Source organism: Burkholderia cepacia GG4 (assembly GCF_000292915.1).
Lineage (GTDB): Bacteria > Pseudomonadota > Gammaproteobacteria > Burkholderiales > Burkholderiaceae > Burkholderia > Burkholderia cepacia_D.
This window is the reverse complement of the sequence record NC_018514.1, coordinates 1-230,686: the sequence shown is the minus strand read 5'-3', so window position 1 is coordinate 230,686 and position 230,686 is coordinate 1. Positions and strand designations below refer to the sequence as shown.

Annotated in this window: 193 protein-coding genes, 1 rRNA gene and 3 pseudogenes; 97 read left to right on the top strand and 100 right to left on the bottom strand. The window is 67.0% G+C overall.

Annotated elements, in window-relative coordinates; translation table 11 throughout:
* Positions 1–99: 99 nt before the first annotated feature.
* Both GEM_RS16825 and GEM_RS16820 read right to left on the bottom strand, forming a co-directional pair.
* On the bottom strand, positions 100–1,227 hold the full coding sequence (locus GEM_RS16825) for an aminotransferase class V-fold PLP-dependent enzyme (protein ID WP_014898559.1): 1,128 nt from the start codon (positions 1,225–1,227) through the stop codon (positions 100–102).
* Between the two features lie 347 nt (positions 1,228–1,574).
* Positions 1,575–2,483 carry a LysR family transcriptional regulator gene (locus tag GEM_RS16820; protein ID WP_187293266.1) on the bottom strand — a complete coding sequence of 303 codons (909 nt, stop codon included), beginning with the start codon at positions 2,481–2,483 and terminating at the stop codon, positions 1,575–1,577.
* A gap of 175 nt (positions 2,484–2,658) precedes the next feature.
* Here GEM_RS16820 and GEM_RS16815 point away from each other — a divergent pair, with 175 nt between their 5' ends.
* Complete coding sequence (locus GEM_RS16815; RefSeq protein ID WP_014898557.1) at positions 2,659–3,423, top strand: molybdate ABC transporter substrate-binding protein; 765 nt, start codon at positions 2,659–2,661, stop codon at positions 3,421–3,423.
* Positions 3,424–4,098: 675 nt separating this feature from the next.
* Here the strand turns inward: GEM_RS16815 and GEM_RS16810 are convergent.
* The 7 genes from GEM_RS16810 to GEM_RS16780 all read right to left on the bottom strand — a co-directional run bounded on the left by GEM_RS16810 (position 4,099) and on the right by GEM_RS16780 (position 8,863).
* Entirely contained in the window at positions 4,099–4,476 is a 378-nt protein-coding gene (locus GEM_RS16810; RefSeq protein WP_014898556.1) for a RidA family protein, read from the bottom strand.
* A 427-nt stretch (positions 4,477–4,903) separates the two neighbouring features.
* Complete coding sequence (locus GEM_RS16805) at positions 4,904–5,437, bottom strand: c-type cytochrome (protein ID WP_014898555.1); 534 nt, start codon at positions 5,435–5,437, stop codon at positions 4,904–4,906.
* An 11-nt stretch (positions 5,438–5,448) separates the two neighbouring features.
* Positions 5,449–5,949, bottom strand: coding sequence for a c-type cytochrome (locus GEM_RS16800; protein WP_014898554.1), 501 nt, complete (start codon positions 5,947–5,949; stop codon positions 5,449–5,451).
* Positions 5,946–6,473 carry a methylamine dehydrogenase light chain gene (locus GEM_RS16795; RefSeq protein ID WP_014898553.1) on the bottom strand — a complete coding sequence of 176 codons (528 nt, stop codon included), beginning with the start codon at positions 6,471–6,473 and terminating at the stop codon, positions 5,946–5,948. Before GEM_RS16795 ends, GEM_RS16800 begins: the two co-directional genes overlap by 4 nt.
* Before the next feature lie 38 nt (positions 6,474–6,511).
* Positions 6,512–7,147, bottom strand: a complete 636-nt coding sequence (mauD, locus tag GEM_RS16790; RefSeq protein WP_014898552.1) for a methylamine dehydrogenase accessory protein MauD — start codon at positions 7,145–7,147, stop codon at positions 6,512–6,514.
* Complete coding sequence (locus GEM_RS16785) at positions 7,144–7,698, bottom strand: MauE/DoxX family redox-associated membrane protein (protein ID WP_014898551.1); 555 nt, start codon at positions 7,696–7,698, stop codon at positions 7,144–7,146. The genes mauD and GEM_RS16785 overlap by 4 nt, the downstream gene beginning before the upstream one ends.
* A 7-nt stretch (positions 7,699–7,705) precedes the next feature.
* On the bottom strand, positions 7,706–8,863 hold the full coding sequence (locus tag GEM_RS16780; protein ID WP_014898550.1) for an amine dehydrogenase large subunit: 1,158 nt from the start codon (positions 8,861–8,863) through the stop codon (positions 7,706–7,708).
* Between the two features lie 242 nt (positions 8,864–9,105).
* On the opposite strand from GEM_RS16780, the gene GEM_RS16775 reads away from it, so the two are divergent.
* From GEM_RS16775 to GEM_RS16765, 3 genes are all read left to right on the top strand, one after another.
* A complete protein-coding gene (locus GEM_RS16775; protein ID WP_014898549.1) occupies positions 9,106–10,068 on the top strand; it encodes a helix-turn-helix domain-containing protein in 963 nt (320 codons plus the stop codon).
* A gap of 123 nt (positions 10,069–10,191) precedes the next feature.
* Positions 10,192–11,136, top strand: coding sequence for a GlxA family transcriptional regulator (locus tag GEM_RS16770; protein WP_014898548.1), 945 nt, complete (start codon positions 10,192–10,194; stop codon positions 11,134–11,136).
* Positions 11,137–11,794: 658 nt separating this feature from the next.
* A complete protein-coding gene (locus GEM_RS16765) occupies positions 11,795–12,157 on the top strand; it encodes a YbjQ family protein (protein WP_014898546.1) in 363 nt (120 codons plus the stop codon).
* Between the two features lie 6 nt (positions 12,158–12,163).
* On the opposite strand, the gene GEM_RS16760 is transcribed toward GEM_RS16765, so the two are convergent.
* The 4 genes from GEM_RS16760 to betC form a co-directional block, all read right to left on the bottom strand.
* Positions 12,164–13,414 (bottom strand): MFS transporter, encoded by a 1,251-nt coding sequence (locus GEM_RS16760; protein WP_014898545.1) that lies wholly within the window; start codon positions 13,412–13,414, stop codon positions 12,164–12,166.
* A 234-nt stretch (positions 13,415–13,648) separates the two neighbouring features.
* Positions 13,649–14,788 carry a porin gene (locus tag GEM_RS16755; protein ID WP_014898544.1) on the bottom strand — a complete coding sequence of 380 codons (1,140 nt, stop codon included), beginning with the start codon at positions 14,786–14,788 and terminating at the stop codon, positions 13,649–13,651.
* Between the two features lie 256 nt (positions 14,789–15,044).
* Positions 15,045–16,016 carry a choline ABC transporter substrate-binding protein gene (gene choX, locus GEM_RS16750; protein WP_014898543.1) on the bottom strand — a complete coding sequence of 324 codons (972 nt, stop codon included), beginning with the start codon at positions 16,014–16,016 and terminating at the stop codon, positions 15,045–15,047.
* Between the two features lie 45 nt (positions 16,017–16,061).
* Positions 16,062–17,597: a choline-sulfatase gene (gene betC / locus GEM_RS16745; RefSeq protein ID WP_014898542.1), complete on the bottom strand. Its 1,536-nt coding sequence runs from the start codon at positions 17,595–17,597 to the stop codon at positions 16,062–16,064.
* 201 nt (positions 17,598–17,798) lie between these two features.
* Between betC and GEM_RS16740 the strand changes: the two genes are divergently transcribed.
* Together GEM_RS16740 and purU are read left to right on the top strand one after the other, a co-directional pair.
* On the top strand, positions 17,799–18,725 hold the full coding sequence (locus GEM_RS16740; RefSeq protein ID WP_080599434.1) for a choline sulfate utilization transcriptional regulator: 927 nt from the start codon (positions 17,799–17,801) through the stop codon (positions 18,723–18,725).
* Between the two features lie 228 nt (positions 18,726–18,953).
* Complete coding sequence (gene purU, locus GEM_RS16735; RefSeq protein WP_014898540.1) at positions 18,954–19,838, top strand: formyltetrahydrofolate deformylase; 885 nt, start codon at positions 18,954–18,956, stop codon at positions 19,836–19,838.
* 159 nt (positions 19,839–19,997) lie between these two features.
* Here purU and GEM_RS16730 read toward each other — a convergent pair whose 3' ends face one another.
* From GEM_RS16730 to GEM_RS16680, 11 genes are all read right to left on the bottom strand, one after another.
* On the bottom strand, positions 19,998–21,653 hold the full coding sequence (locus GEM_RS16730) for an APC family permease (RefSeq protein WP_014898539.1): 1,656 nt from the start codon (positions 21,651–21,653) through the stop codon (positions 19,998–20,000).
* A gap of 178 nt (positions 21,654–21,831) precedes the next feature.
* Positions 21,832–22,695: a glycine betaine ABC transporter substrate-binding protein gene (locus tag GEM_RS16725; RefSeq protein WP_014898538.1), complete on the bottom strand. Its 864-nt coding sequence runs from the start codon at positions 22,693–22,695 to the stop codon at positions 21,832–21,834.
* A 134-nt stretch (positions 22,696–22,829) separates the two neighbouring features.
* Positions 22,830–23,978 (bottom strand): hybrid-cluster NAD(P)-dependent oxidoreductase, encoded by a 1,149-nt coding sequence (locus tag GEM_RS16720; RefSeq protein ID WP_014898537.1) that lies wholly within the window; start codon positions 23,976–23,978, stop codon positions 22,830–22,832.
* A gap of 112 nt (positions 23,979–24,090) precedes the next feature.
* Positions 24,091–25,332: an aromatic ring-hydroxylating oxygenase subunit alpha gene (locus GEM_RS16715; protein ID WP_014898536.1), complete on the bottom strand. Its 1,242-nt coding sequence runs from the start codon at positions 25,330–25,332 to the stop codon at positions 24,091–24,093.
* Between the two features lie 52 nt (positions 25,333–25,384).
* Positions 25,385–26,170 (bottom strand): drug:proton antiporter, encoded by a 786-nt coding sequence (locus tag GEM_RS16710; RefSeq protein ID WP_014898535.1) that lies wholly within the window; start codon positions 26,168–26,170, stop codon positions 25,385–25,387.
* Positions 26,167–27,336 (bottom strand): electron transfer flavoprotein subunit alpha/FixB family protein, encoded by a 1,170-nt coding sequence (locus tag GEM_RS16705; RefSeq protein WP_014898534.1) that lies wholly within the window; start codon positions 27,334–27,336, stop codon positions 26,167–26,169. The genes GEM_RS16710 and GEM_RS16705 overlap by 4 nt, the downstream gene beginning before the upstream one ends.
* Before the next feature lie 4 nt (positions 27,337–27,340).
* Positions 27,341–29,266 (bottom strand): (Fe-S)-binding protein, encoded by a 1,926-nt coding sequence (locus GEM_RS16700; RefSeq protein WP_014898533.1) that lies wholly within the window; start codon positions 29,264–29,266, stop codon positions 27,341–27,343.
* Between the two features lie 2 nt (positions 29,267–29,268).
* Entirely contained in the window at positions 29,269–31,332 is a 2,064-nt protein-coding gene (locus GEM_RS16695; protein WP_014898532.1) for an NADH:flavin oxidoreductase, read from the bottom strand.
* 74 nt (positions 31,333–31,406) lie between these two features.
* Positions 31,407–31,940 (bottom strand): DUF5943 domain-containing protein, encoded by a 534-nt coding sequence (locus GEM_RS16690; RefSeq protein ID WP_006488993.1) that lies wholly within the window; start codon positions 31,938–31,940, stop codon positions 31,407–31,409.
* Between the two features lie 141 nt (positions 31,941–32,081).
* Complete coding sequence (locus GEM_RS16685; RefSeq protein ID WP_014898531.1) at positions 32,082–33,053, bottom strand: dipeptidase; 972 nt, start codon at positions 33,051–33,053, stop codon at positions 32,082–32,084.
* A gap of 43 nt (positions 33,054–33,096) precedes the next feature.
* A complete protein-coding gene (locus GEM_RS16680) occupies positions 33,097–34,371 on the bottom strand; it encodes a serine hydroxymethyltransferase (RefSeq protein WP_006749550.1) in 1,275 nt (424 codons plus the stop codon).
* Positions 34,372–34,727: 356 nt separating this feature from the next.
* On the opposite strand from GEM_RS16680, the gene GEM_RS16675 reads away from it, so the two are divergent.
* The gene (locus GEM_RS16675) at positions 34,728–35,843 is read left to right on the top strand and encodes a GlxA family transcriptional regulator (protein ID WP_080599433.1); all 1,116 of its coding nucleotides are present in this window, start codon (positions 34,728–34,730) and stop codon (positions 35,841–35,843) included.
* Positions 35,844–35,897: 54 nt separating this feature from the next.
* Here the strand turns inward: GEM_RS16675 and GEM_RS16670 are convergent, their stop codons facing one another.
* Positions 35,898–37,310 carry a discoidin domain-containing protein gene (locus GEM_RS16670; RefSeq protein WP_041490715.1) on the bottom strand — a complete coding sequence of 471 codons (1,413 nt, stop codon included), beginning with the start codon at positions 37,308–37,310 and terminating at the stop codon, positions 35,898–35,900.
* A gap of 282 nt (positions 37,311–37,592) precedes the next feature.
* Here GEM_RS16670 and GEM_RS16665 point away from each other — a divergent pair, with 282 nt between their 5' ends.
* The 3 genes from GEM_RS16665 (at position 37,593) to GEM_RS16655 (ending at position 40,815) form a co-directional block, all read left to right on the top strand.
* On the top strand, positions 37,593–39,014 hold the full coding sequence (locus tag GEM_RS16665) for a PLP-dependent aminotransferase family protein (RefSeq protein ID WP_014898528.1): 1,422 nt from the start codon (positions 37,593–37,595) through the stop codon (positions 39,012–39,014).
* An 8-nt stretch (positions 39,015–39,022) separates the two neighbouring features.
* A complete protein-coding gene (locus GEM_RS16660; protein ID WP_014898527.1) occupies positions 39,023–39,814 on the top strand; it encodes a hypothetical protein in 792 nt (263 codons plus the stop codon).
* 113 nt (positions 39,815–39,927) lie between these two features.
* Positions 39,928–40,815 (top strand): DMT family transporter, encoded by an 888-nt coding sequence (locus GEM_RS16655; protein ID WP_014898526.1) that lies wholly within the window; start codon positions 39,928–39,930, stop codon positions 40,813–40,815.
* On the opposite strand, the gene GEM_RS16650 is transcribed toward GEM_RS16655, so the two are convergent.
* The 9 genes from GEM_RS16650 to GEM_RS16610 all read right to left on the bottom strand — a co-directional run bounded on the left by GEM_RS16650 (position 40,804) and on the right by GEM_RS16610 (position 52,013).
* A complete protein-coding gene (locus GEM_RS16650; protein ID WP_014898525.1) occupies positions 40,804–41,718 on the bottom strand; it encodes a LysR substrate-binding domain-containing protein in 915 nt (304 codons plus the stop codon). The genes GEM_RS16655 and GEM_RS16650 overlap by 12 nt on opposite strands.
* 183 nt (positions 41,719–41,901) lie before the next feature.
* A complete protein-coding gene (fdhA, locus tag GEM_RS16645; protein ID WP_014898524.1) occupies positions 41,902–43,098 on the bottom strand; it encodes a formaldehyde dehydrogenase, glutathione-independent in 1,197 nt (398 codons plus the stop codon).
* A 499-nt stretch (positions 43,099–43,597) separates the two neighbouring features.
* Positions 43,598–44,788 carry an HlyD family efflux transporter periplasmic adaptor subunit gene (locus GEM_RS16640; protein ID WP_014898523.1) on the bottom strand — a complete coding sequence of 397 codons (1,191 nt, stop codon included), beginning with the start codon at positions 44,786–44,788 and terminating at the stop codon, positions 43,598–43,600.
* On the bottom strand, positions 44,788–46,605 hold the full coding sequence (locus GEM_RS16635) for an efflux transporter outer membrane subunit (RefSeq protein WP_014898522.1): 1,818 nt from the start codon (positions 46,603–46,605) through the stop codon (positions 44,788–44,790). The genes GEM_RS16640 and GEM_RS16635 overlap by 1 nt, the downstream gene beginning before the upstream one ends.
* An 8-nt stretch (positions 46,606–46,613) precedes the next feature.
* Positions 46,614–47,552, bottom strand: a complete 939-nt coding sequence (locus GEM_RS16630) for a glycosyltransferase family 2 protein (RefSeq protein WP_014898521.1) — start codon at positions 47,550–47,552, stop codon at positions 46,614–46,616.
* Positions 47,553–47,562: 10 nt separating this feature from the next.
* Positions 47,563–49,158 carry a DHA2 family efflux MFS transporter permease subunit gene (locus tag GEM_RS16625; RefSeq protein ID WP_014898520.1) on the bottom strand — a complete coding sequence of 532 codons (1,596 nt, stop codon included), beginning with the start codon at positions 49,156–49,158 and terminating at the stop codon, positions 47,563–47,565.
* Entirely contained in the window at positions 49,155–50,438 is a 1,284-nt protein-coding gene (locus GEM_RS16620) for a glycosyltransferase (RefSeq protein ID WP_014898519.1), read from the bottom strand. Before GEM_RS16620 ends, GEM_RS16625 begins: the two co-directional genes overlap by 4 nt.
* Before the next feature lie 17 nt (positions 50,439–50,455).
* Complete coding sequence (locus tag GEM_RS16615) at positions 50,456–51,025, bottom strand: methyltransferase family protein (RefSeq protein WP_014898518.1); 570 nt, start codon at positions 51,023–51,025, stop codon at positions 50,456–50,458.
* Positions 51,026–51,110: 85 nt separating this feature from the next.
* The gene (locus GEM_RS16610) at positions 51,111–52,013 is read right to left on the bottom strand and encodes an alpha/beta fold hydrolase (protein WP_014898517.1); all 903 of its coding nucleotides are present in this window, start codon (positions 52,011–52,013) and stop codon (positions 51,111–51,113) included.
* 722 nt (positions 52,014–52,735) lie between these two features.
* Here GEM_RS16610 and betI point away from each other — a divergent pair.
* The 3 genes from betI to betA are packed head-to-tail and all read left to right on the top strand — an operon-like array spanning position 52,736 to position 56,545.
* Entirely contained in the window at positions 52,736–53,320 is a 585-nt protein-coding gene (gene betI, locus GEM_RS16605; protein WP_014898516.1) for a transcriptional regulator BetI, read from the top strand.
* 32 nt (positions 53,321–53,352) lie between these two features.
* Positions 53,353–54,822: a betaine-aldehyde dehydrogenase gene (betB, locus tag GEM_RS16600; RefSeq protein ID WP_014898515.1), complete on the top strand. Its 1,470-nt coding sequence runs from the start codon at positions 53,353–53,355 to the stop codon at positions 54,820–54,822.
* Positions 54,823–54,844: 22 nt separating this feature from the next.
* Positions 54,845–56,545 carry a choline dehydrogenase gene (betA, locus tag GEM_RS16595; protein ID WP_014898514.1) on the top strand — a complete coding sequence of 567 codons (1,701 nt, stop codon included), beginning with the start codon at positions 54,845–54,847 and terminating at the stop codon, positions 56,543–56,545.
* A gap of 73 nt (positions 56,546–56,618) precedes the next feature.
* Here the strand turns inward: betA and GEM_RS16590 are convergent, their stop codons facing one another.
* The 6 genes from GEM_RS16590 to GEM_RS16565 form a co-directional block, all read right to left on the bottom strand.
* A complete protein-coding gene (locus GEM_RS16590; RefSeq protein WP_014898513.1) occupies positions 56,619–57,740 on the bottom strand; it encodes a hypothetical protein in 1,122 nt (373 codons plus the stop codon).
* A gap of 243 nt (positions 57,741–57,983) precedes the next feature.
* Positions 57,984–58,487: a hypothetical protein gene (locus GEM_RS16585; RefSeq protein WP_014898512.1), complete on the bottom strand. Its 504-nt coding sequence runs from the start codon at positions 58,485–58,487 to the stop codon at positions 57,984–57,986.
* Positions 58,488–58,608: 121 nt separating this feature from the next.
* Entirely contained in the window at positions 58,609–59,433 is an 825-nt protein-coding gene (locus GEM_RS16580) for an OmpW/AlkL family protein (protein WP_014898511.1), read from the bottom strand.
* Positions 59,434–59,506: 73 nt separating this feature from the next.
* The gene (locus GEM_RS16575; RefSeq protein ID WP_014898510.1) at positions 59,507–60,760 is read right to left on the bottom strand and encodes a DUF2957 domain-containing protein; all 1,254 of its coding nucleotides are present in this window, start codon (positions 60,758–60,760) and stop codon (positions 59,507–59,509) included.
* Between the two features lie 71 nt (positions 60,761–60,831).
* The gene (locus GEM_RS16570) at positions 60,832–62,445 is read right to left on the bottom strand and encodes a DUF2957 domain-containing protein (RefSeq protein WP_014898509.1); all 1,614 of its coding nucleotides are present in this window, start codon (positions 62,443–62,445) and stop codon (positions 60,832–60,834) included.
* Positions 62,446–62,999: 554 nt separating this feature from the next.
* The gene (locus GEM_RS16565) at positions 63,000–63,296 is read right to left on the bottom strand and encodes a cupin domain-containing protein (RefSeq protein WP_014898507.1); all 297 of its coding nucleotides are present in this window, start codon (positions 63,294–63,296) and stop codon (positions 63,000–63,002) included.
* A 430-nt stretch (positions 63,297–63,726) separates the two neighbouring features.
* Here GEM_RS16565 and GEM_RS16560 point away from each other — a divergent pair, with 430 nt between their 5' ends.
* The 3 genes from GEM_RS16560 (at position 63,727) to GEM_RS16550 (ending at position 66,299) form a co-directional block, all read left to right on the top strand.
* A complete protein-coding gene (locus tag GEM_RS16560) occupies positions 63,727–64,671 on the top strand; it encodes an ABC transporter ATP-binding protein (RefSeq protein WP_014898506.1) in 945 nt (314 codons plus the stop codon).
* Between the two features lie 5 nt (positions 64,672–64,676).
* Positions 64,677–65,447, top strand: coding sequence for an ABC transporter permease (locus tag GEM_RS16555; RefSeq protein WP_014898505.1), 771 nt, complete (start codon positions 64,677–64,679; stop codon positions 65,445–65,447).
* Positions 65,448–65,597: 150 nt separating this feature from the next.
* The gene (locus GEM_RS16550; protein ID WP_014898504.1) at positions 65,598–66,299 is read left to right on the top strand and encodes an MBL fold metallo-hydrolase; all 702 of its coding nucleotides are present in this window, start codon (positions 65,598–65,600) and stop codon (positions 66,297–66,299) included.
* A 43-nt stretch (positions 66,300–66,342) separates the two neighbouring features.
* Here the strand turns inward: GEM_RS16550 and GEM_RS16545 are convergent, their stop codons facing one another.
* Complete coding sequence (locus tag GEM_RS16545) at positions 66,343–66,573, bottom strand: hypothetical protein (protein WP_014898503.1); 231 nt, start codon at positions 66,571–66,573, stop codon at positions 66,343–66,345.
* 206 nt (positions 66,574–66,779) lie between these two features.
* Here GEM_RS16545 and GEM_RS16540 point away from each other — a divergent pair, with 206 nt between their 5' ends.
* On the top strand, positions 66,780–67,226 hold the full coding sequence (locus GEM_RS16540; RefSeq protein ID WP_014898502.1) for a YciI family protein: 447 nt from the start codon (positions 66,780–66,782) through the stop codon (positions 67,224–67,226).
* A gap of 240 nt (positions 67,227–67,466) precedes the next feature.
* Positions 67,467–67,898 carry a YciI family protein gene (locus tag GEM_RS16535; protein WP_014898501.1) on the top strand — a complete coding sequence of 144 codons (432 nt, stop codon included), beginning with the start codon at positions 67,467–67,469 and terminating at the stop codon, positions 67,896–67,898.
* A 68-nt stretch (positions 67,899–67,966) separates the two neighbouring features.
* Here the strand turns inward: GEM_RS16535 and GEM_RS16530 are convergent, their stop codons facing one another.
* Positions 67,967–68,575, bottom strand: a complete 609-nt coding sequence (locus GEM_RS16530; RefSeq protein ID WP_014898500.1) for a TetR/AcrR family transcriptional regulator — start codon at positions 68,573–68,575, stop codon at positions 67,967–67,969.
* A gap of 168 nt (positions 68,576–68,743) precedes the next feature.
* On the opposite strand from GEM_RS16530, the gene GEM_RS16525 reads away from it, so the two are divergent.
* The 7 genes from GEM_RS16525 (at position 68,744) to GEM_RS16495 (ending at position 74,664) form a co-directional block, all read left to right on the top strand.
* Positions 68,744–69,514: an alpha/beta hydrolase gene (locus GEM_RS16525; RefSeq protein ID WP_014898499.1), complete on the top strand. Its 771-nt coding sequence runs from the start codon at positions 68,744–68,746 to the stop codon at positions 69,512–69,514.
* Positions 69,515–69,602: 88 nt separating this feature from the next.
* Positions 69,603–70,409, top strand: a complete 807-nt coding sequence (locus GEM_RS16520; protein WP_014898498.1) for a DinB family protein — start codon at positions 69,603–69,605, stop codon at positions 70,407–70,409.
* On the top strand, positions 70,406–71,134 hold the full coding sequence (locus GEM_RS16515; RefSeq protein WP_014898497.1) for an alpha/beta fold hydrolase: 729 nt from the start codon (positions 70,406–70,408) through the stop codon (positions 71,132–71,134). The genes GEM_RS16520 and GEM_RS16515 overlap by 4 nt, the downstream gene beginning before the upstream one ends.
* 144 nt (positions 71,135–71,278) lie before the next feature.
* Positions 71,279–72,181 (top strand): alpha/beta hydrolase, encoded by a 903-nt coding sequence (locus tag GEM_RS16510; RefSeq protein WP_014898496.1) that lies wholly within the window; start codon positions 71,279–71,281, stop codon positions 72,179–72,181.
* A 70-nt stretch (positions 72,182–72,251) separates the two neighbouring features.
* On the top strand, positions 72,252–73,151 hold the full coding sequence (locus GEM_RS16505; protein WP_014898495.1) for a LysR family transcriptional regulator: 900 nt from the start codon (positions 72,252–72,254) through the stop codon (positions 73,149–73,151).
* Between the two features lie 96 nt (positions 73,152–73,247).
* The gene (locus GEM_RS16500; protein WP_014898494.1) at positions 73,248–73,574 is read left to right on the top strand and encodes a carboxymuconolactone decarboxylase family protein; all 327 of its coding nucleotides are present in this window, start codon (positions 73,248–73,250) and stop codon (positions 73,572–73,574) included.
* Positions 73,575–73,656: 82 nt separating this feature from the next.
* Positions 73,657–74,664 carry an aldo/keto reductase gene (locus tag GEM_RS16495; protein WP_014898493.1) on the top strand — a complete coding sequence of 336 codons (1,008 nt, stop codon included), beginning with the start codon at positions 73,657–73,659 and terminating at the stop codon, positions 74,662–74,664.
* 192 nt (positions 74,665–74,856) lie between these two features.
* Here GEM_RS16495 and GEM_RS32520 read toward each other — a convergent pair whose 3' ends face one another.
* Positions 74,857–75,087 carry a hypothetical protein gene (locus GEM_RS32520; RefSeq protein WP_014898492.1) on the bottom strand — a complete coding sequence of 77 codons (231 nt, stop codon included), beginning with the start codon at positions 75,085–75,087 and terminating at the stop codon, positions 74,857–74,859.
* 280 nt (positions 75,088–75,367) lie between these two features.
* Positions 75,368–76,273, bottom strand: coding sequence for a hypothetical protein (locus GEM_RS16485; protein ID WP_014898491.1), 906 nt, complete (start codon positions 76,271–76,273; stop codon positions 75,368–75,370).
* 78 nt (positions 76,274–76,351) lie between these two features.
* On the opposite strand from GEM_RS16485, the gene GEM_RS16480 reads away from it, so the two are divergent.
* Both GEM_RS16480 and GEM_RS16475 read left to right on the top strand, forming a co-directional pair.
* Positions 76,352–76,690, top strand: a complete 339-nt coding sequence (locus tag GEM_RS16480) for a helix-turn-helix domain-containing protein (protein WP_041490713.1) — start codon at positions 76,352–76,354, stop codon at positions 76,688–76,690.
* 640 nt (positions 76,691–77,330) lie between these two features.
* Positions 77,331–79,262 (top strand): Xaa-Pro dipeptidyl-peptidase, encoded by a 1,932-nt coding sequence (locus GEM_RS16475; RefSeq protein WP_014898489.1) that lies wholly within the window; start codon positions 77,331–77,333, stop codon positions 79,260–79,262.
* 94 nt (positions 79,263–79,356) lie between these two features.
* Here the strand turns inward: GEM_RS16475 and GEM_RS16470 are convergent.
* Positions 79,357–79,956, bottom strand: a pseudogene (locus GEM_RS16470) (amino acid:proton symporter); the annotation flags it as partial.
* Between the two features lie 39 nt (positions 79,957–79,995).
* Positions 79,996–80,925, bottom strand: coding sequence for a 2-hydroxyacid dehydrogenase (locus tag GEM_RS16465; protein WP_014898487.1), 930 nt, complete (start codon positions 80,923–80,925; stop codon positions 79,996–79,998).
* 167 nt (positions 80,926–81,092) lie between these two features.
* Between GEM_RS16465 and osmF the strand changes: the two genes are divergently transcribed.
* From osmF to GEM_RS16435, 6 genes are all read left to right on the top strand, one after another.
* On the top strand, positions 81,093–82,016 hold the full coding sequence (gene osmF / locus GEM_RS16460) for an ABC transporter substrate-binding protein (protein WP_014898486.1): 924 nt from the start codon (positions 81,093–81,095) through the stop codon (positions 82,014–82,016).
* The gene (locus GEM_RS16455; RefSeq protein WP_014898485.1) at positions 82,013–83,191 is read left to right on the top strand and encodes an ABC transporter permease; all 1,179 of its coding nucleotides are present in this window, start codon (positions 82,013–82,015) and stop codon (positions 83,189–83,191) included. The genes osmF and GEM_RS16455 overlap by 4 nt, the downstream gene beginning before the upstream one ends.
* The gene (locus GEM_RS16450; protein ID WP_014898484.1) at positions 83,188–84,132 is read left to right on the top strand and encodes an ABC transporter ATP-binding protein; all 945 of its coding nucleotides are present in this window, start codon (positions 83,188–83,190) and stop codon (positions 84,130–84,132) included. The genes GEM_RS16455 and GEM_RS16450 overlap by 4 nt, the downstream gene beginning before the upstream one ends.
* Positions 84,129–84,896, top strand: a complete 768-nt coding sequence (locus GEM_RS16445) for an ABC transporter permease (protein ID WP_014898483.1) — start codon at positions 84,129–84,131, stop codon at positions 84,894–84,896. Before GEM_RS16450 ends, GEM_RS16445 begins: the two co-directional genes overlap by 4 nt.
* Before the next feature lie 247 nt (positions 84,897–85,143).
* Positions 85,144–85,809, top strand: coding sequence for a lytic transglycosylase domain-containing protein (locus GEM_RS16440; protein WP_014898482.1), 666 nt, complete (start codon positions 85,144–85,146; stop codon positions 85,807–85,809).
* Positions 85,810–85,851: 42 nt separating this feature from the next.
* On the top strand, positions 85,852–86,238 hold the full coding sequence (locus tag GEM_RS16435) for a lysozyme inhibitor LprI family protein (RefSeq protein WP_041490712.1): 387 nt from the start codon (positions 85,852–85,854) through the stop codon (positions 86,236–86,238).
* A gap of 25 nt (positions 86,239–86,263) precedes the next feature.
* Here GEM_RS16435 and GEM_RS16430 read toward each other — a convergent pair whose 3' ends face one another.
* Positions 86,264–87,139 (bottom strand): LysR family transcriptional regulator, encoded by an 876-nt coding sequence (locus tag GEM_RS16430; protein ID WP_014898480.1) that lies wholly within the window; start codon positions 87,137–87,139, stop codon positions 86,264–86,266.
* A gap of 170 nt (positions 87,140–87,309) precedes the next feature.
* Between GEM_RS16430 and GEM_RS16425 the strand changes: the two genes are divergently transcribed.
* Positions 87,310–88,422: an alkene reductase gene (locus tag GEM_RS16425; RefSeq protein WP_014898479.1), complete on the top strand. Its 1,113-nt coding sequence runs from the start codon at positions 87,310–87,312 to the stop codon at positions 88,420–88,422.
* Between the two features lie 246 nt (positions 88,423–88,668).
* Here GEM_RS16425 and GEM_RS16420 read toward each other — a convergent pair whose 3' ends face one another.
* From GEM_RS16420 to GEM_RS16395, 6 genes are read right to left on the bottom strand one after another with little or no spacing between them, the layout of a single operon-like run.
* A complete protein-coding gene (locus GEM_RS16420; RefSeq protein ID WP_006489139.1) occupies positions 88,669–89,109 on the bottom strand; it encodes a dihydroneopterin aldolase in 441 nt (146 codons plus the stop codon).
* Positions 89,106–89,735, bottom strand: a complete 630-nt coding sequence (locus tag GEM_RS16415) for a sarcosine oxidase subunit gamma (protein WP_014898478.1) — start codon at positions 89,733–89,735, stop codon at positions 89,106–89,108. The genes GEM_RS16420 and GEM_RS16415 overlap by 4 nt, the downstream gene beginning before the upstream one ends.
* Positions 89,725–92,736 (bottom strand): sarcosine oxidase subunit alpha family protein, encoded by a 3,012-nt coding sequence (locus GEM_RS16410; RefSeq protein ID WP_014898477.1) that lies wholly within the window; start codon positions 92,734–92,736, stop codon positions 89,725–89,727. Before GEM_RS16410 ends, GEM_RS16415 begins: the two co-directional genes overlap by 11 nt.
* Positions 92,733–93,047 (bottom strand): sarcosine oxidase subunit delta, encoded by a 315-nt coding sequence (locus tag GEM_RS16405; RefSeq protein ID WP_014898476.1) that lies wholly within the window; start codon positions 93,045–93,047, stop codon positions 92,733–92,735. Before GEM_RS16405 ends, GEM_RS16410 begins: the two co-directional genes overlap by 4 nt.
* A gap of 26 nt (positions 93,048–93,073) precedes the next feature.
* Positions 93,074–94,318 (bottom strand): sarcosine oxidase subunit beta family protein, encoded by a 1,245-nt coding sequence (locus GEM_RS16400; RefSeq protein WP_006480591.1) that lies wholly within the window; start codon positions 94,316–94,318, stop codon positions 93,074–93,076.
* A 16-nt stretch (positions 94,319–94,334) separates the two neighbouring features.
* A complete protein-coding gene (locus GEM_RS16395) occupies positions 94,335–95,720 on the bottom strand; it encodes an L-serine ammonia-lyase (RefSeq protein ID WP_014898475.1) in 1,386 nt (461 codons plus the stop codon).
* A gap of 261 nt (positions 95,721–95,981) precedes the next feature.
* Here GEM_RS16395 and GEM_RS16390 point away from each other — a divergent pair, with 261 nt between their 5' ends.
* The 8 genes from GEM_RS16390 (at position 95,982) to denD (ending at position 104,174) form a co-directional block, all read left to right on the top strand.
* Positions 95,982–97,049, top strand: a complete 1,068-nt coding sequence (locus GEM_RS16390; RefSeq protein WP_014898474.1) for a GlxA family transcriptional regulator — start codon at positions 95,982–95,984, stop codon at positions 97,047–97,049.
* Positions 97,050–97,249: 200 nt separating this feature from the next.
* The gene (locus GEM_RS16385; RefSeq protein WP_014898473.1) at positions 97,250–97,954 is read left to right on the top strand and encodes a FadR/GntR family transcriptional regulator; all 705 of its coding nucleotides are present in this window, start codon (positions 97,250–97,252) and stop codon (positions 97,952–97,954) included.
* Between the two features lie 80 nt (positions 97,955–98,034).
* Positions 98,035–98,925 carry an L-threonate dehydrogenase gene (gene ltnD, locus GEM_RS16380; protein ID WP_014898472.1) on the top strand — a complete coding sequence of 297 codons (891 nt, stop codon included), beginning with the start codon at positions 98,035–98,037 and terminating at the stop codon, positions 98,923–98,925.
* 19 nt (positions 98,926–98,944) lie between these two features.
* Positions 98,945–100,231, top strand: coding sequence for a 3-oxo-tetronate kinase (otnK, locus tag GEM_RS16375; protein ID WP_014898471.1), 1,287 nt, complete (start codon positions 98,945–98,947; stop codon positions 100,229–100,231).
* Positions 100,231–100,869 carry an aldolase gene (locus tag GEM_RS16370; RefSeq protein WP_014898470.1) on the top strand — a complete coding sequence of 213 codons (639 nt, stop codon included), beginning with the start codon at positions 100,231–100,233 and terminating at the stop codon, positions 100,867–100,869. Before otnK ends, GEM_RS16370 begins: the two co-directional genes overlap by 1 nt.
* Positions 100,870–101,007: 138 nt before the next feature.
* Positions 101,008–102,333, top strand: coding sequence for an MFS transporter (locus GEM_RS16365; RefSeq protein WP_014898469.1), 1,326 nt, complete (start codon positions 101,008–101,010; stop codon positions 102,331–102,333).
* A gap of 64 nt (positions 102,334–102,397) precedes the next feature.
* Positions 102,398–103,174 carry a 2-oxo-tetronate isomerase gene (gene otnI / locus GEM_RS16360; RefSeq protein WP_014898468.1) on the top strand — a complete coding sequence of 259 codons (777 nt, stop codon included), beginning with the start codon at positions 102,398–102,400 and terminating at the stop codon, positions 103,172–103,174.
* Positions 103,175–103,202: 28 nt separating this feature from the next.
* A complete protein-coding gene (gene denD, locus GEM_RS16355; RefSeq protein WP_014898467.1) occupies positions 103,203–104,174 on the top strand; it encodes a D-erythronate dehydrogenase in 972 nt (323 codons plus the stop codon).
* 67 nt (positions 104,175–104,241) lie between these two features.
* On the opposite strand, the gene GEM_RS16350 is transcribed toward denD, so the two are convergent.
* The 3 genes from GEM_RS16350 to GEM_RS31865 are packed head-to-tail and all read right to left on the bottom strand — an operon-like array spanning position 104,242 to position 106,820.
* Complete coding sequence (locus tag GEM_RS16350) at positions 104,242–105,333, bottom strand: lysylphosphatidylglycerol synthase domain-containing protein (protein ID WP_014898466.1); 1,092 nt, start codon at positions 105,331–105,333, stop codon at positions 104,242–104,244.
* Positions 105,330–106,499 (bottom strand): bacteriohopanetetrol glucosamine biosynthesis glycosyltransferase HpnI, encoded by a 1,170-nt coding sequence (gene hpnI / locus GEM_RS16345; RefSeq protein ID WP_014898465.1) that lies wholly within the window; start codon positions 106,497–106,499, stop codon positions 105,330–105,332. The genes GEM_RS16350 and hpnI overlap by 4 nt, the downstream gene beginning before the upstream one ends.
* Positions 106,500–106,553: 54 nt before the next feature.
* Positions 106,554–106,820 carry a hypothetical protein gene (locus GEM_RS31865; RefSeq protein ID WP_187293265.1) on the bottom strand — a complete coding sequence of 89 codons (267 nt, stop codon included), beginning with the start codon at positions 106,818–106,820 and terminating at the stop codon, positions 106,554–106,556.
* 357 nt (positions 106,821–107,177) lie between these two features.
* Between GEM_RS31865 and GEM_RS16335 the strand changes: the two genes are divergently transcribed.
* Positions 107,178–107,705 carry a cytochrome b gene (locus tag GEM_RS16335; protein ID WP_014898464.1) on the top strand — a complete coding sequence of 176 codons (528 nt, stop codon included), beginning with the start codon at positions 107,178–107,180 and terminating at the stop codon, positions 107,703–107,705.
* Between the two features lie 267 nt (positions 107,706–107,972).
* Here GEM_RS16335 and GEM_RS16330 read toward each other — a convergent pair whose 3' ends face one another.
* Positions 107,973–108,251 carry a DUF4148 domain-containing protein gene (locus GEM_RS16330; RefSeq protein WP_014898463.1) on the bottom strand — a complete coding sequence of 93 codons (279 nt, stop codon included), beginning with the start codon at positions 108,249–108,251 and terminating at the stop codon, positions 107,973–107,975.
* 73 nt (positions 108,252–108,324) lie between these two features.
* Positions 108,325–108,669, bottom strand: a complete 345-nt coding sequence (locus GEM_RS16325) for a DUF4148 domain-containing protein (protein WP_014898462.1) — start codon at positions 108,667–108,669, stop codon at positions 108,325–108,327.
* 265 nt (positions 108,670–108,934) lie between these two features.
* Between GEM_RS16325 and GEM_RS16320 the strand changes: the two genes are divergently transcribed.
* The 3 genes from GEM_RS16320 to GEM_RS16310 all read left to right on the top strand — a co-directional run bounded on the left by GEM_RS16320 (position 108,935) and on the right by GEM_RS16310 (position 111,164).
* Positions 108,935–109,624 (top strand): aspartyl/asparaginyl beta-hydroxylase domain-containing protein, encoded by a 690-nt coding sequence (locus GEM_RS16320; RefSeq protein ID WP_014898461.1) that lies wholly within the window; start codon positions 108,935–108,937, stop codon positions 109,622–109,624.
* Between the two features lie 58 nt (positions 109,625–109,682).
* Positions 109,683–109,952, top strand: a complete 270-nt coding sequence (locus tag GEM_RS16315) for a MoaD/ThiS family protein (protein ID WP_014898460.1) — start codon at positions 109,683–109,685, stop codon at positions 109,950–109,952.
* Positions 109,953–110,015: 63 nt separating this feature from the next.
* Positions 110,016–111,164 carry a WD40/YVTN/BNR-like repeat-containing protein gene (locus GEM_RS16310; RefSeq protein WP_014898459.1) on the top strand — a complete coding sequence of 383 codons (1,149 nt, stop codon included), beginning with the start codon at positions 110,016–110,018 and terminating at the stop codon, positions 111,162–111,164.
* Positions 111,165–111,209: 45 nt separating this feature from the next.
* On the opposite strand, the gene GEM_RS16305 is transcribed toward GEM_RS16310, so the two are convergent.
* Entirely contained in the window at positions 111,210–112,133 is a 924-nt protein-coding gene (locus tag GEM_RS16305; protein WP_014898458.1) for a LysR substrate-binding domain-containing protein, read from the bottom strand.
* Between the two features lie 146 nt (positions 112,134–112,279).
* Here GEM_RS16305 and GEM_RS16300 point away from each other — a divergent pair, with 146 nt between their 5' ends.
* On the top strand, positions 112,280–112,705 hold the full coding sequence (locus GEM_RS16300) for a PACE efflux transporter (RefSeq protein WP_014898457.1): 426 nt from the start codon (positions 112,280–112,282) through the stop codon (positions 112,703–112,705).
* A 122-nt stretch (positions 112,706–112,827) separates the two neighbouring features.
* Here GEM_RS16300 and GEM_RS16295 read toward each other — a convergent pair whose 3' ends face one another.
* The 4 genes and pseudogenes from GEM_RS16295 to GEM_RS16280 form a co-directional block, all read right to left on the bottom strand.
* Positions 112,828–113,775 carry a choline ABC transporter substrate-binding protein gene (locus GEM_RS16295; protein ID WP_014898456.1) on the bottom strand — a complete coding sequence of 316 codons (948 nt, stop codon included), beginning with the start codon at positions 113,773–113,775 and terminating at the stop codon, positions 112,828–112,830.
* Between the two features lie 109 nt (positions 113,776–113,884).
* Positions 113,885–114,883, bottom strand: coding sequence for a GlxA family transcriptional regulator (locus GEM_RS16290; protein WP_014898455.1), 999 nt, complete (start codon positions 114,881–114,883; stop codon positions 113,885–113,887).
* A gap of 109 nt (positions 114,884–114,992) precedes the next feature.
* Positions 114,993–115,889: a choline ABC transporter permease subunit gene (gene choW / locus GEM_RS16285; protein WP_014898454.1), complete on the bottom strand. Its 897-nt coding sequence runs from the start codon at positions 115,887–115,889 to the stop codon at positions 114,993–114,995.
* Positions 115,882–117,339: pseudogene (locus GEM_RS16280) on the bottom strand (quaternary amine ABC transporter ATP-binding protein); the annotation flags it as partial. The gene choW and the pseudogene GEM_RS16280, both read right to left, overlap by 8 nt.
* Before the next feature lie 312 nt (positions 117,340–117,651).
* Here GEM_RS16280 and GEM_RS16275 point away from each other — a divergent pair.
* Together GEM_RS16275 and GEM_RS16270 are read left to right on the top strand one after the other, a co-directional pair.
* On the top strand, positions 117,652–121,071 hold the full coding sequence (locus GEM_RS16275) for a DUF2339 domain-containing protein (protein WP_014898452.1): 3,420 nt from the start codon (positions 117,652–117,654) through the stop codon (positions 121,069–121,071).
* Positions 121,068–122,420 (top strand): DUF3999 domain-containing protein, encoded by a 1,353-nt coding sequence (locus GEM_RS16270; RefSeq protein ID WP_014898451.1) that lies wholly within the window; start codon positions 121,068–121,070, stop codon positions 122,418–122,420. The genes GEM_RS16275 and GEM_RS16270 overlap by 4 nt, the downstream gene beginning before the upstream one ends.
* Before the next feature lie 47 nt (positions 122,421–122,467).
* Here the strand turns inward: GEM_RS16270 and GEM_RS16265 are convergent, their stop codons facing one another.
* On the bottom strand, positions 122,468–123,253 hold the full coding sequence (locus GEM_RS16265) for a GNAT family N-acetyltransferase (RefSeq protein ID WP_014898450.1): 786 nt from the start codon (positions 123,251–123,253) through the stop codon (positions 122,468–122,470).
* A 280-nt stretch (positions 123,254–123,533) separates the two neighbouring features.
* Between GEM_RS16265 and GEM_RS16260 the strand changes: the two genes are divergently transcribed.
* From GEM_RS16260 to GEM_RS16200, 10 genes are all read left to right on the top strand, one after another.
* Positions 123,534–123,839: an NIPSNAP family protein gene (locus GEM_RS16260; RefSeq protein ID WP_014898449.1), complete on the top strand. Its 306-nt coding sequence runs from the start codon at positions 123,534–123,536 to the stop codon at positions 123,837–123,839.
* Between the two features lie 342 nt (positions 123,840–124,181).
* Positions 124,182–124,835 carry an NADPH-dependent FMN reductase gene (locus GEM_RS16255; protein ID WP_014898448.1) on the top strand — a complete coding sequence of 218 codons (654 nt, stop codon included), beginning with the start codon at positions 124,182–124,184 and terminating at the stop codon, positions 124,833–124,835.
* A gap of 229 nt (positions 124,836–125,064) precedes the next feature.
* Complete coding sequence (locus GEM_RS16250; protein WP_014898447.1) at positions 125,065–125,283, top strand: hypothetical protein; 219 nt, start codon at positions 125,065–125,067, stop codon at positions 125,281–125,283.
* Between the two features lie 92 nt (positions 125,284–125,375).
* A complete protein-coding gene (locus GEM_RS16245) occupies positions 125,376–126,278 on the top strand; it encodes a hypothetical protein (protein ID WP_014898446.1) in 903 nt (300 codons plus the stop codon).
* Between the two features lie 985 nt (positions 126,279–127,263).
* Positions 127,264–135,810 (top strand): YadA-like family protein, encoded by an 8,547-nt coding sequence (locus tag GEM_RS31305; protein WP_148283918.1) that lies wholly within the window; start codon positions 127,264–127,266, stop codon positions 135,808–135,810.
* Between the two features lie 124 nt (positions 135,811–135,934).
* Positions 135,935–136,600 carry an OmpA family protein gene (locus GEM_RS16220; RefSeq protein WP_014898441.1) on the top strand — a complete coding sequence of 222 codons (666 nt, stop codon included), beginning with the start codon at positions 135,935–135,937 and terminating at the stop codon, positions 136,598–136,600.
* A gap of 405 nt (positions 136,601–137,005) precedes the next feature.
* Complete coding sequence (locus GEM_RS16215) at positions 137,006–138,151, top strand: DUF2827 domain-containing protein (protein ID WP_014898440.1); 1,146 nt, start codon at positions 137,006–137,008, stop codon at positions 138,149–138,151.
* Between the two features lie 14 nt (positions 138,152–138,165).
* Positions 138,166–139,320: a DUF2827 domain-containing protein gene (locus tag GEM_RS16210; RefSeq protein ID WP_014898439.1), complete on the top strand. Its 1,155-nt coding sequence runs from the start codon at positions 138,166–138,168 to the stop codon at positions 139,318–139,320.
* Positions 139,321–139,345: 25 nt separating this feature from the next.
* Complete coding sequence (locus tag GEM_RS16205; RefSeq protein WP_014898438.1) at positions 139,346–139,822, top strand: DUF4019 domain-containing protein; 477 nt, start codon at positions 139,346–139,348, stop codon at positions 139,820–139,822.
* Between the two features lie 28 nt (positions 139,823–139,850).
* A complete protein-coding gene (locus GEM_RS16200) occupies positions 139,851–140,987 on the top strand; it encodes a DUF2827 family protein (protein ID WP_014898437.1) in 1,137 nt (378 codons plus the stop codon).
* A gap of 311 nt (positions 140,988–141,298) precedes the next feature.
* Here the strand turns inward: GEM_RS16200 and GEM_RS16195 are convergent, their stop codons facing one another.
* From GEM_RS16195 to GEM_RS16165, 7 genes are all read right to left on the bottom strand, one after another.
* Positions 141,299–141,739, bottom strand: a complete 441-nt coding sequence (locus GEM_RS16195; RefSeq protein WP_014898436.1) for a hypothetical protein — start codon at positions 141,737–141,739, stop codon at positions 141,299–141,301.
* 61 nt (positions 141,740–141,800) lie between these two features.
* Positions 141,801–142,604 carry an EAL domain-containing protein gene (locus GEM_RS16190; protein WP_014898435.1) on the bottom strand — a complete coding sequence of 268 codons (804 nt, stop codon included), beginning with the start codon at positions 142,602–142,604 and terminating at the stop codon, positions 141,801–141,803.
* Between the two features lie 727 nt (positions 142,605–143,331).
* Positions 143,332–144,474 (bottom strand): DUF2827 domain-containing protein, encoded by a 1,143-nt coding sequence (locus GEM_RS16185; protein WP_014898434.1) that lies wholly within the window; start codon positions 144,472–144,474, stop codon positions 143,332–143,334.
* Between the two features lie 208 nt (positions 144,475–144,682).
* Positions 144,683–146,683 carry an acetyl-CoA carboxylase biotin carboxylase subunit gene (locus GEM_RS16180; protein WP_014898433.1) on the bottom strand — a complete coding sequence of 667 codons (2,001 nt, stop codon included), beginning with the start codon at positions 146,681–146,683 and terminating at the stop codon, positions 144,683–144,685.
* Between the two features lie 36 nt (positions 146,684–146,719).
* Complete coding sequence (locus GEM_RS16175; protein ID WP_014898432.1) at positions 146,720–147,505, bottom strand: enoyl-CoA hydratase/isomerase family protein; 786 nt, start codon at positions 147,503–147,505, stop codon at positions 146,720–146,722.
* 19 nt (positions 147,506–147,524) lie between these two features.
* Entirely contained in the window at positions 147,525–149,132 is a 1,608-nt protein-coding gene (locus GEM_RS16170) for a carboxyl transferase domain-containing protein (protein WP_014898431.1), read from the bottom strand.
* A gap of 31 nt (positions 149,133–149,163) precedes the next feature.
* Positions 149,164–150,345 (bottom strand): isovaleryl-CoA dehydrogenase, encoded by a 1,182-nt coding sequence (locus GEM_RS16165; protein WP_014898430.1) that lies wholly within the window; start codon positions 150,343–150,345, stop codon positions 149,164–149,166.
* A 171-nt stretch (positions 150,346–150,516) separates the two neighbouring features.
* Between GEM_RS16165 and GEM_RS16160 the strand changes: the two genes are divergently transcribed.
* Positions 150,517–151,263 (top strand): TetR/AcrR family transcriptional regulator, encoded by a 747-nt coding sequence (locus GEM_RS16160; protein WP_014898429.1) that lies wholly within the window; start codon positions 150,517–150,519, stop codon positions 151,261–151,263.
* Between the two features lie 68 nt (positions 151,264–151,331).
* Here GEM_RS16160 and GEM_RS16155 read toward each other — a convergent pair whose 3' ends face one another.
* Positions 151,332–151,820 carry a MarR family winged helix-turn-helix transcriptional regulator gene (locus GEM_RS16155; protein ID WP_041490889.1) on the bottom strand — a complete coding sequence of 163 codons (489 nt, stop codon included), beginning with the start codon at positions 151,818–151,820 and terminating at the stop codon, positions 151,332–151,334.
* 198 nt (positions 151,821–152,018) lie between these two features.
* Between GEM_RS16155 and GEM_RS16150 the strand changes: the two genes are divergently transcribed.
* From GEM_RS16150 to GEM_RS16130, 5 genes are all read left to right on the top strand, one after another.
* The gene (locus GEM_RS16150) at positions 152,019–153,098 is read left to right on the top strand and encodes an aromatic ring-hydroxylating oxygenase subunit alpha (protein ID WP_041490888.1); all 1,080 of its coding nucleotides are present in this window, start codon (positions 152,019–152,021) and stop codon (positions 153,096–153,098) included.
* Positions 153,095–154,060, top strand: a complete 966-nt coding sequence (locus tag GEM_RS16145) for a PDR/VanB family oxidoreductase (protein ID WP_014898426.1) — start codon at positions 153,095–153,097, stop codon at positions 154,058–154,060. Before GEM_RS16150 ends, GEM_RS16145 begins: the two co-directional genes overlap by 4 nt.
* Before the next feature lie 48 nt (positions 154,061–154,108).
* Positions 154,109–155,170 carry an aromatic ring-hydroxylating dioxygenase subunit alpha gene (locus GEM_RS16140; protein ID WP_014898425.1) on the top strand — a complete coding sequence of 354 codons (1,062 nt, stop codon included), beginning with the start codon at positions 154,109–154,111 and terminating at the stop codon, positions 155,168–155,170.
* Between the two features lie 154 nt (positions 155,171–155,324).
* Positions 155,325–156,668, top strand: a complete 1,344-nt coding sequence (locus GEM_RS16135; RefSeq protein WP_014898424.1) for an MFS transporter — start codon at positions 155,325–155,327, stop codon at positions 156,666–156,668.
* Between the two features lie 102 nt (positions 156,669–156,770).
* Entirely contained in the window at positions 156,771–157,865 is a 1,095-nt protein-coding gene (locus GEM_RS16130; protein ID WP_014898423.1) for a porin, read from the top strand.
* A gap of 22 nt (positions 157,866–157,887) precedes the next feature.
* Here the strand turns inward: GEM_RS16130 and GEM_RS16125 are convergent, their stop codons facing one another.
* Positions 157,888–158,334 (bottom strand): hypothetical protein, encoded by a 447-nt coding sequence (locus tag GEM_RS16125; RefSeq protein WP_014898422.1) that lies wholly within the window; start codon positions 158,332–158,334, stop codon positions 157,888–157,890.
* A 534-nt stretch (positions 158,335–158,868) separates the two neighbouring features.
* On the opposite strand from GEM_RS16125, the gene GEM_RS31300 reads away from it, so the two are divergent.
* The 3 genes from GEM_RS31300 (at position 158,869) to GEM_RS16120 (ending at position 162,948) form a co-directional block, all read left to right on the top strand.
* Entirely contained in the window at positions 158,869–159,564 is a 696-nt protein-coding gene (locus tag GEM_RS31300) for a phospholipase A2 (protein ID WP_014898421.1), read from the top strand.
* Positions 159,565–159,573: 9 nt separating this feature from the next.
* Complete coding sequence (locus GEM_RS30110) at positions 159,574–160,428, top strand: hypothetical protein (protein ID WP_014898420.1); 855 nt, start codon at positions 159,574–159,576, stop codon at positions 160,426–160,428.
* Between the two features lie 351 nt (positions 160,429–160,779).
* On the top strand, positions 160,780–162,948 hold the full coding sequence (locus tag GEM_RS16120; protein ID WP_014898419.1) for a TonB-dependent siderophore receptor: 2,169 nt from the start codon (positions 160,780–160,782) through the stop codon (positions 162,946–162,948).
* Between the two features lie 36 nt (positions 162,949–162,984).
* Here the strand turns inward: GEM_RS16120 and GEM_RS16115 are convergent, their stop codons facing one another.
* The 5 genes from GEM_RS16115 to GEM_RS16095 form a co-directional block, all read right to left on the bottom strand.
* On the bottom strand, positions 162,985–164,274 hold the full coding sequence (locus tag GEM_RS16115; protein ID WP_014898418.1) for an MFS transporter: 1,290 nt from the start codon (positions 164,272–164,274) through the stop codon (positions 162,985–162,987).
* A gap of 85 nt (positions 164,275–164,359) precedes the next feature.
* Positions 164,360–165,394 (bottom strand): 3-dehydro-L-gulonate 2-dehydrogenase, encoded by a 1,035-nt coding sequence (gene yiaK, locus GEM_RS16110; protein ID WP_014898417.1) that lies wholly within the window; start codon positions 165,392–165,394, stop codon positions 164,360–164,362.
* A 170-nt stretch (positions 165,395–165,564) separates the two neighbouring features.
* Positions 165,565–166,596 carry a Zn-dependent oxidoreductase gene (locus GEM_RS16105; protein WP_014898416.1) on the bottom strand — a complete coding sequence of 344 codons (1,032 nt, stop codon included), beginning with the start codon at positions 166,594–166,596 and terminating at the stop codon, positions 165,565–165,567.
* 29 nt (positions 166,597–166,625) lie between these two features.
* A complete protein-coding gene (gene manD, locus GEM_RS16100; protein ID WP_014898415.1) occupies positions 166,626–167,834 on the bottom strand; it encodes a D-mannonate dehydratase ManD in 1,209 nt (402 codons plus the stop codon).
* Positions 167,835–167,855: 21 nt separating this feature from the next.
* The gene (locus GEM_RS16095; RefSeq protein WP_014898414.1) at positions 167,856–168,587 is read right to left on the bottom strand and encodes a GntR family transcriptional regulator; all 732 of its coding nucleotides are present in this window, start codon (positions 168,585–168,587) and stop codon (positions 167,856–167,858) included.
* Between the two features lie 157 nt (positions 168,588–168,744).
* Between GEM_RS16095 and GEM_RS16090 the strand changes: the two genes are divergently transcribed.
* The 6 genes from GEM_RS16090 to GEM_RS16065 all read left to right on the top strand — a co-directional run bounded on the left by GEM_RS16090 (position 168,745) and on the right by GEM_RS16065 (position 175,382).
* Positions 168,745–170,208, top strand: a complete 1,464-nt coding sequence (locus GEM_RS16090) for a mannitol dehydrogenase family protein (RefSeq protein ID WP_014898413.1) — start codon at positions 168,745–168,747, stop codon at positions 170,206–170,208.
* A gap of 135 nt (positions 170,209–170,343) precedes the next feature.
* On the top strand, positions 170,344–171,630 hold the full coding sequence (locus tag GEM_RS16085) for an MFS transporter (RefSeq protein WP_014898412.1): 1,287 nt from the start codon (positions 170,344–170,346) through the stop codon (positions 171,628–171,630).
* 216 nt (positions 171,631–171,846) lie between these two features.
* Positions 171,847–172,638 carry a hypothetical protein gene (locus GEM_RS16080; protein WP_014898411.1) on the top strand — a complete coding sequence of 264 codons (792 nt, stop codon included), beginning with the start codon at positions 171,847–171,849 and terminating at the stop codon, positions 172,636–172,638.
* 8 nt (positions 172,639–172,646) lie between these two features.
* Complete coding sequence (locus GEM_RS16075) at positions 172,647–173,699, top strand: molybdate ABC transporter substrate-binding protein (protein ID WP_014898410.1); 1,053 nt, start codon at positions 172,647–172,649, stop codon at positions 173,697–173,699.
* A 46-nt stretch (positions 173,700–173,745) separates the two neighbouring features.
* The gene (locus GEM_RS16070) at positions 173,746–174,432 is read left to right on the top strand and encodes a c-type cytochrome (RefSeq protein ID WP_014898409.1); all 687 of its coding nucleotides are present in this window, start codon (positions 173,746–173,748) and stop codon (positions 174,430–174,432) included.
* A gap of 56 nt (positions 174,433–174,488) precedes the next feature.
* Positions 174,489–175,382, top strand: coding sequence for a c-type cytochrome (locus GEM_RS16065; protein WP_187293279.1), 894 nt, complete (start codon positions 174,489–174,491; stop codon positions 175,380–175,382).
* 25 nt (positions 175,383–175,407) lie between these two features.
* Here GEM_RS16065 and GEM_RS16060 read toward each other — a convergent pair whose 3' ends face one another.
* From GEM_RS16060 to GEM_RS16050, 3 genes are all read right to left on the bottom strand, one after another.
* Entirely contained in the window at positions 175,408–177,330 is a 1,923-nt protein-coding gene (locus tag GEM_RS16060; RefSeq protein ID WP_014898407.1) for an SMP-30/gluconolactonase/LRE family protein, read from the bottom strand.
* A gap of 540 nt (positions 177,331–177,870) precedes the next feature.
* Positions 177,871–178,302, bottom strand: coding sequence for a GFA family protein (locus GEM_RS16055; RefSeq protein ID WP_014898406.1), 432 nt, complete (start codon positions 178,300–178,302; stop codon positions 177,871–177,873).
* Positions 178,303–178,399: 97 nt separating this feature from the next.
* The gene (locus GEM_RS16050) at positions 178,400–179,593 is read right to left on the bottom strand and encodes a porin (RefSeq protein WP_014898405.1); all 1,194 of its coding nucleotides are present in this window, start codon (positions 179,591–179,593) and stop codon (positions 178,400–178,402) included.
* A gap of 320 nt (positions 179,594–179,913) precedes the next feature.
* Here GEM_RS16050 and GEM_RS16045 point away from each other — a divergent pair.
* The 4 genes and pseudogenes from GEM_RS16045 to GEM_RS16030 form a co-directional block, all read left to right on the top strand.
* A pseudogene (locus GEM_RS16045) lies at positions 179,914–180,102 on the top strand (LysE family transporter); the annotation flags it as partial.
* Positions 180,103–180,153: 51 nt separating this feature from the next.
* Positions 180,154–180,690: a GNAT family N-acetyltransferase gene (locus GEM_RS16040; RefSeq protein ID WP_014898403.1), complete on the top strand. Its 537-nt coding sequence runs from the start codon at positions 180,154–180,156 to the stop codon at positions 180,688–180,690.
* Between the two features lie 117 nt (positions 180,691–180,807).
* Positions 180,808–181,542, top strand: a complete 735-nt coding sequence (locus tag GEM_RS16035; protein ID WP_014898402.1) for a metallophosphoesterase family protein — start codon at positions 180,808–180,810, stop codon at positions 181,540–181,542.
* 53 nt (positions 181,543–181,595) lie between these two features.
* The gene (locus GEM_RS16030; RefSeq protein ID WP_014898401.1) at positions 181,596–182,207 is read left to right on the top strand and encodes an alpha/beta fold hydrolase; all 612 of its coding nucleotides are present in this window, start codon (positions 181,596–181,598) and stop codon (positions 182,205–182,207) included.
* Between the two features lie 60 nt (positions 182,208–182,267).
* Here GEM_RS16030 and GEM_RS16025 read toward each other — a convergent pair whose 3' ends face one another.
* Together GEM_RS16025 and GEM_RS16020 are read right to left on the bottom strand one after the other, a co-directional pair.
* Positions 182,268–183,590 carry an ATP-binding protein gene (locus tag GEM_RS16025; RefSeq protein WP_014898400.1) on the bottom strand — a complete coding sequence of 441 codons (1,323 nt, stop codon included), beginning with the start codon at positions 183,588–183,590 and terminating at the stop codon, positions 182,268–182,270.
* Positions 183,587–184,327, bottom strand: a complete 741-nt coding sequence (locus tag GEM_RS16020; protein WP_014898399.1) for a response regulator — start codon at positions 184,325–184,327, stop codon at positions 183,587–183,589. The genes GEM_RS16025 and GEM_RS16020 overlap by 4 nt, the downstream gene beginning before the upstream one ends.
* A gap of 228 nt (positions 184,328–184,555) precedes the next feature.
* Here GEM_RS16020 and GEM_RS16015 point away from each other — a divergent pair, with 228 nt between their 5' ends.
* Complete coding sequence (locus tag GEM_RS16015; RefSeq protein WP_014898398.1) at positions 184,556–185,137, top strand: thioredoxin family protein; 582 nt, start codon at positions 184,556–184,558, stop codon at positions 185,135–185,137.
* Positions 185,138–185,188: 51 nt separating this feature from the next.
* On the opposite strand, the gene GEM_RS16010 is transcribed toward GEM_RS16015, so the two are convergent.
* Positions 185,189–185,827 (bottom strand): FMN-binding negative transcriptional regulator, encoded by a 639-nt coding sequence (locus GEM_RS16010; protein WP_014898397.1) that lies wholly within the window; start codon positions 185,825–185,827, stop codon positions 185,189–185,191.
* A gap of 127 nt (positions 185,828–185,954) precedes the next feature.
* Here GEM_RS16010 and GEM_RS16005 point away from each other — a divergent pair, with 127 nt between their 5' ends.
* The 3 genes from GEM_RS16005 to GEM_RS15995 all read left to right on the top strand — a co-directional run bounded on the left by GEM_RS16005 (position 185,955) and on the right by GEM_RS15995 (position 190,397).
* On the top strand, positions 185,955–187,505 hold the full coding sequence (locus GEM_RS16005; protein ID WP_014898396.1) for a PLP-dependent aminotransferase family protein: 1,551 nt from the start codon (positions 185,955–185,957) through the stop codon (positions 187,503–187,505).
* A gap of 97 nt (positions 187,506–187,602) precedes the next feature.
* On the top strand, positions 187,603–189,801 hold the full coding sequence (locus tag GEM_RS16000) for a penicillin-binding protein 1A (RefSeq protein ID WP_014898395.1): 2,199 nt from the start codon (positions 187,603–187,605) through the stop codon (positions 189,799–189,801).
* A 149-nt stretch (positions 189,802–189,950) separates the two neighbouring features.
* Positions 189,951–190,397 (top strand): nuclear transport factor 2 family protein, encoded by a 447-nt coding sequence (locus GEM_RS15995; protein ID WP_014898394.1) that lies wholly within the window; start codon positions 189,951–189,953, stop codon positions 190,395–190,397.
* Between the two features lie 33 nt (positions 190,398–190,430).
* Here the strand turns inward: GEM_RS15995 and add are convergent, their stop codons facing one another.
* Both add and GEM_RS15985 read right to left on the bottom strand, forming a co-directional pair.
* Positions 190,431–191,531: an adenosine deaminase gene (gene add, locus GEM_RS15990; RefSeq protein ID WP_014898393.1), complete on the bottom strand. Its 1,101-nt coding sequence runs from the start codon at positions 191,529–191,531 to the stop codon at positions 190,431–190,433.
* A 47-nt stretch (positions 191,532–191,578) separates the two neighbouring features.
* Positions 191,579–192,928, bottom strand: coding sequence for an NCS2 family permease (locus GEM_RS15985; protein WP_014898392.1), 1,350 nt, complete (start codon positions 192,926–192,928; stop codon positions 191,579–191,581).
* A 94-nt stretch (positions 192,929–193,022) separates the two neighbouring features.
* On the opposite strand from GEM_RS15985, the gene GEM_RS15980 reads away from it, so the two are divergent.
* Positions 193,023–193,934 carry a LysR family transcriptional regulator gene (locus tag GEM_RS15980; RefSeq protein ID WP_014898391.1) on the top strand — a complete coding sequence of 304 codons (912 nt, stop codon included), beginning with the start codon at positions 193,023–193,025 and terminating at the stop codon, positions 193,932–193,934.
* 27 nt (positions 193,935–193,961) lie between these two features.
* On the opposite strand, the gene GEM_RS15975 is transcribed toward GEM_RS15980, so the two are convergent.
* From GEM_RS15975 to GEM_RS15955, 4 genes are all read right to left on the bottom strand, one after another.
* A complete protein-coding gene (locus tag GEM_RS15975) occupies positions 193,962–195,014 on the bottom strand; it encodes a nucleoside hydrolase (RefSeq protein WP_014898390.1) in 1,053 nt (350 codons plus the stop codon).
* A 12-nt stretch (positions 195,015–195,026) separates the two neighbouring features.
* Positions 195,027–196,139, bottom strand: coding sequence for a porin (locus tag GEM_RS15970; RefSeq protein WP_014898389.1), 1,113 nt, complete (start codon positions 196,137–196,139; stop codon positions 195,027–195,029).
* A 163-nt stretch (positions 196,140–196,302) separates the two neighbouring features.
* Positions 196,303–197,538 (bottom strand): hypothetical protein, encoded by a 1,236-nt coding sequence (locus GEM_RS29215; RefSeq protein ID WP_051137998.1) that lies wholly within the window; start codon positions 197,536–197,538, stop codon positions 196,303–196,305.
* A 330-nt stretch (positions 197,539–197,868) separates the two neighbouring features.
* The gene (locus GEM_RS15955; RefSeq protein WP_014898386.1) at positions 197,869–199,287 is read right to left on the bottom strand and encodes an MFS transporter; all 1,419 of its coding nucleotides are present in this window, start codon (positions 199,285–199,287) and stop codon (positions 197,869–197,871) included.
* A gap of 406 nt (positions 199,288–199,693) precedes the next feature.
* On the opposite strand from GEM_RS15955, the gene GEM_RS15950 reads away from it, so the two are divergent.
* Positions 199,694–202,132: a DUF3772 domain-containing protein gene (locus GEM_RS15950; protein ID WP_014898385.1), complete on the top strand. Its 2,439-nt coding sequence runs from the start codon at positions 199,694–199,696 to the stop codon at positions 202,130–202,132.
* A gap of 150 nt (positions 202,133–202,282) precedes the next feature.
* Here GEM_RS15950 and GEM_RS15945 read toward each other — a convergent pair whose 3' ends face one another.
* Positions 202,283–203,794, bottom strand: coding sequence for an aldehyde dehydrogenase family protein (locus GEM_RS15945; protein WP_014898384.1), 1,512 nt, complete (start codon positions 203,792–203,794; stop codon positions 202,283–202,285).
* A gap of 631 nt (positions 203,795–204,425) precedes the next feature.
* Here GEM_RS15945 and GEM_RS15940 point away from each other — a divergent pair.
* From GEM_RS15940 to GEM_RS15930, 3 genes are all read left to right on the top strand, one after another.
* Complete coding sequence (locus GEM_RS15940; RefSeq protein ID WP_014898383.1) at positions 204,426–206,006, top strand: amino acid permease; 1,581 nt, start codon at positions 204,426–204,428, stop codon at positions 206,004–206,006.
* Between the two features lie 135 nt (positions 206,007–206,141).
* Positions 206,142–207,410, top strand: a complete 1,269-nt coding sequence (locus GEM_RS15935; protein WP_014898382.1) for an NAD(P)/FAD-dependent oxidoreductase — start codon at positions 206,142–206,144, stop codon at positions 207,408–207,410.
* Positions 207,411–207,528: 118 nt separating this feature from the next.
* Positions 207,529–208,203 (top strand): TetR family transcriptional regulator, encoded by a 675-nt coding sequence (locus tag GEM_RS15930; protein WP_041490708.1) that lies wholly within the window; start codon positions 207,529–207,531, stop codon positions 208,201–208,203.
* Between the two features lie 188 nt (positions 208,204–208,391).
* Here GEM_RS15930 and GEM_RS15925 read toward each other — a convergent pair whose 3' ends face one another.
* The gene (locus tag GEM_RS15925) at positions 208,392–210,185 is read right to left on the bottom strand and encodes a phospholipase D-like domain-containing protein (protein ID WP_014898380.1); all 1,794 of its coding nucleotides are present in this window, start codon (positions 210,183–210,185) and stop codon (positions 208,392–208,394) included.
* Between the two features lie 104 nt (positions 210,186–210,289).
* Positions 210,290–211,048 (bottom strand): DeoR/GlpR family DNA-binding transcription regulator, encoded by a 759-nt coding sequence (locus tag GEM_RS15920; RefSeq protein WP_014898379.1) that lies wholly within the window; start codon positions 211,046–211,048, stop codon positions 210,290–210,292.
* 205 nt (positions 211,049–211,253) lie between these two features.
* Here GEM_RS15920 and GEM_RS15915 point away from each other — a divergent pair, with 205 nt between their 5' ends.
* The 3 genes from GEM_RS15915 to nadE all read left to right on the top strand — a co-directional run bounded on the left by GEM_RS15915 (position 211,254) and on the right by nadE (position 213,544).
* Positions 211,254–211,439: a hypothetical protein gene (locus GEM_RS15915; RefSeq protein ID WP_014898378.1), complete on the top strand. Its 186-nt coding sequence runs from the start codon at positions 211,254–211,256 to the stop codon at positions 211,437–211,439.
* A gap of 169 nt (positions 211,440–211,608) precedes the next feature.
* Positions 211,609–212,478, top strand: coding sequence for a DMT family transporter (locus GEM_RS15910; RefSeq protein WP_014898377.1), 870 nt, complete (start codon positions 211,609–211,611; stop codon positions 212,476–212,478).
* Between the two features lie 217 nt (positions 212,479–212,695).
* A complete protein-coding gene (gene nadE / locus GEM_RS15905) occupies positions 212,696–213,544 on the top strand; it encodes an ammonia-dependent NAD(+) synthetase (RefSeq protein WP_014898376.1) in 849 nt (282 codons plus the stop codon).
* 75 nt (positions 213,545–213,619) lie between these two features.
* Here nadE and GEM_RS15900 read toward each other — a convergent pair whose 3' ends face one another.
* The 3 genes from GEM_RS15900 to GEM_RS15890 all read right to left on the bottom strand — a co-directional run bounded on the left by GEM_RS15900 (position 213,620) and on the right by GEM_RS15890 (position 217,841).
* A complete protein-coding gene (locus tag GEM_RS15900; protein ID WP_014898375.1) occupies positions 213,620–215,296 on the bottom strand; it encodes a S10 family peptidase in 1,677 nt (558 codons plus the stop codon).
* A gap of 73 nt (positions 215,297–215,369) precedes the next feature.
* Positions 215,370–216,959, bottom strand: a complete 1,590-nt coding sequence (locus tag GEM_RS15895; RefSeq protein ID WP_014898374.1) for a S53 family peptidase — start codon at positions 216,957–216,959, stop codon at positions 215,370–215,372.
* A gap of 258 nt (positions 216,960–217,217) precedes the next feature.
* On the bottom strand, positions 217,218–217,841 hold the full coding sequence (locus GEM_RS15890) for a LysE family translocator (protein WP_014898373.1): 624 nt from the start codon (positions 217,839–217,841) through the stop codon (positions 217,218–217,220).
* 134 nt (positions 217,842–217,975) lie between these two features.
* Between GEM_RS15890 and GEM_RS15885 the strand changes: the two genes are divergently transcribed.
* Complete coding sequence (locus tag GEM_RS15885) at positions 217,976–218,440, top strand: Lrp/AsnC family transcriptional regulator (protein WP_014898372.1); 465 nt, start codon at positions 217,976–217,978, stop codon at positions 218,438–218,440.
* Between the two features lie 64 nt (positions 218,441–218,504).
* Here GEM_RS15885 and GEM_RS15880 read toward each other — a convergent pair whose 3' ends face one another.
* A complete protein-coding gene (locus GEM_RS15880) occupies positions 218,505–219,416 on the bottom strand; it encodes a LysR family transcriptional regulator (RefSeq protein WP_014898371.1) in 912 nt (303 codons plus the stop codon).
* Between the two features lie 138 nt (positions 219,417–219,554).
* On the opposite strand from GEM_RS15880, the gene speB reads away from it, so the two are divergent.
* Both speB and GEM_RS15870 read left to right on the top strand, forming a co-directional pair.
* Positions 219,555–220,511 (top strand): agmatinase, encoded by a 957-nt coding sequence (gene speB / locus GEM_RS15875; RefSeq protein ID WP_014898370.1) that lies wholly within the window; start codon positions 219,555–219,557, stop codon positions 220,509–220,511.
* A gap of 55 nt (positions 220,512–220,566) precedes the next feature.
* Positions 220,567–221,892, top strand: a complete 1,326-nt coding sequence (locus tag GEM_RS15870) for an MFS transporter (RefSeq protein WP_014898369.1) — start codon at positions 220,567–220,569, stop codon at positions 221,890–221,892.
* Between the two features lie 175 nt (positions 221,893–222,067).
* On the opposite strand, the gene metE is transcribed toward GEM_RS15870, so the two are convergent.
* On the bottom strand, positions 222,068–224,362 hold the full coding sequence (metE, locus tag GEM_RS15865; RefSeq protein WP_014898368.1) for a 5-methyltetrahydropteroyltriglutamate--homocysteine S-methyltransferase: 2,295 nt from the start codon (positions 224,360–224,362) through the stop codon (positions 222,068–222,070).
* Positions 224,363–224,489: 127 nt separating this feature from the next.
* Here metE and GEM_RS15860 point away from each other — a divergent pair, with 127 nt between their 5' ends.
* The 3 genes from GEM_RS15860 to GEM_RS15850 all read left to right on the top strand — a co-directional run bounded on the left by GEM_RS15860 (position 224,490) and on the right by GEM_RS15850 (position 228,263).
* A complete protein-coding gene (locus GEM_RS15860; RefSeq protein WP_014898367.1) occupies positions 224,490–225,398 on the top strand; it encodes a LysR family transcriptional regulator in 909 nt (302 codons plus the stop codon).
* A 223-nt stretch (positions 225,399–225,621) separates the two neighbouring features.
* On the top strand, positions 225,622–227,214 hold the full coding sequence (locus GEM_RS15855) for an inorganic phosphate transporter (protein WP_014898366.1): 1,593 nt from the start codon (positions 225,622–225,624) through the stop codon (positions 227,212–227,214).
* A gap of 305 nt (positions 227,215–227,519) precedes the next feature.
* Positions 227,520–228,263, top strand: coding sequence for a 2OG-Fe(II) oxygenase (locus GEM_RS15850; RefSeq protein ID WP_014898365.1), 744 nt, complete (start codon positions 227,520–227,522; stop codon positions 228,261–228,263).
* Between the two features lie 224 nt (positions 228,264–228,487).
* Here the strand turns inward: GEM_RS15850 and GEM_RS15845 are convergent, their stop codons facing one another.
* Positions 228,488–229,912, bottom strand: a complete 1,425-nt coding sequence (locus tag GEM_RS15845; protein WP_014898364.1) for a DHA2 family efflux MFS transporter permease subunit — start codon at positions 229,910–229,912, stop codon at positions 228,488–228,490.
* A gap of 223 nt (positions 229,913–230,135) precedes the next feature.
* Between GEM_RS15845 and GEM_RS31295 the strand changes: the two genes are divergently transcribed.
* Positions 230,136–230,354 carry a hypothetical protein gene (locus tag GEM_RS31295; protein WP_148283849.1) on the top strand — a complete coding sequence of 73 codons (219 nt, stop codon included), beginning with the start codon at positions 230,136–230,138 and terminating at the stop codon, positions 230,352–230,354.
* A gap of 109 nt (positions 230,355–230,463) precedes the next feature.
* On the opposite strand, the gene rrf is transcribed toward GEM_RS31295, so the two are convergent.
* A 5S ribosomal RNA gene (rrf, locus tag GEM_RS15840) occupies positions 230,464–230,576 on the bottom strand.
* Positions 230,577–230,686: the final 110 nt, after the last annotated feature.

Below are 230,686 nucleotides of genomic sequence, written 5' to 3'. Positions count from 1 at the left end.
GCCCAACACCGAATGGGCGGGCGGTCCACCGAGTGGCTTCGATCAAAAACAACCTCACCACTTCTCGCGCCGCCACACCCTTGCACCGACAAAAGAGCGCTACAGAACCCGCGCCAGCGCGTTCGCAAACCTCGCAACCGCGGCATCGACATCATGCAGTTTGTCGAGACCGAACAAGCCGATGCGGAAGGTCTTGAAGTCCGCCGGCTCGTCGCATTGCAGCGGCACCCCGGCCGCGATCTGCATGCCGACATCGGCGAATTTCTTGCCGGACCGGATGTCGTCGTCATCGGTGTAACTGACCACGACGCCCGGTGCCTCAAAGCCTTCTGCCGCAACGCTCCTGAAGCCTTTCTCGGCCAGCAGCGCACGAACGCGCGTGCCGAGTTCCAGCTGCTCCGCTCTCACCTTGTCGAAGCCGTACGCTTCCGTTTCCTTGATGACGTCGCGCAGCGTTGCGAGGCTGTCCGTGGGCATCGTCGCGTGATACGCGAAGCCGCCGTTCTCGTACGCTTCCATGATCTGCAGCCACTTACGCAGATCGCAGGCGAAGCTGGTGCTGGTCGTCGCATCGATTCGCTCGCGGGCGAGCGGGCTGAGCATCACGAGCGCACAACCGGGCGATGCGCTCCAGCCCTTTTGCGGCGCGCTGATCAGCACATCGACGCCGCTTGCCTCCATGTCGACCCAGATCGTGCCGGACGCGATGCAATCCAGCACGAACATGCCGCCGACCGCATGCACGGCGTCGGCCACCGCGCGCAAATAGCCATCGGGCAGCATCATCCCCGATGCGGTTTCGACGTGCGGCGCAAACACCAGATCCGGCTTGTGTTCGCGGATCGCAGCGACGACTTCGTCGATCGGGGCCGGCGCAAACGCGGCCTGCCGTCCCGCTTCGACCGGACGCGCCTTCAGCACGATCGACTCGGACGGAATGCTGCCCATGTCGAAAATCTGCGACCAGCGGAAACTGAACCAGCCGTTGCGGATGACCAGACACTTCTTGTTGGTCGCGAACTGACGGGCGACGGCTTCCATGCCGAACGTCCCGCTACCCGGGACGATTGCAACCGCCTTCGCGTTGTAGACCTTCTTCAGCGCGGCGGAAATATCGCGCATGACGCCCTGGAAGCGCTGCGACATGTGATTGATCGACCGGTCGGTGTACACCACCGAATATTCGAGGAGCCCGTCGCGGTCGACATCGGGAAGTAATCCTGGCACGTTCGCCTCCAATAAAGGATGAACCATGGGATAAGGGCGAGCGGTATTCGTGAATCGAACCCGCCGCATCAATGCAAATCTGCTTTTTTGCCTCGATGACGATCGATTCTAACGAAAGCCAACTGCAACTTGGGGATTTCGGGTTTTTGTGCAGTGCGCACATGAAGCCGTGCGGCCGGCGAACGACGTGGAACGCCGGCGGCCATCGGCCGGGCGAAACATGCAGGCGCGTCGCTATCTGGACGACGTTTGTGTCGGCGAACCCGGAAACGCACGCGTCCTTCGTGCATCGACCGGACTCGCGACCTCTTGCGAATCGCGTCAGCGGCTCCCGCTGACGGCAGCGCTCAGCTTTCGGCGAGCGACCTGGCCAGCCTGCGCGCGTGTTCGGCGAACCGCTCGGCAGCCGGGCTCAATGTGCGGTTCCTCAGCGTGATCAACATCGTCGGTACGGTCCAGGTCGGCAGATCGATCGGCAACACCTTGATCCATTCCTGATCGGGGCCGAAGTGCAGCAGCGAGTGCGGCATCACGGTGACGAAACGCCCGGTGCGCAGCAGCGTCCGGCGCAGATTCAGCGAACCGGTCAGCATCCGGGCGGACGGCGGTTCCGCCCCGATCGCGCGAAACGCTTCAACGATCGGCGAATGCGGCGCGACTTCGTTCGGCGACAGGATCCACGGCGCCTCCACGAGATCGGCGAGCGCAAGCCGGCGCCGCTTTACCCCCCATGCGCTGTCATTCGCCACGACGATCCGCAGTCGCTCGTGAAACAGCGGCTCGCCGTTCATGTCCGGGTCGGGCACGGCAGTGAATGGTCTCGCGATGACCAGTTCGCAGATTCGCTCGCGCAGGAAGTGGGTCTGCAGCACCGGCGCATCACCCGACGCGACCGAGAAAACCAGGCGCGGATGTCGACGCGACATCTCCTCGATGATGGCCGCGGCCAGCCCGGCCGTGATCGTTTCCACGCATCCGATGCTGAGTTCGCCCGCGTCGGGGTCCGCGAGAAACGCCATCTCGACGGCGCCACGCGTCAGTTCGTCGAAGATCGCCGCGCCGCGCTTGAGCAGCGCCTGCCCAAACACGGTGGGTACGACGCCGTGGTTGCTGCGGTCGACGAGCCGTACGCCGAGCACGCTTTCCAGATCCGCGATCGCCTTGGAGACAGCCGGCTGGGACATGTGCAACTGTTGGGCCGCCTTCCGCATGCCGCCGGCGCTGACGACCGTCATCAGCGTGTCGAGATCGCGCAACTTCAGTCGTCGTCGGATTCGGTCACCGTCCATAGCCCACGCCTATTCGATTTCGTGATCACGCCATGCCGATTTGAAATTATATCTAGATCAGGCGCCAGCCTATGATGGGAACCGGGACGGTCTTGCGCACCCGCATGCCAGGGCCGACGGGCGGGTCGGACAGGAGACGGCGATGAGCATCAGGATGCTGTTGAAGGGGTGTTTGGTTGCGTGGCTGGTGCTCACCAGCATCGGCTTGGCCTGCGCGGACGGCCTCAAGGTGTTCAGCACCCCGACGCTGAAATCGACCCTCGCCGAGCTCGCGCCCGCGTTCGAGTCGACGACCGGCCAACGACTCGTGACGACGTTCGACAACGCCAAGGCGCTGGAGCAGCGGATCGAAGCCGGGGAAACATTCGACGTCGCGATCCTGCTGCCCGGCCAGATCGACGCGCTGGTCAAAGCAGACAAAATCGTATCGAGCACGCGTACCGACGTCGCCAAAGCTTCGGTCGGCATGGCAGCGCGCGTGGATGTACCGGTGCCGGCTATCGCGACGGTCGACGCGTTCAGACAGGCACTGATCGACTCACGCTCGCTGTCGTGGTCGCCGGACAGCGCGAGCGGCGCCTGGCTCGTCGGACTACTCGACCGCCTCGGTATCTCGGACATGGTCAGGCCGCATCTCGTACCCGTACGGGGCGGCGACGTCATCGCGGCCGTCGCGGATGGCACGGCAGATGCAACCGTCATCACGGTGCCGAATATCGTCGATGTCCCGGGCGTCCGGCTGGTAGGACTGCTGCCGCGCGAACTCCAGCACGACACGGTCTACACCGCCGGCATCGGCCGCGATACGAAGGATCTCGCTGCTGCGCAGGCGCTGATCCGCGTGCTGACGTCGGCCGAAGCGATGGCCGTCCTGCGCAAAAAGGGCTTTGAGCCGCCAACGCGATAACGCGCGACCAGCGCGATACGCCGAAGCGTTTCGGGCTTGCCGCCATCCATTCTCACTGACCCGGGCAGCGATCCGACGTCGCGGTTGACGTCGACCGGGCTGACGCCAGGTGACCAACGAGCGTCGGCATTCGGCCGGTCACCGTATGCCTCGAATGAAGCCGAGGATGGCCGCGCTCACCTCATCGTCAGTACTGTTGATCGAATAGACTTCGGAAAAATGGTTATGTCCCGTGAAGCGGACGTACGTCGGGCAACGATGCTGCTGGCCGGTAGTTGACGTTGACGCCGATCAGGCCTTGCCTGACGGATTTGGCGGCAAGTTCGAAGAACGCACTCGCGAGGTTGGGCGTTGAAGGCCAAGGGAAACCGGCGAGTCTTTGCCGCATTTTCAGCGGTCGCTTGAGCAGCCTGCGGTGGCGGCTCCATGGTCTCGAGACATCTGGTGATGCATGCATGCTTTCCGACGCAACCATCCGCAGCGGCGTTGGCGTGATGCGAGCGATCCGCCGTCGACGTACCGGGCCGGTTGGCCTGTCGACCGCGTCAGCGCGACTGGCCGCTCCGCATGAGCGACCCTCGTTCGTCCAATTGATGGTGCGTGCCCATGCTCGGGCACCAGCACGGCGCAACCCGCAAGGTGCTACCCGGATACCCGGCGCACCGCGTTCGGCGCTCAGGGTCTGCAGGCAATCGCCTCGATCTCGATCTTGGTCCCGACCATGTTCGTCGCCTGCAAGGTCGATCGTGACGGTTTGTTCTCGGGGAAGAACTCCGCATAGACCCGATTGAATTCCGCGAAGTCGCGCGCGTCCTCGAGCCAGACGGTGGTTTTCACGATGTCGGCGAGCGTGCATCCGGCCAGGGCGAGTACGGTGGCGACGTTCTTCAACGTCTGGCGTGTCTGCGCTTCGATCCCGCCGGCGACGATGCTCCCGTCTTCGTTTCTCGCCACCTGACCGGATACGAACACCAGCTCGCCGGCCTTGGTCGCCAACGATCGCGGCAGGTTTCGAGTGACGGGGTTGCGCTCTGCAAAGTACTCGATCGACATTTGAGCCTCCTTCGATCCGTCCGGCGCCTGCATCGGCCAATGACAACGAGCGTAGCGCGGAACAGCCGCGCTGCCAATTCGGTGTTCGCAGCAATCAGCCCCGTGCCGCCGCGAGCACGGACAGGATCAGGACCAACCGCCGAACGGCGGGAACGGCTCCCGCCGCAGCCGCGCAATCATCGTACGTTTTTGCCCCGCCGGCGGATGACCGACCTCCACTGCAACGCACAACCGCTCCGCCGACATCTCCACGAATCGCCCCCGGCATCGCGCCGCAGCATCCGGTAAGCGTGATTCGCATCGCCGGCGCGGCCGGCCTGACCCTCGGCGTCGAGTTCGTCCGTGCGTGACGGCGCGGGGACACCGCGCCGTCACGAGCACCGGGAATCAGCCGTTCCCGCTGCCGACGCTTCGTCGCAAGAGTCGATCAGTACCGTTCCGAAACACCATCGATCCCGCGCGCGTGCAACGCGCGGACCAGCCCGGTACGCACCGTCGCGACGTCCGAAAACGCCGGCCGACGATGCGCGGCGACTTCGGCGGCCGTATAAGGCTTGAAATCGCGCGGCAGCGCATCGCGGTTCATCGTCGTGAGCACCCAGTTGAGCACATCGGCGAGATCCTGGTCCGACAGCGCCGAGTTCGACGCGCCGGGCACGCGCATCACGTACTCGCGCCCCGCCGGCAGATGCGTGAAATAGCCGAGCGAGTTCGCGAGCGGCGGCACCTTGCCCGGAATGCCGCCGCCCGTCGCCGTGTGGCAGCCCATGCAGTTGAGCACCCAGTGCTGTCGCGCGAGCGTGGCGTCGGTCACGCCGTCGGCACGTGCGGGGACGGCAATCGCACATGCGACGGCGGCGACCACTGCCAGCAGCGACGACAGACGACGCGGCATGACCGAACCGAGCCGCGCAGCCGCCGCACGCCGGATGCGTCGCACGAACGCATCGCGGCGCCGCATGCACGCGGCACTCACAGCCCCAGCCCCTTCGTCACGACCGCACGTTGCGCGTGGACGGCCGTACCGTCCATCTCCTTCGCACGCGCCGCGCGAATGTCCGCTGCCGTGAACGGCTTCGCGCCGCCGTGCTTGTCGTTCAGATCGAACACGACATAGTTGAGCACGTTCGCGATATCGTCGTCGCTCGCGCTTGCGAACGACGGCATCTTGAAGTTGTAGCGCTTGTCGTACACCTTGATCTCGCCGAACATCCCGTGCAACAGCGTCGCGACGAGCTGCGCGCGCCCGGGCTCGGCCGTCGCGTACTTGCCCGGATACTCGGTCAGCGGCGGCGCAAGACCGTCCTGCCCCTTGCCGCCCGCCTGGTGGCACACCGCGCACTGCGCGTCGAACACGCTCTTGCCCGCCGGGTAGTGCACGGCCTGCTGCGCACCGGCAAAACCCGGCAACGCGAAACCGGCAACAGCCGCCACGCACGCGACTACGATCGTTCCAGCTTGCTTCACTTTCATTGCTTTGCCGCCCCCAACAAGACCGAAACCGAACAGTGGTAATTCGAATTGCCGTTCGCCATACACCAGTTGATGTCGTTGTTCAGCGACAGCTTGTACAGCGGCTTCTCGCGTTCGTTGCGATTGCAGAAGCACTTGCCGCATGACGTCTTGCCGCAGCAGTCGTTGTACGACACGATGTAGTCCGACCCGTCGTGCGGATTTCGGCAGGTGCCGATCCACGTGATCGGCGAAGGCGTCGTGCCCGGCGGGCAGCTGCTCGACGTGCCGCCGCAGCAGCTGCACAGCCAGCCGTCGATTGCGCAGTATTTCCAGTAATCGCAGCTCAGCGGATCGTCGCTCGCGCCGGATGCAGCAGCGCCCGACGCCGTGTCGGCCGCATACGCGGTGCGATCGACCGGCAAGAGCGGCAGCAGCGCCGACCCCACCAGCACCTTGCCGAGCTTCGCCATCGCGCTGCGCCGCGAACTATGCTGCGCGACGCCGCGCGCCGACCGCTCGAACCATGAATCAAACAGGCCCATTCGTTGTTCTCCGTTGACGTTGAAAGAGGGTCGGCCGATCACGCGTGCTGCGCGTGCTTCTCGTGACCGCCATGGTCATGATCGCCATGCACGAACTGCTGCAGCGATGCGACGCCACGCTCCTTCGCTTCGAACAGGCTTTCGAGATGCTCGCGCGTGTTGACGAGCCCCTTCGCGCGCACGGTGCCGGTATCGTCGAGCAGCACGGCGTACGGCAGCTTGCCGATCTGATACGCGAGGCCCAGCTCCTGCGACAGCACGTACGGGAAACGCGCGAGGTTGTGCTTCTGCGCGAAGCGCGTGTGTTCGTCGAGATCGCCGTCGCTCGCGAGCACGATGTTCACCGGCGTCGATTCGCTCGCCTGCAGCGACGGCAACAGCGGCAGCAGCTTCTTGCAGACCGGGCACGTCGGCGACAGGAAGAACAGCAGCGTCGCCTTGCCCGACGCATCGATGCCGCCAACCTTCACCTGCGAGCCGCGAATGTCGGTGAGCTCGAACGTCGGCGCGATCGCGCCGACCGCCGGCCCCTTGTCGATCATCAGTGCGCCGGCCGGCATGATGCGTTCGTACAGGATGCCGATCTGGCGCACGAGCGCGAGGCAGATCGCGCCGAGCGCGAGAACGGCGACCCACAGCAAGGCGGTGGAAACGGTGAGAGCGGTTTGCATCATGAATTCCTCAGGTGAGAAAGGCGCGGTACGTTGGCGAGCAGCACGTCGACGGTGAGCAGCGCACAGACGATCAGCAGCACGGAAGAGAACAGCGTCAGGTAGTCGAACCACACGACCGCGCGGCTGCCCGGCTCGACGAGCGCGGTCGCGGCCAGCGCGACGAGCAGCAGCACGCGGGCGACATGCAGCCAGCCGATGCCGCGCGGCGCATCCGCGCGCGCGGCGGCAAAGCCGGAACAGCCGCAGTCGATGTCGGTGTGGCCGCGCAGGATGTTGATCGTCATCCCTGCCGCAAACACGAGCAGCAACGCGATCAGGCCGAGCGCGCCGGCCGTGCGCGTATCGGGAAACAGCAGCGCCGCGGCGCAGGCGGCTTCCACGAGCGGAATCGCAAACGCAGTGGGCACGGCCAGCGCATCGGGCAACAGGCGATAGCCGGCGAGCGCCTGCCGGAACGCGGCGGGCCGGCGCATCTTCGCGAAAGCGCCGAGCAGCACGACGACGGCCGCGCCGGCTTGCGCGCTGGTGGCGAGTACGGGATCGAGCGTCATCGCGGCCTCACGGGTTCACGAGCAGCGTCGGCGTACTGCCGATCTGCTTCTCGACGTGCTGCAGCTTGCCGGTGTGCGCGTCCATCACGACGAGATCGGACGTGCCCGTCAGCCCGTAGAACAGCGGTTTGTCGTCCTCGCTCACCTGGATCGACACGAGCGGATCGACCTTCTGCTGCGCGAGATCCCAGCGCGCGACGCGCTGCTTCGTCTTCAGGTCGTAGACCCACACCTGCGTGCCGGGATCCTTGTGCGTGCCGTCGCCGCCCTTGTGCATCAGCACGTAGTAGCGGTTCTGCTTCACCTGCACGGCCGTCTGCTGCATGCCGCCCGGGCGCCAGCCTTCGACGCGCTCGGCCTCGGTCAGCAATGACCACGATTTGCCGAACGCCGGCTTGTCGCCGCTGAAATCCGCACTGCGCACATTGCCGTGGTAGGTCGTGAACAGATAGCTGCCGTGGTAGCGCGACGCGTTGATGAAGGCCGGATCCTGGTCGACGTCGATGAACGCATCCGACATGGTGCGCTTCACCTCCTTGCCGTTCGCGTCGAGCGTGACGGTCAGCGCCTTGCCGCTTTCGCACAGCGCGGTGAAACGGTCGTTCCCCGACGGATAGGCGAGCACGCACGCGGCGGCGTCGATCTCCGACAACACCTTCTTCGACACCGCGTCGATCACCGTCACCGACGCGGCCGGCGTGATGTTCGCGACGTACAACCGCTTGCCGTCGGCGCTGAACGCGGTGTTGTACGGCGACGGCACGTGCTGACCGTGCTTCGCCGGAATCACGATCTCGCCCGTGTGATCGAGCGTCGTGTTGTCGGTCATCTCGACGACGTCGGTGCGCGTGCCGTGCGAGCCGCGCGAGAAATAGGTCGTCGCGACGAAGCTCGCCTTGTGGTCCGGCGAGATCGCGAGGCCGGGCGCAAAGCCGCCGTCGATCTGGCCGAGCAGCTTCTTCGCGTCGGCGTCGTAGACGAAGATGCGCCCGTCGGTCATCGTCGGCATCGCGATATCGACGACGTACACCTCGTGCGGATGCCACGGCGGCATCTTTTGCACGACCAGTTCCTCGGGCTTTTCCGTCGCGTCTGCGCTGCCGGCCCACGCCGCCGCGAACGCCAGCGTCGCCGCGAAAGCTGCGGTTCGTCGCCTTGTACTCATGTCGCCTCCAGTTGCGATTCACGTTGTGTGGGGCGACTTTAGTTCGACAATAAATCCGCTCAGCACCAGGACCGGCAACGCGTGCGTGCCGATTCGGGATATTGGAAAACCACCTGAAAGGCACCTGCTGCCGCCCCCTTCCGACCCCCTCAAAAACCCCCGCTGGAATAGCGCTCGCCCGTATTGCGCCGACCGCGCGGTCGGTTTAATCTTGCGCCGTCCGAACGACCGCCGGAGGCGCCATGCTCGTGTTTCACCAGATGTTCGACGACGCAGACCGGCATGCCGAGGCGCTGCGCGGCTGGGATCAGCGTTACGACCAGATCGGCTCGGGCTCGTATCGCAGCGCGGTCAAGCACGCGGTGCTCGACGACGTGCAGCTGTTCCAGGAAGCGGCGAACGTACGCATCATCCAGCGCGGACGCTTGCCGCCCGGCCATACGGTGTTCGGGATGCCGCTCACCGGCTCGGGCACCTTCGCCTTCGGCGACGCGCGCATCGAACCCGGCACGATCGTGTTGGCCCGCGGTGGCTCACCTTTCGAACTCCATTCACCCGACGACATGTCGCTGATCGGCGTGGTCGTCGATCCCGAGCTGATGCAGCAGATCGAGGATGCCGCCGACGTCCGGCTGGACGAACGCACCCTGCGGCGCGGCGTCGTCGATGTGCCGGTCGCCGCGCGCGAACGCGCGAGCGTGCAGCTCGCGACGCTGCTCGAACGCGTGCTGTCGGCCCCCGCTACGTTCGACGCGGCGCGTGCGCAGTCCGAACTGCGCGGCGAGGTCGCGAACGTGCTCGTCGATCTCCTCACGTACCGGATGCCCGAGCCGTCGAACCGCCTCACGCATGCCTGCCACGCCGACATCGTGCGCCGCGTGCACGACTACGTGATCGAGCACCCGGAAGCGCCGGTCGACATCCTGAGCCTGTGCACGCAGCTGCGCGTGAGCCGTCGCACGATGCAGAACAGCTTCCAGTCGGTCGCGCAGACCAGCCCGCTGAACTACACGCGCTCGCTGCGCCTCGCGCAGGTGCGACGCCTGCTGCTCGACACCCGGCAATCCGACCTGCCGATCAGCGAAGCGGCCGCGCGCTGGGGCTTCATCCATCTCGGCCATTTCGCGAACGCGTACAAGGCCCAGTTCGGCGAACTGCCTTCGACGACCGCGCGCCGGACGGTGCGCAGCGCAAAAACGCGCTGAGCGCGCGCAAAACCCGCGATAATCCTGTGTTTCAGGTCCGGCTCCAACGAGCCGGCCCCGGTGCCCGCCCGTCCGCCGCCCCGCGGCGTGCGCGCCGACCACCTGCTTCCACCCCACGCCCCGATGCCAGAGGATTTCCACTTCCTGTTGCTGCCCGGCTTCTCCGCGCTCGGCTTCATGTCCGCGGTCGAGCCGTTGCGCGTCGCGAACCGGTTCCGCACCGAGCTGTACCGCTGGCACGTGATCAGCGCGGACGGCGCCCCCGTCGCCGCGAGCAACGGCATCCCGGTCGCGGCCGAAGCCGCCTGCGCGGACGTCGCGCAGGTCGATACCGTGTTCGTCGTCGCGGGCTTCGATCCGCTCGTGTGCTACGACCGCGCGCTCGGCGACTGGCTGCGCCGCCAGAACCGGCATGGCGCGACGCTCGGCGGCATCGACACCGGCAGCTTCGTGCTCGCGGAAGCCGGGCTGTTCGACGCGTCGCAAACGCTCACGTTGCACTGGGAGGCGCTCGCCGCGTTCCGCGAACGCTACCCGGGCCTGAATGCGACGCAGGAACTGTTCGAGATCGACGACCGGCGCATCACCTGCGCGGGCGGCACCGCGTCGATCGACATGATGCTCGACCTGATCGGCCGGCGGCACGGCGCCGAGCTCGCGGCCGCGATCTCCGAGCAGTTCGTCGTCAGCCGCATCCGGCAGCGCTCGGACAGCCAGCGGCTCGAGATCGCCGCGCGCTATGGCGTGCACAACCGCAAGCTGATCCAGGTGATCGACACGATGCAGCGGCACATGGAGAACCCGCTCGGCTCCGACGCGCTCGCGCAGGACGTGTCGATCACGCGACGCCAGCTCGAACGGCTGTTCAGCGCGACGCTGAACGACACGCCGACGCGCTTCTACCTGAACCTGCGCCTCGATCGCGCGCGCGAGTTGCTGCAGCAGACCGACATGAGCATCACGTCGGTGTGCGTCGCATGCGGCTTCGAATCGCCGTCGCATTTCTCGCGCACGTATCGCTCGCGTTTCGGCATGAGCCCGCGCAGCGACCGCCGCGCGACGCGCTGAGCGGCGCGGGTTTGCGCACAATCCGGCGCGCTATTGCGTGCTCCGGCAGCGTTTCCCGCCATTCGCTGAACAATGCCGACGATTGATCGGCGGACCGAAGCCGCGTTCGAAAATAATTTGCATAGTCGCTGAAAATGTTTTGTAACATACCTCGCGATTAGATACGCAGCCCTAATGAGATGAGATCCCGGGTGCGACGCAGGTCGCGCCACGCAGGCTGCCGAACCGATATCAATGCCGATCCGATGGGTATGACATCACGATGCTCGCTTCGCCGTCGCCGCACCTGCCTGCCGTTCGCTTCCCCGCCGCCGTTCCCTCCCGATTCGTTTCGACCTGACGCTTAGCCATCCTTAGGCAGTCGACGCTCCTAGAACCGCTTCGTCGCACCGGCCCCATCGAGCCGGCGCGCGGGCCGTGTCGTGCCTGCTCGCCACAAGCGCGCGGGCATGTCAAACCGTTGAGATGAGGATCACGTATGCAGACATCACGCAAAGCATTGCCGCTCGCACTGGGTCTCGCGCTCGGTTTCGGCATCGTCGGCGGCAGCGCGGCCGTCAAGCACTGACCGGGCCTCGGCGCGGCGGGCCGGAACCGGTGCGTTTCCCGTTCCGGATAGAATCGTCACTCGATCACTTCCGCACCACGGTGCACCGCCATGACCGATTTCTCCCGCTCCGTCGACGCGCTCTCGCCCGAGCGCGTCACGACCGCCTTCGACCTGCCCGGCCATACGACCGTCCGCTCGCTCGGCGTCGCGCAGGGCATCGTCGTGCGTTCGCGCTCGATCGTCGGCTCGTTCGGCGCGTCGCTGCAGACCATCTTCGGCGGCAACATCACGCTCTATACGTCGCTGTGCGAGAAGGCGCGCCAGCAGGCGTTCGACAAGATGCTCGCCGATGCGCGCAAGCTCGGCGCGAATGCGATCGTCGCGATGCACTACGACTCGACCGAGATCGGCTCGGGCATCACGGAAGTCATCTGTTACGGCACGGCCGTGCGCGTGACGCCGAACGCCTGACGCCCGTCACGCGTCGCGTTCGAGCGACTTCATGTTGGTCAGCTGCGGAAACAGCTTCATCCACGTGAGCGCGACGGCGATCGTCGCAGCACCGCCGACGACGATCGCCGTCGGCGCCCCCCACCAAGCGGCCGTCACGCCCGATTCGAATTCGCCGAGCTGGTTCGACGTGCCGATGAACAGCGAGTTGACCGCGCTCACGCGCCCGAGCATGTCGTCGGGCGTGCGCAATTGCACGAGCGACAGGCGCACGACGACGCTGACCACGTCCGATGCGCCGAGCGCCGCCAGCGCGACGAGCGACACCGCGAAATGGCTCGACAACCCGAACACGATCGTCGCGATGCCGAACGCGATCACGCCACCGAACATCGCGCGGCCCGGCCGCCCCTTGAGCGGAAAGCGCGTGAGCCACAGCGTGCCGGCGAGCGCGCCGACCGCGGGCGCCGCGCGCAATGCGCCGAGCCCCCACGGCCCGACCTGCAGGATGTCGCGCGCATAGATCGGCAACAGCGCGGTCGCGCCGCCGAACAGCACCGCGAACAGGTCGAGCGACAGCGCGCCGAGAATCGCCGGTTCACGCCGGATGAACGCGATCCCCGAAAACACCGAACGCAGCGTGACGGGCTCGCGCGCCGGTGGCGCGCTGCGCAGCGGAATCGTACCGCTCAGCAGTGCCGCGATCGCGAACGCGACGACACTCGTGCCGAACGCGACGGGCGCACCGAGGCCATACAGCAACCCGCCGAACGCCGGCCCGAGAATCTGTGCGGCCTGGTTCGCGGACGTCGACAGCGCGGTCGCGCGCGGCAGGTCGCTGCGCAGCACGACGGCCGGCAGCAGCGACGACACCGACGGCGATTCGAATGCGCGCGCGGTACCGACGACCGCCGCGAGCGCATACACGCCCGGCGCGGTGAGCCCCCCTTGCGCCGCGCCGAACAGGAACACGCCGGCGGCCAGCGCCTCGACGCTCTGGCAGATCGTTGCGATACGCCGCCGGTCGTAGCGGTCGGCCACCTGCCCGACGACGAGCGTCAGCGCGAACATCGGCACGAACTGCGCGAGGCCGACGAGACCGAGCGCGAATGCGCTGTGCGTGAGCGTGTAGACGTACCAGCCGATCGCGACCGACAGGATCTGGAACGCCAGCGACGACATCACGCGCGTGCCCCAGAAGCGCTGGAACGGTGCGTGGCGGAACAGGTTGGCGGGTAACGGCGACGGCGAACTGGATTCGGGTAACGGGGCGGTCATCGGAGAGACGTCATCGGAGGGAGGTTGGCGAGCGGCGATACGCGGCGCGGCCAAACCGCGATGATATCGCCAACCGCCGAAACCCTGCCGGACGCTCGCCCGCCGCGCGCGACGCCAGCGCGCGCCGCACTGCATGCGGCCGACCGCATCGCTTCACATAAAAAAAAGCGCGAACCGCAGTTCGCGCCAAAGAGAGACCTCGCTGAGAACATCGAAAGGACTCGCTCACCCCACTCAGAAAGAATGCCGCATCCCGATCCGCACGTCGGCCTGCGTTTGCGTCGTCGACGGCGTGAAGCTGTAGCCGATCACCGCATCGACACCTTGCGACGCGCGCAGGTAATCGCCGGAGATATACACGTCCGTGCGCTTCGACAGCATGTAGTGCAGGCCGGCCGTGCCCTGGTTCCAGTGGTGGCCCTCGAAGCGCGTGTGCTGATAGCCCGCGATGAGGCTCAGCGCCGGCGTGAACTGGTACAGGCCGCCGCCTTCATACACCTGCATGTGCGACGACTGGCCGAAGCCCTTGATCGTCGTGTACGAGAAGTTCGCGTCGAGCGACAGCTTGCCGATCGTGTAGCTCGTGCCGATACCGAACGTGCCCTGGCTGTCGACGTCCATCGCGGTATTCGCGAACAGGTCGGTGCGCGCGCCGGTCGCCGGATCGACGGTGACGGTCTGCTGGCCGAGGAACGTATGCGTGCCGATCATCGCGTACGGGTCGAACGCATAGATGCCGTTCGGGTTGTTCAGGCGCGTGTAAGCGGCGCCGATCGAGAAGTCGCCCTTCGTGTAGCTTGCGCCCGCGCTCCATGCGCTGTTGCGATGGAAGTTGCCGGCGACGTTGCCGAACGAATACATCGCGCCGAACTTGAAGCCGCTCAGGTCGTTCGACAGGAATTTCACCGAGTTCGGCAGGCGGTCGCCGTTGAAGCGGTCGAAGTCGCCCTGGTGGATCGCATAGCCGCTGCCCCACGCCGAGATGTTGTAGATCGATACGAGCTCGTTGGTGATGTCCAGTTGGTTGCCGAACGACAGCGTGCCCCAATCGTTCTGCAGACCGACGTAAGCCTGGCGGCCGAACTCCGACCCGCCGAAGCCGAGCTGCCCGTTGCCGAGGTGGAAGCCGCTCTCAAGCGTGAACACCGCCTTCAGGCCGCCGCCGAGGTCTTCCGTGCCCTTCAGGCCGAAGCGGTTCCCGTAGGCGACGCCGTCGTCGAACTTGACCACGTGCGAACCGCCCGTGTTGTTCACGTACGTGATGCCTGCGTCGAGAATCCCGTACAGCGTCACGCTGCTCTGCGCGTGGCCGATGGCGGGAATACAGGCCGCGCATGCAAGCGCGGCGGCTACGGCAACTTTCTTTTGCTTCATTGTCGACCACCCTCCCTGAACCGTTCGATGGAAAGAACCGTGACCTGGCGCGCGCCGCAATGCGCCGGCTGATTCGAATTCGTTACGTCCGCTGGCTTCGGCATTTCGCTTTCCGCAATAACGCAGCCATTGGCGAAAAATACAAACCCATATTTCATGTCACCCGTCTGAAGGCGACACTAAATGGTCTTGATGCGACGGGTCGGGAAAACACGGAGACGAGCGGCACGGCAAAAACCGGCCGCCCGGAGGCAGGTCAACGGCCGTCGAGCACCGCGCGCACGGCCGGCAGCGCGGGTGCGCCGGCCGCCGTGGTCACGCCGTCGAGCCAGCCTGCGACGAGCGCGGGCTCGGCCTTCAGCGCGTGCTGCGCCGCCAGCGATGGGATCGTCTTGTTGTCGAGCATGTCGGCGATCATCCGGTTCTCGACGTCGACGGAGAACGTCATCTGCCGGAACAGGCGTGCCAGGTTCGCGCACTGGCCGGCGAAGCCCGGGCGCGTCACCGTGTTGACCGTAGCGCCGCCGTAGTTCGGGCCGAAATACGCGTCGCCGCCCGACAGGTAGGTCAGATGGAACTTGGTGTTCATCAGGTGCGGCTCCCATCCAAGGAACACGATCCAGCGCTTGTCGCGCACCGCGCGCTCGACCTGCGTCAGCATCCCCGTCTCGCTCGATTCGACCAGCGACCAGTTCGCCGGGCCGAGCGCATGGTCGGACAGCATCCGCTTGATGTTCTGGTTCGCGGGTGCGCCGGGTTCGATCCCGTAGATCTTGCCGTCGAAGCGGTCTGCATAACGTGCGAGATCGGCGAACGTGTGCACGCCGGCGGCCGCGACGTAGTCGGGCACGGCGAGCGTGAACTTCGCGCCGCTCAGGTTCGCGTGCAGCACGTCGATCGATTTCTCGTCGACGAACGGCTTCACGAGCGGCGCCTGCGCGGGCATCCAGTTGCCGAGGAACACGTCGACCTGCCCTTTCTTCAAGCCCTGGTACGTGATCGGCACCGACAGGTTCGCCACGTCCTGCCGATAACCGAGCGCCTTCAGTACGACGCCGGCCATCGCGTTCGTCGCGTCGATGTCGGTCCAGCCGGGCGCCGCCATCTTCACGTCGCGACACGTCTGCGGGTCGGCGGCGTGTGCGGGCTGCTGCATCGCCACCAAGCACGCGGCCGCGGCAAGCGCCGTGCCGAGCCTTCGGATTGCTGCTTGGGATTGCCGTTTCATGGCTTGCTTCCTCCGTCGTTCGTCAATGTCCGCGATGCGGTATGGTCAGCGCCCGACGCGCGGAAAGCGCGCCATCGCTTCGAGCGTGTCGAGTTCGATGTGATTGCGCATGTAGCGCTGGCTCGCGTCGGTGAACGGTTGCCAGTCCCATGCCTGGATGCGGCCCTGTGTCGTCGCCGCGTAATGGAAGCGGCGCCGCCGCTGGCTCGCGCGCACCTGAGCATCGAGCTCCGGCAGGTTCCAGCGCCGCGCGGCTTCCGCGCGGAACGCGGCAAGCAGGTCAGCCGCTTCGGGCAAGCCGGCCAGGTTCGTGCGCTCGCGCGGGTCGTCGGCCAGGTTGTAGAGCTGGTCCGGGTCGGCCGGGCAATGCACGTATTTCCAGTCGCCGCGGCGGATCATCACGATCGGTGCGACCGCCCCTTCCGCGAGATACTCGCCCAGCGCGACGTCGTGTGAGGGCGCGCCCTGCAGATGCGGCACGAGGCTCGCGCCGTCGACCGGATCGGGCCAGCCGCCGGTGGGTGCGGCGCCGGCCAGGTCGACGAGCGTCGGCAGCAGGTCGACGTGCGACACCGGCCCGCGCACGCGCGCGGCGTCGAAACGGCCCGGCGCGTGGACGATCAGCGGCACCCGGCAGCCGCCCTCGAAGAACGTCATCTTGTACCAGAGGCCGCGCTCGCCGAGCATGTCGCCGTGATCGGAGGTGACGATCACGATCGTGTCGTCGGCGAACCCGCATTGCTCGAGCGCGGCCAGCACGCTGCCGAACTGGGTGTCGACGTAGGACGTCGCGCCGTAGTACGCGCGGCGCGCGGCGCGGATCTGCGCCTCGGTCGGCGGCGTGCGGTCGGTTTCGCAGACGAAGCGCAGACGCTGCGAATGCGGGTCGCTGTCCGCCGCGTCGAGCCGCACGGCCGGCATGTCGATCTCGTCGTCGCCGTACAGATCCCAGTATTCGCGCGTGATCGCATACGGATCGTGCGGATGGGTCAGCGACACGACCATGCAGAACGGCCGCGCGTCGTGGCCGGCCGCGCGCTCGCGGGCGACGTCGTACAGCTTCTGCTTCGCCGCGAACGTGACCTCGTCGTCGAAGTCGAGCTGGTTCGTACGTACGCACGGGCCGGCCTCGAGCACCGAGCTCATGTTGTGGTACCAGCTCGGCCGCTCGGCCGGGCTGTCCCAGTCGGGCACCCAGCCGAAATCGGCCGGATAGATGTCGGTCGTGAGCCGCTCCTCGAAGCCGTGCAGCTGGTCGGGCCCACAGAAATGCATCTTGCCCGACAGCATCGTCCGGTACCCGCCGGCGCGCAGGTAGTGCGCGAACGTCAGCGTTTGCGCCGGCAATTCGGCGGCGTTATCGTAGGCGCCGATACCCGACGGCAGCTTGCCGGTCAGCAGCGAAAAGCGCGACGGCGCGCACAGCGGGCTCGCGCAGTACGCGGCGTCGAACACCACGCCTTGCGCGGCGAGGCGGTCGAGCGTCGGCGTGCGCGCGACGCGGTTGCCGTAGGCCGGTAACGCGAACGGCGTCAGCTGGTCGGCCATCAGGATCAAAATGTTGGGAGTCGGGTTCGTCATCGCGGTCGTGGGGAAATCGGTGTTCGAGCGGAACGGCGCGACGCTCGTGCAGCGACGCAGCCGGCATGACGGACGCGGCCTGCAGAAAGTGCCGCGCGCACCGGCTGCGACTGGCTAGAATCGCGGAAGGCCTGGCGCGGCGCCGTGCCGTCCGAAGCACTATCCCCCGCCCGAATTCGCACGGGAAGGCGTCCGGCCCTTATGGGGCCATTAGAGAGACTTATGTCGAAATCCGAAGCGTTACCGTCGATGCAGGCGCTGCGCGCGTTCGAATCGGCCGCCCGTCTCCAGAGCTTCACCGCCGCCGCGCGCGAGCTCGGCTCGACGCAGCCGGCCGTGAGCCAGCAGGTGTTCCAGCTGGAAGCGGAACTGGGCGTGCCGCTGTTCGAGCGCAGCCCGCGCGGCGTCACGCTGACGAGCGACGGCCAGTGCCTGTACGAAGCCGTGCGGGTGAGCCTCGACACGCTGCGCGGCGCCACCGCGACGCTGCGTGCGCGCCGCGAGCACGGCGCGCTCACGATCGTCACGGATTTCGGGTTTGCCACGTACTGGCTGATGCCGCGCCTCGCGGGCCTCAAGCGCGTGATGCCGGACGTCGACGTGCGGGTCGTGACGTCACAGGACTACGACGCGCAGCGCGACCACGCCGATATCGCGATCCTGTTCGGCGACGGTCACTGGCCGTCGTGCACGGCAGCACGCCTGTTTCCGGAATCCGTCACGCCCGTCTGCTCGCCCGCGTTCCGCGCCGCGCACCCGGACGTCGCGCGGCCCGACCATCTGCACGCGCTGCCGCTGTTGCACGTGCAGCCAACGCGCCCCGAGCGCTGGCTGTCGTGGGCTGGCTGGTTCGACGCGCACGGCCTCGACGCACCGGCCGCCGCGCGCGGCGTGACCTTCAACAGCTATGCGCTGGTGATCCATGCGGCGCTGCTCGGCGAGGGCGTCGCGCTCGGCTGGTCGCCGCTCGTCGACGAGCTCGTCGCGTCCGGGCAGCTCGTGAAGCTCGTCGACGCGCCCGTCGTCACGTCGCGCGGCTACTTCCTGGTGCGGCCGCCGCAACGACCCGAGCCGGACGCGACCCACGTGTTCCGGCGCTGGCTGCTCGACGCGTGCGCGCCGGCCTGAACGGCCGTCCGTCCGGCCACCGGACACCAGCCTGACGCCCGCCGGACTTCCCGCCGGACCGCCCGCACCCGCCCGGCCGCGCTGGCGTGCCGATACCAGCCACACGGCGGGTTGGTTCTATCCGCGCCAAAATCGTCCTGATTTACTTGAGTCTCCCGCTACCCGCGTAGCCTGGCGCCCCGGTGCGCCGCCGCGCGGGTTCGCGCCCCATGACATCCGAGGAATCTCATGACCGCCGACTCACGCCCCGATCAATTCGTCCTGACGCTGTCGTGCCCGAGCGCGGCCGGCCAGGTCGCCGCCGTCGTCGGCTTTCTCGAGCGCCATCGCTGCTATGTCGATGCGCTGAACGTGTTCGACGACGATCTCAGCAACCACTTCTTCGTGCGCTGCGTGTTTCATCCGACGGACGAGACGCTGCAGATCGACGCGCTGCGCCACGAGTTCGGGCCGATCGCGGCCGAGCTCGGCGGCCACGACGGCAACACGCAATGGGCGATCCACGACGTGAACGCGCGGCCGAAGGTGCTGATCATGGTGTCGAAGCTCGAGCACTGCCTCGCGGACCTGCTGTTCCGCTGGCGGATGGGCGAGCTGAAGATGGACATCGTCGGCATCGTGTCGAACCATCCCGACTTCGAGCCGCTCGCCGCGCAGCACGGGCTGCCGTTCCGCCACTTCCCGATCACGGCCGACACTAAGGCGCAGCAGGAAGCGCAATGGCTCGATTACTTCGAGTCGAGCGGCGCCGAACTCGTGATCCTCGCGCGCTACATGCAGGTGCTGTCGCAGGAAACGAGCGCGAAGCTCGCGAACCGCGCGATCAACATCCATCACTCGTTCCTGCCCGGCTTCAAGGGTGCGAAGCCGTATCACCAGGCGCATGCGCGCGGCGTGAAGCTGATCGGTGCGACCGCGCACTTCGTGACCGACGATCTCGACGAAGGCCCGATCATCGAGCAGGTGGTCGAACGCGTCGATCATGCGCTGCGTCCCGAGCAACTGCTCGCGGTGGGCCGTGACGTCGAATGCATCACGCTCGCGCGCGCGGTGAAGGCGTTCATCGAGCGGCGGGTGTTCTTGAACGGGGATCGGACGGTGGTGTTTTCGTAAGCGCGTCGCGCTTTCGCTCCTTCGACAGGCAGCAAACAAAAAAACCGACCGGCAAACATGCCGGTCGGTTTTTTATCGCTTGCCATTCGACGCTTCGCGCGACGGCCCCGGGTGCGGTGTCCGGATTCGTCGCGCGCCGCGCGTGCCGGCGTCAGGCGCTTACTTCACCCACGCGAAGTAGTACGACAGCCAGATCGTCAGCCCTGCGCCGACCAGCGCCGCATACGGCATCAGGCTCAGCCACATCGCGCGCTTCGGCACTTCGAGTTCCATGTCGCGCTGCATCTGCGCGGGGAAACGGCCGCGATCCTGCCAGTAGTGGCGGAACAGGAACACCGGCACGATCAGCAGCATCGCGATCAGCCCGTTGCGCAGCGTGCCCTCGCCCTGCAGGTTCGCACCCGCGCCGACATAGACGAGGTTCGCGTAGCCGCAGATCGAACCGGCGACGAGCAGCCAGGTCGGGCAGCGGAACGGCCGATCCCAGTTGCCGCGATCCATCCGGTGGATCCAGCCCGACTGAAGATTCAGGAATACGAACAGCATGTAGCAGACGTTCGAGATCGACAGCACCGTCATGTAGTCCGACATCATCAGCAACACGAGGTTGAAGCCGAGATCGGTCCACATCGCGCGCGTGGGCGAGCCGTGCTCGTTCACGTGCGACAGGTACTTGGGCAGCCAGCCGTCGACCGATGCCTGGTACAGCGTGCGCGACGAGCCCATCATCGACGTCATCACGATCAGCAGGATCGACAGCATCAGCATCACGACGACCGCATTCGCGACCCATGCGCCGCCGCCGACGATCTTCGCCATTGCGGCCGCGACGCCGGTACCGTCGCCGATCGCCGGATCGAGCATCGCCTGGGTGCCGAGCGCGCCCTGGAACGCCAGCGGCACGAGCGTCATCACGACGAGACACAGCGCACCCGACCAGAAGATCGCCTTCGCGGTGTCGCGGCGCGGATCGCGGAATTCGCGCGTGTAGCAGACGGCCGTCTCGAAGCCATACGACGCCCAGCCGGCCATGAACATCGCGCCGAGCGCCATCGTGACACCCTGCCCGTTCCACGAGCCGAACGTCGCGGCCGTGACATTGCCGTGCGCGTCGTGACCGAGCGGCAGCAGCGGGAGCAGGTTCGACATCGGCACGTCGCCGGTGATGAACGGAACGATGCCGACGATCAGCAACGGCGTGAGCGATGCGATGCCGAGAATGCGCTGCGTGCGCGCAGCCTTCGATGCACCGCTGTGCTGAAGCTTGAACGTGATGAGAAGCAGAATCGTCGCGATGATGAACGTCGCGTTGATTCGCAGAGACAGACCCGGCTTGATGAAACCGAGATCCGCAACCTTGAGCTGCCAGTGCAGCACCGCCGCATCGGCGGGAAAGAGACTCGTGAGCGCATAGCTCGCCGCGAGACCGCAGCCGAGCGCGAGCATCGGCGACCACGCGAGCCAGTTGCACCACACGGAAACCGGGGCAATCAGCTTGCTGTAACGGACCCAGCCGATCGCGCCATACACCGACGCGCCGCCCGATTTATGGGGAAATAGCCCCGATATTTCCGCATAAGTCGCGCTTTGAATCAGCCCCATCGTGATCGCGGCGATCCAGATCGCCCACGCGGGCTGGCCGATCGTCGCGCATACGCCGCCGATCGTGAACAGCACGCCTGCCGGCACGCCGCTCGTTACCCAGAATGCGTCTTTCCAAGTCAGGCCACGATGCAGCGTGTGGCCCGTCGAATCATGTGAGATGGTTGCCTCAACATCACTGGTGCGGTTCGCACGCAGTCCTGCCTGACTCATCCAATTCCTCCTGTGATGACTCCGCACAAGGGCCGTAGTGTAACAACTTACGCGCTTTTTTGCAGAATCAGAAAAATAATTCCGGGATATGGCCGCATGAATCCATAATTATTTCGGATTCCTGCATTCCATCCCCGGCATATTGTTATGATGTTTCGTGCGACGAATCGTCGCTGCCTTACTGGACGCCTTCAGTCCACGAATTCACGCGGTCCGCATGCGCCGCAATCCACGCGTCGGCGGCCGCCTCCGGCTTCGAACCGTTCTGGATCGCGAGCATCACGCTGTCGATTTCGCCCGGCTTCCACTGGAATTTCTTCAGGAACGCGACGACCGGCTTGGCCTTCGTTTCGAGCTGCGGATTCACGACGTTGTCGACGTGCTCCGCGCCGCCGAACACCTTCTTCGGATCCTCGAGGAAGCGCAGCTTCCACTTCGCGAACATCCAGTGCGGCGCCCAGCCGGTCACGATCACCGGCTTGTTCGCACCGACGGAGCGCGACAGTTCGGCCGTCATCGCGCCGCCCGAACTCGGCATCAGCGTGTAGTTCAGGGCGTAGCTCTTGATCGCTTCATCGGTCTTGCGCATCACGCCCGCGCCCGCATCGATGCCGACGATGCGGCCACCGAAGTCACTCTTCTCCGCGTTCAGATCGTCGATGCTCTTCGCCTTCACGTAGTCGGGCACGATCAGGCCGATCTTCGCGTCGGGAAAGTTCGCGCCAAGATCGACGACCTTGGTCTTGTATTCGCCCCAGTAGGAACCGTGCGTGACCGGCAGCCAGGCCGACAGCGTCGCGTCGAGATCGCCGCGTGCCACGCCCTGCCACATGATCCCGGCCGCCACCGGCACGAGCTGGACCTGGTAACCGAGCTTCTTCTCGATCACGCGAGCCGCGACGTTGGACGTCGCGACGCTGTCGTCCCAGCCTTCGACGTAGCCGATCTTCAGCGTCGGCTTCGCATCGGCGAGCGCCGACGCGCTCAGTGCCACCATCGCCGACAGTGCGCCGGTCCACAACAGTTTTCCGAACAGTTTCATGGTCGATCTCCTTGATATGCGCTCACCGCGCGGTGTCTCTCTAGGTTCTTCAACCACAAATCCGCGGTATCGTTGTTTTCCGACGGATGCTTGTCCGGGCGCGACGCGCCCGGACAGCCGGTGGCTTGTTTCGACTACTTGTCGATCACGAGGTCCGACAGCGGCTTGCTGCAGCACAGCAGCACCATCCCCTGGTCGATCTCGCGCTGGCGGATGCCGCCGTTGTGCTTCATCTCGACCTGCCCCGACACGAGCTTCACCTTGCAGGTGCCGCACATGCCCTGCGTGCACGAGGCGGGAAGCCGCACGCCGGACTGGCGCGCCGCGTCGAGCACGTGCTGCTCCGAGCCGCACGCAATTTCGCGATTGCTCTTCGCGAAGCTGACCGTGTACTGCTTCGTCGCAAGGTCGCCGCCGTCGGCCGCCGGCACGAGTTCGGCGAGCACGTCGTCGCTCGCGGTCTGCGCGAGCGTTTCGAACGAGAAGCTTTCCTCGTGATACTGCTTGCGATCGAAGCCGGCTTCGTCGAGCAGGTCGCGCACGGCCTTCATGTACGGCGCGGGGCCGCATGTGAAGATCTCGCGCTCCATGAAGTCCGGTGCGATCAGCTTCAGCAGCGGCAGCGTCAGGAAGCCCGTGACGCCCGGCCAGTTGGTGCGGGCACCGACGCGCTCGACGACGAACGACGTGCGGAAGTTCGTATGGTTCGACGCGATCAGGTCGAGCTCGCGTGCGAAGATGATGTCGTCCGGCGTGCGTGCGCTGTGCACGAACAGGATGTCGCGATCCTCGGCGAGATCATGATGTGCGCGGCTCATCGACATCAGCGGCGTCACGCCCGAACCGGCCGACAGGAACAGGTACTTGCGCGCCGGATGCCGCGCGCACGTGAATTCGCCGGCCGGGCCGAGCACGCGAACCGACGCGCCCGGCTGCAGGTTGTCGTGCAGCCAGTTCGACACCTTGCCGCCCGGCACGCGCTTGACCGTGATCGAGATCGTGTGCGGCCGCGCGGGCGACGACGAGATCGTGTAGCACCGGTTGATCGTCTCGCCTTCGATGTCGAGCTCGAGCGTGATGAACTGCCCGGGCTCGAAGGAAAACGCACGGCCTTGCGGCGAACGGAAGAAGAAGCTCTTCACGTCGTGGGTTTCCTGCCGCACGTGGCAGCACACCAGCGTTTCCTCGACGTCGCTCGTCCAGCGCTCGGGCAGCGCGTTCCAGAACGCCGGGTGTGTGACCCGGCTGTCCGCCGGCTCGAAAGTGGCCGCATCTCGCATCATGCCAGCCTCCGCAGGGCCGCCCCAAGGAGGCTGGCCGCCCCCACGGGGGGCAGCGAACGAAGTGAGCGTGGGGGTTGTTTCATCATTGACTCCGCTTCAGTACTGGGTGCTACTACGCGCCGGTCTTTTCGGCGAGCCGGCCGATGTACCAGGCCGAGAATTTTTCGACGAGACCTTCCGTGTACGGCGAATACGGGCCCGGCTCATACGCGCTGCTGGTCGCGCCGCGCTGCGAGAATTCGACGAGCGCGCGATCCTGGTCGTTGGTCGCGTTCCACACGGCCGTGAGGTTCTTCACGTCGTAGTCGATGCCTTCCTTCGCGTCCTTGTGCACGAGCCACTTGGTGCGCACCAGCGTCTTGCCGGCCGACAGCGGAATCACCGAGAACGTCACGATGTGATCGCTCATGAAGTGGTGCCACGAGTTCGGTTGCGTCCAGAACGACAGGCCGCCGAGATCGGCCTGGTCGAACTGGCCGAGCAGCTTCTTCGAGGCGACCTTCGCGTCGAGCGTCTGCGATTCGCCGTGGCGGTCGAGCGGCAGGCGCTGCGTGCGGAAGCCCGTCACGTCGAGCAGCTTTTCGATTTCGGCGGACGGCAGGCCCATCTCGGCCCACTCCTTGCCGCGCCGCACGCACGTTTCCGCGAACGCGTCCATGCCTTCGGCGTTGGCGTCGGAGCGCTGGTAGCCGAAGCCGTATTCGTACAGCGAGATCGTCAGTTCAGGATGGTTCGCGACGCAGTGATAGCACTCGCGGTTGTTCTCCATCGTGAGCTTCCAGTTGCCTTCCTCGATGATGTCGATCTGCGCGGCGATCTTCGTGTTCGGCAGATCGTGCGGCAGCAGATACGGCTCCATCTCGGCGCGCAGCTTCGCGAAATCGACCGGCGGCTCCTCGGCGAGGCAGATGAAGATCAGGCCCGCGAGGTTCTGCACGTGCACCGACTTCAGGCTGTGCTTGCAACGGTCGAACTTCTCGCCCATGTGCTCGGCGAACATCAGCTGACCCGTCAGGTTGTAGGTCCAGCTGTGGTACGGGCACACGATGTTGCCGACCGAGCCCTTGTCTTCGTTGCACAGGCGTGCGCCGCGGTGACGGCACACGTTGTGGAACGCACGAATTTCCATGTCGTCGTCGCGCACGATCAGGATCGAGTCGCTGCCCAGTTCCACGGTCACGTAGTCGCCCGGCTCCGGAATGTCCGGTTCGACCGCTACCTGGATCCAGTGCTGGCGGAAAATCGCCTCCATGTCGAGGGCGAAGATTTCCTCGCTCGTATAGAACGGCGCCTCGAGGCTGTAGCCTTCCTTGCGTCGCTCGATCAATGCACGAATGTCTGCCGATACTTTCATCGTTTGCTCCGGATTCCTTGCGTCCCAGTGTGGTTGCCGACAGGCATCAACATCAGTAGTCGATGAGCTGATGCTCGCGCAAATACGCAAGGATCACTTGTGCTTTTTCGACTGAACTCCCTTCATTTACGACGTTGCCGCCGCGGCTTTCGGTCGTCGTCGCGGACAGCATCCGGGCATGCCCGGAGCGCTTCTCGGCGGCGACCAGTTTTACGGGTTTACGCTCGATCGGGCCGACCTTCCAGGCGGCCGCATCGGCGTCCGCACGGGTCGCCGTAAGCGCCGGCCGGATCGCGCCGGCCCGCAGCCGCGCGTACGCATAGCGCGGCTGCGCGTTGGCGAGCGGATGGACCGCGACGACCGCCGGCAGCGCCGCGTCGACGCGCCGCCGCAGCCCTTTCGGCAAGAATTGCCGGACCGCCGCTCGACCGCCGTCGACCGTCACGTCGACGGCCGAGCCGACGAGCGGATAGCCGAGCGCCGCGGCGACGCGGTACGGCAGCATCCCGGTGTCGTACGCGCCCTCGGCGCGGGTGCCGGTCAGCACGAGGTCGTAGCCTTCGACGCGCGCGGCGAGCGCCAGCGCGGCGTCGTCGCCGTCGCGACAGGCCAGCACCTCGACCTGTTGCGCGCCGAGCGCGAGGTATTCGGCGAGCGCTTCATTGGCCGGATCGCCTGCATGGATCACGTCGAGCTTCGCGCGATGCTTCTCCGCGAGCTGGCGGCCGACTTCGAGCGCGGCCGCGTCGTTGCGGCTGTAGCGCGCGGTGCCGCTGACCGGGTGCCGGCCCACGGACACGAGCACCGCGATGCGTTGCAACTGGCGGGGGGCGTTCATGCTGCGACTCCTTCCGTTTCACGGGAGCCGACCGCGGCCGGCGATTGTCCGCGCGCGGCACGCGCGGCCTGCACCTGTTCGATCAGCGCGGCGATCGTCCCCTGCGCGTCGCCGACTACCGTCAGGTTCGCGCGCTTCGCGATCGGCGCACTGCCGTCGAGGTTCACGGCGATCACGTGGCGGCAGTCCTTGATCCCCTGCAGGTGCTGCACCGCGCCCGAGATGCCGAACGCGATGTACACGCTCGCCTCGACCGTCTTGCCGGTCGCGCCCACCTGCTTGTCGCGCGTGAAGTGGCCGTTGTCGACCGCGACGCGGCTCGCGCCGATCGCCGCGCCGAACGCGCCGGCCAGTCGCTCGAACGCGCCGATGTCGGACACGCCGTTGCCGGCCGACACGATGAAGTCGGCTTCCTCCAGCGCGACCTGCGCCGCGTCGATTTCCTCGAGGCCGAGATCGCGGTACGGCTGCGCCGCGTCGCCGGCCGGGCGGATGAAGTCGGCAGCCAGGCGTTCGCCTGCGCCGACGAACGGCAGCTTCGCTTCGACCGCGTTCTGCGCGAGCAGGATCACGTCGGGCAGCCCGCGCGTCGCGAACGCGCGCCCGGCCTGCGCATACGCGCCCACATGCTTCGCGTCGAGCTCGACCACGTGGGTCGCGACGCTCGCGCCGGCGGCCGCCGCGTAGCGCCGGCCGAGATCGCCGTCGCCGGTCGCGTTGTCCGGCACGAACACATGCTTCGGCGCGAGCGCCGCGGCACACGCCTGCAAGGCTTGCAACTCGCTTTCGGGCGCAAACGCGCGACGGTCGAAATCGGCCAGCTCGATCAGCTTGTCGACGCCGAGCTCCGCGACGTCATCCTTCAGTTCGCCGAACGCCAGCAGCGCGACTTCCGTCTGCGCGTCGGCGAGCACCGCGGCGGCGGCGATCGCCTGCCGCGCATGGTCGTCGAGCGCGCCGCGCTCGGCGTGCGCCACCACCAGCATCACGTGCTTCGGGTCCTGTACCGCGCGGCGCGGCTTCGCGGCCGCGCCACCATGACCGTGCGCGGACCACTGCGCGGCGCTCGCGTCGGCGCTGCCTTCCTCGCCGAGCGTGATGCGCTTCAGGCCCGCGGCCGTGATGATGAACGGCCGGCGCGGATCGATTCGTTTGATCGTGTTCATCGATTCACTCCAGCGAGGCGGCAACGAGTTCGGCCACGTCGAGCACATCGGGGCGCGGGCCCACGACGCCTTCGAGCATCGCCGTGCAGTTCGGGCATCCGACCGCGACCACGTCCGCGCCGATGGCGCGCGCGTCGGCGATGCGGATGTCGGGAATCCGCTGCTTGCCCGGGATATCGGTCAGCGGCGCACCGCCGCCACCGCCGCAGCAGCGGCCGCGCATGCCGTTGCGCTCCATCTCGACGACCTGGATGCCGATCGTCTTCAGCAGCTTGCGCGGCGATTCCGTCTCGCCGTTGTAGCGGCCGAGGTAGCACGGATCGTGGTACGTGGTGCGCTTCTCGCGCAGCGCGTCGACGGCCTTCGGTGCGATCTTGCCGCTGTCGGCCAGCTCCGCGAGGTAGGTCGTGTGGTGCTTGACCGTCACGCGCAGCCCGAGCGCGCGGTATTCGTTGCGCAAGCTGTGCATCACGTGCGGATCGGCCGTCACGATCTGCTGGTACGACAGCGAGCCGAGCGTGCCGATCAGGCGCTTCGCCATCTGCTGGAAGGTCGCTTCGTCGCCGAGGCGGCGTGCGACGTCGCCGGTGTCGGTCTCGGTCCCGCCGAGCACCGCATAGTCGACGCCAGCCTTGTTCAGTACCTTGATGAAGGCCCGCAGCGTGCGCTGGTAACGCATGTCGAACGCGCCTTCACCCGCGACGATCAGCACGTCGACCGGCTTGCCGGCTTGCGCGACCGGGGCGTTCAGGTCGACCGACCAGTCGTAGCGCGCAGCCGTGTCGTAGCCGCCCATCGTGCCGGTCTCGCGCAGGTTCGCGAGCACTTCCTGGCCTTTGCCCGGCACCGTGCCGTGCACCAGCGTGCGGTTGCGGCGCATGTCGACGATCGCGTCGACGTGCTCGATCAGCATCGGGCACTCCTGCACGCAGGCGCGGCAGGTGGTGCACGACCACAGCGTCTGCTCCTCGATCAGGCCGGACACGATCGGGCCGTTCGGCTCGCCGCGATGCTGGCCGACCGCGAGGCCCGGCGTCGGGCTGCCGGCGTACGCGGCATCGGTGCCGCCCGCCATCCCGACGACGAGATCCTGGATCAGTTTCTTCGGGTTCAGCGGCTGGCCGGATGCGAACGCGGGGCACGCGGCTTCGCACTTGCCGCACTGGACGCACGCGTCGAAGCTCAGCAGCTGGTTCCAGCGGAATTCGACCGGCTTCGCGACGCCATACTCTTCATGCGCGATATCCGGCAGCTTCAGCGCGGTCGGCGGCGTGGCCGTGCCGTTGCCCGTGAACGAATCGCGGGTGGCCGCGAAACGCTCCTGGCGCGGGTGGAACGCGAGGTGCAGCAAGCCGGCGATCGCATGCTTCATCGGGCCGCCCTTCGCGGCGCCGACCGTCATCGTGAAAGCGCCGGCGCCGATCAGCAGCGCGCAGAGCACCGCGAACGCACCCGACATCGCGCCGGCCGGCACCACCATGAACAGCACGAGGCCGAGCGCGAACGAGCCGAGCAGCCAGGGCAGCGCGTTCCACGGGCCGCGCGACAGGCGGGCGGGCACGTCCTTCGCCGCGCGGCGGCGCCAGACGAACACCACGCCGACGAGCATCGCGAGCGCCGCGAGGAAGATCAGCTTGTCGAGCCACGGCGAGTAAATCGCCAGGCCGTAGTTGACGAACACCAGCGCGAGCGCGGCAATCGCGCCGCCGGCGGTCGCGACGTGAGTCTTCGCGATGTACGGATCGCGGGCGACCACGTGGTGCAGGTCGACGAAGTAGCGCTTCGGGATCGCGAACAGGTTCGCGACGCCGAACGAGCCGGGCGCAGTGGCGCGCCCGAGACGCCAGTAGGACGAGCGCTTCGCGACCGCGAACGCGAGCCCCGCCACCGACAGCCACAGCAGTGCGGTAATGAGGAAAGCCGGATTCATCTTTAGAAATCCTTCACGAGACGCAGCGAGTCGTAGATCGCACCGTGGACGTTGTGCATCGAGATGCAGTCGCCGACACGGAACAGCAGGAAGCGGCCGTTGCCGAGTTCTTCGGACAGGCACGGCTGCGGCTCGGCCGCGAACAGCGTGTGCGGATCGATCTGGCCGCGGTTCACCGATTCCGGCTTGAGCTTCCAGTACAGCTCGTCGTTCGGCGACGAACCGTTCTCGATCACCACCTGGTCGACCGCGCGCTCTTCCAGTTCTTCCGTGTATTCGTTGCGCAGCACGGCGATCACCTTGCCGTCCTCTTCATAGACGCGGTCGAGCATGGTGTTCGGCGTCGGGATCACGCCAAGCGCGTACAAGCGGCGATAGAAGATCGGGAACGTCGTGCCGCCGCAATCGTCGGCCACCTTCACGTCGGGCGTGACGACCTCGACCTTCGAGCCGCGACTCGCCATGAAGTCGGCGACGCCGGCGCCCGCATGGGTGCTCACGCCGTCGAACAGCAGCACGTTCTGCTTCGGCTCGACCTTGCCGGTCAGGATGTCCCACGAGCTGACGGCGAGCCCGTCGGCCACGCCCCAGGCCGGCACCTGCCACGTGAAGCTCGAACCGCCGGTCGCGAGCACGACGATGTCCGGCTTCTCGGCCATGATCATCTTCTCGTCGGCGGCGACGCCGAGGCGGCGGTCAACGCCGAGGCGCTTGGTTTCCATGTCGAACCAGCGGATGATCCCCGACATCTGTTCGCGCTGCGGCGCCTTCGCGGCGATCATCACCTGGCCGCCCACTTCCGTATTCTTCTCGAACAGCACCACGTCGTGGCCGCGCAGCTTCGCGACGCGTGCGGCCTCGAGCCCAGCGGGGCCCGCGCCGACCACCACCACCTTGCGCTTCGGGCCACGCGACTTCTCGATGATGTGCGGCATCGTCGCTTCGCGCGACGTCGCGGCGTTCTGGATGCACAGCACGTCGAGGCCGTTGTACTGGCGGTCGATGCAGTAGTTCGCGCCGACGCACTGCTTGATTTCGTCTTCGCGGCCATCGCGGATCTTGATCACCATGTGCGGATCGGCGATCTGCGCGCGCGTCATGCCGACCAGGTCGATCATGCCGTTCGCGAGCAGGCGCTCGGCCTGGCCCGCATCGCGGATGCTCTGCGCGTGCATCACCGGAATCTTCACCACCGACTTGATGCCGGCCGCGAGGTGCACGAACGGCTCCGGCGGCAGCGCCATCGGCGGCATGCAGTTGGCGATCGTGTTGTGCGTATCGCCGCCCGACCCGACCACGCTCAGGTAGTCGATCAGGCCCGTCTCCGACATCGCCTGCGCGATTTCCTTCAGCGCTTCGTGATCGAGGCCGTCCTCGTGGAATTCGTCGCCGCACATCCGCAGGCCGACGCAGAAATCCTTGCCGACCGCCTCGCGCACGGCCGTCAACACCTCGATGCCGAAGCGCAGACGGTTCTCGAGGCTGCCGCCCCATTCATCGGTGCGATGGTTCGAGCGCTGGCTCCAGAACTGGTCGATCAGGTGCTGGTGCGCGGCCGAGATTTCGATGCCGTCCATGCCGGCCGCCTTCACACGCTTCGCGGCGGCCGCGAAGTCGCTGATGATGCGGCGGATTTCCTCGATCTCGATGATCTTCGCGTTGCCGCGGTGCACCGGCTCGCGCACGCCCGACGGCGACATCAGGTGCGGCCAGTGCTCGCCGTGGAACGACGAGCGGCGGCCCATGTGCGTCGCCTGGATCATGATCTTCGCGCCGTGCTTGTGCATCGTGTCGGCCAGGCGCGTGAGCGGGTCGATGATCTTGTCGTTCGACAGGTTCACCGACTTCCACCAGCCCTGCGGGCTGTCGATCGAAACCGGGCTCGACCCGCCGCAGATCGCGAGGCCGACGCCACCCTTCGCCTTTTCTTCGTAATAGCGGATGTAGCGGTCGCCCGGCAGGCCGCCCGGCTCGGCATACACCTCCGCGTGCGCGGTGCTGACGATCCGGTTGCGCAGCGTCAGCTGGTTCAGCTGCATGGGTTTGAACAGGTGGGGATAACGCATCGCAGGCGACCTCTGGCGTTCGAATGTCTCGTGTTGCGGGTGTTGTTGTGTTGCGGTGTCGGATCGTCAGTGCATCAGTGCGCGATCGGCGACACTTCGAAGACGCAGTGGTCGTGGTGCTCGGCCGCACACTGCACTTCCTTCGATTGCGCGCGCGGCGCGCCCTTGCCTTCCGGCGTCGTGTCGTTGACCCAGTCCATCGCGCCGGCGAACCAGCCCGCGAACATGTAGCAGAGCTTGCCTTCCTTGCCCGGCTGCTGGAGCACGAACGACGAGTGGCGCAGCTCGATCTTCGCGCGCGCGCTGGCCGGATCGGCCTCGATGATCGAGAACAGGCCCCAGCCGCGTTGCGACAGGCGCTTCAGGTAGTGCTCGAACACCGCCATGCCGGTCAGGCCGTGCAGCTTCGCTTCCTTGTCGCACCAGTGGTATGCGGACTTGTAGCCGGCCTTGTAGAGGATCTCGGCATACGCTTCGACACCGAGCGCTTCCTCGACGGCGACGTGGTTGTTCGTGAAGAAGTGGCGCGGCACGTACAGCATCGGCAGCGCGTCGGTGGTCCAGACGCCGGTATCGGGATCGACGTTGATCGGCAGTTGCGGTTGCATCGTGGTGACTCCGTGAGGAAAATTGGCCGCGCGGCTCAGGCGCAGGCGCGACATCGTCCGCGCGCCCGCGCAGCTTGCGCGGGCACGTCCCGATTGTTCTAATGTTGAATCGCTGGAGGTTGTGTCCGACTCGGCGGGCGCTTACGCGCCCCACACGTCCTTGAACACGCGCACCCAGTTCTCGCCCATGATCTTGCGGATGCGCGACTCCTTCCAGCCGTGGCGTTCCATCGCCGCGGTCAGGTTCGGGAATTCGCCGATCGTGCGGATGCCGTCCGGGTTGATCACCTTGCCGAAGTTCGTCAGCTGGCGATAGCGGCCCTTGTCATGCGTCAGCATGTCGAAGAATTCCTTCGCGAAATCCTGCGTGAAGTCCGTGCCGATGCCGACCGCGTCTTCGCCGATCAGGTTCACGACGTAGTCGATCGCCTCGATGTAGTCGTCGATGTTCGCCTCGATCCCGCGCTTCAGGAACGGCGCGAACATCGTCACGCCGACGAAGCCGCCCGCGTCGGCGATCTCCTTCAGCTGCACGTCGCTCTTGTTGCGCGGATGCTCCTTCAGGCCCGACGGCAGGCAGTGCGAGTAGCACACCGGCTTCTTCGAGAACGCGATCGCTTCCGACGACGTGTTGCCGCCCACATGCGACAGGTCGACCATGATGCCGACGCGGTTCATCTCGGTGATCACTTCGCGGCCGAAGTCCGACAGGCCGCCGTCGCGCTCGTAGCAGCCGGTGCCGACCAGGTTCTGCGTGTTGTAGCAAAGCTGCACGACGCGCACGCCCATGTCGGCGAACGCCTCGATGTAGCCGAGGTTGTCCTCGAACGCATGCGCGTTCTGGAAGCCGAGGATGATCCCGGTCTTGCCTTCCTTCTTTGCGCGGAAGATGTCGTCCGTCGTGCGCACCAGCGTCAGCAGTTCGCCGTTGTCGCGGATCTTCTTCTTCATCACGCCGATGTTGTCGACGGTCTTGGTGAAGTTCTCCCACACCGACACCGTGCAGTTCGCGGCGGTGATGCCGCCCTTTCGCATGTCCTCGAACACCGGCTTCTCGAACTTCGAGATGTTCAGTCCGTCGATGATGATGCTGTCCTGATGCAGCGTGCTCATATCTGCCTCTCGCTCCAGTCTCTGCTTTTGTGGGGGTCGTCGATCAGTAAATCGGGAAGCGCTCGCAGAGCGCGAAAATCTCGCGGCGCACGCGCTGTTCGGTCGCGTGGTCGCCTTCCGGGTTCGCGCGCAGCGCGTCGAACACTTCGAGGATCAGGCGGCCGACTTCGCGGAACTCCGCGACGCCGAAGCCGCGCGTCGTGCCGGCCGGCGTGCCGAGACGGATGCCCGACGTGACGGTCGGCTTCTCCGTGTCGAACGGAATGCCGTTCTTGTTGCAGGTGATGCCGGCGCGCTCCAGCGCCTGTTCGACCGGCGCACCCTTCAGGCCCTTCGGGCGCAGGTCGACCAGCAGCAGGTGGTTGTCGGTGCCGCCGGTGACGAGGTCCACGCCGCCGGCCTTCAGCACTTCGCCGAGCGCCTGCGCGTTCGCGAGCACGTTGTCGATGTAGGTCTTGAAATCCGCGTGCAGCACTTCGCCGAACGCGACGGCCTTGCCGGCGATCACGTGCATCAGCGGGCCGCCCTGCAGGCCGGGGAACACGGCCGAGTTGATCTTCTTCGCGATCTCTTCGTCGTTGGTCAGCACGAAGCCGCCGCGCGGGCCGCGCAGCGTCTTGTGGGTAGTCGACGTGACGACGTGCGCGTGCTCGACCGGGTTCGCATGGCGGCCGGCGGCGATCACGCCCGCGATGTGCGCCATGTCGACCATCAGCTTCGCGCCGACGCTGTCGGCGATCGCGCGAAAACGTGCGAAGTCCAGTGCGCGCGGGTACGCCGAGAAACCGGCGATGATCAGGTTCGGCTTGTGCTGGTGCGCAAGTTCCTCGACCTGGTCGTAGTCGATCCGCATCGTGTCGCGGTTCACGCCGTACTGGACGGCGTTGAACCACTTGCCCGACAGCGCCGGCTTCGCGCCGTGCGTCAGGTGGCCGCCCGCGTCCAGCGACATGCCGAGCACCGTGTCGCCCGGCTTGGCCAGCGCGAGCATCACCGAGCCGTTCGCCTGCGCGCCCGAGTGCGGCTGCACGTTCGCGTAGCCGGCATTGAAGATCTGCTTCACGCGCTCGATGGCCAGCGCCTCGACTTCGTCCGCGAATTCGCAGCCGCCGTAATAGCGCTTGCCCGGATAGCCTTCCGCGTACTTGTTGGTCAGCACCGAACCCTGCGCCTCGAGCACCGCGCGCGACACGATGTTTTCCGACGCGATCAGCTCGACCTGCGACTGCTGGCGCTCGAGTTCCTTCAGGATGGCGCTGCGCACCGGCGCGTCGCGCTCGGCTAGGGGCTGCGAGAAGAAAGGCTGGGTGTTCGACATAGTGCGTCCGTGACGAAGAATAAAGGGCTGATACCGAAGCGCGAGGCCCGCCGTACCTGGGTTTCCAGCGCATCCAGTGCAAGGCTGCCGACGGCTCTATTCTTGTCGTTCGGATTTTCGGCGGATTGATGAATTTAGACGCGTTCTTTGCCTTTTCCGCCATGCACGTCCGTTTTGTACAAGTGACCGGTCGTGCTTTTTCGGATGACCAAGCAAACGGCCAGCCGCGGTTCACCTATGGACAGGCACTCCGCCGGTGCCTCCGGCGCCCGGCCGAGGTGCAGTCCGTCACGTTTACGGTGCAGCGCAGCATGCGCCTTTCACCCATACAACGTATGGAGCTAGGGTTTAGCCGTATGGCACGCTTGTTGCGCTCGCTCACACAATACGGCAGCCCGATCCGTGCCTCGGGCAAAAAGCTATTAGAGATTCAAGGAACGCCCCCCATGTCGCCCGACCGCACAGCGTCGCTGTCCCACTTCGCGTTCATGCCCTTACCGAATTTCACGATGATCGCGTTCACCAATGCGATCGAGGTGCTTCGGATGGCGAACTACCTGAGCGGACAGCCGCTCTACCGCTGGTCGGTGATCAGCCCGGACGGCGGCCCGGTCACGGCGAGCAACGGCCTCACGGTCGACACGGGCCCGGCCGAATGCGTGGGCCAGCCGGATATCGTATTCGTGTGTGGCGGCGTCGAAGTGCAGCGCGCGACGACGCCTGACCATCTGTCGACGCTGCGCCGCTTCGCGCGCATGGGGCTGCCGCTCGGCAGCCTGTGCACGGGCACCTATGCACTCGCGAAGTCGGGCCTGCTCGCGGGCTACGCGTGCGCGATCCACTGGGAAAACATGTCGGCGCTGAAGGAAGAGTTTCCGGACACGCGCTTCCTGAAGGAACTGTTCGTGGTCGACCGCGACCGCATCACGTGCACGGGCGGCGTCGCACCGCTCGACATGATGCTGAACCTGATCGCCGCGCGGGTGGGCACCGCGCGCGTCACGCAGATCGCCGAGCAATTCATCGTCGAACACGTGCGCGACACGAGCGCGCAACAGCGGATGCCGCTGGTCGCGCGGCTCGGCTCGGCGAACAAGTCGCTGTTCGAAGTGATCTCGCTGATGGAGAACAACATCGAGGAGCCGCTGTCGCGCGAGGAGCTCGCGCGGCTCGCGAACATGTCGCAGCGCCAGCTGCAGCGCCTGTTCCGCGAACATCTAGGGATGACGCCGACGCACTATTACCTGACGCTGCGGCTGCGCCGCGCGCGCGAGCTGCTGCTGCAGACCGACATGTCGATCATGCACATCACGATGGCGTGCGGCTTCCAGTCGGCGTGCCACTTCAGCAAGAGCTATCGCGACGCGTTCGGCGTCGCGCCGACGCGCGAGCGCCGCAAGCAGGTCGCCCCGCTCGCACAGGGCGCGACGGTCGGCGGGCCGGCTTTTCCGACGCATGTGATTCATGCGTGACGCGCGCGCAGTGCGATAAAAAAAGCGGCCTTCAAGGCCGCTTTTCGTTTGCGCTTACGATCCCCACACCTGCATTTCGTCGAGCGAGTAACCCCACTGCGTCGCCCGCTTGGTGCCGAGCATCCGCACGTAGCGACCCTGCGCGTTGAGGTTTGGCAGCGTCACGTGGCCATACGACACGCCGTTGTTCGTCGAGTAGACCGTCGTCCAGTTCGCGTTGTCGTTCGACGTCTGGATCTGGTAGACGAGCGCGCCCGCATCCCAGTAGAGATCGACGCTGCTGATCTTCTTCACCGCGCCGAGATCGACAGAGATCCATTGCGGATCGACGCCGGCACCTTCCGGAGAATCCCAGCGCGTGCTCGTCGTGTTGCCATCGAACGCCTTGTCCGGCGTCAGCGACGCGTTGTAGCTTGCCGAGGCAGCAGCCGGGTGCCCCTGCGACAGCAGCGTCGGCTGCGCGGCGGCCGGGCCGCCGTAGTAGCTCGAGCCGAGCTTCGCCTTGGTCGTGTCCGCATTCACGCCGAACTGCGACAGGCTCCAGCGCTGGCCGGTCGTCACGTCGCCGACGTAGAGCTGGTAGCCGCCCGCCGTCGTCGACGAGAAGAACACGTAGTTCGTGCCGCTCACCGGCGCCGGGTCCGAGTTGTTGCTCACGCAGTCGTTGATCGGCAGCGCGTTCGGCGTCGATGCCGGGTCCGCCGTCTTCGTGTAGATCTGGTCGGCGCCGCCGGTGTCCTTCCAGCGCGCGTAGAACACCATGCCGTCGCCGCGCACGATCGGATAGTAGGTCTGCAGCCCGGCCGGATGATCGAACGTGGCGGTCACGCCGGTCGCAATCGTGCGCTTCATCAGCCCCATGTTCGCGCCGGTGCCCGTCGCGTAGTACACGGCGCTCGCGTCCGGCGCGAGGAACGGCATCGAGTATTCGGCGCCGGCCGGTGCGTTCGTCAGGCTCACGACCGACGTGAACACCGGGCCTGCGCTCGTGTACGACAGCGTGGCCTGCTTCACGTCACCGTTCTGCTTGAACACGAGCGTCTTGCCGTCCGCGCTGAATTTCGGATCCTCGTTACGCGTCGCGCCGGTGCTGTTCGTCAGGTTGACGGGCGGCGTGCCGGCGCCGAGTTGCAGCATGAACACGTTCCAGGCGCCGTTGCTGATACCCATGAACGCGAGCCACTTGCCGTCCGGGCTGAACACGCCGTTCATCGGATCGGTGATGCCCCAGCTGCTCTTGCTCAGTTGCGTGAGCGTATGGGCGGAAAAGTCGTACAGGAACAGCTGGCTCGTGCCGTCGCCGTAATTGACGTAGCTGTGGTAGACGAGCTTGCCGGTCAGTGCGGCGGGAAACGACGCGTTGGACTGCGTCGGGGGATTGCTGATGCAGGCTGCTGCGGCGGCGCCGCTGAACAGGTCGAGGGCGATGCCGGCCAGGAGGCCGGCGACGAGGAACTTCGATTTCACGCTGGTTGCTTCCGGGTTAGGTAGGGACATTGCAGACAAGGTCCTGCGCTCGGTGCACGGGGGCACGTAGCCGCCATCTGGCAGCGTGAACGCCGGATCGATCAGGCATCGGGAATAAAGCTTGCGAAGAATGCCCGTTCGCTCGTCTGAAGAAAAGGATCAAACTGATTCGAAAACAAGCGGATCAGCGACATGCGGATCAGCGATTGAGGGCGGGATTGAACGCGGCAGATGTCGTGCTACTCTTTTTTCACGACGGCCGCGGTCGGCCGGAGGGCAGGCATGAAGCGATATGCGGCGCTCGCACAGACGATTGGCGACGCGATCCGGCGTGGCGACCTCGGGGCCGGCGCGCGCATCCCGACCGTGCGCGCAGCGTGCCGCGCTTACCGTGTAAGTCCTTCCACCGTGTTTCGTGCGTACTACGCACTTGAAAGCGAGGGTCTGATCACCGCGCGTGCGCGTTCCGGATATTTCGTTTCGAACCTCGATGACAAGCGCGTGCGCGCGGGTCACGACACACCGCGCAAACCCGCTGCGTCGCATACCGGTGACGATGATGTGCTGTTCCGCTTGCTCGACTCGCTCAAGTGCGACGACATCGTGCCGCTGGGGTCCGCGTTCGCCAGCTATTCGCTGTTTCCGATGAGCAGCCTGTGGCGGTCTGCGGCGTCGGCGGCCCGCAACATGGACCGCGCGAAACTGCTGGCCGGACTGCCGCCCGGCCACGAAGCGCTGCGCCGCCAGATTGCGTTGCGCTACCTGAACGCGGGCGCGTCATTGCCGATGGAAGAGATCGTCATCACGACCGGCGCGGCCGAAGCGCTGACGTTGAGCCTGCAGGCGCTCACGCGCCCCGGCGACATCGTCGCGATCGAACGTCCGGCCTACCACGCGGTGCTGGAGGCCGTGCAGCGGCTGCATCTGAAGGCCATCGAAATTCCGGTGGATCCGCGCACCGGCCTCGATCTCGATGCGCTCGCCGACGCGCTCGACACGCATCCGGTGCGCGCGTGCTGGTTCATGACCTCGTTCCACAACCCGACCGGCGCGACGCTGCCGGACGAGCGCAAGCGCGCGCTGATCGACCTGCTCGCGTCGCATCGCGTGCCGCTGATCGAGGACGACGTGTTCGGCGAACTGCATTTCGGCTCGACGCCCACGCGCCCCGCGAAGCTGTACGACGAAAGCGGACTCGTGCTGCATTGCAGTTCGTTCTCCAAATGCCTCGCCCCCGGATTCCGGGTCGGCTGGGTCGCGGCCGGACGCTATGTGAAGCAGATCAGCCAGGCGAAAAACGCGAGCGCGCCGGCGGCCGACGTGCCTGCGCAGATGGCCGTCTCCAGCTACCTGCGCAACGGCGCATACGACCGCTTCCTGCGCAGGCTGCGGCGCAACCTGGCCGCGCACCAGGCGCAGATGCTGGCGGCCGTCCGCGCATACTTTCCGCCCGACACGGAGGTGTTTGTCCCGCGCGGCGGGTATTTCCTGTGGATCGAATTGCCGCCGCACGTGGATGCGATGCAGTTGTTCGGCGACGCGATGGAAAACGGCGTCAGCCTCGCGCCCGGACCGATCTTTTCCATGACGGGCGCCTTTCAACGCTACGTCCGACTGAACTATGGCCGGCCGTGGACCCCTGCCGTCGAGGACGCGATGCAGACCATCGGGAAACTCGCGGGGCGGCAACGACAGACGAGGTAGCAACGACCATGCAAGTCCTGCCCAACCGGAAAGTCCGCGCGCGCGACACACTGCGCGGCGCACTGAACCTGCGTGCCGAGCCACGCGATGCCGTCGGCCTGTGCTGCCGGCAGTGCGGCTTCATGGCATTCCGCGCCAGCGAGCAGTGCCCCGTCTGCGGACTGGGGAACTGGCCGTTCGCGCCGCTGCGTGAACGGAGCGACGATGCGCATGCCGCGCAGGCCACGCCCCCGCACGATGCGCAACCCACGTGGTCGTCACGCGTCGCGGCCGCGGCGCGCAGCGCGGCGGTCCGGCAGCCGAGCGCGTCGAGCGCGCCCCTGCTGAGCATCCTGACCCTCGTGTTGCTGGTCGGCGGCTATGTAACGTTCGACCGGATGTGCCAGGCGAATCCCGTCTGTCGCGGACAGGGTACGCCAGCCCCGGTGGCGGCCGACACGCCGACCTTGCCGGTCGTGCCCGCGCCCGCCTATGCGTTTCATCCAGCCGATCACGCGCCGGTCGACACTGAGCGGCTCGCCAACGCCGACCGGCCGAGCGACGCCGATCAATCAGGCGATGCGGACACACGTCGACATATAACCGGACGAACCGGACGAGCGGCCACGACGGTCGCGCACCACGCACCGCCGCTGCGCGAGCCGGGCAGCGCGCGCGGCGGCATTCGCGTCGCCGACTGGAAAGGCGGTGTCGCGGCCCGGCGCACGCATGCGATCCGCCGCGTGAGCGTGCACATGCGTCACGGTCGCCGCGCCGTGGCGAGCGGGGCTCACACGGCCGAGCTCTATCGCGGACACTGAGCGCGCGGCGCGACGATTCAATTTTCTAAACCGGCACTCACAAAATCGGGTTTGCGTCGCGGCGGGCGGATGACGTTCAATGGGTTGCCCCACCCACGGAACGGAGTCCGTCCATGAATGCACTGCAACTCGTGACCCTCGCGGCAATTTGGGGCGCGTCCTTTCTGTTCATGCGCATGGGCGCGCCGGAATTCGGCGCGATCCCGCTGATCGCGCTGCGCGTCGCGATCGCGGCCGTGCTGCTGTTGCCGGTGCTGCGCGGCGCGGACGCGCGACGCGAATTCCGCATGCATGCGGTACCGCTGTTCGTCGTCGGCATCTTCAACTCGGCCCTGCCGTTTTGCCTGCTGACCTATGCGGCGCTGTTCGTGTCGGCCGGCACCGATTCGATCCTGAACGCGACGACCCCGCTATGGACCGCGCTCGTCGCCTACCTGTGGCTGCGCACGCCGCTGACGAAGCCGCAAACGCTCGGCCTGGCAGTGGGCTTCGCCGGCGTCGTCGTGCTCGCGGGTTCGGCGATCGGCGCCGGCACGCCGGGCGCACCGCGCGCAATCGCCGCCGCGATGCTCGCGACGCTGTCGTACGGGTTCGCCGCGCACTATTCGAAGCGCAAGCTGGCGAACGTCCGGCCGTTCGTGTCGGCGTTCGGCAGTCAGTTGTTCGCGGCACTCGTGCTTGTCCCGCTGGCCGCGCCGATGTGGCCGCAAACCCCCGTTCACGCGTCCGCGTGGATCGCCGTGATCCTGCTCGGCGCGATCTGCACGGCCGTCGCGTACCTGCTGTATTTCGGGCTGATCCGCAACGCCGGCGCGCAATACGCGGCGTCGGTCACGTTCCTGATTCCGATCTTCGGCGTGGTGTGGGGCGCGATCTTCCTGCACGAAACGATTACCGTGCAGACGGTCGCCGGGTGCGCGATCATCCTGCTCGGCACGGCGCTCGCGACCGGCAAGCTCAAGGGATTCGCGACCGGTGCCGTGCGCGGGTCACGCCAATAGGTCGCGTGGGTCGTCGCCGTCGCCGCCGATCTCGCGCGCGAGCCAGTCACGGAACGCCGCGATCTTCCACTCGTCACGGCGCGTTTCGCTGCACACGACGTAATAGGACAGCTCGGTCGGCCAGGGGTGCGCCAGCACGCGCACCAGCCGCCCGGCCGCGACTTCGTCGCGTGCGTAGATGTCGCGAACCAGCGCGATGCCCTGCCCGGCCGCCGCGGCCTTGATCAGCAACGCATCCTCGCTGAAGCTCGCGCCGCGCGGCGCACGCGCATCCTCGATCCCCTGCGCGCGCAGCCACAGCACCCAGTCGGCGCGGTCCGCGTCCTGCAGCAGCGGATACGACAGGCAATCGGCCGGCGTCGCGACCGGACGGGCCGGATCGAGCAGGCGCGGGCTGCAGACCGGCCACAGCTCGGGCGTCCAGATGCGGAACGACGCGTGCCCCGGGTAATGGCCCAAGCCGTGCCGGATCGCGACGTCGACGTAGTCGCGCCGCAAGTCGACCAGTTGCGCACGGGTCTCGACGGTGATCTCGATTTCAGGGTATTCGGCACTGAACGAACCGAGGCGCTGCACGAGCCAGGTGTTCGCGAAGGACGCGGTGGTCGTCACCGCGAGGCGGACGATGCGCCGGTTCGCACCGTGCACGTTCGACCATGCGGCTTCGATCTCGGTGAACCCGCCGGCAAGCTGGTCGAACAGCGCGCGGCCCGTACCGGTCAGCTCGAGCTCGCGGCCGGTACGCTCGAACAGGCGCACGGCGAGGCGATCCTCGAGATTGCGGACATGCTGGCTGACGGCGCCCGGCGAAATGCAGAGCAGGTCGGCAGCCTGCTTCATGCTGCCGCATCGCGCCACTTCGACGAACGTGTGCAGCGCGGCGAGGGGGAGTGACTTGGCCATCCGTGAGTCGCCGCCGGACGGCGATAGAGGGTCGGGAACGGGCGATGATTATCGCAGCAATTGCGCACCGCAGCGATCGGGGTTCGCCAGCGTGGGCGGCGACGAAGCCGCTGCGTCCCGCCCACAGCGAAAACGGGCGGCACCGTCTCCGGTGCCGCCCGCCTCATGCCCGCGGTTCGTGCGTCAGGCTGCCAGCAAACCGTGCGGATCGATCACGAATTTGCGCGGCGCGCCGCCGTCGAACTTCTTGTAGCCTTCCGGCGCCTGGTCGAGCGAGATCACCTCGACGTTGACGATCTTCGCGATCGGCAGACGGTCGAACAGGATCGCCTGCATCAGGTTGCGGTTGTACTTCAGCACCGGCGTCTGACCCGTGAAGAACGAATGCGACTTCGCCCAGCCGAGGCCGAAGCGAATGCTCAGGCTGCCGTGCTGCGCGGCCTTGTCCTTCGCGCCCGGATCGTCCGTCACGTACAGGCCCGGGATGCCGATCGCGCCGGCCGGCCGCGTGATTTCCATCAGCGAGTTCAGCACCGTCGCGGGCGCTTCCTCGGAATGGCCCGACGATCCGTGGCCGTGCGCCTCGAAGCCGACGCAGTCGACCGCGCAGTCGATCTCCGGCACGCCGAGGATCTGCTCGATCTGCTCGCCGAGCGACGCGTCCTTCGACAGGTCGACCGTCTCGAAGCCCATCGCCCGCGCGTGTGCGAGGCGTTCCGCGTTCATGTCGCCGACGATCGTCACCGCCGCGCCGAGCAGGCGCGCCGATGCGGCCGCGGCCATCCCGACCGGGCCCGCGCCCGCGATGTAGACCGTCGAGCCCGGCTTCACGCCCGCGCTCACCGCGCCGTGATACCCGGTCGGCAGAATGTCGGACAGGCAGGTCAGGTCGCGGATCTTCGCCATCGCCTGGTCGCGGTCCGGGAATTTCAGCAGGTTGAAGTCGGCGTACGGCACGAGCACGTACTCGGCCTGGCCGCCGATCCAGCCGCCCATGTCGACGTAGCCGTATGCGCCGCCGGCACGCGACGGGTTCACGTTCAGGCACACGCCCGTATGGGTGTCCTTGCACATCGCGCAACGACCGCACGCGACGTTGAACGGCACCGACACGAGATCGCCGATCTTCAGCGTCTCGACGTCGCGGCCCACTTCGACCACTTCGCCCGTGATCTCGTGACCGAGCACGAGGCCGACGGGGGCAGTCGTGCGGCCGCGCACCATGTGCTGGTCGGAACCGCAGATGTTCGTGCTGACCACTTTCAGGATCACGCCGTGGCCGATCGCGCGGCCGGTCGGATCGACCATCTTCGGATAATCGATCTTCTGGACTTCGACCTGGCCCGGCCCAAGATAGACGACACCTCGATTGCTGCTCATCGTATTGTCTCCATGTCTCGTTGGATGGCGCCGCTGCGCGCCGGCGGATGCGGCGCACTCGCAACGTGCTGTTCGAGAGTAGTCCCGGAGGCGGGGGCGCCGATGTCGCAAACCCGACATGCGTTTGATCGGTGCCGACATCGATGGCGGAAACACGAAAGTCGGGGCAGTAGACGGCCGATACGCGCGAGATGGAAGGCGGGACGCGCGGCCCCGGGGCACGGTCGATCGGCGCGACCGGCCCGCCTCGCTGCTTGGGCCTGCTGCTTGGGCCTGCTGCTTGGGCCTGCTGCTTGGGCTTGCTGCTTGGGCCTGCTGCTTGGGCCCGCTGCTTGGGCTTGCTGCTTGGGCCTGCTGCTTGAGCCCGCTGCTTGGGCCCGCTGCTTGGGCCCGCTGCTTGGGCCCGCTGCTTGGGCCCGCTGCTTGAGCCCGCTGCTTGAGCCCGCTGCTTGAGCCCGCTGCTTGGTCCGGCCGCCTGGACCGGCCGCTTGCCCCCCCGTTACCCGCCCTGATTCTCGCGGACAATCGCGGCGGCGGCAGCCTCGGCGTCGCTCGCGACGCCATCATGCATGCGCGTGCTGACGGCCGGGGTCGGCGGCTCGCTGTCGAGCGCGTGGCCGTCGCGGTTGTGCGTGTCGACCGTCGCGCGCATCGACAACCCGACCCGCAGCGGATGCGCGGCCAGATCGCGGGGATCGATCGCGATCACGACCGGCACGCGCTGCACCACCTTGATCCAGTTGCCGGCCGCGTTCTGCGACGGCAGCATCGAGAACGCACTGCCGGTGCCCGCGGAGAAACCTTGCACGCGGCCGCGATAGATGACGCGCGACCCGTACAGGTCGGACACGACGTCGACCGGCTGGCCGACGCGCATGTGGCGAATCTGCCCTTCCTTGAAATTCGCCTCGATCCACAGCCGGTTCAGCTGCACGATCGACATCAGCGGCACGCCCGGACCGACCTGCTGGCCGGCCTGCACCGAACGCTGGCCGATCGTACCGTCGACCGGCGCGACGATCGTCGTGCGCTTAAGGTTCCGGTATGCGAGCTTGAACTGCGCAGCCGCCTGCACGACCGCCGGGCTCTCGTCGACGGGCAGCTTGCTGCCGAGCGCGCGCGCCGCTTCGAGCTGCGCCTGCGCGGCCGCGAGGTTCGCCTGGGCACCGGCGACCGCCGCGCGGGCGCGCGCCAGTTCCTCCGGCGCGACGATCTCGACCGATGCGCCCGAGCGCGCGGCAAGCGCACGCTGCGCGAGCGACAGGTCGGCCTGGCGCGCGTTCACGGCTTCGACGTACATCGTGTTCGAGATCTTCGCGTTCGCGACCTGCCGCACGGCCTGCACGAGCTGCGCCTTCGCCTGCGCGAACGCCACGGAGGCTTCCGTATCATCAAGCCGCACGAGCGTCTGCCCGGCGCGCACGGCCTGCGTGTCGGCGACCAGCACGTCGGTCACGGCGCCCGGGATCTGCGCTGCGACCTGCACGATGCTGCCCGCGACGTACGCGTCGTCGGTGTCCTCATCATAGCGGTCGCGCAGCAGCCAGAACGCGCCCCAGACGAGCGCGGCCAGCAGCACGACCGCGAAGAACAGCGTGAAGCGCTTGCGGCGCGTCGCCCGGCGCGCGTCGAGTGCCGGGTCGTTCAGGGCGGCCGGCTGGGCGGCGGTATGAAAGTTGTCGTGGTGCATCAGTCGCTTTGCGTAACGATCAGGCGGTCATGCTGGAACTGGGGTATCGCGGGCAGGCGTGCGTCGGACGGGACAGCCGACGCCGGGCTGCGCACGCCGGCGGTCACGCTCGCGATATCGGCCGCCGCACTGCGCGGCGGCATGACGGCCGCCGGCGGGTCGATGCGCGCGGCATACGGCGCCACGGCATTCCCTGAAACGGCCGCACGACGCGCTTCCGTGCCAGTGTTCGTCGGGTTACGGGCAGCGGCATTCGCCGTCGCACCGCGCTTCGTCCGTGTGGCTTGAGCCGTACGCGCAGCAGGTGTCGATACTGAAGCCGATGCCATCGTTGCGCCCGCATCGAACCCGCCGCCGAGCGCGCCGACCAGCCCGACGCGCAGCGTTTGCTGCCGCCCGAGCAACGCGATGAGCTGCGCGCGCTCGTCGATCAGCGTGAGATCCGCGACATCGACGTCCTTCTGCATCAGCACGCCGCGCCGGTGGCGATCGGCCGCGATCTGCACGATCTTCTGCGCGGCGGCAACTGCGTCCTGCTGCTGCGCGACGAGCGTCTGCGCGGTCTGCAGCGACGTGACGATCTGCGCGACCTGCCCGAGCGAGTCGTCGACGGTCTTGTTGTACAAGCCGATCGCGACGTCGGCCTGCGCGACGTCCGCGCCGAGCTTCGCCTTCAACCGGCCGCGATCGAACACCGGCAGCGAGATCGCGGGGCCGACGGAGCCGGCGAGCGCGTCGCGCGAGAACAGCGATGCGGGCGTCAGCGCGAACACGCCGCCGAGCGCGACGAGGTTCACGTCCGGATAGAACTGCGCGCGCGTCGAATCGGCATTCGCGAACGCGGCTTCGACGCGCAGCCGCGCGGCGACGATGTCGGGCCGGCGGCCCAGCAGATCGGCCGGCAGCCGCGCCGGCAGCGCGCCGCCGGGGAACGCGCCGACGCGCGGCCGCTGCAGCGCAAGCCCGCGCTCGGGGCCGCGGCCCGACAGCACGCCGAGCTGCAGTTGCGCGAGCTTGATCTGCTCGTCGTTCAGCGCGATCTGTTCGAGCAGGCGGCTGCGCTTGATCGACGCGTCGCTCGCGTCGTACGCGTTGTCGAGGCCGCGCGCGGTGCGCTCGCGCAGCACGGCCGTCACGCGCTGGCTGATCTTCAGCTTCTGCTGCAGCAGGTCGCGCGCCGCGTACGCCTGGTCGAGCTGGCAATACACGGTGACGATCGCCACCGCGAGCGTGAGCCGCACCTGCTCGGCCTCGACGCCCGCCGCATCGCGCAGCGACATCAGGCTCCTGGTCGCCGCGCGGTTCTTGCCCCACAGGTCGAGCTGGTAGTTCAGCCCGACGAACACCGACGACGGCGATACGATCGGATCGCCGAAGATCTCGACCGGCACGCGATAGCCGCCGGCCGTCACGTCGGCGATATCGCCCGGCTTCGGCATCCGCGCGCGGCTGACCGTCGCACCGGCCGTGCCGGTCAGCCCGGTCAGCGAATCGAACTGCCGCAGCTGCGCCTGCGCGATCCGCAACCGCGCCTGCGCGACCTGCAGATCCGGATTTTTCTGCGACGCCTCCGCCACCAGTGCGTCGAGCTGCGGATCCTGCAACTGCCTGACCCAGTCCGGCGCGGGCCACGCGCCGTCCGCGCCGGGGCCCGCGGTGTGCGCGAGCGCGTCGCCGGCCGGCGCGCGCAGCGACAGCGACGGCAGGAACCCCGACGGCACGCAGCCGCCCAGCGTCAGCAGCGCGGCCACCGCCAGGATCGTCCAGCCGCCCTGCCCGCGGCGCGCCGGCCGCGCCGCTTTCGTGATGCGTTCCATCGCTGCCCTCATCCCTGCTGCACGCGCTGCGCCCGCGCGGCCAGACGCGGCCGCGTGCGCTCGAGCGGACCGAGCCGGCCGAACAGGCCGTCCGTGATGCCGAACAGGATGCCGGCGAGCTTCGCGCGCTTGTCGCGCTCGACGAGCGCGATCTGCACGACCTGCCACACGGTCAGCAGGTTCGGCACGATCGCCACCGGAAAGCGCCACCCGTACTGCATCCCGAGCTGCACCGCATTGCGCGCGCTGTAGTAGCGCCGTTGCCACGAGTGATTCATCGACGTCATTTCGAAAGGGCCGAACGCGTGACGCTGCTTCGCGCCGATCCGGTGCGGCAGCACCAGCGACGGCACGATATAGAGCGGCACGTTGCGCGCGAGCGCGCGGAAGCTGTACTCGGTGTCGACGTGATCGATGAACAGCGTCTCGTCGAAGCGGCCGAGCACGTCGAACGCGGCGCGCGGCACGACGCAGCCCGACGAGATCAGGAACGCGCAGCGCTGCAGCGGCGTGTGGGGCTCGAGGCGCAGCCGGCGCAGCGCGATCCCGTTGGTCGCGAGCTCGGGCAGGAAGCTGCGCGCGTTCTCGTCGAAGATGCGCGGGCCGGCCAGGAACGCGCGTCCCGCGAGGCCCGCGCAGATCTCGCGCATCGCGGCGAAGTAGCCGGCCGGCACCGACGAATCCTGGTCGAACAGCGCGACCGCATCGACGTTGTCGCGAAACAGCGCCGCGAGCCCCGCGTTGTACGCGCCCGCGATCCCGCCGCGATTGCCGTGATGCAGCAGCGCGATGCCGTCGCGCGCGCACCGTTCGCGCGCGCGCGCATCGGGATGCGGCGTGTTGTCGACGACGAGCAGCGCGTCGCACGCGTGCCGCCACGCGCCGAGCGCCTCGAGCTGCGCGTCGGTCGGGTGATACAGGATCACGAGTGCGCCGAGTGTCGTCATGCCTCTCTCCTCAATGTCCGAACGACGCTGCCGCGCCGCGCTTCGGCCGCGTCAGCCACATCATCGCGGCGAGCACGAGACAGGTCATGCTCGCCATCCAGAACATGTCGCCCGTCGCCATCATGTACGCCTGCTGCATCACGACCTGGTGCAGCGTCGTCAGCTCGCGCACGCCGTCCACGCCCATCGCGTTCAGCGTGTGCACGAAGCGCTGCGTGTTCGCCGACGCGTGCGTGACCGATTGCGACACGACGTCGTAGTGATAGGTCGCGCGGTTGTCCCACAGCGTCACGCTCATCGCGGTGCCGAACGCGGCCGACAGCGTGCGCAGGAAATTCGACAGGCTCGACGCGGCCGCGAGCCGGTCGTCCGGAATACGCGACAGCGTCGCGGCGGTCAGCGGAATGAAGAAGCACGGCAGGCCGATCCCCTGGATCAACCCGGGCGCGGCGATCTGCGCGAACGTCATCGTCAGCGTGAAATGCGCGTCCCACGCGAGCACGGCCGCGAACACCAGGAAGCCGAAGGTCGCGAGCACGCGCGCGTCGAAACGGTGCGCATGCAGGCCGACGAGGATCGAGAACACCAGCGCGAGCACGCCGAGCGACGCGGTGGCCAGTCCCGCGTGGAACGCGTTGTAGCCCATCACCGCCTGCATCCACAGCGGAAACACGACGCCCACGACCGAGAAGCTCATCATCCCGAGCGAGATGATCAGCACACAGAACGAGAACGTGCGGTCGCGAAACAGGCTCAGGTCGACGACCGGATGAGCCTCGCCGGCCTCCCAGATCAGCAGCGACACGATCGCGAGCCCCGCGACCACCGCGAGCGTGACGATCAGCGGCGAATCGAACCAGCCCTTGTCGTGGCCGAGATCGAGCATCGCCTGCAGCGAGCCGACGCCGATCACGAGCAGCACGATGCCCGGCACGTCGATCGGGCCGGCCGCGCCGCGCTGCGCGTCGGGGCGCAGCATCGCGGTGCAGACCGCGAACGAGAACAGCCCGATCGGCAAATTGATCAGGAAGATCCACGGCCACGAGAAGCTGTCGACGATCCAGCCGCCGACCACCGGCCCGAAGATCGGCGCGAGCAGCACCGTCATCGCCCACAGCGCGAGCGCGACGGTGCGCTTGTCCGGCGGGAAACTGCGCAGCAGGATCGTCTGCGACAGCGGCACCATCGGCCCCGAACACAGCCCCTGCAGCGCGCGGCAGACGACCAGCACGTGCAGGTCGCGTGCGAGCCCGCACAGCAGCGACGTCAGCGTGAACAGCAGCACCGCGCCGACGAACAGCCGCAGCTCGCCGACGCGGCGCGCGAGCCAGCCGGTCAGCGGCACCGCGATCGCGGCCGCGACCGAGTACGAGCTGATCACCCATGTGCCCTGGCTGTTCGAGACGCCGAGACTGCCCGAGATCGCCGGTACCGCGACGTTCGTCACGGTCGAGTCGAGCACTTCGATGAAGGTCGCGAGCGACAGCGCGAACGTCAGCAGCGCGAGACGGGCCCCGCGCACCGGCGGCGCGCCCGGCGCGAGCGCGACCGCATCGAAGGCGGCGGGCGCGGCGGGCGCGTCCTGCTGCGGCGACGTCGTGCTCATGCGCCCGCCGTCGCGACGGCGGCCGGCGCGCGCGCACGTCCGCGTTTCGGCGCGAAGCGCTCGATGAAATCGGCGGCCGCCTCGCAACCGTCCGGCGCCGCGTTGATCAGCGCACGCGTGCGCTCCGCATGCACGGCGATGTCAGGCTGATCCAGTACGCGCATGAGCGCCGCACCGAGACGCGCGCCGTCGACGGGACCGTCGACGCGCACACCGGCGCCGCTCATCGCGACACGCTGCGCATTGTCGAACTGGTCGTGCGCGAACGGCGTCACGACTTGCGGGATTCCGGCTTCGAACGCGAGCGCCGCGGTGCCGATCCCGCCGTGATGCACAAGCGCGCGGCAACGCGGCAGCAACGTGCGCATCGGCACGAAACGGCGCACGAGCAGGCGGTTGCCGTCCGATGCCGCATCGTGCGGGGTCAGCAGGATGCCGCGCGCGCCAGTGGCGCGCAGCGCGTCCGACACCGCGCGCGCATACGCGGCGTGATCGACGAGCGTCGAGCCGGCCGTAAACACCACGGGCGGCTCGCCGGCCGGGAGAAACACGTCGAGCGCGGCGTCGTGGCCGGGCGTCGCGACGTCGTTGAACAGCGGAAAGCCGCTTTGCAGATGCTGCGCCGGCCAGTCGCGCTGCGCCGGTGCGAACCAGTCGGGAAACAGGCACAGCACGCCGTCGGTCGAATGCAGCCAGCGGCCGAGCACGCGCCGCGCGGGCGCGAGCCCGAGTTCGCGGCGCACCGTATTGAGCGCCGGGCCGCACACGCGGTCGAGCACCTGCCGCTCGATCAACGTCATCAACGCCACTTTCACCGGCAGCGGCCAGCGCGCGGGGATCGTCAGGCGCGGGTGCGTCGGCGGCACGTGCGCGGACAGCAGCGTCGACGGCGACACCTGCACCGATACGTACGGCGTGCCGTGCAACTCCTGCATGAAGCGCGCGGAAAACGCCCACAGCGTGCCGACCAGCACGGTATCGCGATCGGTCAGCGCGCGCAGCACGTCGTAATGCGGCCGCAGCACCGGCGCGATCACCTGCCACAGCGTGCGGAACGACGTGCGCGGATCCCATAGCGCCGGATTCGCCATCGCGGCCTCGTACTCGGCTGCCGTGCCGACCGGCACGAACGCGAAGCCGCAGCGGCGCGCGGCCGCCTCGAACGGCGGATGCGTGCAGAACACGACATCATGGCCGCGCATCGCGAGCGCACGCGCGACGCCGAGCAGCGGATGCACGTCGCCCGCCGAGCCGATCGCGGTCACGATCACCTTCGCCATCGCGCGCCTCGCGGGAATCAGTAGAAGCCGGGAATCAGCGCCGCGACCTCGCGGCGGTACTGCGTGTACGCCGGCCCGAAATGGCCGCTCAGCCAGCTCTCCTCGACACGCACCTTGTATGCGAGCGACGCGAACACGAGCACCACGCCGAGCGCGCCGCGCCACTCGCCGCCGATCAGCGCGGCGCCGACCAGCGCGATCAGGCAGCCGGTATAGATCGGATGACGCACGAGCCCGTACGGACCGGTGCGCACGAGTTCGTGGTTTTCCTTCAGCGTGACGGACACGCTCCAGTTCGTGCCGAGATGCAGCCGCGCCCACACCGAGAACAGCAGGCCCGCGACCAGCACCGCGAGCCCGCATTGCGCCTGCAGGCCGAAGCGCTGCCAGTCGGGCACGATCGCGTGCAGCGTCGGGGCGGGCAGGATGATCAGCGCGCCGCCGACGATCAGCGGAATCGACTGCAACGTGCGCGAGCGCGACGCCTCCTTGCGCACGGTCGTCTTCACGCCCTGCGACGTCGCGATCCAGTAGGCGAGCCACACGGCCCACGGAACGACGATGGCGATGGTCTGAACGATATTCACGGCTGGCCTGCCTCGTTTGGATGGGAATTCGGATATGCCCGGCGCACCCGGTGCGCCCAGTGCGCCGGATGCGCGCCGTGCCGCGTCACGACGACAGTGCCGCCATCGGCGCGGACACGTAGGCGTGCGTGGCGCCGCGCGCGATGCCCGCGGCAACGGGTGGCGCGTCGCAGAAGAAGCCGAGCAGCGCCGCACGCGTGGTCTCGCGCTGCGCGCGGCCTTCGATGTCGAGGAAATGGCCGGCATCGGGAATGGTCGCGAAGCGCGCGCGCGGCACGTGCGCGGCCAGCTGGCGAACGTCGGCCGGCGTCGTGTAGTCGTCGCGCTCGCCGTTCAGGAACAGCAGCTCGCAGCCGATGTTCGAGAACTCGCTCAGGTAGCGCTCCGGCTGCAGCGACAGGATCTGGTCGACGTGGAACGCGACCTGGTCCTGCTCGTCGCGCGGCAGGCGCGTCAGATACCGGTAGTTGTACAGCTTCATGATGCGCGGCAGGTAGCGGCCGACCGTATCGTTGAGCAACTGCGCGGCCTTCAGGTTCTCGCCGGCTGCGATGTGGTCGCGGGCGCGTGTCACGTAGTCGACCATCGCGTCGTTCAGGAACGGCGAGAACGAACAGATCGCCGCGCGCCGCACGCTCGGACAGCCGCGCGCGAGTGCGAACAGCGACGCGACGCCGCCCCACGACACCGACACCAGGAACGCGGGCGCGAAGCGTTCGACCAGATGCTGCAGGATCGCGGCCTCGTCGTCCTTCGTCAGGACGAAGCAGCCCGGATTGTGCTGGCGCGACTGCCCCGCATACGGCAGGTCGAAGCAGATCGTGTTCAACCGCTCGCCGAGATACTGGACCGTCTGCCCGAACGACGCGGTGGTCGCGAGCGCGCCGTTGACGAGCATCGCCGTGTCAAACGACGGATCGAACACGTTCCGTTCGACGTAGACCTTCAGACCATTCGGCAGCGGGACCACGTATTTTTCGGTCGGCATCGTCGTTCTCCGGTGAATGCGGCGTCTCGGCGTCGCGGCATGCTGCAGGTGCGCAATGGCTGGCGCCGGCCCTGTTCGCGCTCGTTGGCCGCGCCCATTGCCGGCGCACCGCGACCCATACCCGCGGCGCCGATTCATTCCTTCTGGTGCGGCGCCATACTAATACGGTCGATATTACTTACTCAAGTCATTCCAACGATCCCCTCTACTTCACCGGGAAATACGTTCGATTCAAATTTTTCCAGCATTTTTTATGGTAAGCAGAATTGGATGAAAGGCGATCGCAATCGTTTGCCAACATGCCGACTGGCGGCCAATATTTCGCAAACTTCCACGCACATTCAATGACTTATGACGTTTCAATCATTCTATTGAAACGGATTTCCCAAAATTACCGATGCGCTCGACAGGCAGCGCAATTTTCATTTATCGAGTGATCTCACATAGCTCGACATTCTTTCGTCTCGTAATAAATCAAATCCCGTCACTTTCACAACCATTGCGCCGCCTTTACTCGAATCGTTTTAAACAAACTTAAAATTATTTAACCTTCTTTCAATTCGTTTTTCCGCACCTGCACAATCGCCGCGACCACACCGGATCCCGTCTTCAGGCATCCCGATCCATCGTCAGACCCCGATTTTTTATTGATTGAACGATCAATAAAAAACCGATAAGCTCACGACTTCCAGGAACGGCCCGTCCGGGCGAAGGGAGTCGCGATGCCGAAAGTCGGAATGCGGGAGATCCGTCGTGCGCAGTTGATCGACGCCACGCTGCGCTCGATCGACGAGGCCGGCCTGCCCGGCACGACGCTCGCGTCGGTCGCCCAGCGCGCGAAGATCTCGACGGGCATCGTCAGCCATTACTTCGGCGACAAGGACGGCCTGCTCGAAGCGACGATGCGGCACGTGCTGCGCGATCTGTGGACGGCCACGACGCGCCGTCGCGTCGCGGCCCGCAAGGATCCGCGCTCGCGGCTGCGCGCGATCGTTGCCGCGAACTTCGACGACACGCAGGTCAGCGCGCCGGTGATGAAGACCTGGCTCGCGTTCTGGTCGCAGAGCATGCACGACGCGATGCTCAAGCGCCTGCAGCACGTCAACACGCGGCGCCTCCATTCGAACCTGTGCGCCGAATTCGCCAAGGCCCTGCCGCGCGCGAAGGCGCGGGAAGCCGCCAGCGGCCTCGCCGCGCTGATCGACGGCCTGTGGCTGCGCGGCGCACTCGCCGGCGGCCCGATCGACACCCGGGCGGCACTGAAGCTCGCCCACGATTACATCGACCTGCTGCTCGCGTCCGCCTGACGCGTCACGCAGTCGCCCTCAAGGAGATCCTCATGTCCGTATACGGTTTGCAGCGCCTCTACATCGGCGGCGGTTACGTCGACGCCACCAGCGGCAAGACTTTCGACACCTTCGATCCCGCCACCGGCGAACTGCTCGCGCAGGTGCAGCAGGCGAGCGCGGCCGATGTCGACCGTGCGGTCGCCTCGGCGCAGGAAGGCCAGCGCGAATGGGCCGCGATGACCGCGATGCAGCGCTCGCGGATCCTGCGCCGCGCGGTCGAGCTGCTGCGCGAACGCAACGACGAACTCGCAGCCATCGAGACGCGCGACACCGGCAAGCCGATCGGCGAGACGCTCGCGGTCGACATCGTCACCGGCGCGGACGTGATCGAGTACTACGCGGGCCTCGCGACCGCGATCGAAGGGCTGCAGGTGCCGCTGCGCGCCGAGTCGTTCGTCTATACGCGCCGCGAGCCGCTCGGCGTGTGCGCGGGCATCGGTGCATGGAACTACCCGATCCAGATCGCATGCTGGAAGACGGCGCCCGCGCTCGCGGCCGGCAACGCGATGGTGTTCAAGCCGAGCGAAGTCACGCCGCTGACCGCGCTGAAGCTCGCGGAAATCTATACGGAAGCCGGCGTGCCGGCCGGCGTGTTCAACGTCGTCCAGGGCGACGGCTCGGTCGGCGCGCTGCTCACCGGCCACCCGGACATCGCGAAGGTGTCGTTCACCGGTGGCGTCGAAACCGGCAAGAAGGTGATGTCGCTGGCCGGCGCATCGTCGCTGAAGGAAGTGACGATGGAACTCGGCGGCAAGTCGCCGCTGATCGTGTTCGAGGATGCCGACCTCGACCGCGCCGCCGACATCGCGGTGACCGCCAACTTCTTCAGCTCTGGCCAGGTCTGCACCAACGGCACCCGCGTGTTCGTGCACCGCTCGATCAAGGACACGTTCACGCAGAAGGTGCTCGAACGCGTGAAGCGCATCCGCGTCGGCAAGCCGACCGATGCCGACACCAACTTCGGCCCGCTCGTGTCGGCCGCGCAGCTCGACAAGGTGCTCGGTTTCATCGACAGCGGCAAGGCCGAAGGCGCGAAGCTGCTCGCCGGCGGCACGCGCCTGACCGACGGTCACTTCGGCAGCGGCCAGTATGTCGCGCCGACCGTGTTCGGCGACTGCCGCGACGACATGAAGATCGTCCGCGAGGAAATCTTCGGGCCGGTGATGAGCATCCTCGATTTCGAATCGGAGGACGAAGTGATTGCCCGCGCGAACAATACGCACTACGGCCTCGCGGCCGGCGTCGTGACCGAGAACCTGTCGCGCGCGCATCGCACGATCCACCGCCTCGAAGCCGGCATCTGCTGGATCAACACGTGGGGCGAATCGCCGGCCGAGATGCCGGTTGGCGGATACAAGCAATCCGGTGTCGGACGAGAGAACGGCATCACGACGCTCGAACACTACACTCGAATCAAATCGGTACAGGTCGAGCTCGGCCGCTACAACCCGGTGTTTTGAGAACGATAGGAGATACCCCGTCATGACGACACGCGAATACGACTACATCATCTGCGGCGCCGGTTCCGCGGGCAACGTGCTCGCGACGCGCCTGACGGAAGATCCGAATGTCACGGTGCTGCTGCTCGAAGCGGGCGGCCCCGACTACCGCTTCGACTTCCGTACGCAGATGCCGGCGGCGCTCGCCTATCCGCTGCAGGGCCGTCGCTACAACTGGGCCTACGAGACCGACCCGGAACCGCACATGGACAACCGCCGGATGGAGTGCGGTCGCGGCAAGGGGCTCGGCGGCTCGTCGCTGATCAACGGGATGTGCTACATCCGCGGCAACGCGCTCGACTACGACAACTGGTCGACGCACAAGGGGCTCGAGAACTGGACGTATCTCGACTGCCTGCCGTACTTCAAGAAAGCCGAGACGCGCGACGTCGGCCCGAACGACTATCACGGCGGCGACGGCCCCGTGTCGGTCACGACCAGCAAGCCGGGCGTGAACCCGTTGTTCGAGGCGATGGTCGATGCAGGCGTGCAGGCCGGCTATCCGCGCACTGACGACCTGAACGGCTATCAGCAGGAAGGCTTCGGTCCGATGGACCGCACGGTCACGCCGAAAGGCCGCCGTGCCAGCACCGCGCGCGGCTACCTCGACCAGGCGAAGGTGCGGCCGAACCTCGAGATCGTCACGCACGCGCTCGCCGACCGCATCCTGTTCGACGGCAAGCGCGCGTCGGGGGTCACCTACCTGCGCGGCAGCGAGCGCGCGACCGCGCACGCACGCCGCGAAGTGCTCGTGTGCAGCGGCGCGATCGCGTCGCCGCAACTGCTGCAGCGCTCGGGCGTCGGCCCCGGTGCGTGGCTGAAGGAACTCGACATCCCGATCGTGCTCGACCTGCCCGGTGTCGGCCAGAACCTGCAGGATCACCTGGAGATGTACATCCAGTACGAGTGCAAGGAACCGGTGTCGCTGTATCCGGCGCTCAAGTGGTGGAACCAGCCGAAGATCGGCCTTGAATGGATGCTGAACGGCACCGGCCTCGGCGCCAGCAACCACTTCGAGGCGGGCGGCTTCATCCGCACGCGCGACGACGATCTGTGGCCGAACATCCAGTATCACTTCCTGCCCGTGGCGATCAACTACAACGGCTCGAACGCGATCGAGATGCATGGCTTCCAGGCGCACGTCGGTTCGATGCGCTCGCCGAGCCGCGGCCGCGTAAAGCTGCGCTCGCGCGATCCGAACGATCATCCGAGCATCCTGTTCAACTACATGGCCGAAGCGCTCGACTGGCGCGAGTTCCGGGATGCGATCCGCGCGACGCGCGAGATCATGCGGCAGCCCGCGCTCGACCGTTATCGCGGCCGCGAGCTGAACCCGGGTGCTGACTGCAAGTCCGACAAGGAGCTCGACGCATTCGTGCGGGCTCGCGCGGAAACCGCGTTCCATCCGTCGTGCTCGTGCAAGATGGGCTATGACGACATGGCCGTGGTCGATGAAGAAGGTCGCGTGCACGGCCTGGAAGGGCTGCGGGTGGTCGATGCGTCGATCATGCCGATCATCACGACCGGCAACCTGAACGCGCCGACGATCATGATCGCGGAGAAGATCGCGGACAAGATCCGCGGCCGCAAGCCGCTTGCGCGCGTGGACGTGCCTTACTTCGTCGCGAACGGAGCGATGGCGCGGAATGTCGCGAAGGCGGTGCGGCAGCCGGAGACGGTGTAGTCGGGCAAGCGCCCTCGCCGGGCGCAGCAGCACGTCTCAAGCGGCTCGCGGCGTTCTCGCCGCGAGCCGTTTTTCATTGAACGGTTCCGCCGCCCGTGCTGAACCGCGTGATCGCAGCCCCCCTCGGCCGCACCCGCTTCGCGCGCACGATCGGATTCGAGCGCGACGTCAGGCTCATCGCGCCGCTCAAACGCTCGAACGCGACATCCTCCCTCTGTGCAAAGCGGCCGACCGCCGGCCATGCGAGCGCTTCATCGAGCCACGTCTGCCACGCGTCGCCGTGAAAGCGGCGCGCGAACTCGCGCACCCTGTCCGGCGCGGCGATCACGATTCCCGCCAGCAAGTAATACGCCCAGAAGCTGCCCGCACCGACGAGCCGGTCGAGCCGGCACACGGACACCGCCGCGAGCAGCCCGTCCACCGACGCGAGATCGGTGCGCCGTTCGCGAATCGCGCGTGCGACGAGATTGTGCTGACCGCCATACGCGGCAACAGAAATCCCGTTCCCGGCGGCGTGCTCGGCGCAGAATATCGCGAGCGCGGCCATCTCGTCGAGGCGCGCGGCATCGTCGCGCGGCCCGCACACGCGCAGCACGATCGCGTCGATGATCGCACCGGGCCGCGCCGACGGCTCCAAGCAGGCGGCCACGACAGCCGCGTGTCGTTCTCTCAGGTTCTTCGCAGGCGGCGCTTCGTCGTTCGCGTGGCGTTCTCGCCCGTCGTGCTCGTCGGCGCCGTGGCGGCCGCCGGGTGCGACACCGCCGGCAATTCGCCCGAGCGCGGCCCAGCCGTCATCGGGATCGTCGAATGCCCACGCATCGACGAAGCCGTGCGCCGCTTCGAATACCGCACGCGATCCGGGGCAGCATCGCTCCGCATGCGCGAGCTGCTGCGCGTCGGGCACGTGCAGGCATGCGCCGCGTGGATCGCTCGCATCGCACGCGCAACCGCCGCCGTCCATCGCGATCCGCGGCGTGAGTCCATGCAGGACGGCGAGCGCTGCGTGCGACAGGTTCACGCCCGCACGCACGCTTGCAGCGCGCGACGACAGAGCGGCCGTTGCGCCGACGTCGACCGTCGCCACGCAAGCCGCTTCGTTCAGATGTTCGATCAGGTACTGCAGCCACGCGGCCGTGCGCAGCCGGTCAGGCGTCGCACCGCGGGCATCGCCATACTTCGCTGGGTCGGTGAGCATGGGTGGTCCGGAATGGTTCTGGCAAATCGGAGTGATCGGGTTGTTTTAGTCGAAGCAGGCGGCACGGTGCATCGCACCGGCCTCCTGCATGGCCGCCCGCATCGGATCGCGAAGCAGGCGGCCAGCCGGCCGTCGCGCCGATACGCGCGACGGCACGAACGCCTCTCGAAGCCGGAACGCCCGCCGCGCATCGTTGCACGGCCCTCGTCCATGGCGAGCGCCCCGGCCTCGATCGCGCGACGCTTACTGCACGCGGAACTTCGGCGACGTGACGACCGTGCCGCTGACCGTACAGTCCGGCGTCAGCACCGCGTTGTTGAACGTCAGCGACGAGTTCGGATCGCTCCACGTCGTCACGACCTTGCTCGGCCCGCAGGTGCCGAGCAGCGTGACGGTCACCTTCGCGTTGTTGATCGACAGTTGCGTCGTGCTGTCGGCCTGCCCCGTCCACGGCGATGCGCTGCTCGCGCTGCCGTTGATCAGGCCGCACGTGGCGCCGCCCGCGAACGTCGTCGACGTGATGTTGACGATGCCCGTCGCGGAGATCGTGCCGTTGAACGTCGCGTTGCAACTCGCGTTGATCGCCCCCTTGGCCAGGACCGTGAGCCCTGTTGCGGAGAACGGTTCCCCGTTCGGATTCATGGCCTGACCGTCGACGCGCGACACGGTGACGGCGAACGCGGGCGCGGCCGAGACCGCGGTGAATGCCACTGCAGCAACAAGCGATACGATTCGACGAATGCTCATCTGAACTGCCCCCTCTCTTCACAAATGGCGGCATGCCGCCAGGAACGCGACGTCCCGGCCGGATTGCCCCGGCCGCCCGGTCGCAGGAAACCGCCGGCACGCGTGATGCACGCCGGACGGCTCAAAACTTGTAGGAAATCCCGACGAACGTGATCAGCGGATCGGCCTTCAGCCGCGTGCGCGTGGTCGCGAGCGTCGAACCGTCGGCGGCCCGGATCACGAGCGACGAGTAGGTCTTCAGCGGCATGTAGGTCAGCGTCGCCGTGAGCCCCCAGTGCTTGTCGATCGCGTAGCTCGCGCCGACGTTGTAGACCGGCGTGAACGACGACGACGCCTTGCCCTCCACCGACGTCGGCCCCGGCTTGCCGGCGCCGGCCGCGAGCACGCTGCCGAGGTTCTCGTTGATGTCCTTCGCGAAGTTGCCGTTCAGCTCGATGTTGCTGAACCAGCTATAGGCCACGCCGATCCCGACGAACGGACGGAACTTCGCGGTCGGCGCATTGAAGTAGTACTGCAGAATGATCGTCGGACTCCACTGCCGCGCGTTCTTCACGGCCGGCTGATTCGCCGTCTTGTCCATGTCGACGATGCCGAGCGCGTCGGCCGGGCCCGGCGGCCGGATCACGCCGTGCCCGGTCAGCGTGAACTCGGGCGGCACGCCGAGCACCGACGTCACCGCGATGTGGTCGGTGAAGAAGTGCGTGAGCGTGAGGCCGACCGTATCGGCGTTGTTGACCGTCAGGCTCGTGCCCGGCGACGTGAACGAACCGGGCAGCCGCAGCGGCCCGTTGATCGGCATGTTCGCGAGATTCGTCGTCAGCCCGTTGGTCGAATCCTGCGGCATGATGTGCAACCAGCCCAGCGTCGCGACGTTGTCGCCCGCCTGCTGGGCCGATGCGAGCGTCGACACGCCTGCGACGACTCCCGCGACAATCAGCTTCTTCATCGAGTCTCCCCTTCATTCTGTCCGGGCGCCGCGCAGTTGCGCGCGGCGCCACCGTGTCTCCATCCACGCGTGGTCACTGCACGAACGCGCCGACCGTGAAGTACGGGTTGCTCGCATCGTTCATGTCGAGAAACCCGAACACGCCGCCCGTGAACACGAACTTGCCGGTCGCCGGCCCCGACGCCGCGTCCGCGTGCACGGTCGTGACGACGCCCGGCACCTTCTGCGTGTAGTCGAGGTTCAGGGCGCGCGTGAGCGCGGCCTGCGATGCGTTGAACGGATCGAGCAGCGTCGCCTGCGCGCCGACGAGCGCGGTCGCGCGATAGTTGAACGCGCTGTCGACGCCGGTGTACTCGCCGTTCTGCGAACCCGCTGCGACCGCCGCCCGCGGGCTCAGGAACGAGATGCCCGATTCGTCGTCCGCGCTCGGCGGGCCTTGCGTGAGGTCCGCGTTCGCGGCACCGGTGCGGATGAAGACCGGCACGAGCTGGTTGCGCAGCTTGCCGACGATCAGGATCCCCTTGCCGGCCTTCGCCGGATCGAGCGCGGCGAGCGTCGGCGGAATCTGCGGCTGGTAGTTCAGCGACTGGAACGCCGGCGCATCGGGACGCAGCGTGAACGGCTGGTTCACGGTCGCGCTCGACGCGAGCGGCTGCCCGCCGTTCTTCTTGCCGAAGTTGTCGGTCTCGACGTAGCTGCCGTCCGCGTTGATCGTCACCTGCTGGTCGAGCGCCACCGGCTGGAAGGTCTGCGACGGCACCTGGTGATAGCCGAGCTGGTTGTAGCTGCCGGCGATCTTCGTCAGGTCGGTTTCCAGCGACGAGAAGCTGATGAACGGGTAGTACGGGAACGTCGTCTTCGGAATCCTGCCGACGCCGATCACGCCGTCGAACTGGATCGTCGCGCCGGGAATCGCGCCGCCCAGCACGCCTTCGCCGAGGAACAGCCGTGCCGGCCGGTTCGGGTCGAGGCTCGCGTTCTGCATCCGGAACGTGCACTGGTTCAGCTTCACGGTCGGCAGGCCCGTTTCGTCGGCCAGCGTGCCGTCGACGACGTTGGCGGGCGCCGTGTCGCGCGTCGGCTGCACGGTGCCCGTGGTGGTCGGCACCGGCGACGCGAGGTAGGTCATCCGGTACGTCATCTTCGTCGTGTCGAGCTGCACCTTCACGAGTTCGCCCGAGCCGGACCCGCCGATGAATACCGTGTTGTAGTCGATGGCCTGCGGGCACAGCCGGACCACCGGCGCGGGCGGCGGGTCGCCGTCTCCACCGCAGGCAGCCAGCACCGGCGCAAGCGATGCCGCGGCCATCCAATGCTTCACATTCATAGGAATCCTCTTTAATGTCGATTCGACAGCGGCGACGCGTGCGCCGCCGGTGTTCCGTGTTCAGTACGCCGTTACTGGACGAACGCGCCGACCGTGAAGAACGGGTTGACCTTGCTGTTGTTGACGACCATCGCGTAGACGTTTCCGGCCGTCACGAGCCAGCCCGTATCGCCCTTGCTGAAGATCGCCACGTTGCCGTTTGCGTTCTTCGCGTTGAAGTCCTGCGTGGCCGTGACCTTGATCTTGCCGGGCGTGGCCTGCGTGTAGTCGAGTGCGAACTGCGAGCTGACCGACGACGTCTGCGGATCGATGAACGCCGCGGTGGCGCCCTGGAACAGCGTCGACGTGTAGTTCGCGGCCATCGTCGACACGGCGGTGCCGTCGTTGCAGTTGCCCGCCTGTGCCAGGAAGAAGGTACCGTCGAACGTGCCGGGCAGATCCGGATGCGGGATATTGTTGTTGAAGCTCGGCCCCGACGTCGCGATCGCGAACGTCGCGGTGCTGGGTGCCACGACACCGCACGCGGACGCGCTCGTTGCGCCGATGAAGCCGCCCTTCAGCGAATTGGCCCCGACGGCCCTGGTCCGCGACAGCATCGAGATCCCCACCTCCGCATCGGCGACCGACGCCAGAAGGTTGCCCGCGTCGATATGCGTGTAGCCCACCCGAATCACGACCGGCACCAGCACGCCGTTCAGCTTGCCGACGATCATGATGCCCTTCGCCTGGCTCGGCGCGGCAATCACGATCGCCGAGCCCTGCCCGGCGAATGGATACACGAGGTTGCCGCCCGCGCTCGCCACCGCGTTGCTCACGAACACGTTGTCGGACGAACCGTCAGCGTTCTTGCGCAACGCCCACGGCGTCCCGGTGGTCTGACACGAGTAGTCGCTGCCTGTCGTGATGGTGCACGAGCCGTCGGCATTGAACGTCTGGTTCCAGTTGACGACATCGGGTTGCCAGCCGACGGCCCCCGTGCTGCTCTGCGCGCTGCCGCCGACCGGCGACAAGTGGATGCCGAGTTCGCTGTAGTTGCCCGCGACTTTCGTGAAGTCGGTTTCGGTGTCGGTGAAGCCGATGAACGGATAGAAATCGAAGGTGCGTGACGGCACGGTGCCGAGCACGATGCCCGGGAACGGCTCGAGACCGGCGAACGCAATTGTCGCGCCGGGAATCCCGCCGCCAACGACGCCATTGCCGACGAACAGCATCGGCGGGTCCGCACGATTGATCGTCACCGCATACGCGCCGTCGCTCGTCGCGCCGCTATCGAGCACGAACGCGCAGCGGTTCTGCTCGGCGGTCGGCAGATTGGTCGGATGGTGGAACGCGCCGCTGATCGTCAGGCCCGCGCGCGTGTTGTTGACCTGCCCCGCCGACGTCGGCACCGACGATTCGATGAACTGCATCTGGTAGGTGCGTTTGGTCGTATCGAACTTGACCTTCGCGTATTCGCCGCTGCCGGAGCCGCCCGTGTAGGTCGTCGTGTAGTCGAGCGAATCCGGACACAGCTTCGTCACGACGGGCGGCGTCGTTTCGGCGCCGCTCGGCCCGCAGGCGCTGCCCGAGCACTGCGGCACGTTGATCGGGCCCGGATCGTCGCCGCCGCCGCACCCGGCGACGAACGGCAGCGCCAGCACGGCGCACGACAGGATCACCTTCCGGAATTCAGGAATGCAAATCATCAACCCCTCCTTTCAAGTACGACAGGTCTCGTCCGGACGGGCTGCGTGGCCCGCCGGTTGGTATCGCGCCGCCGCGAAGGCGTGCGGCGCATGACGATGCGCGCCGCGTTGCCGGACAGGCAAATGCGATCAAAGCCGCCGCGGCAGGCAAGCGCGCTCCGGCGGCGCCGTCGGGGGAATCGAATTGGAATGTGACGCGTCGCTACAGCGACGACGCGATGTGATGGCGCAGGCAGGCGACTCGCGTCGCGCCCGCATCCGGCGAAAAGCAGGTAAACGGCAGTCCGGCCAGCCCCTCGGATAGGCGTGTCATGTATTGGTCTCCGTACGTACGCTTGATTCGTTATCGTGATGCGTCGTTGGTCGAGACTATGATCGGACGATACGCACAAGTAAATGGATGCAGAGTTCCAAACGAGCCGAACCGCGCGACCCTAGTGCGTGCAGGCAATTTGACAATTTTTCAAACAGCCTTCAATTTATTTGCTCAGACAAATAGATGACCGTGCGGCAGGCCGCTCCGGCCGCCCGCGCCGGATCGCACCGGTGCACGCTCACACGTCGATGATCGCCAGCGTGCCGTGACTGCCCGGCAGCACCGCGTGGCGCGTGCCGGCGTGCGCGAGATACATCTGCCCGGCCTCGACCACGATCGTCTGCGCGTCGACCTCGAGCATCAGCCTGCCGTCGAGCACCAGCAGCCCCTCGTTGTAGTCGTGCACTTCCGCTTCGTACGGCTGCGCATCCATGCGCAGCACCTTGATCCTGGCGGGCCCGACCTCGCCCACGATCGTGGATTTCCACGCGACGGCCTGGGCGGCCGCAACAGACTTGAAATCGATCAGAGACATCCGCAGCGCTCCCGGAACATGAAAGGAACGCATTATCGCGAGCGCCGCGCCTGTCGTCCCGGTACGGCGCGGCGGCGTTCGGGCAGCACAGTCGGCCGCCCGGACGCTCCGCCGCCGCACGCCGACGCGAGTACCGCCGGTTTTGCCGAAAACGCTGCGAATTGTTCGTTCAATTTAAATAAAGTGTCGCGTTGTTGAATGGCGCGCGTGAATTTGACGCAAATCCGGCACCGGTATCGCACGCCCTTTCCACCAGAATGCAATTCCATCTTCCGATTGCTAATATGGCGGTCCTGCGATCCCGCACCACAACGCCGTTCGACATGACGCCCGTTCGCCATGCCGCACCCGACACCGGCCGCTTCGCAGCGGCGGCACCGGGCACGCGCGGCGCACGGGGTCGGCCCGACCGGCCGTGCCATCCGTGAGCATGCAACCGATCCTTTCCGTCTCAGACCTCTCCAAGACTTACGCGTCCGGCTTCCAGGCGCTGAAGCACGTGACCCTCGACATCCGCCCCGGCGAGATCTTCGCGCTGCTCGGGCCGAACGGCGCGGGCAAGACCACGCTGATCGGCTCGATCTGCGGCATCGTCACGCCGACCGAAGGCCGCGTGACGGTCGGCGGCCACGACATCCGCGATCAATACCGCGCCGCCCGCGAAATGATCGGCCTCGTGCCGCAGGAACTGACGACCGATGCGTTCGAAACCGTCTGGGCGACGGTGTCGTTCAGCCGCGGCCTGTTCGGCAAGGCGCCCGATCCCGCACACATCGAGAAGACGCTGAAGGCACTGTCGCTGTGGGACAAGCGCGACAACAAGCTGATGACGCTGTCGGGCGGGATGAAGCGCCGCGTGATGATCGCGAAGGCGCTGTCGCACGAACCGCGCATCCTGTTCCTCGACGAGCCGACGGCCGGCGTCGACGTCGAGCTGCGCCGCGACATGTGGAAGCTGGTCGACTCGCTGCGCGAAAGCGGCGTGACGATCCTGCTGACCACGCACTACATCGAGGAAGCGGAGGAAATGGCCGACCGGATCGGCATCATCCTCGGCGGCGAACTCGTGCTCGTCGAGGAAAAGCGCGAGCTGATGCGCAAGCTCGGCAAGAAGCAGCTGACCGTGCAGCTCGAGCATCCGCTCACGAACGTGCCGGCCGAACTCGCGCCGTTCAGGCTCGAACGCGCAGACGACGGCGCGGCGCTGGTCTATACGTACGACTCGCACCGCGACGACGCGAGCATCGCGAAGCTGATCAACGCGCTCGGCACGGCCGGCATCGGCTTTCGCGACCTGCATACGACGCAGAGCTCGCTCGAGGACATTTTCGTCAGCCTGATCGACAACCGCCGCAACGGCGCACAAGGGGCGTAACGCACATGGCGCACTGGAATTTCCATGGAATCCGCGCGATCTACCGCGCCGAAATGGCCCGCACGCGCCGCACGCTGATGCAGAGCATCATCGCGCCGGTGATCTCGACGTCGCTGTACTTCGTCGTGTTCGGCTCGGCGATCGGCTCGCGCATCAGCGACGTGAACGGCATCGGCTACGGGTCGTTCATCGTGCCGGGCCTCGTGATGTTGTCGCTGCTGTCGCAGAGCATCTCGAACGCGTCGTTCGGCATTTACTTCCCGCGCTTCACGGGCACGATCTACGAGATCTTGTCCGCGCCCGTGTCGTACTGGGAGATCGTGATCGCGTATGTCGGCGCGGCGGCGTCGAAGTCGCTGCTGCTCGGTGTGATCATCCTCGCGACGGCCGGCCTGTTCGTGCCGCTGCACATCCTGCATCCGTTCTGGATGGTACTGTTCCTCGTACTGACGTCGATCACCTTCAGCCTGTTCGGCTTCGTGATCGGCATCTGGGCCGACAGCTTCGAGAAGCTGCAGCTCGTGCCGCTCCTGATCATCACGCCGCTCACGTTCCTCGGCGGCAGCTTCTACTCGGTCGACATGCTGCCGCCCGCATGGCGGATCGTCACGCTGTTCAACCCGATCGTCTACCTGATCAGCGGCTTCCGCTGGTCGTTCTACGGCCTGGCCGACGTGCACGTCTGGATCAGCCTTGCCGCGACGTCGCTGTTCCTCGCGATCCTGCTCGCGATCGTCGCGTGGATGTTCCGTACCGGGTACAAGCTGAAGAACTGACGCGGCGCGAACACTGCATCGGCCGGTTCGCGCATCCGCAGCGGCGCTGCTAGACTGCATCGGAAGATCGACCGCTGCCGCCTGTCGCACCGCAACCCGCGGTGCGCGGGCCGCGCGGCTCCCGCTACAATCCCTGCGCGAGGATCCCCGATGAGCGCCTCCCGAATCGTCGCTGTTCGCCACGGCCTGTTTCGCGCGACGACCTACGTCGAGTCACTGAACCTCAGTTTCAGCCAGTTCTTCGTCCGCTCGCCGCACGGTGACGTACTGTGCATCGAAACGGGCACCCGTGCCAATTTCACGCAACTGAGCGCAGCGCTCGATACCGTCGGCATCTCGCCGTCGATGGTCAGCAGCGTGATCGTCCCGCACTTCGAGGCCGACGAGATGGGCGCACTGCCCGACTTCCTCGCGGCCAATCCGGCGCTCGTCGCGTACGGACATCCGATGTGTACCTGGGGACTGGCCGACGTGTTCGGCGTGCGCGCGGTTCCGCTGAAGGACGGCGAGCCGACGAAGCTGTCCGGCATCGAGGTCGTGCCGATCTTCACGAAGCACGTGCATCAGTGGGATGCGCTCGTCGTGTATCTGCCGGCGTACAAGGCGTTGCTGTCGTCGGACATCCTGATGCGCTTCGGCAACGAGCCAACGAACGATCCGCTGCCCGCGATCCTCGATTCGATCACCGGCTCGGATTACCTGCCGTCGCTGGTGCACCTGGCAAGCGCGTTGCGCCGCATCCAGACGCTCGATCTCGACATCATCCTGCCGATGCACGGCCCGGCGATCACGCACGATATCCCGCGCGTAATCGCCGGTGTAATCGCTCATTGCGAGGCCGGCGCCGCGTAACGTACGCAGGCGGCGACACAAACCGTGGTGGAAAGGGGGCCGGTCAGACGCCCGTGACGACGAACTCTTCGGCCGCCTTGCGCTGGACCGCGGCCATCACTGCGAGTTCGCGCTTGCTGCGCGTATCGCCGGACACGACGCCCGTCGCGTGCTTCGCTTTCGCGCCCAGCGGGAAAAACACGAACGACGCGCCGTCCGGCGCTGCCGGCTCGGCACGCAAGCGCTTGTTCAGAATCTTCAGGTATTTCTTCTTCGAGACTTCTTTAGCAGCCATGGCACCCTCCGCGTGAACGTCGTGAGGATCAGCATACCAGTTTTGGCGACGGGGTCGGCCGGCATGCCCGTCGGCGGCGCAACGGCGTTTTTTTCGCGCCGATGTCGATTTCGCGTTACGTCGCCCGTCGTACCATTGCAAGCACGGGCCGGCCTTCCCGCATGGCCGGCCCGCACACCCACGTTGCGAACCGAGGAGAAACTGCAATGCGCGTCATGGTCATCGTCAAGGCAACCGCCGATTCCGAAGCCGGCAAGATGCCCGACACCGAACTGCTGGCCGCGATGGGCCAGTACAACGAGGCGCTCGTGAAAGCGGGCGTGATGCTGGCCGGCGAAGGGCTGCACCCGAGCACCCGCGGCAAGCGCGTACGCTTCGCCGGCAAGGACCGGACCGTGACCGACGGCCCGTTCGCCGAAACCAAGGAACTCATCGCCGGGTTCTGGCTGTGGCAGGTGAACTCCCTGGACGAAGCCGTCGAATGGGTGAAGCGCTGCCCGAACCCGATGCTCGGCGAATCGGAAATCGAGATCCGCCAGGTGTTCTCGCCCGAGGATTTCGGCGCGGAATTCACGCCCGAGCTGCAGGAGCAGGAAGCGCGGCTGCGCGCGCAACTCGGCGACGGCCCGAAGGCGCCGCCGGCCGGGAACTGACGGATCGTACTGACCTGCCCGCCGGGCGGGCCGCCTCGCAGCCATGCGTAGCCGCCCGCCCGGAAAGTCACAGGTCGATCACGCTCCGGCAACGCGCCACCCGCCGTTCCAGCCCACCCCCCGGCGCTTTTTTTCACCTCCGTTGTCGAGTTCGCTGCTTGCCGGCCGTCCTGATGTCGTAAGCCCCGTTCGCCTTCCGGCGGACGAACATCCGACCACCCGCCCCAAGGAGATACGACCATGCGCGTCCTGGTAATCGTCAAGGCCACCGCCGATTCCGAATCCGGCCGGATGCCGGACCCTGAAATGATCGCCGCGATGGGCCGCTTCAACGAGGAACTGGCGCAGGCCGGCATCCTGCTGGCCGCCGACGGGTTGCACCCGAGCATGCGCGGCAAGCGCGTCCACTTTGCCGGCAAGAACCGCACCGTCATCGACGGCCCGTTCGCCGAAACGAAGGAGCTCGTCGCCGGCTTCTGGCTGTGGCAGGTGAACTCGCTGGACGAAGCGGTCGAATGGGTGAAGCGCTGCCCGAATCCGATGCCCGGCGACTCCGACATCGAAATCCGCCCGCTGTTCGAAGCCGAGGACTTCAGGCCGGCATTCACGGCCGAACTGCAAGCGCTGAAAGCGACACTGAGCGCGCAAGCCGAGGCCGGGAAGCGCACGTAAGCCGTGCGGCGTCAGGCGACCCCACATGACCGCCGGGCGCCTACGCTACCCGCCGACGCGTGCACGGCTCACGCGCGGTTGCGCGGCACCGCGAGCCGCTCGACCGCCCCACCGGTCACGTCCCTGAACATCCCGGCATTGCCGTACGCCCGCGCGGCAAGCATCGCGCCATAGACCAGCGACACGAACGTCGCGGCCTCGGTCTGCACCGACACGCCCGGCTGCACGACGCCGTCTTTCACCCCTGTGTCGAGCACGCGCACCAGCCACGCCGCAAGGTCGTCGAAATGCGCCTTCACCGCCCGCGCGACTTCGTCGGGCAGCGCCGGCAACTCCGCGCCGAGCATGCCGGCGACGCAGAACGGCGCGCTGTCGTCCGCGATGCAGCGCTCCCAGTAGCCGATGTATGCGCGCATCTGCACCAGCGCGTCGGCGCCACTCGAGTCGAGCAACGCCATGTCGGCATCGAATTTCGCCTGCGACTGCTGCAGCACGGCGACCGCCAGATCCGCCTTCGTCGGAAAGTGGTGGTGAATGCTCGCCTTCCTGATGTCGATCGCGTCGGCGATGTCGGCATAACTGAACCCGCTGTAGCCACGCCGCATGATCAGTTGCCGCCCGGCTTCGAGAATGCGGGCCGCCGTACTATCCCCCGATACCGTCATCTTGCCTACCATCTAGTCGGATGAAAAACACGGATAGTTTACCTCGTTGAGATACTCTTTTCCAGCCGCGATCTCTCCTTGCACGCCATCCTACCTACTAGTAGGATGAGCTCATCGACGGAACAAGACGCCTGTCGATATCCGACGGTTCCTACCCTGTCTTCCTTCTGGAGAATGAAAATGAAGCGCTTTTCCCAAGTCCGCCAGATCGCCGCGGCACTCGCCCTGACCGCCGCCGCACTCGGCTCGCATGCGGCCGTCGCCGCCCCCGTCAAGAACGTCGTGCTGGTTCATGGCTACTTCGCCGACGGCTCGGGCTGGCAAGCCGTCTCGAACATCCTGACACGTGACGGCTACAAGGTTTCCGTCGTGCAGCAGCCGGAAACGTCGTTCGACGACGACGTGAAGGCAACCCGGCGCGTCGTCGACGCGCAGGACGGCCCGAGCATCCTCGTCGGCCATAGCTACGGCGGCGCGGTGATCACCGAAGCCGGCAACGACGACAAGGTAGCGGGCCTCGTCTACGTGGCCGCATTCCAGCCCGACACCGGCGAAAGCCCGCTCGAACTGACCAGGAGGACGCCGCCCGCGACAAAGGCGATCAAGGCTACCGACGACGGCCATCTGTATTTCGACGAAGCGTCGTTCCATGCCGACTTCGCGGCCGACGTGCCGGCCGCCGAAGCGAAATTCATGGCGATCTCGCAAGTCACGCCGGCCGCGCAGTCGTTCGGTGTGCCGATCACGCACGCCGCGTGGCGGACGAAACCGAGCTGGGCGGTGGTCGCCACCGCGGACCGCGCGATCAACCCCGAGCTCGAACGCTTCATGACGCAACGCGCCGGCAGCAAGACGATCGAACTCAAGTCGAGCCACGTCGCCTACATCTCGCATCCCGCTGAAGTCGCGAAGCTGATCGAACAGGCAGCCAGGAGCACCGGCAAGGAGTAATGCAGTGCATTGCCCGAAGCGCCCCGGTTGACGCTATCGGTCCAGTAACGTATCGTTTTGATACGTTACTGGACAAACGCTTTCCATCATGCATTCCCGTTTCGACCGTTTCCGCGCGACGCCGCTCGGCACGCAACTCGAAGCGCTGATCGCGCAGCCTGGGCACTATGTCGAATTCGCGGCGCTGTCGCGTGTCGGCGTCGCCGCGATCGGCGCGATCCAGCACGAAATCGCGCACAAATTCCCCGAAATCGAAGCCGATACGACGGCCCGGCAGTTCTGCGGCGCGATGGTCGCCGACGTGATGCGCCGCCACGGGCATGACGTCGTGCAGGCGCGCGGCCGGATCGGCGGCGCGCTGTTCAGCTACGGCGCGGTGTTCAGCGCATTTCCGCGGGTACTGCCGTTCGCCGACGTCGTCGTCGAGCTGGCCGCGATGCCTGCGCGGATCGCCTCGTATGCCGCGCACCTGCCCGCCATGCTCGTCACACGCCGCCCGGCCGGCACCGGCTTTTCGTTCGTCGAACATGCGTGCCACCTGCGCGACCTCGACGCAGTGTTCGCCGAACGCATCGACACCGTGCGCACGCACGAATTGCCCGTGATCGCATCGGTCGACGGCACCGCGCTTGCCGCGCAGCGCGACTATCTCGCACAGCCGCTCGATGACGCGCTCGCCGCGTTCCGCACCGGCCGTGCCGCGCTGTGCGCGACGGCCGGCGCGCTTCAACCGCCGGAACTCGCGCGCTGCGGGTTGCGCGACGGCATCCGCCGGATGTCGCTCGACGAACTCGTGCGCGAACTGCTCGACCACGACCGCACCCACGTGCTCGAGCTCGACGAACTGCTCGCCGAACTCGAGTTGCCGCCCCTACCGTCATCACCCACCGCATGAACCTGCCCACGCCTGTCGTCTTCGTTCACGGCTTCATCGGCACGCTCGACGTGCCCGCATGGCCCGGCCCGCAGCTTGCCCCCGACCTGCTCGGCTACGGCATCCATCGCGCCGCGCCGGTCGACGCGATCACGCTCGCCGCGCAGGTCGAGCATGTGCGGCAGGCCGTCGAGCGGCAGTTCGGCGCGCAGCCGGTCGATCTCGTCGGTCACTCGCTCGGCGGCGCGATCGCGATGCTGTTCGCGCACGCGCACCCGGCGCGCGTGCGCCGGATCGTCAACGTCGAAGGCAACTTCACGCTCGACGACGCGTTCTGGTCGGCGTCGGTCGGCCGCATGACGCCCGCGCAGGCCGATGCGATGCTCGCCGGCCTGCGCGCCGATCCGCCGGGCTGGCTGCGCGGCGCGATCGACGCCCCGACGCCGCGCCAGCTCGACGACGCGCGCCGCTGGCTCGCGCATCAGCCGGCGTCGACGCTGCGCGCGATGGGCCGCTCGGTCGTCGCGACGACCGGCGAACCCGGCTATCTGCAGACACTCTCGGAAGTCGTCGCGCGCCATCCGGTGTGGCTCGTCGCCGGTGAACGCTCGCGCGCGGGCTGGCATGTGCCGGACTGGGCGCTCGCGCGCTGCGCCGGTTTCGAAACGATCGGCGGCTGCGGGCACCTGGTGCCGGCCGAGCGGCCCGCCGCGTTTCGCGACACGCTCGCGCGCTGTCTCGGCTGACGCGCGCGGCAGCCCCGCCGCGCCGGCCACCTGACAACTCGTATGTTTCGCCGAAATTTGGCTGAAAGGCGCGGTTGCTAGAGTCTCCAAACAGGGTTTTCCCGATGCCCGACTGCCGAACGGAAACGACCCATGCGAGGCTCCATGAACCTGGTACGCGCGTTCTGGCTACTTCTGCTGCTCGCTGTCGCGGGCCCGGCCCTCGCCTTTCAGGCGCGGGTCGTCGCGATCCCGAGCGCGGCGATGAACGAGACGCTCAAGGCGACCGTCGTGCTGCCGGACGACTACGCGCGCCTGCACCACGGCCCTGAACGCGGCGTCGAACGCTTTCCGGTCGTCTACCTGCTGCACGGCTCGGGCGGCGACCACACCGACTGGACCGCGAACACGCGGATCGCCGCGCTGGCCGATCGCTATCACGTGATCCTCGTGATGCCCGACGGCGGACACGAAAGCTGGTACATCGACAGCCCGTTCGACTCCGGCAGCCGTTACGAAACCTTCGTCGGCGACGAAGTCGTGTCCTATGTCGACATGCACTTCAGGACGATCGCGGCCAAGGGCGCACGCGCGATCACCGGGCTCAGCATGGGCGGCTTCGGCGCGCTGCGCATCGCGCTCGACCGGCCCGACACGTTCGGCGCGGTCGGCAGCATCAGCGGCGCGGTCGATCCGCGCTGCTGCGAGGACGAGCCGGGCATCGCCCACGTGTTCGGCGACCCCGGCCGCCATCCGTCGTTCTGGAATCGCAGCGCGATCGTCGCAAGCGCGCGCGCGTTCGTCCGCGCGCATCTCGACATGACGATCGACTGCGGCCGCGACGACTCGTTCGTCGGCTCGAACCGCACGCTGCACGAACGGCTCGTCGCGCTCGGCGTGCCGCACGACTATGCGGAGCGGCCGGGCGGCCATACGTGGGACTACTGGGCGCATGCGATCCGCTACCAGATGCAGTTCTTCGCGACGTCGTTCCAGCACGGCGGCTACGCGTACGATCCCCACACCCGCATCGCGAGCCATGCGGCCGGCGTGACGCAGGCCGGCTGACGCACGCCGCGTCGCCACGAAGCCCGGGGGTACGGTACGATGCGCAGGCATCGACCACCCGACTTCCGCCATGCCGCGCGACAACTTCGCGGACCTGCTCGCCTTCATCGCCGTCGCGCGCGAGCGCAGTTTCACGCGCGCAGCCGCCCGGCTCGGCGTGTCGCAGTCCGCACTCAGCCATACGATCCGCTCGCTCGAGACCCGCCTCGGCGTGCGGCTGCTCACGCGCACGACGCGCAGCGTGGCGCCGACCGAAGCCGGCGAGCGCTTGCTGCATAACCTCGCGCCGCGCTTCGACGAGATCGAGGCCGAATTGTCGGCGCTCGCCGAACTGCGCGACAAGCCGGCCGGCACCGTGCGCATCAACGCGACCGACTACGTGATCCGCACGCTGCTGTGGCCGAAGCTGTCGCCGATACTGCGCGACTACCGCGACCTGAAGGTCGAGTTCGTGACCGACTACGGGCTGTCCGACATCGTCGCGGAACGCTTCGACATCGGCGTGCGACTCGGCGACCAGGTCGCGAAGGACATGATCGCGGTACGCATCTCGCCCGACCTGAAAATGGCGATCGTCGGCGCGCCCGTGTATTTCGCGGAGCGTGCGCGGCCCGCGACGCCGCAGGATCTCGTCACGCACGACTGCATCAACCTGCGCCTGCCGACGCACGGCGCGCTGTATGCGTGGGAACTCGCGCGCGGCGACGCTGCGCTGCAGGTGCGCGTCGACGGCCAGGTCACGTTCAACGGCACCTATGAAATGCTCGACGCGGCGCTCGCCGGCTACGGCCTCGCGTACGTGCCGGCCGAACTCGCCGCGCCGCACGTCGCCGCCGGCCGCCTCGTCAGCGTGCTCGACGACTGGTGCCCGACCTTCCCGGGCCATCACCTGTACTACGCGAGCCGGCGGCAGTCGTCGCGCGCGTTCGCGCTGATCGTCGACGCACTGCGCCACTCCGGCCATTCATGAACCGGATCGATAAGTGCATGCGAATTCCTGGGGATTATCGATAAGCGCATCGGTGGCTACCATCGTCGGCATCTTCAATGTCACCCGGAGCCATCGATGTCCGAACCGACTTCCGCCGCGCGCCAGGCCTTCGGTGCGATCGCACCCGCCCTCGCCGACTACACCGACAACGTGCTGTTCGGCGACGTATGGCAGCGCCCCGGCCTGTCGCCGCGCGACCGCAGCCTGATCACGGTTGCGAGCCTCGTGTCGCTGTATCGCGTGAACGAACTGCCGTTCCACCTGAAGAAAGCGCTCGACAATGGCATCACGCGCGACGAGCTGATCGAAGCAATCACCCACCTCGCGTTCTATTCGGGCTGGCCGACCGCCAGCTCGGCGCTGCCGATCGCGAAACGTATCTTCGACGAAGCGGGCGTGTGAGCGGCACGCTCGTTCGGCACGTTCGCCGGTTCACTCAACCGACTTCAACCGACGCGGGTGCTCACCCGCAGGGAGCCTCTACATGGATTACCGCTATCTCGGACGCAGCGCGCTGAAAGTGTCGCCGTTGTGTCTCGGCGCGATGATGTTCGGCGGCGAAACCGACGAAGCGACGTCGGCGCGCATCATCGACAAGGCGCTCGACCAGGGCATCAACTTCATCGATACGGCCGACGTATATCACGCCGGACGCTCGGAGGAAATCGTCGGCCGTGCAATCGCGCGGCAGCGCGACAGCTGGGTCGTCGCGACGAAGTTCGGCTTTCCGGCCGGACCGGACGCGGGGCCGAACCGGCAAGGCCAGTCGCGCAAATGGATCGTCGAATCGGTCAATGCCAGCCTGAAGCGGCTCGGCACCGATTACATCGACATCCTCTATTTTCATCGCTCGCTGACCGACGCGCCGCTCGACGAAGGGATGCGCGCGGTGGCCGACCTGATCCGGCAAGGCAAGGTGCGCTACGTCGGGCTGTCGAACTTCAAGGGCTGGCGCATCGCCGAGATCGTGCGCCTGGCCGACCAGCTCGGCATCGACCGGCCGGTTGCGAGCGAACCGCTGTACAACCTCGTCGATCGCACGGCCGAAGTCGAACAGCTGCCGGCGGCCGCGCATTACGGCATCGGCGTCGTGCCGTACAGCCCGCTCGCACGCGGCGTGCTGACCGGCAAATATGCGCTGGGCGGGCAGCCGCCCGCCGATTCGCGTGCCGGCCGCGGCGACCGGCGCATCCAGCAGACGGAATGGCGCCCCGAGTCGCTGCATATCGCGCAGCAGGTGGCCGCACATGCGGCCGCGCGCGGCACGACCTCGGTCGCGTTCGCACTCGCGTGGGTGATGAAGAATCGCGTCGTCAGCTCGACGATCGCGGGGCCGCGCACCGAAGCGCACTGGGACAGCTACATCGATGCGCTGACGCTCGAGCTCGGTCCCGACGACGAGCGCTTCGTCGATTCGCTGGTGCCGCCCGGACATGCGTCGACGCACGGTTATACCGATCCCGGCTATCCGGTCGAAGGGCGCATGGTTTGATGTCCGGATGCTGAAGCGCGATGCACGCTGCCCGCCGTCATGATCCGACGATTGCGATGGCGGGCGGGTGGAGGCGGAACGACTGACAGGCCGGACGGCATCGTCCGGCAAGCTGGCGCGCCGAGCGTCGAGCGACGCGGCGAACAACGAAAACGAAAAACGGCGGCGGAGGCGAAAGCCGGCGCCGCGAACTCAGTTGCCGCCCGCCGCGTCGGCGCTCACCACACGATCGAAGCATTCCTGCGCGCGCGCCAGTTCGTCGAGCGCGCGATCGAGGCGCGACATCGCGCGTGCATATTCGGCCGACGAGATGTCGTCGTCGCTTTCGCCGCGCACGGCGCGAAACGCCTGATCGACGTTGCGCGTCGCTTCGACGAAGCGTTGCGCGGCCCGGGCTTCCCGCGAACAGATGTGGGTCGACATCGACACTTCCCCCTCAGGGTTGCTGTGTGAAGCAAGCCGACGCTCAGTGTGCGTGGTGCGCATGTCGGCGGCATGAACGATTGCCAACTGCCTGTCGATACATCGGCCACCGCGCGGCGCGCTTCCTGGCGATTGTCGCTCCGCATTCGCCGATCCGCTACGACGAGATTGCAACAAATTCTTGCGCGCGCCGATACGGCAGCCGCACCGGCGCGTGTCGTTGCACGCGCATTCAGCGTCCCGGTTGTGTGTCACGCGCCGCACCTCGGCGGCGCGAACCTCATGCGCGCCCGATGCGCGGATGCGCGAGACCGCCAAACGCGGCCGCTTCGGCCGGCGACAGGTCGAACAGATCGCCGGTGGGCTCGCGCGGATGCTCGGCCGCGGGCCGGCTGCGCAACCGCGCGACATGCGCGGGCGCGACATAGGCGGCCGCCGTTTCGATCGGCGGCACGTCGAACAGGTCGCGCGTGACACCGCGCACGGCATCCGTCGGCGACATGCCGCGCAGGCGCGCGACCAGTTCGACGAAGCGATCGAAATCGCCGGCGCGCGTGGCCTTGTTCACGTCGGCGAGATCGCGCGCCTTCAGCACGCACGGCTGCGCGAGCCGCACGAAATACGGCGCTTCGAGTTCGACCGACAACGCGAGCGGATAGCTCTTGCCGGTTTGTTCTTTCGCCCGCCCGATGCAGTCGACCACGGCCGCGCCCTGCGCGACGCCGAGCGGCTTGCCCGTGCTCACGCTGCGCAGGTGATCGGGGAACACGCGCAATTGCGTGCCGACCGTCAGCGCGGTGGACGATGCGCATACGAGTGCGTAGTGCTGTTCGCGACGCCGGCCCGACGGCAGCGTCGAGCGGCTCGCGATGAACGTGTGCGGCGGCAGCGGCCGCACCTGACCGCTTGCGTCGACCCATGCATTCCACAGCAGCGCGTCCTCACGCTTGCGTTCGCCCGGCCGCGTACGCGACGCGACCGGCGAAAACAGCGCGAGCAACGAGCCCGTGCGATGCGCGGCGACTTGCGCGCTGCTGCCGAGCGGCTGGTTGATGCCCCACAGAAAACGCCCGCCCCCAAGCCGGCGCTCCCATTCCTTGCGGAGCACGACGGTCGGCAGTTCCTCGCCGGACTCGGTACCGATCTTCGTCCAGCAGAACGTGGGAGGGAGGTGTTTCAGTGTCATCAACTTTCTCGGGATACAGCCTCGCTGGTGACAGCAAGCCCATTCAACAACCGTAACTGTATAGGTATAATGCATCGCATGGAAGCCCCGGACCACGATTTTCCTGTACAAGACCTGTTACGCCGTCTGATGGCGGACACGCGCTCGTCCAGTGAAATCGCGCGCCTTTCCGGGGTCAGCCAGCCGACCGTGTCGCGCCTGCGGCTGTCTAACGGGCATCGGCTGCGGCGCAGCGCGCCATTCAACAAGCTATGCAGTTTCTACGGCGTCGATACCCGCCCGGCACGCCGCCGCTACAACGATCTGCTGCGCGACGCGATCGTCGACGCATGGGACGGCTCCGACGAGCACGGGCGCGCGCTGCTGGTCGTGATTCAGGGTTTGAAGGATCTGCAGGCGAAGGCCGACGACGGATGACGGCCGCGCCGGCGTTCGGGGATGGGAGACAGTACGACGCGAGCGGGCGGTGACGAACACGTTTCGTCACCGCCCGCTTTGCATTGGGCGATGCGACATGAAGCCTTGACCTGCGCGTCGCCGAACACGCGCAATGCCATCGCGGCGCACGTCCCGCACGCCCCGCACCGGCGACTCGATAAAACTTTATTTAGTCACAGCTAAAAAAGTTTGACACGGCGTTTTCACTGAGATAACGTTTGCGCAAGCTTCCGGAAAGCAAACGCGAACCGGCAAGCCACCACGACGCGCGGCGCGGCAGAAACCGCCGATCCGTTTCATTCCGTCGCCGCACGCGCGTCGTGTCGTGTTTTTCGCAGCGCAGCACCGCAGCTCGCAACATCCCCGCCTCATCGAATCAGGTCGTTCCGTTGCATCCGGAAGGACGTCAGACATGCACGAATTTGATTCGTACTCCTGCGTTCATGACGGCGTTGCGCCGCATCGCGCGCGTCGACACCGGCCGTTACACCCGGGCGTTTCGCCCGGCGCTTTCCCGATGCTGCAGTTTCGTCTTCGTCGGACGTAGCAATCGGCCCGGCCCGCAGGGGGCGTATCGCGGACCGGTCGTACCCACACAATCAAAAGAACGAGGTCGGCAATGCAATTTCATCTCAGAGGATCCCGGCGCGCATGGCTTCCCGCGCTCGTGGCAGCCGCGACGCTCGCCGCATGCGGCGGTGACGATGGCGGCAGCGTGGCGGGCGTGTCCGCGCTCGCGCAAGGTCAAGGTCAACAGGGACAGGACGACAACGCGCAAGGACGCGTGTCGCCGTCCGGCGTCCCGTACGCGAATCCGGCCAGCGGCGGACGCTATCAGCCGGTGATCAGCAACGGCCAGGTACAGCCGTCGTTGTCGGGCGGCACGATCGAGGAAAACGCGTGGGTCGACACGCAGGTCGATTCCGACGGCGACGGCAAACGCGATCGCATTCACGTGCGGATCGTGCGCCCGTCCGAAACCGCGAACGGCGCGCGCACGCCCGTCATCGTGCTCGCAAGCCCGTACTACGCGGGCCTCGCCGACAGCCCGGATCACAACGTCGACGTCGAACTCGACGGCACGCCGCATCCCGCGGCGGCGGCATCCGCCACCGTATCCACGCGCATCATGGCCGCGGCGCCGCAACCGAGGATGCTGCAGCAACTCGAAGCGGCCGCTGCCGGCCGCTCATGGATCGAAGGCTACTTCGTGCAGCGCGGCTTCACGATCGTCTATGCGGATTCGCTCGGCACCGCCGGTTCCGACGGCTGCCCGACGATCCTCACGCGCGACGAATCCGTCGCGATGGCGTCGGTGATCCGCTGGCTCGGCCGCGACGCGACCGCGCAGGATGCGACCGGCAAGCCGGTGGTCGCGAACTGGTCGACGGGCCACGTCGGCATGTACGGCGTGTCGTACGACGGCACGCTGCCGAAGATGGTCGCGAGCCTGCGCACGCGCGGGCTCGACGCGATCGTGCCGATCGCCGGGCTGTCGAACATGTACGGCTACTACCGCTCGGGCGGCCTGGTGCGCGCGCCGGAGGGCTATCAGGGCGAGGACGTCGATGTCTATATCAAGGCGCTGCTGACGAACGCGCATCCGGAGCGCTGCACGCACCTGATCGACGAAGCGTTGCAGCAGGAGGACCGCACGACGGGCGACTATTCGTCGTTCTGGGCCGCGCGCGACATTCCGACCGCGCACGCGGTCGCGCCGGCCCTCGTCGCGCAGGGGCTGACCGACGACAACGTCCGCACCGACCAGTCGACGTCGTGGTATCTCGCGATGCGGCGCCAGGGCGTGCCGACCCAGCTGTGGCTGCATCGCCTGAAGCACACCGACCCGACCCGCGTGCCGGCGATGGGTGCTGCATGGACCGCGGAGGTGAACCGCTGGTTCACGCGCTACCTGATCGGCTTCGACAACGGCGTCGAACGCGATCCGCGCGCGGTGATCGAGCAGGCCGACGGCACGCTGCTGAAGGAAGCGGACTGGGCCGCCCGCCAGGTCACGCCGGTCGTGTATTTCGCGGGCGGCGACGGCGCGGGCACCGGCACGCTGCTGCGGACGCCGGGTGGCGGCCCGCTCGCGCGCTTCACCGACGATGCACGGATTCCCGCGCTCACGCTGGCCAACACGCCGACCGGTGCAAACCGCAGTCGCTTCGAGACCGCCCCGTTCACGGCCGCGACGCGCCTGTCCGGCACCGCGATCGCGCGCGTGCGGCTGACCTTCACCGGCGTGGCGAACGTGACGGCGCTGCTCGTCGATCGCGCACCGGACGGCACGGCAACGATCGTCACGCGTGCCTGGACCGACCCGCGCAACCGGGTGTCGGACTGGCTGTCGGCACCCGTGCTGCCGGGCATGCCGTATGACCTGAAGCTGACGTTCATGCCGCGCGACTACAAGCTCGAAGCCGGTCACACGCTCGGCCTCGTCGTGCTGTCGAGCGACAGCGAGGCGACGCTGCGGCCGACCCCGGGCACGGGGCTCGCGCTCGATCCGGCAGGCACGTCGGTCACGGTGCCGCTGGTTTCGTCCTGACCCGGACTGCGCAACCGCGCGCGGTTGTCCGAGTGATGCGCGTGTGGTGGTGAACGACCGCACGCGCACTACACCGCGTCGCCGCCCCCGAGCGTCAGCCGGCGTGCGTCACGGGCAAGGGCGTGTCGTCCTCCGCCGAACCCGCCCGCTGCACCGTCGCGTATTCACGCAGATAAGTCGTGCGCCGCCCGCTGGCGACACCCCGGCGATAGAACGCCAGCGCCACGATCACCACCGCGAACAAGTCCCATCCGTCCGGGATGATCCCGTACCCGCCGAACGCCTGCTCGCCGCACAGCGACAGCAGCGCCATCACCGGCAGGTAGGCCAGCAGCCACCACGCCGAGCGCAACTCCGCGCGGAAGTCGGCCCACCCGCTCTTCGACTGGTAATACAGGTAGATCGGCAGCGCCGCGACGATCAGCAGGATGATTTGCCCCGTCAACGGCCAGCATGCCCAGTACAGCACCAGCGACGCACAGACGAACGCGAACGGCGCGACGATCGGCATGCCCGCGATCCGCAGCGGGCGCGGCAGATCGGCCGCGTGCGTGCGCAGCGCCATCACGCTGACCGGCCCGGTCAGAAACGAGATGACCGTCGCGACCGAAATCACGGCGGCCAGCGTGCCCCAGCCGCGGAAGAAGAACATGAACACGAACGACACGCCGAGGTTGAACCACATCGCCGCGCGCCTTTCACACCCGACGCACGCGCCGCCCCCGGCCGCCGCTCACACCGGTGTCAGCACCGGCTCCCCGGCGAAATGCCGCGCGGCATTGTCGAGGAACTGCTGCACCGAACGATCGAGCGCCTCCGGCGACCAGCCACCCATGTGCGGCGTCAACACGACGTTGTCGAGCGCGGTCAGCGCGCGCGGCGGCTCCGGCTCGCCTTCATACACGTCAAGCGCCGCGCCCGCGATGCGCCGTTCGCGCAACGCGTCCGCCAACGCAGCGGTATCGACAACGCTGCCGCGCGACACGTTGACGAGAAACCCGCCGGGGCCGAGCGCATCGAGCACCGTGCGGTCGATCAGGTGGCGCGTGCCCGCGCCGCCCGGCGTCGCGACGATCAGGAAATCGGCCCAGTGCGCGAGCGCGTCGACGCGCTCGAAATAGCGATACGGAACATCCTTCGCAGCACGGTTGTGATAACCCGTCTCGATGTCGAAGCCAGCCGCGCGACGCGCGCATTTCTCGCCGATCTTGCCGAGCCCGACGATGCCGAGCTTCTTGCCCGATACATTCGGCGGCATCTGCAGCGCGTCGCGCCACACGCCAGCGCGGGTCTTGGCATCGAGTTGCACGACGTTGCGCACCGCCGCCAGCAGCAGCGCGAACGCGTGATCGGCAACGCAATCGTCGTTGGTGCCCGCGCCCGTGACGACGGTGATGCCGCGCGCCTGCGCATGTGCGACGTCGATGTGCTCGTAGCCGGCGCCGAGCGCGCTGACGAACGTGAGCTGCGGAAGGTGATCGATCTCGGCAGCGGTGAGGCCCGTGCTGCCGTTGGTCAGCACCGCGCGAATCGTGCGGCCGTGTTCGGCGATCGCGCGCACACGCTCCTCGGCAGTCGGCGCATAGTGCACGTCGTATGACGCGGCGATCTGGTGGTGCGCGTCGCCGCGCAGCGCGATAAGGACCAGCAACTCAGGCTTCATGTCAGCAATTGTCCGCAGGCGAGAATGCGTTCCAGTGTAACAACGGTGCGTGATGCGTGCGGGTTACCCCCACGCATGCTGTGGACGTGCCGCCGCGCGCGGTTTGCCAAAGCCGACTCAGTCAAGTAACTTTCGGCGTACGTCCCCGTTCTGGAGATTGTCCCCTGATGAAGCTCGCCCTGCCCGCCCGGATCCTGGGCCTCGCGCTCGCCGCCGTCGTCGTCGCCCCCGGCGCGCACGCCGACACGCCCGTCGTGGTGTCGTCGAAGATCGACACCGAAGGCAACCTGCTCGGCAACGTCATCGCGCAGGTGCTGAAGGCCCACGGCATCCCCGTCACTGAAAAGATCGCGCTCGGCACGACACCGATCGTGCGCAAGGCGCTCACGAGCGGCGAGATCGACATCTACCCCGAATACACGGGCAACGCCGCGTTCTTCTTCAACAAGGCCGACGATCCCGTTTGGAAGAACGCGAGCCAGGGCTACGACACCGCGAAGAAGCTCGACTACGCGGCGAACCATCTCGTCTGGCTCGCGCCCGCGCCCGCGAACAACACGTGGGGCGTCGCCGTGCTCGCGCCCGTCGCGCAAGCGCAACACCTGAAGACCTTCTCCGATTTCGGCAAGTGGGTCGCGGGCGGCGGCAAGCTGAAGCTCGCGGCGTCGGCCGAATTCGTGAACAGCGCCTCCGCGCTGCCGTCGTTCGAGAAGGCGTACGGCTTCAAGCTGAAACCCGAGCAACTCGTCGTGCTGTCGGGCGGCGACACGGCCGCGACGATCAAGGCCGCCGCGAACCAGACCGACGGCGTGAACGCGGCGATGGTGTACGGCACCGACGGCGGCATCGCATCGAGCGGCCTGGCCGTGCTCGACGACGACAAGCACGTGCAGCCCGTCTATGCGCCGACGCCGGTGATTCGCGAAGCCGTGCTGAAAGCGCATCCGCAAATCGCCGACTATCTGAAGCCGGTGTTCGCGAGCCTCGACCTGAAGACGCTGCAGACGCTGAACGCGCGCATCCAGATCAACGGCGAGCCGGCGGCCGGCGTGGCAACGAGCTACCTGAAGTCGAAGGGCTTCGTTAAATGACGGGTCGCGCGGCGGCGTCCGCGCGGCGCATGACGCTCGACAAGGTCGGCATCCTGATCGGCATACTGACGATCGTTGCGGTGTTCGGCCTGCCGTTCATGGTGCTGCGGCCGAACCGCATCGCGGCCGGCACCGGGCTGTCGGTGTTCGCCGCGCTGCCCGCCGCGCAGGGGGCCGCGCTCGCCGCGCTATGGATCGTCGGCGCGCTGTGGGCGATGACGGCGAGCCGCCCCGCCTGGCGGCTCGCGGCCGGCTGTGCATGGCTCGCGACGCTGGCCTATGCGGTCGGCGCGGCCGCGACGCACGTCGTCGCGCCCGACGACATGCTCGCGCGCGTGTCGCCCGCGGCGGGCATCTGGCTGCTGTTGTTCGCGTGGGCTGTGCTCGTCGCGGACGCGCTTGCGCGGCTCGCATTCGGCCCGTGGCGACGCCTCGTCGCGCTCGTCGTCGCTATCGCAGCGATTTCGATGCCGCTCGCCGGCGGCTGGTGGGACGGCCTCTCCGTGATGCGCGAATACGCGGTGCGCAGCGACGACTTCTGGCGCGAAGCGATCCGGCACGTGTCGCTCGCGGGCGGCTCGGTCGCGGCCGCGCTCGTTGCCGGCCTGCCGCTCGGCATCGCGTGCGCGCGGGTCGCGCCGGTGCGAACCGTCGTGATGCCGGTGCTCAATATCGTGCAGACGATCCCGAGCATCGCGATGTACGGGCTGATGATGGCGCCGCTCGGCCTGCTCGCCGCGCACGTGCCGCTCGCGGCCGCGCTCGGCATCCGCGGCATTGGCGTCGCGCCGGCCGTGCTTGCGCTGTTCCTGTATTCGCTGCTGCCGATCGCGTCGAGCGTCGTGGTCGGGCTCGCGCAGGTGCCGCCGCACGTGACCGAGGCGGCCCGTGCGATGGGCATGACGCGCGCGCAGCGGCTGCTGCGCGTCGACCTCGTGCTCGCGCTCCCGGTGATCCTGAGCGGCGTGCGCATCGTGCTCGTGCAGAACATCGGCCTGACCGCGGTCGCCGCGCTGATCGGCGGCGGCGGGTTCGGCACCTTCATCTTCCAGGGGATCGGGCAATCGGCCGCCGATCTCGTGCTGCTCGGCGCGATCCCGACGATCGCGCTCGCGCTGGCGGCCGCCGTCGTGTTCGAAGCCGCGACCTCGCTCGCGAAGGGGCCTGCAGCATGATCGAGATCGAACGCATCGGCAAACGCTTCGGCGACATCGCCGCCGTCGACGACGTCTCGCTGACGATGCAGCAAGGCACGATCACCGCGCTCGTCGGCGCATCGGGCAGCGGCAAGTCGACCTTGCTGCGGATGATCAACCGGCTGATCGCGCCGACCAGCGGCACGATCCGCATCGACGGCGTCGACACCGCGAGCGTGCCGCCCGAGCAGCTGCGGCGGCGCATCGGCTACGTGATCCAGGGGCACGGCCTGTTTCCGCACTGGAGCGTCGCACGCAATATCGCGACCGTGCCGCGCCTGCTCGGCTGGCCGGCCGCGCGCATCGACGCGCGCGTGCGCGAACTGCTGGAACTGTTTCATCTCGCACCGTCCGAATTCGCGGACAAGCTGCCGCACGAACTGTCGGGCGGCCAGCAGCAGCGTGTCGGCGTCGCGCGCGCGCTCGCGGCCGAGCCCGCGATGCTGCTGATGGACGAGCCGTTCGGCGCGCTCGATCCGATCATCCGCAACAAGGCGCAGGACGATCTGTACGCGCTGCAGCGCCGCCTCGGCATCACGGTCGTGATCGTCACGCACGATATCGAGGAAGCACTGAAGCTCGGCGACACGATCGCGGTGATGGATGGCGGCCGGCTGCTGCAGGTCGCGTCCCCTGCCGAGATTCTCGGCAAGCCGGCGGCGGGCGTCGTAGAGCAGCTCGTCGCAGGCGTCGACCGGCCGCTGCGGCTGCTCGCGCTGACGCCGATCGACGCGGTGGCCGAGCCCGGCCATGCCGACGGCGAACCAATCGCGGCGACGCGCACGCTGCGCGACGCGGTGTCGGAGCTGCTGTGGCGCGGCGCGGATGCGCTGCCGGTCGACGACGGCAACGGGCGCGGGCGCGGGCCGCGCCGCATCACGCTCGACGCGATCCGCGCGCACGCGAGGAAGCCCGCATGACGAAGCGGCCCGCGCGTTCGACCCGGTCGCGGCGGCTGCCCGCGTATGCGGCGCGCACCGCCGCGCTCGCGCTGCTGCTGGTCTTGCTGCTGCGTCCCGCATGGCTGCAGGACGTGTTCGCGCCATTCGCGGACAACGGCGCGCCGGTCATCTACGATCGCGCGAGCCTGCTCGATCTCACGCTCGCGCACCTCGGCACCGTTGCGCTGTCGAGCCTGATCGGCACGCTGGTCGCGGTCGCGGCCGGCATCGCGGTCACGCGGCCGGCCGGCGCGGATTTCCTGCCGGTCGCGCGCAGCGTCGTCGACATCGGCCAGACCTTTCCGCCCGTCGCGGTGCTCGCGCTGGCGGTGCCGGCCGTCGGCTTCGGGCTGAAGCCCGTGCTGATCGCGCTCGTGCTGTACGGTCTCCTGCCGATTTTCGAGAGCACCATCGCGGGGCTCGAGGACGTGCCGCGCGACGTCGTCGAAGCCGCGCGCGGGATGGGGATGAGCGGCTGGCAGCAACTGGTGTCGGTCGAACTGCCGCTCGCGTTGCCGGTGATCGTGAATGGCATCCGGCTCGCGGTCGTGATCAATCTCGGCACCGCGACGATCGGTTCGACGGTAGCCGCGCGCGGGCTCGGCGACGTGATCATCGCGGGCCTGCAGACGTCGAACACCGCGTTCGTGCTGCAGGGCGGCGTGATCGTCGGGCTGCTCGCGGTGCTGGTCAGCGATGCGATCGGCGCGCTTGCGCGGGTGGCGAGCGCGCGGCGCGTGTAGGCCCACCGGGCGACGGCGCGGATCATCTCCTGCCGCGGCGCCATGCATGAAAAAGGGGGGAACGCGAGGAACAATCCGGCCGGGTTCATCCGGACTCCGATGCGTGCTCATGCAACGATCCGGCACCGGCTGCGATCGAACGGCGCATCGACACAAGCCTACACCGCGCTTTCACTCGAGCCTGCGCTCGAACGCACGCGGCGATTGGCCGATATACTATGCGCCTCCCCATACCCCGCACTCCACCATGCGACGACGGTTTTTCTGGCTGATCGTGCTTTCGCTCGGCATTGCGCAACAGGCATCGGCGCAGCAAGCGCCCGCGCTGCCTGCATCCGCGCCCGAAGCGATCGCATCCGCGCCGAGCGAGGCGTCCGCACCGCTCGCGAACGATCAGCCGAACGAAGCAAACCGTCGCATCACGTCCTACCTGACGAAGAAATTCGGCGTCGCGAAAGAGCGGGCCGCGAAGCTCGCCGATATCGTGAGCATCACTGCCACGAAATATTCGCTGCCTCCGGCACTCGTTTACGCCATTATCTCGATCGAATCGCGCTTCCAGGAAAAGGCCCGCGGCCAGCATGGCGCGACCGGGCTGATGCAGGTCGTGCCGGCCGCACACCGCGGCATGCTGCGCGACGTGAAGGATCTGACCGAGCCGAATGCGAACGTCGAGGCCGGTTCCAGGATCCTGTCGGGTTACGTGCGCGCGGCCGGCGGCAACGTGCAGGCCGGGCTGAGGAACTACGGCGGGTCGAATGCGTACGCGGCGAAGGTGATGCAGCGGGTCGACACGTTCCGCTTCGTGCTGGAACCCGACGACGACGCGCATGCCGTGAACGACGGGAAGGCGCACATGATGCCGGTCAGCGATCCGTCCCCGGCTCCGTCTGCAAACCGCAACACGAAGTAAGTGTTACCGGCCCCCCGCGACCGCTTTCGGACCGCCCCGCGCATGCGCCATGCTGCCGGCCTGCTCGCCGTCGCCGCACTGTCGGCCGGCCCTCTACCGGCATGCGCCGCCGTCGACTGCGAACAGCAGGGACCGACGATGGAAGCCGTGCGGCGCTGCGTGCTCGACGACCACCAACAGCAGGTCGACAACGCGTACCGGTCGCTCGAGCGCAAGCTCGCACAACGCAACCCCGACGCGGCGAGCCGGCTCGCGAAATCGCAGGCGAGCTGGGCCCGCTTCGCCGGCGATACCTGCGACTACGTGAAGGCCGCCAATCCGCAGCAGATGATGCCGGGCGACGCGTGGATGAACTGCTGGATCGACTTCAGCCAGGCGCGCGTGCGCATCCTGAAGAAGTGGGCAGCGCAGGCGGACGCGCCGCACTGAGCAGCGGCACGTCACACGCCGTCCATCACTCGCGCGCGAAATGCGCGCGCAGAAACTCGATGAAATGCTGCGTCTTCGCGGGCAGCAGGCGCGTTTCCGTCATCGCGTAGACCGGCACCGGCGCCCCCTCCCATTCGGGCAGCACGCGGCGCAGCCGGCCGGCGGCGAGGTCGTCGGCCACCACTTCCTCCGGCAACTGGATGATCCCCGCGTCGTTCACGGCCAGTTGCCGGTTCATGCCGACGCTGTTCACGACGAACCGGCCGCCCACCGGCACCTCGACCGCGCGCTCGCCGCGACGCAGCGTCCACGCGGTGAGGCGTTGCACGCTCAGGCACTGGTGCCGCGTCAGGTCGTCCGGTTCGAGCGGCTCGCCCGAGCGTTCGAGATAGCGTGGCGACGCATACAGGTAATTGCGGAACGTCGCGAGCCGCCGCGCGACGAGTTGCGAGTCCGCCGATTCGCCGATGCGGATCGCGACGTCGAACGGCTCGCTCACCAGGTCGACGCGGCGTGACGTCAGCTCGAAATCGAAGGTCAGCTTCGGGTAACGGTTCGCGAATTCGACGAGCAACGGCGTCAGGTAGATCACCGCGAAATCGACCGGAAACGACGCGCGCAACACGCCCGCGGGTTCGGCCAGCAGCCCGCCAAGCTGCTCGTGCGCGAGCCGCGCCTCGTCGACGATGCGCTTGCAGCGCTCGAAGTACAGCTGGCCGGCCTCCGTAAGCTCGATCCGGCGCGTCGTGCGATGCAGCAGCCGCAGCCCGATCGCCTTTTCCAGCGCGCCGATCCGCCGCGACAACGTCGAGTTCGGCATGCCCAGCGCCTGTGCGGCACTGCGAAAGCCGTGCGCCTTCACGACCTCCACGAACAGCGCCATGTCGTTCAGCAGTTCCATGCTGACTGCTCCATCATTGGATCAATGTGCTCCACGATACCCAGTTTATCTCGAAAAGGAAGCAATGGATGATGCCGATATGGACGCGAGGTCCGCGCACCGCGCACGGCCGCCGCCCGATCCGGCATCGCCCCGATGCCGGATCCCGAACTTCGACGAGGAAATCCGCGATGAAACAACTGTTCGTTCCCGCCCGCGCCGGCCAGGACACGCCGCAACTCTTCGCTCCGGTCCGTGTTGGCCGGTACACGCTGCACAACCGCCTCGTGATGGCGCCGATGACGCGCAGCCGTGCCGCGTTCGACGGCACGCCCGGCGCATGGACCGCCGAGTACTACGCGCAGCGCGCGGGCCTCGGCCTGATCGTCACCGAAGGCACACAGCCGTCGGACGACGGCCAGGGTTACCTGATGACGCCCGGCATCTACACCGATGCGCACGTCGCCGGCTGGAAGGCGATCAGCGACGCCGTGCATGCACGCGGCGGCCGGCTGTTCATCCAGCTGATGCACGTGGGACGCATGTCGCACCCCGACAACACGCCGCATCACCGCCAGGGCGTCGCGCCGTCGGCGATCGCGCCGGGCGTGCCGATGTTCACCGCGACGGGCATGCAGGACATCCCGGCGCCGCGCGCGCTGACGACGGCCGAGGTGCGCGACACGGTGAACGACTTCCGCGTCGCCGCGCGGCGCGCGATCGAAGCTGGCGCCGACGGCGTCGAGATTCACGGTGCGAACGGGTATCTGGTCCAGCAGTTCTTCGCGCCGAACGCCAATACGCGCACCGATGAATACGGCGGCTCGATCGAGAATCGTGCGCGTTTCGCGGTCGAAGTGGCCACCGCGATCACCGACGAGATCGGCGCGGATCGCACCGCCATCCGCCTGTCGCCCGGCACCACGCTGTGGGGGATCAACGAAGGTCCGGAAAGCGCCGACCTGTACCGCCATCTGGCGACGCAGCTCGACCCGCTCGGCCTCGCTTACCTGCACGTGATGCATCAGGGCGACGAGTCGCTACTCGCGGACCTCCGTGCAGGCTGGCGCGGTACGTTGATCCTGAACCGCCCGGGCCGCGCGCGCGACGCGATCGGCGCGGATGTGACGTCGGGCCTCGCCGACCTCGAAGCCTACGGCCAGATGGTGCTCGCCAATCCGGATTTCGTGACGCGGGTGAAGACTGGCGCACCGATGAACGACGCGCAGCGCGATACGTTCTTCGGCGGCGATGCGCGCGGGTATGTCGACTATCCGGCGTTGAGCGGCGCGGCCGCGGTGTGAGGTAGTCGCCTGGGGCAATCGCTGCGACATGATGGATCGGTGTCGTGGCGATTGCCGGCGAGCTGCGTGCCATCAGTCGAACGACTGAATGACGCATCGTTCTGATATTTCAGGAATACAGACGGCAATGGTTCGTGACCGGCCATCGTTCTGATATTTCAGGAACTGAAAGCAACACGGCGACGCATCCGCGCCGCCGCGTCGCGTTGACCGGATCGCCTCCCCTCCCGATCCGGCCCCGCCTGTTCACAGCTGCCCCGCCGCCCCCGTCCACCGCAGGTAATCGCCACGCGTCCAGTCGAGCGACACGCCGACACGCTTCGTGCCCGGCCGGATCTTCGGCTTGTACATCGACAGCGTCAGCGACTCCAGCGCGGGCCATTCGCGGAACGACAGCACCGCAAGATCGGCGACGAGCGTTTCGAGCAGCCGCGTATGCGGCTTGTGCGCCAGGAACGACGCGACGCGTGCGCAGTAGCCGTCGTAGTCGATCCACTCGCCCTGCTCGCTCGGTTCGCAGCGATACCCGAGCCGCGCATCGATCACGATCGGCTGCGGCGCCTCGTGTTCGTGCGCGTGGATGCCGATCCGCGCGGGCACCTTCAATTCGTCGACGAACACGCTCCAGCCGCGCCCGCGCAGGCGCGGCGCGTCGATCGCCACGAACGGTTCGTCGAACGGCTTCATGATGCGAGCGGCGCCGCGGCGTCGAGCATGATGCGCACGAAATAGTCGGCGAAGCTGCGACGCAGAACGATCTCGAACGTATCGTCGCCGGTGGGGATCAGCGTGATCGGCGACTTGAAGTAGTGCGACTGCGCGCATTGGCCCAGCTTGAGCACGCGCGGATGCAGGTCCAGCGGGCAGCCGCGCGCGATCACGTCACGCACGCGTTCGCCGCTGACCTCGACGACCGTGTAGCCGCTGCCGACGTCGACGGCCGCCGCATACGAACCCTGCACGGCCTCCGCGAGTTGCGCCTCGAGCACGCCCGCCTGCACCGGCCCGTTCGAGCGCACGAGCCACTCGTCGGGACCGAGCCACAGCACGTCGTACTCGGCACCGCGCGCCACCGTGTTCGGTGCCGACGGCGGCCGGCAGCCGACCACGCGCTCGAACGCGCTGACGAATGCCGGGTCGCTCAACTCGCCGCGCACGTTCACGAGATCGAGGAACGGCCGCTCGCGCAGCATGAACTTCTTCGATGCGCGCGCCTGGTGCGGCTTCAGCACATCGGCCGCACCGACGAACGGCGATTCAAGCGTCACGCCCGCACCCGCCACCGGCGTCTGGTTTCTCGTTTCATTCCACATGCTGGCGCACCCCTTCGGTATCGTAGAAAACCGGGCTCGAGATCTTCGCGGTGATGCGCTTGCCGTTGGCCAGCGGAATCACGACGCTCTCGCCCATCTTGTTCAGGCCGCCCTTCACCACCGCCAGCGCGATCGAGCGCTTGAGGATCGGGCTGTAATAACTCGACGTCACGTGGCCGATCATCGGCGTCGGATCGACCGCCGACACCTGCGTGTCCTTCGCGATGATCTGCGCGCCTTCCGGCAGCACGAACTGTTCGTCCTCGGTCAGCAGGCCGACGAACTGCTTGCGGCCCTCCTTCGCGGTATCCGAGCGCGTCAGCGAACGCTTGCCGAGGAAGTCCTTCGACTTCGCGACTACGCCGCCCATCCCGAGGTCGTACGGCGTGATCGAGCCGTCGGTGTCCTGGCCGACGATGATGTAGCCCTTCTCCGCGCGCAGCACGTGCATCGTCTCGGTGCCGTACGGCGTGATGTCGAACTCGGCACCCGCCGCCATCAGCGCTTCCCACACGGCGCGGCCCGCATTGGCCGGCACGTTCACTTCATAGGCGAGTTCGCCGGAGAAGCTGATCCGCATCACGCGCGCCTTCGCGCCCGCGACCGTGCCGTTCCGGTAGCTCATGAACGGGAACGCCTCGTTGCCGAAGTCGATGTCCTGGCACACCTTCTGCACGACCTTGCGGCTCTTCGGGCCGACCACCGCGAACGTCGCCCAGTGATCGGTGACGGACGCGAGCCGCACCTTCATGTCGGGCCATTCGGTCTGCAGCCAGCGCTCGAGCCACGTCAGCACGCGCGCCGCGCCGCCGGTGGTGGTCGTCATCATGAAATGCTGGTCGGCGAGGCGCACCGTCACGCCGTCGTCGAACACCATCCCGTTCTCGTCGAGCATCAGCCCGTAGCGGCACTTGCCGATTTCGAGCTTGTTCCACGGGTTCGTGTACATCCAGTTCAGCAGCTTCACCGCGTCCGGACCCTGGATGTCGATCTTGCCGAGCGTCGACGCGTCGAGGATGCCGACGCTGTTGCGCACCGCGAGGCATTCGCGCTTCACGGCCGCATGCAGGTCCTCGCCGTTCTTCGGGAAGTACCACGGCCGCTTCCAGTTGCCGACGTCTTCGAACATCGCGCCGTGCTCGACGTGCCATTCATGCACGGCCGTCTTGCGGATCGGGTCGAGGAAGTCGCCCGTCTCGCGGCCCGCGAACGTACCGAACGACACGGGCGTGTAGTTCGGGCGGAACGTCGTCGTGCCCGTTTCCGGAATCGTCTTGCCGAGCGCCTGCGCGAGGATCGCCATCCCGTTGATGTTGCCGAGCTTGCCCTGGTCGGTACCGAAGCCCATCGCCGTATAGCGCTTCACGTGCTCGACCGACTCGAAGCCTTCGCGCGCAGCCAGCAGGATGTCGGCGGCCGCCACGTCGTTCTGGAAGTCGACAAACTGCTTCGGCCCGCGTGCGGCGGCCTCGCGGCTGCCGACGAGCCACAACGGCTGCAGCGCGCCTTCGACGGTTTCCGCAACCTGCGGCGCGACGGGGCGCTGCGCGGCCGTGAAGCCTGCGGCCTTCGCCGCTTCGGCGCCCGCATCGACCGCGAGCCGCAGCGCACGGGCGAGACCGAACTCGCCCGCGGCCGCACCGATGCTCGCCTCGGCCTGGACGGGCTTGCCCGGCAGGAAGCACGCCTTCTCGTCGTTCCAGCACGCCTTGCCGCCCGACTGCGCGAACAGGTGCAGCACCGGGCTGAAGCCGCCCGACATCGCGACGAGGTCGCACGGCAGCGACTGCAGCTTGCCGCCGGTCTGGCCGTTCGAGTAGGACGCGACGTCGACCGACGATACGCGCCACTTGCCCGAAGCGGCCGTCACGACCGCACCGCTCATCACCGTCACGCCCTGCCGCTTCGCGGCCGCGGGCAGCGCACCGTTCGACGATGCGCGCGAATCGACGATCGTCACCTTCGCGCCGCATGCCTTCAGGTCGAGCGCGGTCTGGTACGCACGGTCGTTGTTCGTGAACACGACCACGTTGCGGCCCGGCAGCACGCCGTAGCGATGCACGTAGGTGGACACCGCGCCGGCGAGCATCACGCCCGGCAGGTCGTTGTTGCCGAACACGATCGGACGCTCGTGTGCGCCGGTCGCAAGGATCACGCGCTTCGCGCGGACCTTCCACAGCAGCTCGCGGGTGCCCTTGCGCATCGACACCGGCTGGTGATCGGTCAGGCGCTGCGTGACCGTCACGAGGTTGTGGTCCTGGTAGCCGAACGCGGTGCTGCGCGACAGGATCGTCACGTCGGGCAGCTTGCGCAGTTCGGCCTCGATCTTCTCGACCCACTGCAGCGCCGGCTTCGCGTCGATCTCGGCGCGGCACGACAGCAGGCTGCCGCCGAGTTCGCGCTGGTCGTCGACGAGGATCACACGTGCACCGGCCGTTGCGGCCGCATGCGCGGCGGCGAGGCCCGACGGGCCACCGCCGACCACGAGCACGTCGCAGTGCGCGTAGCATTTGTCGTAGCGATCGGCGTCGAGCACCTCGGGCGCCTTGCCGAGGCCGGCGGCCTCGCGGATCTTCTCTTCGTACTTCGGCCACATGTTGCGCGGCCACATGAAGGTCTTGTAGTAGAACCCGGCCGGCATGAAGCGCGAGAACTTCTGGTTGATCGCGTACTTGTCGTTCTCGAGCGACGGCTCGGCGTTCACGCTCGTCGCGACGAGGCCCTGGTACAGCTCGATTTCGGTCGCACGCGCGTTCGGCACCGTGTACGGGCCGGACTCGAGCTGCACGACGGCATTCGGTTCCGCGACGTCCGCCGTCACGATCCCGCGCGGACGGTGGTACTTGAAGCTGCGCGCGACGAAGTGCACGCCGTTCGCGAGCAGCGCGGACGCGAGCGTGTCGCCCTGGAAGCCCTGATACGTGCGGCCGTTGAACGTGAACGTCAGCGGAATCGCGCGATTGATGCGGCCACCGGTGCCGAGGCGGTCTTTCTGGCTCATTTGCTCGTGCCCTCTTCGTGTGCGTTGCCGGCAGCTGCGCCACTGATGGCAGCCCCGCCGAACTTTTCGTAACCCTTGATATCGTAGGTCACCGTGTCGCGCGTGACCTTGAACCAGCGGCGGCAGCCCTGCGTGTGCAGCCACTGCTCGCGGTGCAGCCCGCGCTTGTTCTCGCGCATGAACACGTATTCGCCCCATTCGCGGTCGGTCATGTTCTCGCTGGCAACCGGGCGCGCGATGTCGGCTTCACCGCCGCACGTGAACTCGGATTCGGCGCGCGGCCCGCACCACGGACATTCGATCAGCAACATGTTTCTTTCTCCAATGGTCGTCGGGTTTAGTGCGCAACGGCAGCGGCGCCGTGCTCGTCGATCAGGTGGCCCGTGTAGAAGCGGTCGAGCGCGAACGGCGCGTTCAGCGGATGCGGTTCGTCGCGGGCGATCGTGTGTGCGAACACCCAGCCCGAGCCCGGCGTCGCCTTGAAGCCGCCGGTACCCCAGCCGCAGTTGAAATAGAGGCCCTTCACGTCGGTCTTGGTGATGATCGGGCACGCGTCCGGCGACACGTCGACGATGCCGCCCCACTGACGGTTCATTCGCACGCGCGAGAACACCGGGAACATCTCGACGATCGCCTGGAGCGTGCTTTCGATGATGTGGAAGCTGCCGCGCTGGCCGAAGCCCGTGTACTGGTCGATACCCGCGCCGATCACGAGGTCGCCCTTGTCGGACTGGCTGATGTACGCGTGCACCGCGTTCGACATGATCACCGAGTTGACCACCGGCTTGATCGGCTCGGACACCAGCGCCTGCAGCGGGTGGCTCTCGATCGGCAAACGCACGCCGGCCATGTCGGCGAGCGTCGTCGTGTTGCCGGCTGCGACCACCGCGACCTTCTTCGCCTTGATGAAGCCCTTCACCGTGTCGACGCCGACCACCGCGCCGCCTTCGCGGCGAATGCCCGTCACCTGGCAGTTCTGGATGATGTCGACACCGGCGCGGTCCGCGCCGCGCGCGAAGCCCCAGGCCACCGCGTCGTGACGCGCGACGCCCGCACGGCGCTGGATCGATGCGCCGAGCACCGGGTAGCGGCTGTTCAGGTTGATCGTCGGCTCGATTTCCTTGATCTGCGCGGGTGTCAGGAATTCGGCATCGACGCCGTTCAGCCGGTTCGCGTTCACGCGGCGCTCGGTGTCACGCACGTCCTGCAGCGTGTGCGCGAGGTTCATCACGCCGCGCTGGCTGAACATCACGTTGTAGTTCAGGTCCTGCGACAGCCCTTCCCACAGCTTCATCGCCTTCTCGTACAGCGCAGCCGATTCGTCCCACAGGTAGTTCGAGCGCACGATCGTCGTGTTGCGCGCGGTGTTGCCGCCGCCGATCCAGCCCTTCTCGAGGATCGCGACGTTCGTGATCCCGTGCTCCTTCGCGAGGTAGTACGCGGTCGCGAGGCCGTGGCCGCCGCCGCCGACGATCACGACGTCGTATTCCTTCTTCGGTTCCGGGCTCTTCCACTGCTTCTCCCAGTTCTCGTGATACGAGAGGCCGTTGCGGAACAGGCTGAATATCGAGTAGCGGCTCATGTTAGTGATCCTTCGTTTAGCATTCGATGACGTTCACGGCAAGACCGCCGCGCGACGTTTCCTTGTATTTCGTCTTCATGTCGGCACCCGTCTCGCGCATCGTCTTGATCACCGAATCGAGCGATACGTAGTGCTGGCCGTTACCCTTGAGCGCCATGCGCGACGCGTTCAGCGCCTTGATCGCGCCCATCGCATTGCGCTCGATGCACGGGATCTGCACGAGCCCGCCGACCGGATCGCAGGTCATGCCGAGGTTGTGCTCCATGCCGATCTCGGCCGCGTTCTCGACCTGGTCGGGCGTGCCGCCCATCACCGCGGCGAGCGCGGCGGCGGCCATCGAGCACGCGACGCCTACTTCGCCCTGGCAACCGACTTCCGCACCGGAGATCGACGCGGTTTCCTTGTAGATGATCCCGATCGCTGCGGCCGTCAGCAGGAATTCGACGATGCCGGCTTCGTTCGAGCCCGGTACGAATTTCACGTAGTAGTGCAGCACCGCGGGAATCACGCCGGCCGCGCCGTTCGTGGGCGCGGTGACGACCCGGCCGCCCGCCGCGTTCTCCTCGTTGACGGCCATCGCATACAGGTTGACCCAGTCGAGCATCGACAGCGGATCGCGCAGCGACTCTTCCGAACGCGCCCGCAGGCGCCCGTTCAGTTCGGCCGCGCGGCGCTTCACGCGCATCGGGCCCGGCAGGTCGCCCTCGACCTTGCAGCCACGCTCGACGCAGGCAGCCATCGTGCGCCAGATCGCCAGCAGCCCCGCGCGCACTTCGTCGGCCGGACGCAGCGCGGATTCGTTACGCAGCATCAGCTCGGCGATCGACAGCCCGTGTTCGCGGCACTGGCGCATCAGGTCGTCACCGGTACGGAACGGATACGGCACTTCGGCGGCAGCGCGCACGCCGTTCACGCGATCGCCGTCACGGTTCACGACGAAGCCGCCGCCGACCGAGTAATACTCTTTCTCGACCAGCAGCTGGCCGTGCTCGTCGAACGCCTGGAAGCGCATCCCGTTCGGGTGCACGATGCTCGTGCCGCTCATCAGCTTGCGATAGAAGCCGATGTTCTCCTTCTCTTCGAAGCGGATCGCCTGCTTGCCGAGCAGCGACAGCGACTTCTCCGCGCGGATCTCGGCGAGCCGCGGCTCGATCAGGTCCGGATCGATCGTGTCCGGCAGATGGCCCTCGAGGCCGAGCAGCACCGCCTTGTCGGTGCCGTGGCCCTTGCCCGTTGCACCGAGCGAGCCGTATAGTTCGACCCGCACGCGGCGCACGAAGCCGAGCAGGTTCGCGTCCTCGATGTGCGACGCGAAGCGGCACGCGGCGATCATCGGGCCGACCGTGTGCGAACTGGACGGGCCGATACCGATCTTGAACAGGTCGAACGCGCTGACGTTCATCTGGCTTCCTCTGGGTAGGCGTACGTGAAATGTCGTTGGCATCAGTACATCAAAGCGTAAAATTGGCCGATAGAACAAAAACGGCATCGGCGTGGGATAGCGCCGCCAAGCCCCGTGCAGGACGGTCCGAAAGTGCGTTTTGGCGATGGTTCGCGACGCAAAAGCACAAGTCGACCGGCGTTGGCAGCGCCCGGCAGACCTGCCCGCAAACAGAGTGAAACGAGTGAGACCCGCCTTCCCGGCGTGACGAGATTGACCGTGATGACACCCGACGTACCCGCCTCCCCCCTCGCCGAACCCGCGCCGCAGCGCATCCGTTTCGGCATCGTGCTGCTGCCGAACTTCACGCTGACGGCCTTCTCGGGTTTCGTCGACATGCTGCGGCTGTCGGCCGACGACGGCGACTACAGCAAGCCCGTGCGCTGCGCGTGGAGCGTGATCGGCGAAACGCTCGCGCCGGTGCGCGCGAGTTGCGGGATCCAGATCACGCCGTGGGAAACCTTCGACGGGGCCGAGCCGTTCGACTACGTGGTCGTGGTCGGCGGGTTGCTGCATTCGGGGCCGCAAGCCGGCCCCGAAACGCTCGAGTTCATCCGCCGCGCGGCGGCGGGCGGCGCGACGGTGGTCGGGATCTGCACGGGCGTGTTTACGCTGATGCGCGCGAACGTACTCGACGGCTACCGCACCTGCGTGAGCTGGTTCCACTACTGGGATTTCATCGAGCGCTTCCCGAGCGCCGATCCCGACCTGCTGATCGCCGATCGCCTGTTCGTGATCGACCGGCGCCGGATCACCTGCTCGGGCGGGCGCGCGTCGATCGACGTCGCCGCCGCGATCCTGCTGCGCCATTTCGACCATGCGACCGTGCAGAAGGCGCTGCGCATCCTGCTCGTCGGCGAGATGCAGAAAGGCAATGCGCCGCAGCCGCATCCGCCGGGCCTCGAGCCAGCCACGCACCCGAAGGTCAAGCGCGCGATTCTCCTGATGGAACAGCACGTCGGGCGCGCGCTGCCGCTCGAGGAGCTCGCGTGCAAGCTCGACATGTCGACGCGCCAGCTCGAGCGGCTGTTCAAGGCCGAGACGGGCAAGAGCCCGCAGGCGTTCGCGAAGCAGGTGCGGCTGCGCACGGCCGCGTGGCTGCTGACCAGCTCCGACCGCACCGTCGCCGATATCGCGTCGAGCTGCGGGTTCGCCGACGCGTCGCACCTCGGTCGCGAGTTCCGCAAGCAGTTCGGCGTGCCGCCGGCGACCTATCGCGAGCGTGGCGGGGACGCGGCGGAAGCCGGCGCGCCGATGGTGGCCGATCCCGTCGAAGACATCGCCGACTGACGATCGCGCGCGGCCCCGCGCGCACCCTCCCGTTCCAGACCGAGCGCCGAACCGCGCACGATCACTGCATATTCACACCGATTGGAACCGGTTCCAATCAAATTGACCGATGTTGCGAGCCGTTGAGCGAGGGTTATCCCGGATGCTGGCGCACGTTCAAATTTGTATGATGACCACATCACCTTACAAACCTGAGCGCCATGTTCGAGAAAATTCCCGCCCGTGCGATGAGCGACCACGTCGCGCAGCAACTGCTGAAGCAGATCGAAGCCGGCAGTTTCTCGGCCAGCGGCAAGCTGCCGACGGAAGCCGTGCTCGCGCAGGAATTCGGCGTGAGCCGCACCGTGATCCGCGAGGCGATCTCGCGGCTGAAGAACGAAGGCGTGGTCGAGCCGCGCCAGGGCAGCGGCGTGTACGTAAACCAGCACGGCGCGATCCGGCCGCTGCGGATCGACTACGCGGAAGCCGTCGAGGCGAGCTCGCTGCCGCACCTGCTCGCGGTGCGTCGCGCGATCGAGGCTGAAGTCGCGGCCGAAGCCGCGCTGCACCACACCGCCGACGACATGGCCGACATCGACGACGCGCTGCGCAAGATCGACGATGCCGTGGCCGAAGGGCGCGACGGCGTCGCGGAAGACGTCGCGTTCCACCGCACGATCGCGGCCGTCACCGGCAACCCGTATTTCCTGAAGACGCTGCAGTTCCTGAACCAGTACCTCGAGGCCGGCGTGAAGGTCACGCGGCGCAACGAAGCGACGCGCGAGGATTTCTCGCGGCAGGTGCGCGAGGAACACGCGGCGATCGCCGACGCGATCCGTGCGCGCGACCCGATGGCGGCGCGCAACGCGGCGCGCACGCACATGTACAACGCCGCCCGCCGTCTCGCGGAAGCCGGCATCTGCTGAATGCCGAGTGCGGCGGCCTGAGCTGAAAGCGCGCCCGCCGTCGCTGTCCCGAACCCCTCCCGAATCGATCAAGGTTGACCATGTCACGAAATATTGGAGTCATCGGCCTCGGCGCGATGGGCCTCGGCGTCGCCCGCTCACTGCTGCGCGCAGGATTCCGCGTGCACGCCTGCGACGTGCGCGACACCGTGGTGCAGGCGTTCGCGGCCGAAGGCGGCGTGCCCTGCGCGAGCCCGGCCGAACTCGGCGCGCGGTGCGACGTCGTCGTCACGCTCGTCGTCAATGCCGCACAGACTGAAACGGTGCTGTTCGGCGAGCACGGCGCGGTCCCGGCGATGAAGCCGGGCGGCGTCGTGATCGCGAGCGCGACCGTCGCGCCCGACTTCGCGGTCGCGCTCGGCGCGCGCATCGAGGCCGCGGGCCTGCAGATGCTCGATGCGCCGGTGTCCGGCGGCGCCGCGCGCGCGGCCTCGGGCGAGATGACGATGATGACGTCGGGCCCCGCGGCCGCGTATGCGGCCTGCGACGACGTGCTCGCCGCAATCGCCGGCAAGGTGTATCGCCTCGGCGACACGCACGGCATCGGCTCGAAGGTGAAGATCATCAACCAGCTGCTGGCCGGCGTGCATATCGCGGCGGCCGCCGAGGCGATGGCGCTCGGCCTGCGCGAAGGCGTCGATGCCGACGCGCTGTACGACGTGATCACGCACAGCGCCGGCAATTCGTGGATGTTCGAGAACCGCGTGCCGCACATCCTGAACGGCGACTACACGCCGCTGTCGGCCGTCGACATCTTCGTGAAGGATCTCGGCCTCGTGCTCGATACCGCGCGCCGCAGCAAGTTCCCGCTGCCGCTGTCGGCCACCGCGCACCAGATGTTCATGAGCGCGTCGAGTGCCGGCCACGGCGGCGAGGACGATTCCGCCGTGATCAAGACTTTCCCCGGCATCACGTTGCCGCCCGCCCGCTGATTCGAACCACGCACCCGACATGACCGCTTCCGCTTCCCGTCCCCTGCTCGGCTGCATCGCCGACGATTTCACCGGCGCGACCGATCTCGCGAACATGCTCGTCAAGAGCGGCATGCGTACCGTGCAGACGATCGGCGTGCCCGCCGGCGGCGCACCGATCGATGCCGACGCGATCGTCGTCGCGCTGAAGTCGCGCACGATTCCTGCCGCCGATGCCGTCGCGCAATCGCTTGCCGCCTACGCATGGTTGCGCGCGCAAGGGTGCCGCCAGTTCTTCTTCAAGTATTGCTCGACGTTCGACTCGACCGACGCAGGCAACCTCGGGCCGGTGGCCGACGCGCTGCTCGATGCGACCGGCGGCGGCTTCGCGATCGCCTGCCCGGCGTTTCCCGAGAACGGCCGCACGATCTTCCGCGGCCACCTGTTCGTCGGCGACGCGCTGCTGAACGAATCGGGGATGGAGAACCACCCGCTTACGCCGATGAAGGACGCGAACCTCGTGCGCGTGCTGCAGCGGCAGACCCGATCGCAGGTCGGCCTGATCCGCTACGACACGATCGCGCAGGGCGCGGTCGCCGTGCGTGCACGCATCGACGCACTGCGCGCGGAAGGCGCGCGCTTCGCGATCGCCGACGCGCTGTCGGATCATGACCTCCACGTACTCGGCGAAGCCTGCGCAAGCCTGCCGCTCGTCACCGGCGGCTCGGGCGTCGCGCTCGGCCTGCCGGAGAATTTCCGGCGCGCGGGGCTGCTGCCCCAGCGCGACAACGCGGCATCGCTGCCGCGCATCGACGGGTTGTCCGCCGTGCTCGCCGGCAGCGCGTCGAAGGCGACCAACGCACAGGTCGCCGCGTGGCACGACAGCCGGCCGAGCTTTCGGATCGATCCGCTCGCGGCAGCGCGCGGCGAGCCCGTCGTCGACGCAGCGCTCGTCTTCGCGCGCACGCACCTGCCGCAGCCCGTGCTGATCTACGCAACCGCGACGCCCGACGAAGTGAAGGCTGTCCAGCAGGCGCTCGGCGTCGAAGCGGCCGGCCATCTGGTCGAGAGCACGCTCGCGGCGATCGCCCGCGGCCTGCGCGAACTCGGCGTGCGCAAGTTCGTCGTCGCCGGCGGCGAGACGTCCGGCGCGGTCGTGCAGGCGCTCGACGTGAAGTCGCTGCAGATCGGCGCGCAGATCGATCCGGGCGTGCCGGCCACCGCCACCATCGACGCACAGCCGCTCGGCCTCGCGCTGAAGTCCGGCAACTTCGGCACGGTGGACTTTTTCGACAAGGCGCTGCGCGCGCTCGACGGAGCGGCATGATGAGCGACGAAGCGAAACTGCGCGAAGAGATCTGCGTCGTCGGCGCGAGCCTGTATGCGCGCGGCCATGCGGTCGGCAGCGCCGGCAACATCAGCGCGCGCCTCGCCGACGGCTGGCTGATCACGCCGACCGACGCGTGCCTCGGCCGCCTCGACCCGAACGACATCGCGAAGGTCGGCCTCGACGGCCAGCCGGTATCCGGCGGCAAGCCGTCGAAGACGCTCGCGTTGCATCGGGGCATCTACGCGCGCAACGCGGCAGCGAACGGCGTCGTCCACACGCATTCGACGCACCTCGTCGCGCTGACGCTCGCGGGCGTATGGCGCGACACCGACGTGCTGCCGCCGATCACACCGTACTACGTGATGAAGGTCGGCCACGTTCCGCTGATCCGCTATCGCCGCCCCGGCGACCCGGCCGTCGCGGCCGAAGTCGCGGCACTCGCCGGCCAGGTGCGCGGCGTGCTGCTCGAGCGCCTCGGTCCGGTGATGTGGGGGCCGTCGGTGTCGCATGCGTCGTATGCGCTCGAGGAGCTCGAGGAAACCGCGCGACTGTGGCTGATGACGAACCCGAAGCCCGAGCCGCTGTCGGACGCCGCGCTCGACGAACTGCGCCAGACCTTCGGCGCGCGCTGGTAACGCAACGCGTCGCGCGCATATCACGCAGGACTACACACCGATTCCCATGCCCGCCGTGTGCGCGGGCCCTTCCGTCAGCACACACACACGATCCGGCGGCGTACGCGCCGCCGGCACACGATATTCCTGGAGACGACGATGACTGCTCTCGACGCGGCCGCAAGCCGCTCGCCCGCCGCGCCCGCCCAATCGGGCGAGCTCGACCGCACCTACAAGAAAGTGTTCTGGCGCATCGTGCCGTTCCTGATGCTCTGCTACGTGGTCGCGTATCTCGACCGCGTCAACGTGGGTTTCGCGAAGCTGCAGATGTCGCAGGATCTCGCGTTCAGCGAAACCGTGTTCGGCCTCGGCGCGGGCATCTTCTTCCTCGGCTACTTCCTGTTCGAACTGCCGAGCAACATGCTGATGCACCGCATCGGCGCGCGCATCTGGATCGCGCGGATCATGATCACGTGGGGCCTGCTGTCCGCGGTGTTCGCGTTCGTGAAGACGCCGACGCAGTTCTACGTGCTGCGCTTCCTGCTCGGTCTCGCGGAAGCCGGCTTCTATCCCGGCGTGATCCTGTACCTCACGTACTGGTTCCCGTCGCATCGCCGCGCGAAGATCATCGCGGTGTTCATGTCCGCGATTCCGGTGTCGGGCATCTTCGGCAATCCGCTGTCGGGCTGGATCATGGCGCGCTTTCACGGCGGTTCGGGCTTCCATGGCTGGCAATGGATGTTCGTGATCGAAGCCGTGCCGGCCCTGCTCGTCGGCATCGCGACGATCCTGTATCTCGACAACGGCATCCGCAGCGCGAAGTGGCTCGACGAACGCGAGAAGCAGCTGCTGGAGGAAGAAATCGCCGCGCAGCCGCAGGAACAGCAGCAGCACGGCCATTCGCTGAAGGCCGTGTTCTCCGACCCGCGGATGTGGTGGATGTCACTGATCTACTTCGCATTCGTCACCGGCCAGTACGGCCTCACGTTCTGGATGCCGACGCTCGTCAAATCCACCGGCATCACCGATACGTTCCAGATCGGCCTGCTGTCGGCGATTCCGTTCCTCGTCGCGATCGTCGTGATGAACCTGTTCGGCCATAGCGCGGACAAGCGCCGCGAACGTCGCTGGCACCTGATCGTGCCGGCGCTGATGGGCGCGGTCGGGTTTGCGGTCGCCGCGTCGTACTCGCACAATACAGCGGTGTCGATCGTGTTCCTGTCGCTCGCGGCGGGCGGCGTGCTGACCTGCGCCCCGCTGTTCTGGTCGCTGCCGACCGCGTTCCTCGCCGGCTCCGCCGCAGCCGCAGGGATCGCGATCATCAACTCGGTCGGCAACCTCGCCGGGTTCGCGAGCCCGTACGTGATCGGCTACCTGAAGGACGTCACGCACAGCACGTCGTCCGGCATGTACGTGCTCGCCGCGATGCTCGTGATCGGCGCGCTCGCCGTGTGGCTCACGCCCGCGAAACTCGTGAACCGCTGAGCCTGCCGACCTTCGACGCGGGGCGCCATGCGCCCCACCCCATTCATTCACAGGATCCGCTGCCATGCCCCGCTTCGCCGCCAACCTCTCGATGATGTACACCGAGCATGCGTTCCTCGAACGCTTCGCCGCTGCCTCGTATGACGGCTTCAAGGCCGTCGAATACCTGTTCCCGTACGACTTCGCCGCCGAGGACATCCGCGCACGCCTCACCGCGCACGGCCTCGAACACGCCCTGTTCAACGCGCCGCCCGGCGACTGGGCCGCCGGCGAACGCGGGATCGCGTCGCTGCCGGGTCGCGAGGACGAGTTCCGGCGCGGCATCGACGAGGCGCTCGACTATGCGCGCGTGCTCGGCAACAAGAAGCTGCACGTGATGGCCGGGATAGTCCCGCCGGGCGCCGACCGCGCGCGTCATCGCGACACCTACGTGGCGAACCTGCGGCATGCGGCGCAGGCCGCCGCCGCGCACGGCATCACGGTCCTGATCGAGCCGATCAACCAGCGCGACATGCCCGGCTATTTCCTGAGCCGTCAGGACGACGCGCATGACATCCGCGCGGAAGTCGGCGCGCCGAACCTGAAGGCGCAGTTCGACTGCTATCACTGCCAGATCGTCGAGGGCGACCTCGCGATGAAGCTCAAGCGCGATTTCGCGGGCATCGGCCACATCCAGATCGCCGGCGTGCCCGAGCGCCACGAGCCGGACATCGGCGAACTCAACTACCCGTATCTGTTCGAGCTGATCGACGCGCTCGGCTACGACGGCTGGATCGGCTGCGAGTATCGCCCGAAGGCCGGCACGTCCGAAGGCCTCGGCTGGCTCAAGCCTTACCTGTAATTCCCGTTTTCCTGAGAGGGTGAAGAACATGAAAGTACTGATCACCGGCGGCGCCGGCTTTCTCGGCCAGCGTCTCGCGCGCAAGCTGCTCGAACGCGGCGAACTGACCGGCCCCGACGGCCGGACCGGCAAGATCGACGAGCTGGTGCTGCTCGACGTCGTCAAGGGCAGCGATTTCGACGACGCGCGCGTGACGTCGATCGTCGGCGACATCGCCGATCGCGCGGTGCTCGAAAGCGCGATCGATACGCAGACGGGCGCGATCTTCCACCTCGCGGCGATCGTCAGCGGGCAGGCCGAAGCCGATTTCGATCTCGGCATGCGGATCAACCTCGACGCGTCGCGCACGCTGCTCGAGGTGTGTCGCGCGCGCGGCCATCGTCCGCGCGTCGTGTTCACGAGCTCGGTGGCCGTCTACGGCGGCGTGCTGCCCGATGTCGTCCAGGACGACACCGCGCTGAATCCGCAATCGTCGTATGGCGCGGAAAAGGCGATCGCCGAGCTGCTGCTGTGCGACTACGCGCGGCGCGGCTTCGTCGACGGCCGCGTGCTGCGGCTGCCGACCATCAGCGTGCGGCCGGGCCGCCCGAACGCGGCCGCATCGTCGTTCGCGAGCGGCATCATCCGCGAGCCGCTGAACGGCGAGGAAAGCGTGTGCCCGGTGCCGGGTTCGACGCGGCTGTGGCTGCTGTCGCCGCGCGGCGCGATCGAAGCGCTCGTCGCGGGCTGCGAGCTCGACAGCGCGAAGCTCGGCAACAAGCGCGTGATCAACCTGCCCGGCCTGTCGGTATCGGTCGACGAGATGATCGCGGCGCTGCGCGAAGTCGCGGGCGACGACGTCGTGAAACTGATCCGCCATGCGCCGGACGAACGGGTCGAGCAGATCGTCGGCAGCTGGCCGGGCCGCTGGGACACGACGCGCGCGGAAGCGCTCGGCCTGAAGGGCGATACGTCGTTCGCGGACGTGATCCGCAGCTACCTCGCCGACAACCGGCGTTGATGGCCGCCGCCAAGCGGGGATGGGGCTGCCCCGCACCCGCTTGGCAGGCGCGCGGTGTGGGGCCGCATCAGTGCGGCCCGGAGGATTTTCCGATGTGCAGCGGCGCGCACTTCGTGTCACGCGGCCGCGGTGTCGAACCGGCCGCCCATTGCCACGCCAGCAGGCCCGGCAGATAGATCAGCAGGTCGCGCACCCGGCGCGCGCCGGCCAGCGCCAGGCAGGTCGACGCGTCGAACCCGAGCAGCCCGCCAATCAGTACGAATCCGCCCTCCTGCACGCCGAGCCCGCCCGGCATCAGGAACGCGATGCTGCTCAGGAGCTGGATCAGCGCCTCGATCGCGAGCGCCTGCGCGAACGTCGGCTCGGCGCCGAGGAAGCGCAGCGCGAACCAGATTTCCAGCGCATGCCCGGCAAACTGCAGCGTCTGCCAGATCGTCAGGTAGCGCACGACGATACCAGTCTTCCGCCAGATCATCCGGATCGACTGATCGGTGCGCGCCGATTCGCCGACCAGCGCCACCACCTTCCCGCTCGTGATGCGGTTGAGCGCACGCATCGCCCGCTCGAACGGCCGCGCATGCTGCACCAGCGCGAACAGCAGCAGCACCGGCACCAGCGCCGCCATGGCGATCGCGAGATGCGCGGCCACCCGCGCGGCATCGGACGAGACCCGCTCGAGCACATAGCCGATCGCGATCAACGCGAATACCAGCTGGCTGATCAGCGTCAACTGCATGTCGGCGACGAGGCTCGCCACGATGGTCGCCGGCCGCACACCCGCCTGCCGCAGCAAGCTGAACGACACGAGTTCGCCGCCGATCCGCGCGACCGGCAACAGCCCGTTGATCGACTCGCGAATCCAGACGAGCTTCAGCATCGCGGCGAAGGACGGCCGGCGCCGGCCGAGGATCAGCATCCGCCAGTCCCATGCATTCGCGAGCATCGGCAGGACATGAACCAGTGCGGCGATCACCAGCCCGGCGCCGGCCGCCTGCAGGCGATGCAGGACGGTCAGCGGATGCTCGCGCCAGATCAGCCATACCGCAATGGCCAACCCGATCAGCGCAGCCGCGCGCGCCGCATGCCGGAGCCGCGCATCCCCGCGCGCGGGCGGCTGCTCCGCGCGCGTGTCGCCCGGGTTCGGGGTCCGTTGCGTCATGATTCGCCCACCGGCGACAGCATGCCCGCGCGGTCGACGCGAAAGCGCGTGCCGCGCCAGACGACATGCGACGAAAAAAAGCTCGACACGAAGATCACGAACTGCAGGATATCCACGAACGGCAGCCAGATTGCGCCGCGCATGCCGGTGCCGGTGGCACGGTTCGTCCTGAGCACCAGCCACGCCCGCGCGGCGAGCGCCGCAGCCGTCAGCCAGCAGGCGGCGGGCACGCCGCCAGACAGCAGCACCGCCAGCAGCGCGAGCGGCACCGGATGCATCAGCACCGAGCCGGCGTGACCGGGCCGGTCGGCCGCGCGGATGGTGCGGCTCCAGCGCAACTCATGCGCGTACAGCGACGCGAACGTTTCCTCCACGCACGCATGCCCGACGACGAACGGCGGGATCGCGACATGAGCGCCCCGCTCCCGCACCGCCTCGCCGAGCGCGTGATCCTCGGCCAGGTGATGCGCGAAGCGCGTGAGCCCGCCGATGCGCTCGAGCGTCGCGCGCGTGATCGCAATCGTCTGGCCAAAACACGGCCGCGCGCGCCCGATCGAGAGCCCCGTGACGACCCCGGGCAGGAAGTGGAAATTCGTCATCGCAGCCGCGACGCCGGGCCAGAAGCCCGGCGATGCGACGCCGCGATACACGCTCGTCACGATCCCGACATTCGTCTGCTGTAGTGCGCCGACGACGGCGCGCAAATAATCGGGCTCGACCAGCACGTCGCTGTCGGCAAGACAGAGCACTGAATATTCCGCGTGTTCGAGCATGTTGACGAGATTGGCGATCTTGCGGTTCGGCCCATAAAGCCGCGCGTCCGCGACAGCCTTGATGTTCGCGTGCGGATAGCGTGCGCGCAGCGCGTCGACGGCCGCGAGCGCGGCGTCGCTCGCATCGTGCACGCCGAACAGGTGCTGAACCGGCCCAGGATAATCCTGCACGAAGAAACTTTCGAGATGCTCTACCAGATGCCACTCGTCGCCGTGCAGCGGCTTCGCAACGGTGACCCCCGGATAGTCGCGCGGCGCTGCCGCCGCCCGGGAAAAAAACCTGCCGATCAACACACTCGCCGCGACAGTGTAGGCAATGCCCAGCAGCGCGCCCGTCCCGCAGGCGATCGACATTGCCCAGCCCAACCCGTGCAGCACATGCAGCAAAACCATGCTTTCCCCTCGTGATTGCCCCCGCGATCTCGGCACCGGGACCAACAGACGCGCTCATACGGACACGCGATCGAATCGATTTCCGTCGAACCGGATGTGAAGGGCGACCAGCAGACGGTACGCGCAATCAGATGACACAACTACCATGCGGCGATCGATTCCGGTCACGCGCGCGGGTCCGCACACGACCGCCGCCGCGACTTCCACGCTGGCCGGCTTACGGGCCGAAAGAATGGCGGCCCCGAACGCAACGAAGGTTCGGACGGGAAACACCATCGTGGTGAAAAACGCTGCGGGCACGCGCAATGCGGGCAACGACACGAGTACGACGCATTGAATGAAGCTGCAGGGCAGCGCTCGATCGTCGCCGGTGCCATGGCGAAGCACCTCCCGTGCGAGCCGCGCTGATCGATCTGAAACCGAATTGAAGGGGAACGGAGAATGCAGATGAAATGTCGTGGCCGATGGTAGACGGGATGCCGGCGGCGCGAACAACCATCCTGCGAAACCGTTCGCGCGTTGGCAGGTGCTCGTGTGGTGCGCTACCCGCCCGGAGCGATGGCGCACGGCGCATGACCTGACGAACCCGATGCGCGGCCGCGTGCTTAACGTTTCGTTAAGAAACCGGCCGTAGAATCCACCGGAAGATACGATCCCCACCGCTCGCCAGGAGCTCGCATGTCTAAACCCGCCCGATATGACGCAGTCGCCCGCCTTCTTCACTGGTTGATCGTGGCGCTTGTCGTCACGCAGTATGTGATCGGCTGGACGATGCCCGATGTTCATCGCGATACGCAACCGGTCGGCCTGATCGCCGCGCACCTGATCGTGGGTACCGCGCTGCTTGCCGCGATGGCTTGTCGCGTGCTCTGGCGCGTGACGCATCGTCCGCCCGCCGACGCACTGTCGCCCGTGATGCGCACCGTGTCCGGCGCAACGCATGTCGCACTCTACGCACTGCTGATCGCAGTGCCGTTGCTCGGCTGGATCAATGCGTCGTCGCGTGCATGGGCCGTGACGCTGTTCGGTATCGTCCCGCTGCCGGCGCTGTCGGCGGCCGGATCGGGCTTCGGGCACGCAATGGGCGACGTGCACGGCATCCTCGCGTGGGTCCTGTTCGGCGGCATCTGCCTTCACGTCGCGGCCGCGGTCGCGCATCGTTTCGTCCTGCGCGACCAGGTCATGCAACGGATGATGCCCTGGTAATCCCGCCACCCGCATCCGGGAACCCCATCGCGGGCAGGCGTCCGGCAATGGCGGATCGCGATCTCGCCTGCATCGCGGCTCATCCTGCGATCGACCTGCCCGCCCATCGGATTCGGGCAACGAGATGATCCCGGCGCCGCGCGAAGCGGCGCGCGATCGACGGCATGGCCGTCCGTGCGGTTCGACCAGGTCGCGTGCCGCGAACGGCATGCGTATTGCCGTATCGCGAACACGACGACCTGAAAATGCACACGGTCATATCGGCACCTAATTGCCGAGTTGTGCCGGCATACCGGGGGCCGGCGCATGCGCGGCAGCCGAAGCCGCCATCCTCGCCCGATCCTGCTCGGCGAGCTTCGCTTGCGCGGCCTGAATGTCCGCCGGATATTCGCCGTCGTCGCCCTTCGACGGATCGTACCCGGCCGCTTCCAGACGAATCAATTCCTCGCGGACCTGCGCACGCGTCAGCGGCGCGGTCGATTGCGCGAATGCAGACTGACCGGCCAGCGCGCCGACAATCATCAGTAGTGCGATATAAGTTTTCATGATGAACTCCTTCAATGTGTTCCGTGTCGATCAACCGTGGTGAATCTCGAACCCGTCGCAGCGGGCCGCTACGTCAACTGCCGAAATAGGGCGTGCAGAAGCTTTCGGGGCCCACGCACGCGGCTGAACGCGGGTGCGGCGGCAGTACCGCCGGCCTTCCCGCATCGGAAGACGCTGCCGGATCGCTGCCGACCGCGGTCTCCGCCTGATGCAGCTGCATCTGTTCGACCTGCCGCTGGAATAGCGGGCTCACGTCCGGATACGACGTATCGGTCACGAAGCGCAGCCCGTGATTTTCCGCGTCGATCAGTTCCTGCCTGACCTGCGCGCGCGTCAGTTCCTGTGCCGACGCTTGCGTCGCGGCACCCGCGACGGACATCGCCGCCACTGCGGCGGCCACCAGCCAATGCGTGTTCATGTTTCACTCCTTCAGAAGTCAACGAGACGACGTGCTACATCCCGTATGACGACGCAAGGTGTGCGTTTATTCCCGCTCTCGTTTGCCATCGCAGGTCCGCGCGCGTCGCGCTGCCGGGCACGGTGCCTCCCCGTTTTTCCGGCGTGCCGGCGCCATCCGTTCATCCCGCTGTCATTCGTTCGTCAGCCGGCGTAACCTGACGTAACGCAGGCCCCGCCGCGCGTGGGGCAGACTTGACGACACCTTGTGGATCGCCCTATCGATCATGTCCGTCGCTTACGACTACGCAGCCGGCCTGCTTCGCACGCTGTACGACCGCCATATCGACGGTGGCGCGGTGCTCGACCCGGCCACGTTCCCCGATGCCGCGCGCTTCGTCCGTGCGTGGCCCGCGATCCGAGCGGAGGCGCTTGCCGTTGCGCGCGACCTGCCGCGCATCCCGCGCTTTCACGAAATCATGCGCGAGCAGCACGACATCTCGGCCAACGATGCGCGCGACTGGCGCATGTTCATCATGCAGGCTTACGGCCAGCCGTTCCCGCGCAACCTGTCGCGCTGCCCGACCGTCGCATCGATCGTCGCAGCGTCGCCGGACGTGCTGTCCGCATCGCTGTCGTTCCTCGCGCCGGCCAAGCACATCCCGCCGCATCGCGGGCCGTTCCGCGGCATCCTGCGCGGCTATCTGGTGCTGTCGATGCCGAAGCGCGCGGACGGCACGCCGGCCGCGGTGCTGAAGATCGACGGCCGCGAATACCGGCTCGACGAAGGCCGCTTCCTGCTGTGGGACGACACCTTTGTGCACGAGGTGTGGAACGACAGCGACGAAGTGCGGATCGTGCTGCTGCTCGATATCCGCCGGCGCGACATGCCGCGTTTGCTGACGTGGCTGTCGAATGCGGTGATCGGCGTCGTGCGGCTCGGGATCCGGGTGCGGGGGCGCTCGATTCCGGTTTAGCAAACCGTCGCCTACACTACAGACCGTCCCCTCCGCGCGGCGCCTGCCCGCCCCTGTCATGGCGCATCTCTTCTTCGCCGCTTCGATCCAGCGGCACATCGAAACGCCCGAGCGCGACATCGACGCACGGACGCTCGGCGAAGCGCTCGAAACCGTCTTCGGCGAGCAGCCGCGGCTGCGCGGCTATATCGTCGACGATCAGGGCGCGCTGAGAAAGCACCTGTCGGTATTCATCGACGGCCAGCCGGTACGCGACCGGCAACACCTGTCCGATGCGCTCGGCGACGCCAGCCGCGTGTATGTCGTGCAGGCCTTGTCGGGCGGATAAGGGGACGTATCCGCACCGACGCAGGCGCGCAACGGAGCACGGCGCCTACTGGAGACATCCGACATGAACGACCGACTGCTCGTCGCGACCCGCAAGGGCCTGTTCGTGCTGCAACCCGACGGCAACGGCGGCTGGTCGCTCGGCGAGCCGCACTTCATCGGCGAACCGGTCAGCATGGCGCTGGCCGACCCGCGCGATGGCACGCTGTATGCGGCGCTCAATCTCGGCCATTTCGGCGTCAAGCTGCATCGCCGGCACGCCACTGCCGCCGCATGGGAAGAATGCCCGGTGCCGGTCTATCCGCCGCAGCCTGCCGACACACCGCGCGCCGACGCCAGCGCCCATGCCGGCGCGGGCGGCGCGGACGACGCAGCGCCCGCGCCACCCCGCCCGCCCTGGACGCTTCAGCAGATCTGGTCGCTCGAAGCCGGCGGCGCCGACCAGCCGGGCGTACTGTGGGCCGGCACGATACCCGGCGGCCTGTTCCGCTCCGACGACGGCGGCGATTCGTGGGTACTCAACCGCGCACTGTGGGACCGCCCGGAGCGCCCCGAGTGGTTCGGCGGCGGCTACGACGCTCCGGGCATCCACTCGGTGATGGTCGATCCGCGCGACAGCCGACACGTGACGATCGGCGTTTCGTGCGGCGGCGTCTGGCAGACTGTCGACGGCGGCACGACCTGGCGCGTCAGCGCCGACGGCATGGAAGCCGACTACATGCCGCCCGAGCGGCGCGGCGAGCCCAACGTGCAGGACCCGCATCGTGTCGTCCAGTGCGCGGCCAACCCGGACGTGCTGTGGGCCCAGCATCACTGCGCGATCTTCCGCTCGACCGACGGCGCCGCGCACTGGCGGCGGATCGAAGCGCAGCCTTCGAGCTTCGGTTTCGCGGTCGCCGTGCATCCGAAGGAACCGGATACGGCCTGGTTCGTGCCGGCCGTGAAGGATGCGTGCCGGATTCCGGTGAACGGCCGGTTCGTCGTCACGCGCACGCTCGATGGCGGCCGCAGTTTCGAGTCGCTGTCGAACGGCCTGCCGCCCGCGCCGGTCTATGACCTCGTGTATCGGCACGGGCTCGCGGTGGACGATTCCGGCACGCGTCTCGCGATGGCGTCGACGACGGGCGGGTTATGGACCTCCAATGACGGCGGCGAGAACTGGCGGCAGGTGTCCGCGCATTTGCCGCCGGTGTATTGCGTGCGTTTCGGGTAACGACGCGCGTGCACCGCAGCGCAATGCACGCGCCGGACCTTTGCGTCACGCGCCCGACGTGATCCGCTCGACCGCCACACGCGTCTGTGCGATTTCCGCTTCGAGCCAGTCGAGAAACCGCCGCACCTGCGGCTCGCGTTCCCTGCCGGGCCGGCACAGCGCGACGAAACGCGCGCCGGCGAGCCGCACCGACGGTTCGATCGGCGCCAGCGTGCCGCGCTCGACGTGCTCCGCGACCAGCACGGAGCTGAGCAGCCCGATACCCTGCCCGTGCAGCACGGCCTGCAGCGCGTAATGCTCGTCGTCGTAATGGCGGAACACCGCACGCTCGAGCCACGCGTCGCGGTCGGCGGCACGACACCACGAAGCCCAGTCGACCGACACGGGCAGCGGCGTATCCCACGCGGTCTCGATCAGTTCGAGGCGCTTTTCCAGACGAAGCGCACCGACGTCGCACGCCGCATACGCGCCGAAAAACTCGTCGATCAGCGCGATCTCGTGCAGCGCGGGGAACGTGCGCGACGTCGCGCGAATCGCGAGATCGATCCGCGCATCGCGTTCGAGATCGACGAGCGCGTTGCCGGTCTCGACCTTGATGTGCAGTTGCGGATCGACACGGCGAAACCGGCCGAGCCGCGGAATCAGCCACATCGCGGCGAAGGCGGGCGTGGTGGTCAACACCAGCGTGCGCGCATCGGTCGCGGCGGGCCGCACCGCGTCGAGCCCGCGGCTCAACGCAAGCAACGCGTCGTGGCACGCGCGAAACAGGTGCTCGCCCTCTTCCGTCAACCGCACGCCGCTCGCGCCGCGCTCGAACAGCAGCACGCCGAGCCGCGTTTCGAGCGACTTGATCTGGTGCGATACGGCGGCCGGCGTCACCGACAGCTCGTCGGCGGCCGCCTTGAACGTGCGCAGCCGCGCGGACGACTCGAATACACGCAATGCGGTCAGGGGAATTTTCGAGAACACGGGGCCTCACGGGCCGGTGCGGCCGGGTTGAATTCGATTCAATCCGGGTGAGATTAGGTGAATTGAAGCGGGTGTGCAACGCGGGTAGCCTTGCGGGACGTCGCGGCACGGGGCCGCGGCGGCAACCGTCAATCCGGAGAAACAACGTGCAAGGCCTACCGCGCAGGATCACGCAGGCGGTGCTCTACGAAGCGATCGCCATTTCGTGCATCTCGCCCGTGATCGCGGCGCTCTTCAAGCAGGACCTGGTGGTTTCGGGCGCGCTGTCGGCGACGATGTCGGCGATCGCGATGCTGTGGAACATGATCTTCAATGCGCTGTTCGAGCGCTGGGAAGCGTCGCGCCGGCAGCCGAAGCGTACGCCCGGCAGGCGGATCCTGCATGCGACCGGGTTCGAGGGCGGGCTGATCTTCATCCTGGTGCCGGTCGTGTCGTGGTGGCTCGACATCTCGTGGTTCGACGCGTTCGTCGTCGATATCGGCTTGTTCGCGTTCTTCTTCTGCTACGCGTTCGTGTTCCAGTGGGCGTTCGATCGCGTGTTCGACGTGCCGGCGGCGACGAAGGGGTCGTGACGGCTTGTGCCCGCAAGCAGTCCCCTCAAAGCGACGCGGCCCGCCCGCACGATGCGGGAGGGCCGCGTTTCGTCACGCCGGCACGCCACGTGCTTCGGTCGGCGCGCCGTTCGTCTCGCCGCTCAATGCACGCCGAGATACGCCTTCACCGCCGGCAGGCCCGGCTTGCCGTCGATCGTCGTCACGCCGGCCAGCCACTTGTCGAGCGATTGCGGGTTCGCCTTCAGCCACTCGGCGGCGGCCTTGTTCGGGTCTTCCTTGTTCATGATCGGCACCATCACGTGGTTTTCGATCGACGTCGTGAACTGCAGGTTCGACACGAACTTCGCAACGTTCGGGCAGCGCTGCGCGTAGTCCGGCGGCGTGGCCGTCAGCACCTTCGCTTCGCCATAGTTCGGGCCGAACACGTCGTCGCCGCCGGTCAGGTAGTCGATCTTCATCTGCACGTTCATCGGATGCGGTTCCCAGCCGAGGAACACGATCCACTGCTTGTCGCGAGCCGCGCGATTCACTTCGACCAGCATCCCCGCCTCGCTCGACTCGACGAGCTTGAACTTGCCCAGGCCGAACTGGTTGGCGTCGATCATCTTCTTGATCAGCGCATTGCCGTCGTTGCCCGGCTCGATCCCGTAGATCTTGCCGTTGAGCTTGTCCGCGAACTTCTGGATGTCGGCGAACGACTTCAGACCGCCCTGGTACACGTAGTCGGGCACCGCGAGCGTGTATTTCGCGCCGGTCAGGTTAGGCGTCGCGAGCACCTTGATCGTGCCGGCCTTCTGGAACGGCTGGATGATCGGATCCATCGTCGGCGACCAGTAGCCGAGGAACACGTCGATCTGCTTGCTCTTGATGCCGGCGAACGTGATCGGCACCGACGCGATCGTCTTGGTCGGCGCATAGCCGAGCCCCTGCAGCATCGTCGATGCGAGGCCGGTGGTGGCCGCGATGTCGGACCAGCCGACGTCCGCGAAGCGCACGTTCTTGCACACGGGCGGGTCGGCCGCATAAACCGCCGACATCGGCGCGGCTATCCCGATCCCGCATACCGCTGCGATCAATAGGCGCTTCATCTGTCTTCTCCTCAAAGTGACGTCGTTTTCATGGGTGCGGGATCGATGGTTGAAGCCGCGCGCCGCGATCCCGGCGGCGTCGCGGACCGAATGGTTCGTGTTACCCGCGTCAGCGCCCCGGCAGCCGGCGCTCGTAGCTCGGCGCATGACCGAACTGCGCGCGGTACGCCTTGCTGAAGTGACACGGCGAATGGAACCCGCATGTGGCCGTCACGCGCGCGATCGACGCGTCGGTCGTGCGCAGCAGGTCGCGCGCGCGTTTCAGCCGCAGCGTCAGGTAATAGTGGGTCGGCGACACGTTCAGGTACACCTTGAACATCCGCTGCAAATGCCGCTGCGACAGGCGCACGAGCCGCGCGAGCTCCTCGAGCGACAGCGGCTCCTCGATGTTCGCCTCCATCAGCCGTACGACTTCGATCAGCTCCGCGCGCGAGAAGCCGACGCGTGCATCGACCGGAATCGGCTGCGTGTCGGTCGAGCTGCGGATGCGCTCGAGGATGAACTGCTCGGACACCTGCGCGGCGAGCTGCTGGCCGAAACGCATGCCGACGAGGTTCAGCATCAGGTCGAGCGGCGCGGTGCCGCCGGTGCAGGTGAGCCGGTCGCGATCGACGACGAACAGTTCGTCGGCGAACCCCACTTGCGGAAACTCCGCATGCAGCGCGGACAGGTTCTCCCAGTGCACGGTGCAGCGATAGCCGTCGAGCAGCCCGCCCGACATCAGCGCATACGCGCCCGTGCAGATGCCGCCGAGCGGCATCCCGCGTTCGGCGAGCGCCGCGAGCGTGTCGCGCGCGCCGTCGTCGACCACGTCGCGGATCCGAATCCCGCCGCACACGATCATCACGTCCGGCAGGTTCGTGTAATCGAGCGCCTGGGTCGGCCGCACCGCGATGCCGTTGCTGGCATGCACGGGGGCACCGTCGAGCGAGTAGATCGACCACTGGTAATGGTCGGCTCGGCCGACGTAGTTCGCCATCCGAAGCACTTCTACCGCGCTCGAGAACGCGATCATCGAGAAATTCGGCAGCGTCAGGAAGCCGAAATGGGCGAGGGACGAAACCGGTGAAACGCAAGCGGCGGGCGCGACAGCGGCGGCGGACGTCACATCGGGCTCCAGACGAACGGGTTGCAGGGGGCCAGCCCCGCGGCAAACGCCGCGGAGGCCGTGATCGAATCAGGGAAGGCGGCCGGAAGACGAACCGGCCGCCAGCGGGTCAGGCCTGCAGGGGTGCTGCCTTCGCGCGGAACAGTTGCTTCAGGCCCGAGAACAGCGGTGCCTTCGCGGTGCCCGGCGCGCGGCCGAAGCTTTCGGTGATGCGGTCGAGAATGATCGCCAGCAACACCACCGACAAACCGCTCTCGAAGCCGAGGCCGATGTCGAGACGCTGGATACTCGCCAGCACATCGTTGCCGAGACCGCCCGCGCCGACCATCGACGCGATGATCACCATCGACAGCGCCATCATGATCGTCTGGTTCACGCCCTGCATGATCGACGGCAACGCATTCGGGAACTGCACCTTGTACAGCAGCTGCCACGGCGTGCAACCGAATGCCTGGCCGGCTTCGACGATCTCGCGGTTCACGTGACGGATACCGAGGCTCGTCAGGCGCACGGCCGGCGGCATCGCGAAGATCACCGTCGACAGGATCCCCGGCACGCGGCCGAGACCGAACAGCATCGCGGCCGGAATCAGGTAGACGAATGCGGGCATCGTCTGCATCAGGTCGAGGATCGGGCGCACGGTCGCGGCCACCCATTTGCTCTTCGCGGCCCAGATGCCGAGCGGAATGCCGAGCACGAGGCTGATGATCGTCGACGACAGCGTGAGGCCGAGCGTGATGACCGTCTGGTCCCAGAAGCCCGTCGCGAAGATCAGCAGCAGCGATGCGGTCGTGAACAGCGCGAAGCGCCAGCCCACGCGCCACAGTCCGACGCCGATGAAGATCGCCATCATCAGCCACATCGGGATCGCCTGCAGGCTGTGCTCGACGAATGCGGCGAGACCCTCGATCGCGCGGCCGATCGTATCGAACGTCGCCGCGTCATGGTCGAGCAGGTAGTGAACGGACTGGTCGACCCAGGTACCGAGCGGAATCATTTCAGACATGGGAGCCTCGCGAACGCGTGATGGCCTTCAGGATAAGTGCGCGGTCGACCGAGCCGCAGTAGCAGCCGTCGTCGTCGACCACGGGCAGCGCATTCGGGCTCGCGACCACGCGCGCGACGACATGTTCGAGCGACGCGTCGCGCCGGATGCTTTCGATCGGCCGCACGGACGGCGTGGCCTGACCGATCGCATCGCGCGTGACGAAACCGCGAAGCTTGCGTTGGGCGTCGAGCACGAATGCGTATTCGGCACTGCCGTTCAGCGTCGCCGCGACGTTCGCGGCATCGCACTTCGATACGATCGGCACGGCGCCCGTCTGCATCAGGTCGCCGGCAGTGAGGTAGCGGCTGGTGTCGATCCCGTCGAAGAACGCGCGCACGTAGTCGTCGGCCGGGTTCGCGATGATGTCCTGCGGCGTGCCGACCTGCACGAGCCGGCCGCCTTCCATGATCGCGATGCGGTTGCCGATGCGCAGTGCCTCCTCCAGATCGTGCGACACGAACATGATCGTGCGGCGCTGTTCCTTCTGCAGTTGCAGCAGCACGTCCTGCATTTCCCGGCGCTTGAGCGGATCGAGCGCGGAGAACGCCTCGTCCATGATCATCAGCGACGGGTTCACGGCCAGCGCGCGGGCAAGGCCGACGCGCTGCTGCATCCCGCCCGACAGCTCGGACGGCAGCTTGTGCGCGAACGGCGCGAGACCGACCTGCTCGAGCACTTCCATCGCACGGCGCTCGCGCTCCTTCTTGCCGACGCCCGCGACCTCGAGGCCGAACGCGGCATTGGACACCACGGAGCGATGCGGCATCAGCGCGAACGACTGAAACACCATGCTCATGTCCTTGCGGCGCAGCGCGGTCAGCGCGGAGCGGCGTGCCGACGCGACATCGAGCCCGTCGATCAGCACCTTGCCGGCGCTCGGCTCGACCAGCCGGTTCACGAGGCGGATCAATGTGGACTTGCCGGAGCCGGACAGGCCCATCAGCACGAATATTTCGCCTTCCTGCACGTCGAACGATACGTTGTGCACGCCGACGACCTGACCGGTACGCTTGAGCACATCGTCTTTCGTCGCGCCAGCGGCGAGCATGTCGAGCGCCTGTTGCGGATTGCTTCCAAACACCTTGCACAGACCTTCGACCACGACCTTGGGGGCATCCATCGAAACCTTCTCCTCGTGTAGCGGGGACTCACGCGTCTCATAGCGTGCCTACATAGTTGCCAGAAAAAACCCCGACCTGCCGACGAATTACGACAAACGCTTGCGCAAATACGACACACCCTCCGGCCCCGCCACGCGGGCTGCGGCACGCGGCAACACCCGATTGCGGCGACGCAATACGCGCACGGCCAGCAACGACGGGCATCGCGTGCCGGACTTGTGCGTAGCAGCGTGACGCGCGAACGGCGACTTTTTGCACTTATGCGCATCGGGCCCTGGTCGCTTTGCGACAATTTCACGTCCGATCGGACTGTGTCGCCGGGCATGACCCGCCGTAAAAGCATGACCGTACGAAAATCCGCCCGCGCGAACGCGCGACAGCCACGTTTCGCGCCCCGCCCGCAACCCAGAAAATCCCGCATGGCCGCTGTGATACATTGCCGTCAACCACACTGATCGCGACGTCGCGGCGCGCCGGGCGCACCACGCGGCGCCGGCGGTGCGCGCATGCCGGTTCGCCTGCCGGACATGCCGAAACAGCCTCGATCGAGCCACGCGCCGATCGAAGGACGATAACGAAATAAGAGAGGGAGCTGGGCGATGAATTGGGCTTTGGCCGCAATCGGTTTCATCGTGGGCGGTATCGCCGCATTGATCGGGGATTTCTCCGCCGCCAACGGCGCGCTGCTCGGCGCGGCGATCGGGTTCTGTATCGGCCACGCGCTGCAGCAACACAAGCGCAAAAACAGCAACGCAGCCCCCGACGCGTTCGCGATACCCGGGACGCCGGCGACGCCGCAACAGCCGCCCGCGACGCTCGCCGATCGCGTCGCGCGTCTCGAAGCGACGGTCGACACGCTCACACGCGAACTCGATGTGCTGCGCGGCCAGCTCGCCGGCGCGAAGGCCGGTGCCACGGCGGCCAGCAGCGCCACGCAGGCGCCGTCGGCGACGCCCGCTTCCGTCATCCCGCCCCCCGCCGCGACACCGCTGCGGCCATCAGTGCAGCCGGCCGTCGCGAGCACGCCGTCGTCGACGGCCACGCCGGTTCCGGCACCCGTTATCGCCACCCGGACGAGCGCGGCGACGCCCGCCGCTCCGGGTACTGCCTCCGGCGCACCGGCGCATGCGCCTGCGGCGCCCGCCCGCCCTGTTCCGCCTGCTCCGCCCCTCCCGCCTGCGCCGCGCGAACCCGACCTCGCCGAACGTGCATTCCGCGCCGCGCGCGACTGGCTGCTCGGCGGCAACACGGTCGTGCGCGTCGGGATCATCGTGCTGTTCTTCGGCGTCGCGTTCCTGCTCAAGTACGCGGCCGACAACAACCTGCTGCCGATCGAATTCCGCCTGGCGGGCACGGCGCTCGCCGCGGCCGCGCTGCTCGCGATCGGCTGGCGCGTGCGGGCGCGCCGCGCGGCCTACGGCCTCGTGTTGCAGGGCGGCGGCATCGGCATCCTGTACCTGACGATCTTCGCGGCGACCAAGCTCTACGCGCTGCTGCCGGTCGGCGCGGCGTTCCCGCTGATGGTCGCGGTGTGTGCGCTGAGCGCGTTCCTCGCGGTGAAGCAGAACGCGCTGCCGCTCGCCTTCATGGGCAGCGCGGGCGGCTTTCTCGCGCCGGTGCTGTTGTCGACCGGCCACGGCAGCCACGTCGCGCTGTTCAGCTACTACGCATTGCTGAACGCAGGCATTTTCGCGATCGCGTGGTTCAAGGCCTGGCGCCCGCTGAACCTGCTCGGCTTCGTCTTCACGTTCACGATCGGCTCGGCGTGGGGTGTGACCGCGTATCGTCCTGCACTGTTCGCGAGCACCGAGCCGTTCCTGATCCTGTTTTTCCTGATGTATGTCGGCATCGCGCTGCTGTACGCGGTGAAACGCGAACTGGCGCTGCGCCACTACGTGGACGGCACGCTCGTGTTCGGCACGCCGATCGTCGCGACCGCGCTGCAGGCGTCGCTCGTGAAGGACATGCCGTTCGGGCTCGCGTGGAGCGCGGTCGCGCTGTCGGCGTTCTATGTCGCGATCGCCGCGTGGCTCGCGCGGCGCCGCACGCGCCTCGCGCTGCTGTTCGAAGCGATGCTCGCGCTCGCGGTGATCTTCGCGACGCTCGCGGTGCCGCTCGCGTTCTCGGGCCCGACGACGAGCGCCGCGTGGGCGATCGAAGGCGCGGCGATCGTGTGGGTCGGCGTGCGCGAGAAGCGTCTCGCGCCATTCGGCTTCGGCCTGCTGATGCAGGTCGCCGCGGCCGGTGCGTTCTTCACGAGCCTGCTCGGGCCGGCCGACACGACCTCGCTGCCGGTGCTCAACAGCCCGTATATCGCGATGCTGCTGATCGCAGTCGCCGGGTTGTTCACGGGCTGGTGGCTGCACGGGCGCGACGAAGCGCGCGCGTGGCATGCGTGGATGCCGGACCTCGGTGCGGCGGCCGCGGCCTGGGGGCTGCTGTGGTGGCTGAGTGGCGGGCTGCACGAGATCCTCGTCTACGCGAGCCGTCACGTCGATCTCCATGCGGACCGCTTCGTCATCGACGCGACCGCGCTGTTCGCGGCCGGCACCGCCTGGCTCGCGCACCTCGCGCGCCGCAAGCTCGCCTGGCCGATCGCGGAATGGCCGGCACTCGCGCTGACGCCCGCGCTCGCGCTGCTCGCGGTGCGCGCGTTCGACGCACATGAGGCGCCGCTGTCGGGCATGGGCGCGTTCGCGTGGCCGATCGCCGTCATCGCCTGCTATGCGCTGCTGCTGCGCCAGTCGCGCGGCGCCGCGGCCGCCGACACGGCGACCGGCACGCCGGCCAGCGCATCCGCCGACGCGGCGGCCCTCCCCGCCCGCGTAATCGCGCCGCTGCACACGCTGATGTTCTGGACGCTGTGCGGGCTGTTCTCGCTCGAAGGTTTCTGGCGCCTGCGCGCGTTCGTCCCGGAAGGCGCCTGGAGCTGGAGCGCGTGGGCATACGGCTTCGGCGCGCTGCTCCTGCTGGTGTCGGGCCCCGGCGCGCGCCTGCGCTGGCCGGTCGCCGCGTTCCCGCGTGCGTACCAGGTGTGGGGCGCCGCGCCGCTCGCCGCGCTGCTGTGGCTGTGGAGCATCGCCAGCGTGACGAGCGACGGCGACGCCTCGCCGCTGTTCTGGCTGCCGCTCGTCAATCCGCTCGATGTCGCGCAACTGCTGATCTTCGTCGCGTTCGCCACGTGGCTGCGCCGCCTGAAGACGCTGGGCGTCACGTGGCATCCGCTCGCGGCCGACCTTGCCGCGCTCGCGACCGTGTTCCTGTGGTTCAACGCGCTGCTGCTGCGCACGCTGCATCACCGTTTCCACCAGGGCTACGACATCGACACCGTGCTGTCGTCGTTCGGCATCCAGCAGGTGTTCATGGTCGGCTGGAGCCTGTTCGCCTTCGCCGGCATGTGGCTGACGCGCCGCGACGCCATCGCGCGCGTATGCGCGCTCGCGTCGCTGCCGCTGATCGTCGTGATGTGGGGTTGGACCTTCTACGCGAACTTCACGCAGGATGGCGGTAACTGGGCACGCATCCCGCTGCTCAATCCGCTCGACCTGGTGCTCGTGGTCGTCTATGCGCTCGCCGCGTCGTGGTTCGTGCGCGCGCGCAAGCTCGGCTGGTCGTTCGGCAACTATCGCGTCGAACTGCTGGGCGCGGCCGGCGCGACCGCCTTCCTGTGGCTGAACGCGATCCTGCTGCGCACGCTGTATCACTGGACCGGCGTGCCGTACGCATTCGACGCGATGGCGGAATCGACGCTCGTGCAGGCGTCGGTCTCCGTGTACTGGACGCTCTGCGCGCTCGCGACGATGATCTGGGCCACGCGGCGCGGGTTGCGTCCGCTGTGGTTCGTCGGCGCCGCGCTGCTCGCGCTCACGGTGATCAAGCTGTTCCTGTTCGACCTGTCGCACGTCACCGGCATCGAACGCATCGTGTCGTTCATCGGCATCGGCGTGCTGCTGCTGTTGATCGGTTATTTCTCGCCGCTGCCGCCGAAGGCCGCGACCCAACGGGACGACCCGCAATGAAACGACTCGCCGCCCTGCTGGGCCTGAGCCTGCTGGCGTCGTTCGCGGCGGCCGACGGCACGCCCGGCGCCGAACGCGTCGCCCAGCGCTTCGCGCTCGATCTCGACGGCAGCGCCGCGTATTACCAGCTCACCGTGCCGCAGGCCGTGTATGCGGCAAGCCGGCGCGACGATCTCGGCGACCTGCGGATTTTCAACGGCGCCGGCGAACCCGTGCCATATTCGCTCGATGCGCCCGCGGCGGCGGCCGTGCCACCGTTGCGCACGTCGGTGCACTGGTTCCCGCTGCCGCCGGCCCGCAGCGACGACGGTCACGCGCCGCTCGGCGTATCGGTCGCGCCGGACGGCTCGCTGCGCGCGGCCGTCACCGCGCCGGCTCGCACGAAGCACACGGCCGATCTCGTCGATGTGTCGCATGCGGACGGCGAGGTCGACGCGCTGCTCGTGCATGTGAGCGACGACAGCTACCAGGGGCGCGTCGCCGTCGAAGCGAGCGACGACCTGCGCAACTGGCGCTCGCTCGGCAGCACGCAACTGCTGAAGGTCGGGCGCGGCGACGACATGCTGGTCCAGGAGCGCATCGCGCTCGAAGGCACGGGGCCGCGCTACCTGCGGCTCGACTGGCTCGACGGCACGCCGGCGATCGCGTCGATCGACATCGAAACGCATCCGCGCGATGCGCGCTCGACGGACACCGCGACCGTGCCGCGTCAATGGCGCGACGCCGCGCACGCACGCGCCGGCAGCGCGCCCGGCGAATACCTGTTCGACACCGACGGCCCGTATCCGGTCGACCGCGTGCGGATCGACCTGCCGCAGCCGAATACGGTTGCGCGCGCAACGCTTCAAAGCCGGCCCGACGCACAAACACCCTGGCGCGACGTCGCCGGCGCCGTGCTGTTCCGGCTGCAGGGCAAGGGCGGCGAGCAGCGCAATCCGCCACTGGCATTTGCGCCAAATCCGGATCGCGCGTGGCGGATCGTCGTCGACATGCGCAACGGCGGGCTCGGCGGCGGGCAGCCGACCGTCGCGGTCGGCTGGCATCCGGCCGCGCTCACCTTCGTCGCGCGCGGCATGCCGCCGTTTACGCTCGGCGTCGGCAATGCGTCGCTGCCGTCGTCGGCCGTGAGCCGCGATGCGCTGCTGGTCGGGATGGCGCCGGAAGTACGGCCCGCGCGCGTCGGCGCGGCGTTGCCGGCGTCGGCACACCCGCCGTCTGCCACCACCGATACGGACGCGACCCGCCGCTACGTGCTGTGGGGCGCGCTGGTGGTGGCGGTCGGCGTGCTCGGGACGATTGCGTGGCGCCTCGCGCGCGGCGGCGGCGATACGGTCAAGCGCGACGAGTGAAGTCGTGCCGCAAGGTGGGCACCACGAAACGCCTCGGTGCCGCGCGCCTATCGGGCCGCGACGCGACCGTGCTGACGCGCCCGCCACGGCGACGACCGGCAGCTGGCCGCACCGGCCGCGCCCATTGCCGCGGCACGCACGCTTCGGCGCAAGCGCCCATCGGCGCGAGCCCGGGCCCGCGCGACGGCACGCGGCGCCCGCGCATGCGCGATCGCGACATGCCGCACGATCAGCCGCGATCCCGGCGACATGCAACGCGCGAGCAATACGACCGGGCGCTTGCACAGGATCGCGCTGTCGTAGCGCTTGCCGGCGAAACGCACGATATCGACGACGTCGAAGCCTTGGGCCCGATAGAACGCCAGCAGATGCGACGCGGGATGCGGCGTATCGAGTGCGAGCAACGAATAGCCGCGCAACGCGGCCCACTGCCCGGCAAACGCCAGCAGCGTCGCGCCGATCCCGCCGCCTTGCCAGTCGGGATCGACGGCCACCTGCCGCACGCTCGCGACGCCGTCGTGACGGTACAGCGAGCACGCCGACGACGAATCCGTGGCGTAGAGCGTCATCGTGCCGACCACGCGGCCGCCGGACACCGCGACATAACACTCGCCCGCTTCCGCGCGGCGCCGCGTGACGCCCTCGTCCTGGTCGACGCACGTGCAGTTGAGCCCCATCGCACCGAGCCGCGCGAACGCGCGATGCAGCAGCGCGGTGAGCCGCGCGTAACTGTCGAACGCCGGATCGAAGCGCCGCACGACGACCCGGTCGGCGCGCACGAAAGGCGGCGCGGCGGGTGAACGTTCGGCGATCGTGTTCCGGGATATCGACATGGCAGCGCTCCGTGGTCAGGATGACCGAAGTCTAGGAGCGCGCCGGCGGGCGTCGCAAGAAAAAATGTCGTAAAAATCGCGCGGTATCGAAGCGGCACGACGCAGCGATGGCAAGCATGTTTGCGCCATCCCTGGCTTCGTCGCTGCGCCTGAAAACACCGATCGTTGTTCACGCAAGCAATGCGCGGCGCGTCTTCAGCACGCGTGCCGCTGCTGCGTCGTTGACACGCTCGGCGACGCGATCCAGACTCGCTGATCCTTCACCGCACCGCGAGCGACCATGGTCACCTGCTTCCTTCGCTACGTCATCGATCCGTACAAACTCGAGCAGTTCGAAATCTACGGCAAGATGTGGATCCCGCTCGTCGAGCAATTCGGCGGCACGCATCACGGCTACTTCCTGCCGTCCGAAGGCGCGAACGACATTGCGCTCGCGATGTTCTCGTTCCCGAGCCTCGCCGAATACGAGCGCTACCGCGAACGCTCGAAGGACGATCCGGCCTGCCAGGCCGCGTTCCGCTACGCGGAGGAAACGCGCTGCATCGTCAGCTACGAACGCAGCTTCTTCCGGCCGGTGTTCGGCTGACGCACCGGGCCGGACGGGCGGGCGAGCGCGGCGCGGCGCGCGCCATGCATCGCGCCCTCTTTTCTGCGCCGGACGAAAAAAAGCCCCGCCTGCATCCGCGCGGCGGGGCCAACCCATGTCAGTAGAGACAACATCATGGAGGAGACGGGCCCATCTTATCGAGCACGGCAGGCCGTCCCAACCAAGCAATTCTGCTATCCATCTGCGTCACCGCTCGCACGATTGCCCCTCGCGCACGGCATATCGATAGAACGAAAAGTCGTTTTCAGAGTGGCGGCGGGGTCGTTACCATTTGGTTTTAAGCCTGTGCTTAGCCGGGCAAGCCATTCCGAGGAGCGCCCCTTGACTGCATTCGATCAACACCGCCGACCGTTCGTTGTCGGCATCGGCGGCACCACCCGAGCCGCGTCGTCGACCGAGCGCGCGCTGTCGTTCGCGCTGCGCGGCGCGCAAGCCGCCGGCGCACGCACGCGCCTGTTCGACGGCCCGTTCCTGCATACGCTGCCGCACTACGCGCCCGAACACAAAACACTGACCGACGCGCAGCGCGAGCTGATCGACACCGTGCGCGAAGCCGACGCGATCATCATCGCGACGCCCGGCTACCACGGCGGCGTGTCCGGCCTCGTGAAGAACGCGCTCGACACGCTCGAGGAACTGCGCGCCGACGAGCGCCCGTATCTCGACGGTCGCGCGGTCGGCCTGATCGTCACGGCGTACGGCTGGCAAGCGGCCGGCACCGTGCTGACGTCGCTGCGCTCGATCGTCCACGCCCTGCGCGGCTGGCCGACCCCGTTCGGCGCCACCGTGAACACGCTCGAAACGCGCTTCGACAGCGCCGACAGCTGCTCGGATCCGAAGGTCGTCGCACAGCTCGAGACCGTCGGCTCGCAGGCGGCCGAATTCGCGCTCGCGTTCGCATCGCATCGCGCGGCCACGCATGCCGCATCGGTCGACGCGCTCGCGCCCGTGCTGAAGATCGCCAACCACACGTAACCCCAGCCTTCCCGCCACCCGCGCCCGGTCGACGACGTTCGCCGCGCGCGGGCGGCGCGTGTCCGCAGGTCCGGCGCGAATCGCGCTCACGCATCCATCCCGTTCCATGCCCGCCGTCCCGCGCCGATAACGATACGGCTCGTCACGTGATTAGCATTGGCCGAAAGATTGGTTCACGCGGGCCGCGCGTTTTCGTACGCTGAAAGCCCGAACCCTCTGCGCGCACGCCATGAACCGCACGATCCGCTACAAGGGCTATGAAGTCGCCCCCGCTGCTGCCCGGCTGCCGAACGGGCTGTTCGCCGCCAACCTGACGATCGAGAAGGCGAGCGGCGGCCCGTCGCCGCACGCCGTGTCGTTCGACGCGATCGATTTCTTCTTTGAAGAGGAACACGCGCTCGCCTATGCGTCCCGCTGGGGGCGCCTCTGGGTCGACACCCAGGCCTGAGTGCAGGGTGCGGCTGTACGGGGCCGCACGAAAATACGCGATTACGCGAGCTATGCAAGAATCTTTCATCTCGTAATCGCATAACAACAGCCATGTCCGACACGCTGCAGGAAGACCATGCAGCGGCAGATCACGCCATGCGCAACTGGACCTTCGAGAGCCGAGGTCCGGTCAGGATCGGTTCCGATGCGCACAGGCAGATGTTCTGCCGCATGCTGCTCGATACACACAACCCGTACAAGCCGGCCGTCATCGACTGGCCACCGCTCAAGCCTGACGAGCTCAAGCGACTCACGTCGCTGCCGATCTGGGACATCGCCGTGCAAACCGAAGGCCGCGCGTCGATCCGCGTCGCCACCTTCGCGGCCACCGTCGACGATCCGCTGCTGCGCAGCGCGCTCGAGATGGACGGCGGCGAGGAGGCACGTCACAAGGTCGTGCTGTCGAAGCTGGTCAACGCATACGGCATCAAGCTCGCCCCCGAACCAGCCTATCCGGCACCGACGGACCCCGAGTGGTCGTGGATGATGACCGGCTTCAGCGAATGCATCGACAGCTTCTTCGCGTTCGGCCTGTTCCGCTCCGCGCAGCGCTCCGGCTATTTCCCGCCCGAACTCGTCGACACCTTCGAGCCCGTGATCCAGGAAGAAGGCCGGCACATCCTGTTCTTCGTGAACTGGTACGCGTGGTACTGGCGCAATTTGCCGTGGTGGCGGCGGCCGTGGTTCTTCGCACGCGTCGCGGCCGTGTGGACGGTCCTGATCCGGGAGCGCATCAGGATCGCGCGCGGCATCGACGCCGACGGCGTCGCGCACGACGCGAACTTTCCCGCGTCGAGCACCGCGGACATTGGCGATGCGCTGAACCCGCGCGAACTGATCGAGCTGTGCCTCAGCGAGAACGACCGACGCATGGCGGGATACGACAAACGGCTGCTGCGCCCAATGTTCGTGCCGCGCATCGCGCGCCTCGCGCTGCGATTCCTGCGGAAATAACGTCGCGGCACCTGGCAAGAGGTTGCGCGGGCTGGAGCGCACGGCAGCGCTCCGACCGCGCATCCGGAGCGGTGCGCGTCGCCTTTCAACCGATCCCCTTTCCCCTCGTCTTCCGGCACGCCTGCCCGCCTCCCCGCGGACCGGGACACGTCGTCGCACCCGCGATCTGACATTTCCGGCACGCCCGCCGGCGTTCGCGATTGCGCGCCGACCGCTGCGACGGGCGATCGTACGCACCGCCACGGCTGCGATTGCGAGCCTGGCTCGCGGGGGCCGTCTGACTCCCGCGTCTAATTCGCCCCCAATCCACCATCCGAAATCTCGTCAATAGGACGGATTCGGAAATGAAACGTTTACAGAAAGGCCGGCGACTCTGTTTCACTTTTTTACAATTTCATGAAGCGGGCCGCCGCGAGACGCCCGCCCCACGGGCGAATACGGCAACCCAGATGCGCAAATCGGCATAGCCCAAAGAACGTCTTTTCGCGTTTATTTGATTTCATTCTGAATCATAAAATCAAAATAAAATTTGTTAATAAATCCAAAATTAACAAATTAACGAGCCAGCCAAGCACATCCGAATTAGCGGCATCCGAAATATTACAATGGTGAAAGTTTGAGCGTGCGCGCAAACGTTTGCAATTTCATTTGTCTTACTTTTTAAGATTCTAGATATGTGGCCCGCCACACAAAACACACGCAACACATTGATTTTTATACATTTAATTCTCTTCGCTCGCACCACACACAATCATACACTTAGCATTCTTATTTTTTTCATACTAATTACAAGCAAATACATCAAGACACGATGTATTAACTATCTTTTAACTTTCAAATCATCTCATTTTTCACTGTTTGTCAGTCTCCCAAAACCTCCTCCAATAAACTCCGCCCATCAATTTTAAGATTCGCGCGAGCGCACGGCACATTCATCTAACGAAATAGACCAGTGTGTTGCGTGCTTATTTGGAGGTAGCAGGACATGAACCGCACGTACCGCTCGATCTGGAACGAAGCCCTTGGCGCCTGGGTCGCGGCATCCGAACACGATTCGGCACGGGGCAAGCCGAACAAGTCCGCCGTCGTAAAGGCCGTGGCAACCGTTGCGCTCGTAGCGGGGGCGACCGTCGGCAACGTCGCGCACGCGCAATACAGCACGGGCGGCGCTGGTGGCTCCGTCGTGGCCTCGGGCGCTCAAGCGATCGCCATCGGCGGCAACTCGGGCAGCACGACGACGGCCAGCGGCGCAACGTCGATCGCGATCGGCGCAAACGCGACCGCATCGGGCAGCTATTCACAGGCGTTCGGCCAGCGTTCCGTGGCGACCGGGTCGAGCGCGATCGGCATCGGCTCCGGCTCGAATGCGCTCAATATCGGCGCTACGGCGGTCGGCAACGACACCACGGCATCGGGCAGCAGTTCGGTCGCACTCGGCGGAGGCAACAGTTCCGGGCTGGGTGGCGCCGTAGCGGCAGGCACCAACGCGATCGCGGTAGGCCGGTACTCGAACGTCAACGCGGCGACCACCTCGGGTATCGCGATCGGCGCGAACGCAACCGTCACGGCGGCAGGTACCAACGGTACGGCGCTCGGTTCGGCTGCCACCGCAGCCGGCTCTGGCGCATCCGCCATCGGCAACGGCGCGACGGCAACGGGCACCAATGCGCTGGCGCTCGGCGGCACGGCCAACTATGCATCCAGCGTCGCAATCGGCGCGGGCAGCGTAACCGGCACGGCAGCACCGACGGGCACGGGCTACCTGACGGGCAGCACCGCGCCGCTGTCGGAAGTGTCGGTCGGCAGTTCGACGGCGCTGCGTCGCATCACGAACGTCGCCGACGGGTCGGCACCGCAGGACGCCGTCACCGTGTCCCAGCTCAGCACCGGCATGAGCGTGACGACGAGCGCGATCAGCAGCCTGTCGTCGTCGGCGTCGACGGGGCTTTCGTCGGCGAATAGCGCGATCACGTCGCTGTCCACGTCGACCTCGACCGGTATCAGCTCGCTTTCGACGGGTCTGAGCTCAACCAACAGCGCAGTTACTTCGCTGTCGTCCTCCACGTCGACGGGGCTCTCGTCGGCGAATAGCTCGATCACGTCGCTGTCCACGTCCGCTTCAACCGGCATCAACTCGCTGTCCACCGGCCTGAGTTCGACCAACAGCTCGGTTGCGTCGCTCTCCACCTCGACTTCGACGGGTATCAGCTCCCTGTCGACGGGCCTGAGCGCGACCAAGAGTTCGTTAACTTCGCTTTCGTCTTCCACGTCGACCGGTCTCTCGTCGGCGAACAGCTCGATCACGTCGCTTTCCACCTCGACTTCGACGGGCATCAACTCGCTGTCGACCGGCCTGAGTGCGACCAACAGCTCGGTTACGTCGCTTTCGTCGTCTACGTCGACGGGTCTCTCGTCGGCGAACAGCTCGATCACGTCGCTTTCCACCTCGACCTCGACCGGTATCAACTCGCTGTCGACCGGCCTCAGCTCGACCAACAGCTCGGTGACGTCGCTTTCGTCGTCCACATCGACCGGTCTGTCGTCGACGAATAGCTCGATCACGTCGTTGTCCACCTCGACTTCGACGGGTCTGTCATCTGCTAACAGTTCAATCACGTCGCTCTCCACCTCGACTTCGACTGGCATCAACTCGCTGTCGACGGGCCTGAGTGCGACCAACAGCTCGGTTACTTCGCTCTCGTCTTCCACGTCGACCGGTCTCTCCTCGGCCAACAGCTCGATCACGTCGCTGTCGACCTCGACTTCGACGGGCATCAACTCGCTGTCGACGGGCCTGAGCTCGACAAACAGCTCCGTGACGTCGCTTTCGTCGTCTACGTCGACCGGTCTCTCGTCGGCTAATAGCTCGATCGCGTCGCTGTCCACCTCGACTTCGACGGGCATCAACTCGCTGTCGACGGGCCTGAGCTCGACCAACAGCTCGGTTACTTCGCTTTCGTCGTCCACGTCGACCGGTCTCTCGTCGGCAAACAGCTCGATCACGTCGTTGTCCACCTCGACTTCGACGGGTCTGTCTTCGGCTAACAGCTCGATCACGTCGCTCTCCACCTCGACCTCGACCGGTATCAACTCGCTGTCCACCGGCCTGAGTGCGACCAACAGCTCGGTTACTTCGCTTTCGTCTTCCACGTCGACCGGTCTCTCGTCGGCAAACAGCTCGATCACGTCGTTGTCCACCTCGACCTCGACGGGTATCAACTCGCTGTCCACGGGACTGAGTTCGACCAATAGTTCGGTGACGTCGCTTTCGTCGTCCACGTCGACGGGCCTGTCGTCGGCTAACAGCTCGATCACGTCGCTCTCCACCTCGACCTCGACTGGCATCAACTCACTGTCGACGGGCCTGAGTGCGACCAACAGCTCGGTTACTTCGCTTTCGTCTTCCACGTCGACCGGTCTCTCGTCGGCGAATAGCTCGATCACGTCGTTGTCCACGTCGACTTCGACCGGTATCAACTCGCTGTCCACGGGACTGAGTTCGACCAATAGCTCGGTTAGTTCGCTTTCGTCGTCCACGTCGACCGGTCTCTCCTCCGCCACCAGCTCGATCACGTCGCTCTCCACCTCGACGTCGACGGGTATCAACTCGCTGTCCACGGGACTGAGTTCGACCAATAGCTCGGTTGCGTCGCTTTCGTCGTCTACGTCGACCGGTCTCTCGTCGGCCAATAGTTCGATCGGTTCGCTGTCTACCGGCCTCAGCTCGACCAACAGCACCGTCCTTTCGTTGTCCACGTCCACGTCGACCGGCCTCTCGTCGGCTAACAGCTCGATCGGTTCGCTGTCCACCGGCCTCAGCACGGTCGCGACCAAGACCGACAATCTCGGCACCAGCACCGCCGCAGCACTCGGCGGCGGTGCCAGCTACAACCCGGCAACCGGTACGGTCTCCGCTCCGTCGTACACCACGTACAACTCGAACGGCACGACGTCGACCGCCAACAGCGTTGGCTCGGCAATCGACAGCATCAACAACCAGGGCATCAAGTACTTCCACGCAAATTCGACGGGCACGGACAGCAAGGCACTCGGCACCGACTCGGTCGCGATCGGTCCGAATGCGGTCGCCAACAACACCGGCGATGTCGCGCTCGGCAGCGGCTCCGTCACCGGAACCCCGAACCCTACGCCGACCGGTACCGTCGGCGGCGTGACGAGCACATTCGCGGGCGGCAATCCGAGCAGCGTCGTCAGTGTCGGCGACGCAAGCACGAACACCTCGCGCCAGATCACCAACGTCGCGGCGGGGCAAATCACGGCCACCAGCACCGACGCGATCAACGGCTCCCAGCTCTTCGCGACCAATTCGGTCGTGGATTCGCTGTCGACGACGGTGTCGTCGTCCAGTAGCGCAATCGCGTCGCTGTCGACCGGCATCACTTCGTTGTCGACGGGCCTGAGTTCCACCGATAGTTCGGTCGCTTCGCTGTCGACTTCGACGTCGACCGGTCTGTCGTCGGCAACCAGCTCGATTTCGTCGCTGTCCACGTCCACTTCGACCGGCATCAACTCGCTGTCCACGGGCCTGAGCTCGACCAACAGCTCGGTTGCTTCGCTTTCGTCGTCCACATCGACCGGTCTGTCGTCAGCGAATAGCTCAATCTCGTCGCTGTCCACGTCCACTTCGACTGGCCTTAGCTCGACGAACAGCTCCGTCGCTTCCCTCTCGACTTCCACGTCGACGGGTTTGTCGTCGGCAAATAGCTCGATCTCCTCGCTGTCCACGTCGACTTCGACCGGTATCAACTCGCTGTCGACGGGCCTCAGCTCGACCGACAGTTCGGTCGCTTCGCTGTCGACCTCCACGTCGACCGGCCTTTCGTCGGCCAACAGCTCGATTAGCTCGCTGTCCACGTCGACCTCGACCGGTATCAACTCGCTGTCGACCGGCCTCAGCTCGACCGATAGTTCGGTGACGTCGCTCTCGACCTCCACGTCGACTGGCCTCTCGTCGGCAACCAGCTCGATCACGTCGCTCTCCACGTCGACCTCGACCGGTATCAACTCGCTGTCGACGGGCCTCAGCTCGACCGATAGTTCGGTGACGTCGCTGTCGACCTCCACGTCGACTGGCCTCTCGTCGGCAACCAGCTCGATCTCGTCGCTCTCCACGTCGACCTCGACCGGTATCAACTCGTTGTCCACCGGCCTCAGCTCGACCGATAGCTCCGTCGCTTCGCTGTCGACTTCCACGTCGACCGGCCTGTCGTCGGCCACCAGCTCGATCAGCTCGCTGTCGACTTCGACCTCGACCGGCATCAACTCGCTGTCCACCTCGACCTCGACTGGCATCAATTCGCTGTCGACCGGCCTGAGTTCAACCGATAGCTCCGTCGCTTCGCTGTCGACGTCCACGTCGACTGGCCTGTCATCGGCAACCAGTTCGATCAGCTCGCTGTCCACCGGCCTGAGCTCGACCGACAGCACGGTGATGTCGCTCTCGACTTCCACGTCGACGGGTCTCTCGTCGGCAACCAGCTCGATCAGCTCGCTGTCCACGTCGACCTCGACCGGTATCAACTCGTTGTCCACCGGCCTCAGCTCGACCGATAGCTCCGTCGCTTCGCTGTCGACTTCCACGTCGACTGGCCTCTCGTCAGCAACCAGCTCAATCAGCTCGCTGTCGACTTCGACCTCGACCGGCATCAACTCGCTGTCGACCGGCCTCAGTTCGACCGACAGTTCGGTCGCTTCGCTGTCGACGTCCACGTCGACTGGCCTCTCATCGTCAACCAGCTCGATCAGCTCACTGTCCACGTCGACCTCGACCGGTATCAACTCGCTGTCGACGGGCCTCAGCTCGACCGATAGCTCCGTCGCTTCGCTGTCGACTTCCACGTCGACTGGCCTCTCGTCGGCAACCAGTTCGATCATTTCGCTATCCACATCAACCTCGACCGGTATCAACTCGTTGTCCACCGGCCTGAGCTCGACCGATAGCTCCGTCGCTTCGCTGTCGACTTCCACGTCGACTGGCCTCTCGTCGGCAACCAGCTCGATCACGTCGCTGTCCACGTCGACCTCGACCGGTATCAACTCGCTGTCGACCGGCCTCAGCTCGACCGATAGTTCGGTGACGTCGCTGTCGACCTCCACGTCGACTGGCCTCTCGTCGGCAACCAGCTCGATCAGCTCACTGTCCACCTCGACCTCGAGCGGTATTAACTCGCTGTCGACGGGCCTCAGCTCGACCGATAGTTCGGTGGCTTCCCTGTCGACTTCCACGTCGACCGGCCTGTCATCGGCAACCAGTTCGATCAGCTCGCTGTCCACCTCGACTTCGACCGGCATCAACTCGCTGTCCACCGGCCTCAGCTCGACCGACAGCACGGTGACATCGCTTTCGACCTCCACGTCGACTGGCCTCTCGTCGGCAACCAGCTCGATCTCGTCGCTCTCCACGTCGACTTCGACGGGTATCAACTCGCTGTCGACCGGCCTCAGCTCGACCGACAGTTCGGTCGCTTCGCTCTCGACCTCCGCATCGACCGGCCTGTCATCGGCGACCAGCTCGATCTCGTCGCTCTCCACGTCGACCTCGACCGGTATCAACTCGTTGTCGACGGGCCTCAGCTCGACCGATAGCACGGTGACGTCGCTGTCGACCTCCACGTCGACGGGGCTCTCGTCGGCAACCAGCTCGATCACGTCGCTGTCCACCTCGACCTCGACCGGGATCAACTCGCTGTCCACCGGCCTCAGCTCGACCGATAGTTCGGTGACGTCGCTGTCGACTTCCACGTCGACTGGCCTCTCGTCGGCCACCAGCTCGATCAGCTCGCTGTCGACTTCGACCTCGACCGGCATCAACTCGCTGTCCACCTCGACCTCGACTGGCATCAATTCGCTGTCGACCGGCCTGAGTTCAACCGATAGCTCCGTCGCTTCGCTGTCGACTTCCACGTCGACTGGCCTGTCATCGGCAACCAGTTCGATCAGCTCGCTGTCCACCTCGACTTCGACCGGCATCAACTCGCTGTCCACCGGCCTGAGCTCGACCGACAGCACGGTGATGTCGCTCTCGACTTCCACGTCGACGGGTCTCTCGTCGGCAACCAGCTCGATCAGCTCGCTGTCCACGTCGACCTCGACCGGTATCAACTCGTTGTCCACCGGCCTCAGCTCGACCGATAGCTCCGTCGCTTCGCTGTCGACTTCCACGTCGACTGGCCTCTCGTCAGCCACCAGCTCGATCAGTTCGCTGTCGACTTCGACCTCGACCGGTATCAACTCGTTGTCCACCGGCCTCAGCTCGACCGACAGTTCGGTCGCTTCGCTGTCGACGTCCACGTCGACTGGCCTCTCATCGTCAACCAGCTCGATCAGTTCGCTGTCCACATCGACCTCGACCGGCATCACCTCGCTGTCCACCGGTTTGAGCTCAACCGATAGCTCCGTCGCTTCGCTGTCGACCTCCACGTCGACTGGCCTCTCGTCGGCAACCAGCTCGATCTCGTCGCTGTCGACTTCGACCTCCACGGGCCTGTCGTCGGCCACCAGCTCGATCGGTTCGCTGTCCACCGGCCTGTCCTCGACCAACAGCTCGCTCACATCGCTGTCCACGTCGACCGCGAGCAGCGTCACGTCGTTGTCCACGGGCCTGAGCTCGACCGACAGTTCGGTCGCTTCGCTGTCGACCTCCACGTCGACCGGCCTCTCATCGGCCACCAGCTCGATCAGCTCGCTGTCCACGTCGACCTCGACCGGTCTGTCGTCGGCCACCAGCTCGATCAACTCGTTGTCGACATCGACCTCGACTGGTCTGTCGACGGCCACCAGCACGATCCTGTCGCTGTCCACCTCGACCTCGACCGGTCTGTCGTCGGCCACCAGCTCGATCACGTCGCTGTCCACCTCGACCTCGACGGCGATCGAAGCTGCGAAGACGCACTACTACAGCGTCAACGACAACGGTACGCAGCAAGGCAACTACGCCAACAACGGCGCGACCGGCATCAACTCACTCGCAGCCGGCGTGAACGCCAGCGCAGCAGGCGCCAGCAGCGTCGCGGTCGGCGACGGCTCGAACGCAGCATCGACCGGCGCGGTTGCAATCGGCCAGAACGCATCGGCCACCGGCGGCAAGGCGGTGTCGATCGGCTCCGGCAACACCGCGAGCGGCGACGGCGCGGTCGCGATCGGCGATCCGAGCGTCGCAACGGGCACCGGCGCCGTGGCAATGGGCGCAAACGACACGGCGACCGGCAGCGGCGCAGTGGCGCTCGGCAACGCCAACACCGCAACCGGCGACAGCGCGCTCGCCCTCGGCAGCTCGAACCAGGCCACCGCAGACAACACGATCGCCCTCGGCAACAAGGCGGTCGCGAGTGCGACCGGTGCCCAGGCCTACGGCTCGGGTGCATCGGCAACCGCCGCGGATGCGCTCGCCTTCGGCACGAACGCCACGGCCAACGTCGCGAACTCGGTCGCCCTCGGCGCGAACTCGGTCACGGGTACGGCAGTCGGCACCTCGAGCGCCACGATCGGCGGCGTCACGTACTTCTTCGCGGGCAGTTCGCCGGTGGGCGTGGTCAGCGTCGGCCAGCCGGGGCAGGAACGCCAGATCACGAACGTCGCCGCAGGCCAGGTGTCGGCCACCAGCACGGACGCGATCAACGGCAGCCAGCTCAACGCGACGAACCAGGCGATCACCAGCCTGTCGACGTCAACCGCGTCGAACATCTCGTCGCTGTCGACCGGCATCGGTTCGCTGTCCACGGGTCTCAGCTCGACCAACAGCAACCTCACGTCTCTGTCCACGTCGACCTCAACGGCGATCAACTCGCTGTCGACGGGCCTCAGCTCGACCAACAGCAACCTCACGTCTCTGTCCACGTCGACCTCGACCGGCATCGGCTCGCTGTCGACCGGCCTGAGCTCGACGAACAGCACGGTGGCTTCGTTGTCGACCGGCGTGACGAACCTCGGTGACCAGGTGTCGCAACTGACGACGACGATCAACCAGAGCCAGGCGCGCTCGGCGAACAACAACGCCATCGCGGCGGACATGAACGGCACCGGCACTGACCGCCCGACCGTGACCGCCGGCTCGAACTCGGTGGCGATCGGCGCGAATTCGAATGACGGCGGCCGTTCGAACGTGGTGTCGGTCGGCAGCGACACGCAGCAGCGCCAGATCACGAACGTCGCGCCGGGTACGCAAGGCACCGACGCGGTGAACGTGAACCAGCTGACGCAGGTGCAGACGACGCTGTCAACGGCACTGTCGAACCAGCAAGGGCAGATCAACTCGCTGGGCTCGCAGCTGCAGCAGACCGACCAGATGGCGAAGCAGGGTATCGCGGCCGTCGGCGCGATGGCGTCGATCCCGCAGCTCGACCGCGACGCCAACTTCGGGATGGGTGTCGGCACGTCGACCTTCCTCGGCCAGAAGGCGATGGCGGTCAACATGCAGGCGCGCATCACGGAGAACCTGAAGGCATCGATCAACGGCGGCTTCAGCGGCGGTCAGAAGGTGATCGGCGCCGGCATGCTGTACCAGTGGAAGTAACCCGTCACGCCGCCACGCCGCCCGGCGCGCCAGCCGGCCGGCACACGGCGGCCACGACGGCAGGACGAGCCCGCCGCGCCCCCCGCGGCGGGCTTCAGTCAACCCAAGCTTTGAGGACGTAACGGTGAACAAACTCGCTCTTGCACTCGCCCTTTCCGCGATGGCACTCGCCGCGTGCACGACCGCATCCGGCCCGACCTTCAGCGCATCCGAACTGCAGCCGCGCGACGGCGTGCGCACGTTCCAGGTCGATTGCCACGGCCTGCTGTCGGGCCCGCAGACTTGCATGAAGGCCGCCCGCAAGATCTGCGGCGACCAGCCGGTGCACCCGGTCGATTCGGCCCGCGCGCTGCGCGACGGCTCGGATCCCGCGACGCTGGTCTTCCAGTGCGCCGCGCCGGCGCAAGCGGCGTCGGCCACCGAACCGGCACCCGCGCCCGCCGCGGTCGAACACGTGAACCTCGCGGGCGACGCGCTGTTCGCGACCGGCCTGGCCACGCTCACGCCGGCCGCACGCGCATCGCTCGACACGCTGCTGGGCGATCGCGAAAACCGCACGTACGCGCAGGTGACAGTCACCGGCCATACGGATTCGGTCGGTAGCGACGCATCGAACCTTGCGCTGTCGAAGCGCCGCGCGGCAGCCGTCGCGGGCTACCTGAAGGCGCACGGGCTGAAAGCGCAAGCCGTGTCGGTCACGGGCCGCGGCAGCGCCGATCCGGTCGCGTCCAACGCGACGGCCGAAGGCCGCGCGAGCAACCGCCGCGTCGAGATCTCGTTGCAGCCCTGAGCAGCCGGCCGGCGCGGCCCGCGCCCGCACTCGACGGCCCGATCCGGCACGGGACCGGAGCCTCGCCGGCAGACCGCCGGGCCTCTCCAGACACCGCTTCGCGGCGGCCTCGGCCCCGTCACCGGTGGCTATGTCAAAGTTCGTCATGTCCCGCCACAGACCGGCGACTTCCGTGCCACAATCGCCGCAGACAGCTGCCTGCGCGTTCCGCCCGCGTCCCGCGCCGTGCCGGTCCCGCGCGACGACACACCGGGATCCGGCCGCCGCCCCGCGATCCGCGTCGCCCGACTCGCTTTCCGGCACGCGCCGGCGCAAATGCAACCACGACAATCCACGGCGCGCCGTTTCGAGGCCAGGCGCTCGACGCCACGGCCGGACACACGACGCCGCAGAGGAAACCAACCGGTGACGGACATCAATCAAGCCGCCTCGGGCGGCACCCGCAAGCAACGGCCGGCCGTCGGCATCTCGCTGTTTGCACGGGACGGCCAGGCGATCTGGGAAAACGGCATTCACCAGAACATCGCGTACCTCGCGATGATGCTCAAGCGCTCGGACCGCGTCGGCCCGGTCTACTTCCTGAACGGCGGCGACGCGAACGCGCTGCCCACCGGCCTCGAACTCGACGGCCTCGACGTACCGCTCGTGAAGCCCGCCGACGTCACGCACGACCTCGACGTCGTGATCGAGATGGGCGCCCAGTTGCCGGTCGAATGGCTCAGGCACGTGAAGGCGCTCGGCACGAAGCTCGTCGCCTGCTACGTCGGCCACACCTACAGCGGTCTGGCCGAAACACCGATCTTCGAGAAGCCGTCGGGACACGTCTTCAACGGCACGCAGTTCGACGAAGTGTGGGTCCTCGAGAAGTCGCACACGATCGACGTGCCGTTGCTGCGCACGCTCACGCGCGCGCCGGTCTACACGATTCCGCATCTGTGGTCGCCGTACTTCCTCGATCGCCGCATCGCCGCACTGGCGAGCGAAGGCGTAACGTTCGGCTATCGGCCCGGCCGCCGCCCGTGGCGTCTCGCGACGCTCGAACCGAACATCTCGGTGGTGAAGTCCTGCCATTACCCGATGCTCGCGTGCGACGAGTTCTATCGCGCGCACCCGGACGCGGTGCAGCACCTGTTCGTCGTCAACTCGATGCACATGAAGGCACATCCGACCTTCGTGCACTTCGCGAACAGCCTCGACCTCGTGCGCCAGCACAAGGCGACCTTCGAGCCGCGCATCGACCTGCCGGGCTTCATGGCGCGCCATGCGGACGCCGTCGTGTCGCACCACTGGGAAAATCCGCAGAACTACCTGTACTACGACGTGCTGTACGGCGGCTATCCGCTGATCCACAACTCGATGCTGCTCGGCGACGCCGGCTACTACTACCCGGATTTCGATTCGGTCGCGGGCGGCCGCGCGTTGTTCGATGCGTGGCAGCATCACGACGAGCGGCTCGACGACTATCGCGCGAAGGCCGGCCGGCTGCTGCAGTCGGTCTCGATCGACAACCCCGCGAACCTGGACGCGTTCGTCGCGCGCCTGGTCGCCTGAACCGGAGCATACGCATGTCGGACTCCAATGCCCGTCAAGCGCCCGGCGACGGCAAGCGTCTCGTCGTCGGCGTGTCGCTGTACGTACGCGGCACCGGCCAGTCGCTGTGGGAAAACGGGATCTTCCAGAACTGCCTGCTGCTGATCCTGCTGCTGCGCCAGTCGCCGCTCGTCGCGGAAGCCGTGATGGTGAACGGCGGCGAACAGATCGCCGATCCGCAGATGATGCTCGGCGAATGGGACGTGCCGCTGCTGTCGATGGACGAAGCGCTGCAGCGCTGCGACGTGCTGATCGAAATGAGCGCGCAGTTCGGCGCGGACTACCTGCGCGCGTTCCGCGACCGCGGCGGCAAGGTCGTTACGATGCGGGTCGGCAACGACTACGTGATCGACATCGAACGCGCGATGTTCAACAAGCCGTCGGGCTTCCTGTTCTCGGGCGCGCCGTACGACGCGGTGTGGACGATTCCGGAATTCGAGCGCTCGTGCCTGCACTATTACGAGACGGGCCTGCGCGCGCCGGTGACGATCGTCCCGCACATCTGGCACCCGATGCTGTTCGACAAGGCCCGCGCGACGCTCGGCGCCGGCTTGTCGTTCGGCTATCGGCCCGGCAAGCCGCGCTGGCGCGTGACGATGTTCGAGCCGAACATCTGCATGGTGAAGACCAGCATCATCCCGATGCTGGTGACCGAGGAGGCCTATCGCGCGAAGCCCGGGTTCATCGAATTCGTGCGCGTGTGCAACACGCTGCACCTGAAGGAACACGCGACGTTCGTCCACTTCGCGAAGAGCCTCGACATCGTGAACCACGGGATCACGACGTTCGAAAGCCGCTACGCCGTCTACGAGTTCATGGCGGCCTACGGCGACGCGGTGGTGTCGCACACATGGGAAAACGCGCAGAACTACCTGTACTACGAACTGCTGTACGGCGACTATCCGCTGATCCACAACTCGCCGTTCCTCGGCAAGGCCGGGTATTTCTATCCGGACTTCGACTGCCAGGCCGGCGGCCGCGCGCTGCTGCAAGCGTTCGACCAGCACGACGCGAACCTCGATGCGTACCGCGCGCAATCGAAGCATGTGCTCGACTCGGTCAGCATCTACAACCCCGACAACGTCGCCGCGTATTCCAACGCGATCGCGTCACTGTATCGCGACGCATGACGCGCCGCCCTCCCCGGACTCCGACATGAACGCACTGCTGAATCCCTCCCGGGCGAAATCGCTGAAATGGCTGATCGGCTGCACCATTGCGTCGCTGGCGATCGGTGCGCACGCGCAATCCGGCGACGAGTCGGCGGACACGCTGCTGCGCGACGCCGACGCGGTGTTCAAGCAACTCGACGCCGGCCAGTACGGCGCGGTATGGGCCGATTCCGCCGCGTTCGTGAAGGTGCGTATCAAGCCGGACCAGTTCGCATCGGACATGCAGCGCGCACGCCAGTCGGTCGGCACGGTCAGCCATCGCGGCTGGGCGCAGATCACGCGCATTCGCTACCAGAACGCATCGGCGATGCCCGACGGCCTTTACGCGAACCTCGACTACGCGACGACGCTGACGAGCGGTGCGACCGTGTACGAAAAGCTGAGCTTCCGCCTCGACGACGACGGCCGCTGGCACCTGACCGGCTACGTGCCGCGCCAGTCGCAGAACTACGCGCCGTAAGCCGCGCACCACCTGCCCGGAGCCGCCGATGAAAATCAATGTCGCGATTACGATGAACGTGCAGCGCGACGCGACGCAGTCGATCTGGTACAACGGCGCGAACCAGCATTGCGTGTACCTGTACATGCTGCTGAAAAGCTCGCCGCTGATCGGCGAGGTGTGGCTCGCGCACGACGACGGCATCACCGACTACCCGCAGGCGCTGATGATGGACGCGTTCGGCGACGCGCTGCGGCCGCTGTCGGCGATCGTCCACCAGACCGACCTGCTGATCGAGATGAACGCGTTCATCGACCCGTCGCACACGGACGCCGTGCGCCGGCGTGGCGGCAAGTGCGTGTCGTACCGCTTCGGCAACGACTACGTGATCGCGGTCGAGACGATCACCTTCGAGAAGAACAACTGGCGGCCGAACCCGAACCGCGTGCAGTTCGACGAGATCTGGACCAACCCGCAGCACATGCACACGTGCGCGGCCTACTTCCAGGCCGTCTATCGCGCGCCGGTGATCGAGCTGCCGCACATCTGGTCGCCGTACTTCATCGAACGCAGCCTCGACGCCGATCCCGAGCTGAAGGCGCGCTTCGGCTACCGCAATCACAGCCCCGCCAAGCGCATCGCGTTCTTCGAGCCGAACCTGAACGTCGTGAAGAGCTCGATCGTGCCGATGCTCGCTGTGAATGCGTGCTACGTCGAACACCCGGAACTCGTCGAGCACGTGTACATGACCAACACGTTCGACAAGAAGGAAAACGTCGCCTTCAAGCACCTCGCGCTCGGGCTCGAGATGGTGCGCGACGGCAAGGCGACGGCCGACGTGCGCGCGCCGTTCGTCGCGTGGGCCGCGCATCACACCGACATCGTCGTGTCGCACCACTGGGAAAACGGCCTGAACTATCTGCTGTACGACGCGCTGTACGGCAACTACCCGCTCGTGCACAACTCGCCGTTCCTGCGCGACGTCGGCTATTACTACCCTGACTTCGAGATCTTCGATGCGGCGCGCGCGATCGCGACCGCCGCGCAGACGCACGACGCACGGCTCGACGATTACGCGGCCGCGGCCCGCCGCTGCCTGCAGCAGGTCGACACGCTCGCCGAGCACAACATCCGTACGTATTCCGAACAGATCCGACACCTGTTCGCGGACCGCCTGCTCGGCTGACTTCCTTCGCATACGCCGTCCAGGAACCCGGCCGTTCGCCACTTCGTCGAGATCGACTCGATCCACGGCCCGTTCGTCATTAACCGGCTCTACGCGCGGCAGGCCGGGGCGCTGATCAAGACGGGCTGGCGCATATCCAGGGCGAGTTCGACGCGATCCTTGCCGGTGATCGTGCGGTCGACTGCACGCTGACGTGCGTGCTCGGCGGTTCCGGCAAGGATTGTCGATTACGTTGCCGGACGTCGAAGCCCGTTATCTGCGTGACACGGGCATGACTCGGGCATGACTCGGACGTGACGCGCGAACCCGCGCTAAGCCGGCACGCGATGGCCGCGCCGCGCGGCAAACACACGGCCATGTCGCCGGCCGATGCGCGCGAGCGTCGCGAAACAGCGGGCCGCCGCATGGCTGACACCGCCGGCCTGCCGCGCCAGGCTGCCCGCTACGCCGCGCGCGATCGCCGAATCGTCGCCGCAAGCGCCTGCGAACACACCGGCGTAATAGTGCCGCGCCGCGCGCTCGCGGCCGTCGGCATCGAGCGGATTCATCCGGTGAATATGCTGCTCGACGGCCTTGAGGCCGTCGAGATACGGCGCGACGTCGACCGGCGCCTCGGTTGCTTCGATTGCTTCGATTGCTTCGGCACCGAGCTGGCACAGCATGTCGGCAAGCTCGGCGAGCGCGACGAGCGCGCGCGCATCGGCCGCCTGCGTGTCGGTTCCGTGCCCGGCCTTCCCCTTCGTCGCCGCCATGCCCGCCCCCTTTGCGATCCGTCGTTACCCGATACCTGCGCGCAACGCACGCGCCGCGGCATCATGCGGCGGCCGGCGACCGCCACGAAAAGCGGATGCCCTGCGCCCACGCGACGCCGGAATCCACAATGATCTGCCGGTCGATCTCGCTCTCCACGCCCTCGACGACGACGTGCCGCGCGCTTTCGTGCGCGAACGCGATCAGCCGGCGAAACTGGTAGCGCCCGATCGCGTTGCGCTTGATCAGCGACAGGACCGACCTGTCGAGCTTCACGATATCGGGGTTGCCGACCACCAGGCTGTTCAGCGCGCTGAAGCCAACGCCGAAATCGTCGATCGCGACACGGCACCCGGCCTGGCGGAGCCGATTCACGAACGACCGCCCCGCGACGGGGTTCAGCGGCCCCGTCTCGGTAATCTCGACGACCAGCCGCGCGGCGACCGACGGCTCGCGCTCTAGCCGCCGGAAGATTGCGAGCCACGCGTCGTCGACAACCGCGCTCGCCGCCGCCACGTTGCAGCCGTACACCGCCTTCGGATCGGCGCGCAGCTCGTCGATCGTCCGGCCGACCACAAGCCGGTCGAACCAGCGCATCAGCCCGAGCGACTCGAGGCGCGGCAGGAACGCAAGCGGCAGCAATGCATCGTCCGATCCCCAGCGCAACCGCGCGAGGCATTCGTGATACAGCACGCCGCCCGACAGGTCGGCCCGGCATACCGGCTCGCGCGCAAACCCGAGCCGGCTTTCAACGAAACTGCGTACCGACGCAAGGTCGGGGTGATCGTCGCGGGCGCCGAACACGAGATCGATCTCGTCCCGATTCGCTACCCTGTTCGCCTCCAGGCGAGGTTCGACCGCATCCATCCGGCGCTCCGGCAAATGTCGGGCCGCCGACGACGGCCCGCGCTCACGATACATGCGGAGCGAGCCGACCACGACACGCTCCACCGCTTACCCGGCCCATCCTCTTGTTTCGATCTTTTCCGGGAGCGTACTTTTCATTTCGGCGCGCCGTCAAATCCGATATTGTCAACGATATTCAAACACGGAAAATACACCACACACGCATCACGAAATCGGTGCGACAGGTTACACAAAACCGCCGACGAATTTCAATCTGCGTCATCTTCCGGCCTTCCCGGAACACTTTGGCGCAAATCGATTTACCGCGACGCGTGTTTCAAAAATCGGGTGCCCGCCATTTTATATGATGAATTGGCGCCCATGAAACCATGCCCGCAACCGCTGCCGGACCCCGTCGATACGACCTGCGGATCACAGCGCCAGCCGGCGCCATCGGCCATTCGATCATCACGGCACTCAATTTTCCCGTTTCAAACGATATTGCGAATACTTGAAACACAATCGATCAATATCAAATCCAAAATATCGAGCTGAATTATATGACATTTATCGATTACAAGATGTTTAACAATCTTTCCAGCTTGTTAACCTCTAAAATGATTTTCGACGGACTTCCCTCGGAGCCGTCAATTTCGTGCCTTCAAAACCGTCGAATCTCCCCGGCTCGACGGTTTCTTTTTTGCGGCAGCAATTCTTCAGACATTAACCCGGGACAACCCGGATGGCATCACGCGGCCGTCGCACCGACCAGGTTCGCGAGCAACGTGTCGTATTCGGCGACGAGCGCGGGGTTCGCGGACGTATAGCGGCCGAGGATCTCGCGCTGGCGCCGCGTGTACCCTTCCCAGTCGTCGTCGTGCGTGTGCAGCACGTGCAGCAGCGCATCCGCGCCCTTCTGCACGTCGTTGTCCGGATAGTAGTAGCCGAGATCGGGCGCGAGGCTCGCGTTGTGCACGAGCGGATAGCCCTGCCAGCACACGTCGAAATAGAAGTAGTTGAGCGGATTCGACCATTGATGGGACACGACGACGTCGGTCAGGTCTGCCAGGAACAGCGGCGTGTCGAAGCGCCCGACGAAGCTCGCCTTGCCCGCGCGCACGATGTCCAGGTAGTTCATCAGCATCACGAATTCGGGGCTGTCGTGCGCGAGGCGATCGGCGTTCGTCACGTGCGTGAAGCAGATCGCATCGGGATCGCGCCGATACGCTTCGTCGATGATCAGCATCGGGTACACGCAGAACTTCACGACGTTGTGGTTCGGCTCCATCACCGTGAGCCGCTTGCCCGGCTCGCTGCGCGGCCGGTATTCGCCGTGCTCGGGCAGCGATTGCGCGCGCGCGGTCAGGAACATCGGATCCCACACGAACGGCACGACACGCCCCGGGCAGCGGCGCAGCGACTGCAGGAACGGTAGCGACGACGGCGCGATCTGCGGAATCGCCCACACCTCGTCGTAGCCGCGGTTGATGAACAGCGAATCCCACAGCCGGCGGCCGAACAGCATCGCTTCCATCGCGTTGATGTACTCGACGCCGCAGCAATAGCTGACGATCTTCACGCCGCGCGCCTTCAGGTAGGCCGTCTGCGCGCCGTCGATCTGCCCGCCGAGCTCGATCACGACGTCGAGCGCATCCTTCATGTCGGCGAACGCGCGCGTGTCGTACACGTTGCGATCCCACGGCAGCGTATCGGTGAGCGGCACGTCGGTCGTGTTGACCAGCGTCACGCGGTAGCCGTGCGGCGACGCCATCAGCAGCTTCGCGAGGAACAGCGCATTCTGCTTGATGCCGTTGATCCACAGGCTTTCGTCGGGAGTGCGCAGTCCGATCGTGATACCGATGCGCAGGCCGTTCAGGACAGGAGACGTCATCGTCGGCGGGGTGGGGGATTGAATGGACGCAGTGTAGCGCGCGGCACGCGGCCACGCGCGCCATCCGCCAGTCTAACGGACCGCCGGCCGTCAGACTGTCATGCATCGTCATACGCGCCGACGACGGCGCACGACGACGGCCAGATGCGACAAGGCCGGCGTCGCGTCGCGAGACGCTACGCCGGCCCGTGCGCGGCGAACACCCGGCTTAGCCTTCCGCCATCATCAGCAGCTGCGCGCCATCCGCGACCTGGTCGCCGACGCCGTACAGCACTTCCGCGACCACGCCCGCGCCCGGCGCGCCGATCGTGTGCTCCATCTTCATCGCTTCCATCACGATCAGCGGCGTGCCGGCTTCGACCTTCTGGCCCGGCTCGACCAGCACCGCGATCACCTTGCCCGGCATCGGCGCGGTCAGGCGGCCGCCGCCGTGCTCGGCATCGCCCGCGTGCGCGAGCACGTTGCGCCATTCAAACGTCTCGGCGACACCCTGCGTGAACACGTGGAAGCTGTCGCCGTCCGCGTACACGCGGCCGCTGCTGCGCACGCCGCCGAGCGTCACGTCGAAGTCGAGCGGCGTCGCGCCGCGCGACCACGCGAACGGCTGCGCGGCTGCGTCGCCGGTGGCGATGCGCGTGCCGCCGCCGTCGTCCTCGTAGGCAACCGTCACGTCCGCTTCGCGTTCGGGCGCATGCCATTCGAGCGTGCGGCGATAGCCGCCGTTCAGCCGCCAGTCCGGCAGCGCCCGCCACGGCGATGCGCCTTCCCGTGCGGCCGCATCGCGTTCGCCGGCGAGCAGCGCCGCGCAGGCCAGCGCGAGCGTCGCACGCGGCGGCTGTTGCGGCGCGAACAGCGCATCGTGGTTGCGCTCGATCAGGCCGGTGTCGAGATCGGCGATCGCGAACGGTTCGCACGCAACGATCCGCTGCAGGAACGCGGCGTTCGTGTGCAGGCCGACCACCTCGCACGCGCGCAGCGCGCGCAGCATCCGGCCGAGCGCTTCCGCGCGATCCGCGCCATGCACGATCAGCTTCGCGATCATCGGATCGTAGAACGGCGTGATCGCGTCGCCTTCGCGCACGCCGCTGTCGACGCGCACCGGCGCGCCGATGTCGAACTCGACACCGTCCGGCAGCCGCAGGTGCTTCAGCGTGCCGGTGGACGGCAGGAAGCCGCGCGCCGGATTCTCCGCATAGAGACGCGCCTCGATCGCGTGGCCCTGCACGCGCAGCGCGTCCTGCTTCAGCGGCAGCGGCTCGCCCGCTGCGACACGCAACTGCCATTCGACGAGGTCGAGCCCCGTGACCATCTCGGTGACCGGATGCTCGACCTGCAGGCGCGTGTTCATTTCCATGAAATAGAACGCTTCGCCCGTCATGATGAATTCGACGGTGCCCGCGCCGACGTAGCCGACCGCGCGCGCGGCCGCGACGGCCGCTTCGCCCATCGCGCGGCGCACGTCGTCGTGCAGGCCCGGCGCAGGCGCTTCCTCGAGCACCTTCTGGTGACGGCGCTGCACCGAGCAGTCGCGGTCGAACAGGTAGACGGTATTGCCGTGCGTGTCGCCGAACACCTGCACCTCGACGTGACGCGGGCGCGTCAGGTATTTCTCGATCAGCACGCGGTCGTTGCCGAAACTGCTCGCGGCCTCGCGCTGGCACGACGCGAGCGCCGCCGGGAAATCGTCGGAGCGCTCGACCACGCGCATCCCCTTGCCGCCGCCGCCCGCGCTCGCCTTCAGCAACACCGGGTAGCCGATCTCGTCGGCTTCGCGATGCAGGTTGGCCGCGTCCTGGTCGTCGCCGTGATAGCCCGGCACGAGCGGCACCGCGGCCGCGTGCATCAGCGCCTTCGCAGCCGCCTTCGAGCCCATCGCCGCGATCGCGTCGACCGGCGGCCCGATGAACGCGATGCCAGCCGCTTCGCAGGCGTGCGCGAAATCCTCGTTCTCCGACAGGAAGCCGTAGCCCGGGTGAATGGCCTGCGCGCCGGTCGCGCGCGCGGCCTCGATGATGCGCTCGATGCGCAGGTAGCTGTCCGCGGCCGCCGAGCCGCCGATATGCACGGCTTCGTCGCACGCGGCGACATGCTTGGCGTTCGCGTCCGCGTCGGAATAGACGGCGACGCTCGCGATCCCGAGACGTTTGCACGTCGCGGCGACGCGGCAGGCGATTTCGCCGCGGTTGGCGATCAGAATCTTGTCGAACATGGCTTCGGTGTCGTCCGGAAAGTGTGGGTCACGCGTTCATTCACGCCACGACGGCGTGCGTTTCTCGAGGAAGGACGCGATCCCTTCGCGCGCTTCCGCGCCGGCGCGGGTCCGCGCGATCCAGTCGGCGGTCTGCTCGATCAGCGTCGCATCGAGCGGCCGGCCGGCCACGTCGGCGACGAGCCGCTTGCACGCCTGCACCGCGTCGGGGCCGTTCGCGACGAGCGTCGCGGCCAGCTTCGCAACCGTTTCGTCGAGTGCGTCGGCCGGCACCGCGTCATGGATGAAGCCGAGCGACGCGGCGCGCGCGCTGTCGAACACCTCGGCCGTCGTGAAGTAGCGGCGCGCCGCGCGCTCGCCCATCGCGCGCACGACGTACGGCGCGATCGTCGCGGGAATCAGCCCGAGCCGCGCTTCGGACAGGCAGAACTTCACGCCATCGGCGGCGATCGCGATGTCCGCCGCCGCGACGAGGCCCACGCCGCCCGCATACGCGTCGCCGTGCACGCGCGCGATCACCGGCTTGCCGCAGCGATGGATCGCCTCGAGCATGCGCGCGAGCTTGCGCGCATCGGCGCGGTTCTCGTCGTCCGAGTAACCGGCCATCTTCTTCATCCAGTTCAGGTCCGCGCCCGCGCAGAACGCCGCGCCTTCCGCCGCGAGCACGATCGCGCGCACGCCTGCGTGTGCATCGAGCCACTCGAACGCGGTGGTCAGCTCGGCGATCGTCGTCTCGTTGAACGCATTGCGCACGTCGGGCCGCGCGAGCGTGACGGTCGCCACGCGGCCGGCTTCGCTTACCTTGATCGTTTCGTATCGCATCGGTCAGTCCTCCCGGGCGTTACATGCGGAACACGCCGAAGCGTGTGTCGTCGATCGGCGCGTTCATCGACGCGGCGAGGCCGAGGCCGAGCACGTCGCGCGTCTGCGCGGGGTCGATCACGCCGTCGTCCCACAGCCGCGCGCTCGCGTAGTACGGATGCCCCTGGCGCTCGTACTGGTCGCGGATCGGCTGCTTGAATGCATCTTCCTCGTCGGCCGACCAGGTGCCGCCCTTCGCCTCGATGCCGTCGCGGCGCACCGTCGCGAGCACCGACGCGGCCTGCTCGCCGCCCATCACCGAGATCCGCGCGTTCGGCCACATCCACAGGAAGCGTGCCCCGAACGCGCGGCCGCACATCCCGTAGTTGCCGGCGCCGAACGAGCCGCCGATGATCACCGTGAACTTCGGCACCTTCGCGTTCGACACGGCCGTCACCATCTTCGCGCCATGGCGCGCGATGCCTTCGTTCTCGTACTTGCGGCCGACCATGAAGCCCGTGATGTTCTGCAGGAACACGAGCGGAATCTTGCGCTGGCAGCACAGCTCGATGAAATGCGCGCCCTTCACGGCGGATTCGGAAAACAGGATGCCGTTGTTCGCGATGATCCCGACCGGATGGCCCCAGATGTGCGCGAAGCCCGTGACGAGCGTCGTGCCGAAGCGCGCCTTGAATTCGTCGAACTCGGAGTCGTCGACGATGCGCGCGATCACCTCGCGCACGTCGAACGGCTTGCGCGTATCGACCGGAATCGCGCCGTACAGGCCCTTCGGGTCGTAACGCGGCGGCTTCGGTTCGCGCAGCGCCACCGGCGACGCGATCTTCGGCGCGAGATGATCGACGATGTTGCGCGCGATCGACAGCGCATGCGCGTCGTTCTGCGCGAGATGATCGACAACCCCCGACAGTCGCGTGTGCACGTCGCCGCCGCCGAGATCCTCGGCGCTCACTTCCTCGCCGGTCGCGGCCTTCACGAGCGGCGGGCCGCCGAGGAAAATCGTGCCCTGGTTCTTCACGATGATCGACTCGTCGCTCATCGCCGGCACATACGCGCCGCCCGCCGTGCACGAACCCATCACGACTGCGATCTGCGCGATCCCCGCGGCCGACATGGTCGCCTGGTTGAAGAAGATGCGGCCGAAGTGGTCACGATCGGGAAACACTTCGTCCTGGTTCGGCAGGTTCGCGCCGCCCGAATCGACGAGATACACGCACGGCAGCCGGTTTTCCGCGGCGATTTCCTGCGCGCGCAGGTGCTTCTTCACGGTCACCGGGTAGTAGGTGCCGCCCTTGACCGTCGCGTCGTTGCACACGATCATGCACTCGCGGCCCGCGATGCGGCCGATCCCGGTGATCACGCCCGCGCCCGGCGCGTCGTCGTTGTACATGCCGTTCGCCGCGAGCTGCGACAGCTCGAGGAACGGCGCGCCGGGATCGAGCAATTGCGCGATCCGGTCGCGCGGCAGCAGCTTGCCGCGCGACAGGTGCTTGTCGCGCGCGGCCTGGCCGCCGCCTTGCGCGAGTTGTTCAATCTTCGCGCGCAGGTCGGCGACGACCGCCTCCAGCGCCGCGGCGTTCGCGCGGAATTCTTCCGAACGCGGGTTCAGTTTCGATTCGATGATCGGCATCGACGGGGCTCCGTTCGCGTGACGTGGGGCGTTACATCGTTTCCGCGAACAGCTCGCGGCCGATCAGCATCCGGCGGATCTCGCTCGTGCCGGCGCCGATCTCGTACAGCTTCGCATCGCGCCACAGACGGCCGACCGGATATTCGTTGATGTAGCCGTTGCCGCCGAGGATCTGGATCGCCTCGCCGGCCATCCACGTCGCCTTCTCGGCCGTGTAGAGAATCACGCCCGCGCAGTCCTTGCGCACCTGGCGAATATGGTCGCTGCCCGCCGAGTCGAGATGGCGGCCGACTGCGTACAGGTATGCGCGGCACGCCTGGAACGTGGTGTACATGTCGGCGATCTTGCCCTGGATCAGCTGGAATTCGCCGATCGACTGGCCGAACTGCTTGCGGTCGTGGATATACGGAACCACCGCGTCGAGACACGCGGCCATGATGCCCGTCGGGCCGCCCGACAACACCGCGCGTTCGTAGTCGAGGCCGCTCATCAGTACCTTCACGCCGCCGTTGAGCTGGCCGAGGATGTTCTCTTCCGGCACCTCGACGTCCTGGAACACGAGCTCGCCGGTGTGCGACCCGCGCATGCCGAGCTTGTCGAGCTTCTGCGCGACCGAGAAGCCCTTCATCCCCTTCTCGACGATGAACGCGGTGATGCCGCGCGCGTTGGCTTCGACGTCCGTCTTCGCGTAGACGACGAGCGTGTCGCAATCGGGGCCGTTGGTGATCCACATCTTCGTGCCGTTCAGCACGTAGCGATCGCCGCGCTTGTCCGCGCGCAGCTTCATGCTGACGACGTCGGAGCCCGCGTTCGGCTCGCTCATCGCGAGCGCGCCGATGTGTTCGCCCGACACCAGCTTCGGCAGGTATTTCTGCTTCTGGGCCTCGGTGCCGTTGCGGTGGATCTGGTTCACGCACAGGTTCGAGTGCGCGCCGTACGACAGGCCGATCGACGCCGATGCGCGCGAAATCTCCTCCATCGCGACCATGTGCGCGGTGTAGCCCATGTTCGCGCCGCCGTACTCCTCGGCGACCGTCATCCCGAGCACGCCGAGATCGCCGAACTTCTTCCACAGGTCCATCGGAAACTGGTCGGTGCGGTCGACCTCCGCCGCGCGCGGCGTGATTTCCTTCGCCGCAAACGTCGCGACGGCGTCGCGCAGCATCTCGATGTCTTCACCGAGCATGAATTGCACACCGGGCAGGTTGATCATGTCTCCTCCGTCTCCAGAAAGTGGGTCGCATGCACCGATTTCTGAGTTTCGCTCAAATCGGATCAATGCGTCGATTCATTAAGCCAATACAGCGGAAATTTTGCACAGTTTCGCGCCTCGTCGGGCTTGGCGTCAATAGTTTTTTGAGTGACACTCAGATATCATTGCAACATGACAGCCGCTACCGCCGACACCATGACCGCCACCGTCAAAGCCGACCGCGCCGACACCTCGCGCGCACCCGCCGGGCGCAAATCCCAGCAGCGCGTGCAGGACATCCTGCGCGCCGGTCGTGACGTGTTCGCCGAAAAGGGGTACGAGCATGCGACGGCCGCCGAGATCGCGCAGCGCGTCGGCGTGTCGGAGGCGACGGTGTTCAGTTACTTCCGTGGCAAGCGCGAGCTGTGCGCACGCGTGATCGCCGACTGGTATGACGAAATCATCGCCGCGTTCGAGCTCGGGATGCCGCAGGAGGCATCGGTGCAACAGCAGTTCGCGTTCATCGTGCGCACGCACCTGCGGCTGATGCTGGTGAACGGCACGGGGCTGTGCGCGCTGGTGCTGTCGGAGGGGCGTGCGAAGCAGCATGCGCTGAGCGACGAGCTTACCGCGCTGCAGCGCCGCTACACGGCGCCGCTGATGGACGTGCTCGCACGCGGCCAGGCGGCCGGGCAGGTGCGCAACGACATGCCACTGAGCCTGCTGCGCTCGATGGTGTTCGGGCCGATCGAGCACGTGCTGTGGGATGCGATCCTCGGGCACCGCAAGCTCGATACGGAAACGACGGCCACGCAGCTGATCGACATGCTGTGGGCCGCCGTGCAGCCGCCCGCGCCGGAGCAGGCGGCGCTGGTGCGCTTCAGGAACGAAGTGGCGGAAGCGGTGCGGCGGCTGGAAGGGGAAGCGTCACGCCCGTGACGCAGCCAGCGGCGCGAAGCGCCTGCCGCGTTGCCGCACCGCCTCCGCCATCGCAGGGGATTCAGTCGCTACGATTCCTCGCCGACCCGCAGCGGCGCGCGGCTCTGCTCGTTGTTCAAATGGACGAACTTGCGCAACAGGCGCACCAGTTCCCGCGAGTCGTCCTCTCCCATGCCGTCGAACAGGCCGGCACGCAACTCCTTCACCGACGGAATCAGGTGCGTGAGCAGTTCGACGCCCGCCGGCGTCAGCAGCAGGCGCCGCTGACGCCGCGGCAGCACTTCGCGGACGATCAATCCTTTCGCCTCGAGCCGGACCGCGAGGTCCGCGGTCGTCGACGTGTCGAGCGCCACTCGCTGCGCAAGCGTCACCTGATCGAGCCCCGGGCACTCGTAGAGCATCCGCAGGACCGCGTACTGCACCGGCGTCACGTCCCGGCCCAGCTTCTCGTAGAACATCGCGACCGCGATCTGGTGCGCGCGCCGGATCAGGTGCCCGGGTTCGTCGTACAGGTCGAGCGGGAAAGCGGGCGCGTCGGCGGGATTCGTTTTTTCCATGAATGAGTCGATGACGTAGGCGGCGCACGCCGTTGCGTGCGCCGACGGCATGGCGCTGCCTCGCGCCAGTTCCCGGGAAAACCAGTATACCGCTCGGCTTGCTCCAGCCAATTTCAATGAGTACACTGAATCTCATTCAGTACACGGAATGACGAGTTGCCGCGTACCGGCGGCACCGCCCTGAAGGAGACGAACAACGTGTTTCTCAAGAACGCTTGGTATGTGGCGTGCACGCCCGATGAAATCGACGGCAAGCCGCTGGGCCGCAAGATCTGCAACGAATCGATGGTGTTCTACCGCGCGGCGGACGGCCAGGTCGCCGCGCTCGAGGATTTCTGCCCGCACCGCGGCGCGCCGCTGTCGCTGGGGTTCGTGCGCGACGGCGTGCTCGTGTGCGGCTATCACGGGCTGGAAATGGGCTGCAACGGCAAGGCGGCCGGCATGCCGGGCCAGCGCGTCGGCGGCTTCCCGCCGATTCGCAGCTTTCCGGTGGTCGAGCGGTACGGATTCGTCTGGGTCTGGCCGGGCGACGCGTCCGAAGCCGATCCCGCCAGGCTGCCCGCACTGCAGTGGGCTGAAGATCCGGCCTGGGCGCACGGCGGCGGCCTGTATCACATCCGCTGCGACTACCGGCTGATGATCGACAACCTGATGGACCTCACGCACGAGACCTATGTGCATGCGACGAGCATCGGCCAGAAGGAAATCGACGAAGCGCCGCCGAAGACGACCGGCAACGGCGACGAAGTCGTCACGAGCCGCTTCATGGAGAACGTGATGCCGCCGCCGTTCTGGCGGATGGCGCTGCGCGGCAACGGGCTGGCCGACGACGTGCCGGTCGACCGCTGGCAGATCTGCCGCTTCACGCCGCCGAGCCACGTGATGATCGAAGTGGGTGTCGCGCATGCCGGCCACGGTGGCTACGACGCGCCGGCCGAGCTGAAGGCGTCGTCGATCGTGGTCGACTTCATCACGCCCGAGACCGACACCTCGATCTGGTACTTCTGGGGGATGGCGCGCAACTTCCGGCCCGACGATCACGCGCTGACCGCCGAGATCCGCGAAGGCCAGGGCAAGATCTTCGCCGAAGACCTCGAGATGCTCGAGCGCCAGCAGCTCAACCTCGAGCAGTGGCCGGACCGCAAGCTGCTCAAGCTCAACATCGACGCCGGCGGCGTGCTGTCGCGCAAGGTGATCGAGCGGCTGCTCGCCGACGAAAACGCGGCAAGCCCGCAGCGGCCCGTGATTCCGGTCGCGCAAGTCAAGGAGGCGTCATGAGCACCGCGACGCTGACGGTCCGCGTGGCCCGCAAGTGGCAGGAAGCGCGTGATATCTGCGGCTTCGAATTCGTCAGCGACGACGGTTCGCCGTTGCCGCGCTTCGACGCCGGCGCGCATATCGACGTGCATTTGCCGGGCGGGCTCGTGCGCCAGTACTCGCTGTGCAACCACCCTGAGCACGGCGATCGCTACCAGATCGCAGTGCTGCGCGATGCCGAGGGCCGCGGCGGGTCGCGCGCGATTCACGACGAAGTCCGGCAAGGCGACTCCGTGCGGATCGGCATGCCGCGCAATCAGTTCCCGCTCGCGCCCGACGCCCCGCACCACCTGCTGCTCGCGGGCGGGATCGGCGTCACGCCGATCCTCAGCATGGCGGAACGATTGTTCTCGTCCGGCATGCCCTTCGACATGCACTACTGCGCGCGTTCGACCGATCGCATGGCCTTCGTCGAGCGGATCAACACAGCCGGATTTCATGACCGCGCCCGCTTCCACGTCGACGACGGCGACCCCGCGCAACGCTTCGACCTGGCCTCGGTGCTCGCCACGGCGCCCGACGGCACGCACCTGTACGTATGCGGCCCGCGCGGCTTCATGGACGCGGTACTGAGCGCCGCGCGAGCGCGCGGCTGGGCTGAAGCGCGACTGCACTACGAGTTCTTCGGCGGCGCGGTCGAATCGTCTGCGACCGATCGCGCGTTCCAGGTCCGGATCGCGAGCAGCGGCAAGGTGATCGACGTGCCGGCCGAATGCACGGTCATCGCGGCGCTGGCGGCTAACGGCGTCGACGTGCTGACGTCGTGCGAGCAAGGCGTATGCGGTACCTGCGTGACGCGCGTGCTCGAAGGCGAGCCCGATCATCGCGATTCGTATCTGACGGAAGCGGAACACGCAGCCGGCGACCAGTTCATGCCGTGCTGTTCGCGATCGCGAACCGACCTGCTGGTACTCGATCTGTAGACGGACCGCCCGACACGCGGCGGCCAACCCCAATACTGGAGACGATCAATGGAGCATCATGCCCGGCCATCAATCAATACCGCTAAATTCCCGGTCGACCGATGGTGGGTCGCCGCGCTGTCGTCCGAACTGACGGACAAACCCGTCGCCCGCACGCTGCTCGGCCGTCCGGTCGTCCTGTTCCGGTTGCCGTCCGGGGAAGTCGGCGCGCTGGAGGATCGCTGCTGCCACAAGTCGCTGCCGCTGTCGTGCGGCTCGCTCGAAGCGCGCGGCCTGCGCTGCGGCTATCACGGGCTGCTGTTCGACCGCGGCGGCACGTGCGTGGAGATTCCCGGGCAGGACCGGATTCCGGCGAAGGCGTGCGTGTCGTCGTATCCGGTGCAGGAACAGGACGCGATCGTGTGGATCTGGATCGGCACCGACGCGCACGCCCAACCGACCTGCGCGCCGCCGCGCTATGCGTTCCACACGGATCCGCAATATCGGTTCGGCGGCGGCAACTACCATTACGACGCGCCGTATCAGCTGATTCACGACAACCTGATGGACCTGAGCCACCTCGGTTATGTCCATCTGAAAACGATCGGCGGCAACGCCTCGCTGCACATGGGCGCGGAAACCCGCGTCAGCAGCGACGGCGACACGGTGACGCTGGTCCGCCGGATGCCGGATTCCGACCCGCCACCGACCTACACCGCCGCATGGCCGTTCGCGGGCCGCGTCGATCGCTGGCAGGAAATCGAATTCCACGTGTCGCACATCCGGATCTGGACCGGCGCGATCGACGCCGGCACCGGCGACCTGCACGATCCGGCACGCGGCGGCTTTCACATGCGCGGCTTCCACGGCATCACGCCCGAGACGGACACCACGACACACTACTTCTGGACCGTCGCGACCAATCCGCAACATGACGTTGAACGTGTCGCCCAAACGGTCATCGAGCAATCCGCCGCGACGTTCGACGAAGACAAGACCGTGATCGAAGCGCAATACCGGAATCAGCTGCGGTTCCCGGACGGCGGCCAGATCGACATTCATGTCGACGCGGGCCCCAATCGCGCACGGCGCGTGATCGAGCGGCTGCTGCCGCAACCCGAACCCGCGTAACCCGCGCGCCGGCGCGCGAACGACGCCTGCCGGGCACGGTAGGTGTTCCCTGGGTGCGCGTGCGCCCCCGCGATCGCTTTCGTTCCGTTCGCTACCGCCGGCTTCGATTCCAGCCTATTTGATTAGTCATACTATTTTATTGAGGATCTTTGACGTGAGCGTAAATATCCGCAATACCATCGACGCATCCCCGATGAGCGCGTTCCAGACGATGGCCGTCACCGCCTGCGTCGTGCTGAACATGCTCGACGGCTTCGACGTGCTGGCCATCGCGTTTGCCGCGCCGCACCTGGCGGCCGAGTGGAAACTGAGCGGCAAGGAGATCGGCCTGCTGCTGAGCGCCGGGCTGGCCGGCATGGGCATCGGCTCGGTGCTGATCGCGCCGCTGGCCGACCGGATCGGCCGCCGCCGCATCATCCTGCTCTGCCTCGCCGTGATCTCGACCGGGATGCTCGCCTGCGCGGCCACGCACAGCACGCTGCAACTCGCGGTCGCACGTGCCTATACGGGGCTCGGCATCGGCGGCATGCTCGCGAGCCTGACCGTCATCAGCGGCGAATACGCGTCGAACAAATGGCGCAGCGCCGCGATTGGCATGCAGTCGACCGGTTACGCGATCGGCGCCACCGTCGGCGGCGTCATTGCGGGTTACCTGCTGTCGACGTGGGGATGGCGCAGCGTGTTCGCGTTCGGCGGCATCCTGACCTTGCTGTCGATCCCGATGGTGCTCGCGCTGCTGCCGGAATCGCTCGACTTCCTGCTGGCACGGCGTCCGGACAATGCGCTGCAGAACATCAACCGCATCCTCGCGAGAATGAAGCGCGCGCCGATCGACGCACTGCCGGCCACGACAGCGTCCATCGACACGGCGAGCCCCGCGTCGGGCTGGACGGCCGTGCTGCGCGCACCGCTCGCACGCCGCACGATCGCGCTGTGGGTTGCGTTCTTTCTCGTGATGGGTAGCTTCTACTTCGTCGTGAGCTGGACGCCGAAGCTGCTGGTCCAGGCCGGACTGTCGGCATCGCAGGGCGTGACCGGCGGCGTCCTGCTCAACCTCGGCGGCATTGCGGGCGCATCGCTCTTCAGCCTGCTGTCGACCCGGTTCGGCCTGCGCAACCTGCTCGGCGCGACGCTGCTGCTCGGCGGCGCGCTGATGGTCGTGTTCGGCGCGAACACCGGCTCGCTCGGCATCGGGATGACCGTCGCGGTGTTCCTCGGCGCCGTGATCAATGCGTGCGTGGCCGGCATGTATGCGCTGTCGCCAACGCCGTACCCCGCCGAAATCCGCACGACCGGTATCGGCCTCGCGGTCGGCATCGGCCGCCTCGGCGCAATCCTGTCGCCGATGACGGTCGGCGCGCTGCTGGACGACGGCTGGTCCGTATCGCACCTCTACCTCGCGTTCCTCGTGCCGATGGCCGGCGCGGCGATCGCCGTCGCCGTGGCGGGCACGCGTGCCGCAGCACCGCGCAGGCAACGCGACCCGGCGATGTCGTAACACGCGACGTCCGCCGTCTTGCCGATACCCGTCGGCATCCCGGATACGTCCGGGTCACCAAAAAAATCGATAAGCATATCTACATACTGTTTGGAGACAGCCATGAAAACGAAACTGGGCGTCGCACTCGCGACGGCGATGGCGCTGGCCGGACCGGCCTGCGCACAAAGCAGCGTCACGCTGTACGGGATCATCGACACCGGCGTGTCCTACTACAACAACGCCGCGCACGGCGGATCGTTCACGGGCATGCCGACGCTGACCGGCGAGGTGCCGTCACGCTGGGGGCTGAGAGGCACCGAGGATCTCGGCGGCGGCTATCAGGCCTTCTTCGTGCTCGAGAACGGCTTCCAGCCCGGCACCGGCGCGCTGAACTACGGCGGGCGCCTGTTCGGGCGACAGGCGAACGTCGGCGTGAACAGTCCGTTCGGCGCGCTGACCCTCGGCCGCCAGATGAACATGTCGATGATCGTGCTGACCAACGCCGACGTGATCGGCCCGTCGATTCACTCCATGGCGGATTTCGACTCCTATCTGCCGAACGCGCGCAGCGACAACGCGATCGGCTACAAGGGTACGTTCCACGGCGTGACGCTCGGCGCCACCTACAGCTTCGGCCGCGACGCGGCCGGGCCGGCGGGCCCGTCGGCGACCGGCTGCGCCGGACAGGTGCCCGGCGACTTCGTCGCTTGCCGCCAATACACGGCGATGCTCGCGTACGACGCGAGCAATTTCGGGCTCGCCGCGTCGCACGACGTGATGCGCGGCGGCGGCGGCGCACTCGCGCCGCTGAACAACCCGGCGTACACCGACACGCGCGATATCGTCGCCGGCTACGTGAAGATCGGCCCCGCGAAACTGGGCGCCGGGTGGATCCGCCGCAACCTCGCGGCGGCCGAACACCTGCAGGCCGACATCATATTCGCCGGCGGGACGTACTACGCGACGCCCTACCTCGCGCTCGATCTTCAGGGCGTCCGCTACCTGCAACGCCGTGAAAACAGCGAAGGCGGCACGAATGCCACGCTGCTCGTCGGACGCGCGAACTATTTCCTGTCGAAGCGGACGACCGTCTATACGTCGGTGGGCTACATGTTCAACAGCACGCTGGCCGCAAACGCTGTCGCCGCCGGCGGAACGGTCGGTACCGGGATGAACCAGCTCGGCGTGATGGCCGGCATCCAGCAGAAGTTCTGAACGCCGGACGCCCGCGCGCCGGTCAGTTGGCGAGACGGCAGTGCGCCAGCTTCAGGCCCGGCAACACGGGCGCATCGATATAGCCTTCGTTCACGCAGCTGAAGCGGAAAGCCGCCGACGTGACGAACGGCTTGATCTCGCCGCCGGGGAATTTCGGCTTCAGCGCATCCTGGTCGGCCACGTCGAAATGCGTATCGAACTGCTCGCCGTCGGCCGTCAGCGCGCCGAAGTACGTGCCGCCCGGGTCGCTGCCCATCCGGATCACGGCGCCGGCGAACACGAGGCGCTTGCCGTCGTATTTCGTCTTCGCGGCGGCCATGTCCTGCGTATAGGCCTCGATCACGGCGCCGTAATGCGCGTCGATCACGGGTTCGGCGTCCGAAGCCGCGCGTGCGGCCTGGTGAATGCCAGCCAGTAGCGTGCAAGCCGCAAGCGCGGCCGCCGCGAACGGCGCGGAAATCTTCTTCAAGGGTGGTCTCCCGTCTAGCGTGGTGGTTGAAGTGATTGAAGCCCGGCCCAACGCCGGATGAATTCGCTTCCGTTGCTTTAATCGTTCGAATGACGGAATACGGCTGCGATCACTTCATCACCCGCATGGTCGTGCGCGGTGCGTGGCGCCGCGCGGAACGCGACGTGACAGGAAGATGACATGGTGCGGCCCCCGGCTCTCTCATTGGATTTCACTGCGTCTGATTTTGGCCGCTACGGTAGCAGACGGTCGGCGGCCCGGCAACCGAGGCCGGGCGCTGCCGGGTACACCATTACAATTGCAAATGCTTCTCATTACATATACCATGCACATCCTGGTTGCGGCGTAGCGCCGTTTCCTGCGACACGATCCGTGGAGCGGTTAACACAAGTCATCGACGAAGCAAGAGCAGATGACGGCAGCAAACCAAACCGGAGACAACACCGACACTTCAAAAAAACAATTGAATTTTCTGTTCACATACGCTGATTTTATTTTTTCCTAAATTCGCAATTTTTATTACAAAGGATTAAAATGAAAAAGGTTGTAAAGACAGCTATTTTCAAGACGTTGATTTTCAGCAATATCGCGAACGCACAGGAAGTTCTTCCGACAATTCACATTAACGCTCCGTCACCACGATGGAATGCCTATGCCTCTGATTTTGTAGGCGACATTGGACCGCCTGCAAAAGGACCATCGGTTTTCGGCGTCGCATTTATGCCGGTTAGCCCCCGACTACAATGTGAATTCACGAAAGCTTTGAGATCCAACCTGAAGAACTGCAACTTCCTAAATCCCCCGAATATCGGAGAGTTCCGACTTGACAATAAAGTCGGAAAGCGTGAGCCGTTTACAAAGGCAGTTGATTTCAGACCAAATCGCGGCGCCCTGCAAAATGGCTGCGGCCCTGCAAATGGCTGGTTGAAGCACGTTATCCCCAATGCACCATTCGGCCACGACTTCACAAGCGCATGCAACAACCACGATGTGTGTTACGGCAGCAGGATCAACAAAGGAAACTGCGACGATCTTTTTGAAAGAGATATGATGGCCATTTGCGGGGGTTCCGGAATTTGCCAAACTACGGCACGAGGATACGCAGACGCCGTTCGAAAATTCGGCGACGATCCATATCAGGAAGCCGTGGATCAATGGTATTGTGCACTTTTTGGTTATATGCGCAATACAGTCGGCCAGTTTTACGGCGCCAGCTTGTGCATCTATTGAGGCTCGACTATGAAATACACATGGAAATTTTTCGGCCTATGCACATTGGCGATACTTGGTTATTTCGCTTATCGGATCAATACGGAAGTGGCGCCGACTCAGGAGACCACGCAGGCGCCGGCACCCGACAAAAAACCTACGCAATCCAATGAGGCACTTCATGAAAGCAGTGAAAATCCCGATGAAGTCGCGATTCCAAATAAATATCAATTCATAAAAAAGTCCACGCCAGAAAATTTCAAAACAGAAGAAGAGTTGCGAAATTCGTTCAGCGGATCGGATCGGCTAGTAATGGATGAGTTTTATAGTAAATTCGATCAAGATGCGATAGCTTTCAATAAGCCAGAGCAGTATGACTGGCTTGTAAAAAATGGTTATCCGATGCCGGAAGACGTGGTGGCAGGATATAAAATGAGCATCGACGATCTTGGGAAATTGGTCGATCAAGGCAACATAAAGGCTAGTTATTTCTACCTAATGCGGGAGATATACAAGCAAAATAGCGGCACCCTGCTAGACAAGCTTAATAAAAGCGGCTACGACAGCAAATGGTCCGCAAGATATTCGAATGCCGAGCAGATAGTCATGGCAAGTGGCTCTCCTTTCGTCGGATACATTTTCGCTGCTAGAGCCGCCATTGATGGAAAGAATCCCGAAAGCGTTTATGCGGGATATGCTTTGGCCAGTGTCATGGGTGACCAACGGGCACTGAACGTCTTGGCCAACGCACAAAATGTCGATATGCGTGCGTTTGTTTCATATTTGGGCACAAAAATGGACATGATGCGAATCGCAAACCCAAATGTATTTCTTGGAAAACCTGTCGATTTTCCAGACGTGTACTCGGTTGGCGTTAGACACTAATTTATAGCGTTGCATTGAAGCCCGGTTAGAAGCCGGGCCTTTTCCTTAACAGTGGTGAACACAAATCATCCACAAAACCCGAGCATATGACGACGGTGGCCAGGACGAGCAGAGTCGGGGCCAGGCAGGTGTCCTGCTCTCCCCCGGGCGCTGGCAACATATGACCCCGTCAACGCCGTTTTGGTCGCTGAGGTAGCTGACGAATAACGGCCCGGCCATCATGCCCATATGCGATCAATCATCCCACTACAATTGCAAATGCTTCTCATTACCGATATCATGCGCAACTTGGCCGCAACAAAACGCCGCGGCCCGCGACACGATCCTTAGTACTCCATCCTGCCTAGATTCATGCCATCCCGTCGAACGCCCCGCCGTGCCCGGACCCTGCGTCCGTGGCGCACAAGCCTGCCTGCCCTGATCACCCTGTGCGTCGCGAGCGGCGCGCATGCGGTCAACACCGAAGCCGTCACTCCCGCATCGGCTCCCACGACGCCCGCCGGGCAAGAACTCCCGGCGATCAGCGTCAACGCATCGTCGGCCGTCGACCCGACGGTCGGCTATCAGCCGCGCACCACCCGCATCGCGGGCGGCGACGACCGTTCGCTGAAGGAGATCCCGCAATCGGTCGCCGTGGTCAGCAGCAGCGTGATGCAGGACCAGCAGGCGCGCTCGCTCGACGACGTGCTCGGCAACATCAGCGGCGTCACGCAGACCAACACGCTCGGCGGCACGCGCGACGCGTTCATCAAGCGCGGTTTCGGTTCGAACAACGACGGTTCCGTGCTCGTCGACGGCGTGCGCACACCGGTGCTGCACAGCTATCTCGCGACGATCGACCGCGTCGAAGTGCTGAAGGGCCCGGCTTCGCTGCTGTACGGGATGCAGGATCCGGGCGGCGTGATCAACCTCGTCACGCGCAAGCCGGAAGACACGTTCGGCGGCTCGATCTCCGCGTCGCGCACGAGCCACGGCGGCAGCAGCGCGCAGTTCGATCTCACGGGCCCGCTCGGCAAGCCGGGCCAGGTCGCGGGCGGCACGCTCGCATTCCGGCTCACCGGCGAATACGACACGAGCCGCTACTGGCGCAGCTTCGGCCGCGAACGCAACGCGCTGATCGCACCCGCGCTGTCGTGGCACGACGCGAACACGTCGATCGACGTCAGCTACCAGTACGTCGACTACATGATGCCGTTCGATCGCGGCACCGTGCTCGTGAACGGTCGCCCCGACGACGCGCTGCGCTATCGCCGCTACGAGGAAGCATGGGCGCAAAGCAGCGGGATCCAGGAAACGCTGCGCGCGCGCATCGAGCACCGCTTCTCCGACGCATGGCGCGTGCGCGCGACCTACGGCTGGGGCCGCGACCGCTACGACCAGTACATCACGCGCGCGACCGCCTTCAACAGCACGACCGGCGCGCTGTCACGCTCATCGGACGCGAACCTCGGCCGCAACGATTCCGACCAGATCGCGACGCTCGGCCTGCTCGGCAACGTGACGCTCGCGGGGATGAACCACGCGATCTACATCGGCGGCGAATACGAGCGGCAGCGCAGCTTCCGCGGCGACACGATCCGCGGCACGGCGACCAAGGGCTTCAATCTCTACGATCCCGTCTACGGCCTGCTTGCGCCCGGCGGCACGGTGAGCGCGAAGCAGAGCGATTCGCTTTCGAAGGTCCACACCTATTCGATGATCGTGCAGGACTCGGTGAAGATCACCGACCGGCTCACCGCGGTCGGCGGGCTGCGCTGGGAGGACTGGCAGCAGGAATCGGGGATGGGGCGGCCGTTCGTGTTCGCCGACCGCTCGCACGGCAACGTGTGGCTGCCGCAGTTCGGGCTCGCGTATGCGCTCACGCCGTCGCTGACCGCGTATGCGAACGTGAGCCGTTCGTTCAAGCCGAACGTCGCGTCGAACGTCGCCGCGCCGCTCGCGCCGGAATTCGGCCGCGTGCTGGAAGCCGGCTTGAAGTTCAGCCTGAAGCCCGGGATCACCGGCACGCTCGCGGCCTACCAGATCGACAAGCGCAACGTCGCGGTCACGGTCGGCGACCTCACGTCGACGATCGGTACCGCGCGCTCGCGCGGGATCGAACTCGACGTCGCCGGACAACTGACCCGGCACCTGAGCCTGATCGGCAGCTACGCATACACGAACGCGAACGACCGCGACAGCAACACGCCGCTCGTCAACGTCGCACGCCACACCGGCAGCCTTTTCGCGGTGTACGACACCACGCTCGCGAACCTGCCCGGACGCTGGCGCTTCGGCGGCGGCGCACGGCTCGTCGGCGCGCGGCCCGGCGACACCGCGAACAGCTTCACGCTGCCCGGCTACGTGACCGTCGACGCGTTCGCGGCATACGAAACGACGATCGGCAAGTTCCCGACGCGCTTCCAGCTCAACGTGAAGAACCTGCTCGACAAGACCTATTACCCGTCGAGCAACAGCAACCTGATCGTCGCGGTCGGCGAGCCGCGGCTCGTCACGCTGACGACGACGGTGTCGTTCTGACCGCCATCGTGCGGACGGCCGCGGCCTGGCGCGCGGCTAGTCCGCCGTGCGCGGGCAGACCCGATAGAACACGACGCTGCACAACACCAGGAAGCCGGCGAGGATGGTCATGCCGACCCGGAGGCCCGCATAGCCGATGATCATCGCGCCCAGAATGCCGGACAGGCTCCCGCATGCGTTGATCAGCGCGAAGCCGGCCGCCGCCGCCGGGCCGGACAGCACGCGCCCCGGCAGGGTCCAGTAGATCGGCATCAGCGACAGGATGCCCGACGTCGCGACGGTCAGCATCACCAGCGCGAGCCAGAAGTTGTCGTGCGCCATCGTCGCGACGAACAGGCCGATCGCGGCCAGCGCGACGGGCACCACGCCGTGCCGCCGCAGCCGCCCGGATTGCTCCGCGCGCTTCGCGTTCACGTACATGCAGATCGCCGCGACGCCGAACGGGATGGCCGTCAGCAACCCGACGTTCAGGTTGTTCACGACGCCCGCCTCGTGAAACAGCGTCGGCATCCAGAACGTCAGGCCATAGAACCCGGTGTTGAACAGGATCATCACGACGATCAGCGCGTAGATCTTCGGCGACCGGAATGCATCGGCCACGCGATGCGACTTGAAGGCCGCCTCCGTCGCGACATTCGCCTCGATGATCTGCTTCTCATGCGGCGTCAGCCAGTCCACGTCGGCCGGCTTGTTGCGCAGCAGCATCAGGATCACGACGCCCAGCACCACCGACGGCAGCCCTTCGAGCAGGAACAGCCACTGCCATCCGTGGATGCCCGCGACGCCGCCCATCGTCTCCATGATCGCGCCGGACAGCGGCGCGCCGAACACGACGGCGATCGGCAACGCCATCAGGAACAGCGAGTACATGCCGCTCTGGCGCCGGGCCGGCAGCCACGTGTTCGTGTAGTACATGACGCCCGGGACGAAGCCGGCCTCGCAGACGCCCAGCAGGAACCGCAGCGAATAGAACGCGGCTTCGTTTCGCGAGAACACCATCAGGATCGACACGATCCCCCAGGTGATCATGATCCGCGCGATCCACGCCCGCGCGCCGACCCGCCGCAGGATCAGGTTGCTCGGGATCTCGAACAGCATGTAGCCCCAGAAGAACACGCTCGCACCGAGTGCGAACGATGCATTCGTCAGGCCGAAATCGGCCGCCATCTGCAATTTCGCGAAGCCGATGTTGACGCGATCCAGGTACGACATGATGAAACCGAGGAAAAACAGCGGGACGATCCTCAGTATCACTTTCCGGTACAACGCGTCTTCGTTCCGTGCCTCGATGCCTGCGTCCAGCGCAAGCGCGACATTCACCCTCATGGTCAGTTCTCCAGATGAAAACAACCGTCTTTCCAGCAACAGGGGGGATTCGTCAGTCCGTTCCGGCGCGCCCGCCGTCGTTTCGTCAGCGCTGCGGCGACGCCCGCCGCTCCGCGAGCGCGAGCACGTCGGCCCAGATCCCGTCGTCGACGGCGATGCCGTGCTGCCGCTGTTCGATCCGCGTGCGCAGCGCGCTCTGCCCCGGATAGAGCACCTCGTCGCTGCGTTCCGCGAGTTCGGACGCGTTCACGTAGTCCGCCACGCCGTCGGCCACGTGGTTCGTGAAGGCTTCACCGCCGAGCTTGCGCGGGTCGATCACGATGAAGACCTGCGAGCACCCGGTGCAGCTCCCCTGCTGAATCGCATCGATCCCGTTCGTCGCAAGCCCTTCGGACAGCACCGCCGCCAGCACGTCGAGCATGATCGCGAACCCCGAACCCTTCCAGTAGCCCATCGGCAGGATTCGCATCGACGCCTCGATCGGACCGGGCTCGGCGGTTAGCTTCCCGTCGCTGTCGAAGCCGGCGGGAAACGGCATGTTCTTCCCCTTGAGGCGGGTGGCCTGCAGCTTGCCGTACGAGTACTGCGACATCGCCATGTCGAGCACGATATGGCCGCGCTCGCGCGGCACCGCCATCACGAACGGGTTGTTGCCGACGCGCGTGTTCTTGCCGCCCCATGCGGGCATGCAGGATTCGGTGTTGGTCCAGCAGATCGCGATGTAGCCGCGCTCGGCCGCGTGCCAGCCATAAGTGCCGCCCCGCATCCAGTGGGTCGCGTTGCGCATCGCCACGATGCCGACGCCTTGCGCGTCGGCGATCTCGATGGCCCGGTCGGTCGCGGACAGCGCATTGAGAATGCCCGGGCCGCGCTGGCCGTCGCAGACCTCGATCGCGCCGAACTGCTTGACTGGCGTGCGCGCTCCGTCAAGGTTCACCCACCCTTTGTCGAGATAATCGACGAATCGCGCCACACGATTGATGCCGTGTGAATTGACGCCGTCACAGGTCGATTCGGTGTGCACGCGCGCACAGATTTCGGCGTCGCGTTCGCGCATGCCGGCATTCACGAGCGCCGATTGAATCGCGCGCTGCATTTCCTCGAAGGCAATCCGGGTCACGATGCCTGTCTCCTGATATTGGATTTCGATGTGTTCGATCCCGCTCCTGCCCTCGACGCGGCGCGCGGGATTCGCGCCGCCCCGGCTCGCCGGCGGCGAGCGATCGCGTCATGCGGCCGGGGTGGCGCGACACGCGCGATGCCCCCCCCGGCCGTCGACACGAACCGGTATCAGCCGCCCGCGAAGTCGAGCAGGATCTTGCAGCTCTCCGCGGGATTGCGTTCGGCCATCTCGAACGCCTGCGCGACGTTGCGAAAGCCCACCTTGTGCGTAACGATGTGCTCGGGCTGGATCAGCCCGCGGCCGATCCAGTCGATCACCTGCGGGAACATCGCGCAGTTGAGCCGCGATGCGGCCAGCGTCAGCTCCTTCTTCGTCAGCTCCGCCTGCACGATCGCGGACGGCTCCGACGAAAACCCGAGCACGCCGATCCGGCCGGCCGGCGCGGCGATCCGCACGGCCTCCTCGAGAATCGACGGATGGCAGACCGCATCGAAGATCAGCGTCGGCCCGCCGTCGACGCCGCGCTGCTCCAGCGCGGCGGGCAGCGACTCGACGCTCGTGTTGATGATCTCGTCCTCCGCCGCGCCGCACTTGCGCGCGAGCTGCAGCCGCGAGTCGAGCCGGTCGGTGATGAACGCGCGAATGCCGTACACGCGCTTGAGCACCTGCAGGATCGTCAGTCCGACGGTGCCGGCGCCGTAGATCAGCGCGACATCGCCGGGCAGCACACCGGTGCGCGACGTCGCGTTCGCGGCGACCGCGAACGGCTCGACGATCGCCGCGCAGGTATCGGCGATCGCGTCCGGAATCCGGTATGCATTGCCGGCCGGCACGCACGTGTACTCGCTGAAGCCGCCGTCGCGATGCACGCCGAGCACGGTCAGGTGCCGGCACACGTTGCGCCGGCCGATCGTGCACGCATGGCAATGCCCGCAGCTGATCACCGGATCGACCGCGACGGTCTCGCCGAGCCGCGCGGCGTCGACGCCCGCGCCGACCGACTCGATCGAGCCGACGAATTCATGGCCGATGATGCGCGGGTACGACACGAACGGATTCTTGCCGTGAAAGATGTGCAGGTCCGACCCGCAGATGCCCGCATAGCGCACCTTCACGCGCACTTCGCCGGCGGCGGGCGCGGGCAGCGGCACCTCGCGCACGCCCATGCTGTTCGGACGATCGACAACGACGCTCAACATTTCGGTTCTCTCCTTCGGATCTTCGTCGCTCACCAGTTCCACATCGAGCCGTCGCGCAACCGCGCGACCGGCAGGTAGGCGCGCTCGTACGGATACTTCGCGGCCAGCGTCTCGTCGATGTCGACGCCGAGGCCCGGCACGTCGTCCATCACGAGATAACCGTCGTCGAAGCGGTAGCTGTGCGGAAACACTTCATCGGTCAGCGCGCTGTGCGGCATCAGTTCCTGGATGCCGAAGTTCGGCGCCCACAGCCCGAAGTTCACGGCCGCCGCCATGCAGACGGGCGACAGGTCGGTCGCGCCGTGGAACCCGGTGCGCACCTGGTACATCGCCGCGTAGTCGGCAATGCGCCGCACGTGCGTGATGCCGCCGGCATGCACGATCGTCGCGCGGATGTAGTCGATCAGCTGGTCGCGGATCAAGTCCTTGCAATCCCAGATCGAGTTGAATACCTCGCCGACCGCGAGCGGCGTCGTCGTGTGCTGGCGGATCAGGCGGAACGCGTCCTGGTTCTCCGCTGGCGTCGCGTCCTCGAGCCAGAACAGGCGATGCGGTTCGAGATCGCGGCCGAGCCGCGCGGCCTCGATCGGCGTGAGCCGGTGATGCGCGTCGTGCAGCAGGTGCGGCGCATCGCCGACCGCGTCGCGCACCTTGCGGAACAGTTCCGGCGTGTGGCGCAGGTACAGCGCGGTGTCCCACGGCTCCTCGGGCGGCAGCCCCTTCTCGGCTGGCTCGTACGCGCCAGCCGTCTTGCCGACGCCGTACACCTTGTCGAGCCCCGGCACGCCCGATTGCACGCGAATCGCGCGATAGCCGGCCTCGATGTGCTCGCGCACCGCATCGACGGCTTCCTCGTGATCGCGCCCGTTCGCGTGGCCGTACACCATCAGGCCGTCGCGGCTCTTGCCGCCGAGCAACTGGTAGACGGGCATGCCGGCAAGCTTGCCCTTGATGTCCCACAGCGCCATGTCGATCGCGGCGATCGCCGTCATCGTCACGGGTCCGCGCCGCCAGTACGCGCCGCGATACAGGTATTGCCAGATGTCCTCGATGTTGCGCGGGTCGCGGCCGACGAGGCACGGGAACACGTGGTCCTCCAGATACGCGCGCACCGCGAGCTCGCGGCCGTTGAGCGTCGCGTCGCCGAGGCCGTAGACGCCTTCGTCGGTCACGATCTTCACCGTCACGAAGTTCCGGCCCGGACACGTGACGATGGTCTGCAAGCGTTCGATTTTCACTGCGCTCCTCCAGCGGGCGGTTCAGTCGACAAAGTAATGGGGCGCGCGGCTGCGCACTTCGGGCAGGTGCGAGCCGATCCGGTCGACGTGCGTCGCGACGGACGCGCCGAGCAGCGCCATGTTGCGCGACGCGATGTGCGCAAGGATCTGCTCGTGTTCCTGCAGCGCGCGGCGCGCGTGATCCTCGACGCGATCGAGCAGCAGCCAGCGCACGCGGTCGAACTGGCGCTTCATCGGCTGCAGCATTTCCCACACGTGCGGCCGGCCCGCGAACGCGAACATCTGGCCGTGCATCGCCTCGTCGAGATCGAAGAACGCTTCGACGTCGCCCGCGGCCACGGCCTCGCGCTGCGCGTCGATGATCCGCGACAGCTCCGCGAGCTGCGCCGGCGTGATCTTCTGCGCGAGCTCGACGTGGTTCGCGCATTCGAGCGTGCTGCGCGCGAACCGCCCTTCCTCGAGGATCGACACCGGAATCGGCGCGACCAGCGTGCCGACCTTCCGGATGATCTGCACGAGCCGCTCGTCGGCAAGCTGCGCGAACGCTTCGCGCACCGGCGTGCGGCTGACCTTGATCGTCGTGGAGATCACCGCCTCCGACAGCGCGGTGCGCGGCGGCAGCGCGCCGCGCACGATCGCGTGGCGCAGCAGCGCATGCACCTGCTCCGTATACGACCGGCTCTCGTCCAGCGAGAACCCCTGCAACGCCGTGACGACGACGTCCTCTTCTTCCAGTGCTGCCGTTTCGCTCATGGTTGCGATTGATCCGACTCGATATCGATATCTACCATGGTACAGAAGCAGTCGAATTCCAGCGATCTAGCGTTTACACCGATAACTTCGTCGATTAACTCGAAATAACCTGCACGCACTACGCCATCTACCATGGTACAAACCGTAACCTATCGTCATGTTATCCGCCCCTGATTTCCTGCGCACCGCGCCGCCCGGCACGCGCCGCCCCGGTTATGACCGGCAGGCGGTCCGCACCGGCATCGTCCATCTCGGCCTCGGTGCATTCCATCGCGCCCACCAGGCGCTGCATACGGAAACGGTGCTCGAACAGGGCGACCTCCGCTGGGGGATCGTCGGCGTCGAGCTGCGGCGGCGTCATACCGTCGACCTGCTGGCCGCACAGGATCACCTGTACACGGTGACCGAACGCGACGGCGACGGCGCGCGCACGCGGATCGTCGGCGCGGTGCACGGCGCGCTGTTCGCGCCCGACTCCCTGCCTGCGCTGCTTGCGCTGATCGCCGATCCGGCCGTGTCGATCGTCAGCCTGACCGTGACCGAGAAAGGCTATTGCCGCCGTCCCGGCGGCGGTCTCGATGCCGACGATCCCGCGATTCGCCAGGATCTCGCGACGCCCGGCGCACCGCGCACCGCGCTCGGCGTGATCGCCGCCGGCCTTCGCCTGCGGCCGGCGAACGCGCCGCTCACCGTCGTCTGCTGCGACAACATGACGTCGAACGGCGACACGCTGAGCGCACTGCTGATCGACTACGCAGAACGCATCGACGGCGCGCTCGCGCGGCGCATCCGCGACGACGTCGCGTTCCCGAACAGCATGGTCGACCGGATCGTGCCGGCCGCGACACCCGAATCGCTCGACTGGGCGCAAGCGCATCTCGGCGCGCGGGACGCGGCCGCGATCGTCTGCGAGCCGTTCTCGCAATGGGTGATCGAGGATCGGTTCGCCGGCCCGCGCCCGCGCTGGGAAGACGCAGGCGCGCACCTCGTCGCCGACGTGCGGCCGTACGAAACGATGAAGCTGCGGCTGCTGAACGGTTCGCATTCGGCCATCGCGTATGCCGGGCAGTTGCGCGGCCGCACGACCGTGTCCGACGCAATGGCCGATCCGGCGATCGCGGCGCTCGTCGACGGCGTGATGACGCGCGACCTGCTCGCGACCGTCGACGTGCCGTCCGGTTACGACGCGCACGGCTATTGCGCGACGCTCGTGCAGCGCTTTCGCAATCCGACGCTCGCGCATCGCACCGAACAGATCGCGATGGACGGCACGCAGAAGGTGCCGCTGCGCTGGCTGCCGGCGCTCGGCGAAGGCGCGGCGGCCGGCGTCGAACGTCCGTACCTAGAACGCGCGCTGGCGCTCTGGTTGCACTACCTCGCCACCGCACGCGACGAATCGGGCCGGCCGCTCGCGATCAGCGATCCGGGTGCGGCCGCGCTCGGCGCGACGCTGGCGACAGCCGGCGATGCCACCGGCGCGGTCCGCGCGGCACTCGGCAGCACCGCGCTCGCCGGTTCGACTGCATGGCCCGATGCGTTGATCGCGCGCGTCGCTGCGCATCTGTCGACGCTGCGCGCGCACGGCACCGACGCGCTGCTCGCGCCGTTGTGCTCGCGCTGAACGAACGCTTACCACGGTTCGCCGCAGTCGAAGCTAACCGCGCAAGGCCCCTGCCCGCCGAAGTCCGTCACGACGCGGCGAACGATCGACAAGACAAGACATGACGGCCGGCCCACCGGCACGAAGGAGACAAACATGAAGCAGAAGTCGCAGGCGTGGTTCACGGTGTTCCTGCTGTTCCTGGTGTATGGCATCAACTACCTCGACCGCGTCGCGCTGTCGATCGTCGCGCCGATCGTGCAGACCGATCTCGGCATCGACGCCGCGCAGATGGGCCTCGTGTTCAGCACGTTCTTCATCGGCTACGCGCTATTCAATTTCATCGGCGGACTCGCGTCTGACCGGCTCGGGCCGAAGCTCGTGTACGTGCTGTCGGTCGGGCTGTGGTCGGTGTTCTGCGGGATGACCGCGCTCACCGTCGGCTTCGTGAGCCTGCTGATCGTGCGGCTGCTGTTCGGCATGGCCGAAGGGCCGCTGTGCTCGGCCGCGAACAAGATGGTCAACAACTGGCTGCCGCGCGATGCCGCCGCGACCGCGATGGGCCTGCTCAGCGCCGGCTCGCCGCTCGGCGGCGCGATCGCCGGGCCGATCGTCGGCCTGCTGGCCGTGCAGTTCGGCTGGCGGCCGGCCTTCTGGATCGTGTGCGCGATCGGGCTCGCGTGGGTCGTCGTGTGGATGATGTCGACGTCGGACCGTCCGGCCACGCCGGTCAACGACGCACCGGGTGTGCCGGCGGCAGCCACGCCGGCCCACGCGCCCGCTACCGCCGGCGCCGCAACGCCGGCGCACACGCTGTCGCACTACGTGCGCCAGCCGCGCATCCTCGCGACGGCCGCCGCGTTCTTCAGCTACAACTACGTGCTGTTCTTCTTCCTGAGCTGGTTCCCGAGCTACCTCGTGCGCGCGCATCATCTGAACATCAAGGAGATGAGTGTCGCCACCGTCGTGCCCTGGCTCGTCGGCACGGTCGGCCTCGCGTGCGGCGGCGCGATCTCGGATGCGCTGTACCGGCTCACCGGCAACCTGCTGCTGTCGCGCCGGATCGTGCTCGTCACCTGTCTGCTCGGCGCCGGCGCGTGCGTGGCGGTCGCGGGCACCGTGCAGTCGACGCAAGGCGCGGTCGCGCTGATGTCCGTGTCGCTGTTCTTCCTGTACGTGACGGGCGCGATCTACTGGGCGATCGTGCAGGACGTCGTGCATCCCGCCCGCGTCGGCGGCGTCAGCGGCTTCCTGCATTGCATGGGCAGCCTGTCGGGCGTGATCGGGCCGGCCGTGACCGGCTTCATCGTCGAGCGCAGCGGCTCGTTCGGGTCCGCGTTCGTGCTGGCCGGCGCGATCGCACTCGCGGGCGCGGTGCTCGCCGGCGTGTTCGTGCGCAACGCGCGGCCGTCGGAAGTGCTGCGCGAACGCACCGCGCATTGACCGTTTTACGGCTGACGAAGGCCGCGCGGCACCGCATGAGTCGGCGCCGCGCGGCCTTGTCGTTTCAGCCAATCATCGGACCCTCGAATATCTCCCATCCGATATCGCGATTTCCGGTATCGATCGCGCGCCTCTAGACTGGCTACGCGATGGCGACGCTTCGCCGCGGCACAGCGATGCGGCACGCCCCCCACAAAAACGATATGGGAGAGTTCGATGTCCGACCGGCATGCGCGCCGCGGCGCGCTCAAGACACTCGGCCTCGCGGCCGGCACCGCGCTGCTCGGCGCCTCGCGCGTCGCTCAGGCGGCGACACCCGAAACCGGCGCGCTGCTGCCCGGCGGCGCGACGCGCATCGCCGATCTCACCCGCAGGCTCGCGGCCACGCCGCGACGACGCGACTTCAAGACCGTGCCGATGATCCTCGAGCGCCCCGATCAATGGGATCACGCGGCGCTCATGGAAGTGATCGGCTATCGCGGCGGCCCGAAGCAGGTATGGGACAACACCGAGCTCGGCGGCCCGTGGCTGAACCTGATGCGCAATGCCCTGAACGCACAGATCTGGGCGTTCGGTCATCCTGACTTCCTCGTCGTGTCCGCGACGCACGGCGCCGCGCATCTCGCGCTGTTCGATCAAGCGGCGTGGGACAAATACGGCCTCGCGAAATTCGCGGGCGCCGCGTTCGCGACCAACACGCTGCTCGCCGCGAAACCCGCGCAATCGAAAGACGCCGACGACCACGAACTGGCAGACGGCGCGTTCTCGTCGCACGACAACAGCATCGCCGCGCTGCTGCAGCGCGGCGTCGTGTTCCTGTCGTGCCACAACGCGATCTGGGAGCTCGCGGAACGGCTCGACGGCGCGCACGCGAACCCGGACAAGCTGCCGCTCGACGCACTCGCCGCCGACCTCACCAACCACGTGATTCCCGCGGCGATCGTCACGCCGGGCGCGGTCGGCACGCTGCCCGAACTTCAACAAGCCGGTTTCACTTACGCGAAGTGACGCACACGATGACATCGATCCGCACGCCCTCTCCATTGCGGCACCGGTGGCGCGCGACGCTGCATGGTGCGCTGGCCGCGCTCTGCTGCTCGTCGGCGCTGTCGCTCGCCGCACCGGGCGACCCGTCAGCCAGCGCCTTTCCGCCGTGGCAAGACGGCCGCAACAACGACGCGACGAATCGCGGCCTCGAATTCACGGTGCCGCAGGTCGATGTGCTCGCCGACTTCCACGGCGATCTCACCGCACCGAAGCTCGTGCTGTACGTCGGCGGCAACTATTTCTTCGCGATGGCGCCACTCGTCGCGAAGTTCGAGGAAGACCATCCCGACTACCGCGGCCGCATCTACTGGGAAACGATCCCGCCGGGCCTGCTCGTGAAGCAGATTCACGCCGGCGGCACGATCACCGTCGGCAACATGACGTGGACGGTGAAGCCCGACGCGTATTTCGCGGGGCTCGGAAAGATCAACGACCTGATCGCGGACGGCACGCTCGACGGCCCGGCCGTGCCCTACGTGACGAACCAGCTGACGATCATGGTGCGCGCCGGCAATCCGAAGCACATCGCGTCGCTGAACGATCTCGCACGGCCCGACGTGAAGCTCGCGATGCCGAACCCGGCATTCGAAGGCGTCGCGCGGCAGATTCGCGCGTCGCTCGTGAAGGCCCGCGGCGATGCACTCGCGCGCACCGTCTACGACGACAAGGTGCGCACCGGCGCGACCGAGCTCACCCACATCCATCATCGGGAAACCGCGCTGTTCCTGATGCAGGGCCGCGCGGACGCCGGCGTGCTGTGGCAATCGGAAGCGGCGTTCCAGGAACAGGTCGGGCATCCGCTGATGCACATCGACATTCCGGCCGCGCACAATACGACGGCGATCTATGCGGGCGCGATGGTGAAGCACGCGCCGCATCCGGAAGCCGCGCGCGCGTGGCTGGCATTCATCCGGTCGCCCGAGGCATTCCGGATTTTCGCGCGCTACGGCTTCGGGCAATACGACGCGGCGGCACCGGCGCCGCATCTTGCGCCACCGCAAGACCGGCCCGACGCGGGCTGACCGTGCGTGCGCACGCGTCATAAGATAGACAACAAGGAGGGGACACGTGAACGATTCGGTCGACAACCCGCGACGCCGGCTCGCGCCGCTGCTGCTCGCCGCGGCCGCGCTCTTGGCCGGCAACGCCCGCGCGGACGACACCACGCTCGGCAAGACGATCGCCACCCAGGGCACGACGACGGGCGTGGCCGCATGCATCGGCTGCCACGGCGCGCAGGGCGAAGGCAACGCGGCCGCCGGCTTCCCGCGCCTCGCCGGCACGAACGCCGCGTACCTGTCCGCGCAGCTGGCCGCGTTCGCGGACGGCAGCCGCCAGAACCCGGTCATGCAGCCGCTCGCGAAACTGCTGTCGCCGCACGAGCGCGACGCGGTTTCCGCGTATTTCGCGAGCCTGCCCGCGCCGCCCGCGATCGCCGCGGCCGACACCACCACCATCGATCCGGCGAACACCGGCGCATGGCTCGCGGCGCGCGGGCGCTGGTCGCAGGGCCTGCCCGCGTGTGCGCAATGCCACGGCGCGGGCGGCCTCGGCGTGGGCACCGCGTTTCCGCCGCTCGCGGGCCAACCGGCCGCGTATATCGCCGGCCAGTTGAACGGCTGGAAGCACGGCACGCGCTCGCCCGGCCCGATGGCACTGATGCCGATGATCGCCGGCAAGCTGTCCGACGCCGATATCGACGCGGTGGCCGCCTACTATGCGCGCGGCGGCGCCGCGAACGGAGACAAACAATGATCGACCGCACGAAGCTGATCCGCCGCGCCCGCGCCGCGCTGCTCGGCGCGGCCTGGATGCCCGCGCTCGCCTGCGCGACCGCGCCGCAGGACGCACCGGCCGCGGCTTCCGCACCCGCGGCCTCCTCACCCGCTGCGGCCGCCCTTCCCGCCGCGGCGGCGAAGCCGTTCACGCCGCCGGCCGAAGCCGCGCTACCCGCCGACGACTTCGGCAAGACCGTGAAGCTCGGCGAGCAGATCTTCCTGCACACGCCCGAGTTCGCAGGCAAGTACGTCGGCAACAAGCTGACCTGCGCGAGCTGCCACCTCGACGCGGGCCGCCGGCCCGATTCGAGCCCGATGTGGGCCGCGTACCTGCTGTACCCGGCCTACCGCAGCAAGAACGGCCACGTGAACACGTTCGCCGAACGCCTGCAGGGATGCTTTCGCTACAGCATGAACGGCAAGGCGCCGCCGGCCGGCGACCCGATCCTCGTTGCGCTCGAAACCTATTCGTACTGGCTCGCGAAGGGTGCGCCGGTCGGCACGAAGCTGCCCGGGCAAGGCTTCCCGAAACTGCCGCCGCCCGCGCAGAAGGCCGACTACGCACGCGGCGCCGCCGTCTACACGCAGCACTGCGCGCTGTGTCATGGCGCGGACGGCCAGGGGCAATCAAGCGGCGGCAAGCCGGTCTTTCCGGCGCTCTGGGGCGCGCGCTCGTTCAACTGGGGCGCCGGGATGGGCGACATCCGCAACGCAGCCGGCTTCGTGAAGGCCAACATGCCGCTCGGGCTCGGCGGCACGCTGACCGATCAGCAAGCGTGGGACGTCGCGACCTTCATGGACAGCCACGAGCGCCCGCAGGACCCGCGTTTCACCGGCACCGTGCAGGACACCCGCGCGAAATTCCACGACACGCCCGACTCGATGTACGGGCGCGAGGTGAACGGCCGCGTGCTCGGCGCGCCATGAGACCCGGCCGGCGCGGCCCGCATGATCACGGATGCCAGCGATACACGACGAGGCTCGACCCGTTGTAGTTGTCCTTCGTGATCACGTACTCGCCGGTCGAGCGCAGGTACGCACGGATGCCGTACATCGAGTCGACGTCGTTGCCGACGTCCATCGCCGACGTGTTCGAGTTCGTCAGCGTGGTGACGAGGCTGCCGGTGTTCAGGTCGAACACGTCGACGTTCGGCACCGTGTGCACGTAGCCGACGAACAGGTAGTGGCCGGCCGCCGCCATCGATTTCGGGTTCGCGCTCGTCAGGTTGATCGCCACGTTCGGCGTGCTCGTGTTACCGCCCTTCCAGCCGCGATAGACCTCGATGTGCCCGTTCATCGCGGTCCAGTCCCAGCTGCCCGAGATGCCCTGCGCGAGGATCATCGTATCGCTGTCGGCCTGGTAGATGATCCGCGTGAGCGGCAGCACGGTGCGCGGAATCGGGATCTGCGTCGGCTTGCCCCATGACGGTTTCCCGGTCGCGTCGAAACCCGTCATCGGATAGTGCGAGATGTTGTTGGTGTGATCGAGCCCGGCCCACACGTCGCCGTTGTCGTCGAGCGCGAACCCGGCCGTCACCTGCAGGGTCGTGTTGAACGGCTTGCCGGGAATCGAGCCGTCCGGAATCGCGATGTAGCCGCTCGCGCTGTTGAAGTGATAGAGGTTGTAGTTGCCCGGATTCTGCCCGGTCGCGACCAGCATCCGGTGGCCGTTCACCTGCGCAAGCTGGCCGAAATGCTGGCCGCGCTGGTAGTCTTTCATGTCGAGGCGCGGGTCCTTCGGATAGGTGAACGGATCGATCGTGTTGGCGACGAACGTGCCGCCCGCCGTGCCGGTGTACACGTTGTTGCCGCTGTAGAAGAACGCGCCGTCGGTCAACGGGTCGGGCGCGGCGGCGCCCTCGAAGTTCAGCGCCTGCAGCTTCCATTGCAGCGCACCCGTCGGGCTGTACGAATGGAGGTCGGTGCTGCCGTTGCGCCCGAGATCCCAGCCGCCGCCCCATGCGTTGTTCAGCACGTACAGGTTGCCGGCAGCGTCCTTGCCGATGCCCGCGACCCGCGTGAAGCGCTTGTCGCCGACCTGCCCCTTGATGCCCGACGTCGTGTCCAGATAGCCGCCCTGCACGCCGAACGTACCGACCTGCGCGGGCTGGCCAGCGAGCGTGTACATCTTGATGTTCATGTCGGGGCCTTCGTCGCCCACCAGCAACTGCCCGCTCGGCGCATCGAAATACAGCGACGCCGGCCGCGCGCGAGCGGCCATCTGGATCGTGCTCATCGCCGTGCCGGCCGGGCTGAACTGCGCGACGACGCCCGCGCTCTTGCGCGCGACCCACAGGTTGCCGGCCGCGTCGAGCGCCAGCGCGCCGGGCCCCGATACGCTGATGTCGCGCTGCCACACGCCGTCCGTCGTATAGACGCGCACGCGGTTGCCGTAGAAGTCGCTCACATACAGCAGGTTGCCCGTCGTCGCGAGACCCGTGACCACGTCCGCGTACTGGATGCCCGTCCACGTGCTGACCGGGATGCGCAGGTCGCGCTGATTCGTGCTGCGGTTGTAGCGGCCGACCGAGCCGCTGCCGAACGTGCGGTTGTAGCCGAGCGCAACGAACAGCGCGTTCGCGTTGCCGGTGATCGCGCCGCCCTGGAATTCGTCATGGATGCCGATCGTGCCGAGCGTCTGGCCGTTCTGGTAGATCGCGACGCCGCCCGCGTTCTCGTCCCAGCGCGACGCCGTATAGATCACGCCCTCGGGCGCGACCCACAGCGAACGCGCGCCGTTGCCGACGTGCGTGACCAGCGTACCGAACGTGTTCGCGAGCCAGTCCGTCGTGTACTGCACCTGGGCGTGACTGACGGACGCCAGCATTGCCATGCACAACCCAACCAATGCCGCGCGAATCTGTTTCGATAACATGAATGATGCTCCCGGACGATCGTTTTTCGACACTGTAATTCGCCGCGCATGAAATATTGGTGATTTCCGAAAAAACCGGCTCATTGCCACTGCGAATTACTCATTACCTTCTTTTACCTCGCAACGCTGGTTGACCAACGCTGGACCATTCCGGGAACAGCGCCACCCCACCCTGCCAGACAGCGCAGTGGCGCCCCGTCCGCCCCGGCACTTTCTTCCGGATTTCCCAATGCGAACGCGTCATTTTTTCTGATTTGGACGCGTTGATTTTTCATTGCCGGCAATTCGACTCGATGATTACAAATCGAAATTAAAATGAAAGGGAAAAAATATTATCCTGCGCATTCCTGATTACGCAACTGCACGCGCGCGATGCGTGCCGGATTGCCCGGAAAATCGTGAAGAAGTGAAGTAACGCGATGCGCGGCGCGATGCCGTTGCCGATCGGGATGGAGAGATGCCGCACGCGCGGCGAACGATGATGCGGCCGGAGGGGAACAGGACGGGCCGCACGCCGGCCGGGCGTGCGGCAGGCGCGGGTCAGCTCGCGGTGTCGAGCGTCGGGCCGTCCCAGCCGTCGAGGTACTTGGGCAGCGCATCGGCGACGTCGATCACACGCTGCCGGTAAAACAGATGCATCGTCGGCCGCAGTGCGTCGGGCAGTCGCCCGCCATGCGCGCGCGCGGCCAGGCTGTTCGGCACGACGCGCATGCCGAGCCGGTTCGTGCCGAACACGATCTCGCCGCACGCCGCGCACCACGTGCGCGACATCGACTTCGACGGATGCGGGAATGTCGCGTCGGTGCCCGTGACGGACACCTGCTCCGGCGGCCACGCGGTCGCGGACAGCATCGGCGTGCCGTAGAAATCGCGGCACGTCGCGCAATGGCAATTCGCGCGCGCCGCCGGCTCGCCATGCAACGTAACGGTGACGGCGCCGCACCGGCAGCTCGCGGAATGCGTTCGGGTCATGTTGCCTCCTGGAACAAGGAGGCGACAGTATAGGGGCGAGCCGCGCGACCGGCGGCCCGCATCGCGCGCGCCGCCGCTGCCGGTCACGCGCGTGGCGTCAGAACTTCTGGCGCAGGCCGAGGCTGACGATCGCCTGCGAACGCGAGTCGGACGAGTGGCTGTTCGCCTTGTCGGAGACCGACGCGGTCGCCGCCACCGGCCGGCCGAGCGCGTCGAGCGTCGTGCCGGACGCACGCTGGTACGCACCGAGCAGGTACACGCTGGTGCGCTTCGACAGGTCGTAGACCGCGCCGAGCGTGACGTTGTGATACTGCGCGCGGTCGTCGATGCCGTCGACGTCGCTACCGCGCGTGTAGCTGTAGCCGGCGAACAGCTGCGTCTGCGGCCGCACGTTCCAGCGCGTGAACACGCCCGCGACGTTGAAGGTCGCATGGCCGTTGAACAGCGACTGGGCGCCGCTCCGGTACTGCACGTTGCTGTAGTTCACGCCGACCACGGCCGCGCCGAAGTCGTACGTCGCGCCGGTCGCGATGACCTGCTGCGATTGCGCGCTCGCGTAGCCTTCGTTGATCGACGAGTTGAACAGGCCGTCGTCCGTGCTCTGCCACTTGCCGGCCGTCGGGTCGGTCGCGCCCGTCTTGCTGTTGTCCGAGCGCTCGTAGCCGACACCCACGCGCAGCGGCCCCGCCGCGTACGCCGCGCCGACGCTCCACGTGTTGCGCTGCTTCATGCTGCCCGGCTGGCTGCCGAAACCGTACAGCGCGCCGAACGTGAAGCCCGAGTAGTTCGCGCTCGTGTACTTGATCGAGCTGTCGACGCGCGCGGTCTGGTCGAGATCGTCGATATCGCCCGGGTGCGCGCCGAAGCCGCCGATGAACGACGACGGGCCGACCGGGCTCACGAAGTCGTCGAGCGACGTGTACTGGCGGCCGAGCGTGACCGTGCCGTAGCGGTCGCTGCCGACACCGACGAACGCCTGGCGGCCGAACTGGCGGCCACCCTGGCCCGACGTGCCGTTGGTGATGTCGAAGCCGTTCTCGAGCACGAACAGCGCGCGCATCCCGCCGCCGAGATCCTCGGAACCCTTGATGCCCCAGCGGCTGCCGGACAGGTTGCCGGTGGTCAGCGCGACGTCCGAATGCCCGGTGTAGGCGCCCGGCGAGCCGACCCGTTCGTTGCTGCGATAGGTCACGCCCGCGTCGACGATGCCGTACAGCGTGACGGAGCTTTGCGCGGATGCGATACCCGCGAGCGAGAGCAGCAGCGGTGCTGCGATCAGTTGCTTGTTCATGGTTTTAGCGTCTCCGGGTGGTGAACCCGTTGTTCTATGCGAGTAGCGCGTGCGGTCGGCGAGATCCGCCGGCATGCGAGGCCGATGGCGTCCGCACACGGGAACGCGCGCGTGCGATACACGCGCGCGACGATGCGGCGGGCATGCCCGCTGCGGCCCGCCATGGTAGTTGGAACCGGTTCCGATCGATAGCGCAATAATGAAAACAGTTTATTTCCAAAATCGAGATAGTCAGCGGCGTGGCGGCCGTCCCGTCGCTGTACAGCGCGGGGACGCGCGCTCGATAATCCAGCACGCGCGTTCCACCGGGAGCCTTCGACATGCATCAAACGACCCTGCTGATCTTCGCGGCCGTCGCGTTCGTCGGGATCGCGACGCCTGGCCCGACCGTGCTGCTCGCGCTGACCAACGGCTCGCGCTACGGCGTGCGCGGCGCGGCCTGCGGTTTCGCCGGCGCGATGCTGTCCGATGCCGTGCTGATCGTCGCGGTCGCGCTTGGCGTCGGCGCGCGGTACCGGCGTCATGCCGCGTAGGGGCATCGGCATGCGCGAGGGTCCGCGATGAGAATCGACGCGCCGCCCGCCTGCGGCTACCCCGGCGTGTCGCTCCGCCAGCTCGACCGCGCGGACCTCGACGCGTGGTACGCGTACCTGTCGAACCCCGACGTGGTCCGCCATACGAGCTGGAACCTGTGCTCGCGCGACGATCTGCTGCCGCTGTTCGACGGCATCGAATCGACTCACCCGGATTCGATCCGCCGTCTCGCGATCGTCGACGACGCATCGGGCACGCTCGCCGGGACGATCGGGCTGCATACGGTGTCCACCGCGAACCGCTCGGCCGAAATCGCCTACGACCTCGCGCCGTCGCACTGGGGGCGCGGCATCGCAAGCGCGCTGTGCGCGAGCGTCACCGCATGGGCGTTCGCCGACGGCGGCTTCATGCGCATCCAGGGCGTCGTGCTGACCAGCAACGCCGGCTCCACGCGCGTGCTGCACAAATGCGGCTACCGGTACGAAGGGCTGCTGCGGGCGTACCGGATGGTGCGCGGCGTGCCGGGCGATTTCGCGATGTACGCGCGCCTCGCGACGGACTGAAGCCCTGACTGACCGACGGACCGACGCTCGACTCGCGTGCCTGCCCGCCGTCGACGCGATTGGACGATCTGCGCCGAATTCGCGACAATCGCCGTTCCCCGCACCGACTTCCCCGCCATGAAAATCGCCGCGCTGTCCGACATCCACGGCAACCTCGCCGCGCTCGACGCAGTGCTCGACGACGTGCGCCGCCGCGGCGCCGACGTGATCGTCAATCTCGGCGACATCGTGTCGGGCGCGCTCCATCCGGCCGAAACAGCCGACCGCCTGATCGCGCTCGACCTGCCGACCATCAAGGGCAATCACGAACGGCAATTGCTGACCGGCGATCGCGAAGCGATGCGGCTGTCGGACCGCTGGGCACACGACACGCTACGCGACGACCAGCGCGCCTGGATCGCCGCGCTACCCGAACGCCTGACGCTCGGCGACGACGTGCTGCTGGTGCATGGCACGCCCGCCAGCGACCTCGTCTATTTCCTCGAAACGGTGACGCCCGACGGCTGCCGCGCCGCGACGCCCGATGAAATCGCGCAGCGGGCAGGCGACGAGCCGGCATCGCTGATCCTGTGCGGCCACACGCATGTGCCGCGCCTGGCGAAGCTCGACGACGGCCGGCTGATCGTCAATCCGGGCAGCGTCGGGCTGCAGGCGTACCGCGACGATCAACCTCATCCGCACCGGATCGAGACGGGTTCGCCGCATGCGCGCTACGCGATGGTGTCGCGCACGCCCGACGGCTGGCACACCGAATTCCATGCAGTCGCATACGACTGGCACACGGCCGCCGCCACCGCGGCATCGCGCGGCCGCGACGACTGGACCGTCGCGCTGCGCACCGGCCGGTGCTGACGCATCGCCGCGTTCCGTTCACCCTGCTTCGTTCACTGGAGAACCGCGCCACCATGCCCGTTCCATCGCAACTGCTGTTCCTGCCCGGCGCTTCGGGCAGCACCGCATTCTGGCAACCGCTCGCGAGCCGGCTCGCGCATCCGGCCGAACGACGGATCGTCGGCTATCCGGGCTTCGGCGACACGCCGCGCGATCCGGCCGTCGACGACTTCGACGGCCTCGTGCGCCAAGTGCTGACCGCGATCGACCGGCCGACCGCGCTGATCGCCCAGTCGATGGGTGGCGTGATCGCAATGCGCGCGGCACTCGAGCGCACGGAACACGTCACGCACCTGGTGCTGACGGTCACGTCCGGCGGCCTCGACATGCAAGGGCTCGGCGCGCGGGACTGGCGCGCCGGCTTCGCGGAAGCGAATCCGCAGTTGCCCGACTGGTTCCTGACGTTGCGCGCCGACCTGTCGCACGACATCGGCCGCATCACGCAACCGACGCTGCTGCTGTGGGGCGACGACGACCCGATCAGCCCCGTCGCAGCCGGCCGGCGCCTGCTCGAACGGCTGCCCGATGCGCAGCTGCATGTGGTGCCGGGCGGCCGCCACGATCTCGCGGCCGTGCATGCGGATACGCTCGCGCCGCTCGTCGATGCGCATTTGCAGCGCGGGTGACGCAGCCCGCTTCAACTCGCAGCACGCGACGCCCCTGCCATCACCGCGCGCGGCGGCGCGTCACGCCGCATTCACCAGCGTCAAGCGCGCTTCGAGCCCGCCACCATCCGGCCGGTTGCACAACGTGAGCGTGCCGCCCATCGCGAGCGCGAGCTGGCGCGCGATCGCGAGGCCGAGCCCCGTGCCGCCCGTCTCGCGATTGCGCGACGTCTCGACGCGCCGGAACGGTTCGAACACCGCGTCGAGCTGATCGTCCGGGATGCCGGGCCCGCGGTCGAGCACCGCAATGATCGCGCCGCCGCCGGGCGCCGCCTGCACGGCGATCTCCGCCGCGCCCGCGAACTTCAGCGCGTTGTCGACGAGGTTGCCGACGATCCGGCGCAACGCCTTCGGCCGCGTGACGAGCGCGAGCGGCCCGCCGCTGTGCAGCGCGACGTCCTGCCCCGCATCCGTGTAGTCGCACACGATGCTGTCGAGCAGCGCATCGAGATCGATGCGGCGCGCGGCCTCTTCCGTGCCGTGCAGCGTACGCGCATACGCGACGCCTTCCTTCACCAGATGCTCCATCTCGAGCAGGTCCTGGCGCAGCTTCGCGCCCTGCGTGTCGTCGTCCATCACGTCGACACGCAACCGCATCCGCGTGATCGGCGTCTGCAGGTCGTGCGAGATCGACGCGAGGATCTGCATGCGTTCGGCCATGTACTGCGCGATGCGGTCCTGCATCGCGTTGAACGCCCGCGCGGCCCGCGCGACTTCGGACGGCCCGTCCTCCTTCAGGCGCTCGCCCTTCAGGTCGGGGCCGAGCGCGTCGGCCGCCTGCGCGAGCTGGTTCAGCGGCCGCGTCGCGAGCCGCACCGCGAGCCAGCAGCATGCCGCCAGCACCGCGAGCTGCAGCGCGAGCACCACCGGCAGCCAGCCCGACAGCGGCACCGTCGACATCGGGTGGATGTCGATCGTCAGCGGCGCGCCGTCGGTCAGCCGCAGATGCACCTGCAGGTGTTCGCGGTCGCCGGGAATCGCGTTCGCGGTCAGCGGGTAGTCGCCGCCGATGCCGTCGGAGATCGACTGCTCGACGCGCGCCGACAGCCGGGCTTCCGGCGGCGTGCCCGTCTCGCCGGGCCCGAGGATGAATGCATAGCTGCGCCGCGCGAGACGCGGCAGCCACGCGGCGCGCTGGTCGGGCGGCAGATGGTCGAGCAGCGCGACCGAGCTCGCGACCTCGCGCTCGATATAGCCCATCATCAGGTTGGTGGTCGCCTGGTCGCGCTCCATTACCGTGAGCCAGAACGACAGCGTCTGCGCGAGTGCAAGGCCCACGCACAGGATCAGCGCGAGCCGCGCGAACAGCGAGCGCGGCCAGTGCCATGAGGTCCGCGCGCTCATGCGGTGCCTTCGACCGTGGTCACGGCCGACGAGAACACGTAGCCCTCGTTGCGCAGCGTCTTGATGTAGCGCGGCTCGCGCGCGCCGTCGCGCAGCCGCTGGCGCAGCCGGCTCACGAGCAGGTCGATCGACCGGTCGAACGGATCGGACTGCCGCCCCTGCGTGAGGTTCAGCAACTGGTCGCGCGTCAGCACGCGCTGCGGATTGTCGAGGAACACGCGCAGCAGCCGGTATTCGGCGCCGCTCAGCGCAACCAGCGTGCCTTCCGCGTCGAGCAGGTGGCGCCCCGTCGTGTCGAGCCGCCATTCGCCGAACGCGAGCATCGCGGCCGTCTCCGTCACCTGCATGCCGGGCGGCAGCATGCGCGCGCGACGCAGCACCGAGCGGATCCGCGCGAGCAGCTCGCGCACTGCGAACGGCTTCGCGAGATAGTCGTCGGCGCCCATCTCGAGGCCGATGATACGGTCGGTTTCCTCGCCGCGCGCGGTCAGCATCAGCACCGGCACCGTGCGGAACTTGCCCGCGCGCAGATCGCGGCACAGCGTGAGGCCGTCCTCGCCGGGCAGCATCAGGTCCAGCACGATCAGGTCGGGCGCGCCGTCGTCGAGCACGTTGCGCATCTCGCGGCCGTTGGCGGCGAGCGACACGCGCATGCCGTTCTTCTCGAGGTAGTCCGCGATCAGTTCGCGGATCGCGCGATCGTCGTCGACGATCAGTACGTGGTCGATCTTGTCCATGTATCGGTCGGGTTGTCGTGAGATTCCGGCTGGCGATGTCCGCTTTTATACCGCAACGCGGGCACGCGTTTGTATCGCAATGTATCGCGCCGCCGCGACGACACACAACATTGCATACGCGCGGTTTGGCGGACACATCGCAGATACGTCGGCGCGGCCCAATGAGGGCTGTCGAAACCCGTCCGGCCGACGCACTCGCGCGGCGGCCGACCGAACCGGAGAAACGCCATGCTGCCCAGACTCAAGACCGCCGCCCTCGTCATCGCCCTCGCCGCCATGGCCGGGCTCGCCGCGTTCGCCGGCACCCGCGACGACGCGGGCATGGCGGCCTCGCCGGCCGGCACGCCGGCACCCGACTTCACCGGCATCGACCGCTGGCACAACAGCGCGCCGCTCAAGCTCGACCAGTTGCGCGGCAAGGTCGTGCTGGTCGATTTCTGGACGTACTCGTGCATCAACTGCATTCATACGATTCCGTACGTGAACGAGTGGTACCGGAAATATCGCGACCAGGGGCTCGTCGTGGTCGGCGTGCACACGCCCGAGTATCCGTTCGAACGCGACGCGAAGAACGTCGCCGACGCGCTCAAGCGCTTCGGCATCCAGTATCCGGTCGCGCAGGACAACCGCTACGACACGTGGCGCGCGTACGGCAACCAGTACTGGCCCGCGCTGTACCTGATCGACGCGAACGGGAAGGTTGTGTACACGCGGTATGGCGAGGGCGGGTATGACAAGACGGAAGCGGCGATTCGCGGGGCGCTGGCGCAGGCGGGTGAAGGAACCAAGGGGACGACGCGCACGGAGTAGCGTACGCCGGCGGCGGCGCGCGGCCTGCGCCCCGTGCGATTCGCCGGCGCCCTACTTGTGCTTCGCATCGGCCTCCGCCAGCATCGCCTCCCCGATCGCGACGCTCCCGTCCGCGATCAGCGCGTCGCCCGCGCCGCGGATATCGTCGACTGCCTTGTTCTGCCCGAGCTTGCGCTTGCCGACCAGCCGCGTGATCTCGATCTGCAGCCCGACGATCGACTGCAGCATCGTGTCGAGATAGTCCTTCGGCGCGTCGGCCATCTTCCACGGCGCCGGCTGCGACGCCTCGTGCGTGCGCGTCAGCCGCGCGACCACGCCGCGCACGAACTTCTCGTCGTCGCGCACCGTGATGCGGCCGTGCGCGTGCACGACCACGTAGTTCCACGTCGGCACCTGGCGGTGCGCGACGTGCTTGCTCGGGTACCAGTTCGGCGAGATGTACGCGTCGCCGGCACGGAAGATCACGAGCACCTCGTCGCCGTTCGCGATCGTCTGCCAGACCGGATTCGCGCGGGCGACGTGCGCATGCAGCTCGCCGAGGCCGCCGTCGCCCGGCAGCAGTTCGAACGGCAGGTGGTTCGCGTCGAGCCCGCTCGTCCCGTGCGTGACCAGGCTGCCGAACGGATGCTGGACGATCAGCTCGTGCAGCACGTCGGGGCGGGATTCGGCGAAATCGGCGGGGACATACATGGCGGCTCCACGGTCGGACAGGGTTCGGATGGAACGGGCCGGGAACCGGCCCGTCATGCGCCGATTGTGACCGCTAACTGGTTTATGCTGTAGAGCCGGTTTCGAACAATTTCAGCAGACCAGAATCATGGCCAGAACCGCCCGGATCGTCGAAATCCCGTCGCTCGGCGCGCTCGACCGCGCGGCCGGTGACCTGAGCCGCCAGCTCGCGCAGGCGTTGCGGGACGCGGTGCGCCGCGGCGATGTGCGCCCCGGCGACACGTTGCCGTCGACGCGGCTGCTGGCGGCGTCGCTCCAGGTCGCGCGCGGCACCGTCGTCGACGCGTATGCGCAGCTCGTCGCCGAAGGTTTCCTGGAATCGCGCGGCGGCGCCGGCACGCGGGTCGCGAACGCGCTGGCCGAGCCGCCACCGGCTGGTGAACCACCCGCCGCCCGCCGGCGCGACGCACGCGCCGGCCTGCCCGAGCCGGCCGCGACGTTCGCGCGGATCGCCAGCGAATTCCGGCCGCTGCCGGCCGTGCCGTTCGCGATCTCGGTGCCGGTCGGGCTCACCGCGCCCGACGACATCTGGCGCCGGCTCGGCAATCGCCTGCGTGCCCGCGGTGCCGGTGCGCCGTCCGGTTATGCCGATCCGCAAGGCGCGTTGCCGCTGCGCGAAGCGATCGCCGATTACGTGCGCCGGTCGCGCTCGGTGCGTTGCAGCGCCGATCAGGTCGTGATCACGAGCGGCACGCAGCAAGGGCTGCACCTCGCGAGCCAGGTGCTGCTCGGCGCCGACGATCGCGCATGGGTCGAGAATCCGGCCTATCGCGGCATCACCGCGCTGCTCGAGAGCACCGGGCGGTGCGACGCGATGGTCCGCGTGCCGGTCGACGCGGACGGCATCGACGTCGAGGCCGGCATCCGCCTTGCGCCGAACGCGCGCGCGGCGTTCGTCACGCCGTCGCACCAGTACCCGCTCGGCATGCCGATGAGCATGGCGCGGCGCACCGCGCTGCTCGGCTGGGCGCGCACGCACTGCGCGTGGGTGGTCGAGGACGATTACGACAGCGAGCTGCGCTACGAAGGCTATCCGTTCCCCTCGCTGCAGGGGCTCGACCCCGAGTGCGTGGTCTATCTCGGCACCTTCAGCAAGATCCTGTTTCCGTCGCTGCGGCTCGGCTACGTGATCGCGCCCGACGATCTCGTGCCCGCATTCTGCGGCGCGCGTGCGCTGATGGATCGCCATGCGCCGACCGCCGATCAGCACGTGCTCGCCGCGTTCATCGCGGACGGGCATCTCGACCGCCACATTCGCCGCGTGCGCGGCGTCTACGCGGAACAGCGCGCGCTGCTGATCGACACGCTCGGCGCGCGCCTGCCGCGCGAACTCGCATGGGTTCAGCCGGGCGATCAGGGCATGCACGTCGTACTGTGGCTCGCGGCAGGGATCGACGATCTCGACGTGGTGACCCGCGCCGCGCAGGCGGGCGTCGCGGTGCGCGCGGTATCGCCGATGTTCGCGCCGGGCACCGCGCGTCCGGGGCTCGTGCTCGGGTTCGGCGGGTTCGATCGCGCGCGGATGGAAGCGGCCGCGCAGCGGCTCGCGGATGTGGTCGGCGAAGCGGCCGCCAGCAATTTGTCGGAAGAAACGCGGTTGCGCCTGCGACCAAAGGTTGTCCGCAGGCAACAAACGTAATTGTCTGTAAATCCTGCAAGCAAATAGCCGTTTCGGCCGCCGGCACCGCTGCGCGGTTTGCTAGGATCGCGCCTTTTCCGACCGCGCATCTGCCGCCGTGAATCGCTTCGTGCCGTTTCTTCGTGACCTCTGGCTTCGCTGCCGTGCCGGCGCCCGCGCGCTGGGCGCCGGCGCGTGGCATCACCTGCGCCATCCGACGCGCCGCGGCGTTGCGCTGACGCTCGCCGCGATCCCTTTGCTGGGCCTGCTGGTCATGCTCGCGTTCATCCCGTTCACGCCGAGCATCGGCGACATCCGCAAGGCGCGCATCGACCGTCCCGCGCGCGTGCTGTCGGCCGACGGCCAGCTGATCGCCGAGTTCCGGCCCGTCAACCGCGAATGGGTGCCGCTCAAGCAGATCTCGCCGCACCTGGTCGACGCGCTGATCGCGACCGAGGACCACCGCTTCTACGTCCATCACGGCATCGACTGGCGTCGCACGCTCGCGGCCGGGCTGCATACGTTCTCGGGCAGCCGCCAGGGCGGCTCGACGATCACGCAGCAGCTCGCGCGCAACCTGTATCCGGACGAAGTCGGGCGCGCGCCGACGCTCACGCGCAAGATGAAGGAGCTGATCACCGCATTCAAGATCGAGACGGTGTACAGCAAGGACGAGATTCTCGAGACCTACCTGAATACCGTGCCGTTCCTGTACAACGCGTACGGCGTCGAAATGGCCGCACGCACCTATTTCGGCAAATCGGCGGACCAGCTCGACATCGTCGAAAGCGCGACGCTCGTCGGCATGCTGAAGGGCAACAGCTACTACAACCCGGTGCTGAACCCCGAGCGCGCGGTACAGCGCCGCAACATCGTGCTCGACCGGATGGCGGCGATGGGCATGCTGTCGCCGCGGCAGCTCGCGCAATTGCAGCGCCGGCCGCTGCGCGTCGACTTCGAGCCGCAGACGGCGCAGCCCGGCCCCGCCCCCCACTTCGCGGTGCAGTTGCGCAAGTGGCTGATCGCGTGGGCCGACCGCAACAACTACGATCTCTACGCCGACGGACTCGTCGTGCGCACGACGCTCGATGCGCAGTTGCAGGACATGGCGACGCAAGCGCTCACGATTCAAACCGATCGCCTGCAGGCGGTCGCCGACAGCGCGTGGCACAACCCGTCCGGCTGCGGGCTGCGCAACGACCTGTTCCGCAGCTTCATCCGGCAGACGCCCGACTATCGCGCGGCGCGCGACGCGGGGCTCGCCGATACGGCGGCGCTGAAGCAGCTCGGCGCGAATCGCACGTTCATGCGCGCGTTGTGCGAGCGCAAGACGCAGGTACAGGCCGGTTTCGTCGCGATCGATCCGCGCAACGGCGCGATCCGTGCGTGGGTCGGCAGCCCCGATTTCGGCAGCGAGCCGTTCGATCACGTCGTGCAGGCGCGGCGCCAGCCGGGCTCGACGTTCAAGCCGTTCGTCTATGGCGCGGCCTTCGCGGACGGCATGCGGCCGGGCGATACGTTCGTCGATCGCCCCGTCGCAATCCCGATCGACGGGCACACGGTCTGGCATCCGACCGATGAGGAGCCGCCAACCGGCGAGCCGATGACGCTGCGCGACGCGCTCGCGCTGTCGCGCAACCGCATCACCGCGCAGGTGATGCAGCGCGAAGGCGCGGCCAAGGTCGCGCAACTCGCTCGCGCGATGGGCGTGCGCGACAGCCCGCTCGACGCGGTGCCGTCGCTCGCGCTCGGCACGAGCCCCGTCACGCTGAAGGAGATGGTGTCCGCGTACGGTACGATCGCGAACCGCGGCGTGTACGTCGCGCCGCAGATGATCACGCGCATCGAGGATCGCGACGGCAAGGTGCTCGCCTCGTTCGGCAGCACGCCGCCCGAACGCGCGCTGCCGGCGGCGGCGGCGCAGACGCTGGTGGACGTGATGCGCGGCGTCGTCGATTACGGGACCGGTGCCGACATCCGCTCGCGCTACGGGATTCGCATCGACGTCGCGGGCAAGACCGGCACGACGCAGGACAACACGGACGGCTGGTTCATCCTGATGCACCCGCAACTGGTGGCCGGCGCGTGGGTCGGCTTCGACGACGGCAGCGTGACGCTGCGCAGCGACTACTGGGGAGCAGGCGCACATAGCGCATTGCCGATCGTCGGCTCGTTCTACGATGCGGCGCTGCGCGCAGGCGCGATCGACCCGCGTGTGCAGTTCTCGCCCGACTTCCGGCCGCACCGTGCACCGGCGCCGGCACCGAAGCGGCGTCCGCAGCCCGGCCTGTTCGACTGGCTGAAAATTTTCCGCTGATCGTACGGCCGGCGGGCAACGCACCATGCGGCATACAACGGTGCGGATGAATGTGAGGACTCGCGTGCCGCGTTAGTCCACCTGGACGAAGCGGTCCCGCCGTGCACCGCGCACCATCGCCGTCATCGTCCATCGATGCCGGAGGCCGCATGCACCAAAGCGCTGTCGAAATCGCGAACCTGCTGTACCGCTACGCGGAGCTGCTCGACGCCGGCGACCTGCCGGGTATGGCAGCGCTGTTCCGGCATGCGCGGATCAAGGTTGGGGAAGATGTGCCGACGATCGGCGCCGACGAACTGCTCGCGCAGTTTGACGCACGCGTGAAACGCTACCCGTGCGGCACGCCGCGCACGAAGCATGTGATCACGAATCCGCTCATCGAGATCGACGAAGCCGCGCATCGCGCGACGGCTCGCTCGTACTACACGGTGCTGCAGGCCGTCGACGGCCTCCCGCTGCAGCCGATCGCAGCGGGCCGCTATCACGACGCATTCGAGCGCGTCGACAGCGTGTGGCGTTTCGCGTTCCGCGACTACACGCTGTTCGATTTCGCGGGTGACCTGCGGTTCCACCTGAACGATGCGCCGGCCGGCTGACGCGCCGGCCGGCCGATACGGCAGGCAATGCGCTCAGCGGGTCGCGAGTGTCGCCGCCAGTGCGTCGAATTCCGGCGCCCACGCCGCGCGCCACGCGGCCTTCGTCGCATCGTCGACCCACGCGCCGTCGATCCCGTTCAGCATGAATTGCTGCAGGTCGGCGACCGTAAAGCCGAAATGGCTGAACATCAGCTCCCACGCCTCCGAAGGATTCACCTTGTGCAGCGTCGGATCGTCGGTGTTCGGATGGATCTTCAGCCCGAGGCCCGGCATCTTGCGCATCGGATGCAGCTCCGCCCATTGCTCCGGCGGCAGCGTGCGCAGGTAGTAGGAATTCGTCGGCACGACCGTGAAGACGATCCCGCGCTCCGCGTAGCGCGCACACAGCTCGGGGTTGTCGACGATCGTATAGCCGTGATCGATTCGATCGACGTGCAGCAGGTCGACCGCCGTCTCGACGTTGCGCCACGGCATCCCGAACTCACCCGCATGCGCGGTCGTGCGGAAGCCGGCCGCACGTGCGTCGCGATACGCCTTCCAGAACAGCTCCGGCGGGCGGTCGTTCTCGCGATAGTCGATGCCGAGCCCCGCGACTTCGTCCGCGCGATGCGCCTTCATCCAGTCGACGATCGCGACCGCTTCGTCCGGGTCCTGCTCGCGGTCGATACTCGGGATCAGACATGCGCCGATCCCGAAGTCGCGCGCGGCATCGCGAATCGCCATCACGATCGCGGCCTGCGCGTCCGCATACGGAATGCCCGATACGCGCACCGTCCCCGTCGGATTCCAGAAGAATTCTGCATGGCGAACATTGTGCGCGGCTGCATCCTCCAGATATTCGTATGCGATCCGCCGCAGGTCGTCGGGCCGCGTGAGCAGGTACTTGTCGAGCGCGCGCAGCACGTGCAGCACGCCGACCGGCTTCTCGCCGCGCGCATAGAACGCGTCGATCTCCGCGCGCTGGATCGGCGCGCCGCTACGTTCGGCGAGCGCGATGAACGTGTCGTGTCGCACCGCGCCGAGCAGGTGGCAATGCAGCTCGACCTTCGGCAGCGCGTGGAAGAAGGCCCGATGGGCGGGCGTGATGTCGATGCCCGTGCGCGCGGCCGGGACGTTGCCTGGTGTTCCCTTCATTTCAGTCTCTTTTTGCGGTAGTGCCGATGTGTCGTGAAAGCCGTCTCTCAGTGCGGCTTCACGACGGTCCAGAAGTAATAGCCGAGCGGCAGTGCGAGCACGACGAGCCCCCACGACACGTCGCGCCAGCGGCCGGCCAGCAGCTTGACGAGCACGTAGCACAGCAGCCCGCCCGCGATGCCGGTGCCGAAGCTGTTCGACGTCAGCGTGAGCAGCACCATCGACATCACAGGCAGCGCGTCGGTGAAGTCGTCGAAATGCGTATGACGGATCGTCGCGAACATCGACAGCCCGATCAGGATCAGCGCGGGCGCAGTCGCCTCCTTCGGGATCGCGAGCGCGACCGGCACGAACAGCAGCATCGCGGCGAACAGCACGGCCGCCGCCAGCGACGACAGGCCGCTGCGGCCGCCGGCCTCGACGCCCGCCGCCGACTCGATCAGCGCGGTCAGCGCCGGAATGCCGAACACGGGGCCGAGCGTCGCGGCGAGCGAATCGACGAGGAACGGTCGGTTGATGTTCGGCAGGTTCCCCTGTTCGTCGAGCAGGTTCGCCTTCGCGCCGACCGCGAGCGCGGTGCCGAGCGTCGAGAAGAATTCCGCCGCGAAGAACGCGAACAGGTACGGCGCGGCCGCGACGGTCAATGCGCTGCCGATGTCGAGCTTGAATGCGATCGGCGCGATGCTGTGCGGCAGCGACACGAACGACGCCGGCAGATGCGTGACACCGAGCGGCACGCCGGCCGCGGCCGCGACGAGAATCGCGATCAGGATCGCGCCGGGCACCTTGCGCGCCTGCAGCACGATCGCGACCGCGAGGCCGATCAGCGCGACGAGCGCGCCGGGCCGCGAGAAGTCGCCGAGCGCGAACGCGTTGGTCTTCGCATTCGCGACGACCATCCCTGCATTGCGCAACCCGAGCATCGTCACAAACAGGCCGATCGATGCGCCGAGCCCGAGCTTGATCTGCACCGGAATCAGCCGCATCACGACGCCGCGCGCGCCGAAGATCGTCAGTAGGAAGAACAGCACGCCCGACACGCACGCGATGCCGAGGCCCGTCTGCCAGCCGACGTGTTCCGTCGTCGCGAGCGTCACGCCGATGATCACCGAGCCGCCGATACCGGGGCCGACGAGGAACGGCAGGTTCGCGTAGAGCCCCATCAGCGTGGTGAACAGCACGAACACGATGATCGTCGCGGTGGTCGCCGCGCCGCGCTCCATTCCGCCCGTCGCGAGCAGCGACGGGATCACGACGAGCAGGTACGCCGCCGCGAGAAACGACGTGATGCCCGCGATCGTCTCGGTGCGCACGCTCGTGCCGCGCGCCGCGAGCGCGAAGCGCCGTTCGAGCCAGTCGGCCGGCGTGCGTGCCGGCATCGTGTCAGTCGCTGACATGGTGGTTCTCCAGTGAATCCGATTATTGTCCTGTGTCGGTTCGCGCGGCGCGGTCTTATACTGCCGCGTACCGCCTCCCGACTGTACTGTTCCGATGTCGTCCGATCGCTCGTCGCTGCTGCCCGCACTCACGTTGCGGCAGGTCCAGCACTTCGTCGTCCTTGCGCATGTGCGCAGCTTCACGCAGGCCGCGCAGGCGCTGTCGCTCACACAGCCCGCGCTCACCGCGTCGATCCGCCAGATCGAGTTCCTGCTCGGCGGCCGCCTGTTCGCGCGCACCGCACACCGGCTCACGCTGACCTCCGCGGGCGTTGCCGTGCTGCCGCTCGCCGAGCGTCTGCTAAACCAGGCGCGCGGCACCTTCGACGACATGACGCGGCTCATCGGCGAACGCATCCAGACCGTGCGGATCGCGTTCATCCCGTCCGTCGCCGGCCGCCTGCTGCCCGCGCTCAACACGCTGCGCGACACGCATCCGACGCTGCGCTTCACGCTCACCGATTTGCCGAACAGCGCGCTCGTCGAAGCCGTGCGCGACAGCGTCGCGGATCTCGGCATCGGCGTGCGCGAACCCGATAGCGACGACGGCACGCTGCGCTACCAGCAGCTGTTCGAGGACGAGATCGTGATCGTCGTGCGGCACGACGATCCGCTCGCGGGCGCGAAGAGCGTCACGTGGGCGAAGCTCGTCGATCGCGAGCTGGCCGTGTTCGTGCGCGGCAGCGTCAGCGAATCGCTGCATCGCACCGGCGGCGCCGAGAAGCTGCGCCTGAACGTCGCGTACCGGATGGAATATACCGAGCCGCTGTACGCGCTCGCGCGCAACGGCCTCGCGACTGCCGTGCTGCCGAGCCTCTACACGATGCATCTGCATGATCCCGAACTCGTCGCGCTGCGCGTCGAGAAACCGCGCGTCACGCGCGCGATCTCGCTGATCTCGCTCGCCGCCGACGATCGCGGCCCGCACGTGCGCACCTGTCGCGAATGGATTGCGAAGCACATCTGATCCGGTTCGCCGTGCCACACGCCGTACTCACGGCAGCTTCGCGATGCGCTCGACGAGCGTCGCGTAGAAACGGTCCGCGTCGACCTCGTTTATCCAGGTCGCGTTCGCCGCACGGCCGCTGCGGCCGTTCCAGTCCACCACCGTCTCGCCGAGCGTCCACTGCCCGGCCGTCTCGACGGCGACGTTGACCTTGCGTCCGTTGAACAGCGTCGGATCGACGAGATAACCGACCGCCGTCGGGTCGTACATCGGCCCGTCGTCGACGCCGCGCCGCTTCTTGTTGTACGCCAGTTCGGCTTCCATGATGTCCGCGACGATCGCGCCACAGCGGTTGCCGAGCGCACGGAACGGCGCGACCCGCGCCGGCGTGATCGGCGCCTTCACCGCGACGTCGCGCGGCAGCACGACGATCGGCACGCCGCTGCCGAACACCAGGTCGGCCGCCTGCGGATCGACGTAGATGTTGAACTCGGCGGCCGGCGTGATGTTGCCGCGCTCGAAGAACGCGCCGCCCATCAACACGATTTCGCGCAACGCGCCGCGAATCTGCGGCGCTTCGACCAGCGCGGTCGCGATGTTCGTCAGCGGGCCGAGCGCGCACAGCGTCACGCTGTTCGGCGCCGCATGGCTCAGCGTATCGACGAGGTACGACACCGCATGACCGGGTGCGAGCGGCGCGCGCGGTACGTGCAGCTCGACGCCTTCGAGCCCGGTCTTGCCGTGCACGTTCGCAGCCGTCACGAGCTCGCGCACGAGCGGACGCGGGCAGCCTGCGTAGACCGGCAGCGTCTTCGTGCGGCCGGCCCAGTCGCGGATGATCCGCGCATTGCGTTCGGTCAGGTCGAGCGGCACGTTGCCGGCCACGGTGGTCAATGCCCGCACGTCGAGGCGGTCCTGTGCGCCCAGCGCGAACAGGATCGCGATGGCGTCGTCCTGCCCCGGGTCGGTATCGATGATCACCGTACGGCGCGCGCCGTCGCCGCCGGCCGCGAACGCGCCCGTTTCGGGCAGCAGCGCGGTGCCGGCCAGCGCGGCGGACAGTTTCAGGAAGGTGCGGCGGGATGCGATCGGATAGGTCATGGTCGGTCGGGCTCAGAAAACGTGGCGGACGCCGAGCGTCGCCATCATCTGGCGCGTGCCGGTCGAGCGCGCGTACGCGAAGATCTGCGCATGGTCCGCGTCGCCGGCCGCCTGCTGCACGATCATCGTCAGCGCGACGTCGGTGCGTTTCGACAGGAAGTAATCGGCCTGCAGGTTCACCTGGTGCCATTTCGGCCGCTTGTCGATCACGTCGTACTTGCCGTTCGTGAACGCATACGCGGCGCCGAGAAAGAGCTGCGGCGTCATCGTGTAGACGAGGTTCACGCCGACGTTCTGCAGGTGCAGGTGCGAATTGTCGAGGTAATCGTAGCGCACGTCGGTAAACAGCGCCGCGAACTGCGCGCGGCCGATCGTGTAGAAGCCACCCGTGCCCGCGATACGCTGCCGGCTCGCGAACACCGCCGGCGACGTCGCGCTCTTCGCGAAGATCAGCAGCGGCGACGCATAGTCGTTCGCGATCGCGCCGTCCGGGTTCGTGCTGCTGTACGGATGGTTGTATTGCGCGTAGACGGCGCTCCAGCGCAGCGGGCCGCGCTCGTAGCCGAGGCCGAAGCTGTATGCGCGGTTGTTCGCGAAGCCCGTCGCGTTGCTGAAGCCGTACAGCGCGGTGAATTTCAGGCCGTAGTAGACCGGGCTCACGTACTTCACCGAGTTCTGCACGCGGATGTCGTTATAGCCGTTGTCGTTGTCACCGATGTTCACGCCGTTGCTCGCGATGATCACCGGCCCGAGGTAGTCGTGGATCGCGTCGTACTGGCGGCCGAAGGTCAGCGATCCGTAGGTGCGATCGGCGAGGCCGACGTAGGCCATGCGCCCGAACTCGCGACCGTTCTGCGCGGCGGTGCCCGTCATCACGTTGAAGCCGTTCTCGAGCTGGAAGATCGCGGACAGCCCCTGCCCGAGATCCTCCTGGCCCTTCAGCCCCCAGCGCGGGTTCTGGTTCGTGCCGGACAGCGCCTGCCAGGCGTTCTTGCCGCCCTGGTTGGTCGCGTACCCGACGCCGGCCGAGATGAGACCGTACAGCGTGACGCTGCTTTGCGCGCAGGCGTGGGTCGCGAAGGCGCCGAGCATCGCGAGCGGAGCGAGCTTGTAGAGAGTTTTCATGCGGGTCGTGTGGTCGGTGGTAGTCCAGGCGCGGCAGGGTTCCGCGAAACTGGACTCGACTATACGAACCCGGATTGGATAATAAAAGTTTGCTTTTCTTATGTATCAATAAAATGGATTTATTCTCATCAGAGAGTCTCCCGCGCTTGCCGACCGGCTGCGGTCAGTCCGCCGTGTCGCCGCTCTTCGGCAACTTCGACCATGCGTGGCGTCCCGGCGCCGGCGACCATGCCGGGCGCGTCCTGCGCGCGCTGTCGATCACGGCCAGGTAGCGGCCGGCGATCGGCGTGATGTCGCGATCGTGGCGCAGCACCCACAGCGACTTGCCGGCCTCGACGCGCGCCTGGTAGTCGTCGTCGAGAATGCCGTGCCGGTCGAAGAACGTGTTCAGCGAAGCTGGAATCCGCACGCAGCCTTTCGAATGCCGGATGCCGAGCAGCGGCTCGAGGCGATCCGGGTCGGTCGCGTGCATCTGGAACCGCATCGGCGACTTGCCGCCCTTGCCCCAGCCGCGCTCGCCGTCCACCCAGCCGAAATCGTAGATGCGCATGTCGCGCTTGCCGTAGCCGCGAATGCCGTTGTCGTTCGTGGTGCCTTCCGCGCGGAAGTCCATGTTGTCGGGCGAATGATCGAACACGCCGAGCGGCGTCAGGAAATGATCGTACTTGCCGGGCCAGCCGGTGCCGACCGGCGACGCGCCGATCATCAACCACGCATTGGTCGGCGTCGCGCGGAAGTAGATGAACAGCGCCTGCACGTTCGGCGCGCGGTCGACCATCGCGACGTACTCGCCGGCCAGGTCGCCGAGGTTCGCATCGGCGAGTGCCTTCTGGAGGCGGTCGCCATACGCGCGCTGCGCGCTCGCCGGTACATTCAGGCGCCGCGTGACTTCCTGCGTGAAGCGTTTGCGCATGTCGATCGCACGCGCGGTTGCGTCCTTCGCCTCCGCGGCCGACAGCGGCGGATGCCGGCGCGGCGGGGTCGGCGCGGGCGCCTCGGCTTCGCTCGCGGGCGTGCCGGAAGCGGCCGATGCGGGCGATGCGCTGGACGCGCCGGAAGCCCCCGAGGCCCCGCTGGCGGGTGACGCATGATGCGCGGCGGATGCCCCGGACGACGGCGCCGCCCCCGACGACACGTGCGCCGGCGATGTCGGATGCGCGGGCGACGCAGCTGATGCAGTTGATGAGGATGACGTAGCACCGGATGAGGGTGCATCGGCTGCGGCAAAGGCTGGCCGCTCGACGAGAACGGAAATCGGGAGGGCGGCCGCGAGCCACACATACGCGGCGACTGCGAAGGTACGGCAACGCGGCCTGGTCAACCGCCGCGTCAGGTCGGAAAGCATCATGCGATCGAAGCCATCGGCCGATCCGGCCGCCGCACGTGGCGAACGGCACATCTTCCGCGCGAGCCATCGATACGCCGAAGGCGTTGCACACGCCCGGCGCCGACGCCTCTTCGCGGTGGAGCCGTTCGCGGATGCAACGCGTTCGGTCCGATGGCGGCTAATGAGTCGTCAGGTCTTTCATTCTACCCGTGCGAACCAGAACCGGCAGGGCCGAACCCCCGGTTTTGCCGCCGTTTTGCGCTTCGTCACGCTCTGTTGCAACTCGTTGCCGCTTGCGGGGTCGTCGCATGGCAGGGCTGCTCCACTGACCGCGATCAGCCGTGCGAAACGGCGGGAATACGCCCGCGTGCCGCACCCGACACGCGAGCACGCAACCCACTCCTACTTCGAAATCGCCTCGAGCGCGATACCTTTGGTACGCGGCCCCATGAACCCGATTGCCGCCATCACGACCACCATCGCGCCGGCGATGAAGGCGAACACGCCGAACGTGCCGAAGCCCTTCAGCACGGCCGCGATCACGAACGACGAGAAGATCGCCGAGAAGCGGCTCCACGAATAGACGAAGCCCACCGCGCGCGCACGGATCGACGTCGGGAACAGCTCGGCCTGATACGCGTGGAAGCTGTACGACATGATGTTGCTCGCGAGCGTGAGGCCGATGCCGAGTACGATCAGGAAGGCGCCCACCGTCGTCTGGCTGAACAGCATCCCGCAGACGACGATCGCCGCCGCCATCGCGACGATCACCGACTTGCGCTCGAAGCGATCGGCGATCACGAGACCGATCAGCGGGCCGAGCGGTGCCGCGAGCGCGATCACGCTCGAATACATGAGGCTCGACGTGATCGTGATGCCCTGCTTGATCAGCAGCGTCGGCACCCAGTTCGCGAAGCCGTAGAAGCCGACCGTCTGGAACACGTTGAAGATCGTCATCATGATCGTGCGGCTGCGATACGGCGGCACCCACATGTCGCGGAAGCTGCCGCGCGGCGGCACCGGCTCGGCCGGCGCGGGCGCCGGCAGCGGCCGGCCGTATTCGGCTTCGACCTTCGCCTCGAGCGCGCGCATGATGCGGTCGGCTTCGTCGACGCGCCCCTGCTGCGCGAGCCAGCGCGGGCTCTCCGGCAGTGCGCGACGAATCCACCACACGAACAGCGCGCCGTGCGCGCCGATCAGCACGACCCAGCGCCAGCCGTCGAGACCGAACGGCGCGTGCGGCACGAGCAGGTACGCGAGGAACGCGACCACCGGCACCGCGACGAACCCGACCGCCTGTTCGCACGCGAACGCGCGGCCGCGGATCTGCTTCGGCACGAGTTCGGAGATATACGTGCCGATCGTCACCATCTCGACGCCGAGCCCGAGGCCGACGACGAAGCGCCAGAAGTTCAGCCCCGCCGCGGTGTCCTGGAACGCCATCACGACGTTGGCGGCCGTGTACCACAGCAGCGACCACGTGAAGATCGCGCGGCGGCCGAAGCGGTCCGCGAGGAAGCCGCATGCGATCGTGCCGATGAAGAGCCCGGAGAACAGCGCGGCGATGAAGCTCGCGACACCCGTGGTGCCGAACAGGCCATGCGTCGTCGCGGAGAGGATCCCGCTTTTCACGAGGCCCGGCGCGACGTAGCCGCTGTACAGCAGATCGTAGAGTTCGAAGAAGAAGCCGAGGCTCAGCAGCACGACGAGCTTCCAGACGCTGCGGGTCGGCGGCAGCCGGTCGAGGCGGGCCGAAATCGAGCCGGCGTCGATGGAAGGGGACAAGGCGGCTGCCGGTGGAATGCTGTCCGTTGAGACCATCTTGGTCGAGTCTCCTGTTCGTGTCGTGTGTTGTTGTCCGGCGGTCAGCGGGCCGCCGTCGGGCGGATCGCTGCATTGTACCGGCACGCCGGGCGGGTCGCGCCCCGTTTCGAACCGGTTCGGACACCCCATTTTCGCGCCGGATATTGTGTAACTTGCGTAACCGTCTGTCGGTTTTGTAAGACTCGCGGAATGGGCGGTACGGCGCCGGCCGCGATCGGCGCCGGCCCGTCGGAACAGGCGCACGGGCCGGTTCCACACCACGCAAGCCCGCCGGATTGCGGCAGGCCATGCACGCAATCGGCGCAACCGCGATTCCCGCGCCCCGGTAACATGCTACCGGGCCAACTCCCGGCTTCCGGACGCCTTTCGGCCTCCGGCATCGTCGGAAAAACGTAAGCATTCCATGTTCATACAACGACTATCCACGTGCGCACGCCGGATCGTGCTGTTCGCGCTGCTGCAGTTCGCGGCGATCGCGACCGTGTCCGCGTTTCCGGTGGCAGCGTCCGCGCCGACCGCGAGCGGCGTCCCCGTGCCGACCATTTCGCTGAACGACGCAATTGCGCAGCTCAAGCAGATGCAGGTTCAGCAGGACCGCATCAAGCAGCAGACGTCGAACGCCAGCAACAGCAAGGAGCTCGACGGGCTCGACGACGCGACGCAGGAACTGAGCGCCGATGTCGAGAAGCTGCACGGCGAACTCGCGCCGCAGCGCACCCAGATCCAGGCGCAACTCGACGTGCTCGGCCCGCCGCCGGCCCCGGGCGCGTCGCCCGAAACGCCCGCGGTCGCGCAGCAGCGGGCGACGCTGAACGCACGCAAGGCGCAAATCGAAGCGGCGCTGAAGCAGACGGCCGACCAGAAGGCCAACCTCGCGAACCTGAACGACCAGTTCGCGAAGCTGCATCGCAGCCTGCTGAGGAACCAGCTCGCGTTCCGGTCGGGCAGTATCGTCGGCGCGCAGTTCTGGCTGCCGCTGTTCCACCTGGCGCCGGACGATGTCCAGCGGCTCCAGGATTTCAACGACGAACTGCACGACATGCTGCGCTCGTCGTGGACGCCCGGACAGCGCACGCTCACCACGCTGCTGCTGATCGCCGCACTCGCCGTGTGGCTCGGCGGCCGCCGCGTCGTCGAACGCGGGCTCGCGTGGATCTGCCTGAACCGCCTGCCGCCCACCCGGCTGCGCCGCAGCGCGCTGGCGCTGTCGACGGCACTCTCGACGCTGCTGGCGACCGCCGTCGCCGTCCAGGTGCTCTATCTCGCGCTGGCGCGCCACTACGAGCTCACGCCGTCGATGACCGATCTGTGGGACCAGTTCGCGAAGCTCGCCGTGACCTGCGCGCTGATCGCCGGGCTCGGTCGCGCGCTGCTCTGCACGAAGCAGCCGTCGTGGCGGCTGCCGGCGCTCGCCGATCCCGTCGCGCTCGCGATGAAGCCGTTCCCCGGCGTGCTGGCCGCGCTGCTGCTGATGTCCGGCACGCTCGAGTCGATCAACCGGATCGTCGATACCAGCCTGTCCGTCACGCTGTTCGGCCGCGGCATCGTATCGCTCGTCGTCACGCTGACCGTCGGCGCGTCGCTGTTGCGCGCGAACCGCGTACGCAGCGCGCTCGCGGCGTCCGGCGAAGCGCCCGAGGACCGTTCGACGCTCGCGGGGCTGATCCACGCCGGCGTCACGCTGGCGATCGTCACGTCGCTGGTTGCGCTGCTGATCGGCTACATCACGGTCGCACGTTTCATCACGTACGAACTCGTGTGGTTCGAGATCGTGCTGTGCAGCGTCTACATCCTGACGCAACTGACGCGCGACGCGAGCGAAAGCCTGTTCTCCGCGAGCCTGTCGAGCGGCAAGCAGATCAAGAACCTGTTCGCGCTCGACGACCGCCACCTCGACCAGGCGCACACCGTCGTGTCGGGGCTTGGCACGAGCCTGCTGATGCTGGTTGCGGCCATCGCGCTGCTGACCGGCGGCTTCGGCACGACCCCGAGCGACCTGCTCGACAGCGCGGTCGCGATGATCGGCGGCCAGCGGCTGCAGAGCCTGAACATCATGCCGGACCGGATCATGAACGCCGTGATCGGGTTCGCGATCGGCTTCTACCTGCTGCGCTCGGTGCGCCGCTGGCTCGACAACGAGTTCATGCCGGCGCTCGGCATGGATGCAGGGATGCGCGTGTCGCTGGTCACGCTGTTCACCAACGTCGGCTACGTGCTGCTCGTGCTGATGACGCTGGGGCTGCTCGGCGTCAGATGGAACAACCTCGCGTGGATCGTCAGCGCGCTGTCGGTCGGTATCGGTTTCGGCTTGCAGGAGATCGTGAAGAACTTCGTGTCGGGGCTGATCCTGCTGACCGAGCGCCCGGTGAAGGTCGGCGACATGATCAGCATCTCGGGCGTCGAAGGCGACATCCGCCGCATCAACGTGCGCGCAACCGAAATCCAGCTCAGCGACCGCTCGACCGTGATCGTGCCGAACTCGCAACTGATCTCGCAGAACCTGCGCAACGTGACGATGGGCAACAGCACGCAGGGCGTCGCGACGCTGATGCTGACGTTCCCGCTGAACACCGATCCCGAGCAGGTGCGCGACCTGCTGCTCGACGCGTACCGCGAACATCCGGCGATTCTCGACAAGCCGGCGCCGTCGGTCACGTTCAGCCAGCTCACGCCGGACGGCATTACGCTGAGCGTGACGGGCTATGTGGCGAGCCCGCGGATCGCAAGCTCGACGAAGAGCGATCTGCTGTTCGAGATCCTGAAGCAGTTGCGCGCGGCGCAGATCACACTCTCGTCGCCTCAGATGCTGGTCGTGCAGAACATGCCGGCCGTGGATGCATGACAGCGGCATGAGCCGAGCGTGAGCAAGCAGGCGCGCTCCGCTCGATGATCCGGCGCACGCGCCGCCCAAAGCGACAAGGGCCGGTTACCGCTTTCGCGGCAACCGGCCCTTTTCATTCGGATGGATGGCGCCCGCCCGGGGCGCCCCGCATCACACGTCGAACTTCACGCCCTGCGCCAACGGCAGCTGACGGCTGTAGTTGATCGTGTTGGTCGCGCGGCGCATATACGCCTTCCACGCATCCGAACCCGACTCGCGCCCGCCGCCCGTTTCCTTCTCGCCGCCGAACGCGCCGCCGATCTCCGCACCGCTCGTGCCGATGTTCACGTTGACGATCCCGCAATCGCTGCCCGCCGCCGACATGAACTGCTCGGCCTCGCGCATGTCGTTCGTGAAGATCGCCGACGACAGGCCTTGCGGCACCGCGTTGTGCAGTTCGATCGCGTCGTCGAAGTTGTCGTAGACCATCACGTACAGGATCGGTGCGAACGTCTCGCGCTCGACCACGGCCGATTGCTTCGGCATCCGCACGATGGCCGGACGCACGTAGTACGCATCCGCGTGACCGACGTCGACGCGCTCGCCGCCCTTCACCTCGCCGCCCTGCTCGCGTGCATCGCCCAGCGCCTTCTGCATCGCATCGAACGACGCGCGATCGACCAGCGGGCCGACCAGCGTGCCTTCTTCAAGCGGGTTGCCGACCTTCACCGACGTGTAGGCCTTCTCGATGCGCGGCAGCAACTGCTCGACCAGGCTGCGATGCACGATCAGGCGGCGCAGCGTCGTGCAGCGCTGGCCGGCCGTGCCGACTGCCGCGAACGTGACCGCACGCACGACGAGATCGAGATCCGCGCTCGGCGCGACGATCATCCCGTTGTTGCCGCCGAGTTCGAGGATGCCGCGTGCGAGACGCTGGCTCAGCACCTTCGCAACTTCCTGGCCCATCCGCACGCTGCCCGTCGCACTGACGACCGGCACCTTCTTCGACGCCGTCAGCACCTCGCCGACATCGCGCATGCCGAGCACCAGCTGGCTCAGCTCCGCCGGCGCGACGCCCGGATGCGTCTTGTCGAACTCGCGGATCGCCTTCTGGAGCAGCACGTGGCACGCGATCGCCGTGAGCGGCGTCTTCTCGGACGGCTTCCACACGACCGAATCGCCGCACACGAACGCCAGCGCCGCGTTCCACGCCCACACCGCAACCGGGAAGTTGAACGCCGAGATCACGCCGCACACGCCGATCGGGTGCCACGTTTCCATCATCCGGTGGCCCGGGCGCTCGGACGCGATCGTCAGGCCGTAAAGCTGGCGCGACAGGCCGACCGCGAAATCGCAGATGTCGATCATTTCCTGCACTTCGCCGAGGCCTTCCGACGTGATCTTGCCGGCCTCGAGCGTGACGAGGCGGCCAAGCTCGGCCTTGTGCTCGCGCAGGACGTTGCCGAACACGCGCACGAGTTCGCCGCGCACCGGCGCCGGCACCGTGCGCCACTTGAGGAATGCGTCGTGCGCAGCGTCGATCTTGCGTTCCGCGTCGGCCGGCGTGTCAACAGCCAGCGTCGCGAGCGTCGCGCCGTCGAGCGGCGAACGCGCGGTCAGCGCATTGCCTTTCCACTGGGCGAGATCGATGTCGAGCGCAGCAAGAATGTCGTTGAATTGCATCACTTCCTCTTCAGGGACAGATTGATCGGTGCGGCGGCAACGCCGCCCGCGTGATTCGATTGGAGCGCGTTCGCGCGCCCGGTGCAAGCGGATGCGCGGCTCGGCAGGCCCGGTGCGCCGCACGGCGCATCGCAGCGCGTCGCCACCGGAAACCCGGCCGGACGGCGCGCCCCCGGCTCGCGAGGCACGATCCATGAGACACATTGTCGGTGTCCACAAGTCGGCCCGCTATTGATATTAACTCACGACTTCATTCCCAAAACGCAACACCCGGGCAGGATGAATCCGCGGGCTTCGGCACGCGTATCGGACATGTCCGAGGCCGGCGGCCGGGCCGCCCGGCCGATTCCGGCGTGCCGCGACTTGATGACAAACCTGCATCACCCTGTGCGGAAATATCGTTTGCCGCGCCTGCGGCGGGCACCCACAATCGGGGCGGCGTCGAGGTGCACCGCACCCGGCGCGCCGACGGCCGCCCACGGCGGCCGGACGACAGACGAAGGCGACACGCGTCGCGGCCCGGGCGATCCGGATCATGCCCGCGAAGCAGCGCCGCTGCCCGGCCGGCGGCCGGCGACGCGTCGCACTTCATAGCCAAAAACAATCCCGGAGACAGCGCCCAGCACCCGCCATGCATTCAGATGCCCGCCCCGATTCGCCCCGTCCGTCCGGCTCGCCGCCCGCGCAGCCGTCCCTCCACCGCAGCCTGCAGGCGCGCCATCTGCGGATGATCGCGATCGGCGGCTCGATCGGCACGGGCCTGTTCGTCGCGTCCGGCGCGTCGATCTCGCAGGCCGGCCCCGGCGGCGCGATGCTCGCGTACATGATGATCGGGCTGATGGTCTATTTCCTGATGACGAGCCTCGGCGAAATGGCCGCGTTCATGCCGGTGTCGGGCTCGTTCGCGACCTACGGCTCGAAATTCGTCGACGAAGGCTTCGGCTTCGCGCTCGGCTGGAACTACTGGTACAGCTGGGCCGTGACGCTCGCGGTCGAACTCGTCGCCGCGCAGCTCGTGATGAACTACTGGTTCCCGCACGTGCCCGGCGTCTGGTGGAGTGCGATCTTCCTCACGCTGATCTTCGCGCTCAACGCACTGTCGGTGCGCGGCTTCGGTGAAGCCGAATACTGGTTCGCGCTGATCAAGGTGCTGACCGTGCTCGCGTTCGTCGGCATCGGCCTGCTGATGATCTTCGGGATCATGCAGGGCGGCCCGAGCGCCGGCTGGGGCAACTTCACGATCGGCGACGCGCCGTTCGCGGGCGGCTGGGCGACCATGCTCGGCGTCGCGATGATCGCGGGCTTCTCGTTCCAGGGCACCGAAATGATCGGCGTCGCGGCCGGCGAATCGGAGAACCCGCGCACGACGATCCCGCGCGCGGTCAGCCAGATCTTCTGGCGCATCCTGCTGTTCTACGTGTTCGCGATCTTCGTGATCGGCGTGCTGATTCCGTACACCGACCCGGGCCTGCTCAAGAGCGACGTGACCGACATCGGCGTCAGCCCGTTTACGCTCGTATTCCGCCACGCGGGCCTCGCGTTCGCGGCCGGCGTGATGAACGCGGTGATCCTGACGGCCGTGCTGTCGGCCGGCAACTCCGGCATGTACGCGTCGACGCGGATGCTCTACAACCTCGCGGTCGAAGGCCGCGCGCCGAAGCTGTTCGCGAAGCTGTCGCCGGGCGGCGTGCCGCGCAACGCGCTGTACGCGACCACCGCCATCGGCGCGCTCTGTTTCCTCACGTCGCTGTACGGCGACAAGACGGTCTACCTGTGGCTGCTGAACACGTCGGGGATGGCCGGCTTCATCACGTGGCTCGGGATCGCGGTCAGCCATTACCGGTTCCGCAAGGGTTTCCTGAAGCAGGGCTACCGGCTCGACCAGTTGCCGTACCGATCGAAGTGGTTCCCGTTCGGCCCGCTGTTCGCGTTCGCATTGTGCGCGATCGTCGCGCTCGGCCAGGACTACCAGGCGTTCCTCGCCGACAAGATCGACTGGGCGAGCATCACCGCGACCTACATCGGCCTGCCGTTCTTCCTCGTGATCTGGCTCGGCTACGCGCTGGTGCGCAAATGCCGTCTCGTGCGCTACGAGGACATGGAGATCGCGCCATGGATCGAGCGCAACGCAACGCCCGACGCAACGGAAAAGGCCGACGCCGGCTATCCGGCCTACGTCGCCAGCTCCGTGAACCCGACGCCGGGCGCCTGAAACCCGGCCAAGCGCCGGCCGTCGCCACGCCGCGGCGGCCGGCGCGCTGAAAACCCCATTCGACGCGGCGCGCGCGTTCAGGCAAGATCGACGCGCGCCGTCCGTTTTTCCGCCGTTACGAGTCACCGAAAACGCATGCAGAACTTCTACGAAGCCACCGTTACCCGCCAGCCCTACCCGCAACTGACCGGCACGATCGACACCCAGGTCTGCATCGTCGGCGGCGGACTCGCCGGCCTGTGCACGGCGCTCGGTCTCGTCGAGCGCGGCGTGCAGGATGTCGTCGTGCTCGACGGCGAACGGGTCGGCTTCGGCGCATCGGGCCGCAACGGCGGCTTCGTGTTCGGCGGCTACAGCCTCGATAACGCGGACCTGCTGCGCACGCTCGGCCGCGACGAAGGGCGCCGCCTGTACCGGCTCACCGTCGATGCGGTCGACCTGATCCGTGCGCGGATTGCACGCTACGGGATCGACTGCGACATCGTCGACCAGGGCGTGATGCTCGCGAACTGGTTCGACGATCCGTCGCGACTCGACAGCGTGCGCACGCTGATGAAGCAGGAATTCAACGTCGACTGGGAACCCGTCGCGACGGATGCGCTGCGCGCGCGGCTGAAGACGCAGCGCTATCACGGCGGCCTGTTCGAGCCGAACGCATTCCACTTCCATCCGCTCAAGTACGTGCTCGGCGTCGCGGCGGCCGCCTCGCGCGGCGGTGCGCGCGTGTACGAACGCTCGGCCGCGCTCGGCATCGCGCGCGAAGGCGCCGGCTACGTCGTGCGCACGGCGCAGGGCACGGTGCGTGCGAAGGACGTCGTGTTCGCGTGCGGCGGCTATGCGCGCGGCGTGTCGCCGCGCATCGAGCGCGCGGTGCTGCCGATCGCGACCTACGTGATCGCGACCGAGCCGCTCGGCGCGCGCCTGCCGGACGCGATCGACACGCCGTACGCGATCTACGACACGCGTTTCGCGTTCGACTACTACCGTCCGCTGAAGGACACGCGGATCCTGTGGGGCGGCCGCATCTCGGTGCTCGACCGCGGCCCCGACGCGATCGTGCGCCTGCTGCGGCGCGACCTGCTGCGCGTGTATCCGCAGCTCGACGGCGTGAAGGTCGAGTACGCATGGGGCGGGCTGATGAGCTACGCGCGGCACAAGATGCCGCAGATCGGTCGCGATGCCGACGGCGTGTGGCACGCGATCGCATTCGGCGGCCACGGGATGGCGCCGACCACCGTCGCCGGCGAAGCGCTCGCCGCCGCGCTGGCCGGCGAGCAGCCCGTGCCGGAAGGCTTCGCCGCGTTCGGGCTCACGCGCACGTTCGGGCTCGCGGGCCTCGCCGCCGCGCAGCTCACGTACACCGCCTACCAGGCCCGCGACGCACTCGCGTCGTGCCGGCGCTGAACACCGGCGGCATCGGCCGAAACCGCACTGCCGATTAGAGCGGAAGGTCGGCAGGGCGGGGATTTCCCACATGCTAGAATGGTTTCTTCATGCCGCCGCGAACCCACAACAAAGTCACATGAAAGCTGGAAGCAAGGCCGCCACGTCCGAAAGCCGCGCGCTTGCGACCGATGCGCGGCGCAAATACGATCCCGAGCAAACCAAGCGCAACATCCTCGACGTCGCCACGCAGGAATTTTCCGCGATGGGCCTCGCCGGTGCGCGCGTCGACGCGATCGCCGAGCGCACGAACACGACGAAGCGAATGCTCTACTACTACTTCGACAGCAAGGAAGGCCTGTACGAGGCCGTGCTGGAAAAGGTGTACGGCGACATCCGCGCGCTCGAGCAGGAACTGCACGTCGGCGACATGGAGCCGCGCGAAGGCATGCGCCGGCTCGTCGAATTCACGTTCGACTATCACGACAAGCATCGCGACTTCGTCCGCCTCGTGTCGATCGAGAACATCCACGGCGCGAAGTATCTCGAACAGCTGAAGTCGTTCAAGAACCGCAACGTCAGCATCATCAAGACGCTCGAGGAACTGCTCGAGCGCGGCGCGGCGAGCGGCGCATTCCGCAAGGACATCGACGCGTTCGACCTGCACCTGCTGATCAGCTCGTTCTGCTTCCACCGGGTGTCGAACCGCTATACGTTCGGCGCCGCGTTCGGTCGCGATCCGTCGGCGCCGCGGCTGCGCGCGCGGCATCGCGAGACGATCGCCGACTCCGTGCTGCGTTACGTCGCCGCATAGGCACACCGCGCGCTTTCCCGCCCGCAGGCCGTCCAGCGAGCAACGCTCTCGCCGGGCGGCACCGCTCCCGAACGACACCACGACGCGCGCAACCGGCATGAGCCGGCCGCACGTCGTGCGCCCTGCCGCGTCGCACGCGTGCGCGTGCGGCGCCCGTCAGTCCGTCAGTCCGTCAGTCCGTCAGTCCGTCAGTCCGTCGGCGCGGTCGACGCCAGCGCGATCCGCGCCTTCTCTTCCGGGCTTCCCGCCACGTAATACTTTTTCGCCCAGCTCGAATCGGGCGCGAGTGCAAGCTGTCGAGGCGAGCCGGCGCCGTGCTGCTTCGTTTCGATCGACAGCGCCCGCGCGCGATAGTGTTCGTAGAGCCGCAGGAATTCCGCGAGATAGATCGCAGCGATCCGCGCGTCGCGGATCTCGAGCAGGTTCTCGTCGTTGTACTGCTCGGAGTTGCGGCTCATGTTCGCCGAGCCCGTATAGACGATCGGGTTCGCGCCTTCCGCATCGATCACGATGAACTTGTGGTGGATCACGACCGGCGGATAGGCCGGCGCCGGTTCGCCCGGAAACAGGCGCAATTCCGGTTCGAAGCCCTGCGGCACCGTCGCCGGCGAAAAATACGCGGCATCGATCACGTCGCGACGGTCGCGCTGGCGATGGTAAAGCTCGAGGTTCGCGAGCGTCGCCGCATCGAGCGGCTGGCCGTCGTGCTGCGCGGCATCGGCCTTCGTCGCGCTGCCGACGTTGATGCGATTCACGAGACCGAACATCATCAGGCCGCGATCGCCGGCTGCAAAGCACGCATCGCGTAGCGCCGCATCGGTCGGCATGAACAGGCAGAACGACACCGAATGCTTCGCGGCCGCGATCGCGGCGACGATCGTATCGATCTCGGTGCGCTGTCCCGCCGGTTCCGGCGAAAACGCGACGCGCACCTGCGCGCGACCGACCGTCATCGGCGCCGACCAGCCTGGCGACAGCCGCGCCGTCTCCGCGATCGGCGGGTTCGCGGCCAGCGCATGTGCGCGCTCGTTGTACAGCGCGGCGAGCGCGGGCGAATCGAACGCATGCAGCACGTTGGCCTGCTCCGTCAGCCCCTCGGTCGTGAAGTTCGCGGAACCGGTCAGCACGCGCGCGGGCGCCGCCGCAGTGGCCGCATTCGCCGACGCATCCGTCACGATGAACTTGTCGTGCATGATGTGCGTACGGTCGCGCGGCGCGAGCGTCGCGAGGCCCTGCAGCGCGTCGACGGCCGGCTGGTTCGGCGACGGCAGCGGCGGCTTGCCCTTGCGCACCGTCGCATGCGCATCGTAGACGATCGCGAGCGACGTTTCGCCGTGCTGGCGGCCGAACGCTTCGAACGCGGGCAGCGCCCACAGCGAGTCCGTCAGGTGATAGACGGCCGACACCGCGCGCGACGCAGGGTCGAGCATCTCCGCGAACACCTGCTCCATGTCGTTCGCGAGCCAGGTGCGCAGCTTCAGCGCCTGCGCGTCGCTCGGCGCAGCCCCCGGCGCGAGGCCCAGCGCCGCGACCTGCTTCGCGAATGCCTGCGAGCTGACCACCGCGCGGTTGAACCACGTGCCGATGCCGTCCACGATGTGCGCGGGCAACACGACATCGCACACGCCGGCCTCCGTATCGAGCACCTGCAGGTGCTCCGGCGTGCCGACGACCGGATAGACGTCATAGCGGAACGACGCATCGCGATCCTGCGGATCGATGCGCGCATCCCACCACATGAATTTCTGGATCGGCGCCTGGTCGGTCGGCGCGTCACCCTGCGTATCGGCGGCCGGGCCGTCGAACGTCAGCCGGTTCGGCAGCCAGCTGTCCGGCGCCCGCGTCTTGCCGTCGGCCGACCAGAATCCCGGCGTGCGCCGGATCGCGAAGCCGAGGAAGTCGCTACGCGACGCCGCATCGGGCCAGTCGAAGGCCAGCAGCACCAGGGTCGGGGAAAGATAGCTGCGCACGCTGACGGTCATTCGTTGCTCCTGGCGTTCCGGCCGGTCAAGATGAATGGGTCAGTCTTGACGGCGGTTCTTCCCGGACGATGACCGTTCGATGAACCTTGTATGTCGAACCCGCGTCAGTCGCACACGAGCAGCTCGATGCCGCGTGCGGTCAGCGCGCGGCGCACCGACTTGTCGGGCATGCGTTCGGTGACCAGGTAGCGCGCGGCCGACGTGCCGTTGATCCGCACCGGCGTCACGCGGCCGAACTTCGAATGGTCGGCGACGATGATTGCCGTGCCGGCCGCCGCGATCATCCGGCTGCGCACTTCGGCGGCGAGCCGCGAGTAGTCGGTGCAGTCGCCGTCGGCCGTGATCCCGCCCGCGCCGACGAACGCGAAATCGACATGGTATTGCGCGAGCTGCTGGATCGTATCGAGCCCGAACGTCGCGTCCTCGTCGTCGGACAGTTCGCCGCCGAGCAGCGTCACGCGGTTGCCGTTGCGCCGCGCGAGCACGAACGCGGTGCGCCAGTCGTTCGTGTAGATCGACAGCCGGTGCCGGTCGGCCAGCGCGAGCGCGACCGCGTGCGGCGTGCTGCCCGAGTCGATCAGCACCGATGCATCGTCAGGCACGAATTCGGCCGCGCGCCGCCCGATCGTGCGCTTCGCTTCGGCATTCGCCGCTTCACGTTCGGACAGGCTCGGCTCGCGACGGTCCGCCGCCAGCGCGCCGCCGTGCGTCATCACGAGCAATCCGCGCGCCGCGAGCGCATTCAGGTCGCGCCGCACCGTCTCGCGCGACACGTCGAGCGAGCGCACGAGTTCGGCGACCGACAGCGCGCCCGATCGTCCGAGCTCCGACAGGATGTATTGATGACGTTGTTCCGCCAGCATCGCAATGCGCCCGAGGCGACTGGTAATGGGTAAGCCGACCATTGTATTACGGCCGTTTGACCGACATTTGACGATGGCGCGTCCCCCGGGGACCACGTTTCACGAAAGCGAAATTCTGTATTGCCCGATGCGCGCGAATCGGCACGGCAAGCGATTGCTACACTCTGCGTTTCGCCGAACGACAGACCATCAAGGGGCTCGCGCAATGTATCGCAAAGGCAGTGTGATCGAAATTCAGTTTTCGCCGGAACGGCTCAACGACGGGGCCGGCGATCCGTACTGGATCGACCTGACGCTCGACGAGGCCCGCCGGCTGTACGAACAGCTCGCCGCGCGCTTCGCGACCGATGCGCGTGCGAACCAGCCGCTCGACACGTTCTCGCTCGACTGATCTCCGCTCCCTTCCGCGCGCCGCCACCTCCACCGGCGCCCGGCGCAGCCGCGGCAACGCGTGCCGCATGCGGCGCGAGCATGTGCAGGATTCGACAAGACGGCGGCACCGCTTCGCCTGATACTGGCCGACTTTCCGATTCGTCCGGCCGTGTCGCGGCCCGCCACGCATGTTTACCTCGCTCGTCGCTGCGGCTTTCGTCGCGCTGTGGTCCACCGGCTTCATCGTCGCACGGGCGATCAAGCCCTACGCCGATCCGAACCTGTTCCTGCTCGCGCGTTTCGCGGGCACGGCCGTGCTGTTCGGCGCGGTGGCACTCGTCGCGCGTGCGCCGTGGCCGGCCCGCCGCGAATGGCCGCGCCACCTGATCGCCGGCGCGCTGCTGCAGGGCGTCTATCTCGGCGCCAGCTACTGGGCCGTCGCGCAAGGGCTGAACGCGGGCGTGATGGCACTGCTCGGCGCGCTGCAGCCGCTGGCCACCGCCGTGCTCGCGGTTCCGCTGTTCAACGAGCGCCTGCCCGCGCGCGGCTGGCTCGGGATGGCGCTCGGGCTCGCCGGTGTCGCGCTCGTGCTCGCGCCGAAGGTCGCGGGCGGCGTCGCGCCGCCGCCGGGCGCCGCGCCGGCGTGGTTCGTCGTGGCCGTCTCGATTCTGTCGGTCGGCTCGATCACCGCGGGCTCGCTGTACCAGAAGGGTAAGCTCGCGCAGAACGACCTGCGCACCGCCGTCGCCGTGCAGAACCTCGGCGCGGCGATCGTCGCGGCCATCTTCATCGTGCTGCTGCACGAAACCCGCTGGATCGGCGCGCCGGCGCTGTGGATTTCGCTCGTATGGGGCGTCGTGTTCCTGTCCGGCGGCGCGGTCACGATGCTGATGTGGATGCTGCGGCGTGGCAACGCGGCCCGCGCGACGTCGTTGCTGTTCCTCGCGCCGCCGCTCGCCGCACTGCAGGGTTACCTGCTGTTCGGCGAAACGCTCGCGACCGTCCAGCTCGCCGGCTTCGCGCTCGCGCTGGTCGGTGTCGTGCTCGCGCGGCGCTGACGCCGGGCGCGGGGCGAGCGCCGGCCGACGTGCCGGTCGATGCATCGGAATGAAGCATCCGCAGGCACGCCGCGGTGCGCCGGGCCGCACGCTGCACCATGACGATGCAGCGCGTCTCGCCGATGCAACGTGCGGCCGCCGGATCGCACGCCCGGCGCGGCGTCGCGCCGCGATTGCGCTTATGATGGGCGCCTTGCATTTCGTTCCGGAACCCCCCATGACATCCGCCGATTACGCCAGCCGCCAACGCGCGATCATCGCCGAACTGAACGTCGCCCCGCAATTCGACGCCGACGCCGAGATCGCCCGCCGTGTCGAGTTCCTCGCACAGTACCTTCGATCGACCGGCCTGCGGACCTACGTGCTCGGCATCAGCGGCGGCGTCGATTCGTCGACGGCCGGGCGGCTCGCCCAGTTGTCGGTCGAACGGCTGCGCGCCGACGGCTATGACGCGCGCTTCATCGCGATGCGCTTGCCGAACGGCGTGCAGAACGACGAAGCCGACGCGCAGCGCGCGCTCGCGTTCGTGCGCGCGGACGAGGAACTGACGGTCGACGTGAAGCCGCCCGCCGACGCGATGCTCGCGTCGCTGGTCGCCTCCGGCCACGCATTCGACACCCCGGCCCAGCAGGACTTCGTGCACGGCAACATCAAGGCGCGCGAGCGCATGATCGCGCAGTACGCGGTGGCCGGTGCGCGACGCGGCATCGTGATCGGCACCGACCACGCGGCCGAATCGCTGATGGGTTTCTTCACGAAGTTCGGCGACGGCGGCGCGGACATTCTGCCGCTCGCCGGCCTGAACAAGCGCCGCGTGCGTGCGGTGGCCCGCGCGCTGGGCGGCGAGGAATCGATCGTGATGAAGGTGCCGACGGCCGACCTCGAGGAACTGCGTCCGCTGCGCCCCGACGAGCACGCGTACGGCGTCACCTACGACGAGATCGACGATTTCCTCGAAGGCAAGACCGTCGCCGACAACGTGTACGAAACGGTGCTGCGCTTCTTCGAAGGTTCGCGCCACAAGCGCGCGCTGCCGTACACGATGTTCGACTGGCCGGCCGCATAAGCCGGCTTCGTCGGCCGCGACACCGCGCCGCGCGAACCCTGGCGGTTGCGCGCGGCACCATCACGGCGGGCAGCGCTACGCGTGCCCGCCGGTCTTCGTCGCCTGCAATGCGCGAATCCGCATCCGCGCGCCCGTATCGCTGACCGTCGCGTCGTACATCGTCGCGAGATCGCGCTTGAGCGCGGTGCGCGAACCGCCGTCGAGATACACCATGTGCCCCGACGGATAGAAGCGAGCGGACAGGTTCTGCCGCACCTTCTGATCCTCCAGCGGCATCTGCTGCAGGTCGATCACGGTCTGGTAGAACGGCGTGACGAAATCGTAGAAGCCGTTCGCCGACAGCACCTTCAGGTCGACGTTCAGCGCCATCACCGCGGCGAGATCGCCGGCCGTATAGAGGATCACGTTGCCCTGCGCGTCGATGCCCTGCTGCGCGCCGGTCGGGTCGATGTGGCTGAAATCCCAGTTCTGGAACGCCTGGTCGTTCAGGTCGGTGAACGCGGAGTTCGACGTGAACTTCAGCTGCTCGTTCAGGTAGCTGTTCCACATCGCCGTATAGACGCCCGTCACGGCCGTCATCGTTGGATCGTTGCCGCCCGAGTTCGGGTCGATCTTGCCGGCGATGCCCGACGAGATCCCCGTCACGCGGCCGTCGTACGAACCGAGCGCTTGCCCTTGCGGATGCAGCAGCGTCGTCAGGAACAGCGAGTTGCCACGCGCGTCGTAGCCCGCGATGTCGAGGCTCCACGACTGCAGCGTCGCCGTGTCGATGCCGGTGTACTGCGACAGTTTCTGCACGGCGGCCGGGTCCGCATGCGGCACCGTGCGCAGCGCGTTCAGGTAGTCGGTACGCGCGAACTGCGCGACTTCCTCGACGAACGCGCCGAGATCGGTCGGCGCCGGCGTGACGCCAAGTTTCTTGTGATACCACGCGTCGGCCGCCGCGGTCGGCAGCGCGCCGACCGGGTTGCCGGCCTGCCGGTAGTCGAGGATCGACGACTGCAGCGTGACGCCGTTCAGGTCGACGCCGTCCTCGTGCAGCTTGTACGCGAGCACGCAGCTGCGCGCGGTGCCGTACGACTCGCCGAACAGGTATTTCGGCGAATTCCAGCGGTTGTTCTTCGTCAGGTAGCGCTTGATGAACTGCTTCAGTGAATTCGCGTCCTGATCGACGCCCCAGAAATTGCGGTTCCGGTTCGGCGCAACGGCCGCCGAATAGCCGGTGCCGACCGGGTTGATGAACACCAGGTCGCTGTGGTCGATCATGCTGTCCGGGTTGTCCTCGAGCTGATACGGCGCGGGTGGCGTGAACCCCGGCATCGACGTCTTGATGCGCTTCGGCGCGAACGAGCCGAGCAGCACGAATACCGACGACGACCCGGGCCCGCCGTTGTAGAAGAACGTGACGGGCCGCGTTTCCTCCTTCGCGCCGTCGGCCGTGAACGCGACATAGAAGATCTTCGCGGCAGGCTGCGAGCTGCTCGGGTCGACCGTCACGAGATGGCCGACCGTCGCCGTGTACGCGATGCGCTTGCCGTCGATCAGGATCGTGTGATGCGTGATCGCGGCTGCCTCGGTCGTGTCGGTCACCGAGTCGTCGGGGCCGTTGCCGTATGCGACCGGATCGAAGAACGGCTGGTCGCGGCCGTGGCTCAGTGCGACCGGATTGACGGTCGGCGGCACGCCATGTGAATTGTGGTCGCCGTGATGCAGCGGATACACGCCGCCGGAGGATGCGGAATCGATGCCCATCGTGCTGCTCCTGGAGGTGAAAAAAGACGCGGGCAGGACCCCCGCGTCGAACGGAAAGGCCGGTGCCGGTGCGTCAGCTCGACGGCTTGCGCGCGAGGACCGCGGCGAGTTTCGCGCCGTCGGGGCTGCCAAGGCCGGTGCACGCGTCCCAGCCCGAGGCAGCCGCATACGTGCCGTTCGAGCCTTGCGTGATGTCGCGCAGCGCGCCCGGATTCTTGTACAGCACGGGATTGATCCAGCCGGCCGATGCGCCGGCGGACGCGTTGATCCGCGCGACCAGCCCGGCCCACAACGGTGCGACCGCGCTCGTGCCCCCCATCACCGTGGGCGTGCCGGCGACCGACACCTCGTAGCCCGTTTGCGGCGATGCATCGCCGGCCACGTCCGGCACGCCGCGCTTCGCGAGCGGCGTGCTGCTGCCGTCGGCGCGCGTGACGGCGAGCCCCTGCTGCCATGCCGGCAGGTCGAACATCGTGCTGACGCCGCCACCGCCCGAGCCGCCGCCCGCCGCCTCGTCGTTCCACGTGACCTCGCTGCGGATACCCTGCCCCGGCAGCGCATCGAGCTGCGTGCCGCCACAGCCGAGCACGTACGGGCTCGACGCGGGGAAGTCGACGTGATCGGCGCCGTCCTGCAGCCCGTCGCCCGAGCCGCTGTCGCCCGATGCCGCGCACACCGTGATCCCCTGCGCGGCGGCCGCCTGCAGCACCCGGTTGAACGCCTGCGCCGACTGCGCCTGCCAGATCGCTTCCGGTCCGCCCCAGCTGATCGAGATCACCGACGGCTGGTTGGTCTTGTCGCTGACGGCCGCGTTGACCGCCTGGATGAAGCCCGCGTCGCTGTTCGGCGCTAAGTAGACCGCGATCTTCGCGGCCGGCGCGATCGCGCCGGCGATCTCGATATCGAGCGCAACTTCGCCGTCCGGGCCGTTCGCCTCGCCGGTCGGGGTATTCCGTCCGGTGCCGACGTTCACGTCGACGAGCATCGGCGGCGTCTTGATCCCGAGCCGGTGGAAATATTGCTGGATATCGGCCGCGCGATAGCCGCCGCCGAGTTCGACGATCGCGATGCATTGCCCGGCGCCGTCGCTGGCCGGAAAGCCGTACAACGACGCGAGCTGGATCGGCGTGAACGTGACACCCGCGGCGCCGCCCGCGGGCTTGAATGGCGGACGCAGCCGGAAGTGCGGCCGCGCCTGCGGACGGCTGTCGAGGCCGAGCACGGCCGTGACGGCATCGCCGAGATCGTCGGGCAGCGCGATCGGGCCCGAGCGGCCTCGATACTGGCCGATCGAGCTATGCTCGAAACGCTCGAGCTTCACGCTGAACGCTGCTTCGAACTGCTGGATCGTGCCGGACAGCACGACGACACTTTCGACCGGATCGACGCGATCGACCGTCAGCTGATGACGGCGCGCGAATTCCTCGGTCTTGCGGATGTCGTCGGGATTGGCGGAGAAACGCTGCGCGAACGCGTCGCGCGACAGCGGTTTTGCGTGAGCGTCGCCGGTGGCGAGCTGGTGGACCAATGCATCGAGTTGCCCTTCTTCCTGCCGCCGCAACATGATCGTGACGTGGATGCGTTCTGCCGGATCGCACTGGCCGAGACACTTGGACTCGGCGACGATGCGGGGTTCACGGTCGGCTTGAAGATGCCTTGCCATGTTCAGACCCTCCTTGGTACCGCGTTGCACGGAACAGCCAGGAAATCGGACAGGGCCGGCGGAGGACGGTTCCGTTCGGTCGGGCGGTTCGCAGCAGTGCGAAGTCAAAGGAAGTTTAGAACAGTCAGACGATTTGCGCGCAGGCCCAATTGCGGCGGGGCCTGCGCGCGAAGACCGGCATGGCGCGCGGCTTTGGTTCGTTGCCGCACCGCGCCGCGCGGCCGGTCGACCCACGCAGCGGCGATGCGACGGTGCGGCTCAGTCCATCGACAGGCGCAGCGCGAAGCCGATCAGCGCCGCCGAAAACGTCCAGCGCTGCACCGTTTGCGCGAGCGGATGCGCGCGCATCCACGCCGCGATGCGCGACGCGCCGAACACGCACGCGAGATCGAAACACACGCCGGCCGCGACCAGCAGCGCGCCGAGTTCGAACATCTGCCACACGACCGGCCCGGCCTCCGGCCGCACGAACTGCGGCAGCAGCACCGAGCAGAACAGCAGCGCCTTCGGGTTCAGCAGGTTCGTCAGCAGCCCCTTGAAGAACGACTGCCGCAGTTCGCCCGGGGCCGCCGCATCGCCGTCGCCAAGCGCGAACACCGGCGAGCGGAACACCTGGATCGCGACGTACGCGAGATAGAGCGCGCCGCCGTAGCGGATCGCTTCGTACAGCCACGGCGCGCTGCGGATCAGCGCCGCGACACCGCAGGCGGACAGCGTCACGTGCGCGCTGCGCGACAGCGACAGGCCGGCGGCCGCGGCCATCCCGGGCCGCACGCCGCGGCCGATGCTGGTCTGCAGCACGAGCGCCATGTCGGGCCCCGGCACCGCGTAAATGGCCGCCAGCGCGGCGAGATAAATCAACAGCAAATGCGTGGAAATCATGGTCTGCCCCCGTCCTTCAATGACGATATATTGCCGCTGAAGGTGGAGGGATTATTGGCCATCTTTGGCTCAGGATTGGAGATTCATAGCGGGATCCCCCACAATATCCAGATCCGAACAAGGATTCCGCCAACATGACCGAACTCGACAAAACCGACCGCGCGATTCTCGCTGCGGTGCAGCGCGACGGCCGCCTGCCGATCGCGCGCCTCGCCGAATCCGTCGGCCTGTCCGAAACGCCTTGCGCACGGCGCCTGAAGCGTCTCGAAAACGACGGCTACATCGAGCGCTACCGCGCGCAACTGTCGCGCCAGGCGCTCGGCTATGGCGTGGTCGCGTTCGTGCTCGTGCGTTTCGCGACGCACGACCGCAAGGTCGCCGACCGGTTCGAACGGGAGGTGCTCGGCATCGAGCGGATTCTCGCGTGCCACAACGTGGCGGGCACGGCCGACTACCTGCTGCAGGTGGTCGCGCGCGATCTCGACGACTACGGCACGTTCCTGCGCGACTCGCTGCGGACGCTGCCGGGTGTGACGTCGATCGAATCCGCGCTGTCGCTGCGCGAGGTGAAACACGACGCGGGCTTGCCGGTGCCGTGATGCGGGCAGCGGGCCGCGCCGGTGTAACGCTTGTTCACGTTGTCGGCCGCGCCGGCCTCAGGCGTCACGCGATATCGGGCGACTGATGCGCGCGCTCGAGATCCTCGAGAAACGCTTCGACGAGCGGGTCGCCGCGCCCGTCGCGCGCCACGACCATGTGGAACGTGACGTCGTAGTGCAGTTGCTCGGGATTGAGCGGCGCGAGCAGCCCCTGCGCGACATACGGCGCCGCGAAGTGCTGCGGCAGGTAGCCGAGGTGATGGCCTGACAGGATCAGCAGCGCGACGGCCTCCATGTTGTCGGCGGTCGCGGTCACGCGATCGGGCGTCGTCGACATCTGCGCCTCCGGCAGCGGATACGAGCGCCAGGCCCACTCGAATCCGGCGACGTCGGCCGGCGTCAGCGCGCCGGCGTGTTCGAACAGCGGATGGCCGCGGCCGCAATACGCGACCTGCCGCTCGATGAACAGCGGCGTGTAGTGCAGCGACGGCACGCGATGCCAGAAGTAGCCGACCGCGATCTGGATCTCGTCGCTCAGCAGCTTTTCCTCGAGATCGCCCGGCGCGCGCACCGAGATCGAGAAGCGCACGGCCTCGTCGCGCGTGCGGAACGCGGCGATCGCCTCGGCGATCCGTGCGTTCTGGCTGACCGGCGTATGGCCGATCAGGCCGATGTTCAGCGTGCCGACCAGCTGGCGGTCCATGTGTCGCGCGGCCATCCCGAATTCGTCGAGCGCGGCGAGCAGCTTGCGGCTCATCGCGTGGAACCGCTCGCCCTTCGGCGTGAGCCGGAAGCCGCTGCGGCCGCGCTCGCAGAGCCGGTAGCCGAGCCGCGTCTCGAGCGACGACAGCTGCGCGCTGATCGTCGACTGGCCGACGTTCAGCATCGCCTGCGCGGCCGATACGCCGCCCGCGTCCGTGACCGCGAGAAACACGCGGATCAACCGCAGATCAAGGGTCGACAGATTCCCCAGCACGCTATTCCCCTTCCATACATCGATGAAAATCGATGTTTACGTCGATATCTTCGCATTCTTCTTTCCGGCCGGACGCGTAAAACTATGCGCCAGGCCGCGTCGAATGATACGGCAACCCCACATCGGAAGAGACATCCCATGAACGAACACACCCATTTCCAGCCGCTCGGCGGCAATGAAATGCCGCGCAGCGGCGGCATCGCGACGATGATGCGCCTGCCGCACGTGGCGAGTGCCGCAGGGCTCGACGCGTGTTTCGTCGGCGTGCCGTTCGACCTCGGCACCTCCAACCGCACCGGCGCGCGCTTCGGCCCGCGCCAGATCCGCACCGAATCCGTGCTGCTGCGCCCGTACAACATGGCCACGCGCGCGGCCCCCTTCGATTCGCTGCAGATCGCCGACATCGGCGACGTCGCGATCAATCCCTACAACCTGCACGATTCCATCGCGCGCATCGAAGCCGCGTACGACGCGATTCTCGAGCACGACTGCAAGCCGATCACGCTCGGCGGCGACCATACGATCGCGCTCCCGATCCTGCGCGCGATCCACCGTAAGCACGGCAAGGTTGCATTGATCCACGTCGATGCACACGCCGACGTGAACGATACGATGATGGGCGAAAAGATCGCGCACGGCACGCCGTTTCGCCGCGCGGTCGAGGAAGGGCTGCTGCACGGCGACAAGGTCACGCAGATCGGCCTGCGCGGCACGGGCTACGCCGCCGAGGATTTCGACTGGTGCCGCGAGCAGGGCTTCCGCGTGGTGCAGGCCGAGGAATGCTGGAACAAGTCGCTCGCGCCGCTGATGGACGAAGTGCGCGCGCGCGTCGGCGACACGCCCGTCTACATCAGCTTCGACATCGACGGCATCGACCCGGCCTACGCGCCCGGCACCGGCACGCCGGAAATCGCGGGTCTCACGGTGCCGCAGGCGCTCGAGATCATCCGCGGCGCGAAGGGGCTGAACATCGTCGGCTGCGATCTCGTCGAAGTCGCGCCGCCGTACGACCCGTTCGGCACCACAGCGCTGCTCGGCGCGAACCTCGCCTACGAGTTGCTGTGCGTATTGCCGGGCGTCGCGTACCGCGACTGATCGCGGCACCACCATCTATTCCAAATCAGAGAATTCCAGAGGAGCACACACAAAGATGGGGACTTCCGTCAAACAACCGAAGCGGGCGGCGCTCGCTTCGTTCGTCGGCACCACGATCGAGTGGTACGACTTCTATAGCTATGCGACCGCCGCCGCCATCGTGTTCGGGCCGCTGTTCTTCCCCGGCGAAAACCGCTTCGTCAGCCTGCTCGCGTCGTTCGGCTCGTTCGCGGTCGGCTTCTTCGCCCGGCCGCTCGGCGGCGTGATGTTCGGCTATCTCGGCGACCGCTTCGGCCGCAAGCGCTCGCTGCTCGCGACACTGATGCTGATGGCCGTGTCGACGGTCGCGATCGGCCTGCTGCCGACCCATGCGCAAGCCGGCGTGATCGCACCGATCCTGCTCGTGCTGATGCGCGTGCTGCAAGGCATCGCGGTCGGCGGCGAATGGGGCGGCGCGGTGCTGCTCGCCGGCGAGCATGCGCCGGAAGGCAAGCGCACGTTCTTCGCGTCGTTCGCGCAGCTCGGCAGCGCGAGCGGCCTGATCCTGTCGATGCTCGCGTTCGGCGCGATCAGCACGCTGTCGAAGGACGACATGATGAGCTGGGGCTGGCGCGTGCCGTTCCTCGCGAGCTCCGTGCTGCTGATCGTCGGCTTCGTGATCCGCGCGAGCGTGTCCGAGTCGCCCGAGTTCGAGGAAGTCAGGAAGAGCGGCAACACCGCGCAGAACCCGGTGCGCGAAGCGCTCAAGTACTGGCCGCTACTGCTGCTCGCGATCGGCGCGAACGTGTACGGGATCGCCGGCGTGTATTTCAGCAACATCTTCATGATCAGCTACGCGACGCAGTTCCTGTCGCTCGACCGGTCGATGGTGCTGCATTGCATGACGATCGTCGCGGTATTGCAGTTCGTCGTGCAGCTCGCCGCCGCGTTCCTCGCGCAGCGCTTCGGCACCACGCGCGTGCTACTGATCACCGGTGCCTGGGCCGCGATCGTCCCATTCGTGATGCTGCCGCTCGTGCACATGGGCACGCCGGTGTCGATCACGGTCGGCGTCGGCCTCGCGACGCTCGCGGAATCGGGCTACTACTCGGTGGTCGCCGGCTTCGTCAGCGGCATCTTCGTCGCGCGCATCCGCTATACGGCAATCTCGATCGCATACCAGGTGTGCGGCGCCATCGCCGGCGGCCTCACGCCGCTCGTCGCCACGCTGATCGCGCAGAACGCCGCGCCGCAATGGTGGCCGCTCGCGATCCAGTACACGAGTGCTGCCGTGCTGTCGTCGGTGTGCGTGTGGCTGATCTCGCGCCGCGTCAGCATCGACGATGCGGGCGCACCCCGCAAGACGGACGAAGCGCTGCCGCGTGGCGCACGCACCGCGTAACGTCACGCAACGGGCAGGCAATATCGCCTGCCCGTTTGCATTGGGCGTCCGGCGGCACGCCGCCACGCCCCTGCATCCCTGAACATTCACGATGACAAACGGCCCGCACATGCGGGCCGCAAGTGTTTGCCGCCGGATCATCGATCGCGACGGCATGCGCGTAGCATTCGCTGCGTTACTGCACCTGGCTGCGCAGCGTCTTCGCCGCGGCGACCATGTTCGTCAGCGCAGGAATCACTTCCGCCCACTGGCGCGTCTTCAGACCGCAGTCCGGGTTCACCCACAGGCGTTCCGCCGGAATCCGCTCCGCCGCCTTCTTCATCAGGCCGACGATATGATCCTGCGTCGGGATGTTCGGCGAATGGATGTCGTACACGCCCGGCCCGATCTCGTTCGGATACCTGAAGCTGTCGAACGCGTCGAGCAGCTCCATGTCCGAGCGCGACGTTTCGATCGTGATCACATCCGCGTCCATGTCCGCGATCGACGCGATGATGTCGTTGAACTCCGAATAGCACATGTGCGTGTGGATCTGCGTGTCGTCCTGCACGCCGTTCGCGGTGATGCGGAACGACTCGACCGCCCACTTCAGGTATGCGCCCCATTGCACGCGGCGCAGCGGCTGGCCTTCGCGCAACGCGGCCTCGTCGATCTGGATCACGCGCACGCCGGCCTGCTCGAGATCGAGCACTTCGTCGCGGATCGCGAGCGCGAGCTGGTAGCACGACACCGAACGCGGCTGGTCGTCGCGCACGAACGACCAGTTCAGGATCGTCACCGGGCCGGTCAGCATGCCCTTCATCGGCTTGTTCGTCAGCGACTGTGCGTACGCGATCCATTCGACCGTCATCGCCTTCGGGCGGCTGATGTCGCCGAACAGGATCGGCGGCTTCACGCAGCGCGAACCGTATGACTGCACCCAGCCGAACTGGCTGAATGCGTAGCCATCGAGTTGCTCGCCGAAGTATTCGACCATGTCGTTGCGTTCGGCTTCGCCATGCACGAGCACGTCGAGTTCGAGCGATTCCTGTTCGCGCACGCTGCGCGCGATCTCCGCCTGCATCGCCTTGCGGTAGCCGGCTTCATCCAGTGCACCGGCCTTGAACTGGCTGCGCGCCTGGCGAATTTCAGCGGTCTGCGGGAACGAGCCGATCGTCGTCGTCGGGAAGGCCGGCAGGTTCAGGCGCGCCGACTGCTTCGGCGCGCGCTCCGTATAGGGGCTCACGCGGTTGCCGAGCTGAGCGTCGATGCGCGCGATCGCGGCCTTCACCGCCGGGTTGTTCACGCGCGGCGAGCGCCGGCGCGAATCGATCGCGGCCGCGTTTGCGGCGAGCGCGTCGGCCACCTTGTCGCGGCCTTCGTTCAGCGCGGTCGCGAGCACCTTCAGTTCGTCGAGCTTCTGCAGTGCGAACGCAAGCCACGAGCGGATCTCCGCGTCGAGCTGCGCCTCGCTCGCGAGATCGACCGGCACGTGCAGCAGCGAGCACGACGGGGCGAGCCACAGGCGATCGCCCAGTTGCTTCGCGAGCGGTTCGAGCCAGTCGAGCGCCGCGTTCAGGTCCGTCTTCCAGATGTTGCGACCATTGATCGCGCCCACCGACAGCACGCGCTCGGCCGGCAGTTCGCGCACGAGCGCATCGATTTCGTCGCGGGCGTTGATCGCATCGATATGCAGGCCGTCGACGGGCAACGACGCCGCCAGCGTCAGGTTGTCCTGCAGCTGGCCGAAGTACGTTGCGAGCAGCAGCTTGATGCGGCGCGTCTCGAGCGAGTCGTACGCGATGCGCAGGGCCTGGCGCCATTCGGCATCGAGCTCGGTGACGAGGATCGGTTCGTCGATCTGCACCCATTCGACGCCTTGCGCGGTCAGCGTGTCGAGCAGCGCGCCATAGACCGGCAGCAGTTTCGGCAGCAGCGCGAGGCGATCGGAGTCGTCCTTCGCCTTGCCGAGCCACAGATACGTGACGGGGCCGAGGATCACCGGCTTCGCGACAATGCCCTGCGCCTGCGCTTCTGCCAGTTGCTGGAGCAGACGCGACGGATCGAGCGAGAAATTCGTGTCCGCATGGAATTCCGGGACGATGTAGTGATAGTTCGTGTCGAACCACTTCGTCATTTCACCGGCCGCGACACCGCCGCAGCATGCCGCATGCTCTTCCGCCGATTGCGCCGAACGGCCGCGCGCGACGCGGAAATAGTTGTCGAGCGCATCGCCGTGGAAGTCCTGCACCCGCTTCGGCAGGTTGCCGAGCGTGAAGCTCATGTCGAGCACCTGGTCATAGAACGCGAAATCGCCGATCGGTGCGAGATCGAGGTCGCGCTGGTCGTTCCAGTGGCGCTGGCGGAGTTCGGCGCCGAGTGCCTTCAGCTCGTCGCGCGACGATTCGCCCTTCCAGTAGCGTTCGAGACCGAACTTGAGTTCGCGCTTCGCGCCGATGCGCGGAAAACCGAGGTTGTGTGTCGTAACCATGAAGCTGCCGTCCAGAAGAAATTGAAGATCCGGCAGCCATCATAGGGATTTCATCCCATGAAATAAAATGGCATTATTTCATTCATCCATTAAATCTGTTCATGTATCTGTTGGGTAAGCGATATCCATGCTGGAACGATTCCATCTCGTCGTGATCCGCGAAGTCGAGCGCCAGGGCTCACTGACCGCGGCCGCCAATGCACTGCATCTCACGCAATCGGCGCTCAGCCATACCGTCAGGAAGATCGAGCAGCAGCTCGGCACGCCGATCTGGGATCGGGAAGGACGCGGCCTGCGGCTCACGCAGGGCGGGCAATATCTGCTGAAACTGGCGAACCGGCTGCTGCCGCAGTTCGAACTCGCCGAGGAGCGGATGAAGCAGTACGCGAAGGGCGAGCGCGGCACGCTGCGCATCGGGATGGAGTGCCATCCGTGCTACCAGTGGCTGCTGAAGGTCGTGTCGCCGTACCTGTCGCGCTGGCCGGACGTCGACGTCGACGTGAAGCAGCGCTTCCAGTTCGGCGGCATCGGCGCGCTGTTCGGCCATGACATCGACGTGCTCGTGACGCCCGACCCGCTGAACAAGCCGGGGCTGCGCTTCGATCCCGTGTTCGATTACGAGCAGGTGCTGGTCGTCGCGGATGCGCACCGGTTCGCGAACGCCGACTACGTGACGCCCGAGCAATTGACCGACGAGGTCCTGATCACCTACCCGGTCGAGACCGACCGGCTCGACATCTACAACCAGTTCCTGACGCCGGCCGGCATCGTGCCGCGGCGTCACAAGTCGATCGAGACGACCGACATCATGCTGCAGATGGTGGCGAGCGGGCGCGGCGTGGCCGCGCTGCCGAGATGGCTAGCCGATGAATACGCGGACCGCATGCCGGTCGTGCCGGTCAAGCTCGGCAAGAAAGGAATCGCGAAGCAGATCTTCCTCGGCATTCGCGAAGCGGACGCGTCAATCGACTATCTGGCCTCGTTCGTCGCGCTGGCGCGCGAATCGACGTGGAGCGCGCCGCGCATGCTGCGCTAGGCGCGCTCGCCACACATGTGACGCGGTCCGCATGCCGATGCGCAAGCTCCGTGTTCACTATATGGATGACGCTGCGAGATGGCGCCGCATGTCGCGTCACCATTTGAAAGAAAGGCACCATTCGTTACGCACCGGTAAGACAACTGTTCGCCCTCCCGACTGTCATCAAACTGACGAGTAGCGAAAGCTAGGATCGGCTACGGTTCCCTTACGAGATGCCGTCATGAATCAGCCTGCTTCGTCCACCGCGAACCCTTCCGGCGCCACCGAACGCACCCGGCAGATCGGCTATGCCGTCTTCCTGCTGGTGCTCGCGATCGGCGCCGTATACATCGCGACCCACCTGATCGCCGATCTGTCGCCGATCCGCGAAGAATCGCTGTTCCCGTACCTGATGCTCGGCGCTGCACTGCTGATCGCGCTCGGCTTCGAATTCGTCAACGGCTTCCACGACACCGCGAATGCGGTCGCGACCGTGATCTACACCCACTCGCTGACGCCGAATGTCGCGGTGATCTGGTCTGGCATGTGGAACTTCCTCGGCGTGATGGTCTCGAGCGGTGCCGTCGCGTTCGGCATCCTGCAGTTGCTGCCGGTCGAGCTGATCCTGCAGGTCGGCAGCGGCGCAGGCTTCGCGATGGTGTTCGCGCTGCTGATCGCCGCGATCGTCTGGAACCTCGCGACCTGGTATTTCGGGTTGCCGTCGTCGAGCTCGCATACGCTGATCGGGTCGATCATCGGCGTCGGGCTGATGAACCAGCTGATGCACGGGCCGTCCGGCACGAGCGGCGTCGACTGGGGCCAGGCGCTCGGCGTCGGCAAGTCGCTGCTGTTCTCGCCGATTGTCGGCTTTCTGTGCGCGGCGCTGCTGCTGCTCGTGCTGAAGGCGCTCGTGCGGATTCCGGAGTTGTACAAGGAACCGCCGAAGGATCAGCCGCCGCCGTTCTGGATTCGCTGCCTGCTGATCCTGACCTGCACGGGCGTGTCGTTCGCGCACGGTTCGAACGACGGGCAGAAAGGGATGGGCCTCATCATGCTGATCCTGATCGGCACGGTACCGACTGCTTATGCACTGAACAAGGCCGTCACGCCGGCCGAATCGCAAACGTTCGTGGCGGTCGCGAACCAGGCGGCCGCGACATTCGGGAAGTACACGAACGGCGTCGCACCGTCCGCGAACCCGCGCGCCGACGTCGAACACTACGTGCAGCGTCGTGAACTGACGCCCGCCGTGCTGCCGGCCGTGCAGCAGCTGTCGACGTCGCTCGCGACCGCAGTCGGCGCGTCGGGCTCGATGGCAGCCGTGCCGCTGCGCGACGTCGACAACGTGCGCAACACGATGTATCTGGTATCCGAAGCAATCCGCCTGATCGAGAAGTCGGGTCAGCCCGCGTTCGCCGCCGACGACAAGCTCGCGATCGACAACTATCGCAAGCAGCTCGACCACGCGACCAAATTCATTCCGACGTGGGTGAAGGTTGCCGTCGCGATCGCGCTGGGCCTCGGCACGATGGTCGGCTGGAAGCGGATCGTCGTGACCGTCGGCGAGAAAATCGGCAAGCAGCATCTGACGTATGGACAGGGCGCATCGGCCGAACTCGTCGCGATGCTGACGATCGGCGCCGCCGACGTGTACGGGCTGCCGGTGTCGACGACACACGTGCTGTCGTCGGGTGTCGCGGGTACGATGGCGGCGAACGGTTCGGGGCTGCAATGGGGCACGGTGCGCAGCCTCGTGCTCGCGTGGGTGCTGACGCTGCCGGCGTCGATCGTGCTTGCCGGCGGGCTCTACTGGTTGTTCCGGTCGATGACCTGATTCGCGCTGCGACGGGTGGCCGGTGTGAGCCGGCCGCCCGTCGTGGAAGATTCGCCGCTCGCTTCTCCGCCTCTCCGCTTCTCCGCCTCTCCGCACCGATACGTCGCAGCCTTCGATGTGTCCGTGAGCGTCCCGTGCCTTCCCCTCTCGCTTCCGAATTGAAGCGCAAGATCTGGAGCGCACCTGCAGACGAACGTCGCTAGACTGGGTTCATCAACTTTCTTCGTGGCTCCAACCGTGCACGCAATGCTTCCGGGCATTCCGCACGGCTCGGCGCCACATCGCTGACGAACCGAGGGATGCCCGTGAACATCGCCGATCTGCAACCTGCCGTCGAACCGCCGGACATCGCACAACGCGTCGACGCCATCGACTGGCCGACTGTCGGTGCCGAGCTCGATCGCCATGGATGCGCGCGTGTGCCGGGCCTGATTTCGACGAACGAATGCGATGCGCTCGCGTCGCTCTATTCGCGGGATGCGCTTTATCGTTCACGCGTCGTGATGGCGCGGCACGGATTCGGCCGCGGCGAATACAAGTATTTCGCGTACCCGCTGCCCGCGGTCATTGCCGAGCTGCGCGCGACGCTCTACCCGCATCTCGCACCCATCGCGAATCGCTGGAACCAGGCACTCGGAATCGACGTGCGCTATCCGAAAGACCACATGACATTCCTCGATCGCTGTCATGCGGCGGGGCAGACGCGACCGACGCCGCTGATCTTGCAATACGGTCCCGACGACTACAACTGTCTTCATCAGGATCTTTATGGCGAGCACGTGTTTCCGCTGCAGGTCGCGATCCTGCTGTCGGCGCCGGGCCGCGATTTCACGGGCGGGGAGTTCGTGTTGACGGAACAGCGGCCACGCATGCAATCACGGGCGGAAGTGGTGCCGCTGATGCAGGGTGACGCGGTGATCTTCGCCGTGCACGGCAGACCCGTGCAGGGGACGCGCGGCGTCTATCGCGTCAACCTGCGCCACGGCGTGAGCCGGATCCACAGCGGCCACCGCCACACGGTCGGCGTCATCTTTCATGACGCACAGTGACGGCAGCGAGGACGAGCGTGGTGCCGTCTCGACGTTCGTCACGCGAATGATTTCCGGTTCGTGCCGGGAGCACCGCGTTGCTGCTCAGGCACCCGCAACAGTGACAAATGACCGATTGCGCTGACCGTGGGGCCAACGCAACCACAACGGATCGGTGTTTCGGGTGAGCGACGGAAAACAGACGCGCTCACCTGTCTCGGTGCAAATTCGATTCTCCGTTCGACCTACCCTCGCGCCACACTCGCCCGCAGCCGGTCGCCTGCATTGGAGGCCAGCCGCGCATAGCCGGGCAACGTCAGCAGCGCGAGCACGCCTGCCGCGACGAAGGCCCAGCGGAAATCGTCGAGGACGTAATGCATGCCGGCCTCATCGCCGCGCACCAACGCCGCGAGCCGCAGCGACAACGCACCGAACGCGATTCCCATCCCGATCGTCATTTGCTGTGCGGCACTCCACAACGTGCTGGCCGCACTCGTCTGATGAGCCGGGATATCCGCATAGGCGAGTGTCGCGAGCGTCGTGAACTGCATCGACCGCGTGAGTCCGTAGACGAATACGACGAGCAGCGTGATCGCCAGCGGCGTCGACGCGGTCAGCCATCCGCACGCAATCGTGAAAATGCCGACGATTGTCACGTCGACGAGTGCAACGCGCCGGAAGCCATATCGGTCGAGAATCCACGACGTTCCCGCCTTCATCCCCAGATTGCCGAGCGCGCTCGCGAGCAGCAACAGGCCGGACTGGAACGGCGACAGCCCGAAGCCGATCTGGAACAACAGCGGCAGCAGGTACGGCACGGCGTTGATCGCCATGCGCGTGATCGAACCGGTGATCACCGTCACCGAGAAGGTCGGCACCTTCAGCGTGGTGAAATCTAGCAGCGGATGCGCGCAGCGTCGCGCATGCAACCACGCGGCCGCGCCGAACAGCACGCTCGCACCCACCAGGACGCCCGCGCGCGTGAAGTCGACATCCTGCTGGCCGGCCGCTTCGGTACCGATCAACAGACAAGTCAATGCGCCACCGGCCAGCACGAAGCCAACCCAGTCGAGCGGCCGTTGCTCGTCGGCCCGCGTGTTCCGGACGATCAGCCAGGTACAGACGAGCGCGGCAATACCGAAAGGGACGTTCAGCAGGAAGATCCAGCGCCATGACGCATAGGTCGTGATGAAGCCGCCGATCGGTGGCCCGACGACAGGCGCGACGATGCCCGGCCACGTGATCGTCGCGATCGCTCGCATCAGCTTCGCCTTCTCGGTGCTGCGCACGACGATCATCCGTCCGACCGGAACCATCATCGCCCCGCCGACGCCCTGCAGCAGCCGTGCAGCCGTGAACGTCATGACACCCTCGGACAGCCCGCACAGCACCGACGCACCGGTAAAGACGACGATCGCGCTCGCGAATACCGTGCGCGATCCATAGCGGTCCGCGATCCAGCCGCTGATCGGGATGAACACCGCCAGTGCAAGCATATAGGCCGTCATCCCGAGGCTCAGCGCGTTCGGACCGACACCGAACGACTGCGCCATTTGCGGCAGCGCAGTCGCGATCACGGTCGTGTCGAGGTACTCCATGAAGAACGTTGCGGCAACGAGATACGGCAAGAAGTCGGTCGTCCGACCACCTTGAGCGGGGCTGTCAGTCATGAACGATGCAGGAGAGGGAATGCGAAAGACACCGATCGCCAGCAGGTGTGGGCAAGCGCCGCGAATCGGGACGAATGGCGATATTACCCCGAAGGGCCCGCTCTCCGCTCTGCAGCGCATGTCGCGCGAACGGACTTTATGCGCATAGATTTTTATGACGATTTCGTGGTGCGTTCGCCGAAGGGCGCACACGGTCAGGTCGACAGGGTGTGTCGAAAGACCGGTGGATGAAGCAGGGAATTTTCGCCAGAAGATGGCATTTATCGATCATCGTCGACGAACGTCGGTCATCATCGACCATCAAGACATCGTCATTGAATGTGTCGACATCGACCGGACGCTGACTGAAGGTGGATGGGTCTGGTCCGTAGAAGAACGTCCCGAGGATATCAGAGGGGCTTGGCGGCGGATTGCTCGAGGATGGCAGATGCCTGATCCGTGACCGTCGGCCGCCTCAGCTCCGGCCGCATTGTGCTTGCCGGCTCGCGTGCATTTCGATCGCCGATATGCAAAAACCCCCGCCTTTCGGGCGGGGGTTCTTGGCTTAGGGAGCCTGACGATTACCTACTTTCACACGGGAATCCGCACTATCATCGGCGTAGAGTCGTTTCACGGTCCTGTTCGGGATGGGAAGGGGTGGGACCGACTCGCTATGGTCATCAGGCAAAGAGGGTTGTCACGTTGCTTGGCAACGCGACCAATCTGGGAAGAAGCAGTAATTTTGGTTGTGTGTATCACACACGAGAATCCAACTTGTCGCTTCGGATCCTGCAG

Bases quoted from the DNA above. Each gene is read 5' to 3' on its own strand.
- GEM_RS15870 (WP_014898369.1), top strand. From the start codon at position 220,567: ATGGGGACTTCCGTCAAACAACCGAAGCGGGCGGCGCTCGCTTCGTTC.
- GEM_RS15980 (WP_014898391.1), top strand. From the start codon at position 193,023: ATGTCGTCCGATCGCTCGTCGCTGCTGCCCGCACTCACGTTGCGGCAG.
- GEM_RS16060 (WP_014898407.1), bottom strand. From the start codon at position 177,330: ATGTTATCGAAACAGATTCGCGCGGCATTGGTTGGGTTGTGCATGGCA.
- GEM_RS16260 (WP_014898449.1), top strand. From the start codon at position 123,534: ATGGTCACCTGCTTCCTTCGCTACGTCATCGATCCGTACAAACTCGAG.
- GEM_RS16140 (WP_014898425.1), top strand. From the start codon at position 154,109: ATGGAGCATCATGCCCGGCCATCAATCAATACCGCTAAATTCCCGGTC.
- GEM_RS16145 (WP_014898426.1), top strand. From the start codon at position 153,095: ATGAGCACCGCGACGCTGACGGTCCGCGTGGCCCGCAAGTGGCAGGAA.
- hpnI (WP_014898465.1), bottom strand. From the start codon at position 106,499: ATGGTTTTGCTGCATGTGCTGCACGGGTTGGGCTGGGCAATGTCGATC.
- otnI (WP_014898468.1), top strand. From the start codon at position 102,398: ATGCCCCGCTTCGCCGCCAACCTCTCGATGATGTACACCGAGCATGCG.
- GEM_RS15920 (WP_014898379.1), bottom strand. From the start codon at position 211,048: ATGCTGGCGGAACAACGTCATCAATACATCCTGTCGGAGCTCGGACGA.
- GEM_RS16505 (WP_014898495.1), top strand. From the start codon at position 72,252: ATGCCGCGCGACAACTTCGCGGACCTGCTCGCCTTCATCGCCGTCGCG.
- GEM_RS16555 (WP_014898505.1), top strand. From the start codon at position 64,677: ATGGCGCACTGGAATTTCCATGGAATCCGCGCGATCTACCGCGCCGAA.
- GEM_RS16530 (WP_014898500.1), bottom strand. From the start codon at position 68,575: ATGGTAGGCAAGATGACGGTATCGGGGGATAGTACGGCGGCCCGCATT.
- GEM_RS15910 (WP_014898377.1), top strand. From the start codon at position 211,609: ATGTTTACCTCGCTCGTCGCTGCGGCTTTCGTCGCGCTGTGGTCCACC.
- GEM_RS31300 (WP_014898421.1), top strand. From the start codon at position 158,869: ATGAAAAAGGTTGTAAAGACAGCTATTTTCAAGACGTTGATTTTCAGC.
- otnK (WP_014898471.1), top strand. From the start codon at position 98,945: ATGACCGCTTCCGCTTCCCGTCCCCTGCTCGGCTGCATCGCCGACGAT.
- GEM_RS29215 (WP_051137998.1), bottom strand. From the start codon at position 197,538: ATGTGCCGTTCGCCACGTGCGGCGGCCGGATCGGCCGATGGCTTCGAT.
- GEM_RS15855 (WP_014898366.1), top strand. From the start codon at position 225,622: ATGAATCAGCCTGCTTCGTCCACCGCGAACCCTTCCGGCGCCACCGAA.
- GEM_RS16715 (WP_014898536.1), bottom strand. From the start codon at position 25,332: ATGAAAGTATCGGCAGACATTCGTGCATTGATCGAGCGACGCAAGGAA.
- GEM_RS30110 (WP_014898420.1), top strand. From the start codon at position 159,574: ATGAAATACACATGGAAATTTTTCGGCCTATGCACATTGGCGATACTT.
- speB (WP_014898370.1), top strand. From the start codon at position 219,555: ATGAACGAACACACCCATTTCCAGCCGCTCGGCGGCAATGAAATGCCG.
- GEM_RS16705 (WP_014898534.1), bottom strand. From the start codon at position 27,336: ATGAACACGATCAAACGAATCGATCCGCGCCGGCCGTTCATCATCACG.
- GEM_RS16430 (WP_014898480.1), bottom strand. From the start codon at position 87,139: ATGGAACTGCTGAACGACATGGCGCTGTTCGTGGAGGTCGTGAAGGCG.
- GEM_RS16185 (WP_014898434.1), bottom strand. From the start codon at position 144,474: ATGACGTCTCCTGTCCTGAACGGCCTGCGCATCGGTATCACGATCGGA.
- GEM_RS15935 (WP_014898382.1), top strand. From the start codon at position 206,142: ATGCAGAACTTCTACGAAGCCACCGTTACCCGCCAGCCCTACCCGCAA.
- GEM_RS16475 (WP_014898489.1), top strand. From the start codon at position 77,331: ATGCAATTTCATCTCAGAGGATCCCGGCGCGCATGGCTTCCCGCGCTC.
- GEM_RS16610 (WP_014898517.1), bottom strand. From the start codon at position 52,013: ATGCCGACCGAAAAATACGTGGTCCCGCTGCCGAATGGTCTGAAGGTC.
- GEM_RS15985 (WP_014898392.1), bottom strand. From the start codon at position 192,928: ATGTCAGCGACTGACACGATGCCGGCACGCACGCCGGCCGACTGGCTC.
- GEM_RS16210 (WP_014898439.1), top strand. From the start codon at position 138,166: ATGTCGGACTCCAATGCCCGTCAAGCGCCCGGCGACGGCAAGCGTCTC.
- GEM_RS16465 (WP_014898487.1), bottom strand. From the start codon at position 80,925: ATGAAGCCTGAGTTGCTGGTCCTTATCGCGCTGCGCGGCGACGCGCAC.
- GEM_RS15955 (WP_014898386.1), bottom strand. From the start codon at position 199,287: ATGGTCTCAACGGACAGCATTCCACCGGCAGCCGCCTTGTCCCCTTCC.
- GEM_RS16205 (WP_014898438.1), top strand. From the start codon at position 139,346: ATGAACGCACTGCTGAATCCCTCCCGGGCGAAATCGCTGAAATGGCTG.
- betC (WP_014898542.1), bottom strand. From the start codon at position 17,597: ATGACGAACCCGACTCCCAACATTTTGATCCTGATGGCCGACCAGCTG.
- GEM_RS16690 (WP_006488993.1), bottom strand. From the start codon at position 31,940: ATGCAACCGCAACTGCCGATCAACGTCGATCCCGATACCGGCGTCTGG.
- GEM_RS16435 (WP_041490712.1), top strand. From the start codon at position 85,852: ATGCGCCATGCTGCCGGCCTGCTCGCCGTCGCCGCACTGTCGGCCGGC.
- GEM_RS16450 (WP_014898484.1), top strand. From the start codon at position 83,188: ATGATCGAGATCGAACGCATCGGCAAACGCTTCGGCGACATCGCCGCC.
- betI (WP_014898516.1), top strand. From the start codon at position 52,736: ATGCCGAAAGTCGGAATGCGGGAGATCCGTCGTGCGCAGTTGATCGAC.
- GEM_RS16265 (WP_014898450.1), bottom strand. From the start codon at position 123,253: ATGTCGATATCCCGGAACACGATCGCCGAACGTTCACCCGCCGCGCCG.
- GEM_RS16350 (WP_014898466.1), bottom strand. From the start codon at position 105,333: ATGACGCAACGGACCCCGAACCCGGGCGACACGCGCGCGGAGCAGCCG.
- GEM_RS15950 (WP_014898385.1), top strand. From the start codon at position 199,694: ATGTTCATACAACGACTATCCACGTGCGCACGCCGGATCGTGCTGTTC.
- metE (WP_014898368.1), bottom strand. From the start codon at position 224,362: ATGGTTACGACACACAACCTCGGTTTTCCGCGCATCGGCGCGAAGCGC.
- GEM_RS16020 (WP_014898399.1), bottom strand. From the start codon at position 184,327: ATGGACAAGATCGACCACGTACTGATCGTCGACGACGATCGCGCGATC.
- mauD (WP_014898552.1), bottom strand. From the start codon at position 7,147: ATGATGCAAACCGCTCTCACCGTTTCCACCGCCTTGCTGTGGGTCGCC.
- GEM_RS16370 (WP_014898470.1), top strand. From the start codon at position 100,231: ATGAGCGACGAAGCGAAACTGCGCGAAGAGATCTGCGTCGTCGGCGCG.
- GEM_RS16545 (WP_014898503.1), bottom strand. From the start codon at position 66,573: ATGGCTGCTAAAGAAGTCTCGAAGAAGAAATACCTGAAGATTCTGAAC.
- GEM_RS16090 (WP_014898413.1), top strand. From the start codon at position 168,745: ATGTTATCCGCCCCTGATTTCCTGCGCACCGCGCCGCCCGGCACGCGC.
- GEM_RS15945 (WP_014898384.1), bottom strand. From the start codon at position 203,794: ATGCAATTCAACGACATTCTTGCTGCGCTCGACATCGATCTCGCCCAG.
- GEM_RS16250 (WP_014898447.1), top strand. From the start codon at position 125,065: ATGAACCGCACGATCCGCTACAAGGGCTATGAAGTCGCCCCCGCTGCT.
- GEM_RS16590 (WP_014898513.1), bottom strand. From the start codon at position 57,740: ATGCTCACCGACCCAGCGAAGTATGGCGATGCCCGCGGTGCGACGCCT.
- GEM_RS16495 (WP_014898493.1), top strand. From the start codon at position 73,657: ATGGATTACCGCTATCTCGGACGCAGCGCGCTGAAAGTGTCGCCGTTG.
- GEM_RS16040 (WP_014898403.1), top strand. From the start codon at position 180,154: ATGAGAATCGACGCGCCGCCCGCCTGCGGCTACCCCGGCGTGTCGCTC.
- GEM_RS16755 (WP_014898544.1), bottom strand. From the start codon at position 14,788: ATGAAGCAAAAGAAAGTTGCCGTAGCCGCCGCGCTTGCATGCGCGGCC.
- GEM_RS16155 (WP_041490889.1), bottom strand. From the start codon at position 151,820: ATGGAAAAAACGAATCCCGCCGACGCGCCCGCTTTCCCGCTCGACCTG.
- betB (WP_014898515.1), top strand. From the start codon at position 53,353: ATGTCCGTATACGGTTTGCAGCGCCTCTACATCGGCGGCGGTTACGTC.
- GEM_RS16005 (WP_014898396.1), top strand. From the start codon at position 185,955: ATGGCCAGAACCGCCCGGATCGTCGAAATCCCGTCGCTCGGCGCGCTC.
- GEM_RS16130 (WP_014898423.1), top strand. From the start codon at position 156,771: ATGAAAACGAAACTGGGCGTCGCACTCGCGACGGCGATGGCGCTGGCC.
- GEM_RS16065 (WP_187293279.1), top strand. From the start codon at position 174,489: ATGCCCGCGCTCGCCTGCGCGACCGCGCCGCAGGACGCACCGGCCGCG.
- GEM_RS16675 (WP_080599433.1), top strand. From the start codon at position 34,728: ATGGCACGCTTGTTGCGCTCGCTCACACAATACGGCAGCCCGATCCGT.
- GEM_RS16730 (WP_014898539.1), bottom strand. From the start codon at position 21,653: ATGAGTCAGGCAGGACTGCGTGCGAACCGCACCAGTGATGTTGAGGCA.
- GEM_RS15925 (WP_014898380.1), bottom strand. From the start codon at position 210,185: ATGACCGTCAGCGTGCGCAGCTATCTTTCCCCGACCCTGGTGCTGCTG.
- GEM_RS16760 (WP_014898545.1), bottom strand. From the start codon at position 13,414: ATGACCGCCCCGTTACCCGAATCCAGTTCGCCGTCGCCGTTACCCGCC.
- GEM_RS15930 (WP_041490708.1), top strand. From the start codon at position 207,529: ATGAAAGCTGGAAGCAAGGCCGCCACGTCCGAAAGCCGCGCGCTTGCG.
- GEM_RS16400 (WP_006480591.1), bottom strand. From the start codon at position 94,318: ATGAGCCGCTACTCGATATTCAGCCTGTTCCGCAACGGCCTCTCGTAT.
- GEM_RS16275 (WP_014898452.1), top strand. From the start codon at position 117,652: ATGAATTGGGCTTTGGCCGCAATCGGTTTCATCGTGGGCGGTATCGCC.
- GEM_RS16190 (WP_014898435.1), bottom strand. From the start codon at position 142,604: ATGGATGCGGTCGAACCTCGCCTGGAGGCGAACAGGGTAGCGAATCGG.
- GEM_RS32520 (WP_014898492.1), bottom strand. From the start codon at position 75,087: ATGTCGACCCACATCTGTTCGCGGGAAGCCCGGGCCGCGCAACGCTTC.
- purU (WP_014898540.1), top strand. From the start codon at position 18,954: ATGACCGCCGACTCACGCCCCGATCAATTCGTCCTGACGCTGTCGTGC.
- choW (WP_014898454.1), bottom strand. From the start codon at position 115,889: ATGTCTGAAATGATTCCGCTCGGTACCTGGGTCGACCAGTCCGTTCAC.
- GEM_RS16120 (WP_014898419.1), top strand. From the start codon at position 160,780: ATGCCATCCCGTCGAACGCCCCGCCGTGCCCGGACCCTGCGTCCGTGG.
- GEM_RS16510 (WP_014898496.1), top strand. From the start codon at position 71,279: ATGAACCTGGTACGCGCGTTCTGGCTACTTCTGCTGCTCGCTGTCGCG.
- choX (WP_014898543.1), bottom strand. From the start codon at position 16,016: ATGAAACGGCAATCCCAAGCAGCAATCCGAAGGCTCGGCACGGCGCTT.
- GEM_RS16410 (WP_014898477.1), bottom strand. From the start codon at position 92,736: ATGAGCCAGAAAGACCGCCTCGGCACCGGTGGCCGCATCAATCGCGCG.
- GEM_RS16625 (WP_014898520.1), bottom strand. From the start codon at position 49,158: ATGAGCACGACGTCGCCGCAGCAGGACGCGCCCGCCGCGCCCGCCGCC.
- GEM_RS16650 (WP_014898525.1), bottom strand. From the start codon at position 41,718: ATGGCCAAGTCACTCCCCCTCGCCGCGCTGCACACGTTCGTCGAAGTG.
- GEM_RS15845 (WP_014898364.1), bottom strand. From the start codon at position 229,912: ATGACTGACAGCCCCGCTCAAGGTGGTCGGACGACCGACTTCTTGCCG.
- GEM_RS16710 (WP_014898535.1), bottom strand. From the start codon at position 26,170: ATGAACGCCCCCCGCCAGTTGCAACGCATCGCGGTGCTCGTGTCCGTG.
- GEM_RS16720 (WP_014898537.1), bottom strand. From the start codon at position 23,978: ATGATGCGAGATGCGGCCACTTTCGAGCCGGCGGACAGCCGGGTCACA.
- GEM_RS16550 (WP_014898504.1), top strand. From the start codon at position 65,598: ATGAGCGCCTCCCGAATCGTCGCTGTTCGCCACGGCCTGTTTCGCGCG.
- GEM_RS16780 (WP_014898550.1), bottom strand. From the start codon at position 8,863: ATGAGTACAAGGCGACGAACCGCAGCTTTCGCGGCGACGCTGGCGTTC.
- GEM_RS16170 (WP_014898431.1), bottom strand. From the start codon at position 149,132: ATGCCGATCATCGAATCGAAACTGAACCCGCGTTCGGAAGAATTCCGC.
- GEM_RS16770 (WP_014898548.1), top strand. From the start codon at position 10,192: ATGCCAGAGGATTTCCACTTCCTGTTGCTGCCCGGCTTCTCCGCGCTC.
- GEM_RS16115 (WP_014898418.1), bottom strand. From the start codon at position 164,274: ATGAGGGTGAATGTCGCGCTTGCGCTGGACGCAGGCATCGAGGCACGG.
- GEM_RS16635 (WP_014898522.1), bottom strand. From the start codon at position 46,605: ATGGAACGCATCACGAAAGCGGCGCGGCCGGCGCGCCGCGGGCAGGGC.
- GEM_RS16485 (WP_014898491.1), bottom strand. From the start codon at position 76,273: ATGACACTGAAACACCTCCCTCCCACGTTCTGCTGGACGAAGATCGGT.
- GEM_RS16030 (WP_014898401.1), top strand. From the start codon at position 181,596: ATGCCCGTTCCATCGCAACTGCTGTTCCTGCCCGGCGCTTCGGGCAGC.
- GEM_RS16270 (WP_014898451.1), top strand. From the start codon at position 121,068: ATGAAACGACTCGCCGCCCTGCTGGGCCTGAGCCTGCTGGCGTCGTTC.
- GEM_RS16050 (WP_014898405.1), bottom strand. From the start codon at position 179,593: ATGAACAAGCAACTGATCGCAGCACCGCTGCTGCTCTCGCTCGCGGGT.
- GEM_RS15975 (WP_014898390.1), bottom strand. From the start codon at position 195,014: ATGACCTATCCGATCGCATCCCGCCGCACCTTCCTGAAACTGTCCGCC.
- GEM_RS16665 (WP_014898528.1), top strand. From the start codon at position 37,593: ATGAAGCGATATGCGGCGCTCGCACAGACGATTGGCGACGCGATCCGG.
- GEM_RS16740 (WP_080599434.1), top strand. From the start codon at position 17,799: ATGGGGCCATTAGAGAGACTTATGTCGAAATCCGAAGCGTTACCGTCG.
- GEM_RS16200 (WP_014898437.1), top strand. From the start codon at position 139,851: ATGAAAATCAATGTCGCGATTACGATGAACGTGCAGCGCGACGCGACG.
- GEM_RS16565 (WP_014898507.1), bottom strand. From the start codon at position 63,296: ATGTCTCTGATCGATTTCAAGTCTGTTGCGGCCGCCCAGGCCGTCGCG.
- GEM_RS16725 (WP_014898538.1), bottom strand. From the start codon at position 22,695: ATGAAACTGTTCGGAAAACTGTTGTGGACCGGCGCACTGTCGGCGATG.
- ltnD (WP_014898472.1), top strand. From the start codon at position 98,035: ATGTCACGAAATATTGGAGTCATCGGCCTCGGCGCGATGGGCCTCGGC.
- GEM_RS16415 (WP_014898478.1), bottom strand. From the start codon at position 89,735: ATGTGGAATGAAACGAGAAACCAGACGCCGGTGGCGGGTGCGGGCGTG.
- GEM_RS15890 (WP_014898373.1), bottom strand. From the start codon at position 217,841: ATGATTTCCACGCATTTGCTGTTGATTTATCTCGCCGCGCTGGCGGCC.
- GEM_RS16630 (WP_014898521.1), bottom strand. From the start codon at position 47,552: ATGACGACACTCGGCGCACTCGTGATCCTGTATCACCCGACCGACGCG.
- GEM_RS16160 (WP_014898429.1), top strand. From the start codon at position 150,517: ATGACAGCCGCTACCGCCGACACCATGACCGCCACCGTCAAAGCCGAC.
- GEM_RS16440 (WP_014898482.1), top strand. From the start codon at position 85,144: ATGCGACGACGGTTTTTCTGGCTGATCGTGCTTTCGCTCGGCATTGCG.
- GEM_RS16320 (WP_014898461.1), top strand. From the start codon at position 108,935: ATGTCCGTCGCTTACGACTACGCAGCCGGCCTGCTTCGCACGCTGTAC.
- GEM_RS16445 (WP_014898483.1), top strand. From the start codon at position 84,129: ATGACGAAGCGGCCCGCGCGTTCGACCCGGTCGCGGCGGCTGCCCGCG.
- GEM_RS16325 (WP_014898462.1), bottom strand. From the start codon at position 108,669: ATGAACACGCATTGGCTGGTGGCCGCCGCAGTGGCGGCGATGTCCGTC.
- GEM_RS16795 (WP_014898553.1), bottom strand. From the start codon at position 6,473: ATGGGCCTGTTTGATTCATGGTTCGAGCGGTCGGCGCGCGGCGTCGCG.
- GEM_RS16180 (WP_014898433.1), bottom strand. From the start codon at position 146,683: ATGTTCGACAAGATTCTGATCGCCAACCGCGGCGAAATCGCCTGCCGC.
- GEM_RS16810 (WP_014898556.1), bottom strand. From the start codon at position 4,476: ATGTCGATCGAGTACTTTGCAGAGCGCAACCCCGTCACTCGAAACCTG.
- GEM_RS16525 (WP_014898499.1), top strand. From the start codon at position 68,744: ATGAAGCGCTTTTCCCAAGTCCGCCAGATCGCCGCGGCACTCGCCCTG.
- GEM_RS16575 (WP_014898510.1), bottom strand. From the start codon at position 60,760: ATGAATGTGAAGCATTGGATGGCCGCGGCATCGCTTGCGCCGGTGCTG.
- GEM_RS15915 (WP_014898378.1), top strand. From the start codon at position 211,254: ATGTATCGCAAAGGCAGTGTGATCGAAATTCAGTTTTCGCCGGAACGG.
- GEM_RS16315 (WP_014898460.1), top strand. From the start codon at position 109,683: ATGGCGCATCTCTTCTTCGCCGCTTCGATCCAGCGGCACATCGAAACG.
- fdhA (WP_014898524.1), bottom strand. From the start codon at position 43,098: ATGAGCAGCAATCGAGGTGTCGTCTATCTTGGGCCGGGCCAGGTCGAA.
- osmF (WP_014898486.1), top strand. From the start codon at position 81,093: ATGAAGCTCGCCCTGCCCGCCCGGATCCTGGGCCTCGCGCTCGCCGCC.
- GEM_RS16385 (WP_014898473.1), top strand. From the start codon at position 97,250: ATGTTCGAGAAAATTCCCGCCCGTGCGATGAGCGACCACGTCGCGCAG.
- GEM_RS16765 (WP_014898546.1), top strand. From the start codon at position 11,795: ATGACCGATTTCTCCCGCTCCGTCGACGCGCTCTCGCCCGAGCGCGTC.
- GEM_RS16520 (WP_014898498.1), top strand. From the start codon at position 69,603: ATGCATTCCCGTTTCGACCGTTTCCGCGCGACGCCGCTCGGCACGCAA.
- GEM_RS16455 (WP_014898485.1), top strand. From the start codon at position 82,013: ATGACGGGTCGCGCGGCGGCGTCCGCGCGGCGCATGACGCTCGACAAG.
- GEM_RS16500 (WP_014898494.1), top strand. From the start codon at position 73,248: ATGTCCGAACCGACTTCCGCCGCGCGCCAGGCCTTCGGTGCGATCGCA.
- GEM_RS16295 (WP_014898456.1), bottom strand. From the start codon at position 113,775: ATGAAGCGCCTATTGATCGCAGCGGTATGCGGGATCGGGATAGCCGCG.
- GEM_RS16095 (WP_014898414.1), bottom strand. From the start codon at position 168,587: ATGAGCGAAACGGCAGCACTGGAAGAAGAGGACGTCGTCGTCACGGCG.
- GEM_RS16075 (WP_014898410.1), top strand. From the start codon at position 172,647: ATGACATCGATCCGCACGCCCTCTCCATTGCGGCACCGGTGGCGCGCG.
- GEM_RS16035 (WP_014898402.1), top strand. From the start codon at position 180,808: ATGAAAATCGCCGCGCTGTCCGACATCCACGGCAACCTCGCCGCGCTC.
- add (WP_014898393.1), bottom strand. From the start codon at position 191,531: ATGAAGGGAACACCAGGCAACGTCCCGGCCGCGCGCACGGGCATCGAC.
- GEM_RS16165 (WP_014898430.1), bottom strand. From the start codon at position 150,345: ATGATCAACCTGCCCGGTGTGCAATTCATGCTCGGTGAAGACATCGAG.
- GEM_RS16535 (WP_014898501.1), top strand. From the start codon at position 67,467: ATGCGCGTCCTGGTAATCGTCAAGGCCACCGCCGATTCCGAATCCGGC.
- GEM_RS16080 (WP_014898411.1), top strand. From the start codon at position 171,847: ATGTCCGACCGGCATGCGCGCCGCGGCGCGCTCAAGACACTCGGCCTC.
- GEM_RS16425 (WP_014898479.1), top strand. From the start codon at position 87,310: ATGAAACAACTGTTCGTTCCCGCCCGCGCCGGCCAGGACACGCCGCAA.
- GEM_RS16570 (WP_014898509.1), bottom strand. From the start codon at position 62,445: ATGATTTGCATTCCTGAATTCCGGAAGGTGATCCTGTCGTGCGCCGTG.
- GEM_RS16405 (WP_014898476.1), bottom strand. From the start codon at position 93,047: ATGTTGCTGATCGAATGTCCGTGGTGCGGGCCGCGCGCCGAATCCGAG.
- GEM_RS15970 (WP_014898389.1), bottom strand. From the start codon at position 196,139: ATGAAAACTCTCTACAAGCTCGCTCCGCTCGCGATGCTCGGCGCCTTC.
- GEM_RS16055 (WP_014898406.1), bottom strand. From the start codon at position 178,302: ATGACCCGAACGCATTCCGCGAGCTGCCGGTGCGGCGCCGTCACCGTT.
- GEM_RS16390 (WP_014898474.1), top strand. From the start codon at position 95,982: ATGACACCCGACGTACCCGCCTCCCCCCTCGCCGAACCCGCGCCGCAG.
- nadE (WP_014898376.1), top strand. From the start codon at position 212,696: ATGACATCCGCCGATTACGCCAGCCGCCAACGCGCGATCATCGCCGAA.
- GEM_RS16480 (WP_041490713.1), top strand. From the start codon at position 76,352: ATGGAAGCCCCGGACCACGATTTTCCTGTACAAGACCTGTTACGCCGT.
- GEM_RS16805 (WP_014898555.1), bottom strand. From the start codon at position 5,437: ATGCGGCGCCGCGATGCGTTCGTGCGACGCATCCGGCGTGCGGCGGCT.
- GEM_RS16335 (WP_014898464.1), top strand. From the start codon at position 107,178: ATGTCTAAACCCGCCCGATATGACGCAGTCGCCCGCCTTCTTCACTGG.
- GEM_RS15895 (WP_014898374.1), bottom strand. From the start codon at position 216,959: ATGGCAAGGCATCTTCAAGCCGACCGTGAACCCCGCATCGTCGCCGAG.
- GEM_RS16660 (WP_014898527.1), top strand. From the start codon at position 39,023: ATGCAAGTCCTGCCCAACCGGAAAGTCCGCGCGCGCGACACACTGCGC.
- GEM_RS16310 (WP_014898459.1), top strand. From the start codon at position 110,016: ATGAACGACCGACTGCTCGTCGCGACCCGCAAGGGCCTGTTCGTGCTG.
- GEM_RS16680 (WP_006749550.1), bottom strand. From the start codon at position 34,371: ATGTCGAACACCCAGCCTTTCTTCTCGCAGCCCCTAGCCGAGCGCGAC.
- GEM_RS16700 (WP_014898533.1), bottom strand. From the start codon at position 29,266: ATGAATCCGGCTTTCCTCATTACCGCACTGCTGTGGCTGTCGGTGGCG.
- GEM_RS31305 (WP_148283918.1), top strand. From the start codon at position 127,264: ATGAACCGCACGTACCGCTCGATCTGGAACGAAGCCCTTGGCGCCTGG.
- GEM_RS16655 (WP_014898526.1), top strand. From the start codon at position 39,928: ATGAATGCACTGCAACTCGTGACCCTCGCGGCAATTTGGGGCGCGTCC.
- GEM_RS16620 (WP_014898519.1), bottom strand. From the start codon at position 50,438: ATGGCGAAGGTGATCGTGACCGCGATCGGCTCGGCGGGCGACGTGCAT.
- GEM_RS16085 (WP_014898412.1), top strand. From the start codon at position 170,344: ATGAAGCAGAAGTCGCAGGCGTGGTTCACGGTGTTCCTGCTGTTCCTG.
- GEM_RS16245 (WP_014898446.1), top strand. From the start codon at position 125,376: ATGTCCGACACGCTGCAGGAAGACCATGCAGCGGCAGATCACGCCATG.
- GEM_RS16015 (WP_014898398.1), top strand. From the start codon at position 184,556: ATGCTGCCCAGACTCAAGACCGCCGCCCTCGTCATCGCCCTCGCCGCC.
- GEM_RS16585 (WP_014898512.1), bottom strand. From the start codon at position 58,487: ATGAGCATTCGTCGAATCGTATCGCTTGTTGCTGCAGTGGCATTCACC.
- GEM_RS16540 (WP_014898502.1), top strand. From the start codon at position 66,780: ATGCGCGTCATGGTCATCGTCAAGGCAACCGCCGATTCCGAAGCCGGC.
- GEM_RS15995 (WP_014898394.1), top strand. From the start codon at position 189,951: ATGCACCAAAGCGCTGTCGAAATCGCGAACCTGCTGTACCGCTACGCG.
- GEM_RS16815 (WP_014898557.1), top strand. From the start codon at position 2,659: ATGAGCATCAGGATGCTGTTGAAGGGGTGTTTGGTTGCGTGGCTGGTG.
- GEM_RS16515 (WP_014898497.1), top strand. From the start codon at position 70,406: ATGAACCTGCCCACGCCTGTCGTCTTCGTTCACGGCTTCATCGGCACG.
- GEM_RS16695 (WP_014898532.1), bottom strand. From the start codon at position 31,332: ATGCGTTATCCCCACCTGTTCAAACCCATGCAGCTGAACCAGCTGACG.
- GEM_RS16025 (WP_014898400.1), bottom strand. From the start codon at position 183,590: ATGAGCGCGCGGACCTCATGGCACTGGCCGCGCTCGCTGTTCGCGCGG.
- GEM_RS15885 (WP_014898372.1), top strand. From the start codon at position 217,976: ATGACCGAACTCGACAAAACCGACCGCGCGATTCTCGCTGCGGTGCAG.
- GEM_RS16640 (WP_014898523.1), bottom strand. From the start codon at position 44,788: ATGCACCACGACAACTTTCATACCGCCGCCCAGCCGGCCGCCCTGAAC.
- GEM_RS16365 (WP_014898469.1), top strand. From the start codon at position 101,008: ATGACTGCTCTCGACGCGGCCGCAAGCCGCTCGCCCGCCGCGCCCGCC.
- GEM_RS16010 (WP_014898397.1), bottom strand. From the start codon at position 185,827: ATGTATGTCCCCGCCGATTTCGCCGAATCCCGCCCCGACGTGCTGCAC.
- GEM_RS16395 (WP_014898475.1), bottom strand. From the start codon at position 95,720: ATGAACGTCAGCGCGTTCGACCTGTTCAAGATCGGTATCGGCCCGTCC.
- GEM_RS16560 (WP_014898506.1), top strand. From the start codon at position 63,727: ATGCAACCGATCCTTTCCGTCTCAGACCTCTCCAAGACTTACGCGTCC.
- GEM_RS16775 (WP_014898549.1), top strand. From the start codon at position 9,106: ATGCTCGTGTTTCACCAGATGTTCGACGACGCAGACCGGCATGCCGAG.
- GEM_RS16330 (WP_014898463.1), bottom strand. From the start codon at position 108,251: ATGAAAACTTATATCGCACTACTGATGATTGTCGGCGCGCTGGCCGGT.
- GEM_RS16685 (WP_014898531.1), bottom strand. From the start codon at position 33,053: ATGAGCACGCTGCATCAGGACAGCATCATCATCGACGGACTGAACATC.
- denD (WP_014898467.1), top strand. From the start codon at position 103,203: ATGAAAGTACTGATCACCGGCGGCGCCGGCTTTCTCGGCCAGCGTCTC.
- GEM_RS16105 (WP_014898416.1), bottom strand. From the start codon at position 166,596: ATGTTGAGCGTCGTTGTCGATCGTCCGAACAGCATGGGCGTGCGCGAG.
- GEM_RS16800 (WP_014898554.1), bottom strand. From the start codon at position 5,949: ATGAAAGTGAAGCAAGCTGGAACGATCGTAGTCGCGTGCGTGGCGGCT.
- GEM_RS16420 (WP_006489139.1), bottom strand. From the start codon at position 89,109: ATGAAGCCGTTCGACGAACCGTTCGTGGCGATCGACGCGCCGCGCCTG.
- GEM_RS16580 (WP_014898511.1), bottom strand. From the start codon at position 59,433: ATGAAGAAGCTGATTGTCGCGGGAGTCGTCGCAGGCGTGTCGACGCTC.
- GEM_RS16175 (WP_014898432.1), bottom strand. From the start codon at position 147,505: ATGCGATACGAAACGATCAAGGTAAGCGAAGCCGGCCGCGTGGCGACC.
- GEM_RS15940 (WP_014898383.1), top strand. From the start codon at position 204,426: ATGCATTCAGATGCCCGCCCCGATTCGCCCCGTCCGTCCGGCTCGCCG.
- GEM_RS16785 (WP_014898551.1), bottom strand. From the start codon at position 7,698: ATGACGCTCGATCCCGTACTCGCCACCAGCGCGCAAGCCGGCGCGGCC.
- betA (WP_014898514.1), top strand. From the start codon at position 54,845: ATGACGACACGCGAATACGACTACATCATCTGCGGCGCCGGTTCCGCG.
- GEM_RS15900 (WP_014898375.1), bottom strand. From the start codon at position 215,296: ATGGGCATCGATTCCGCATCCTCCGGCGGCGTGTATCCGCTGCATCAC.
- GEM_RS15860 (WP_014898367.1), top strand. From the start codon at position 224,490: ATGCTGGAACGATTCCATCTCGTCGTGATCCGCGAAGTCGAGCGCCAG.
- GEM_RS16195 (WP_014898436.1), bottom strand. From the start codon at position 141,739: ATGGCGGCGACGAAGGGGAAGGCCGGGCACGGAACCGACACGCAGGCG.